The 230,686-nt window shown below is 67.6% G+C and carries 213 protein-coding genes, 4 tRNA genes, 3 pseudogenes and 1 riboswitch (1 of these 221 only partly in view); of the genes and pseudogenes, 110 read left to right on the top strand and 110 right to left on the bottom strand.

What is annotated here, in order from left to right:
* On the bottom strand, positions 1-297 hold the beginning of the coding sequence (locus GKZ92_RS03705) for an ATP-dependent Clp protease ATP-binding subunit (protein ID WP_006358406.1). It extends 2,250 nt beyond the left edge of the window; 297 of the gene's 2,547 nt are visible here — the first part of the coding sequence; it begins with the start codon at positions 295-297; its stop codon lies beyond the left edge, outside the window.
* A gap of 403 nt (positions 298-700) precedes the next feature.
* Between GKZ92_RS03705 and betT the strand changes: the two genes are divergently transcribed.
* Genes betT through GKZ92_RS03690 form a run of 3 tightly spaced genes read left to right on the top strand, consistent with a single transcriptional unit; the run spans position 701 to position 5,993 of the window.
* Positions 701-2,917: a choline BCCT transporter BetT gene (gene betT, locus GKZ92_RS03700; RefSeq protein WP_035751962.1), complete on the top strand. Its 2,217-nt coding sequence runs from the start codon at positions 701-703 to the stop codon at positions 2,915-2,917.
* A complete protein-coding gene (locus GKZ92_RS03695) occupies positions 2,914-4,431 on the top strand; it encodes an aldehyde dehydrogenase family protein (RefSeq protein WP_035751965.1) in 1,518 nt (505 codons plus the stop codon). Before betT ends, GKZ92_RS03695 begins: the two co-directional genes overlap by 4 nt.
* Positions 4,428-5,993: a GMC family oxidoreductase gene (locus GKZ92_RS03690; protein ID WP_035751967.1), complete on the top strand. Its 1,566-nt coding sequence runs from the start codon at positions 4,428-4,430 to the stop codon at positions 5,991-5,993. Before GKZ92_RS03695 ends, GKZ92_RS03690 begins: the two co-directional genes overlap by 4 nt.
* Before the next feature lie 5 nt (positions 5,994-5,998).
* Here the strand turns inward: GKZ92_RS03690 and GKZ92_RS03685 are convergent, their stop codons facing one another.
* Positions 5,999-6,601, bottom strand: coding sequence for a TetR/AcrR family transcriptional regulator (locus tag GKZ92_RS03685; protein WP_035751971.1), 603 nt, complete (start codon positions 6,599-6,601; stop codon positions 5,999-6,001).
* Positions 6,602-6,670: 69 nt separating this feature from the next.
* Here GKZ92_RS03685 and GKZ92_RS03680 point away from each other — a divergent pair, with 69 nt between their 5' ends.
* From GKZ92_RS03680 to GKZ92_RS03665, 4 genes are all read left to right on the top strand, one after another.
* Positions 6,671-7,549 carry an alpha/beta fold hydrolase gene (locus GKZ92_RS03680; protein ID WP_006358400.1) on the top strand — a complete coding sequence of 293 codons (879 nt, stop codon included), beginning with the start codon at positions 6,671-6,673 and terminating at the stop codon, positions 7,547-7,549.
* Between the two features lie 57 nt (positions 7,550-7,606).
* A complete protein-coding gene (locus tag GKZ92_RS03675) occupies positions 7,607-8,140 on the top strand; it encodes an RNA polymerase sigma factor (protein WP_372512905.1) in 534 nt (177 codons plus the stop codon).
* Entirely contained in the window at positions 8,137-9,462 is a 1,326-nt protein-coding gene (locus tag GKZ92_RS03670) for a VOC family protein (protein ID WP_035751973.1), read from the top strand. The genes GKZ92_RS03675 and GKZ92_RS03670 overlap by 4 nt, the downstream gene beginning before the upstream one ends.
* Positions 9,463-9,625: 163 nt before the next feature.
* Positions 9,626-11,185: an HNH endonuclease signature motif containing protein gene (locus GKZ92_RS03665; RefSeq protein WP_155225001.1), complete on the top strand. Its 1,560-nt coding sequence runs from the start codon at positions 9,626-9,628 to the stop codon at positions 11,183-11,185.
* Here the strand turns inward: GKZ92_RS03665 and GKZ92_RS03660 are convergent.
* Entirely contained in the window at positions 11,182-11,655 is a 474-nt protein-coding gene (locus GKZ92_RS03660) for an anthrone oxygenase family protein (RefSeq protein ID WP_006358396.1), read from the bottom strand. The genes GKZ92_RS03665 and GKZ92_RS03660 overlap by 4 nt on opposite strands.
* 52 nt (positions 11,656-11,707) lie before the next feature.
* Here GKZ92_RS03660 and GKZ92_RS03655 point away from each other — a divergent pair, with 52 nt between their 5' ends.
* Together GKZ92_RS03655 and GKZ92_RS03650 are read left to right on the top strand one after the other, a co-directional pair.
* Complete coding sequence (locus GKZ92_RS03655) at positions 11,708-13,018, top strand: outer membrane protein assembly factor BamB family protein (protein WP_006358395.1); 1,311 nt, start codon at positions 11,708-11,710, stop codon at positions 13,016-13,018.
* A gap of 185 nt (positions 13,019-13,203) precedes the next feature.
* Positions 13,204-13,971 carry a lytic transglycosylase domain-containing protein gene (locus GKZ92_RS03650; protein WP_155225000.1) on the top strand — a complete coding sequence of 256 codons (768 nt, stop codon included), beginning with the start codon at positions 13,204-13,206 and terminating at the stop codon, positions 13,969-13,971.
* Position 13,972: 1 nt separating this feature from the next.
* Here the strand turns inward: GKZ92_RS03650 and GKZ92_RS03645 are convergent, their stop codons facing one another.
* From GKZ92_RS03645 to GKZ92_RS03630, 4 genes are all read right to left on the bottom strand, one after another.
* Positions 13,973-15,265 carry a M18 family aminopeptidase gene (locus tag GKZ92_RS03645; RefSeq protein ID WP_155224999.1) on the bottom strand — a complete coding sequence of 431 codons (1,293 nt, stop codon included), beginning with the start codon at positions 15,263-15,265 and terminating at the stop codon, positions 13,973-13,975.
* A gap of 10 nt (positions 15,266-15,275) precedes the next feature.
* Positions 15,276-15,956 carry a phosphoribosylformylglycinamidine synthase subunit PurQ gene (purQ, locus tag GKZ92_RS03640; RefSeq protein ID WP_005201295.1) on the bottom strand — a complete coding sequence of 227 codons (681 nt, stop codon included), beginning with the start codon at positions 15,954-15,956 and terminating at the stop codon, positions 15,276-15,278.
* Between the two features lie 5 nt (positions 15,957-15,961).
* Entirely contained in the window at positions 15,962-16,201 is a 240-nt protein-coding gene (gene purS / locus GKZ92_RS03635) for a phosphoribosylformylglycinamidine synthase subunit PurS (RefSeq protein ID WP_005201292.1), read from the bottom strand.
* Between the two features lie 68 nt (positions 16,202-16,269).
* Positions 16,270-16,752: a glutathione peroxidase gene (locus GKZ92_RS03630; RefSeq protein ID WP_006867195.1), complete on the bottom strand. Its 483-nt coding sequence runs from the start codon at positions 16,750-16,752 to the stop codon at positions 16,270-16,272.
* 144 nt (positions 16,753-16,896) lie between these two features.
* Between GKZ92_RS03630 and GKZ92_RS03625 the strand changes: the two genes are divergently transcribed.
* The gene (locus GKZ92_RS03625; RefSeq protein ID WP_155224998.1) at positions 16,897-17,391 is read left to right on the top strand and encodes a MarR family winged helix-turn-helix transcriptional regulator; all 495 of its coding nucleotides are present in this window, start codon (positions 16,897-16,899) and stop codon (positions 17,389-17,391) included.
* 59 nt (positions 17,392-17,450) lie between these two features.
* Positions 17,451-18,998, top strand: a complete 1,548-nt coding sequence (locus GKZ92_RS03620) for a DHA2 family efflux MFS transporter permease subunit (protein ID WP_035751980.1) — start codon at positions 17,451-17,453, stop codon at positions 18,996-18,998.
* 76 nt (positions 18,999-19,074) lie between these two features.
* Here the strand turns inward: GKZ92_RS03620 and GKZ92_RS03615 are convergent, their stop codons facing one another.
* Positions 19,075-21,222, bottom strand: a complete 2,148-nt coding sequence (locus GKZ92_RS03615; RefSeq protein WP_155224997.1) for a S9 family peptidase — start codon at positions 21,220-21,222, stop codon at positions 19,075-19,077.
* Positions 21,219-22,118, bottom strand: a complete 900-nt coding sequence (locus GKZ92_RS03610; RefSeq protein WP_155224996.1) for a phosphoribosylaminoimidazolesuccinocarboxamide synthase — start codon at positions 22,116-22,118, stop codon at positions 21,219-21,221. The genes GKZ92_RS03615 and GKZ92_RS03610 overlap by 4 nt, the downstream gene beginning before the upstream one ends.
* A 61-nt stretch (positions 22,119-22,179) precedes the next feature.
* Between GKZ92_RS03610 and GKZ92_RS03605 the strand changes: the two genes are divergently transcribed.
* Complete coding sequence (locus GKZ92_RS03605; protein ID WP_155224995.1) at positions 22,180-22,467, top strand: SelT/SelW/SelH family protein; 288 nt, start codon at positions 22,180-22,182, stop codon at positions 22,465-22,467.
* Between the two features lie 3 nt (positions 22,468-22,470).
* On the opposite strand, the gene purB is transcribed toward GKZ92_RS03605, so the two are convergent.
* From purB to GKZ92_RS03590, 3 genes are all read right to left on the bottom strand, one after another.
* Positions 22,471-23,898, bottom strand: coding sequence for an adenylosuccinate lyase (gene purB, locus GKZ92_RS03600; protein ID WP_035751988.1), 1,428 nt, complete (start codon positions 23,896-23,898; stop codon positions 22,471-22,473).
* A 64-nt stretch (positions 23,899-23,962) separates the two neighbouring features.
* Positions 23,963-24,364 (bottom strand): hypothetical protein, encoded by a 402-nt coding sequence (locus GKZ92_RS03595; protein WP_035752093.1) that lies wholly within the window; start codon positions 24,362-24,364, stop codon positions 23,963-23,965.
* 38 nt (positions 24,365-24,402) lie between these two features.
* Positions 24,403-24,993, bottom strand: a complete 591-nt coding sequence (locus tag GKZ92_RS03590) for a TetR/AcrR family transcriptional regulator (protein ID WP_187346470.1) — start codon at positions 24,991-24,993, stop codon at positions 24,403-24,405.
* Between the two features lie 299 nt (positions 24,994-25,292).
* Here GKZ92_RS03590 and GKZ92_RS03585 point away from each other — a divergent pair, with 299 nt between their 5' ends.
* The 3 genes from GKZ92_RS03585 (at position 25,293) to GKZ92_RS03575 (ending at position 27,032) form a co-directional block, all read left to right on the top strand.
* Positions 25,293-25,562, top strand: coding sequence for a metal-sensitive transcriptional regulator (locus GKZ92_RS03585; protein WP_005201272.1), 270 nt, complete (start codon positions 25,293-25,295; stop codon positions 25,560-25,562).
* A gap of 32 nt (positions 25,563-25,594) precedes the next feature.
* A complete protein-coding gene (locus GKZ92_RS03580; RefSeq protein WP_035752099.1) occupies positions 25,595-25,990 on the top strand; it encodes a DUF302 domain-containing protein in 396 nt (131 codons plus the stop codon).
* A gap of 94 nt (positions 25,991-26,084) precedes the next feature.
* The gene (locus GKZ92_RS03575) at positions 26,085-27,032 is read left to right on the top strand and encodes an alpha/beta hydrolase (RefSeq protein ID WP_155224994.1); all 948 of its coding nucleotides are present in this window, start codon (positions 26,085-26,087) and stop codon (positions 27,030-27,032) included.
* 25 nt (positions 27,033-27,057) lie between these two features.
* Here GKZ92_RS03575 and purD read toward each other — a convergent pair whose 3' ends face one another.
* Genes purD through GKZ92_RS03560 form a run of 3 tightly spaced genes read right to left on the bottom strand, consistent with a single transcriptional unit; the run spans position 27,058 to position 31,581 of the window.
* Positions 27,058-28,311 carry a phosphoribosylamine--glycine ligase gene (gene purD / locus GKZ92_RS03570; protein ID WP_196222026.1) on the bottom strand — a complete coding sequence of 418 codons (1,254 nt, stop codon included), beginning with the start codon at positions 28,309-28,311 and terminating at the stop codon, positions 27,058-27,060.
* A 55-nt stretch (positions 28,312-28,366) separates the two neighbouring features.
* Positions 28,367-30,331 (bottom strand): ArnT family glycosyltransferase, encoded by a 1,965-nt coding sequence (locus GKZ92_RS03565; protein WP_155224992.1) that lies wholly within the window; start codon positions 30,329-30,331, stop codon positions 28,367-28,369.
* On the bottom strand, positions 30,328-31,581 hold the full coding sequence (locus GKZ92_RS03560; RefSeq protein WP_155224991.1) for a bifunctional glycosyltransferase family 2/GtrA family protein: 1,254 nt from the start codon (positions 31,579-31,581) through the stop codon (positions 30,328-30,330). The genes GKZ92_RS03565 and GKZ92_RS03560 overlap by 4 nt, the downstream gene beginning before the upstream one ends.
* 106 nt (positions 31,582-31,687) lie before the next feature.
* On the opposite strand from GKZ92_RS03560, the gene GKZ92_RS03555 reads away from it, so the two are divergent.
* Positions 31,688-33,799, top strand: coding sequence for a RecQ family ATP-dependent DNA helicase (locus GKZ92_RS03555; RefSeq protein ID WP_155224990.1), 2,112 nt, complete (start codon positions 31,688-31,690; stop codon positions 33,797-33,799).
* Between the two features lie 32 nt (positions 33,800-33,831).
* Here the strand turns inward: GKZ92_RS03555 and GKZ92_RS03550 are convergent, their stop codons facing one another.
* Both GKZ92_RS03550 and GKZ92_RS03545 read right to left on the bottom strand, forming a co-directional pair.
* Positions 33,832-35,208 carry a wax ester/triacylglycerol synthase domain-containing protein gene (locus tag GKZ92_RS03550; RefSeq protein WP_155224989.1) on the bottom strand — a complete coding sequence of 459 codons (1,377 nt, stop codon included), beginning with the start codon at positions 35,206-35,208 and terminating at the stop codon, positions 33,832-33,834.
* Between the two features lie 144 nt (positions 35,209-35,352).
* Positions 35,353-35,778 (bottom strand): HIT family protein, encoded by a 426-nt coding sequence (locus GKZ92_RS03545; protein WP_006358375.1) that lies wholly within the window; start codon positions 35,776-35,778, stop codon positions 35,353-35,355.
* On the opposite strand from GKZ92_RS03545, the gene GKZ92_RS03540 reads away from it, so the two are divergent.
* Positions 35,753-36,970 carry a DNA adenine methylase gene (locus tag GKZ92_RS03540; RefSeq protein ID WP_230461892.1) on the top strand — a complete coding sequence of 406 codons (1,218 nt, stop codon included), beginning with the start codon at positions 35,753-35,755 and terminating at the stop codon, positions 36,968-36,970. The genes GKZ92_RS03545 and GKZ92_RS03540 overlap by 26 nt on opposite strands.
* A 10-nt stretch (positions 36,971-36,980) precedes the next feature.
* Complete coding sequence (locus tag GKZ92_RS03535) at positions 36,981-37,823, top strand: hypothetical protein (RefSeq protein ID WP_035751999.1); 843 nt, start codon at positions 36,981-36,983, stop codon at positions 37,821-37,823.
* Here the strand turns inward: GKZ92_RS03535 and GKZ92_RS03530 are convergent.
* From GKZ92_RS03530 to GKZ92_RS03515, 4 genes are all read right to left on the bottom strand, one after another.
* Positions 37,816-39,258: a sensor histidine kinase gene (locus GKZ92_RS03530; protein ID WP_155224987.1), complete on the bottom strand. Its 1,443-nt coding sequence runs from the start codon at positions 39,256-39,258 to the stop codon at positions 37,816-37,818. The two genes, GKZ92_RS03535 and GKZ92_RS03530, sit on opposite strands and share 8 nt — an antisense overlap.
* Positions 39,258-39,980 carry a response regulator transcription factor gene (locus GKZ92_RS03525; RefSeq protein WP_035752003.1) on the bottom strand — a complete coding sequence of 241 codons (723 nt, stop codon included), beginning with the start codon at positions 39,978-39,980 and terminating at the stop codon, positions 39,258-39,260. The genes GKZ92_RS03530 and GKZ92_RS03525 overlap by 1 nt, the downstream gene beginning before the upstream one ends.
* Before the next feature lie 91 nt (positions 39,981-40,071).
* Entirely contained in the window at positions 40,072-40,758 is a 687-nt protein-coding gene (locus tag GKZ92_RS03520) for a DUF899 domain-containing protein (protein WP_155224986.1), read from the bottom strand.
* Positions 40,759-40,832: 74 nt separating this feature from the next.
* A complete protein-coding gene (locus tag GKZ92_RS03515) occupies positions 40,833-42,035 on the bottom strand; it encodes a winged helix DNA-binding domain-containing protein (protein WP_155224985.1) in 1,203 nt (400 codons plus the stop codon).
* Positions 42,036-42,480: 445 nt separating this feature from the next.
* On the opposite strand from GKZ92_RS03515, the gene GKZ92_RS03510 reads away from it, so the two are divergent.
* On the top strand, positions 42,481-46,251 hold the full coding sequence (locus GKZ92_RS03510) for a WD40 repeat domain-containing protein (protein WP_035752009.1): 3,771 nt from the start codon (positions 42,481-42,483) through the stop codon (positions 46,249-46,251).
* On the opposite strand, the gene GKZ92_RS03505 is transcribed toward GKZ92_RS03510, so the two are convergent.
* Positions 46,238-47,884, bottom strand: a complete 1,647-nt coding sequence (locus tag GKZ92_RS03505) for a carboxylesterase/lipase family protein (protein WP_196222025.1) — start codon at positions 47,882-47,884, stop codon at positions 46,238-46,240. The two genes, GKZ92_RS03510 and GKZ92_RS03505, sit on opposite strands and share 14 nt — an antisense overlap.
* 85 nt (positions 47,885-47,969) lie before the next feature.
* Here GKZ92_RS03505 and GKZ92_RS03500 point away from each other — a divergent pair, with 85 nt between their 5' ends.
* Positions 47,970-48,323, top strand: coding sequence for a hypothetical protein (locus GKZ92_RS03500; protein WP_035752012.1), 354 nt, complete (start codon positions 47,970-47,972; stop codon positions 48,321-48,323).
* Here the strand turns inward: GKZ92_RS03500 and GKZ92_RS03495 are convergent.
* From GKZ92_RS03495 to GKZ92_RS03485, 3 genes are all read right to left on the bottom strand, one after another.
* Complete coding sequence (locus tag GKZ92_RS03495) at positions 48,313-48,570, bottom strand: hypothetical protein (RefSeq protein ID WP_006358364.1); 258 nt, start codon at positions 48,568-48,570, stop codon at positions 48,313-48,315. The genes GKZ92_RS03500 and GKZ92_RS03495 overlap by 11 nt on opposite strands.
* A gap of 116 nt (positions 48,571-48,686) precedes the next feature.
* Positions 48,687-48,761: transfer RNA gene (locus GKZ92_RS03490), tRNA-Thr, on the bottom strand.
* Positions 48,762-48,812: 51 nt separating this feature from the next.
* A complete protein-coding gene (locus GKZ92_RS03485; protein WP_035752015.1) occupies positions 48,813-49,199 on the bottom strand; it encodes a RidA family protein in 387 nt (128 codons plus the stop codon).
* A 165-nt stretch (positions 49,200-49,364) separates the two neighbouring features.
* On the opposite strand from GKZ92_RS03485, the gene GKZ92_RS03480 reads away from it, so the two are divergent.
* The 4 genes from GKZ92_RS03480 (at position 49,365) to otsB (ending at position 53,467) form a co-directional block, all read left to right on the top strand.
* Positions 49,365-50,846 (top strand): threonine/serine ThrE exporter family protein, encoded by a 1,482-nt coding sequence (locus tag GKZ92_RS03480; protein WP_035752109.1) that lies wholly within the window; start codon positions 49,365-49,367, stop codon positions 50,844-50,846.
* A 113-nt stretch (positions 50,847-50,959) separates the two neighbouring features.
* Entirely contained in the window at positions 50,960-51,121 is a 162-nt protein-coding gene (locus GKZ92_RS23540) for a hypothetical protein (RefSeq protein WP_005200235.1), read from the top strand.
* Positions 51,122-51,125: 4 nt separating this feature from the next.
* Positions 51,126-52,685 carry an alpha,alpha-trehalose-phosphate synthase (UDP-forming) gene (locus GKZ92_RS03475; protein WP_005200237.1) on the top strand — a complete coding sequence of 520 codons (1,560 nt, stop codon included), beginning with the start codon at positions 51,126-51,128 and terminating at the stop codon, positions 52,683-52,685.
* Positions 52,682-53,467 (top strand): trehalose-phosphatase, encoded by a 786-nt coding sequence (gene otsB / locus GKZ92_RS03470; RefSeq protein ID WP_005200239.1) that lies wholly within the window; start codon positions 52,682-52,684, stop codon positions 53,465-53,467. Before GKZ92_RS03475 ends, otsB begins: the two co-directional genes overlap by 4 nt.
* 6 nt (positions 53,468-53,473) lie before the next feature.
* On the opposite strand, the gene GKZ92_RS03465 is transcribed toward otsB, so the two are convergent.
* Positions 53,474-54,283, bottom strand: coding sequence for a transglutaminase-like domain-containing protein (locus tag GKZ92_RS03465; RefSeq protein WP_035752111.1), 810 nt, complete (start codon positions 54,281-54,283; stop codon positions 53,474-53,476).
* A 69-nt stretch (positions 54,284-54,352) separates the two neighbouring features.
* A complete protein-coding gene (locus tag GKZ92_RS03460; protein WP_035752017.1) occupies positions 54,353-55,480 on the bottom strand; it encodes an ROK family transcriptional regulator in 1,128 nt (375 codons plus the stop codon).
* Positions 55,481-55,565: 85 nt separating this feature from the next.
* Between GKZ92_RS03460 and GKZ92_RS03455 the strand changes: the two genes are divergently transcribed.
* A complete protein-coding gene (locus tag GKZ92_RS03455) occupies positions 55,566-56,342 on the top strand; it encodes an SDR family NAD(P)-dependent oxidoreductase (protein ID WP_035752019.1) in 777 nt (258 codons plus the stop codon).
* Here the strand turns inward: GKZ92_RS03455 and GKZ92_RS03450 are convergent.
* Together GKZ92_RS03450 and GKZ92_RS03445 are read right to left on the bottom strand one after the other, a co-directional pair.
* Positions 56,339-57,595 (bottom strand): L,D-transpeptidase, encoded by a 1,257-nt coding sequence (locus tag GKZ92_RS03450; RefSeq protein ID WP_035752020.1) that lies wholly within the window; start codon positions 57,593-57,595, stop codon positions 56,339-56,341. The genes GKZ92_RS03455 and GKZ92_RS03450 overlap by 4 nt on opposite strands.
* A 50-nt stretch (positions 57,596-57,645) precedes the next feature.
* Positions 57,646-58,233 (bottom strand): helix-turn-helix domain-containing protein, encoded by a 588-nt coding sequence (locus GKZ92_RS03445; RefSeq protein WP_005200248.1) that lies wholly within the window; start codon positions 58,231-58,233, stop codon positions 57,646-57,648.
* A gap of 48 nt (positions 58,234-58,281) precedes the next feature.
* On the opposite strand from GKZ92_RS03445, the gene GKZ92_RS23925 reads away from it, so the two are divergent.
* Positions 58,282-60,060 carry an FAD-dependent oxidoreductase gene (locus GKZ92_RS23925; RefSeq protein ID WP_306302396.1) on the top strand — a complete coding sequence of 593 codons (1,779 nt, stop codon included), beginning with the start codon at positions 58,282-58,284 and terminating at the stop codon, positions 60,058-60,060.
* Here the strand turns inward: GKZ92_RS23925 and deoC are convergent.
* On the bottom strand, positions 60,025-60,771 hold the full coding sequence (deoC, locus tag GKZ92_RS03435; protein WP_006358354.1) for a deoxyribose-phosphate aldolase: 747 nt from the start codon (positions 60,769-60,771) through the stop codon (positions 60,025-60,027). The genes GKZ92_RS23925 and deoC overlap by 36 nt on opposite strands.
* On the opposite strand from deoC, the gene purU reads away from it, so the two are divergent.
* The gene (purU, locus tag GKZ92_RS03430) at positions 60,730-61,623 is read left to right on the top strand and encodes a formyltetrahydrofolate deformylase (protein ID WP_042376885.1); all 894 of its coding nucleotides are present in this window, start codon (positions 60,730-60,732) and stop codon (positions 61,621-61,623) included. The genes deoC and purU overlap by 42 nt on opposite strands.
* A 13-nt stretch (positions 61,624-61,636) precedes the next feature.
* On the opposite strand, the gene GKZ92_RS03425 is transcribed toward purU, so the two are convergent.
* The 4 genes from GKZ92_RS03425 to GKZ92_RS03410 all read right to left on the bottom strand — a co-directional run bounded on the left by GKZ92_RS03425 (position 61,637) and on the right by GKZ92_RS03410 (position 68,412).
* Positions 61,637-62,629 (bottom strand): alpha/beta hydrolase, encoded by a 993-nt coding sequence (locus tag GKZ92_RS03425; RefSeq protein ID WP_035752022.1) that lies wholly within the window; start codon positions 62,627-62,629, stop codon positions 61,637-61,639.
* 603 nt (positions 62,630-63,232) lie between these two features.
* Positions 63,233-64,540, bottom strand: coding sequence for an ISL3 family transposase (locus GKZ92_RS03420; RefSeq protein WP_006358292.1), 1,308 nt, complete (start codon positions 64,538-64,540; stop codon positions 63,233-63,235).
* Positions 64,541-64,877: 337 nt separating this feature from the next.
* On the bottom strand, positions 64,878-66,656 hold the full coding sequence (locus tag GKZ92_RS03415; protein WP_155224984.1) for an ABC transporter ATP-binding protein: 1,779 nt from the start codon (positions 66,654-66,656) through the stop codon (positions 64,878-64,880).
* Positions 66,649-68,412 carry an ABC transporter ATP-binding protein gene (locus tag GKZ92_RS03410; protein WP_155224983.1) on the bottom strand — a complete coding sequence of 588 codons (1,764 nt, stop codon included), beginning with the start codon at positions 68,410-68,412 and terminating at the stop codon, positions 66,649-66,651. Before GKZ92_RS03410 ends, GKZ92_RS03415 begins: the two co-directional genes overlap by 8 nt.
* 194 nt (positions 68,413-68,606) lie before the next feature.
* Here GKZ92_RS03410 and GKZ92_RS03405 point away from each other — a divergent pair, with 194 nt between their 5' ends.
* Positions 68,607-69,239 carry a hypothetical protein gene (locus GKZ92_RS03405; RefSeq protein WP_075862800.1) on the top strand — a complete coding sequence of 211 codons (633 nt, stop codon included), beginning with the start codon at positions 68,607-68,609 and terminating at the stop codon, positions 69,237-69,239.
* Positions 69,240-69,254: 15 nt separating this feature from the next.
* Here the strand turns inward: GKZ92_RS03405 and GKZ92_RS03400 are convergent, their stop codons facing one another.
* The 5 genes from GKZ92_RS03400 to GKZ92_RS03380 form a co-directional block, all read right to left on the bottom strand.
* Entirely contained in the window at positions 69,255-70,433 is a 1,179-nt protein-coding gene (locus GKZ92_RS03400; protein WP_035752027.1) for a hypothetical protein, read from the bottom strand.
* Positions 70,430-71,305, bottom strand: coding sequence for a carbon-nitrogen hydrolase family protein (locus GKZ92_RS03395; RefSeq protein ID WP_035752029.1), 876 nt, complete (start codon positions 71,303-71,305; stop codon positions 70,430-70,432). Before GKZ92_RS03395 ends, GKZ92_RS03400 begins: the two co-directional genes overlap by 4 nt.
* A gap of 24 nt (positions 71,306-71,329) precedes the next feature.
* Complete coding sequence (locus GKZ92_RS03390; RefSeq protein ID WP_230461890.1) at positions 71,330-72,022, bottom strand: class I SAM-dependent methyltransferase; 693 nt, start codon at positions 72,020-72,022, stop codon at positions 71,330-71,332.
* 107 nt (positions 72,023-72,129) lie between these two features.
* Entirely contained in the window at positions 72,130-72,639 is a 510-nt protein-coding gene (locus GKZ92_RS03385; protein WP_006358344.1) for a DUF2505 domain-containing protein, read from the bottom strand.
* A 10-nt stretch (positions 72,640-72,649) separates the two neighbouring features.
* A complete protein-coding gene (locus GKZ92_RS03380) occupies positions 72,650-73,156 on the bottom strand; it encodes a DUF2505 domain-containing protein (RefSeq protein ID WP_006358343.1) in 507 nt (168 codons plus the stop codon).
* A 38-nt stretch (positions 73,157-73,194) separates the two neighbouring features.
* On the opposite strand from GKZ92_RS03380, the gene GKZ92_RS03375 reads away from it, so the two are divergent.
* Complete coding sequence (locus GKZ92_RS03375; protein WP_006358342.1) at positions 73,195-74,316, top strand: UDP-N-acetylmuramate dehydrogenase; 1,122 nt, start codon at positions 73,195-73,197, stop codon at positions 74,314-74,316.
* A 21-nt stretch (positions 74,317-74,337) separates the two neighbouring features.
* Here the strand turns inward: GKZ92_RS03375 and GKZ92_RS03370 are convergent, their stop codons facing one another.
* The 6 genes from GKZ92_RS03370 to GKZ92_RS03345 form a co-directional block, all read right to left on the bottom strand.
* Positions 74,338-75,432, bottom strand: a complete 1,095-nt coding sequence (locus tag GKZ92_RS03370) for an alpha/beta fold hydrolase (protein ID WP_035752122.1) — start codon at positions 75,430-75,432, stop codon at positions 74,338-74,340.
* Between the two features lie 60 nt (positions 75,433-75,492).
* Positions 75,493-76,320, bottom strand: a complete 828-nt coding sequence (locus GKZ92_RS03365) for a MerR family transcriptional regulator (RefSeq protein ID WP_006358340.1) — start codon at positions 76,318-76,320, stop codon at positions 75,493-75,495.
* A gap of 6 nt (positions 76,321-76,326) precedes the next feature.
* A complete protein-coding gene (locus GKZ92_RS03360) occupies positions 76,327-76,650 on the bottom strand; it encodes a DUF2516 family protein (protein WP_005200278.1) in 324 nt (107 codons plus the stop codon).
* 71 nt (positions 76,651-76,721) lie between these two features.
* Entirely contained in the window at positions 76,722-77,807 is a 1,086-nt protein-coding gene (locus tag GKZ92_RS03355; RefSeq protein ID WP_006358339.1) for a hypothetical protein, read from the bottom strand.
* A gap of 14 nt (positions 77,808-77,821) precedes the next feature.
* The gene (locus GKZ92_RS03350) at positions 77,822-78,355 is read right to left on the bottom strand and encodes a helix-turn-helix domain-containing protein (protein WP_006358338.1); all 534 of its coding nucleotides are present in this window, start codon (positions 78,353-78,355) and stop codon (positions 77,822-77,824) included.
* A gap of 115 nt (positions 78,356-78,470) precedes the next feature.
* Positions 78,471-79,811 (bottom strand): DUF445 domain-containing protein, encoded by a 1,341-nt coding sequence (locus tag GKZ92_RS03345; protein ID WP_006358337.1) that lies wholly within the window; start codon positions 79,809-79,811, stop codon positions 78,471-78,473.
* 41 nt (positions 79,812-79,852) lie between these two features.
* On the opposite strand from GKZ92_RS03345, the gene GKZ92_RS03340 reads away from it, so the two are divergent.
* The 4 genes from GKZ92_RS03340 (at position 79,853) to GKZ92_RS03325 (ending at position 83,459) form a co-directional block, all read left to right on the top strand.
* On the top strand, positions 79,853-80,653 hold the full coding sequence (locus GKZ92_RS03340) for a TetR/AcrR family transcriptional regulator (protein WP_187346472.1): 801 nt from the start codon (positions 79,853-79,855) through the stop codon (positions 80,651-80,653).
* Positions 80,650-81,477, top strand: coding sequence for an SDR family NAD(P)-dependent oxidoreductase (locus GKZ92_RS03335; RefSeq protein WP_006358335.1), 828 nt, complete (start codon positions 80,650-80,652; stop codon positions 81,475-81,477). The genes GKZ92_RS03340 and GKZ92_RS03335 overlap by 4 nt, the downstream gene beginning before the upstream one ends.
* Positions 81,474-82,325, top strand: coding sequence for a polyphosphate kinase 2 family protein (locus tag GKZ92_RS03330; protein ID WP_006358334.1), 852 nt, complete (start codon positions 81,474-81,476; stop codon positions 82,323-82,325). The genes GKZ92_RS03335 and GKZ92_RS03330 overlap by 4 nt, the downstream gene beginning before the upstream one ends.
* Before the next feature lie 180 nt (positions 82,326-82,505).
* Positions 82,506-83,459 carry a hypothetical protein gene (locus GKZ92_RS03325; protein WP_035752124.1) on the top strand — a complete coding sequence of 318 codons (954 nt, stop codon included), beginning with the start codon at positions 82,506-82,508 and terminating at the stop codon, positions 83,457-83,459.
* A gap of 168 nt (positions 83,460-83,627) precedes the next feature.
* Here GKZ92_RS03325 and GKZ92_RS03320 read toward each other — a convergent pair whose 3' ends face one another.
* The 4 genes from GKZ92_RS03320 to GKZ92_RS03305 all read right to left on the bottom strand — a co-directional run bounded on the left by GKZ92_RS03320 (position 83,628) and on the right by GKZ92_RS03305 (position 88,224).
* Positions 83,628-84,410 carry a hypothetical protein gene (locus tag GKZ92_RS03320; RefSeq protein ID WP_006358332.1) on the bottom strand — a complete coding sequence of 261 codons (783 nt, stop codon included), beginning with the start codon at positions 84,408-84,410 and terminating at the stop codon, positions 83,628-83,630.
* Between the two features lie 252 nt (positions 84,411-84,662).
* Positions 84,663-85,550: a 3-hydroxybutyryl-CoA dehydrogenase gene (locus GKZ92_RS03315; protein ID WP_155224982.1), complete on the bottom strand. Its 888-nt coding sequence runs from the start codon at positions 85,548-85,550 to the stop codon at positions 84,663-84,665.
* 163 nt (positions 85,551-85,713) lie between these two features.
* Positions 85,714-87,009 carry an isocitrate lyase gene (gene aceA / locus GKZ92_RS03310; RefSeq protein WP_005200301.1) on the bottom strand — a complete coding sequence of 432 codons (1,296 nt, stop codon included), beginning with the start codon at positions 87,007-87,009 and terminating at the stop codon, positions 85,714-85,716.
* A 471-nt stretch (positions 87,010-87,480) separates the two neighbouring features.
* Entirely contained in the window at positions 87,481-88,224 is a 744-nt protein-coding gene (locus GKZ92_RS03305) for a hypothetical protein (protein WP_006358330.1), read from the bottom strand.
* 93 nt (positions 88,225-88,317) lie between these two features.
* On the opposite strand from GKZ92_RS03305, the gene ramB reads away from it, so the two are divergent.
* Positions 88,318-89,748, top strand: coding sequence for an acetate metabolism transcriptional regulator RamB (gene ramB, locus GKZ92_RS03300; RefSeq protein WP_006358329.1), 1,431 nt, complete (start codon positions 88,318-88,320; stop codon positions 89,746-89,748).
* A 3-nt stretch (positions 89,749-89,751) separates the two neighbouring features.
* Here the strand turns inward: ramB and GKZ92_RS03295 are convergent.
* Positions 89,752-91,163, bottom strand: a pseudogene (locus GKZ92_RS03295) (lipase family protein).
* 411 nt (positions 91,164-91,574) lie between these two features.
* Between GKZ92_RS03295 and GKZ92_RS03290 the strand changes: the two are divergent.
* Positions 91,575-92,864, top strand: a complete 1,290-nt coding sequence (locus GKZ92_RS03290) for a lipase family protein (RefSeq protein ID WP_035752127.1) — start codon at positions 91,575-91,577, stop codon at positions 92,862-92,864.
* A gap of 32 nt (positions 92,865-92,896) precedes the next feature.
* Here GKZ92_RS03290 and GKZ92_RS03285 read toward each other — a convergent pair whose 3' ends face one another.
* On the bottom strand, positions 92,897-93,361 hold the full coding sequence (locus GKZ92_RS03285; protein ID WP_006358325.1) for a MaoC family dehydratase: 465 nt from the start codon (positions 93,359-93,361) through the stop codon (positions 92,897-92,899).
* A gap of 25 nt (positions 93,362-93,386) precedes the next feature.
* Here GKZ92_RS03285 and GKZ92_RS03280 point away from each other — a divergent pair, with 25 nt between their 5' ends.
* The 8 genes from GKZ92_RS03280 to GKZ92_RS03245 all read left to right on the top strand — a co-directional run bounded on the left by GKZ92_RS03280 (position 93,387) and on the right by GKZ92_RS03245 (position 98,671).
* Positions 93,387-93,923 (top strand): carboxymuconolactone decarboxylase family protein, encoded by a 537-nt coding sequence (locus GKZ92_RS03280; RefSeq protein ID WP_155224981.1) that lies wholly within the window; start codon positions 93,387-93,389, stop codon positions 93,921-93,923.
* A gap of 26 nt (positions 93,924-93,949) precedes the next feature.
* Positions 93,950-94,618 (top strand): class I SAM-dependent methyltransferase, encoded by a 669-nt coding sequence (locus tag GKZ92_RS03275; protein ID WP_006358323.1) that lies wholly within the window; start codon positions 93,950-93,952, stop codon positions 94,616-94,618.
* Between the two features lie 28 nt (positions 94,619-94,646).
* Positions 94,647-95,465, top strand: coding sequence for a class I SAM-dependent methyltransferase (locus GKZ92_RS03270; RefSeq protein ID WP_155224980.1), 819 nt, complete (start codon positions 94,647-94,649; stop codon positions 95,463-95,465).
* On the top strand, positions 95,462-95,806 hold the full coding sequence (locus tag GKZ92_RS03265; protein WP_006358321.1) for a cupin domain-containing protein: 345 nt from the start codon (positions 95,462-95,464) through the stop codon (positions 95,804-95,806). The genes GKZ92_RS03270 and GKZ92_RS03265 overlap by 4 nt, the downstream gene beginning before the upstream one ends.
* Positions 95,807-95,845: 39 nt before the next feature.
* Positions 95,846-96,511 (top strand): helix-turn-helix transcriptional regulator, encoded by a 666-nt coding sequence (locus GKZ92_RS03260; RefSeq protein ID WP_006358320.1) that lies wholly within the window; start codon positions 95,846-95,848, stop codon positions 96,509-96,511.
* 83 nt (positions 96,512-96,594) lie between these two features.
* Positions 96,595-97,074 (top strand): hypothetical protein, encoded by a 480-nt coding sequence (locus GKZ92_RS03255; RefSeq protein WP_006358319.1) that lies wholly within the window; start codon positions 96,595-96,597, stop codon positions 97,072-97,074.
* A gap of 5 nt (positions 97,075-97,079) precedes the next feature.
* On the top strand, positions 97,080-97,799 hold the full coding sequence (locus GKZ92_RS03250) for an ABC transporter ATP-binding protein (protein WP_006358318.1): 720 nt from the start codon (positions 97,080-97,082) through the stop codon (positions 97,797-97,799).
* Entirely contained in the window at positions 97,796-98,671 is an 876-nt protein-coding gene (locus GKZ92_RS03245) for an ABC transporter permease (protein WP_006358317.1), read from the top strand. The genes GKZ92_RS03250 and GKZ92_RS03245 overlap by 4 nt, the downstream gene beginning before the upstream one ends.
* On the opposite strand, the gene GKZ92_RS03240 is transcribed toward GKZ92_RS03245, so the two are convergent.
* The 3 genes from GKZ92_RS03240 to lpdA all read right to left on the bottom strand — a co-directional run bounded on the left by GKZ92_RS03240 (position 98,592) and on the right by lpdA (position 102,452).
* Complete coding sequence (locus GKZ92_RS03240; protein WP_006358316.1) at positions 98,592-99,476, bottom strand: DNA-3-methyladenine glycosylase family protein; 885 nt, start codon at positions 99,474-99,476, stop codon at positions 98,592-98,594. The two genes, GKZ92_RS03245 and GKZ92_RS03240, sit on opposite strands and share 80 nt — an antisense overlap.
* A 135-nt stretch (positions 99,477-99,611) precedes the next feature.
* A complete protein-coding gene (locus GKZ92_RS03235) occupies positions 99,612-100,850 on the bottom strand; it encodes a metal-dependent hydrolase family protein (protein WP_006358315.1) in 1,239 nt (412 codons plus the stop codon).
* Between the two features lie 192 nt (positions 100,851-101,042).
* Entirely contained in the window at positions 101,043-102,452 is a 1,410-nt protein-coding gene (lpdA, locus tag GKZ92_RS03230) for a dihydrolipoyl dehydrogenase (protein ID WP_035752043.1), read from the bottom strand.
* Positions 102,453-102,571: 119 nt separating this feature from the next.
* Between lpdA and GKZ92_RS03225 the strand changes: the two genes are divergently transcribed.
* The 3 genes from GKZ92_RS03225 (at position 102,572) to GKZ92_RS03215 (ending at position 105,052) form a co-directional block, all read left to right on the top strand.
* Positions 102,572-103,192, top strand: coding sequence for a TetR/AcrR family transcriptional regulator (locus GKZ92_RS03225; RefSeq protein ID WP_035752045.1), 621 nt, complete (start codon positions 102,572-102,574; stop codon positions 103,190-103,192).
* A gap of 11 nt (positions 103,193-103,203) precedes the next feature.
* Complete coding sequence (locus GKZ92_RS03220; RefSeq protein ID WP_006358312.1) at positions 103,204-104,484, top strand: NADH:flavin oxidoreductase; 1,281 nt, start codon at positions 103,204-103,206, stop codon at positions 104,482-104,484.
* A gap of 82 nt (positions 104,485-104,566) precedes the next feature.
* Positions 104,567-105,052 (top strand): DinB family protein, encoded by a 486-nt coding sequence (locus GKZ92_RS03215; RefSeq protein WP_035752049.1) that lies wholly within the window; start codon positions 104,567-104,569, stop codon positions 105,050-105,052.
* Positions 105,053-105,059: 7 nt separating this feature from the next.
* Here the strand turns inward: GKZ92_RS03215 and GKZ92_RS03210 are convergent, their stop codons facing one another.
* A complete protein-coding gene (locus tag GKZ92_RS03210; RefSeq protein WP_035752130.1) occupies positions 105,060-106,652 on the bottom strand; it encodes a serine hydrolase in 1,593 nt (530 codons plus the stop codon).
* A gap of 260 nt (positions 106,653-106,912) precedes the next feature.
* Here GKZ92_RS03210 and GKZ92_RS03205 point away from each other — a divergent pair, with 260 nt between their 5' ends.
* The 4 genes from GKZ92_RS03205 to GKZ92_RS03190 all read left to right on the top strand — a co-directional run bounded on the left by GKZ92_RS03205 (position 106,913) and on the right by GKZ92_RS03190 (position 112,208).
* A complete protein-coding gene (locus tag GKZ92_RS03205) occupies positions 106,913-108,973 on the top strand; it encodes a prolyl oligopeptidase family serine peptidase (RefSeq protein ID WP_006358309.1) in 2,061 nt (686 codons plus the stop codon).
* Positions 108,974-109,051: 78 nt separating this feature from the next.
* On the top strand, positions 109,052-109,750 hold the full coding sequence (locus GKZ92_RS03200) for a TerD family protein (protein WP_006358308.1): 699 nt from the start codon (positions 109,052-109,054) through the stop codon (positions 109,748-109,750).
* Positions 109,747-110,526 carry a cyclase family protein gene (locus tag GKZ92_RS03195; protein WP_006358307.1) on the top strand — a complete coding sequence of 260 codons (780 nt, stop codon included), beginning with the start codon at positions 109,747-109,749 and terminating at the stop codon, positions 110,524-110,526. The genes GKZ92_RS03200 and GKZ92_RS03195 overlap by 4 nt, the downstream gene beginning before the upstream one ends.
* 5 nt (positions 110,527-110,531) lie before the next feature.
* A complete protein-coding gene (locus GKZ92_RS03190) occupies positions 110,532-112,208 on the top strand; it encodes a thiamine pyrophosphate-binding protein (RefSeq protein WP_006358306.1) in 1,677 nt (558 codons plus the stop codon).
* Positions 112,209-112,247: 39 nt separating this feature from the next.
* Here GKZ92_RS03190 and GKZ92_RS03185 read toward each other — a convergent pair whose 3' ends face one another.
* The 9 genes from GKZ92_RS03185 to groL form a co-directional block, all read right to left on the bottom strand.
* On the bottom strand, positions 112,248-113,042 hold the full coding sequence (locus tag GKZ92_RS03185) for a hypothetical protein (RefSeq protein WP_006358305.1): 795 nt from the start codon (positions 113,040-113,042) through the stop codon (positions 112,248-112,250).
* A gap of 50 nt (positions 113,043-113,092) precedes the next feature.
* Positions 113,093-114,043, bottom strand: coding sequence for a polyphosphate kinase 2 (gene ppk2, locus GKZ92_RS03180; RefSeq protein ID WP_006358304.1), 951 nt, complete (start codon positions 114,041-114,043; stop codon positions 113,093-113,095).
* Positions 114,044-114,146: 103 nt separating this feature from the next.
* Complete coding sequence (locus GKZ92_RS03175) at positions 114,147-114,665, bottom strand: DUF6764 family protein (protein ID WP_035752055.1); 519 nt, start codon at positions 114,663-114,665, stop codon at positions 114,147-114,149.
* Between the two features lie 133 nt (positions 114,666-114,798).
* Entirely contained in the window at positions 114,799-115,239 is a 441-nt protein-coding gene (locus GKZ92_RS03170) for an SRPBCC family protein (RefSeq protein ID WP_006358302.1), read from the bottom strand.
* A gap of 107 nt (positions 115,240-115,346) precedes the next feature.
* Complete coding sequence (locus GKZ92_RS03165) at positions 115,347-116,024, bottom strand: DUF4166 domain-containing protein (protein ID WP_006358301.1); 678 nt, start codon at positions 116,022-116,024, stop codon at positions 115,347-115,349.
* A 148-nt stretch (positions 116,025-116,172) separates the two neighbouring features.
* Positions 116,173-116,778, bottom strand: a complete 606-nt coding sequence (locus tag GKZ92_RS03160; RefSeq protein ID WP_006358300.1) for a TetR/AcrR family transcriptional regulator — start codon at positions 116,776-116,778, stop codon at positions 116,173-116,175.
* A 137-nt stretch (positions 116,779-116,915) separates the two neighbouring features.
* The gene (locus tag GKZ92_RS03155) at positions 116,916-117,728 is read right to left on the bottom strand and encodes a tyrosine-protein phosphatase (RefSeq protein ID WP_006358299.1); all 813 of its coding nucleotides are present in this window, start codon (positions 117,726-117,728) and stop codon (positions 116,916-116,918) included.
* A 50-nt stretch (positions 117,729-117,778) separates the two neighbouring features.
* Positions 117,779-118,804 (bottom strand): alpha/beta hydrolase, encoded by a 1,026-nt coding sequence (locus GKZ92_RS03150; protein ID WP_006358298.1) that lies wholly within the window; start codon positions 118,802-118,804, stop codon positions 117,779-117,781.
* Positions 118,805-119,505: 701 nt separating this feature from the next.
* Positions 119,506-121,131, bottom strand: a complete 1,626-nt coding sequence (groL, locus tag GKZ92_RS03145; RefSeq protein ID WP_006358297.1) for a chaperonin GroEL — start codon at positions 121,129-121,131, stop codon at positions 119,506-119,508.
* Positions 121,132-121,366: 235 nt separating this feature from the next.
* On the opposite strand from groL, the gene GKZ92_RS03140 reads away from it, so the two are divergent.
* Positions 121,367-122,263, top strand: a complete 897-nt coding sequence (locus GKZ92_RS03140) for a TIGR03621 family F420-dependent LLM class oxidoreductase (protein WP_035752059.1) — start codon at positions 121,367-121,369, stop codon at positions 122,261-122,263.
* Between the two features lie 87 nt (positions 122,264-122,350).
* Here the strand turns inward: GKZ92_RS03140 and GKZ92_RS03135 are convergent, their stop codons facing one another.
* Together GKZ92_RS03135 and GKZ92_RS03130 are read right to left on the bottom strand one after the other, a co-directional pair.
* Positions 122,351-123,010 (bottom strand): hypothetical protein, encoded by a 660-nt coding sequence (locus GKZ92_RS03135; protein WP_006358295.1) that lies wholly within the window; start codon positions 123,008-123,010, stop codon positions 122,351-122,353.
* Positions 123,011-123,026: 16 nt separating this feature from the next.
* The gene (locus tag GKZ92_RS03130; RefSeq protein ID WP_155224979.1) at positions 123,027-123,803 is read right to left on the bottom strand and encodes an SDR family NAD(P)-dependent oxidoreductase; all 777 of its coding nucleotides are present in this window, start codon (positions 123,801-123,803) and stop codon (positions 123,027-123,029) included.
* A gap of 260 nt (positions 123,804-124,063) precedes the next feature.
* Here GKZ92_RS03130 and GKZ92_RS23660 point away from each other — a divergent pair.
* Together GKZ92_RS23660 and GKZ92_RS03125 are read left to right on the top strand one after the other, a co-directional pair.
* Positions 124,064-124,195 (top strand): annotated as a pseudogene (locus GKZ92_RS23660) (LysR family transcriptional regulator); the annotation flags it as partial.
* 163 nt (positions 124,196-124,358) lie between these two features.
* Complete coding sequence (locus tag GKZ92_RS03125; RefSeq protein ID WP_230461888.1) at positions 124,359-124,982, top strand: LysR family substrate-binding domain-containing protein; 624 nt, start codon at positions 124,359-124,361, stop codon at positions 124,980-124,982.
* A 23-nt stretch (positions 124,983-125,005) separates the two neighbouring features.
* Here GKZ92_RS03125 and paaK read toward each other — a convergent pair whose 3' ends face one another.
* The 9 genes from paaK to GKZ92_RS03080 form a co-directional block, all read right to left on the bottom strand.
* Complete coding sequence (gene paaK / locus GKZ92_RS03120; protein ID WP_075863632.1) at positions 125,006-126,322, bottom strand: phenylacetate--CoA ligase PaaK; 1,317 nt, start codon at positions 126,320-126,322, stop codon at positions 125,006-125,008.
* A gap of 20 nt (positions 126,323-126,342) precedes the next feature.
* Entirely contained in the window at positions 126,343-127,437 is a 1,095-nt protein-coding gene (paaE, locus tag GKZ92_RS03115) for a 1,2-phenylacetyl-CoA epoxidase subunit PaaE (protein WP_006358060.1), read from the bottom strand.
* 1 nt (position 127,438) lies between these two features.
* Positions 127,439-127,960: a 1,2-phenylacetyl-CoA epoxidase subunit PaaD gene (gene paaD / locus GKZ92_RS03110; protein WP_006358061.1), complete on the bottom strand. Its 522-nt coding sequence runs from the start codon at positions 127,958-127,960 to the stop codon at positions 127,439-127,441.
* A gap of 2 nt (positions 127,961-127,962) precedes the next feature.
* Positions 127,963-128,880 carry a 1,2-phenylacetyl-CoA epoxidase subunit PaaC gene (gene paaC / locus GKZ92_RS03105; RefSeq protein WP_006358062.1) on the bottom strand — a complete coding sequence of 306 codons (918 nt, stop codon included), beginning with the start codon at positions 128,878-128,880 and terminating at the stop codon, positions 127,963-127,965.
* 13 nt (positions 128,881-128,893) lie between these two features.
* The gene (gene paaB, locus GKZ92_RS03100) at positions 128,894-129,181 is read right to left on the bottom strand and encodes a 1,2-phenylacetyl-CoA epoxidase subunit PaaB (RefSeq protein ID WP_035754913.1); all 288 of its coding nucleotides are present in this window, start codon (positions 129,179-129,181) and stop codon (positions 128,894-128,896) included.
* 38 nt (positions 129,182-129,219) lie between these two features.
* Positions 129,220-130,179 (bottom strand): 1,2-phenylacetyl-CoA epoxidase subunit PaaA, encoded by a 960-nt coding sequence (paaA, locus tag GKZ92_RS03095; RefSeq protein ID WP_006358064.1) that lies wholly within the window; start codon positions 130,177-130,179, stop codon positions 129,220-129,222.
* A 76-nt stretch (positions 130,180-130,255) separates the two neighbouring features.
* Positions 130,256-131,035 carry an enoyl-CoA hydratase-related protein gene (locus GKZ92_RS03090; RefSeq protein ID WP_006358065.1) on the bottom strand — a complete coding sequence of 260 codons (780 nt, stop codon included), beginning with the start codon at positions 131,033-131,035 and terminating at the stop codon, positions 130,256-130,258.
* Positions 131,032-131,895, bottom strand: a complete 864-nt coding sequence (locus tag GKZ92_RS03085; protein WP_006358066.1) for a 3-hydroxyacyl-CoA dehydrogenase family protein — start codon at positions 131,893-131,895, stop codon at positions 131,032-131,034. Before GKZ92_RS03085 ends, GKZ92_RS03090 begins: the two co-directional genes overlap by 4 nt.
* Complete coding sequence (locus GKZ92_RS03080; protein ID WP_006358067.1) at positions 131,892-132,623, bottom strand: enoyl-CoA hydratase/isomerase family protein; 732 nt, start codon at positions 132,621-132,623, stop codon at positions 131,892-131,894. Before GKZ92_RS03080 ends, GKZ92_RS03085 begins: the two co-directional genes overlap by 4 nt.
* A 104-nt stretch (positions 132,624-132,727) precedes the next feature.
* On the opposite strand from GKZ92_RS03080, the gene GKZ92_RS03075 reads away from it, so the two are divergent.
* The 8 genes from GKZ92_RS03075 (at position 132,728) to GKZ92_RS03040 (ending at position 140,801) form a co-directional block, all read left to right on the top strand.
* Positions 132,728-133,348 (top strand): TetR/AcrR family transcriptional regulator, encoded by a 621-nt coding sequence (locus GKZ92_RS03075; protein ID WP_006358068.1) that lies wholly within the window; start codon positions 132,728-132,730, stop codon positions 133,346-133,348.
* Positions 133,349-133,428: 80 nt separating this feature from the next.
* Positions 133,429-135,468: a phenylacetic acid degradation bifunctional protein PaaZ gene (gene paaZ / locus GKZ92_RS03070; RefSeq protein WP_040004052.1), complete on the top strand. Its 2,040-nt coding sequence runs from the start codon at positions 133,429-133,431 to the stop codon at positions 135,466-135,468.
* Between the two features lie 174 nt (positions 135,469-135,642).
* On the top strand, positions 135,643-136,278 hold the full coding sequence (locus tag GKZ92_RS03065; protein WP_035754916.1) for a DUF4178 domain-containing protein: 636 nt from the start codon (positions 135,643-135,645) through the stop codon (positions 136,276-136,278).
* A 22-nt stretch (positions 136,279-136,300) separates the two neighbouring features.
* Entirely contained in the window at positions 136,301-136,846 is a 546-nt protein-coding gene (locus GKZ92_RS03060) for a DUF2617 family protein (protein WP_006358071.1), read from the top strand.
* The gene (locus GKZ92_RS03055; protein WP_006358072.1) at positions 136,843-137,403 is read left to right on the top strand and encodes a DUF4247 domain-containing protein; all 561 of its coding nucleotides are present in this window, start codon (positions 136,843-136,845) and stop codon (positions 137,401-137,403) included. Before GKZ92_RS03060 ends, GKZ92_RS03055 begins: the two co-directional genes overlap by 4 nt.
* A gap of 69 nt (positions 137,404-137,472) precedes the next feature.
* Positions 137,473-137,898, top strand: a complete 426-nt coding sequence (locus GKZ92_RS03050) for a DUF350 domain-containing protein (protein ID WP_006358073.1) — start codon at positions 137,473-137,475, stop codon at positions 137,896-137,898.
* Positions 137,899-137,911: 13 nt separating this feature from the next.
* Positions 137,912-139,477 carry a polyamine aminopropyltransferase gene (locus GKZ92_RS03045; protein WP_006358074.1) on the top strand — a complete coding sequence of 522 codons (1,566 nt, stop codon included), beginning with the start codon at positions 137,912-137,914 and terminating at the stop codon, positions 139,475-139,477.
* Positions 139,478-139,610: 133 nt separating this feature from the next.
* Positions 139,611-140,801, top strand: coding sequence for a sensor histidine kinase (locus GKZ92_RS03040; RefSeq protein WP_006358075.1), 1,191 nt, complete (start codon positions 139,611-139,613; stop codon positions 140,799-140,801).
* Positions 140,802-140,804: 3 nt separating this feature from the next.
* Here GKZ92_RS03040 and GKZ92_RS03035 read toward each other — a convergent pair whose 3' ends face one another.
* Positions 140,805-141,791: an inorganic phosphate transporter gene (locus tag GKZ92_RS03035; RefSeq protein WP_006358076.1), complete on the bottom strand. Its 987-nt coding sequence runs from the start codon at positions 141,789-141,791 to the stop codon at positions 140,805-140,807.
* Between the two features lie 7 nt (positions 141,792-141,798).
* Entirely contained in the window at positions 141,799-142,416 is a 618-nt protein-coding gene (locus GKZ92_RS03030) for a DUF47 domain-containing protein (RefSeq protein ID WP_006358077.1), read from the bottom strand.
* Positions 142,417-142,676: 260 nt separating this feature from the next.
* Between GKZ92_RS03030 and GKZ92_RS03025 the strand changes: the two genes are divergently transcribed.
* The 5 genes from GKZ92_RS03025 (at position 142,677) to GKZ92_RS03005 (ending at position 147,783) form a co-directional block, all read left to right on the top strand.
* Positions 142,677-143,495 (top strand): LytR/AlgR family response regulator transcription factor, encoded by an 819-nt coding sequence (locus tag GKZ92_RS03025; protein WP_006358078.1) that lies wholly within the window; start codon positions 142,677-142,679, stop codon positions 143,493-143,495.
* Positions 143,488-143,877 carry a hypothetical protein gene (locus GKZ92_RS03020; RefSeq protein WP_006358079.1) on the top strand — a complete coding sequence of 130 codons (390 nt, stop codon included), beginning with the start codon at positions 143,488-143,490 and terminating at the stop codon, positions 143,875-143,877. Before GKZ92_RS03025 ends, GKZ92_RS03020 begins: the two co-directional genes overlap by 8 nt.
* Complete coding sequence (locus GKZ92_RS03015; RefSeq protein WP_155224978.1) at positions 143,874-145,613, top strand: sodium/solute symporter; 1,740 nt, start codon at positions 143,874-143,876, stop codon at positions 145,611-145,613. Before GKZ92_RS03020 ends, GKZ92_RS03015 begins: the two co-directional genes overlap by 4 nt.
* Before the next feature lie 170 nt (positions 145,614-145,783).
* Positions 145,784-146,143, top strand: a complete 360-nt coding sequence (locus GKZ92_RS03010; RefSeq protein WP_035754919.1) for a DUF485 domain-containing protein — start codon at positions 145,784-145,786, stop codon at positions 146,141-146,143.
* Positions 146,140-147,783, top strand: coding sequence for a solute symporter family protein (locus tag GKZ92_RS03005; protein WP_006358082.1), 1,644 nt, complete (start codon positions 146,140-146,142; stop codon positions 147,781-147,783). Before GKZ92_RS03010 ends, GKZ92_RS03005 begins: the two co-directional genes overlap by 4 nt.
* 97 nt (positions 147,784-147,880) lie before the next feature.
* On the opposite strand, the gene GKZ92_RS03000 is transcribed toward GKZ92_RS03005, so the two are convergent.
* Both GKZ92_RS03000 and GKZ92_RS02995 read right to left on the bottom strand, forming a co-directional pair.
* Positions 147,881-149,293 (bottom strand): amidase, encoded by a 1,413-nt coding sequence (locus tag GKZ92_RS03000; protein ID WP_006358083.1) that lies wholly within the window; start codon positions 149,291-149,293, stop codon positions 147,881-147,883.
* A gap of 9 nt (positions 149,294-149,302) precedes the next feature.
* The gene (locus GKZ92_RS02995) at positions 149,303-149,926 is read right to left on the bottom strand and encodes a TetR/AcrR family transcriptional regulator (RefSeq protein ID WP_035754924.1); all 624 of its coding nucleotides are present in this window, start codon (positions 149,924-149,926) and stop codon (positions 149,303-149,305) included.
* 90 nt (positions 149,927-150,016) lie between these two features.
* Here GKZ92_RS02995 and GKZ92_RS02990 point away from each other — a divergent pair, with 90 nt between their 5' ends.
* Positions 150,017-151,273 (top strand): MFS transporter, encoded by a 1,257-nt coding sequence (locus GKZ92_RS02990; RefSeq protein ID WP_006358085.1) that lies wholly within the window; start codon positions 150,017-150,019, stop codon positions 151,271-151,273.
* Between the two features lie 13 nt (positions 151,274-151,286).
* Here GKZ92_RS02990 and GKZ92_RS02985 read toward each other — a convergent pair whose 3' ends face one another.
* Positions 151,287-151,973, bottom strand: coding sequence for a TetR/AcrR family transcriptional regulator (locus GKZ92_RS02985; protein ID WP_006358086.1), 687 nt, complete (start codon positions 151,971-151,973; stop codon positions 151,287-151,289).
* Positions 151,974-152,097: 124 nt separating this feature from the next.
* Between GKZ92_RS02985 and GKZ92_RS02980 the strand changes: the two genes are divergently transcribed.
* From GKZ92_RS02980 to GKZ92_RS02965, 4 genes are all read left to right on the top strand, one after another.
* Entirely contained in the window at positions 152,098-153,291 is a 1,194-nt protein-coding gene (locus GKZ92_RS02980) for an acyl-CoA dehydrogenase family protein (RefSeq protein WP_006358087.1), read from the top strand.
* Between the two features lie 48 nt (positions 153,292-153,339).
* On the top strand, positions 153,340-154,452 hold the full coding sequence (locus GKZ92_RS02975) for an acyl-CoA dehydrogenase family protein (RefSeq protein WP_006358088.1): 1,113 nt from the start codon (positions 153,340-153,342) through the stop codon (positions 154,450-154,452).
* 147 nt (positions 154,453-154,599) lie between these two features.
* A complete protein-coding gene (locus GKZ92_RS02970; protein WP_006358089.1) occupies positions 154,600-155,028 on the top strand; it encodes a DUF350 domain-containing protein in 429 nt (142 codons plus the stop codon).
* An 87-nt stretch (positions 155,029-155,115) separates the two neighbouring features.
* The gene (locus tag GKZ92_RS02965) at positions 155,116-155,586 is read left to right on the top strand and encodes an SRPBCC family protein (RefSeq protein WP_005199097.1); all 471 of its coding nucleotides are present in this window, start codon (positions 155,116-155,118) and stop codon (positions 155,584-155,586) included.
* 16 nt (positions 155,587-155,602) lie between these two features.
* Here the strand turns inward: GKZ92_RS02965 and GKZ92_RS02960 are convergent, their stop codons facing one another.
* A complete protein-coding gene (locus tag GKZ92_RS02960) occupies positions 155,603-156,403 on the bottom strand; it encodes an HAD-IIA family hydrolase (protein ID WP_005199098.1) in 801 nt (266 codons plus the stop codon).
* A 101-nt stretch (positions 156,404-156,504) separates the two neighbouring features.
* On the opposite strand from GKZ92_RS02960, the gene moeA reads away from it, so the two are divergent.
* The 5 genes from moeA to GKZ92_RS02935 all read left to right on the top strand — a co-directional run bounded on the left by moeA (position 156,505) and on the right by GKZ92_RS02935 (position 162,678).
* Entirely contained in the window at positions 156,505-157,764 is a 1,260-nt protein-coding gene (gene moeA, locus GKZ92_RS02955) for a molybdopterin molybdotransferase MoeA (RefSeq protein ID WP_006358090.1), read from the top strand.
* An 87-nt stretch (positions 157,765-157,851) separates the two neighbouring features.
* Positions 157,852-158,595, top strand: a complete 744-nt coding sequence (locus tag GKZ92_RS02950) for a phosphatidylserine decarboxylase (protein WP_006358091.1) — start codon at positions 157,852-157,854, stop codon at positions 158,593-158,595.
* An 8-nt stretch (positions 158,596-158,603) separates the two neighbouring features.
* Entirely contained in the window at positions 158,604-159,704 is a 1,101-nt protein-coding gene (locus GKZ92_RS02945) for a CDP-alcohol phosphatidyltransferase family protein (protein WP_006358092.1), read from the top strand.
* Entirely contained in the window at positions 159,701-161,971 is a 2,271-nt protein-coding gene (locus GKZ92_RS02940; protein ID WP_155224977.1) for an AAA family ATPase, read from the top strand. Before GKZ92_RS02945 ends, GKZ92_RS02940 begins: the two co-directional genes overlap by 4 nt.
* Before the next feature lie 59 nt (positions 161,972-162,030).
* A complete protein-coding gene (locus GKZ92_RS02935) occupies positions 162,031-162,678 on the top strand; it encodes a TetR family transcriptional regulator (protein WP_035754935.1) in 648 nt (215 codons plus the stop codon).
* On the opposite strand, the gene GKZ92_RS02930 is transcribed toward GKZ92_RS02935, so the two are convergent.
* Entirely contained in the window at positions 162,665-163,093 is a 429-nt protein-coding gene (locus GKZ92_RS02930; RefSeq protein ID WP_035754937.1) for a hypothetical protein, read from the bottom strand. The genes GKZ92_RS02935 and GKZ92_RS02930 overlap by 14 nt on opposite strands.
* A 73-nt stretch (positions 163,094-163,166) precedes the next feature.
* Here GKZ92_RS02930 and GKZ92_RS02925 point away from each other — a divergent pair, with 73 nt between their 5' ends.
* The 11 genes from GKZ92_RS02925 to GKZ92_RS02875 all read left to right on the top strand — a co-directional run bounded on the left by GKZ92_RS02925 (position 163,167) and on the right by GKZ92_RS02875 (position 172,480).
* Positions 163,167-166,142 carry a Na+/H+ antiporter subunit A gene (locus GKZ92_RS02925; RefSeq protein ID WP_035754938.1) on the top strand — a complete coding sequence of 992 codons (2,976 nt, stop codon included), beginning with the start codon at positions 163,167-163,169 and terminating at the stop codon, positions 166,140-166,142.
* On the top strand, positions 166,139-166,828 hold the full coding sequence (locus tag GKZ92_RS02920; RefSeq protein ID WP_006358097.1) for a Na(+)/H(+) antiporter subunit C: 690 nt from the start codon (positions 166,139-166,141) through the stop codon (positions 166,826-166,828). The genes GKZ92_RS02925 and GKZ92_RS02920 overlap by 4 nt, the downstream gene beginning before the upstream one ends.
* Complete coding sequence (locus GKZ92_RS02915) at positions 166,825-168,438, top strand: Na+/H+ antiporter subunit D (RefSeq protein WP_006358098.1); 1,614 nt, start codon at positions 166,825-166,827, stop codon at positions 168,436-168,438. Before GKZ92_RS02920 ends, GKZ92_RS02915 begins: the two co-directional genes overlap by 4 nt.
* Positions 168,435-169,286: a Na+/H+ antiporter subunit E gene (locus GKZ92_RS02910; RefSeq protein ID WP_006358099.1), complete on the top strand. Its 852-nt coding sequence runs from the start codon at positions 168,435-168,437 to the stop codon at positions 169,284-169,286. The genes GKZ92_RS02915 and GKZ92_RS02910 overlap by 4 nt, the downstream gene beginning before the upstream one ends.
* Positions 169,283-169,546 carry a monovalent cation/H+ antiporter complex subunit F gene (locus tag GKZ92_RS02905; protein WP_006358100.1) on the top strand — a complete coding sequence of 88 codons (264 nt, stop codon included), beginning with the start codon at positions 169,283-169,285 and terminating at the stop codon, positions 169,544-169,546. Before GKZ92_RS02910 ends, GKZ92_RS02905 begins: the two co-directional genes overlap by 4 nt.
* Entirely contained in the window at positions 169,543-169,875 is a 333-nt protein-coding gene (mnhG, locus tag GKZ92_RS02900) for a monovalent cation/H(+) antiporter subunit G (protein WP_006358101.1), read from the top strand. The genes GKZ92_RS02905 and mnhG overlap by 4 nt, the downstream gene beginning before the upstream one ends.
* 253 nt (positions 169,876-170,128) lie before the next feature.
* Entirely contained in the window at positions 170,129-170,896 is a 768-nt protein-coding gene (locus GKZ92_RS02895) for a type II restriction endonuclease (RefSeq protein ID WP_006358102.1), read from the top strand.
* Positions 170,897-170,957: 61 nt separating this feature from the next.
* Positions 170,958-172,025, top strand: coding sequence for a DNA cytosine methyltransferase (locus GKZ92_RS02890; RefSeq protein WP_075863630.1), 1,068 nt, complete (start codon positions 170,958-170,960; stop codon positions 172,023-172,025).
* A gap of 150 nt (positions 172,026-172,175) precedes the next feature.
* Positions 172,176-172,248 (top strand) — tRNA-Glu (locus tag GKZ92_RS02885).
* Positions 172,249-172,276: 28 nt separating this feature from the next.
* A tRNA-Asp gene (locus GKZ92_RS02880) sits at positions 172,277-172,350 on the top strand.
* A 56-nt stretch (positions 172,351-172,406) separates the two neighbouring features.
* Positions 172,407-172,480: transfer RNA gene (locus GKZ92_RS02875), tRNA-Phe, on the top strand.
* Positions 172,481-172,690: 210 nt separating this feature from the next.
* Here GKZ92_RS02875 and GKZ92_RS02870 read toward each other — a convergent pair.
* The 4 genes from GKZ92_RS02870 to GKZ92_RS02855 form a co-directional block, all read right to left on the bottom strand.
* Positions 172,691-173,812 (bottom strand): glutamate--cysteine ligase, encoded by a 1,122-nt coding sequence (locus GKZ92_RS02870; RefSeq protein WP_006358104.1) that lies wholly within the window; start codon positions 173,810-173,812, stop codon positions 172,691-172,693.
* Between the two features lie 33 nt (positions 173,813-173,845).
* The gene (locus tag GKZ92_RS02865) at positions 173,846-174,526 is read right to left on the bottom strand and encodes a superoxide dismutase family protein (RefSeq protein WP_006358105.1); all 681 of its coding nucleotides are present in this window, start codon (positions 174,524-174,526) and stop codon (positions 173,846-173,848) included.
* Between the two features lie 138 nt (positions 174,527-174,664).
* Positions 174,665-175,150 carry a LytR C-terminal domain-containing protein gene (locus GKZ92_RS02860; protein ID WP_006358106.1) on the bottom strand — a complete coding sequence of 162 codons (486 nt, stop codon included), beginning with the start codon at positions 175,148-175,150 and terminating at the stop codon, positions 174,665-174,667.
* Between the two features lie 47 nt (positions 175,151-175,197).
* Positions 175,198-175,542 carry a DUF3263 domain-containing protein gene (locus GKZ92_RS02855; protein ID WP_006358107.1) on the bottom strand — a complete coding sequence of 115 codons (345 nt, stop codon included), beginning with the start codon at positions 175,540-175,542 and terminating at the stop codon, positions 175,198-175,200.
* A 249-nt stretch (positions 175,543-175,791) separates the two neighbouring features.
* Here GKZ92_RS02855 and GKZ92_RS02850 point away from each other — a divergent pair, with 249 nt between their 5' ends.
* From GKZ92_RS02850 to GKZ92_RS02830, 5 genes are read left to right on the top strand one after another with little or no spacing between them, the layout of a single operon-like run.
* On the top strand, positions 175,792-176,406 hold the full coding sequence (locus GKZ92_RS02850; protein WP_006358108.1) for a peptide deformylase: 615 nt from the start codon (positions 175,792-175,794) through the stop codon (positions 176,404-176,406).
* 30 nt (positions 176,407-176,436) lie between these two features.
* Positions 176,437-177,462, top strand: coding sequence for an N-acetylglutamate synthase, CG3035 family (locus GKZ92_RS02845; protein WP_006358109.1), 1,026 nt, complete (start codon positions 176,437-176,439; stop codon positions 177,460-177,462).
* A complete protein-coding gene (locus GKZ92_RS02840; RefSeq protein ID WP_035755228.1) occupies positions 177,462-178,073 on the top strand; it encodes a ribonuclease domain-containing protein in 612 nt (203 codons plus the stop codon). Before GKZ92_RS02845 ends, GKZ92_RS02840 begins: the two co-directional genes overlap by 1 nt.
* Entirely contained in the window at positions 178,070-178,582 is a 513-nt protein-coding gene (locus GKZ92_RS02835; protein WP_006358111.1) for a barstar family protein, read from the top strand. The genes GKZ92_RS02840 and GKZ92_RS02835 overlap by 4 nt, the downstream gene beginning before the upstream one ends.
* Positions 178,583-179,368 carry an exodeoxyribonuclease III gene (locus tag GKZ92_RS02830; protein ID WP_006358112.1) on the top strand — a complete coding sequence of 262 codons (786 nt, stop codon included), beginning with the start codon at positions 178,583-178,585 and terminating at the stop codon, positions 179,366-179,368.
* Positions 179,369-179,408: 40 nt separating this feature from the next.
* On the opposite strand, the gene GKZ92_RS02825 is transcribed toward GKZ92_RS02830, so the two are convergent.
* A complete protein-coding gene (locus tag GKZ92_RS02825; RefSeq protein ID WP_006358113.1) occupies positions 179,409-180,164 on the bottom strand; it encodes a siderophore-interacting protein in 756 nt (251 codons plus the stop codon).
* Entirely contained in the window at positions 180,161-181,825 is a 1,665-nt protein-coding gene (mbtM, locus tag GKZ92_RS02820) for a long-chain-fatty acid--ACP ligase MbtM (RefSeq protein WP_006358114.1), read from the bottom strand. Before mbtM ends, GKZ92_RS02825 begins: the two co-directional genes overlap by 4 nt.
* Positions 181,826-182,158: 333 nt before the next feature.
* On the opposite strand from mbtM, the gene GKZ92_RS02815 reads away from it, so the two are divergent.
* From GKZ92_RS02815 to GKZ92_RS02785, 7 genes are all read left to right on the top strand, one after another.
* Positions 182,159-185,614 (top strand): non-ribosomal peptide synthetase, encoded by a 3,456-nt coding sequence (locus GKZ92_RS02815; protein ID WP_155224976.1) that lies wholly within the window; start codon positions 182,159-182,161, stop codon positions 185,612-185,614.
* A gap of 49 nt (positions 185,615-185,663) precedes the next feature.
* Positions 185,664-186,272, top strand: coding sequence for a GNAT family N-acetyltransferase (locus tag GKZ92_RS02810; protein WP_155224975.1), 609 nt, complete (start codon positions 185,664-185,666; stop codon positions 186,270-186,272).
* 4 nt (positions 186,273-186,276) lie between these two features.
* A complete protein-coding gene (locus GKZ92_RS02805; RefSeq protein WP_006358117.1) occupies positions 186,277-188,076 on the top strand; it encodes an IucA/IucC family protein in 1,800 nt (599 codons plus the stop codon).
* A complete protein-coding gene (locus GKZ92_RS02800; RefSeq protein WP_042377714.1) occupies positions 188,073-190,433 on the top strand; it encodes a penicillin acylase family protein in 2,361 nt (786 codons plus the stop codon). The genes GKZ92_RS02805 and GKZ92_RS02800 overlap by 4 nt, the downstream gene beginning before the upstream one ends.
* On the top strand, positions 190,421-191,905 hold the full coding sequence (locus tag GKZ92_RS02795) for a condensation domain-containing protein (protein ID WP_155224974.1): 1,485 nt from the start codon (positions 190,421-190,423) through the stop codon (positions 191,903-191,905). The genes GKZ92_RS02800 and GKZ92_RS02795 overlap by 13 nt, the downstream gene beginning before the upstream one ends.
* A 68-nt stretch (positions 191,906-191,973) precedes the next feature.
* Positions 191,974-193,518 (top strand): pyridoxal phosphate-dependent decarboxylase family protein, encoded by a 1,545-nt coding sequence (locus tag GKZ92_RS02790; protein ID WP_006358120.1) that lies wholly within the window; start codon positions 191,974-191,976, stop codon positions 193,516-193,518.
* Positions 193,515-194,831, top strand: coding sequence for a lysine N(6)-hydroxylase/L-ornithine N(5)-oxygenase family protein (locus GKZ92_RS02785; RefSeq protein WP_006358121.1), 1,317 nt, complete (start codon positions 193,515-193,517; stop codon positions 194,829-194,831). Before GKZ92_RS02790 ends, GKZ92_RS02785 begins: the two co-directional genes overlap by 4 nt.
* A gap of 282 nt (positions 194,832-195,113) precedes the next feature.
* Here the strand turns inward: GKZ92_RS02785 and GKZ92_RS02780 are convergent, their stop codons facing one another.
* The 8 genes from GKZ92_RS02780 to GKZ92_RS02745 form a co-directional block, all read right to left on the bottom strand.
* Entirely contained in the window at positions 195,114-196,088 is a 975-nt protein-coding gene (locus GKZ92_RS02780) for an oxygenase MpaB family protein (RefSeq protein WP_157139139.1), read from the bottom strand.
* Between the two features lie 43 nt (positions 196,089-196,131).
* Positions 196,132-196,749: a TetR/AcrR family transcriptional regulator gene (locus tag GKZ92_RS02775; protein ID WP_035755234.1), complete on the bottom strand. Its 618-nt coding sequence runs from the start codon at positions 196,747-196,749 to the stop codon at positions 196,132-196,134.
* 308 nt (positions 196,750-197,057) lie between these two features.
* The gene (locus GKZ92_RS02770) at positions 197,058-198,029 is read right to left on the bottom strand and encodes an ABC transporter substrate-binding protein (protein WP_035755237.1); all 972 of its coding nucleotides are present in this window, start codon (positions 198,027-198,029) and stop codon (positions 197,058-197,060) included.
* A 25-nt stretch (positions 198,030-198,054) separates the two neighbouring features.
* A complete protein-coding gene (locus GKZ92_RS02765) occupies positions 198,055-198,867 on the bottom strand; it encodes a hypothetical protein (protein ID WP_035755239.1) in 813 nt (270 codons plus the stop codon).
* A gap of 128 nt (positions 198,868-198,995) precedes the next feature.
* A complete protein-coding gene (locus tag GKZ92_RS02760) occupies positions 198,996-200,300 on the bottom strand; it encodes a wax ester/triacylglycerol synthase domain-containing protein (RefSeq protein WP_006356949.1) in 1,305 nt (434 codons plus the stop codon).
* A gap of 25 nt (positions 200,301-200,325) precedes the next feature.
* Positions 200,326-201,504: an acyl-CoA dehydrogenase family protein gene (locus tag GKZ92_RS02755; RefSeq protein WP_006356948.1), complete on the bottom strand. Its 1,179-nt coding sequence runs from the start codon at positions 201,502-201,504 to the stop codon at positions 200,326-200,328.
* 29 nt (positions 201,505-201,533) lie between these two features.
* Positions 201,534-201,782, bottom strand: a complete 249-nt coding sequence (locus GKZ92_RS02750) for an acyl carrier protein (protein WP_006356947.1) — start codon at positions 201,780-201,782, stop codon at positions 201,534-201,536.
* 47 nt (positions 201,783-201,829) lie between these two features.
* Positions 201,830-203,200 (bottom strand): salicylate synthase, encoded by a 1,371-nt coding sequence (locus GKZ92_RS02745; RefSeq protein WP_155224973.1) that lies wholly within the window; start codon positions 203,198-203,200, stop codon positions 201,830-201,832.
* Positions 203,201-203,351: 151 nt separating this feature from the next.
* On the opposite strand from GKZ92_RS02745, the gene GKZ92_RS02740 reads away from it, so the two are divergent.
* Together GKZ92_RS02740 and GKZ92_RS02735 are read left to right on the top strand one after the other, a co-directional pair.
* Positions 203,352-205,016, top strand: coding sequence for a (2,3-dihydroxybenzoyl)adenylate synthase (locus tag GKZ92_RS02740; protein WP_035755295.1), 1,665 nt, complete (start codon positions 203,352-203,354; stop codon positions 205,014-205,016).
* An 85-nt stretch (positions 205,017-205,101) separates the two neighbouring features.
* Positions 205,102-206,643 (top strand): PucR family transcriptional regulator, encoded by a 1,542-nt coding sequence (locus GKZ92_RS02735; protein ID WP_155224972.1) that lies wholly within the window; start codon positions 205,102-205,104, stop codon positions 206,641-206,643.
* A gap of 26 nt (positions 206,644-206,669) precedes the next feature.
* Here the strand turns inward: GKZ92_RS02735 and GKZ92_RS02730 are convergent.
* A pseudogene (locus GKZ92_RS02730) lies at positions 206,670-208,138 on the bottom strand (aldehyde dehydrogenase family protein).
* Between the two features lie 181 nt (positions 208,139-208,319).
* A complete protein-coding gene (locus GKZ92_RS02725; protein WP_127961799.1) occupies positions 208,320-208,667 on the bottom strand; it encodes a GNAT family N-acetyltransferase in 348 nt (115 codons plus the stop codon).
* A gap of 194 nt (positions 208,668-208,861) precedes the next feature.
* Positions 208,862-208,976: riboswitch (TPP riboswitch) on the top strand.
* On the opposite strand from GKZ92_RS02725, the gene thiC reads away from it, so the two are divergent.
* Together thiC and thiD are read left to right on the top strand one after the other, a co-directional pair.
* Entirely contained in the window at positions 208,968-210,659 is a 1,692-nt protein-coding gene (thiC, locus tag GKZ92_RS02720) for a phosphomethylpyrimidine synthase ThiC (RefSeq protein WP_155224971.1), read from the top strand. It overlaps the preceding riboswitch by 9 nt.
* Positions 210,656-211,513, top strand: a complete 858-nt coding sequence (thiD, locus tag GKZ92_RS02715) for a bifunctional hydroxymethylpyrimidine kinase/phosphomethylpyrimidine kinase (protein ID WP_006356938.1) — start codon at positions 210,656-210,658, stop codon at positions 211,511-211,513. Before thiC ends, thiD begins: the two co-directional genes overlap by 4 nt.
* A 120-nt stretch (positions 211,514-211,633) precedes the next feature.
* On the opposite strand, the gene GKZ92_RS02710 is transcribed toward thiD, so the two are convergent.
* The 5 genes from GKZ92_RS02710 to GKZ92_RS02690 are packed head-to-tail and all read right to left on the bottom strand — an operon-like array spanning position 211,634 to position 217,774.
* Positions 211,634-213,286, bottom strand: coding sequence for an ABC transporter family substrate-binding protein (locus tag GKZ92_RS02710; protein ID WP_155224970.1), 1,653 nt, complete (start codon positions 213,284-213,286; stop codon positions 211,634-211,636).
* Positions 213,283-215,355, bottom strand: a complete 2,073-nt coding sequence (locus tag GKZ92_RS02705; protein WP_155224969.1) for a dipeptide ABC transporter ATP-binding protein — start codon at positions 215,353-215,355, stop codon at positions 213,283-213,285. Before GKZ92_RS02705 ends, GKZ92_RS02710 begins: the two co-directional genes overlap by 4 nt.
* On the bottom strand, positions 215,352-216,350 hold the full coding sequence (locus GKZ92_RS02700; protein ID WP_006356935.1) for an ABC transporter permease: 999 nt from the start codon (positions 216,348-216,350) through the stop codon (positions 215,352-215,354). The genes GKZ92_RS02705 and GKZ92_RS02700 overlap by 4 nt, the downstream gene beginning before the upstream one ends.
* 1 nt (position 216,351) lies before the next feature.
* Positions 216,352-217,335 (bottom strand): ABC transporter permease, encoded by a 984-nt coding sequence (locus GKZ92_RS02695; RefSeq protein ID WP_075863617.1) that lies wholly within the window; start codon positions 217,333-217,335, stop codon positions 216,352-216,354.
* 49 nt (positions 217,336-217,384) lie between these two features.
* Positions 217,385-217,774, bottom strand: a complete 390-nt coding sequence (locus tag GKZ92_RS02690; RefSeq protein WP_040003911.1) for an SHOCT domain-containing protein — start codon at positions 217,772-217,774, stop codon at positions 217,385-217,387.
* Between the two features lie 215 nt (positions 217,775-217,989).
* Here GKZ92_RS02690 and GKZ92_RS02685 point away from each other — a divergent pair, with 215 nt between their 5' ends.
* On the top strand, positions 217,990-219,045 hold the full coding sequence (locus tag GKZ92_RS02685; RefSeq protein ID WP_155224968.1) for an LLM class flavin-dependent oxidoreductase: 1,056 nt from the start codon (positions 217,990-217,992) through the stop codon (positions 219,043-219,045).
* 6 nt (positions 219,046-219,051) lie between these two features.
* Here the strand turns inward: GKZ92_RS02685 and egtD are convergent, their stop codons facing one another.
* Both egtD and egtB read right to left on the bottom strand, forming a co-directional pair.
* On the bottom strand, positions 219,052-219,987 hold the full coding sequence (egtD, locus tag GKZ92_RS02680) for an L-histidine N(alpha)-methyltransferase (RefSeq protein ID WP_006356911.1): 936 nt from the start codon (positions 219,985-219,987) through the stop codon (positions 219,052-219,054).
* Complete coding sequence (gene egtB / locus GKZ92_RS02675; protein ID WP_035755258.1) at positions 219,984-221,285, bottom strand: ergothioneine biosynthesis protein EgtB; 1,302 nt, start codon at positions 221,283-221,285, stop codon at positions 219,984-219,986. The genes egtD and egtB overlap by 4 nt, the downstream gene beginning before the upstream one ends.
* Before the next feature lie 179 nt (positions 221,286-221,464).
* Here egtB and GKZ92_RS02670 point away from each other — a divergent pair, with 179 nt between their 5' ends.
* On the top strand, positions 221,465-222,214 hold the full coding sequence (locus GKZ92_RS02670) for a Clp protease N-terminal domain-containing protein (RefSeq protein WP_155224967.1): 750 nt from the start codon (positions 221,465-221,467) through the stop codon (positions 222,212-222,214).
* Here GKZ92_RS02670 and GKZ92_RS02665 read toward each other — a convergent pair whose 3' ends face one another.
* Positions 222,215-222,709 carry a DUF5709 domain-containing protein gene (locus GKZ92_RS02665; protein WP_006356908.1) on the bottom strand — a complete coding sequence of 165 codons (495 nt, stop codon included), beginning with the start codon at positions 222,707-222,709 and terminating at the stop codon, positions 222,215-222,217.
* A gap of 109 nt (positions 222,710-222,818) precedes the next feature.
* Between GKZ92_RS02665 and GKZ92_RS02660 the strand changes: the two genes are divergently transcribed.
* Positions 222,819-223,391 carry a hypothetical protein gene (locus GKZ92_RS02660; protein WP_155225680.1) on the top strand — a complete coding sequence of 191 codons (573 nt, stop codon included), beginning with the start codon at positions 222,819-222,821 and terminating at the stop codon, positions 223,389-223,391.
* A gap of 17 nt (positions 223,392-223,408) precedes the next feature.
* Here GKZ92_RS02660 and GKZ92_RS02655 read toward each other — a convergent pair whose 3' ends face one another.
* Positions 223,409-223,837 carry a DoxX family protein gene (locus GKZ92_RS02655; protein WP_006356906.1) on the bottom strand — a complete coding sequence of 143 codons (429 nt, stop codon included), beginning with the start codon at positions 223,835-223,837 and terminating at the stop codon, positions 223,409-223,411.
* A gap of 217 nt (positions 223,838-224,054) precedes the next feature.
* On the opposite strand from GKZ92_RS02655, the gene GKZ92_RS02650 reads away from it, so the two are divergent.
* Both GKZ92_RS02650 and GKZ92_RS02645 read left to right on the top strand, forming a co-directional pair.
* Positions 224,055-225,422 (top strand): M1 family metallopeptidase, encoded by a 1,368-nt coding sequence (locus GKZ92_RS02650; protein WP_035755263.1) that lies wholly within the window; start codon positions 224,055-224,057, stop codon positions 225,420-225,422.
* A gap of 8 nt (positions 225,423-225,430) precedes the next feature.
* On the top strand, positions 225,431-226,729 hold the full coding sequence (locus tag GKZ92_RS02645; protein WP_035755265.1) for a hypothetical protein: 1,299 nt from the start codon (positions 225,431-225,433) through the stop codon (positions 226,727-226,729).
* Here GKZ92_RS02645 and GKZ92_RS02640 read toward each other — a convergent pair.
* Positions 226,707-227,573: a glycosyltransferase family 2 protein gene (locus GKZ92_RS02640; protein ID WP_035755267.1), complete on the bottom strand. Its 867-nt coding sequence runs from the start codon at positions 227,571-227,573 to the stop codon at positions 226,707-226,709. The genes GKZ92_RS02645 and GKZ92_RS02640 overlap by 23 nt on opposite strands.
* A 67-nt stretch (positions 227,574-227,640) precedes the next feature.
* Here GKZ92_RS02640 and GKZ92_RS02635 point away from each other — a divergent pair, with 67 nt between their 5' ends.
* Positions 227,641-228,342 (top strand): glycosyltransferase family 2 protein, encoded by a 702-nt coding sequence (locus tag GKZ92_RS02635; protein ID WP_006356915.1) that lies wholly within the window; start codon positions 227,641-227,643, stop codon positions 228,340-228,342.
* A gap of 7 nt (positions 228,343-228,349) precedes the next feature.
* Entirely contained in the window at positions 228,350-228,715 is a 366-nt protein-coding gene (locus tag GKZ92_RS02630; protein WP_006356916.1) for a DUF2304 domain-containing protein, read from the top strand.
* A gap of 119 nt (positions 228,716-228,834) precedes the next feature.
* Here the strand turns inward: GKZ92_RS02630 and GKZ92_RS02625 are convergent, their stop codons facing one another.
* Together GKZ92_RS02625 and GKZ92_RS02620 are read right to left on the bottom strand one after the other, a co-directional pair.
* Positions 228,835-229,485: an MspA family porin gene (locus GKZ92_RS02625; RefSeq protein ID WP_006356917.1), complete on the bottom strand. Its 651-nt coding sequence runs from the start codon at positions 229,483-229,485 to the stop codon at positions 228,835-228,837.
* Between the two features lie 35 nt (positions 229,486-229,520).
* Complete coding sequence (locus GKZ92_RS02620) at positions 229,521-230,129, bottom strand: MspA family porin (RefSeq protein ID WP_308218274.1); 609 nt, start codon at positions 230,127-230,129, stop codon at positions 229,521-229,523.
* Between the last annotated feature and the right edge of the window lie 557 nt (positions 230,130-230,686).

Here is a 230,686-nt window from a genome sequence, read left to right as displayed (position 1 = left end):
GCCGAGCTGCAGGGCCTCGCGCAGCGAGAGCTCCAGCACCTTCTTGGCACGCGGGGTGAACGGGATGTGTCCCGACGGTGCCTGCTGGCCCTGGCCGATGATCTCCTCGACCTGACTGCGGACACCTTCCAGGGAGATCCCGAGAGACTCGAGCGCCTTGGCAGCCACACCCTCGCCCTCGTGGATGAGGCCGAGGAGGATGTGCTCGGTACCGATGTAGTTGTGGTTGAGCATCCGCGCTTCTTCTTGGGCCAGAACCACAACCCGTCGCGCGCGGTCGGTGAACCGTTCGAACATTGTTCTCCCTCACATTGCTAGCGCCCCGGCCGCCGCGAAAACCACCTCGTGTGTCCGGTCGGGACAACGCGGTGCGGGTAGGCGACGACCAGCCTGCTTCCACTCTAGAGGTCGTCGTGGATGTACCTGCAGTTAACGCCCGTGCAGAGTGCACGGATCAACCGCGATGGCGGGGATGTGCACAGTACAACTGCGCAGGCCGGGGCGGTGTTCCCGCTTCGCTACGCCCAGAGCGAACGGGGCGTCGGGTCACCGCCGAAGGGGGACGAGGCGGGTTCCGGCCGACAGTACCGACAGCGGTGTCGCCCGAGGGGTCGGTGAACCATCCGAGTTCATCGCCGCGATCGGCGAGTCGGGCAATTCACCCGACCACACGAGTTCGGAGAGGCTAGCGTCATAAGCCATGAGTGTCGGCGAAAGACCTGCAATCCCGTCCACTCCTGACACCCCGGACACCGGGGAACCGACACGACGCCCGAGTTCGGTCAATCTGACCGTCTTCGTCGCGTCGGCTGCCATCGTGCTCGCCTTCGCGATCTGGGCGCTCGCCGCGCCGGAGACCGCGGAGACCGTCATCAACGAGGTGCGGAACTTCATCACCCGCTGGTTCGGCTGGTGGTACTTCATCCTCGCCACCGCGATCGTCGGTCTCGTCGTCTTCCTCGGCGTCAGCAAATACGGGCGGTACCGCCTCGGACCGGAGGAATCCCGTCCCGAGTACAGCCTCTTCACGTGGACGTCGATGCTGTTCGCCGCGGGCATCGGCATCGACCTGATGTTCTTCTCGGTCGCCGAGCCCGTCACGCACTTCCTGAACCCGCCGACGGGCGCGGCGGAGACCAACTTCGCGGCACGTGAGGCCGTGACGTGGACCGTCTTCCACTACGGCATAACCGGCTGGGCGATGTATGCCCTCATGGGCGGCGCCCTGGCCTATTTCGCGTTCCGGCACAACCTGCCGCTGACGATCCGTGCGGCGCTCTACCCGCTCTTCGGCAAGCGGGTCGAGGGACGGTGGGGCGACGCGATCGACGTCGCGGCCGTACTCGGCACGATCTTCGGCATCGCGACTTCGCTGGGAATCGGTGTGGTGCAGCTGAACTTCGGTCTCAACGAGATCTTCGGCATCGAGCAGGGCAAGGCGGCGCAGATCGGTCTGATCGCCCTGTCGGTGGTGATCGCCACCGCGTCGGCGACCTCCGGGGTGGACAAGGGCATCCGGCGGTTGTCGGAGATCAACGTGATCCTGGCCATCGGCATGCTGATCTACATCACGGTCGCGAAGGACGCGGACTTCCTCCTCAACGGTCTGGTCCAGAACGCGGGCGACTACGTGTCGACCTTCGCCGACCGCACCCTCGACACGTTCGCCTGGGATCAGGTGAATCCACAGCCCGGCAACGACGCCCGCGCCTTCGTCGACGGCTGGACGCTGTTCTTCTGGGCGTGGTGGGTGGCCTGGGCGCCGTTCGTCGGGCTTTTCCTGGCACGAATCTCCCGCGGACGGACGCTGCGGCAGTTCGTCTTCGGCGTTCTGGTGGTCCCGTTCAGCTTCATCCTGGTGTGGATCTCGATCTTCGGGAACAGCGCCCTGGAAGCAGCCCGCGGCGACAAGGATTTCGCCGAGACGACGGCATCGGCCCCCGAGGCCGGTTTCTACTCGCTGCTCGAGCAGTACCCGGGCGCGACACTGCTGATCGGCATCGCGACCATCACCGGCCTGCTGTTCTACGTGACGAGCGCCGATTCGGGGTCGCTGGTCATGGGCAACTTCACCAGCCGCCTCGACGATCCGATGGCGGATTGCTCACGGTCGCTCCGCATCTTCTGGTCGGTCGCCATCGGCCTGCTGACGCTGTCGATGCTCTTCGCCGGCGGCGGCGACGGATCGATCCTCACCCTGCAGGCCGCGACGGTCATCATGGGCCTGCCGTTCTCGTTCGTCCTGGGGCTGATCGGTATCTCGCTGTTGCGGGCCGTCCGCACCGAGTCGTACAAGCTCGACAGTTACCGCACCACGCTGCCGAAGGTGATCGCCGTCGGACGCGGGCCGACCGAGCAGAGCAGTTGGCGACACCGCCTGATAGGAACGCTCCGCTTCCCCGGCCGGATCGCAACCCGCAGATACATCACGGCGACGGTGGTCCCGGCGATGCACGAGGTCGCCGAACAGTTCGGTCGCGAAGGCGTTTCGGCGACGGTGGACGAGTCGGCCGCCAACGAGGGCCTGCCGTCTCCTCGTCTGATCGTGAAGCTGGCCGATGTCCCGGCCTTCGAGTACTGCGTGTGGCCGGTGTCCGCGCCGACGCCCACCTACGCGGTCCGTTCCCAGCGTTCCGACGACCGGTACTTCCGGTGCGAGGTGTATCTGACCGAGGGCTCGCAGGGGTATTCGCTGTCGGGATACACCCGGGAACAGATCATCGGCGACATCCTCGACCAGTATGAACGGCATCTCGGTTACCTCCATCTGCGTGACTCGGCGTCCGATCATCACGACCACACCGCTGTCGACCACGACCCCGACACCAGCGGCCCCGCCGCCGGCTCCGCGAGCGCCGGTACCGTCGCGGAGACGGACATACCCGACAGCGACCCGGAAGGAGCACCCGCTCCATGAGTGACACTCTCTACATCGACGGCCGGTGGTGCGCCGCCGAGTCCGGCAAGACTCGTGAGATTCGTTGCCCAGCGGACAATTCGGTGGTGGGCGTGGTGGCCGAGGCGTCCGCGGAGGACACCGAGGCGGCGATCGCCGCCGGCCGGCGCGCCTTCGATGCCGGGGAGTGGAGCGCCACCCCGGCTGCCGAACGCGGCGATCTCCTGCTCCGTGTCGCCGATCAGATCGACGCCCGCCGAGACGATTTCGTTCGTGCCGAGACACTCGACACCGGCAAGCGGCCGTACGAATCGGACATCGACATGACCGACATCGCGAACTGTTTCCGCTATTTCGGGAAGCTGGCCGCCCAGGACGCCGGCCGTGTCGTCGACACCGGGTCACCCGATGCGGACTCACGCATCGTCTACGAGCCGGTCGGTGTCTGCGGTCTCATCACGCCGTGGAACTATCCGCTGCTGCAGGCGGCGTGGAAGGTCGCACCGGCGCTGGCCGCGGGTAACACCTTCGTCCTCAAACCCGCCGAGCTGACGCCGCACACCTCGATCCTGCTCCTGGAAGTGCTTGACGGCCTGGGCCTTCCGGCCGGGGTCGCGAACCTCGTGTTGGGTGCCGGCGCGGATGCGGGCGCTCCGCTGTCGTCGCATCCCGACGTCGATCTGGTGTCGTTCACCGGTGGACTCGTCACCGGGCGAGTCATCGCCCGCGAGGCCGCGGCGACGGTGAAGAAGGTGGCACTCGAACTCGGCGGCAAGAACCCCAACGTGGTGTTCGCCGACGCCTGCGCCACCGACGAGCTGCTCGCGGCCGCGGTGGACAACGCGCTCAACGCCGCGTTCCTGCACTCCGGCCAGGTCTGTTCGGCGGGCGCGCGACTCATCATCGAGGAGTCGGCCCACGACCGGTTCGTCGACGAGCTGGTTCGTCGAGCCGAGGAGATCCGTCTCGGACTCCCCTACAGCGAGGGCACCGAGACCGGGCCGCTGATCTCCGAAGCCCACCGCGACAAGGTGCACGCCTACGTCGAGAAGGCGCGTGCCGACGGTGCGGTGATCCGCACGGGTGGCGCCTTCGCGACCGGCGACCAGGGCTCGGGGAAGCTCGACGACGGATGGTTCTACCTGCCCACCGTCATCGACTGCGCCGACCGTTCGATGGCCTGCGTGCACGACGAGGCCTTCGGGCCGACCGTGACCGTCGAGACCTTCACCACCGAGGACGAGGCAGTGACGCTGGCCAACGACACCGTCTACGGCCTCGCCGGCGCGGTGTGGTCGGCCGACGCCGCCCGCGCACGCCGCATCGCCGGCCGTATCCGGGCAGGAACGGTGTGGGTCAACGACTTCGGACCGTACCTCCCCGAGGCGGAGTGGGGCGGTTACGGCCAGTCCGGCTTCGGCCGCGAGCTCGGGCCGTCGGGCCTGGCCGAGTACCGCGAGGCAAAGCACGTCTACGAGAATCTTCGGCCGGGCGTGACCGGTTGGTTTGCAGACCGGAAGGGGCAGCAGCAGTGAGCGAGTCGTACGACTACGTGGTCGTCGGAGGCGGTTCGGCGGGTGCGGCGGTGGCGTCCCGGCTGTCCGAGGACCCGTCGGTCACGGTGTGTCTCCTGGAAGCCGGTCCGTCCGACGTCGGGGACGACGCGATCCTGCGCCTCGATCGCTGGATGGAACTGCTCGAATCCGGTTACGACTGGGACTATCCCATCGAACCGCAGGAGAACGGTAACGACTTCATGCGGCATGCTCGCGCAAAAGTCCTGGGAGGCTGCAGTTCCCACAACAGCTGCATCGCCTTCTGGGCGCCGCGTGAGGACCTCGACTCGTGGGAGCGCGATTTCGGTTGCGCGGGCTGGGGTTCGGAGGAGTTGTACCGACTGTTCCCCCAGATCGAGACCAACGACGCCCCCGGCGATCATCATGGCCGCAGCGGGCCGGTCCACATCATGACGGTCCCGCCGAACGACCCGTGCGGTGTCGCCGTGCTGGACGCTTGTGAGGCGGTCGGCATCCCGAGGGCGGAGTTCAACAGCGGAAAGACGGTCGTCAACGGCGCCAACTTCTTCCAGATCAACCGCCGGCCCGACGGAGTCCGCGCGTCGTCGTCGGTGAGTTACCTGCACCCCCACCTCGACCGCCCGAACCTGACCATCCGCACCGGCTCCTGGGCCAAGCGCATCGTCATCGAGAAGGTCGACGGCGAGCTTCGTGCCGTCGGGGTCGAGATCACCGACAACGCGTTCGGACGCACGTCCAGGATCGATGCCGGACGCGAGGTGATCGTCTCGGCCGGCGCCATCGACACCCCGAAACTCCTGATGCTCTCGGGGATCGGGCCCGCCGACGATCTCCGTCAGCACGAGATCGACGTCTTCGTCGACTCCCCCGGTGTCGGCGAACACCTGCAGGATCACCCCGAGGGCGTCATCGGCTTCGAGACGAAGAAGCCCATGACGCAGGAGTCGACGCAGTGGTGGGAGGCCGGAATCTTCACCACCGTCGACGACGGACTCGACCGGCCGGACCTGATGATGCATTACGGCAGCGTGCCTTTCGACATGCACACGCTGCGTCAGGGCTACCCCACCAGTGAGAACACCTTCTGCCTGACGCCGAACGTCACCCACGCACGGTCGCGGGGCACGGTGAAGCTGCGATCTCGCGACTTCCGCGACAAGCCGCGCGTCGACCCCCGGTACTTCACCGACCCCGAGGGTTACGACATGCGGATCATGACCGCCGGTCTGCGCAAGGCGCGGGAGATCGCCGCAGCCGCACCATTGCAGGAATGGGTTGCGCGCGAACTCTATCCCGGACCCGACACCGGCAGCGACGAGGAGCTCGCCGACTACATCCGGCGCACCCACAACACCGTCTACCACCCGGTGGGCACGGTCCGGATGGGACCGCCGGACGACGAGATGTCGCCGCTCGACCCCGACCTGCGCGTCAAGGGAGTCGCCGGCCTGCGTGTCGCCGATGCGTCGGTCTTCCCCGAACACACCACCGTGAACCCGAACATCACCGTGATGCTGGTCGGGGAACGGTGTGCGGAGTTGGTGGCTGCGGAGCGGTAGGCCGCTCAGCTCCGGAACGAGTCGACGATGCGATCGAGGACGGCGGCGACCTCCGCGGTCGCCGCGTCTCGGTCCTGCGCCGCGGCGACGTACAGCGCCGCCTCGTCGAGCGCGCCGATGGCGACGTGGGCAAGGGGTCTGGTCGGCTGGTCGACGGCCTGGCCGGCGGCGATCGCCGCCTGGATCAGCCTCTCGACGAGGGCGAAGCCGAATTCCTCACCACGCGCGCGCCACTGGGCCCAGCCGAGGACGGACGGCGCCTCGACGAGCGTGATCCGGTGCACCGAGGGCTCGGTGCAGAGCTCGAGGAACAGCCGCATACCCGATTTGAGGGCGGCGATCGGGTTGTCGGCCGCGAGTTCGGCGGATCGCTCGGCGATCTGGGTGACGACGTCCTGCTCGACGGCGTCGTAGACGGCGGTGAACAGCCCCTTCTTGTCGTCGAACTGGTGGTAGAGCGCGCCACGGGTCACGCCGGCCTCGTCGACGATCTCCTGGGTACCGACGTCGGCGAAACCGCGCTCGCCGAACAGCTTGCGACCTGCAGCGATGAGCGCCGCGCGGGTCGCCGCGGTGCGTTCGGCCTGGGTCCGACGGTTGACTTTCATACAGTCTGCACGTAACTTTCATACTCAGTGTTCGTAAGTTATCCGAGTCTACGAGAAGCGGACCTCGCCATGGCAAATACGCTGCCGACAGTCGAACTCCCCTCCGGTGTCATCGAGTGCGCCACCTACGGTCCCGCGGACTCCACCCTGCCGCCGATCGTCTTCATGCACGGGGCCGTCGTCGACCACCGCCTGTGGGAACCGGTGGCGGAGCTCCTCGCCGAACGCGGTCACCGGTGCCACGTACCGCTGATGCCGCTCGGTTCACACCGAATCCCTTGGGGGCCGGACGCGGATCGTTCGCCGCGCGGTGCGAGCCGGTTGTTGCGCGAGTTCGTCGGACACCTCGACCTGTCGTCGGCGGTCCTCGTGGCCAACGACACCGGCGGCGCGGTCACTCAGTTCGCACTCGACGAGGATCCCCATTTTGTGCGTCGTCTCGTGTTCACCAACTGTGATGCCTTCGATCTGTTTCCGCCGCAACCCTTTCGGTTGTACTTCGCGCTGATGCGCCAGCGGCTGCTGTTGAAGCCGCTCGTCGACGCGATGCGGCTCAAGGCCCTGCGGCACTCGCCGCTCGGCGTCGGCCTGCTCCTCCACGACCCCGACCCGGACCTCACCGCTTCGGTGTTCGCTCCCCTGCAGAGCGACGCTCGCATCCGCGACGACTTCATCGCATTCCTGCGCGAGATCAACCCGGCGGAGCTCGCCACGGTGACCGCCCGCATGTCGCGGGTCGACCTGCCCGTGCGGTTCGTGTGGGGTCGTGACGACCGGTGTTTCACCCCCGAACACGGCCGGCGGTTCGCCTCGGTCTTCCCCGGACCCGACGGCGAGGGCGCCCGGTTCGTCGAGATCCCCGGCGCCCGGACGTTCGTCTCGCTGGACCAGCCGCACGCGGTTGCCTCGGCGATCGCGGCGTTCGCGACGGAAGCGTCGAACCGTTAGGAGAAATTCTTCGCCGAAGGGCGTCGGATTCCGGTGCCCGCACACGACGATGTAGACGTGAGCAGCGACCAAGCGGCGTCTTCTGGACCAGAGGGATTGCTGGCGGTGTACGACCAGGCACTGCCGGCCGTCTACGGGTTCGTCGTCCGTCGCTGCGCGGATCGCCGGACCGCGGAGGACGTGACCTCGGAAACCTTCCTGGCGGCGATGGACTCCGTCCGTCGGCACCGGGACACCGAACCGACGACTCCGTGGCTGATCGGGATCGCGCGGCACAAGCTCGCCGATCACTGGCGGCGCGCCCAACGTACGCCGGAACCGGTCGAGGACGTCCCCGATCGCGGGGACGACCCGTGGGATGCCGAACTCGACCGCATGGTCGCCCACCACACGCTGGGGCAACTGTCGCCGATCCACCGTGCAGTGCTCACGTTGCGCTATGTCGACGACCTGCCGGTCGGTGAATGCGCCGAGACCCTCGGCCGCACGGTCGGTGCGACCGAGGCGCTTCTCACCCGCGCGAAGCGCGCCTTCCGCGCGGCCTACCCCGAACCACAACGCCAGAGCAGCGGGAGAGGAGGTCACGCATGAGCCCCCGGAACAGCACACGCTTCGGCGAGGCACGGGATCCGTTGCACGTCCTGCGCGCAGCCGATACGCCCGGCTTCGACGATCCCGTCGAACCCGACCGCGGTTTCGCCGCGTCCTTGCGCGACCGACTCGAACGCGGGGCGACACTATCGCAAGGAGTCATCATGTCCACCGCAACACAATTCGACGAGGCCGCCACCGTAGAGGCGACGAGCAGCACGGTGCCCGTGGTCGAGCGACCGGGAGCGCTCCCCTACCTCACCGTGGCAGAGTCGCAGGCCGCCATCGACTGGTACACCGCGAACCTCGGCGCACGACTCCGCGGTGAACCGATCGTCATGGACGACGGCGCGATCGGCCATGCGGAGCTCGAGATCGGCGGCGGCGTAATCTATCTCGCCGCCGAGTTCCCCGACCTCGGATTGCGGGCGCCCGATCCCGGCCACGTCTCGGTGAGCCTGATGCTCGCCGTCGACGACACCGACGCCGCGGTCGCCACCGCCGCGCGCGCGGGCGCCGCCGTGACCCGTGAACCCTACGAGGCGTATGGCTCACGCACCGGCGTCATCGTCGACCCGTTCGGTCACCGCTGGATGCTGACCGGGCCGTCGAAGGCGCAGCTCTCCGATCGGATTCGTCAGGGCGACATCGGCTACATGTCTCTGAACATCCCCGACGCCGCGCGGGCCCGACGCTTCTACGCCGCCGCCCTCGGCTGGGAGTTCGATCCCGAGGGGCGTCGCGTGATCAACGTCGGGCATCGGCTCGGGATCTTCGAGACCGACGGCGAACCAACCGTGTTCTGCGCGTATGCCGTCGACGATCTTGAGGCAGCACAAGCCCGTATCGTCGCGGCCGGCGGACAGGGCGAGTTCGGGACGAGCCCCGACGGTCACCGAGTCGTCGATGCCGTCGATGCGCAGGGCGTGCGTTTCGCAGTGTTCGCCCCCGAACCCGGCGACGTCCGACCCGACCAACACCCGCGCGGCATCGGAGCGATGAGCTACCTCACCGTGATGACCCCGGACAGCGCCCGCTTCCGCGACTTCTACGGTTCGGTACTCGGCTGGACGTTCCACGGCGGGCGGATCGACGACGGCTGGGAGGTCGACGACGGACGACCCCAGGTCGGGATCGCCGGTGGCGCCGACACTTCCGTCGCAGTACCGATGTGGGTGACCGATGATGTCGAAGCAGCGGTCGAGCGTGTCCGCGCCGCCGGCGGCGGCGTCCTCGAGGAACCCCGCACTGCGCCATACGGCGTCTCGGCCCGATGCACCGACGACCAGGGAGCGGAGTTCTACCTCGGTCAGTTGTTCTGAGCGGCCCGACGGCCAGACTTCAATCCGAGGAGACCTGCTGCCGCACAACCGGTTACCTCGAATTTCCTGTGGAGGAGGATCCGCGTTTGTCGGTGGGTTGATCTAGATTGGTTGGTAACAGATTCAGCCATCCAGGTTGGGCTGTAGACGTTGTGGGGGCAGCGTGAGCAAGTGGACCGATCTACCGAGCGGGTTCCTCGCCGGGGTCGATGCTGCCCACCCCGAATTGTCTGACACCGCAACCCATATGGAACGGTTCGGTTCGATCCGCCATGGTGAGGCTTATCTGGCGTGGTGCCGGTATGAGTCGATCCTGACCGTCTACGACCAGCTCGTGGTCAACACTCAGGGCGGGTTCTTCATCGACCGCTACACCGAGATGGTGACCCGGGTCTGCCGCGAAGCCGCCATTACGCGCTACCAGGCCGATCAGTGGGTCGGTGAAGCGCTCGCCCTGCGTGACCGGCTACCGAAAGTGCTGACCACCCTGCGCGACGGCATCCTGTCGCGCCAGTTGATCCAGACGGTCATCTCCCGCACCGACCTCATCTCCGACGCCGCGGCCATCGCGGACCTCGATACCGAGATCGAAACCATCCTGCGCACCAGGAAGGGCGCCTGGACCACACCGAAGCTGCGTGACATGGTCGACCGCCTCGTCTTCCGTCACGATCCTGACGCGGTACGGGAGCGGCGTCGTGAAGCGTTGGACAAGCGCGGTATGTGGACCGAGAACTTCACCGACGGCACCGGTGAGATCACCGGCGTGATGGCCGCGGAGAACATTCGCATCGCCGCGAAAGCAGTGAAAGCGCTCGCCGACACCGTCTGCGCCCACGACGGCCGCAACCGTAACCAGCGCAACTCCGATGCCATGTTCGCGCTGCTGACCGGCACCATCTTCGACTGCCAATGCCAGCGAGAGGACTGTGACGCCGAGATCCCCGACCCCGCCAAAGTGGTCCGGTCGGTGAGCACCGAGGTCGTCATCCACGTCGTCACCGACGCCGCCACCCTCGCCGGGGCACCAGGGATCGGTTGGGTCGACGGCGCCGGCGTCATCTCCGACGACCACGTCCGCGATCTCGCCGAACGGTCGGACTCCACCATCACACCCGTCACCCCGGTCCGCACACCACCGGCCCGCATCGTCGTCGAGGACGTCCCGTCGAAAGACGTCGTGATCGTCTACCCCGGTGCGCAAGCCGCCGACCCGTACCGGCCCACCACCGCGTGTGCTGACTTCGTGCGGGTGCGTGACGGCTATTGCACCGAACCCGGCTGCGGGTGTTCGGCTTTCGACTCCGATCTGGACCACGTCGCCGAGTACGACCACACCAATCCCGCCCAGGGTGGGGCCACATCGAGTGAGAACTTGAACGCCAAGTGCCGGTTCGGGCACCTGCACAAGACGTTCGGCGACTGGATCGACGTCCAGTACCGCGACGACGACGGCCACCTGGTCACCGAGTACCGCACGTCCGAGGGGTTCGTCATCCCCGGTGACGCCGAGAACCTCGAGGACTTCTTCCCGAACCTGCGTCGTATCCGCTACGAACAGCCACCCCAAGCCCCACCGACCCCACGGGTCATCACCGGGGACGACACCCCGCCCACCAGCAACCGGCTCGCGCACAAGCACGCACGCCGGCGGGCGGAGCGTGCCCGCAACCTCCGCGAGCGCGAACGCCGCGAGGCCGCGGACGGCCCGCCCCCGTTCTAACCCACGAGCAACCCGACCACCAGGACGACGACCGCAGCGGTGGTGAGCACCGATCGAACGATGTTCCACGGCATCCACACTGACGTGAATTCCGCCCAGACCCGGTCTGCCTCCGTGCCGTGGACATCGGCGGCGGCATCGAGGCGGTTGTTGGCCGGGACGTTCACCGTCATGGTGATGACGATGCCGAGCAGCGTGAGGAGGGTCGCGGCGAGGACCCACCAGCGCAGCCCGTCATTCCATGCGGCCCAGGTACCGAGGGCACCGAACACGACGCCACCGCCGAAGATGACCGCGAACAGCGGATTGAGGATGGCAGTGTTCATTCGTTGCATCGCCACGACCGCGACGTCGGCGCCGGCGCGGGTCAGTCCGGGGATCACGGCGTAGCCGAAACCTGCCAGCACACCAGCGCTGAGTCCCGTGGTCACGACCGTGAGGGTCACCAGTACATCCTGCAGTGGGTCCATAGAGAACAGTGCACCTCGTGGCCCGCGGAAACGCCATGGTTCACTCTTAGCCATGTCCTCACGCTCCCGCGCCCGGGCGCTTTCCGCGCGCCTGCCGTTCGGCATCGGGACGGTCGTACTGATCCTCTGCGCAGCAATGCTCGTCACCGTCGGAGTGGTGCTCTCCGGCGGCAAGTACCAGGTGGACGACGCCGAGTACGCCTACGGGGAACTGCGCGACTACCACCGTGCGCCGTCCATCGCCTGGACCATCGTCGGCCACGAGGATCTCCCCGACTATCGCGACGAGGTGACCATTCAGGTCGTCGACACCTCCGACGAGGGCTGGCTCATCGCCTACCCGTCGGGTCTGGGCCGCTCGTTCACGATGGTGGACCGCCGCAACGGCCGTCTCCTCTGGGACTCCCCGGTCAACGCCGGCCAGGGCGACTGCGCCTTCAACGAGGCCGGCCAGGTCGGGTGCGCTGTCCAACTCGGCACCCCGCTCGACGACGGCTTCTATCTCGTCGACGACGCCGGGGTCCCGACGCAGACGGCCCGATACCTCGACACCAAGAAGGTCGTGGGACTCGGCAACAACTTCCTACGGGTCAACCGGGTCGGTCACCAGCTCTCGTTGAACACGCCGGCCGGCAAGACCATCTGGGCACGCACCTTCGCGGCACCGGTCGTCGACATCGAGGTCACCGGCGACATCGTCGTCGTCAAGACCGCCGATGCCAGCCAGTTCCTGGTCAACCCGACGAACGGCGACAACCGCATCGCCTGCGACCAGTGCGACATCGCCCTCTATCCGACGGGCGTCACCGTCGAGCACCAGGACTACAACGCCGAGCGTGTCACCACGTACGCCACGATCAACGGACGCGTCGACCCCGACCCCGTCGACGACTCGGAGGGCCTGCAGGTCGAATCCGGGCCGTCGACGCTGCCGCTGCTGACCGCCTCCAACCGCATCTTCGCCGATCGCGGCGAGTACGAGGTGCGCGATCCGGCTCGGCAGGGCGCACTGTGGCGGATCAGCGACCGCGAACTGTCGAAGTCGGGCGCCATTGCCTGCGGCTCACTGGTGAACTTCGGACGCCTCGACGGGTCGCGGACGACGTACGCGCTCGCCGACGGCGATCACATCGGCAGCGGTCCGCCGCCCGGTCCGGAGCAACCAATCCTGGCCAATCCGGCCTGCATCGGATCGACGGGCACCACCATGATCCTGTCGAACCAGGGCCAGCTGACTGCCCTGACACCTGAGAACAGTGTGGCCTGGGAACAGGGCGTCGGTTCGCCCGGATTGATCAAGGTCGTCGAGGGTTACATCGTGCTCAGCGAGGGTTCCACGATGTCCGTTCTGCGTCCGAATTGAGGCGCGTGTGGGCCGTCTCACATCGGAGACCGGCTGCCCCCGACTACCTGCGAAGACACAAACCTGACCCGCTGTCCATACCCTTGTTGGTCACGGGAAGATAACGCTTTGCTCACGACCACGTGTACGGTCGGCTCGGTTCCGAGAGCACGAACCACGAGCAGTACACGTGAGGTCAGTAAGTTTTGGGTAAGCATTCCAAGCCACGGAAGAAAACACGCACACCGCTGTGGGCCACGGCCCTCCTCCCCGTCGGAGTCCTGGCGGGCGCGGCCACCGCAGGAGCCGAGCTGTCGCACCCGACAGCCGCCCCGGAGCCCAGCAGCCTCTCCACGGGCGTGACGGCCACCGCGGCCCCCGCGCTCACCCCCGTCGCGCGGGCGCATCCGATCGCCCCGGCCCCGACGCCGGCACCCGCCCCGGTCATCCGCCCGGCGAGCGTCACCTCCGGCGCGGTCCCCGTGACCAACTACGACGCCTACAAGAAGGCCGCGAGCACCCTCGCCGACACCACCCCGCGCTGCGGCATCGACTGGAAGGTCATCGCCGGCATCGGCAAGGTCGAGTCCCACCACGCCGACCAGGGCAACGTCAATCCCGACGGTGTGCTGCGCAGTGCCATCTTCGGCCCCGTCCTCGACGGCTCGCTCGGCGGCAACGAGGTCATCAGCGACACCGACGGCGGTGAGCTCGACGGCGACGCGGCCTACGACCGCGCGGTCGGCCCCATGCAGTTCCTGCCGTCCACCTGGAAGGCCTACGCCGCAGACGGCAACGGTGACGGCAAAGCGGACCCGCAGAACATCTTCGACGCCGCGCTGACCACCGGTCGCTACCTGTGCGACGAGGGTCTCGACCTGCGCAACCCGGCGTCGCTGACCACCGCGATCCTGCGCTACAACAACTCCATGGAGTACGTGAACAACGTGCTCGGGTTCGCCCGCTCCTACTGATTCAGTTCCGAGCCAAGAAGGCTTGCAACGCAGCGGAATACATCGGCACGTCGGCGGCACCCATCAGTTCGCGCGCGGAGTGCATCGCGAGCTGCGGCGCGCCGACGTCGATCGTGGTGAGTCCCGTGCGGGTCGCGGTGATCGGTCCGATCGTCGAGCCGCAGGGCAGATCCGCGCGGTGGACGTATCGCTGCATCGGCACGCCCGCATCGTCGCACGCCACCGCGAAGATGGCTTCTCCCAACGCATCCGAGGCGTAACGAAGATTCTGGTTCACCTTGAGCACCGGGCCGCCGCCGATCGAGATGCGATGGCCGGGCTCGTGGCGTTCCGGGTAGTTCGGGTGCGTCGCATGCGCCATGTCGCCGGACAGGCACACGCTCCCAGCCATCGCTTGCAGGTAATCGGAGCGGGAACCGCCGCGCGACAACACGATCCGCTCACAGATCGAGGCCAGGAAGTCCGATGCGGCACCACGCTCGGAGCCGCTACCGACCTCTTCGTGGTCGAACAGTGCCAACACTCGCGTATGCGTCGACGACGAGCCGTCGAGCAGTGCGCGGAGTCCGGCGTAGCAGGTGCCCTGGTTGTCCAGACGCGGTGCGCTGAGCAGGTTCTCGGCCGCACCGATCACCGCCGACGGCGCGACGTCGTGGGTCATCAGTTCCCAGCCCAACAGGGTGTCTGGGTCGAGGCCCGCGTACTCCGCGACCCAGCCGAGAACGTCCGGGGTGGCGTCGTCGAGACCCCAGAGACCGTTGACGTGCCGCTGCGGATCGGGTGATACGCCCTTGCGGTCCTCCGACAGGTGGATCGCCAGCTGCGGCACCCGCACCACCGCCTCGGTCACGTGGACGAGAGTGTGCGCCACCCGATCACCCGCCCGATAGGCGAGCCGACCGGACAGACCGAGATCTCGGTCGAGCCAGGAGTTGAGCCAGGCGCCGCCGTAGGGTTCGAGCGCGATCATGGCCACCCCGGCCGACGTGCGGTCGGGATGCTGCTTCAACCGGAGGTTGGGGCTGTCGGTGTGGCCGCCGACCATGCGGAAGGCGGGACCGTCGCCGGTCTCCCAGGCGATGATCGAGCCGCCGCGCATCACATAGGACTTCGACGACGCCGCGCCGGCCGCAGCCGGCCACGCCTGCTCCTCGAAAAGCCTTGTGTATCCAGCATTCTCGAGCTCGCGGGCGACCGTGGCGCAGACATGGAACGGCGACGGCGAGGCGTCGATGAACTCACCGAGCCCGGTCGCCGACGCACTCGTCGGGATCTTCGGCGCTGCGTCGCTCATCCGGACGCACTCACACCGAGGCGAGGACCGAGTCGATCACCGAGTAGAACAGGCCGAGCCCGTCGTCGCTCGGGCCGGTCAGGGCCTCGGTCGCGTGCTCGGGATGCGGCATGAGACCGACGATCCGGCCGTTCGGGCTGGAGATACCGGCGATGTCGAGTGCCGACCCGTTGGGATTGCGCTCCGGGTAGGTGAACACGATCAGACCCTCGCCCTCGAGTTCCTCGAGCTTGCGCTCGGACGCCACGTAGCGGCCCTCGCCGGACTTCAGCGGGATCAGGATCTCCGCGCCGCGCTCGAAACGCGTCGTCCACGCGGTCGTGTTGTTCTCGACGCGCAGCCACTCGTCGCGGCAGATGAAGTGCAGACCCTCGTTGCGGGTCAACGCGCCCGGCAGGAGCCCGGCCTCGCACAGGACCTGGAATCCGTTGCAGATTCCCAGGACCGGCATGCCCTTGCCCGCTGCCTCGACGACCGACCCCATCACCGGCGCGAAGCGCGCGATGGCGCCGGCACGGAGGTAATCGCCGTAGGAGAAGCCGCCCGGCACGATGACCGCGTCGACGCCCTTCAGGTCGGCGTCGCCGTGCCACAGTGCGACGGGTTCGGCGCCGGCGAGCCGGACCGCACGGGCGGCGTCGACGTCGTCGAGGGTGCCCGGGAAGGTGATGACACCGATACGAGCTGTCATGCCGCCTACTCCGAGACCCGGGAGACGTTGAAGTTCTCGATCACCGTGTTGGTCAACAACTCTTCGGCGATCCGCTCCAGGGTCACATCGTCAACGGTGTCGTCGACCTCGAGCTCGAAGCGCTTGCCCTGACGGACGTCGCCGATCCCGGTGAATCCGAGCCGACCCAGTGCGCCGACGATGGCCTGCCCCTGCGGGTCGAGAATCTCGGCTTTGGGCATCACGTCGACCACCACTCGCGCCATGGCACCGCTCCTCAATCTCTGCTGATCAGTTCTCGCCTGGTCAGCTTACCGGGTGCCCCCAAATCGACTCAGAGCACGGATTCGATTGCGGCGACGACGGTCGGATCGGTCGGCTCGGTGCGAGGACGGAATCGGTTGACGACCTCACCGTCGGCGTTCACGAGGAACTTCTCGAAGTTCCACTGGATGTCACCGGCCTCGCCGTCGGCGTCGGCGGCCTGGGTCAGCTCGGCGTACAGCGGATGGCGCGCGTCGCCGTTCACATCGGTCTTCTCGAGCAGCGGGAACGTGACGCCGTAGGTGGTCGAGCAGAAGGTCGCGATCTCCTCGGCGGTGCCCGGCTCCTGGCCCATGAACTGGTTGCACGGCACGCCCACAACGGTCAAACCCTTGTCGCCGTAGGTCTTCGCGAGCTGCTCGAGGCCCTCGTACTGCGGGGTGAGGCCGCACTTGCTTGCGACGTTGACGATCAGCAGCGGTCCGCCGAAGTCCTTCAGCGAGACGTCGGAGCCGTCGAGAGAGGTGACCGGGATGTCCTTGATGTTGCCCATGGGGAGAGATTAACCCGTCGCCGACAGTCTGTGATCGGCTGCACACCCTGCGCCTGAGACGGGGGTCACACCATCTCGCAGCTCATGTGCGATCTCACACCTATTGCGTTTCTGCAATAGTTGCGTCGGAGTTACTATTTCCGGGTGTCCGAGGAACTCCTGAGCGCATCGAGCGCCGACAAGTCGATCGAGTCCGCGTCGGCGGCGCTCGTCGCATTCCTCGACCGGCTCCTCGAGATCGGCCGGCCCGAGACCATGGAGAGTCTCGCCGCCACCGAGATCACCTTCTCGCAGCTCCGGGTGCTGTGCGCGCTCGGCAGCCACGACGGGCCGATGCCGGTCAACGCCATCGCCGACCAGGTCCAGCTGTCCCTCGCGGCCGCGGGCCGGACGGTCGACAAGCTGGTCAGCTCCGGTCTCGCCGATCGTCGTGAGGACTCGGCAGACCGGCGGATCAAGCGCGTCTCTCTCACCGACGACGGCATGCGCTACCTCGAGACGCACCTGGCACTGCAGCACGACACCGTACGACGGTTCGTGGCCGGTCTCCCCGCCGAACTCCGGGACAACCTGTGTTCGGCACTGCAACCCATCGTCGACGACGCCGTCGACCACTTCTGCAATCTGGTCACCCGTTGACCGCGAACACCTCCCGACACCTACTTCTCAGTCGCATCCCGACCGATAGGAAACACCGCATGACATCCTCCACCGGAGGCCATCTCCACGAAGGCCCACCAGACACCAAGCTGGACAAGAACGTCCTGATGGTCGCCGGTGTGGTCGTACTCGGTGCGATCATGTCGATCCTCGACGTCACCGTCGTCGGCGTCGCCCAGAACACCTTCCAGCAGGAGTTCAACACCGACGCCGCGGGCGCGGCGTGGACCGCGACCGGCTACACCCTGGCCCTCGCCGCGGTGATCCCGCTCGCCAGCTGGGCGGCATCGCGCTTCGGCACCAAGAAGGTGTACCTGACCTCGCTGGTCCTGTTCACCCTCGGTTCGATTCTCTGTGCCTTCGCACCGAGCATCGGCATGCTGGTCGCGTTCCGTGTGGTCCAGGGTCTCGGCGGCGGCCTGCTGATGCCGATCGGCATGATGATGCTGACCAAGGCGGCCGGCCCCGAACGCGTCGGATCGGTGATGGCCGTCCTCGGTATCCCCATGCTGTTGGGCCCCATCTCCGGCCCGATCCTCGGCGGTGTGCTGATCGAGCAGCTGAGCTGGCACTGGATCTTCCTGATCAACGTCCCGATCGGCATCATCGCCTTCGTCTTCGCTTGGATCGTCCTGCGCGACGACGCCGAGACCAAGCGGTCCTCGATCGACTTCGTCGGGTTGCTGCTGTTGTCGCCGGGTCTGGCGCTGTTCCTGTTCGGCATCTCCTCGAGCGCCGAACACCGCACCTTCGTCAGCGGCTCGGTGCTGATCCCGACGATCATCGGCGCACTTCTCATCGTCGCGTTCATCGTCCATGCGCTCCGCGCGAAGAAGCCGCTCCTCGACCTGCGTCTGTTCAAGAACCGGACGCTGAGCATCGCGGTGATCACGATGGTCTTGTTCATGATCGCGTTCTTCGGTGCCGCACTGCTGTTCCCGCAGTACTTCATCGGTGTGCGCGGCGAGTCGACATTGACCGCGGGTCTGCTGCTCGCCCCGCAGGGTCTCGGCGCCATGCTGACGATGCCGATCGCCGGCAAACTCACCGACAGGATGGGCCCCGGCAAGTTCGTACTCGCGGGCATCGTGTTGATCCTCCTCGGCATGACCGCGTTCACCATGCTCGGCTCGGACACCTCGTACTGGCTGATCTGCGGTTCGCTGTTCGTCCAGGGCCTCGGTATGGGTATGACGATGATGCCGATCATGTCCGCGGCGCTCGCCACCCTGAGCAACGCCCAGGTGCCGGACGGTTCGACTTTGATGAACGCCATCCAGCAGACGGCCACCTCGATCGGCACCGCGGTGATCTCGGTGATCCTCGCCAGCAGCCTGGCCGGCAAGCCGGAGGCCGGTCTCGCGATCATGGCGAACACCTCCGACAAGCCGCTGCCCCCGGGTGTCCCGAACCCGTTGCCGGAGTCGTTCTTCGACACCGCCGCCGACGTGTTCTCCAACACCTTCCTGATCTCCGTGGTGTTGATCGCGCTCACCGTGATCCCGGCATTCTTCCTGCCGCGCAAGAAGATCGCGTCCCCTCTCGTCGAAGAGGACATGGATCGCGGTCCGATCATGATGCACTGATCGACCTCCGGGTCCAAACCGGAAGAGCCCCACCGCCCGCGAGGGTGGTGGGGCTCTTCTGATCTCTCTGTACCTTCTAGCGGTCGAGTGCGCCGGACTGCTGCAGAATCCAGGCGATCTCGAAAGCGACTTCCTCCCACTGCTTGTAGCGCCCGCTGACGCCGCCGTGGCCGGCCGTCATCTCCGTCTTCAGCAGGATCGGGTTGCCCGACGTCGACTTCTCCTGGAGCCGCGCCACCCATTTCGCCGCCTCGGTGTACAGCACCCGGGTGTCGTTGAGGGAGGTCAACGCGAGGATCGGCGGATACGGCTTCGCGTCGACGTTCTCGTACGGCGTGTAGGTCTTCATGTACTCGTAGACCTTCGGGTCGTGCAGCGGGTCGCCCCACTCGTCCCATTCGATGACCGTCAGCGGCAGCGATGGGTCGAGGATCGAGTTCAGCGCGTCGACGAACGGCACCGACGCCAGGATGCCGTTGAACAGCTCCGGCGCGAGGTTGGCCACCGCACCCATCAGAAGACCGCCGGCCGAACCGCCCTCGGCGACCATCTGCTGCGGCGTCGTCCATCCCGTCTCGACGAGATGGTGTCCGGCCGCGACGAAGTCGGTGAAGGTGTTCTTCTTGCTGAGGTCCTTGCCGTTCTCGTACCAGTAGCGACCCATCTCGCCGCCGCCACGGATGTGGGCGAGGACGAAGACCATGCCGCGATCGAGCATGGACAGCCGGGACACCGAGAAATAGGGATCGATGCTGGCCTCGTACGAGCCGTACCCGTACAGCAGCAGCGGGGCAGGCTTCGCTGCGTCGGTCTCCTTGCGGCGCACCACCGACAGCGGGATCCGGGTGCCGTCGTCGGCGACCGCCCACTCACGGGACTGGACGTAGTCGGCGGGGTCGTAGCCGCCGAGCACCGGCTGCCGCTTCAGCAGGGTGCGTTCGCCGGTGGCGACGTCGAGTTCGAACAACTCCGCGGGTTCGATGAAGCTGCCGTAGCCGATGCGCAGCTTCGGTGACCACCACTCGGGGTTGCCGCCGAGCCCGGCCGTGCTCAGTTCCTGATCGAAGTCGACCTCGTGGAAGTCGGATTCGGCGGGGATGCCGTCGATCCGGCGGAGGTCCGCAATGGCCAGGCGCGGCAGCGCCTCTCGCCGGTATGACAGCACCAGGTAGTCGGCGAAGGCGTCGAGGTCCTCGACGCGGCGGGCCGGATCGTGTGCGATCAGCGGACGCCGGTCCGCGGGGCTGTCCACCGGCGCGATGTCGATGGCGAAGTTCTCCGCCTTCTGACCGTCCACGACCTCGTTGTGCACGATGACGAAGTAGTCGTCGCCGCCGATGACGGCATGTTCGACGCTGTACTCGACGCCGTCGACGCGCGGCACGACGCTGCGGAACTCACCGGTCGGGTTGTCGGCTTCGAGAACGTAGCTCTCCGAGGTGATCTTGGAGCCGACTCCGATGACGAGGTATTTGTCGCTGCGGGTGGTGCCCATGCCGACCCAGAACCGCTCGTCGGGTTCGTGGAAGACCTTGACGTCCTCGGTGCCCGCACCGATGTCGTGTCGCCACACCGTGTCCGGCCGCCATGCGGCGTCGACCGTCGAATAGAAGACGTGGCGGGCGTCGGCCGACCACACCGCGCTACCCGAGGTGTCGGTGACGACGTCGTCGAGGACCTCGCCGGTACGAAGGTCCTTGATGCGCAGCGTGTATCGCTCGTCGCCGACGACGTCGGTGCTGTAGGCCAGCCAGTTGCCGTCGTCGCTGACGGTGAGCGCACCGAGGCTGAAGAAATCGTGTCCCTCGGCCTCGACGTTGCTGTCGAGCAGGACCTCCTCACCGGGCAGCGTCACACCGTCGTCGACCTTCGGCGCGGTCCAGTCGTCATCGCCGGCGATCGGGCACCGGCAGGACATCGAATACTGTTTGCCCTCTTGCGTTCTGGCGTAGTACCAGAAGCGTCCACGTCGGACGGGCACCGACATGTCGGTTTCCTTGGTGCGGCTCTTGATCTCGTCGAAGATCTGCTTGCGCAGATCCGACAGGTGACCGGTGTGCGCCTCGGTGAACGCGTTCTGCGCCTCGAGGTAGGCGGTCACCTCCGGATCGTCCTTGTCGCGCAACCATTCGTAGTCGTCGACGAAGGTGTCGCCGTGGTGGGTGCGTTCCTTCGGGACCTTCTTGGCGACCGGCGGTGTCGCGGTGTTTCGCTCGTCGGTCACGAGGCCACCTCCGCAGTGGGCCAGTCGGCGAAGGACTTCTGCGAAATCCATTCGTAGGCATCGATGTACCGCTGGCGCGTCTTCTCGACGACGTCGTCGGGCAGCGATGGCGGAGCGACATCGGAGGCACGGTCCCAACCGGATTCGGCGCTGGTGAGCCAGTTCCGGACGATCTGCTTGTCGAAGCTGGGCTGGACCTTGCCGGCCGCGTAGGTCGCGGCCTCCCAGTAGCGCGACGAGTCGGGGGTCAGAACCTCGTCGGCGAGCACGAGTTCACCGTCGGCGCCCCGGCCGAACTCGAACTTGGTGTCCGCCAGAATGATCCCGCGGTCGGCGGCGACTGCCGCGCCGCGTCCGTAGATGTCGAGGGTCGCCGACCGCAGCGCCTCGGCGAGCTCGGCACCCTCCTGTTCGACGACGCGCTCGAAGCTGATGTTCTCGTCGTGCTCACCCTGATCGGCCTTGGTCGCCGGGGTGAAGATCGGCTCGGGCAACTTGCTCGCCTCCGACAGTCCCGCAGGCAGTTCGACGCCGCACACCGCACCGGTCGCCTGGTAGTCGAGCAGACCCGAACCCGTCAGGTAGCCGCGCGCGACGCATTCGACCTGCACCATCGGCAGTCGCTTCACCACCATCGAGCGACCCACGACCTCACCCGGGATGCGCTCGTCGGTGGGTCCACCGGCGAGATGGTTGGGGACGCCGAGCTCGTCGAACCAGAAGAAGCTCATCGCCGTCAGGATGCGCCCCTTGTCGGGGATCGCGGGACTCAGGATGTGGTCGTAGGCCGAGATCCGGTCGGAGGCCACCAACAGCAGGGTGTCGGCGTCGATCTCGTAGATCTCACGGACCTTTCCCGACGCCAGATGCCGGTAGGACTGCAGTTCAGGACGCATGGACTCGACCCTAGAGGTTCGGCGGGCGGCACGGGACAGCAGGCTCTGACATTCTTGACCGATGACCGGACCGCACATCACCATCACCTACTGCACCCAGTGCAACTGGCTGCTGCGTGCGTCGTGGATGGCATCGGAGCTGCTCAACACCTTCGGCACCGAGATCGGTTCGGTGACGCTCGTCCCCGGGACCGGCGGCGTGTTCCACATCGACGTCGACGGGACGCAGATCTGGGAGCGCAAACGCGACGGTGGATTCCCCGGGGCTCCCGAACTCAAGCGACTGGTGCGCGACGTCGCGCTCCCCGACTGGAAGCTCGGGCACGCCGACGCCTCCGCGCCGGAGTGACCCCTAGAGGATGGGGGCAGGTGCGTAGGCCGCGGCCTCCGGGTACTGGCCGATGATCTTCTCCGCCGCGGCAATGACGTCGGCGACCTGTTGTTCGGCCGCTCCGACGAACACCGACTTGTCGGCGAGCAGCTCATCGAGCTGGGCCCGGTCGAGCGGGATGCGGTCGTCGGCAGCGAGGCGGTCCAGCAGGTCGGGCTCGCGGCCCTCCTCGCGCATGGCCAGGGCCACCGCGACGGCGTTCTCCTTGATCGCCTCGTGCGCGGTCTCCCGACCCACGCCCGCACGCACCGACGCCATCAGCACCTTGGTGGTCGCGAGGAACGGCAGGTAGCGGTCGAGCTCGTTGGCGATGACCGCGGGGTACGCGCCGAACTCGGCGAGGACGGTCAGGAAGGTCTCCATCAGGCCGTCGATCGCGAAGAACGCGTCGGGCAGTGCGACGCGGCGGACCACCGAGCAGAAGACGTCGCCCTCGTTCCACTGGGCACCGGCGAGTTCGGCGGCCATCGAGCCGTAGCCGCGCAGGACCACGGCGAGACCGTTGACGCGCTCGCAGCTGCGGGTGTTCATCTTGTGCGGCATCGCCGAGCTGCCGACCTGGCCGGGCTGGAAGCCCTCGGTCACCAGCTCGTGGCCGGCCATGAGCCGGATGGTGTGGGCCAGCGACGACGGCGCGGCGGCGACCTGTACCAGCGCGGACACGACGTCGTGGTCCAGCGACCGCGGGTAGATCTGGCCGACCGAGGTGAACGATCGCGCGAATCCGAGGTGATCGGCGACGCGGGCCTCGAGGTCGGCGAGCTTGGCGGCGTCGCCGCCGAGGAGGTCGAGCATGTCCTGCGAGGTGCCCATCGGGCCCTTGATGCCGCGCAGCGGGTAGCGGTCGATCAGCTCACGAAGCCGGGTGAGCGCGATCATCAGTTCGTCGGCGGCCGAGGCGAAACGCTTGCCGAGGGTCGTGGCCTGCGCGGCGACGTTGTGGCTGCGGCCGGCCATGACGACCGAGGAGTACTGGGCGGCACGTTCGACGATGCGGGCCAGGACGGCGACGCCGTGGGCGTGCACGTGCTCGAGGGAACGGAGGATCTGCAGCTGCTCGACGTTCTCGGTGAGGTCGCGGCTGGTCATGCCCTTGTGGATCTGCTCGTGACCGGCGAGGGCGTTGAACTCCTCGATGCGAGCCTTGACGTCGTGGCGGGTGACGCGCTCGCGGTCGGCGATCGAGGCGAGGTCGACTTGGTCGACGACGCGCTCATAGTCGGCGATGGCGTCGGCCGGGACGTCGATCCCGAGGTCGGCCTGCGCCTTCAATACCGCGATCCACAGTCGCCGTTCGAGGGCGATCTTGGTGGTGGCCGACCACAGCTCGGCGAGGTCGGTGGAGGCATAGCGGCTGGCCAGGACGTTGGCGATGACGGGCTTCGACACCCGCTCAGTGTAGGTCGCTCAGGAGCGGATCCCGAATTCCTCCACCTGCCGACCCACACGCCGCTCAGAACGCGAAGCAGGTGCCGTTGGACCCGTAGCCCTGTCGTACCTTCACGAGGGTGGGCTGCGAGGCCTTGCCGTTCTGGACGGCGTAAAGGTACTTGTCACCGATCCGACGGGGCACCCAGGTGACCGAGGCGAGGGCACCCGAGGGGAGATCGCGGCCGATGAATCGAGCCGGAAGACCCGGCTTGACCTCCCAGAACTCGACCCAACCCGACGAGTTGACCGGGACGGTCACGGGGTAGGTGCAGCCGGTTCCGTAGACCACCGACGACAACGGGACCCCCGCGTCGACGCGACCGGCCGGAGCGGCCTGCGCGCTGGGGGCGACGAGCATCGTGACCCCGAAGAGCATGGACAGGAACGCGGCGACGACACCCGCGCGGGTACGGCGCCTACTCATCGAATCCCCCGACATCCGATCCCTTTCTTTCTCTGCTGTCACGCCCGCGGTGCCAGGACGTCGATCACCTCGAACAGGGCGTCGCGTACCGCGTCGATGGGCCGGACACCGTTCTGTCCGAGCGCGCCGACGATGGCGCCGTCCTCGATCCCGATCAGCTGGGCGATGTGGGCGGGGTCGGCAACCCGGCCGGACTTGGCGAGGACGTCGAGGTGACACATGGACAGCGTCTGCCACCGGTCGCTCACCACCTCGCGCAGCATCGGGTACCGCGCCGACAGCGCGATCATCTCGTAACGGGCCGACAGTTGCTGGATCGTGTCGTCGCCGACGACGACCTCGGCGAGGGCGGTCGAGGTCGCGGTCTTCCCGCGGCGTCGACGCGGAAGTGCGTTGCAGCGCTCGGTGACTGCCTCCGCGTCGTGGCTGCAGAGGCTGGCTGCCGCCTCGGCCATCAGGTCGTCGAGGGAGGCGAAGTAGTACGTCGTCGACGCCAGCGGCAACTGGGCACGTTCGGCCACCGCACGATGACGCACGGCGTCGAAGCCGCCTTCGAGCAGCAGCTCGCCGGCGGCCTCGATCAAGCGAGACCGCCGTCGCGCACCCTTGGGTGTCGCCGCCGACGTCATCATGTGGTTCATGCTGCCAAAGGCGTCCGTACCGCCGTATTGCTTTTGCTCAAAGCGGTACAAGCACAGTCGATTTCCCGTATAAGACCCTGACAAGCGTGGTGAATGCCCTGTTCAGGGCACGTGCCAGTCGGTCATCGGACAGGCGGATCGCCTCCGCGGCCGACCTTCGCCGGCTTCGCCACGCACATGCCGACCGGACCAGACCGCTCCTCATACCCCAAGGGGTATGATCGACGTTTGTCGGGCAAGTCCACGCGTGCAGAACCACACGCGTGCAGAACCACAAGGAGGTCGTCATGGTCGGCGACGAAGAATCGATCGGCGTCGTGCTCAATCGGCTACGCCGCGCCCATGGACAGCTCGCGGGCGTGATCTCGATGATCGAACAGGGACGCGACTGCAAGGACGTCGTGACCCAACTCGCGGCGGTGTCGAGTGCACTGGATCGTGCCGGTTTCAAGATCGTCGCGACCGGCCTCCGCGAATGCATAACCGGTGAACAGTCCAAGGACTCGGAGCCGATGACGATCGATCAGATGGAAAAGTTGTTCCTGGCGCTCGCCTGACGCACGCGAGGAGCACCACGAGAGGAGTGATCATGAAACTCGGTTACCAGACGACCCTGAAGACCGACTTCGACGACGCGGTCGCGCGGACGCGGGAAGCGCTCAGCGACGTCGGATTCGGCGTGCTCACCGAGATCGACGTGAAGGCGACGCTCAAGAAGAAGCTCGACGAGGACATGGAGAACTACCTCATCCTCGGGGCCTGCAATCCGCAGTTCGCCCATCGCGCGCTCGGGATCGAGCGGCAGATCGGCCTGCTGCTCCCCTGCAATGTGGTGGTGCGCGACGACACCGACAACGCCGGGACTGTCATCGTCGAGGCGATGAACCCCGACATCATGGTCGCGGTGACCGACGCCCCGGGCCTGCCCGACGTGGCGTCCGGAGCAGCCGAACTCCTGCAGAAGGCCATCGCGTCGCTCGACTGAACGTCAAGTCCGAGACAGATTTCTCACAGCGTCGGCGAGTCGGCCGACTCGACGTTGCGTCGAGCCCGGGGTCCGCGATTACCCTGTTGCTTCGATGACGAGCGTGCGATCCCGATTCTCCGATGCAGCCGACCGCGACCTTCCGCGCGTGGGCCGTCGTGCCGTGCTCGCCGCCGGCGTCGGGGCCGCCGCGCTCGGACTGGCCGCATGCTCGGACAAGGCACCGTCGGCGTCGGTGCAGCCGCGCAACCTCGAAGGCCGTGCCGCCGACGACGAACTGCCGATCGAGACCTCGCCGCCCCCGGTCACCAGTGGCCCCCCGCTGATCACCGGCAGCTTCAAGTCCGCCCGCATGGGCGGCCGCGACACCCGCTGGGCGGTCGCCCGACCCAACGGCGTGACCGGCAAGCTGCCCGTCGTCGTCGTGCTGCACGCGCTGAACACCAACGAGAAGACCATCTTCGGGTCGAAACTCGAGATGCAGACCGTGATGCAGCAGTACGTGGACAACGGCAACGCCCCGTTCGCGCTGGCCGCCGCCGACGTGGGCCGCAACTACTACCACCGACGGGCCGACGGCACCGACGGTGGCGCGATGATCCTCGACGAGTTCCTGCCGATGCTCGCGAACGATCCGCGGCTCGACCTGTCCACCGACCGCATCGGTCTCTTCGGATGGTCGATGGGCGGATACGGCGCGCTGCGTCTGGCGTCGATGCTCGGTGCGCCGCGCGTCGCCGCGGTGGCGGTCAGCTCGCCCGCGATGTGGGCCGATCCGCGCAACTTCCCCCCGCGCGCCTTCGACGGCCTCGCCGACTACCAGGCCAACTCGCTGTTCGGCGCGCAGCCGAGCTTCGCGAAGATCCCGCTGCTCATCAACATCGGTTCGAGCGACCAGTTCTACACCTACACCCGCCAGTGGGCCGCGGGCCTCCACCCGCCGGCCGCCTTCGGGACCGCCGCCGGTGGTCACACCAATCGGTACTGGCGCAGCGTGCTTCCCGAGCAGATCGAGTTCCTCGGCCGCAATCTCGCGAACTGAGTCCCCGACCCGCCCGGGTCTGCGGCTAGATGCTGATCTTGCCCTCGAGGGCGTTGCGACCGATGTCGGTGCGGAAGTGCGAGCCCGGCAGCTTGATCTTCGCGATCCGGTCGTAAGCCTGGGCGCGGGCCTCGGCGAGGTCGGCGCCGGTACCCACGACGGCCAGCACACGACCCCCGGCGGAGACGATCGCACCATCCGCATTCGTGGAAGTGCCGGCGTGCAGCACACCCTCGGCGTCGGCGCCGGTGATGACGTCACCGGTGCGCGGCGTGCCCGGATAGTTCTCGGCGGCGACGACCACGGTGACCGCGGCGCCGTCGTGCCATTCGAGTGCCGGCAGGTCGGCGAGGGTCCCGGTTGCGGTCGCGTTGAGCGCCGCACCGAGCGGGGACTTCAGCAGCGCGAGGACCGCCTGGGTCTCGGGATCACCGAAGCGGCAGTTGAATTCGACGACCGCGGGCCCGTCCTTGCCGATGGCGAGACCGGCGTACAGGAGACCCGAGAACGGGATTCCGCGCTTGACCATCTCGGCCGCAACAGGTTTGACGACCTCGTCGACGATGCGCTCGGTCATCTCGGCGGGCAGCCACGGCAGCGGTGTGTAGGCACCCATGCCGCCGGTGTTGGGTCCGGCGTCGTTGTCGCCGACCCGCTTGTGGTCCTGCGCGGGCAGCAGCGGCACCACGGTCTCGCCGTCGACGAGGCAGAACAGCGACACCTCGGGTCCGTCGAGGAAGCTCTCCAGCAGGACGGGGTGCCCGCTCTCCAGGCACTCGGCGGCGTGGTCGCGGGCGACGTCGCGGTCGGCCGTGACGACGACGCCCTTACCCGCGGCGAGACCGTCGTCCTTGACGACCCAGGTGGGCCCGAAGCGGTCGAGTGCGGCGTCGAGGTGCGCGGGGTTGTCGACGATCTCCGCGTGTGCGGTGTGGACGCCGGCCGCGGCCATCACGTCCTTGGCGAAAGCCTTGGAGCCCTCGATCTGCGCGGCCTGCGCGCTGGGACCGAAGGTTGCGATGCCCGCTTCGCGCAACGCATCGGCGACGCCGAGAACCAGGGGCACCTCGGGTCCGATGACCACGAGGTCGGCTTCCAGCTTCTGCGCCAGGGCCACGACCGCCTCACCGGAGACCACGTCGACGGCGTGGTTGGTGGCGATCGCCGAGGTGCCGGCGTTACCGGGAGCGACATGCAGGTCGGTGACCGACGGATCGTTCCTGAGGCCGATGAGAAGGGCATGTTCGCGGCCGCCCGAGCCGATCACGAGTACTCGCACGACCATGACTCTAAACGACTGCGTACACGGCCCGCGTCACGCGCCGGTGAGCGCATCACCCGGTCTGCTGGGTCAGGTCGTACATCGTGACCCCGTCGACCGTCACCGCGGTGAAATTCTCCTGAACCCACGCGCTGATCGACGACGCCGGACGTTCGGAGTCCGTGCCCATGCCGTCCCCGCCCATCCCGGGCCCGCCACCACCGCCGAGGAACCAGTGGATCTTCTTCTCGGCGACCAGTTTCTGGAACTCGGCGAGGGTCGGCGACGGATCGCTGCCGTTGAACCCGCCGATCGGCATCACCGAATGGCCGCTCTCGAGCTGGTAGCCCGAGGCGGACATCGACCCGACCGCCGCGGCCACCCACGTGTACCAGTCGGCGTCGGCGTTCAACTTCTCGACGACGGCTGCGGTGGGGGTCGAACCGCGCAGCAGGCCACCGGGGCCGTCGCCGCCGCGACCGCCGGGCATCCCCTGGCCGGGGCCTCCGGGGCCTCCGCGTCCACCAGGGCCGAACTCGCCCTCGACCCGCGGGCCGGCGGTGATGATCGATCCGCTCTTCTCGGTCGTCACCGTGTCGATCGTGTACGCGACCGGACCGGCGAGTCCGGCGAGGATCGCACCCGTTACCGCGGCAGCGGCGACGCCGCGGACGTTGGCGAAGATCATCGCGGCCCCGGCCAGCAGACCGACGACGAGGACCGCGTAACGCAGCCACGGCACGAAGTCGGGCGTGCGGTTCAGTAGGACGAAGCCCCAGCCGGCCGCGATCCACACGGATGCGCCGAGAGCGATCCGGACCCACAGTCGGCCGCGGTGACTCCAGCAGACCGCCCCACCACTGGCGACGAGAGCAGCGACCGCCGGGGCGAGGGCTGCGGTGTAGTACTGGTGGAAGATCCCGGCCATGAAGCTGAAGACACCCATCGTGACCAGCAGCCACATTCCCCAGACCACGAGGTAGGCGCGACGCGGTTCGGTCCGTCGCGCACCGCCGATCAGGACTGCCGCGACAACGGCGAGTAGGAGCCCGGTCGGGATGAGCCACGCGATCTGACCGGCCTGCGCAGGTTCGAACATCCGCAGCCATCCGGTCTCACCCCACGGGCCACCGCCGGGGCCACGGGGGCCACCCATCTCGCCCATACCGGAACGGCCGGGGGCCACGGCCCCGGTCTCGTTGCCGTTGAGTCGGCCGAACCCGTTGTAGCCGAGAGTCAGCTCGAGAATCGAATTGTTCTGCGAACCACCGATATACGGCCGCGAGGACGTCGGCCAGAGTTCGACGGCGAGTATCCACCAGCCGGCGCTCACGATCATCGCTCCGAGCGCGGCGAACAGCTGACCCAGCCGGCGCAACCAACCACGCGGACCGAAGGCCAGATAGGTGACCGACAGTGCCGGCACGATCAACATCACCTGCAACTGCTTGGTGAGGAATCCGAACCCGATGAACACGCCGGTGAGGATCAGCCACCGCCACCGGCCGTCGTCGACGGCCTTCATCAGCGACCACACGGCCGCGATCATCAGCAGGATGAGCAGGGCTTCGGGGTTGTCGAAGCGAAACATCAACGCCGCGACCGGCGTCAGCGCCAGTACCGCGCCGGCGAGGATTCCGGCCCAGTGGCCGAAGTACTTTCGCGTGATCAGGTACAGCAACGCGACCGATGCGACGCCCATCAGGACCTCGGGCACCAGGATCGACCAGGAGTTGACGCCGAAGATCCGGGCACTGATGCCCGGAATCCACAGCGAGGCAGGTGGTTTGTCGACGGTGATCGAGTTCGCCATGTCGCTCGATCCGAAGAACCAGGCCTTCCACGATTCCGAACCGGCCTGGATGGCCGCCGAGTAGAAGGAGTTCGCCCAACCGTTGATCGAGAGATTCCACAGATAGAGGACACCGGTACCGATCAGCAGCGTGGCCAGTGAGAGACGTTCCCACAGCACGTTCTTCGCGTGTGCATGCGTCTGCGGAGCGGAGTCGAGGGGTGGGTCGATGGTCAGTGTCGTCATGCGACAACCTCCGGGGTCTTGCGGAACACCCAGCGGAGACCGACGAACCGGGTGAGCGTGGCCACCAGGTTCGCGACCACCAGGATGATCAGTTCGATGTGTTTGGTCGCGTCCGGCGCGACGGTGTGCAGAAACAACAGGGAGCCGGCGGTGACCAGCCAGCCGAACAGGAACACCCCGAGACCGAACAACTGGTGGCGGAGTGCGTTGTCACGCCCGCGGACGCCGAAGCTGAACCGGCGGTTGGCTGCGGTGTTCAGGACGGCGGTGATCGCGAGGGCGACCAGGTTCGACACCTGCGCTCCCAGGAACGAATGCAACGCCAGGAACAGCACCGCGAAGGCGATCGTCGACGCGACACCCACCACACAGAACCGCACGAGCTGACCGACCAAACCCTTCGGCACACCGTCGATCCGGGGGCCGGCCGCCCGGTCGCGACCGATGGAGACGCGGAGCTGCGCGATCGGCAGCCGCCCCATCGCCAGCGCGAGACCGACTCGCGCACAACCCTTCAGGTCGGCGAGTGCGGTGGGCACGATGTCGACGGTGCTGTCCGGGTCGTCGACCCAGTCGACCGGGACCTCCGCGATCCGCAACCCGATCTGCTCGGCGAGAACGAGCAGCTCGGTGTCGAAGAACCAGCCGGTGTCGACGACGAACGGCAGCAACCCGCGTGCGATGTCGGTGCGCATGGCCTTGAACCCGCACTGGGCGTCGGAGAACCTGGCGCCCATGGCGGTTCGGAGGATGAGGTTGTAGGAGCGCGAGATGAACTCCCGCTTGGGTCCGCGGACGACCCGCGACGACCGGCTGAGCCGGGTGCCGATCGCGATGTCGGAATGCCGCGACACCAGCGGGGCGATGAGCGGCATCAGCGCGTTGAGGTCGGTAGAGAGGTCGACGTCGCAGTAGGCGACGATCTCGGCGTCGCTGCACTGCCACACCCCGTTGAGCGCACGCCCCCGCCCCTTCTCCTCGAGGTGGACGACGCGGACGCCCTCGAGTTCGTCGACCAGACCGAGGGCGATCGCGAGCGTGTCGTCGGTGCTGGCGTTGTCGGCGACGGTGATGCGCGCCGGATACGGGACGTGCTGCCGCAGATGGTCGGCGAGCCGGCGCACCGACGACGCGACGTCGGCCTGTTCGTTGTGGACGGGGACGACGATGTCGAGGACCGGGGTCGACGCCGAGCTGTCGGCGAGCGTGTACACCTGCGCCGTCCGGACCGGCGGTGCTTGCGGGATCATGAGGACCACGATCGGCTCGCACCCTCGAATCACTCTGGAACCCGGCTGCAGGGTTCCTGTGAACCGTCGATCTCCACTGTCGGCCGTCGCCACTACATTGGGGCTCATGACCGCCACCCTCTCCCCTGACCAGCTGACCGCCGCCAACCGCGTGATCACCAGCCTGGCCGGTGAGGGCGCCGCGCTGCGCGAGGACCAGCTGCGCGCGGTGACCGCGCTGGCCGGGGGCGAGCCCGGCACACCCGGCGCGCGGGTTCTCGTGGTCCAGGCGACCGGATGGGGCAAATCCGCGGTCTACTGGTCGGCCACCGCGATCATCCGCGCCGGTGGCGGCGGACCGACGCTGATCGTCTCCCCGCTGCTGTCCCTCATGCGCGACCAGGTGTCCGCAGCGGCTCGTGGCGGCCTGTCCGCGGCGACGCTGAACTCGTCGAACGTCGACGAGTGGTCGGCGATCGAGGCGCAGTTGCGGGCGGGTGACCTCGACGTCCTGCTCGTCTCGCCGGAACGCCTCGCCAATCCCGGCTTCGGACGACGTGTGCTCGACGCACTGGCCGGCAACCTCGGACTCCTGGTGATCGACGAGGCGCACGCCGTCTCCGACTGGGGTCACGACTTCCGGCCCGACTACCGTCGCGTGGCCGACGTGCTCCGCTCGGTCAACCCGACGACGCCGGTCCTGGCGACCACCGCGACCGCCAACGCGCGCGTCACCGAGGACGTCGCCGCCCAGCTCGACGCCGGTTCCGACGCACCGACACTCGTCCTCCGTGGACCGCTCGCCCGGAAGTCGTTGCATCTCAACGTTCTCGACGGACTCTCACCCGTCCAGCGCTACGGCTGGGTGGCGCAGGCCCTCCCCCATCTCCCGGGTTCGGGCATCGTCTACGTTCTCACCGTCGCCGACGCCGACCGGCTGGTCGAGGCCATCCGCGCGGTACACGGCGATTCGGTCGAAGTCGCCGCCTATACCGGCCAGCTCGACGCCGACCGCCGGCACGAACTCGAAGATGCGTTGCTGCACAACAAGGTCAAGGCGCTCGTCGCGACGTCGGCCCTCGGGATGGGCTACGACAAGCCGGACCTGGGTTTCGTCGTACACGTCGGTTCGCCGCCGTCGCCGGTCTCCTACTACCAGCAGGTGGGTCGTGCCGGGCGTTCCCTGGACGACGCCGTCGTGATGTTGCTGGCCTCGCAGACCGACGACCGGATCTGGGATCACTTCGCCACCGCGACGATCCCCGATCCCGACAAGATGCGCGATCTGCTGGCAGCACTGGAGGCCGCCGACGAACCGCAGTCGCCCATCCAGCTCGAGGCCGCCACCCGCTTCCGCCGTACGCGAATCGAGTTGATGCTCAAGCAACTCGCCGTCGACGGCATCACCGACCGCACCCCCGACGGCTGGGTTGCCACCGGCAAACCCTGGACCTACGACGCCGCGCACTACGACGGCGTGCTCGCGGTCCGTCGCCGCGAGGCCGACATCATGCGCTCCTACATCGCCGGGCGCACCTGTCTGATGCGGCTGCTGACCGAATCGCTCGACGACCCACAGGCCGCCGACTGCGGTCGCTGCTCGGTCTGCCGCGGCGCGCTGAGTGAGGGACTCCCCGACTCCGTCGATGCGGAGGTGGTCCGCACCGTCACGTCAACGCTGCGCCGCAAGGCGTCGACCCTCGATCCGCGGAAGATGTGGCCGGGCGGCGAATTCGGCCGTCGCGGAAGGATTCCCGCAGACCTCCTCGCCCAGCCGGGTCGCGTCCTCGCACACGCCGACGCCCCCGAATGGGTGGAGGTGCTGGCCGCCGCCCGCAACGGCGACGAACGCGCACTGGCCGAACTCGGCGACGCCGCCGTCGCGACGCTGTCCTCCTGGGTCCGCGAGACGGGTATCCGCGCCGACGTCATCGTGTCGCTCCGCCTGACCGGCACCAATCTGGCCGAGACGCTCGCCGAACATCTGCGCACGGTCGGGAAACGGGGCGGCGGAACCTTCCCCGTCCACCTGGGCGATCCGCCGACCGATGCCACCGGGGCAGTCGAGGCCGCCTACTGGCGCGACCACCTCGGCGATCCACCCGAGGTCGCCGGACAGAACGTGATGCTCGTCGTCGACGCCAACAGCTCGGGCTGGCCGATCACCCTCGCCGCCGCGGCACTCCGTGAGGCCGGGGCCGGTGCCGTCCTACCGCTGCTGATCCACCGGACGGTCTGACCCTTCGAGACGCTCGCATGCTCGTTCGTCCCTCAGGGAGCAGGTCGGGCGAGCGAGAGCACCTCGTCGAACCCGTCGACGAGGCACGAGTGGAAGACGTCGACATCGGCGATGGCGCCGGTGTCGACATCGATCCCCAGCTCACACGTGTCGATGTAGCTGAGCAGGGTGACGTTGACCGCGGCCCCGATCGTGGGACCGAAGGCGTACTGGGCGGTCATCCGGGCGCCGCCGAGGTAGAGCGGCACCGGAATACCCGGCACGTCACTGCACAGGAAGTCGACGTGACGCAGGACCGAACCGATGTACCAGCGCGGCATCAGGTTCATGGTGCCGGCGATGAGCTGGGTGTACGGCAACGAGCGCTCGTCGCGGACACGTGAGGTCCGCCGGTGGATTCGAGCGATCCGTTGCGCCGGATCGACTTCGGCGACCGGCACGTCGAACCGCATCAAGGTGATCCGGTTGCCGCCGGGGGCGTCCTCCTCGGTCCGCAGATTCACCGGCATACACAGATGGAGGTCACCGACTTCGACGCCGTGTTTCTCGTGGTACAGACGGAGCCCTCCGGCGACGCCCGCGACGAAGGCGTCGTTGAGTGAACCTCCACCACGGTGCCCGGCGTCGCGCAGTTGCTGCAGCGGAACCTCGTGGACGTCGAGATGCCGTACCAACGAGCGTTCCGTCATCAGCGGCGATCCCGTCTCGTTGACGGGCCGGACGGTGCGGAACACCGATGCAGCTGTCTCGACGGCGTCACCGGCGGTCGCGATCGGATGGCGAATCGTGTTGAACGCCAAGCCGGGTACCGATTTCACGACTTCCATCACGGTGTTCGAGGCGCGCTCGGCGTCGAATCGCATCGAGTCCAGGTAGTCCCGCCACCAGGCTTCACCGTTCGGCGGCGTGATGGCGTCGGGCGTGCCCGGCGGATGGTCGGATTGTTCGGTCAGGTCGAAGAGCCGCATCGCGATCTCGATGGCCCCCACCCCGTCGGTCAGCGCGTGGTGGAACTTGCAGACGACCGCGGCACCGCCGTCGGCCAGCCCGTCCACCAGCGTCGCCTTCCACAACGGCCGGGCACGGTCGAAGTCCTCCATCGCCGCGATCCGCGCCATCTCCAGCACGGTGTCGAAGGTGGCCGGAGCGGGTGCCCCGACTCGGCGAATGTGGAAGTCGAGATCGAAATCCTGGTACGGGACCCACCTCGGCGGCGCCGACAGCGGCGAGTACACGACGCGCTCGCGGAACATCGGCAGGTCGGCGCTGATCGTCTCGAACCGGCTGCGCATCGCATCCCAGTCCGGTGTGCGGTCGAGCAGGATGACCGTCACCACCGTCGATCGCAGGCGCGGGTCGGACTCCATCGACCAGGTGAAAGCGTCGCTGTTGCGCATGTACTCGGTCATGACTGCCTCCGGTCATGACGGTACTCAGCCGCCGATCACACGTTGCCGTTTCGGCTCACCAGAGGACTTTGTACCTCTGCGCCCCGGGCGGCGAAACCCGCTCCCTGAGTAGCCCCGGAGCTCGCGGAGGAACGTATCGAAGGGTCAGTCGGCGACGTACTCGCCGTAGCCGAGCGAGCGCAGGCTGGCGCGGATCTTCTCGGCCGCGGCGTCGAGGTCCTCGGGGCTGGCGTTCTTGTTCGCGTTGGCGAGGTCGAAGGTCTCGAGCGAGAGTCCCTGGAACACGTGGATGTGCACGTGGGGAACCTCGAGGCCGGCGATGAGCAGGCCGATGCGCGGAGCGTCGAAGGCGTCCTTGACGGCCCGGCCGACCTTCTGTGCGACGCCGCTGAGATGGGCGAACAGCGTGCTGTCCATCTGCTCCCAGTGGTCGACCTCGTTGCGCGGCACCACCAGAACGTGGCCGGGGGTGACCGGCTCGATGGTCAGGAACGCGACGGCTTCGCCGTCCTTCCAGACGAATCGACCCGGGATGTCGCCGTTGATGATCATGCTGAAGACCGATGCCATGGGCCCGAGTCTAGATGTTGTGGGGTTCGGCACCGAGGACGCAACCGTGTTCTCCACGGCGCTGTCGGGGGTCCATGACATTCTTTTCGGTGTGAGTGGGCCAGAATCCTCCCGACCGGGACGCAGCATCGGCAGACCTGTCGGATCCAGCGACGTCCTGGCCCGCGCTCAGCGCTTTCCGCGGTTGCGATACATGGGGTCGAAGTACCGGCTGCTCCCCCACCTCGAACGCACCTTCGCCGAGATCGGCGGGTCGACGGCGGTCGACGCCTTCTCGGGGTCGGGAGTGGTGTCGTACCTGCTGAAGGCGCAGGGATTCGAGGTTCTCAGCAACGACTTCCTCCACTTCCCGCATGTCATCACGCGAGCGTCGGTGGCGAATTCGAGCGTCCGCCTCGAGCCGGAGCTCGTCGAGCAGATCTGCGGGCCGGCCGCCGACGACCGCGACTACATCTCCCGCACCTTCGACGGCCTGTACTTCACCGCCGAGGACCGCGCATTCCTCGACTCGGCGTGGTCGCACATCGACGCGCTGCGCGGCTACCGCCGCGACCTGGCCATCTCCGCGCTGGTCCTCTCCGCCGCACGCAAGCAGCCGCGCGGGGTGTTCACCTTCACCGACTCCACCCGCTATGCCGATGGGCGCCGCGACCTCACGATGTCGCTGCGCGACCACTTCCGGTTGCGCGCGGCCGCCGACTACAACGGCACGGTGTTCAGCAACGGCTGCAGCAGTCGGAGCGTCCAGGGCGACATCTTCGACCTCGCCCTGCCGTGGTCGGCGCCGCCGGATCTCGTCTACCTCGACCCCCCGTACGCGCCGCCCACCGACGACAACGACTACATCAAGCGCTATCACTTCCTCGAGGGCCTCTCCGCGTACTGGCGCGGGATGACCATCATGGAGAACACCAAGACCAAGAAGCTGCCCAAGCGCTTCACGCCGTTCGCCTACAAGAGGACGATCGAGGACGCGCTGCTGCGGACGTTCGAGCACTTCGAGGACGCGGGCGCGATCGTGCTGTCGTATTCGTCGAACGCGTTGCCGGGCAAGGACCGGATCGTCGACCTCCTCGGCAAGGTCAAACCCTCGGTCGAGGTGATCGCCATCGACCACAAGTACAGCTTCGGCACGCACGCCGCGGCCACTCGCCGCGACGTCAGCGAGTTCCTGTTCATCGGACGGGACTGACGCCGAGCACATGAGTGACGCAGTTGACTTCGAGGATTATCTGAAGTCGTTGGGACGGTTGACCTCTCATGTCGACCCCACCGCCTCCACGCCGGAGGCCGAGCGGATCGTGGAGGCCACCGGGAGTCTCGGCGGTCTCCTCGACACCGACATCACCGGACTCGCCGCGTGGGTACGCGACAATCCCAACGACGTCCCGGTGCTCGGGCTCGCGGTCGGGTTGTCGCAGGAGAAGCTCAAGAACGCGTTGCGCGACCGGTTCGACACCAGCGGCTGGCACGGACTGGCACGCACCCAGCCCGTCGACCTGGTGACCTGGCTCGACGCGGAATTCGACCTCGTCCGGATGCTCCGCACCCAGCTGGAACGCACCTACACCTTCGCCGACATCCTCGTGGCGCGCGCCGGAACCCGTGCCACCGCGACCCGTGCCGGCGCGTCGGGCCGTCGCATCGAGGACGAGATCGAGGACATCGCACGCGATCTCGGCCTCGACTACACGACGCGATCGCGATTCGTCGGCCGCAACGGACGCACCGCCCCCGCCGACCTCATCGTGGGCGATCCGAACTCCGCCGACATCGTGGTGGCCGCCAAGGGATTCGACTCGACCGGCTCGAAGCTCACCGACGCCGTGCGCGAGATCGAGGAGATGGCCGAGGTCCGTCTCCCGACGCAGCTCGTGCTCGCGGTGATCGACGGAATCGGCTGGAAATCACGGCAATCCGACCTCCGACGTATCCACCAGCTCTGGGCCACCCGCCAGATCGACGGCATGTACACCCTCGTCACGCTCGACCAGTTCCGCACCGACGTGGCCGAGTTCGCGAGGTTGCGACGGCTGATCAGCTGAGGAGCGGCAGTCGCACCCAGAAGGTCGCGCCCTCGCCGGGCGTCGACTCGACGCCGACCCGTCCGCCGTGCGCTTCGACCAGCGCGGCAACGATGGACAGCCCCAGACCGTTTCCGCCGCCGGAACCCCGGTGGCGTGACTGGTCGCCGCGGTAGAACCGCTCGAAGACGTGTTGCGCATCCTCTGCGGTCAGCCCCGGTCCGGTGTCGGCGACCCTCAGCACCGCCTCCGACGTGCCGTCGGGGTCGGCCTCGACCGACACCCCGACCGTGATCGACGCCTCGGCCGGCGTGTGGTTGATCGCGTTGCCGATCAGGTTGCGGAGCACCTGCAGCAGCCGCGGCCCGTCGCCGGAGACCAGCGGCGGATGGTCACCGGTCGTCACCTCGAGCCGGATGTCGCGTTCGGGCGCGCCGACGCGCGCGGACGCGACGGCCTCGGCGGCCAGGCCGAGTAGGTCGACGGGTGCCGTCGCGAGGGGACGCTGCGCGTCGAGGCGTGCCAGCATCAGCAGGTCCTCGACGAGCAGGTTCATCCGACCGGCCTCGTCGTTGATCCGGCGCATCGCATCGGAGACGTCGGAGACCCCGCCCTGCGAATACAGTTCGGCGAAGCCCTTGATCGACGTCAGCGGAGTGCGGAGTTCGTGGCTCGCGTCGGCGACGAAGCGCCGCATCTCCTCCTCGGAGGCGCGGGCTTGACGCTCCGACGCCGCGGTGGTCGCGAAGGCCTGCTGAATCTGGCCGAGCATGGTGTTCAGCGAAACCGACAGACTGCCGACCTCGGTGTTGGGAGCCGCCAACGGAACTCGACGCGTGAGATCGCCCGCCGCGATCGCGTGTGCGGTCTCCTCGACCCTGCGCAGGGGCCGGAGACTGGTCCGCACGAGCAGATAGCTGAGCAACCCGATGAGGACCACGACGATGGCACCGATGGCGAACTGCAACCAGATGAGTCGACTGATCGTGGCGTCGATGTCGGTCATCGGGGTGGCCACGGTCGTCGTGCCGAACATGTTGCTGCGTTTGATCACCCGCCAGCGTGGTCCGTGCGGCTCCACCGATCCGACGGTGACCGGGCCGACGTTGTCGCCGGTGACCCCGTCGAGGTTCGGCGCATGGTCGAACTGGTTGTAGACGTTGGTCGCCGAGATGCCGGCCGGACCCCGGAAAGTCGACTCCACGTAGTACGGCGACGGCGGACGACGCGGCCCCGGCGGGCCGGGACGCGGATCGTTGGCCGGCGAGCGTGGATCGGCCCACGTGCGCGTGGCGTTGACGAGACCCTCGTCCGTGCGCGAGATCAGGTCCTGCCGCATCGACGACGTGACCGCCACTCCCGAGGCCAGCAACCCGACGACCACGAGCGCAAGCGTGAGAGCGACCAGGGAGAACCGCAGTGGCACACCGCGCCTGCGGACGTCGGACGCAGCCATCAGTCGCGCGGCTCGCGCATCACATAGCCGACGCCGCGCAGGGTGTGGATGAGGCGCCGCTCGCCGTTGTCGAGTTTGCGACGCAGGTAGGAGACATAGGACTCCACGACGTTGACCTCGCCGCCGAAGTCGTAGTTCCAGACGTGGTCGAGGATGCGGGGTTTGGACAGCACCGTCCCCGCGTTGACCATGAAGTACCGCAGCAGGGTGAACTCGGTCGGCGAGAGCTGGACCGGTTGCCCCGCCTTGAAGACCTCGTGCGTCTCGTCGTCGAGTTCGATGTCGGCGAAGGTGATCCGGGACGAGGACTGCTCCGCTTCGCCGAAACCGCTGCGGCGCAGCAACACCTGCAACCGGGCGACGACTTCTTCGAGGCTGAACGGCTTGGTGACGTAGTCGTCACCGCCGATCGTCAGGCCGTTGACCTTGTCCTCGACCGAGTCGCGGGCCGACAGGAACAGGGCGGGCGCCTCGACCCCGTCCGCGCGGAGACGGCGCAGCAGTCCGAAACCGTCCATGCCCGGCATCATCACGTCGAGGATCAGCACGTCGGGCTTGCGGCTCCGGCACCTGTCGATCGCTGCCGGTCCGTCGGCGGCCGTCTCGACGTCGTATCCCTGGAACTTCAGCGACACCGACAGCAGCTCGCGGATGTTCTCCTCGTCGTCGACGACGAGCACCTTCGCTCCTCGGGTTGCGTCGTCCTGGGCCGGTCTGGTCACTCTTCCACTGTTCCAGAGGGGCCTGGGACCTCACTGTCCGGACACTGGGAGGTTCCTGTGAGTGCCGACCTGCGGTTCGATCGGTGAAACCTCACGCGGTGGGGTCTCCATAGGCGGCGGCGATGGCCTCCGAGTCACGCCAGCGCGAGTACGTGGGGCTCTGGGGCCAGCCGTCGGGTGAGTCCTGCCATTCCTCCTGACGCCCCCACGGGAGGACGTCGAGAAGCCCGAACGTGAACCCGAGCTGCTCGGTGCCGCGGCCGGCCGTGTGCCACGTGCGGTAGACCTTGTCTCCGTCGCGGAGGAAGACGTTGATCGCGAATCCCTCGCCGGGCCCCGCGCCGACGTCGGCGGAGAACGTCGTGCCCGCCGACGAGTACCAGTCCATGCGGTTACCGACGCGCTTCTTGTAGGCAAGGGCCTCCTCGATCGGGCCGTGGGTGATGATCACGAACCGGGCGTCGTAGTCGGCCAGGTAGTCGAGTCGACTGAACTGCGTCGTGTACCCGGTGCACCCCGGGCACTGATAGGTCTCGCCGGGAAACCACATGTGGTTGTAGACGATCAGCTGGGAGCGCCCGTCGAAGACGTCCACGAGACGGATCGGCCCGTCGGGTCCGGTCAGGGTGTGGTCGGGCATCTCGACCATCGGCAGCCGCCGCCGCTGCGCCGCGATCGCGTCGAGTTCGCGCGTGGCCGCCTTCTCGCGGACCCGCAGTTCCGCGAGGGCCTTCGCCCAGGTGTCGTGGTCGGTCACGGGTGGGAGTTGATCGCTCATCGCGGCGCCTTTCGATCGATACGGGTGTTCTGCAGAGACAGACCGCGACTCGGAGCCCAACTCATCGCCTCGACTCAACGCCGCCGCATGTACGGCGCGGCGTACCCGATCTTCATGGAGCCGTCGCCGAGCCACGCCGCGAGCTCCTCGGCCCGCGCGCCGAGTTTCCTCCGGGCGTCGGCGGGCAGGGGCTCGAGCGGGTGGATCGCGATCGAGTTGTCATCCCGGCGATACCAGCCGCCGACGATCCGGCCGTCCCACCACGCGGTCTGGCCGCCGTTGCCGACGGAGTCGAAGATCTCGGGACCGTGATCGCCGAGGTAGAAGCCGCGCTCCTTGAACCCCATCGTGGTGGGGTCGAGTTCGGGCAGCAGAACCGCCTGCGGTTCGCAGTCCTGGTCGCCGGCCTCGTCATCGGCCTCGCCGGGGAGGTCGTCGGGCAGCACGTGTCCGACGCCGCCGCCGTCCAGTTCGACCTCGACGGTGCCGAGGTCGGCGAGGGCGGCTCGCACCGCGGTCTTGGTGGAACCGAGCCACCACACGAGATCGGTCTCGGTCCCCGGTCCATAGGTGCGCAGCCAGCGTTGGACGAGCGCCCGGTGGCCGTCGTGCACACTCGGCGCGTCCGGGGTCTCGCCGAGCCACACCTTCATCGACGTCCACGCCGGACGGGACAGGTGCCAGTCGAATCGGTTGGGTCCGCGGACGATGTCTCCGGAAGCGTCGAGCATGTTCAGCACTCGCGGTCCGAAATGGCTCTTCCCCGCCCACGACTTGCCCTCGCCGAAGGTGATCGAGCCCTCCAGGACGGGCAGCCGGGCGCGGAGCTCGGTCGACGTGAGCGATTCACCGCCGGCGAGTTCGGTGAGGACCGCGTCCCGCGCGGTCTCGATCCAGCCCTCCGGGTCGTCGACGTCGGGACTGCGGCGGAGATCGCGAAGCATGTTGGTGCGCTCGGAGGCAGAGATCCGGGGCCCGAGCGCACCGATCGCCTCGGCGAGGACGTCGCGGGGGAAGGCGAAGAGGGTTCGGCGCATCGCGAGGTGTTTGACGAGGGTCCGGTCGTCGTAGAGCGCGGTGTCGATGTCGGCGCGGGCCAGACCGTCGACGCGCGCCCACGCGGACAGGTAGACCGTCGACGGGGTGGTGGCGTGGAGACCGACCATCGTCGCGGCAACGTCGACGGCGGACCCTGCTCGCGACGCGGCGTCGAGGTGCATGCGGCGCATCAGCCGGGACCGGCGCGTGGTGTCGGTGATCCGGGGGCGCACTGGCATGCCGCGATCCTAGTGAGCCGACGAGGCGGTTGAAGCCGGGAGAGGAAGAAGAGGGGAAGCGGGTGCCGGCGTCCGGCCGACCCCCATCGACCCGGTGTTCCGGCACCCGCCCGGTTGCGTGGGCCGGACGACACACAGCCCCCGACGGGCAGTGCCTGAGAACACCTCCGTGTGTCCTGCGACCAACGCATCCTTACGCTCCCGACCCCCGTCAGGAACGCCCACCCAGGAGACCCCACCCCGCGTCCGGAGTACAGCCCCGTTCCGGATCGAGGGGCGAACACCGAGGTCAGGCGGCAAACGGACTATCCGGACCGGACACATCCGAATCCGGATCCGGACGTGTCCGTCGCCACCTTTGCCCTCCGACGGTGGCGCACCGGGGTCACCTGTCGCATGATGGATCGGTCGATCAGTCGTGCGGTCTGAGCGTGGAGTCGGGTGAGTGGATTTTGGTGAAGCGCTCGCGCGCCTTTTCGTGCAAGCGGGGCGCCCTACCCTCCGGGCGTCGGCGGCCCGGGCCAAGGTCTCCGCGCAACGGATCAGCGACTGGCGCAACGGCCGCCATCTCCCCCGCGACTTCGCGACCGTCGAGCCTCTCCTCGTCTGGCTGACATCCCGCGCGGTGGCCGCAGGCGTCACCGACGTCCTCACGATTCCCCGGTGGAAAGAACTGTGGGACAGCCATCTGAGCCAGGACGCGCCCGGGACCCCGGAGCCGCCCGCCCAGCACGCCCGCCCCTACGCCGGACTGGCGACCCTCACCGCCGCCGACAGTGAGCTCTACTTCGGACGCGACGACCTCGTCGGCACGCTTGTCGACACGATCCTCGCCGCCGGCTCGGAGTCCGCGCCACTGTCGCCGGCCTCCCGGCTCGTCGTCGTCACCGGGGTGTCGGGGTCGGGCAAGTCGTCGTTGCTGCGTGCCGGCCTGGCCCGCGATCCGCGGATCTCGACCCCGCGTCTCGCCGAGATCATCCCGGACGGTCTCTCCATCGCGCCGCCGGTCGACGGCGAGAACGACGCGGTCATCGTCATCGACCAGTTCGAGAACGTCTTCTCGCTCGAAGACGAACTGCGGGCGACGACGATGCGCGAGGTCGAGGAACTCGCCGCCGACACCGTCGTGGTGGTCGGCATACGCGCGGACTTCTTCAGCCAGTGTGTGAAGTACCCGGTGCTGGCGGATGCCTGGCAGCACCGCTGCGTGATCGTCTCGGAGATGACGCGTACCCAGCTCCGCGAGGTCATCACCGCCCCGGTTCGCCTCGCCGGCGGACGCATCGAAGCCGGCCTCGCCGACGTGATGATCACCGACCTCTACGAGGCGTCGACGGTCGGTGACCGCGCCGGCCGGCTGCCGCTGCTGGCCCACGTCCTGCAGGCGACCTGGGCACGCCGCTCCGGCAACCGCATGACGCTGTCCGGGTATCGCGCGACCGGCGGCATCGCACGCGCCGTCGCGGACACCGCGGAAGCCGCCTGGGAGGCCATCGCCCCCGAACAGCGCGACCTCGCCCGCGCGGTCCTGCTGTCGCTGGTCCACGTCGGTCCGGCCGGGATCGCGCTGCGGGTGCCGTTGTCGACCTCGACCATCGGCAGCCGCTTCCCTCCCGAGGTCTCGACCGTCATCGACGAGTTCGCGCAGGCCCGATTGCTGACGGTGTCCGCGGAGTCGGTGATGCTCGTGCACGACGTGGTGCTGACCGCGTGGCCGCGACTCGCCACGTGGATCGCCGACGACTCCGACACCCACGTCTGGTGGCAGCAACTCGACGCCGACACCCAGTCGTGGGTGGCCAACGGCCGCAGCCGCTCGTTCCTCTACACCGGTTCGCGACTCGACGACGCCAAGAGCCACCGCGAAGCACTGCGCAGCAACTACGTCCACCTGCTGAGCCGGGAGAACGACGAGTTCCTCGACTCAGCGGTCGCGATGCAGCGACGCCGCCGGTTGCTGCAACTGGGCGCCGTCTCGGTCATCGTGATCCTCGCGATCGCGGCATCGATCATCGCGGTCTTCGGGTTCCGGCAGGCGCACGACCTGCGACAACAGCGCAACGCCGCCGAACGCGCGGCCCTGCTGTCCCACATCGACAGCATGGAGCACTCCAACCCGTCGCTGGCCGCGCGTCTCCTGCTCGTCGCCCATCAGCTCTACCCCGACGATCCGACGGTCGTCGGTCATCTGCGTGGCGCGGCCACCAGCCCGCTCGCGACGCAGGTCACCGGCCATACCGGACCGGTCTACGACCTGGCGTTCGACCGGACGGGCCGCTATCTCGCCTCGGCGAGCGGCGACCGCACGGTCCGCGTCTGGGAGAGCACCGACGCCACCCCGCAGTATCGCGAGGTGGCGACCCTGCACGGTTTCGGCAACTACGTCACCTCCACCGCCTTCCACCCCAACCGACCGTTGCTGGCCTCCTCGAGCGGTGACGGTGCGGTCCGGATGTGGGACCTCTCCGATCCCCGCCGGCCGGCGCTGCGGGAGACCGCATCACTCGGCCGCGGCACCGTCTACATGGCCCGCTTCTCCGCGGACGGGCGGACACTCGCCGCGTCGTCGGACGACGGTTCGATCACCGTGTTCGCGGTGTCGCCGACGGGGACCCTGCTCCAGACCGCCGTGCTCCGGGGCCACAGCGCCGCCGCACGAACACTGTCCTTCAGCCCCGACGGGCGGCTGCTCGCGAGCGGCGGGGACGACCGCGTCGTGCGGCTGTGGACCACCGGACCGGACCCCGCGCCGCTCGGCGAACCCGTCACCGGGTTCCCCAGCATCACGCACGCGGTCGCGTTCAGTCCCGACAGCCGCTCCCTGGCCGTCACCGGCGACAGCCCGAACGCGCAGCTCTGGGATGTGAGCAAGCCGCTGTCCCCGCGGCCGCTCAGCACCTCTCTCCCGACCGCGACCGCGGGCTCCTGGTCCATCGCCTTCGACCCGACCGGTTCGCAGGTCGCCTCGGCCCGCGCCGACGGCATGGTGCGGGTCTGGAACACGACCAACCCGGCTTCACCCACGGCCCAGTGGGCGCTGCAGACCGCATCGGAGCAAGGGTCGGTCCGCACCTTCTCGGCCACCTTCGACCCGACCGGTGACCGCCTGGTGTCCGGGCGTTCCGACGGGACGATCGACGTCTGGTCGTTGCCGGACCGTTCGGTCCCCGACCGCGGCGGCACGATCAGCGGGGTGGCCACCGATCCGGCGCAGCGCATCCTCGCGACCGTCGGCTCGGACACCACCCTGAACGTGTGGACCCTCGACGACGGCGAGATGTCGTTGCGCTCCCGCACTCCCATCCAGCGTCGGGTCAACGACCACCCGCGCGTCTCGGTGAACGAACGCGGCACCCTCGCGGCGACGGCCAACAACAACGGCGGCCTCGTGGAACTGTGGGACATCGGCGACCCGGACGCCCCGCGGGCAGCGGCCCGGTTGCCCGTCTCGACGCGGTACTCGTTCCCGGTCGCCTTCGCGCCCACCGGCGACGTCCTCGCGACCGGCGACACCGACACCACGATCGCGCTGTGGAACACCGCCGATCCCACCTCGCCGAGGCGGATCGGCGCTTCCCTGCGCGGTCCCGCCGACCTCATCCGCAGCGTCGCCTTCAGCCCCGACGGCTCCCGCGTCGCGGTGACCTCCGACGACAAGCGGGTGTACCTCTACGACCTGGAGTCCGGGAACCCCGACCCGGTGACGGTGATCTCCGATGACGCTCCCGTCACGCAGGCGGCCTTCGACGACGGCGGAGAGGTCCTCGTCGTGGCGGCCCGTGACCTGTCCACCTGGCGACTGCCGGCGACGCACACCGACGGTGAACCCGAACTGATCGACCGCCACGAGGACATGTTCGCCAACACGCTGTCGATGTCGCCCAACCGGATCGCCGTCGGTACTTCCACGCACGACCTGATCAGCTTCGCGCTCGCCGACGACGGCACGCTCGGTGATCGACAGGCGGTGGGAACACTGCTCGACTCCACCGACACCACCACGACGTGGCAGGTGCCGGTCCGGCTCCCCGCCGACGACGAGATCATCGCCGGTGGCGACACCACCGGCAACGTCTACGTGCACACCCTGGACGTGCCCGACGCCCGCGAATGGATCTGCGGGACCTCGACTCCCATGACCGAGGAACAACGGTCGACGTACCTGCCCCGCGCCTACCTCCGAAGCGATTGCGACGCAACGGTCAGCGGAAGCTGAGCACCTCGTCGCCCCACGCCTCCCAGAGGTCGCCGTCGAGGTTCTGGACCACCCGGTCCTCGGCGTCGATGCGCAACACCGGACGGCGGCCGGTGTCGTAGGTCGGCCACTCGTCGCCGGGTGATCCGGTATCGGGTGCGCGACCGTGCGCGAACGATGTCCACCGGCGGATCAACCTCTGCGACACGGCTTCTCCGTGCTTGCGTCCGCCGAGCAGGAAGGTGATGTCGCGCGGACCCGAACCCAGGTTCCCCCACACGTAGGGCACCTCGGTGGCATGTGCGGCACCGAGACCCAGCAGCCGGAACATCCTGGTGGTCCAGTCGTAGCGGTACACGTAGACAGGAGCCCGGCGGGCGTGGGCGTCGGCGAGCCACAGCGTCGGCATGCGGAACGCGACGTCGCGGGCCACGCCGAGCCCGGTGACCTTGGGACGCAGGCCCGAGTACGCCGAAAGCACCTGTGCGCGTTCGGGTAACACGATGTCGGGGTACTCCTCGCGCATGCCGGCGAACATCCGCTCGATCTCCTCGGCGGTGATCGGCATGAGCGGCGACTTCATGTACTTGAAGAGGTTCGCCTCGTCGCGGTTGGTCCCGATGATCAGCGGTACGGGCAGTGCCCGGCCGTTACGGATGACGTCGAGGGGATGGTCGGGCAGCAGGTCGCCGTCGACGACCGGCGCGAAGGCGATGGTGCCGGGAGATTCGGTGGGCACCTTCTCGAACAGCTCGGTGGTGAGCGTCGAACACCGTGCGGCGTCGAGGGATTCGAGTCGTTTCACCACTTCCGCCGAGTCGCCCGGGTCCTCGATCCCGGCGGCGTCGAGCAACATGCGCGCGACGCGGGCGGCCCGGTCGGAGCCGTACATCGACGTCACCGGGGAACTCTGGGCGATGGCCCGGCCGAACATCCCCTCGGCCGCGGGCACCGTCAGCAGCGCGGTGACGAGGCCGGCGCCCGCCGACTCGCCGAACACTGTCACCTTGTCGGGGTCTCCGCCGAAGGCCGAGATGTGGTCGCGGACCCATGCCAGCGCGGTGAGGACGTCGCTGAGCCCGACGTTCGACTCGAAGCGGGGATCGATCGACGAGAGGTCGGCGAACCCGAGGACACCGAGCCGGTAGTTCAGCGTCACGATCACCACGTCGCCGGTGGAGGCGAGCGCCGCGCCGTCGTAGTAGGGCTGACTGCCGGAGCCGAGTACGTATGCCCCGCCGTGGAGCCAGACCATGACCGGCAGTGCGACAGCGTCGTGTGCGTGTGTCGAGGCACCCGGCGGCGTCCACACGTTGAGGTAGAGACAGTCCTCGTCCATCACGACATCCGGACCGAGCCGGACCGCGGGATTGAGTTCCTGGGGGCAGACGGCCCCGAAGGAGGAGGCGTCGATGACGGTGTCGGAGCTTCCGTCGCCGTCGGCAGCGCCACGGTTGGGGAGCAACGGCTGGGCGCGACGCCATCTCAGTTCACCCAGCGGAGGTCTCGCGTACCGGATGCCGCGCCACACGTCGGCGCGCTCACCGGCGATTCCGCGGTAGGTGCCGAGGGCGGTACGCGCGAGCGGGTCCGCGGCCGATGATGCCGAGGCCGCCTCGGCCACGGCCGAGGTACCCGGTTCGTCGTGTTCCATCCATACATCGTGCACCGAGAACCCGTTTCCGGGCACGCGTTCCCCGCGGCGGGAATGTCGGGCACCGGCTGGGTAGAGTACGGCCATGGATGTACTACGCAACGTCGTAATTCTGCTGCACATCGTCGGCTTCGCCGTGACGTTCGGTGCCTGGTTCTCACAGGTGGTCGCCCGCGAGTTCCGCTTCACCCGGGCCATGGACTACGGCATCCTGCTCTCGCTGCTCACCGGCCTGGCACTGGCGGCACCGTGGCCCGCCGGAATCGATCTCAACTACCCGAAGATCGGCATCAAGCTGGTGATCCTGCTCGTGCTCGGCGCGATCCTGGGCATCGGCAGTGCCCGTCAGAAGCGCACCGGCGAACCGGTTCCGCGGGCGCTGTTCTGGACGGCCGGCGCCTTGTCGCTGCTCGCTGCCGGACTCGCCGTCATCTGGTGACCATCTCCAGGCGATAGACACACATCGTCGGTTCGGGCCGGACGGTGACCAGGTCGTGATTCGTCTTCTCGGCGGGACGGCCGAATGCGCCGACATGGGTGATGACCCGAAAGGACACCACCCGGTCGCCGTCCGGTGTGTGCGCGACGATCTGACCGATCGAGGATTCCTTGACCTCGGACCCGGCGCCCGAGTGCCGCAACTGCTCGACCAGCCCCAGCAGGGCCACCGCCGCGACGAAACCCACCAGCCACCACCTCGTGCGGCGTCGGTGTCGGTGTCGCGCAGGCGGGCGGGGCCATCGACTCTCGGGTCCGGTGTGACCGTTCGTCATCTGGCTCCCCCCGCGGGCCGGGGCCCTCGTGGAGCCCCCTGTCAGGATTGAACTGACGACCGCTCGCTTACAAGGCGAGTGCTCTACCACTGAGCTAAGGAGGCGTGCGTGCGCGAGTATAGCCACCGCGCATGCGCCTGCCCCAGCGGACCCGGTCAGCCCGGGATCGCGGCGACCGCCTCGATCTCCACCAGCTGGTCGTCGTAGGCGAGGACCGAGACGCCGAGCAGACTGCCGGCCGGCTTGTGATCGCCGAAGGCCGCCGTCACCGCATCCCAGGCGACCACGAGGTCGGCCTGCAGGTGTTCGGCGACGAAGACGGTCACCTTGGCGACGTCGGACAACGACGCCCCGGCCTCGGCCAGCGCCGCCTCCAGGTTCACCATGCACTGCCGTGCCTGTTCGCTGACGTTCCCCGGGGCGACGGTGGCGCCCTGTTCGTCGATCGGCGCGGCACCCGCGGTGAAGACGAGACTGCCGGGGGCCACTGCCGCACTGCGGGTGTGACCGTCGAGGGGACCGTTGATCTGCACTGATGACATGCCGCGATCCTAGAGGGCGGCGGGCACGCCGCACGCAGCGTGACATCGGCCGTGTCCGGGTAGTTCACATCTGAGATCGATTCGGTGCCAAGATCGAAGCGGCAGTCACCGATGATCGACGACTCCCGACCGAACGCGAATGCTCGACTGACAAAGGAGGCATGGGTGCGCGAGTTCCTCGGCCGCGCGCTTCGTCGACTCACCGGAACCCGGCAGGCGACGATCGACACGATCGAGCCCGGCAGCATCATGGTGTCGCCGCGCAAGCCGATCGAACCGTTCGACGTCGCGGCGATCACCGAGGTCCTCGACCTCGCCACCAAGATCGGCGCCGTGCTGCTCGACTCCGGTACCGGTGCGATCGACACGCAGACCCAGATCAAGTTCGTCGCAGGTGTTTACGGCCTCGAGGACGTGGACGTCGACGTCACCTACAACACGATCGTCGTCAGCGCACGTCGCGGCGCGACGCTCCCGCCCATCACCACGATGGAGCAGGTCTACTACCGCTCGATGGACTTCACCCGGCTCGCCCAGGTGGATCGGCTCGTCCGGCGCATCCGCGACTCCGGCATCACGCCCTCGACCGCTCACCGCATGGTCGACGAAATCATCACCGCCCCACACCCGTACCCGCACTGGGTCGCGACGGTCGCCTGGGGCGCGATGGCGTCGGGCATCTCCGTCCTGCTCGGTGGCCAGTACCTGGTCGCCGCGCTGGCCTTCGTCACCACGGTCGCCATCGTCCTGGTCAACCGGAACCTCAACCGGATCGGTACGCCCGTCTTCTTCCAACAGCTCTCCGGCGGATTCATCGCCGTCGTCCCCGCGGCCCTCGTCTTCGGCGCGGCCGAGAGACTCGGCGTGGAGATCGCACCCTCACAGGTCATCGCCGCGGGCATCGTCGTCCTGCTCTCGGGGCTGTCGCTCGTCGGTTCGGTGCAGGACGCCATCACCGGCGCCCCGATCACCGGCGTCGCCCGGTTCTTCGAACTCCTGCTCATGACCGGCGGCATCATCGCCGGCGTCGGTATCGCCATCCGACTGCTCGAGGCGGGCGGCATCTTCCTGCCCACGATCACCACCTCGACCAGCTTCGAGGCGGTCGAGTTGCCGGTACGGGTGGCCGCGGGCGCCGTCGCCGCCTGCGCCTACGCACTGGCCAGTTACGCCGAGACACGCGCGCTCGGCGTCGCCTTCCTCGGCGGCCTGATCGGCACCGCGGTCGCGGCGTCGGCAACCTTCACCTCGATCGGCGACGTCATCGCCAACGGTCTCGCCGCGGCCTTCGTCGGCCTGGTCGGCGGCCTCCTGGCCCGTCGTGCGCTGACGCCGCCGCTCGTCGTCGCGGTCGCCGGCATCACCCCGCTCCTCCCGGGTCTCGCGGTCTACCGCGGCCTGTACGGCATCCTCAGCGAACAGACGCTCAGCGGCTTCACCTGGATCGCCAACGCCCTCGCCATCGGCTGCGCGCTCGCGGCCGGCGTCACCCTCGGTGAGTTCGTCGCCCGGTCGCTGCGCCGCCCCCAGCTAGCTCCGCGACCCAACTGGAGTCTGCGGCGTCGACTCCTCGCCCAGCGCGAGGCACGCGAGGGCCGGGCGATCCGTCAGAACCGTCGTTGGCCGCCGCCACCGCGGCGGTTCTGAGCACCCCCGCGACCCGGGTAGAATGGCGAATCGGGCGCGCCACCCATCGGCCGCTCCAGCCCGCACGGCCTCGAGCCACACCGCGACACCGCACGCACTACGAGGGGACTCACATGCCCGCGAAGACCACCGACATCGCCGACGAAGAACTGGAACCGGTAGCCGACGAGACCGCCAATTCGGCGCGACGCGTCGTGGCCGCCTACGCCACCGACGCCGACGAATGCCGGATGCTGCTCGCAATGCTGGGGATCGCACCGGGCGAGAACGCCTGATCCGGTGACGCCGCGACCGGCTGGAACCGGGACCGACCCCATCCGAGACAACGCGTCCGGAGAGGGGCCGAACCGGGCTGCCCCGCACGATGGCGCAGAGTTCGTCGTCGTCGCCAACCGTCTCCCCGTCGACAAGGAGATCCTGCCCGACGGCACGATCAACTGGAAGCGGAGTCCCGGCGGTCTCGTGACCGCCCTCGAACCGATCCTGCGCGCCAACACCGGCGCCTGGGTCGGATGGTCGGGTATCCCCGATTCCGACGACAATCCCCCGGACATCGAGGGCATCGACATCCACGCGGTGCCGCTGTCCACCCAGGAGATCGCCGAATACTACGAGGGCTTCTCCAACGCCACCCTGTGGCCGCTGTATCACGACGTGATCGTCAAACCCGAGTACCACCGCGAATGGTGGAACACCTACGTCGAGGTGAACCGTCGGTTCGCCGAGGCCGCGTCGCGGGCGGCCGGCGAGGGTGCTGTCGTGTGGGTGCAGGATTACCAGCTGCAGCTGGTCCCGAAGATGCTGCGCATGCTGCGGCCGGACGTGAAGATCGGCTTCTTCCTGCACATCCCGTTCCCGCCGGTGGAACTGTTCATGCAGATGCCGTGGCGGACCGAGATCGTCGAAGGCCTCCTGGGCGCCGACCTGATCGGGTTCCACCTCCCTGGCGGCGCACAGAACTTCCTCTTCCTCGCCCGCCGGCTGGCCGGCCAGGCCACCAGCAAGGGCACCGTCGGCGTCCGCTCCCGCTTCGGCGTGGTGCAGGTCGGTTTCCGCACGGTGCGCGTGGGCGCGTTCCCCATCTCGATCGACTCCGGCGAACTCGCGGCCAAGGCCAAGACCAAGAAGATCCGTGACCGGGCCGCCGAGATCCGCCGGGAACTCGGCAATCCCAAGACGATCATGCTCGGCATCGACCGGCTCGACTACACCAAGGGCATCGACGTCCGCCTCAAGGCGATCTCGGAGTTGCTCGACGAGGAACGGCTCGACGCTTCCGAGACGGTGATGATCCAGCTCGCCACGCCGAGCCGCGAACGCGTCGAGAGCTACAAGCGGATGCGAGCCGGGATCGAGCAGCTGGTCGGCAACATCAACGGCAACCACAGCCACACGGTGAGCCGCCCGGTCGTCCAGTATCTGCACCGTCCGGTGCCGCGCGACGAGCTGATCGCCTTCTTCGTGGCCGCCGACGTGATGCTGGTGACCCCGCTGCGCGACGGCATGAACCTCGTGGCCAAGGAGTACGTCGCCTGCCGCAGCGATCTCGGCGGCGCTCTGGTTCTCAGCGAATTCACCGGTGCCGCAGCCGAACTGCGCTCGGCATATCAGGCCAATCCCTACGACCTCGACGGAGTCAAGGACGCCATCGAGGCCGCGGTGAACCAAAGCGAACACGAGGGCCGCCGCCGCATGCGGGCACTGCGTCGTCAGGTGCTCACCCACGACGTCGACAAGTGGGCACGCAGCTTCCTCGGCACGCTCAGCGAGAACTCCGAGACCGAGTTGGAACCCAACCGTGGTGTGCACCTGGTCGAAGACTCCCTCGACAACACATGAGCGACAACGGGATTCCCGTGGACCTGCGGGCCGCTCTCGGCGCGGCCGCACGTGCTCGTCGGCTGCTGGTCGCGTCGGATTACGACGGATGCGTGTCGCCGATCGTGTCGCGCCCGGAGGACGCGGTCCCGAACCCGGCGTCGATCACCGCACTCGAAGTGGCCGCAGCACTGCCCGACACCGAGGTCGCGGTCATCTCGGGTCGTGAACTCGCCGTGCTCGCAAGCCTTTCCGGCCTGGGTGCACCGGTGACGCTGGTCGGGAGCCACGGCAGCGAGTTCGACACCGGGTTCGCGGTCGAGGTGACCGACGCCGCACGCGCCCTGCTCGTCCGGATCGTCGACGAACTGCGTGACATCTCGGCTCGTTTCCCGGGTTCGACGGTCGAGACCAAACCGGCGAGCGCCGTGTTGCATGTGCGCAACGCCGATCCCGACGACGCCGTGACGGCACTCGAAGGCGCGCGGACCGGCCCCGGCTCCTGGGACGGCGTGCATTCCACCGAGGGCAAGAGCGTGCTCGAACTCGCGGTCATCGAGACCAGCAAGGGGCACGCGCTCGACACCCTGCGGGTACGGCTCGACTGCGACGTAGTCATCTACCTCGGCGACGACGTGACCGACGAGAAAGCCTTCGCACACCTGCGGCCCGAGGCCGGCGACATCGGCATCAAGGTCGGCGACGGTGCCACCGCAGCCGGATTCCGCATCGAGGACACCGACGACGTCGCAGCCGTCCTCGACTACGTGGCCACCGAACGCCGAGCCGCGCTCGACGCCTGAGCCGGTTCAGCCGATCATGACCCGGGCGGTCGAGTCGTCGTAGGGCAGCGCACCGCGAACGGTCGCGGTCACCTCGTAGTTGTTGAGCGTGATCGTGCCGCGGTGGTTGTCGAGGAATGCGGTGTCCGCGGCGTCGCGCCCGGTGGCGATCCGCACGAGCGATTGCCGCGGCGCCAGACGCGTCGCGTCGACGACCACCCATTCGCCGTCGATGATCGCCTCGGCGACGGCGTGGAAGTCCATCGGGGAGCACCCCGGCGCGTATACGGCGACGAGCCGGGCGGGGATGTTCAGCGCCCGCAGGAGCGCCACGACGAGATGCGCGTAGTCGCGGCACACACCCGCCCCGGCGAGCAGGGCGTCGACCGCACCGTCGATGGGATCGCTCGCCCCGGGCAGGTAGTTGAGCCGATGCTCGACGAAGGCCACCACCTGGTTGAGGAGCTCCTCTTCGGGCAGCGACAGATTGAACTGGCCGGCCACGAATCCGAAGAACTTGTCGCACTCGGCGTATCGGCTGGGGCGCAGGTATCGCGACCGGTCGGTGCTCTCCACCGGGATCGGGTCCGCGGGGGTGAGGATCTCGGCGGTGTAGTCGATCGTCAGCAGTCCGCGGTCGAGCTGCATCCGGTGGATTCGCGATCCGTGATCGGCGACGAGCTCCTCCACGGCGACCGGACTGCCGCCCAGCTCGATCTTGAGTTCCTCCTGCAGTTGCAGGCCGGGCAGCTTCGCCACCGTGATCTGCATCTCGAGTTCGGTCGGGTCGTCGATGCTCACCTCGAGTCGGGCGGACACATCGCGGGGCAGGGTCATGTCCCCACCGTAGGTGATGACTTCCCGCCCGGCACATACGGCGGTGCCGCACGCGAACGACATGCCGTTTCAGAGTGTGGCGACAGCGGCGATCGGATCGGCGTAGATGACGCTGAGGGCGACCACGACCGCGGCGCTCTCCTGAACGTGCACACCGAATCTCGACGGCGCGATCTCCAGCGGCCGGTCGAGCGTCGACGCCTCGTCGAACGACGCCTGCACCGGGGCAAGTCCGTGCGGGTGCGCCGAGAACGCGTCGCCGGCGACGACGATCGTGTCCGGGTTGATCACGTCGCGGATCATCGCGACCGCCTCCCCGAGGACCCGCGCGCGTTCGTCGACGATGCGCGACGAGTCCGGATCGATGCCGAGGCGGTGGGCTGCCGCCTGTGCGGCGGCGTCGCCGATGACGTTCTGCAGCCGCACCCGGGTGTGTCCCGGGGCGAGCACCGGCGCGGACACGGGCAGATGCGCGATGGTCCCGGCCCCTCGCTCGGGGACGTGGACCCGGCCTTCGAGAGTCATTGCCATACCGGCGGTCTCGCGTGCGTAGAAGAACAGTCCGGTGCCTGATTCGTCGCGCGATCCGGCCAGCAGGAGTTCCGCGGCGGCCATCGCCTCCACGTGCTCACACACCGACACCGGGGTGTCGAGTCGGTCCGCAAGGGTTTCGCCCACCGGAAGTTGGTGCCACCCGAGAACCCGGTGATCCACCACACCCGTCTCCGCGTCCACCGCACCGCCGAGCGCCACACCGCCCCACAGCAGACGGCGTCCGCCGAACCGGCCGGCGAGTTCGGCGAGCTGCGTGCACAGTTGCTCGATCGCCTCCTGGTGGTCACCCGACGGGGTGAGCACGGCATGGCTGTGCAGGGTGCGTCCACCGAGATCCGCGATGACCAGGACCGCGCGCCGCGCACCGATGTGCAGTCCCGCGACGCACAGCGAATCCCGGTCGATGGTCAGCGGGTTCTTCGGCCTGCCAATGGTTTTCGGCCCCACGAGATCGGGACGTTCGGTGATGAGACCGTGGGCGGCGAGCGCATGGACCTGACGGTTGATCGTCGCGGCGGACAGCCCGGTCGTCGAGGCGAGCTGATCCCTGGTCACCGGCCCACCGACCCGGATCGCGTGCAACACCGCGGCCGCCGGAGTGGACGTCAGTTGCAGCGCCGCCGGGATCACTCCCCCACGCATGGGACGAATGTAGCAGTGCGCGAGTGCACGCCGAGGCTTCCGGCGGTGTCATGGGCGAGGTTGGCACGCATCGTAAGGTGGGCCCATGAGCCCTGACACCGCCACCGACGCCACCGCCCAGACCACCGACCAGCGACCGATCGCCGTCGTCACCGGCGCGAGTTCCGGGATCGGTGCCGCCACTGCTCGCCAACTGGCGGAGCAGGGCTACCACGTGGTGCTCGGCGCACGACGCGTCGATCGCGTCGAGGCGCTCGCCGCCGAGATCGGAGGAACCGGAAAGCAGCTCGACGTCACCGACGAGGACTCGGTCGCCGCGTTCGTCGAAGGCCTGGACCGCGTGAACGTGCTCGTGAACAACGCCGGCGGCGCCAAGGGCCTCGACCCGGTGTCCACCGCGAACCTCGACGACTGGCGCTGGATGTGGGAGACCAACGTCCTGGGCAGCCTGCGGATCACGAAGGCCCTCCTCCCCGCACTGATCGCATCCGGGGACGGACTGATCGTCGCGATCACCTCGATCGCAGCGCTGGAGGCCTACGACAACGGCTCCGGCTACACCTCGGCCAAGCACGCCCAGGCGGTCACCCACCGCACTCTGCGATACGAACTCCTCGGCAAGCCGGTGCGTCTCACCGAGATCTGCCCGGGCATGGTCGAGACCGACTTCTCCCTCGTGCGGTTCGAGGGCGACAAGGAACGCGCTGACGCCGTCTACCAGGGCCTGACCCCGCTGACCGCGGATGACGTCGCCGAGGTCGTCGGCTTCGTCGCGTCACGGCCGCCGCACGTGAACCTCGACCAGATCGTCCTCATGCCGCGCGATCAGGCGTCGGCTCGCCGGAACATCAAGACCGGCTAGCGGGGTGCGGGAACGTTGGAGGTCGGGGCGCCGCTCGGCGTCGCCGGCACCGACGACTCCGTCACCTCACCCTTGATCGCCGACATGCCCTGCCAGGTCTCCCAGTCGAAGATCCAGTCGTAGATGTCACCGTCGGCCTCCGACAACGGGATTCGCGTACCCGAGACCTCGACCGGGTCACCGTAGACGGCCACCCGGAAGTAACGTTCGGCGTCGGCCTCGGACAGGTTGATGCACCCGTTGGTGACGTTCGCCGTGCCCTGGACGTTGACCGTCTCGGGGTTGGCGTGGATGAACTCGCCGTTGTTGGAGATGCGCACGGCCCAGCGTTCCCGGATGTTGAAGTAACCGGCCGCCGGGTTGCTCATGAAGAACTCTTCGTACTTCTCGGTGACCACGTGGATGCCGGAACGGGTGACGTTGCGGTCGAGGTCGCCGCCGCCGTAGCTGCAGGGCAACGACATCAGTTCGACGCCGTCACGCAGCACGTCGATGCGGTGCGAGGACTCGACGGCCCTCACGACCTGCGCGCGGCCGATTGAGAAGTCGCTCGTCACGTCCGCGGCCCCAAAGGCGCCGCCACCGTGATCGAGGCCGTACAGCTTGGCGTCCATGTGGACTCTGGTGCCGGGTGCCCAGTACTCGCGGGGACGCCAGTGGACACGTGAACCGTTGTCCTCGCCGAGCCACGCCCACGACCCCTCGGTGGGCGGCGTGGTCGTGACGGTGAGCGCCCGCTCCACCGCTTCCTTGTCCTCGACGGTTCCGTTGAACTTCAGGATGATCGGCGCGGCGATACCAACCTCCTGACCATCGCCGATGTTGACCACGACGTTCAGCTGGCTCGACGGTTCGAGGGTGGTGAAGCTCCCGGCGACCGGCTCGGTCTTGCCGTCGGTCCCGATGGCCGTCCCGCTCCAGGTGTATTCGGTGCCGTATCCCAGGGGCTCGGCGATGGTGTAGCTCGTCCGGTCCTCCGACAATCGCCCGTTCACCACCCGCCCACGGGGGTTCGTCAGCTTCACGTCCGGGTTGAGCGTGCCGCCCTCGGCCTGCACGCCGATCTCGGCGATCGGACTGGGCGCCTCACCGTCGAGCGGAGGGGTGAAGGTCAGTTGGACCTTCGGCTCGGCAGGTTTGTCGTCGCCCGGGCCGGAACCGGAACCCGTACACGCCGCGATCGCGACCCCGAGTACGCCGACCCCGGCCGCGGCGAGCACAGCACGTCGGTTCACCGGGGCCTGAGAAGTCATCACCCGAACAAGCCTACCGATCTGCGGTTGTCGTTCGCGGAGCTGACGACTCACGGTTGCGGATCGTCGGCGGCGGTCGTCGCGGACGGCATGTGGGCGCGCTCGCCCGCGTGGTCCATGATCGACAGCACCTCGGCCGGGCCGTCGTGAGCGCAGATCGCATGCGGGATCATTGTCGAGAATTCCGCCGCATCCCCCTCCGGGACGATGATCGCGCGGTCGCCGAGCAGGAGCCGCACCGTCCCGGAAAGCACCGTGAACCATTCCCGACCGGGGTGAACCCGCAGGTCCCCGAGCGGTTGTTCACGCTCGAAGCGCATCTTCGCGACCGTCACCCCCTGCGGGCTGTTCTCCCGGGACAGCAGCCATATCGTCATCCCCTCGGCGGTGTGCGGCTGGGGACGGATCACGACGTCGGTGTCATCGGCGGGTTCCACGAGCTGATCCAGTGTCGTTCCCAGCGCCCGTGCGATCGGGACCAGCTGGTCCAGCGCGACCCGGCGGTGACCGGTCTCGATACGGCTCAGCGTCGACGGGGAGAGGTAGCACCGCGCGGCCAACGCATCGAGGGTCCAGCCCTTGGCCAGCCGGAGACCACGAATGCGCTGCCGGACCACCGCGTCGAGTTCTTGCGTCATAGGCAAGAATATATGCCCATCGAGCATGGGTGCGCTACCGTCGACGCCATGACCCACTCGCATTCCCGCTCCCATGGACACGACCATGACCACGACCACTTGGCGTCGGCGCTCGACCTCGATGCCGAACTCCTCGGCAGCTACATCGACGACGCGGCCACCGTGATCACCCGACATCTCGGACGGGCACCGCAACGGATCGTCGACCTCGGCGCAGGAACCGGCACCGGCACCGAGGCCCTCGCCCGCCGGTTCGGTGCAACCCACCTCATCGCGGTCGACAGCTCCGCGGAGATGATCACTCGCGTCGGCGAACGGGCCCGCGCCGGCGGATTCGAGTCGCGAACCACCACCGTGGTGGCCGACCTCGACGACGGTCTGCCACCGCTGCACTCCCCCGACGTCATCTGGGCCGCGTTGTCGCTGCACCATGTCGCCGACCCCGCGGCTCTCCTGCGCGAGGCCGCGTCCGCGCTCGCTCCGGGCGGCGTCGTCGCGATCGTCGAGATGGACGGCCTCCCTCGCTTCGCGCCCGATGCCGACTCGGCCCTGGGCACGCTCGAGGACCGCTGCCACCAGGCCGCGGCCGGTGCCGGATGGGAGGCGCTCGCCGACTGGACCGAAACCCTCGGCGAGGCAGGCTTCGACGTCGTCCACCGCGACACGATCCGCATCGCACGCACCGGACCCAACGAGACCATCGCCCGGTACGCGGTCCACTGGTTCAGCCAGTTCCGGCACCGGCTGGCCGATGTGCTCTCCGATTCGGATGTGGCACTTCTCGATTCCCTCATCGACCCCGATGATCCCGCGTCGCTGCATCGACGCGCCGATCTCACCCTGACCGCCGGACGCCGGCTGTGGATCGCCCGGCCGGCCACCGATCACGACGTCGCCGTCGTCGGCGGCGGCGCCGCGGGGTTGAGCGCCGCGACGACACTTGCCCGTTCACTGCGTTCGGTCGTCGTCATCGACGGCGGTGAACCGCGCAACGCACCGGCCGAGGGCGCACACAACGTGCTCGGTCAGGAGGGCATCTCCCCACTCGAGTTGCTGTCACGGGGACGCGACGAGGTCCGCGGCTACGGCGGCGAAGTCCGCTCCGGCACCGTCGTCGACGCCCGCCGGGAGGACGATCGGTTCACCCTGACCCTGGCGTCGGGCGGCACGGTCCGGGCGCGACGTCTCCTGCTCGCGACGGGCCTCGTCGACGAACTGCCCGAGATCCCCGGCGTCGCCGAACTCTGGGGACGCGACGCGCTGCACTGTCCGTACTGTCACGGCTACGAGGCCCGCGGTTCGCGCGTCGTGGTGCTGGCGACGAGCCCGATGTCGGCCCATCAGGCACTGTTGTTCGCGCAACTCTCCGGCGACGTCACCCTGGTCGCGCATGCCGGGGATGCCATTGTCGCCGAGGACCGCGCGAACCTGGCCGCCGCCGGGGTGTCCGTCATCGACGAGACCGTCGAGCGGGTCCGCACCCGCGACGACGCCGGTACAGCTCGTCTCGACGGAGTCGAGCTCTCCAACGGCACGGTCCTGCAGGCCGATGCCGTCGTCGTCGCACCGAGATTCCTGGTGCGCGGAGACCTCTACGAGCGCCTCGGCGGCACGCTGTCGCAGACCCCGATGGGCGGCGTCATCGAGACCGGGCCGATGGGCGCGACCGCGGTTCCGGGCGTCTGGGCGGCGGGGAACAACACCACGCTCAACGCGGTGGTCACCGTCGCGATGGGCGAAGGGGTCTCGGCGGGCGCGGCGATCAACGCCGACCTCGTGATGGCCGACGTGCTACTCGGGAAAGCCGTCGAGCACAGTCGCCGATGACGACAGGCCCAGCCGCGTCGCGCCGGCCGCGATGAGTTCGGCGGCGAACCCGGCCGTCCGGATGCCGCCGCTCGCCTTCACCCCGACGCGGTCGCCGACCGCGGCGCGCATCAGCCGCACCGCCTCGACGCTCGCGCCACCTGCGGGATGAAAACCGGTCGACGTCTTCACCATTCCCGCGCCGGCCTGCTCGGCACGGCGGCACACCTCGGTGACCGTGTCCGGACCGGCGATCTGCAGGAGCGCTGCCGACTCGATGATCACCTTGAGCAGTGTCGAATCCCCGACCGCCTCACGCACGGTCAGGACGTCGGCGAACACCTCGTCGTATCGGCCGTCGACCGCGGCGCCGACGTCGATCACCATGTCGACCTCATGCGCCCCGGAATCCACCGCCAGCCGGGCCTCGGCGGCCTTGACCAGCGAGTGGTGCTTGCCCGAGGGAAAACCGGCGACCACGCAGGTCCGCTGCTCACCGGTGTCGATCGGGAGCATCGACGGCGACAGGCACACCGCGAACACGCCGAGACGGGCGGCCTCGGCGACGGTGGCCTCCGCGTCGGCACGGGTGGCCTCGGGCTTCAGAAGTGTGTGGTCGATGATGGCGGCGACGTCGCTACGCCGCAGGTCCGTGTTCGTCACATCGACGAGCTTGGCACACTGAGGGGCGTGACAAGCGGACAGCTGACCCCGACCGACCAGACCGAGCATCGCTATGTGCTGACGCTCGGCTGCCCCGACCGCACGGGCATCGTCGCCCGCATCTCGACCTTCCTGACCGATGTCGGGGGCTGGATCACCGAGGCCGCGTACCACTCCGACGACGACACCGGCTGGTTCTTCACCCGGCAGGCGATCCGCGCCGACGAGGTGTCGTTCACCGCGGATGAACTCCGCGCACGCTTCGCCGCGGAGGTCGCCGCCGAGCTCGGCCCCGAGACCGAGTGGCGCCTCACCGACACCCGTGACACCAAGTCCGTGGTGCTGCTGGTGAGCAAGGAAACCCACTGCCTCATCGACCTTCTGGGTCGTGCGCATCGCGGCGAGCTACCGGCGACCATCCGGGCCGTTGTCGGCAACCATCCCCAACTCGAAGAGCTGGCAACGCGTTTCGAGATCCCGTTCCACCACGTCCCGTTCGGTGAGCGCAAGGCCGAGGCCTTCGCCGAACTCGCCCGGATCGTCGACGGTTATCGGCCCGACGCCGTGGTCCTCGCGCGGTTCATGCAGATCCTGCCGCCGCAACTGTGCGACGCCTGGGCCGGCCGCGCGATCAACATTCACCACAGCTTCCTGCCGAGCTTCATCGGGGCCCGCCCGTACCACCAGGCATTCGCCCGGGGCGTCAAGCTGGTCGGTGCGACGTGCCACTACGTCACCGCCGATCTCGACGCCGGACCGATCATCGAACAGGACGTGATCCGGGTCGATCACAGCGACTCGGTGACCGACATGGTGCGTCAGGGACGCGACATCGAGACGCTGGTCCTGTCCCGCGGACTGCGCTGGCACCTCGAGGACCGCGTCCTCGTTCACGGCCGGAAGACCGTGATCTTCAACTAGTTCGGAACTTCGACTAGTTCAGGGCCCGCTCGTAGAACGACCACGAGCGGTGCAGCTGGTCCTGCCAGTAGCCCCAGGAGTGGGTGCCGGTGGGCGGCAGGTCGACCGTCGCCGGGATGTTCAACTGCTGCAGCCGGTTCACCAGCTGCAGGGTGCAGGTCATGGTGCCGCCCTCGATGGCGCCACCGACCAGGATCTGATCGGCGAGGGTGTCGGTCTTCTTCACGTACGCCGGGTTGTCGTACTGCCCGGGCAGGCCGGTCGCATTGGAGATGTACAGCTTGGTGCCACGCAGCTTGTGGGCGTTGATGACCGGATCGTGCTTACGCCAGCCGGGTCCGTTGTACGGGCCCCACATGTTCCTGGCGTCGCCGCCGCCGCGGACCTCGACGACCAGCCGGATGCTGTTCTGGCCGAACGGGTCGGCGGTGGTCGGGCAGCCGCTGTAGGAACCGACTGCCTCGTAAAGACCCGGATGCTCGATCGCGAGGTTCAGGACCGAGGTTCCCGACGAGGAGATGCCACCGATCGCGTTGCGCCCGGAGGTGTTGAAGTTCGCGTCGAAGACCGGAGGCAGTTCCTTGCCCAGGAACGTCGACCACTTGTGGACGCCGAGCTCGGGGTCGGGCTTCTCCCAGTCGGTGTAGTAGCTGAACTGCCCCTGGTTGGGGATGACGACGTAGAGGTTCTTGTTCTTGGTGAACTCGACGATGTCGGTCTTCGCCAGCCAGTTGGCGCCGTCCTCGCCGCCGCCCGCGCCGTTGAGGAGATAGAGGACCCCACGTGGCTTGGACTCGTCGGCCGGCTTGATCACCGTCAGCGGGATGTCTTTGTTCATCGCATCGGAATGCACGACGATGTCGGTGACCCGTTCGGTGGGCGAACCCGCGGTCACGAGACTCGGCGCCGCGGCTGCCATGCCGGCGGTGCCGGTGGCCGACAGCGTGAGCCCGATGCCCAGAGCGACCGCGATCGCGGCGCCGCACCTGCGCAGACGCTGGTTCATGCATTCCTCCTCGTCGAGTCCCCGACAGGCCCCGGGGCGGGCATGGGTCTTGTCTTGTCAGATGGACCGTATCGTGTCGGGCTGCCGGGCGGACACGCACCGCGGATCATTCAACCGCCCGGACTCCACGCTGACGACTGTTCGGCCCCGCTCAACACGAATCGCCTCACAGCCGGGGCCGTGAGGCGATTCGAAAAGACTGGTCGGACTACTCCGGCGTGTCGGAACCGCTCTCGAGCGAGCCGGTGAACACACCGAGGATCGCTTCGGTGATCGCGTCGGTGACGGCACCTTCGATTGCATCGCCAATTCCAAAGCTCATGGGAACTCCTTCGTTCGTGGGGGAAAGATTCGATGTGAGCGCCTGCTCCCACCTGTGCGGCGGCTCGAGACAGAGATTACATATCCGTCTCGACAATGTCTCCATTATTCCCGGGGACTTGTCACGAATACTTCTTTCGCCATCGACCGATGTCACAAAAGTCCAGCTCACACCACTGCGTTAATACGAACAATGGAATTCAGTGGGACGGTCGTCCATCAAACCCGCGAAAACAATGGCCATTAGCAACGTTGATGCAACGTTTCGGGGCTCTTCCTGATTCAGAGTGCGTCGAGGTGTTGTGCGAGGCCGCCGGAGTGGATGAGTGACCGCAAGATGTAGTGGTTGAGGTTGCGGAAGCCCAACGCGATCCCGCGGAGGTGTTCCAGGCGGCCGTTGATCGCTTCGACGGGTCCGTTGGAGGCGCCGGTGTCGAAGTAGGCCAAGATCTCGGCACGCCGCGCCCATAATGATCGGCCGAGTTGGGCCAACTCTGCCAGCCCGGACGGAACGCCGGTATGAATCCGTTTGAGCAGCTTGTACATCGCGATCTTGCCGTCACGCTTGTTCTCCTGGCCGTAGGCGTTGATCAGCTCTTGGTAGATCGCGTAGGTGACCGAGACGGCCACGTGCTCCTCGTGAGCCTCCAACCCGCTACGTAGCCGGGCCTTCTGCTTGTCTGTCAGCAACGCGATCCGGGTCAGCAGTGGTCGGCGGATACCGTAGAGCGGATCACCCGTGCGGCCGCGGTGCCCACACGTATCGTGTTGCACGCGTTGACGACACACTGTGAGCTTCTCGGCGGCCAGATGGACCACGTGGAACGGGTCCATCACCGCCCGCGCCTTATCCAATGCCTCGGCGGTCGCGGTGCGATACCCGGTGAATCCGTCCATGGTGACCACCCGGATCCGGTCCCGAAAGGAGTCATCGCGGGCATCGAGCCAGTCCTTCAACGCCGCTTTGGACCGGCCGCCCACCATATCCAGCAAGCGCGCCGACCCGGTCCCATCCACAATCGGTGTGAGGTCGACCAGCACGGTCACGAAACTCGAATCACCATTGCCGCGAACATGTTTCCACTTGTGCTCATCAACACCGAGAACCCTGACACCGTCGAGTCGGCCAGGCGCCGAAGCCACCGTACGCGCCGCCTGCAACGCGAGGGCATTCACGGTGTTCCAGCCCAACCCGACCGACGCGGCGACCGCAGAGACGCTCATCTTGTCCAGAATCATCCGCCGAAGAATCCACGCGATCGTGCGGCGCGTCACCGCCGCGCGCGGCGCGACGATCGCCGAGATGTCGGCGCGAAAGATGCCCTGACCACACGCGCCGTTCTCGCAGGCGTAGCGCGGCACCCTCAGATGCAACCGGGTCGGATGGCCCACGATCGGTAGATCTGCCACCTCACGATCGACATGATCACGCAACCGACCCGCCCGCTCGCACCTCGGGCAGCTACTCTTCGGGGCCAAGACCTCGCAGAACAGGTGTGTGCGATCCTCGCCGTCGAGAGCGGCATCGGTGATCGTCACCCCGAGTTCGATCGTGCGGCAAATCGTGTCGGCAATGGCGCTACGCTGCAACGAGGGTCCTGTCGGTGTGAGTGATGAGGTGTAGGGGCTTTCATCTTCACACCACAGGACCCGCCCGCATCCCCGGCTCGCCGCCGCCGAACCCGACCTACATCTTGTGCCCGGTAGAACCCGTTCTACGCACCGTCAATCAGGAAGAGCCCGTTTCGGTGGCGTATCGACTCAAAATCGCGCCAAACCTCCGTCACCGTAACTTTCCGATCGGTAGGTTTCGATTCCATACTCCATCGGTAAGTGGGTCAAGCGCTTGTTCAAATGGGACGAATACGCCAATGCGTTTCACGAAACGGATTGTTATGCACGCAAAAGGACCCTGACCTGTGGCGATTCATTCGGCACGCGATGCCGAATCGACGCCGCATCGTCGCGCATAGACCCCGCCGGCGCTGATCAGCTCATCGTGCGTTCCCGATTCGACGATCTTCCCCTCCTCGAGAACGACAATCTGGTCCGCGAGCGCGGCCGTGGCCATCCGGTGGGTGATCAGCAGCGTCGTCGTGTCGGCGCGCAGACGTTGCAGCGCCCGCTGCACGAGCAGCTCGGTGCGGGGGTCGGCGGCGCTGGTCGCCTCGTCGAGGATGAGGATGCGGGGCGATGCCGCGATGGCCCGAGCTACGGTGACGAGCTGTTTCTCCCCCGCGCTGAGGTTCTCCGATTCCTGGCCGATGACGGTGTCGATGCCCTGGGGCAGCGTCGCGACGATCTGGTCGAGATGTCCGTCGTGGACCGCACGGTCCACCGCGTCGTCGTCGGACATCCCGTAGGCGATGTTCTCGCGGACGGTCCCGGTGAACAGCCATGGCTCCTGGGTCACGACCGCCATTCCGTCGCGCACCCGTTGCGGGCCGAGGTCGACGGCATCGTCACCGTCGATGGTGATCGAACCGCCGGTCGGACGGTAGAAGCCCTGCAGCAGGTTGGTGATGGTCGTCTTGCCCGCGCCGGTCGAGCCGACGATCGCCGTCGTCGTACCCGGCTCCATCCGGAAACTCACGGAGCCGAGCACCGGCATGCTCTCCTCGTAGGCGAAGGCGACGTCGTCGAACACGATCTCCGGCGGTCGACGATGACGCCCAGCCTGGTCCGGCCCCACCTCGCCGGTCTCCGACGCGCCGTCCTCCGGCTCGTCGAGCACCTCGCGCACCTTGCCCGCCGACACCGTGCCCGACTGCACCTTGGTCACGAAACCAGCGAGTTCACGTACCGCCGAGGACAGCTGCTGGGCGAAGATCACGGCCACCTGGGCGGCACCGAGACTCAGGGTTCCGTCGACGACCATGAGGCCGCCGAGGACCGCCAGGGTCAGGAACACCACGGCGTTGATCGCAGTGAGGACCGGCGCGAGTGTGCCGGCGGCCCACTGGGAGGAACGCGTCGAACCGAAGAGCTTCTCGTTGAGGGCGTCGAACCGACGCCGGGCGATGGGTTCGGCGTTGTACGCCTGCAGCATGCGGCGCGTGCTCAGCTCTTCCTCGAGGTGCCCGGTGAGGGCGGCCGTGGTGGTCCACCGGGTCTCGAGGAACGGTCGTGCCCGCCGCGCGATGACGACCGACACCGCTGCCGACACCGGCGCGGCGACAAGCGCGACGGTCGCCAACAGCGGCGAGACGACGAACAGCACGACGGTGACCACGAAAAGGGTCAGCACGTTGGTGGGCACGGTGACCAGCACCGGAGCGATCACGGTGGCGGCATTGTCGGTGTGCGCGGTGAGCTTGCTGACGAGCACGCCACGGTTGTTCGACTCGAAGTAGCGCAGCGGGAGCCGATGGACCTTGTCCTCGATGCGCGCGCGCAACCCCGCCACCGACCGCTGCACCGCGATGGTCAACATCTGCCCCTGGGTGAACGCGAGGCAGGCGACCGCCACATAGATCGCCGCCTGCACGCCGAGCACTGTCCAGAGTCGCCGCCAGTCCATGCCTTCCGCGCCCATCGTCCCGTCGACGATCACGTTCGTGACCACACCGAACAGGATCGGTCCGACGACCGCGCCCAGCGACGCCACGATCGCGCACAGCGAGATCGCGACGGCGCGACCCCGACTCAGGTGGAGTTGCCGCATCAGCCATCGCAGTGAACCGTCGCGCCGGTTCGTATCAGGCATCGGTCACCGCCTGGGCGTAGGCGATCTCGCGGTAGATCTCACTGTCGGTGCGCAGGGTCTCGTCGGTGCCGACGGCGACGAGACGGCCGTCCTCCAGCACGCCGATGGCGTCGGCATGCCGGACCGACGAGACCCGCTGGGCCGCGATCAGCACCGTTGCCTCCGGGTGGGCTCGTCGCAGATTGGCGATGACCTCGCGCTCGGTGTCGACGTCGAGGGCGCTGAAGGGATCGTCGAGCACGTACAGCGCGGGACGTCGGAGGACGGCGCGGGCCAGCGCCAGGCGCTGTCGCTGGCCTCCCGAGAAGTTGCGGCCCTCCTGCGCGACGCGAGCGTCGAGCCCCTCGGGCCGCGCCTCGACGAAGTCACGGGCCGCGGCCACCTCGAGCGCTTTCCACAGTTGTTCGTCCGTGGCGTCGGGACGACCGATCCGCAGGTTGTCGGCGATCGTGCCGGTCACCAGCGCTGCACCCTGCCCGACGAACGCGGTCCGCGCACGTACCCACGCCGGCGCCAGGCCGGTCACGTCCGTGCCATCCCACCGGACGACGCCCGAGTCGGGGTCGGCGAAGCGCAACGGCAACGACAGCAATGTCGACTTCCCGCTGCCGGTACCGCCGAGGAGTCCGGTGACCGTGCCGGCGGCGCATGTCAGCGAGATCGCGTCGACCGCGGGCGCGTCGGCGCCGGGAAAGCCGACGGAGACGGCGTCGAAGACCACCGCGGGTGCGGACGACGTCACCCCGGCCTCGGCGTCGCCGGAATCGAGCACCTCGGTGACGAGGACCTCGGCGATGCGGTCCGCGCTGGTGACCGCGCGCGGGATGACGCCGGCGATGACGGTCAGCAATGACACGGCGAGCAGGATCTGGCCGAGGTATCCGACCGCCGCCGCGATCTGGCCGATCTGCATCTGGCCGCGGTCCACGAAGATCGCGCCCAGGGCGGCCACCGCGACCCCGGCGAGATTGGACACCACGGTCACGGTCGGGAGGAGCAGTACCTGAGTCCGTCCCAGCCGCAAGGCGACGTCGGTGAGTTCGTCGTTCTCCACCGCGAACCGCGCACGCTCGCGGGCCTCCTGCCGGAACGTCCTGATCACGGGTATGCCGCGCAACTGTTCGCGCAGCACGCGATTGATGGTGTCGAGCCGACGCTGCAGGCGCGCGGCCCACGGGACGATGCGCCGCACGAGCACCCCGACCAGCGCGACGAGGACCAGCCCGGCCACGAAGATCACCGGGGCCATCTGCCACGCCTGCGACAGGGAGAGCACCAGCGCACCGAACAGCATGAGCGGCGCGGTCACGACGACCGTGAGGAAGATGAACAGGAAGCCCTGGATCTGTCCCACGTCGCCGGTGGATCTGGTCAGCAGGCTGGACAGGCCCAGCCGGGCGACCTGCTGGTCGGTGAACATGCCGATCCGGCTGTTGACCCGGCCGCGCAGATCGCGGGCGGAGCTCGCCGACAGATGCGAGGCGAGGTAGGTGGCACCGAGCGAGACCGCGAGGTTGACCACGGCCACCGCGACCATCAGCAGCCCCACGACCTTGATGGTCCCCACGTCGCCGCGCAGGATTCCGTCGTCGATGATCGCGGCGTTCAGCGCCGGCTGGGCCAGCGACGTGAACACGCTGGCCAGTTGGAAGACGACGAATCCCGCGACCACCCACGGTGACGCCCTCAGCGCGGTGCCGACGAGGCCGACGAGCGCTCGCACCTGACCTCTGTTCAACGACGGTGGGACGGGCATCGGGCGAGACCACTCCGAACTACGACGGCGGAACAGGAAGAAATCGGCGTCGGATATCGTCGCCGATCCATTGCTGCCTCACATACCGGAAAGGTCGCCAGGCGGTTGTGAAGTCTACATATCGACGTCTCGCCCACCGCCCCAACGCGGCGGAGGAACACCTCACCGTTTCGCCGATGTGCTGATATGTAGCGGTGACGCAAGGCATCCAGGCAGCCCGAAACGGCTCTCGCCCGCTGACGGAGTCCGATCGGGAAAGTGCACTCGACCTGCTCGAGAACGGTCTGCGTGAAACCCCGATGTATCAGTGGCTACTCGGTGACGATGCACCTACCGAGGCCTATCGGTGGTACGGCGAAGTCCTCGTCGCCGAGAATTTCCACGGACTCCGAGGTGTATTCGACGGGACCGGCACCCTGATCGCGCTGATCGCACTCTCTTATCCGACCCGTCCGGCCGGAGGTGTCGACGACGAACTCATGGCACGAATTCGTCATTTCGTCGGAGCACTCGACGGATTCGCCGATCGATTCACCGAATTGCGTCGGACTCAGAAAGACGCCGTGACCGACGGTCGCGCGATCGAGATCCTCTTCGCGCTCGTGCATCCCGGACATCGACGCGGCGGCACGCTGGCCGGCCTCCTCGACGAGGTGATCGAGATGGGACGCCGGGATGATCTACCGGTGGTCGCCGGGACCGCCGACGCCACCATGTCGGAGGTCTACGTCCGCCGATGGGACGCGCCGGTCCGCGGCGAGTTCACGCTCACCGGCGGGCCGACGGTGTGGATTCACCGCATCGACCCGCCCGGAGAACGCCGATAGCCGAGCGACCATCGATCAGACCGAGCAACTCGATTGTTCGTTCCCGGTCATCTCGTTGGTCAGCTGGACGTCCGAGCCGCTGATCGCGAACTCGAGACCCGTGTCGGTGACCTTCAGCTGATCGACCCGGACCTCGTCGAAGAACGGCCCGAGCGCCGAGGTGGTGACCTGGTCGACGATCTGCTGTGCGAAGTCCGGCGGGATGCCGAACACCAGCGCGCTGGCCTTGACGACCTCGAAGTCGACCCGGCCGTCGGTGAGGACGGGCTTGATCGTCGCCGACACCGGAACCGCGAAGAACATCACCGGAAAGGCCGCCTGCACCTCGAAGGTGCCGTCGGCCGCATTGCCGGTGATCTCCTCGACCGAGCCGACCGGGCTCGCGCCGTTGCCGGTGCTCTGGCCGCCGGCACCGGCGGGAGCGCTTTCCTTGCTGAGTTCGACGATCCGCTCGTAGGGGATGAAGCCGTCGCCGTTGAGGGTGCGGATGTCGGTGCTGCTGCTGTTCCCGGAGATGCCGTCGGCCCGCATGTGCAGACGCACACCGTCGGCATCGGCACCGTCCTTGGTGTCGACCTGGACGTACGGAACGTCGCCACTGCCCTGCAGGATGATCGGCTTGCGGCTCAGCGACACCGAGGTGGGCACGCCGGTGAGACCGCTGAACGACTCCTCGAGGCAGTTCGTCACCTTGTTGCGCAGATAGAGCTCGCTGCCGACCGCGCCGATGACCACGAGCAGCAGCACGGCGATGGCGCTCAGCGCCACGATCTTCTTGGTGCTGCGGCTCTTTCGCGGCGAGGTCAGCACCGGACCGCTGCCCGGCGTCGCCAGGGGTGCGCTCGAGTCGTCGTGGTAGGGCGTCTCCCCGGGCGCGAACTGCGCGGTGCCCGGCCGGCCGGGCCCGCCGCTCAGGTCGGAGGTGTCGGCCTCCGAGGGCGGCACGTTCGAATACGCCTGCGCCCCGGGCGCGATCGGAGTCGTGGGGAACTGTTCGGTCTCCCCCGACTCGGGAACGTCTGTACCGGTGGAGGGCTCGACTGGCTCAGCGGACCTGGTGGGGTCGGCGTCCTCCACCGGACGCCAGTCGTCGCCGGTGGATTCGGTGTGATCGGTGGGTCCTGCGGATTCGGTGGGATCGTGCGACTCACCCTGGTCTCGGGGGCCACCACCGGGAATTTTGCTGTCGCTCATGGATTCCGTCCTCGGTCGTCGGACTCTCGAAGCCGTTCGCCGGTGGGTGCGACCTTGCTGGACACCGCACCGCCGGCAGGCAGCTCTCGCTCGTTGGCGAGGACCGCCAGTTGTTTACGAGCCTTCTCGACCAGTGCCAGGTCGAGGTCGTGGACATCGACACCGACCCTCTCCGGGTACGCGGCGACCACGGTACCGAAGGGGTCTGTGATTTGGCTGTGTCCGATCCCGGTCGGGGCCCCCGACCCGGCGACCGCCTCATCCGGGGGAAGTGCCTGCCCCACGGCGACGACGAACGTCGTCGAATCCAGTGCCCTGGCCGTCGCGAGCACCTTCCACTGATGGATCTTGCCAGGCCCGGCACCCCAGGACGTCGGCACGACGACGATCTGCGCGCCACGTCGGGCGAGGTTCGTGAACAGTGCGGGGAACCTGATGTCGTAACAGGTGGCCACCCCCACGGTGACCCCGTCGACCTCGAAGGTCAGCGGTTCCGAACCGGCCGCGACGGTCTTGGACTCCTGAAACCCGAAGGCGTCGTACAGGTGCAGTTTGTCGTATCCCTGACGCGACCCGTCGGGGTGTGCGACGAGCACCGTGTTGAACACGCGGCCGTCGTCCGACGGGGTGAACATCCCGGCCACCACGGTCACGCCGGCCGACGCCGCCACCTCCGACACCGCCCTCGCCCACGGCCCGTCGAGATCCTCCGCCACCGGCTTCAACGGAACGCCGAACCGGCACATGGTCGCCTCCGGGAACACGACCAGGCGCGCCCCGCGCGATGCGGCGTCCTGCGTCGCCGCGCGTAGGGTCACCAGGTTCTCGCTCGGATCGTCGGTCGAACTGATCTGAGCCATCGCCACACGCATAGCCGCCACAGTAGTGCCCGCGGTCTAGGGGGCGACGGCTTCCCACGGGACAGTCAGCACGTTGTCCGACATCCGACGGCGGGTGACGACACAGTCGACGCCGCGTTCGCGCAGCAGGTCCTGGGCGTGACGCCAGCGGACGCGTGGCCCGTACGGCGCCAGCGGGGCGGCGATGTCCCAGCACTGGTCGGCGAGGGTCAGCAGGTCGTGGATCTTCTCGCCCGGCACATTGCGATGGATGAGCGCCTTCGGCAGTCGTTCGGCGAGATCGGATGGGCGCTCGGAGTGTTCGGGAGCCCAGCAGAGCGTCAGGCTGACCGGCCCCGCGACGTCGAGCAGCACCCACGTACAGCGTCGGCCGATCTCGTCGCAGGTGCCCTCGACGATCACCCCGCCCGGCGACAGAGCCGCACGCAGCCGCGACCACGCGGCGTCGACCTCGGTCTCGTCGTACTGCCGCAGGACGTTGAAGGCGCGCACCACCCGGGGACGCAGGCCCGCCATCTCGAAGCCGCCGACCGCGAACCGCACACCGTCGCGCGGGTCGACGACGCGGGCCGGGTCGATCTCGAGTCCCACCATCTCCAGGTCGGGGGCTACGCGGCGGAGCCGGCCGGCCATCTCGACGGTGGTGTCGGGGCGTGCGCCGTAGCCGAGGTCGACGACCAGCGGACGGGCGACATCGAGGGCCGCGATCACGGCCGGTTCATGAGCCATCCACCGATCCACCCGACGGAGACGGTTGATGTTGGTCGTTCCGCGCGTCACCCGGCCGATCGGACTGTTCGACGGCCGTCGCCCGGACTGCTGTCCGGGGGTGCGACTCACAAGTTCTTGTCGATCCAGTCCTTGGCGTACTCGGCCTCGGCCCGGAACAGATCGACCAGGTTGATGAGGATCATCTGCTCGAGCTTGCCGTTGACGAACGGGACGAAGACCTTCGCCTCACTGGTCCGGCGGATCGTGCAGCCGTCGTCGGTGGGGAACAGTTCCTGCCAGCCGTTGAGGCTGCCCGGACCCGCGGGGATCGACGCGTTGTAGGTGCCCTTGGTGTGGTCCGGGTCGAACGGACCGAGGGTCTCCTCACGCGTGATGACCATGTCCTTCATCATCACCGTCTGCGCGAGCGGGGGCAGCTGGTCGCGACCGATCGTCTGCCTGAGGACGACCTTGACCCCGTTCTCGTCGGAGGTGAAGGAGGCGACCTCGCAGTGCGGCGAGATCATCTGGAATCCCGCCATCATGTCGTCCCAGTACTGCTTGATGCTGTGCGCTTGGTAGAGCTTCTCCGCAGGGTGGGTGTAGCGAGCGGAGTAGCTGAGCCGTCGTGCCATGACGACCAGGCTACGTCAGCGGATTTCCCGACTCCCAATCGACGGTGTGCCCACACTCGTGATCGAGCAGGCCGACCAGCTCGCTGACCACGGCCTTCTCGATCTTCCCACCGAACATCGGCAGGTTCACCGACACCTCGGCGGAGCAGTCACTGGTCGCCGGATCGCCGGCGGTGGTGATGGTCCCGTACACGTTCACCGGCACCGGGGCGCCCTCGACCGTGGCGTGGATCTCACCCTCGATCCGGTCTCCGACCAGCCGAAATGTGTTCTTCCGCGGAATCCGGAGGTCGCCGGGCATGATCTTGGTGACCGCCGACGGGAGCTTCTCCGAGGGGATGCCCTGACTCATCTCGACGGACACGGTGTCGCCCGCGATGTTCACCTTCTCGACGTGGCCGTGACCGGAGTTCATCCGCTCCACCAGATCGTGCCAGTACTGCTCAGTGGTGTAGAGCGCCCAGAGCCGTTCGGTGGAGAACGGGTAGGACACCGAGTGCTGCAGCTTGCTCGCCATGAGGAGAACGCTACCGTTCGCCGGTTACCGTTGAACGCGTGACCGACACGCAGACGCCGCTGAGCGCGCCCCTCGCCGAGCTGACCACCCTGCGTCTGGGCGGCCCGGCCCGCGAGATCGTGCGCTGCCCGGACACGCGCAGCATCGTCGAGACCATCCAGGAGCTCGACGAACGGTCCGAACCCGTGCTGGTGATCGGCGGCGGGTCCAACCTCGTCATCGGCGACGCCGGCTTCGACGGCACCGCCGTCGTGCTGGCGAGCAGCCGCATCGAGTTCGGCTCGGGCCGCGAGTCGGGTCGTCCGCATGTCGTCGCCGACGCCGGCGTGGGCTGGGACGACCTGGTCGCCGCGACCGTGGAGGCGGGTTTCGGAGGGTTGGAGTGCCTGTCGGGGATTCCGGGCGCGGCCGGTGCGACGCCGGTGCAGAACGTCGGGGCCTACGGAGTCGAGGTCGCCGACATCCTGCGGTCGGTCCAGGTCCTCGACCGCCGGTCGGGCACCCTGCGGTGGGTCTCCCCCGCCGAGCTCGGACTCGGCTACCGCACCAGCAATCTGAAGCACCGCAACGATTTCGTGGTGGTCGCGGTGTCCTTCTGGCTCAACGACGATCGCGCGAGCCAGCCGATCCGGTACCGCGAGCTGGCCACGACGGTCGGTGTCGAGCCCGGCGACCGCGTCGACGCCGTCACCGCCCGCGAGGCGGTGCTCGGACTGCGTCGCGGCAAGGGCATGGTCCTCGACCCCGACGACTTCGACACCTGGAGTGCCGGTTCGTTCTTCACCAACCCGATCGTCGACGGCGAGGACGCCCCCGCGGTCCTGGAACGCATCGCGGCGAGGGTCGGCGACGACGTGGCGATCCCGTCCTACCCGGCCGGCCCGCAGCCGAACACGGGCGACTCCCCGAACGCCGACGCCCCCACCGCGATCAAACTGTCGGCGGGGTGGCTCATCGAACGGGCCGGCTTCGGACGCGGCTACCCGTCCGCCGACGCCCCGGTCCGCTTGTCCACGAAACACACTCTGGCGCTGACCAATCGGGGTGCGGCTACCACCGAACAGCTGCTGACGCTCGCGCGCGAGGTCCGCGACGGCGTTCTCGACACCTTCGGCGTCACCCTGCGACCCGAGCCGGTCTTCGTCAACTGCGCGCTGTGACGCCGGGTCGGATGTCGCGACTCAGCTGACCCGCTGCTCGGCTCGCGAGACCTCGGCCACCAGGTCGTCGAGCATTTCGTTGAACCGCTCCGCGGCCTCGATGCTCGTCATGTGGCCGACGCCTTGGTAGACGACCAGATCACGCAGCGAACCATTGCGCCGCAACACCTCTGCCATCTGTTCGGCATGAGTGCGCGGGGTCAGCCGGTCCTCGGTGCCGACGACCACGGTCGTGGGCACCGACAGCGCGGCCAGCCCCGGCGTGACGTCGAGTTTGCCCATCGCCGAACCCCAGCCGGCCCGTGCGCGCGGGGGGCAGGCTCCGATCATCTCGTCGACGAAGTCGACGTGCGCCTTGCGCGCGTGGGGTCCCAGTGCGATGTAATGCGAGATGCGAACGCCGTAGGGAGTCTTGGGGATCGGCACCGGCATCGAGGTGAACGCCTTGGCCACCACGGGCGCGAACGGCCGCGCATACGCGGGCAGATCAACCGGGACGAGGGTGTGGTTCTCCAGGACGCCCTTCGCTGCGGTCGAGACGAGCACCACGGCCGAGACCCGCGAGCCGACCTTCTCCGGGTACTGCCCCGCCCACGACATGATGGTCATCCCGCCCATGCTGTGCCCCACCAGGATTGCGCGCCGGCCGGCGGGCACGGCTGCCTCGAGCACAGCGTCGAGATCCTGTCCGAGCATCGCGATGGTCGGACGCCGGAGGCCTCGCTCACTGAGTCCGTGACCACGCTGGTCGTAGACGACCACGCGTCGGCGACCGCCCTCGGAGGAGGCGAGGTGATTGATCTGCGGATACCAATACGCGGTGTTGCAGGTCCAACCGTGAACCATGACGATGACGTCACCGTCGTCGTCCGCTGCGTCGTCGGAGCCGTAGATCTCGACATTGAGGACGGTCCCGTCGGAACTGCGGACCGGCAGCCGGTGCGGCGCCGAGTCGGGCGCGGTGAGCAGGTCGTCGGGACCGTCGTCGACCGCGAGTTCGGCGCGCAGCGCACTTCGGGCGATACCGGCGAGCACGGTGCCCACGCCGACCCCGACCACGCCCGCACCGATCACGGTCGCGATTCCCCCGACGTTCACCAACGACCTCTTGTTCACCGGCACTCCTCCAGCCTCGGACGGGTCGTCCGCAAGGGAGACCCGAGGGGGGCGCCGCGTTCAGCGCCCCGTGTCGGTGTTCAATGTACCAATATCCGTTGTCTCATAGCCGGGGTCAGGCTGGTCACCGGACGAATTCGGCGTCGTGGAGTCAGGTTCGTCATCCCCGGTGGTGGCATCGAAGTAGGTCGCCGCCCGCCCGATCGCCTGGGAGATCTGCTCGTCGAGGGCCCGGCGGAACGTCGTCTCGACGATCTCGTGCGCCATCGGACGAACCGTCTGGATCAGGTCAGCCATCTCGCTCACGCCGGCCTCGCCCAGGTCGGGAAGGTTCTCGTCGAAATACTTGTCGGTGATGATCGACACAAAGCTCGACGCCACGTCCTCGAGATCGTCCTGGACACGAACCCACCGGTCGAGGAGGAACTCCAGGTCGACACCGGCCTTCACCAGGACCTCGGCACCCTCGAGGAGCTCGGGGTTGCGGATCGCATAGTGCGTGCCGTCCTTGGCCAGCAGACCCAGCTTCTGACTGAGCGCGATGGACCTGTCCGACGCGTTGAGCGTCTTCTTCAGCTCGGCGATGGTGATCGTCGCGGCGCGCTTGAAGTTGCGGAATCGACCGCCCTTCGGCGACCCGCGCAGGATCTGTTCGACGCGCATGCCGTGGTGGGCGGCGTGCAGCAACTCGCTGATCGTCGCGAACGTGTACCCGCGTTCGAGCATGCGGGAGATGAGGTTCAGGCGGACCAGGTGCTGGTCGGAATACCAGCCCGCACGGCCGCGGATGGTGGGTGGCGGAAGCAGTCCGCGGTCCTGGTAGACCCGGATGTTGCGAACGCTGACCCCCGACGCCTCGGCGAGGTCGTTGATCCGATACTCCGCCACGATGCCTCAGGCCTTTTTGCTGAACCAGGACTTGCCCTGGATGTCGTCCACACGTTTGCGCACGTCGACCAGGTACACGAGCATCGCGACCACGCCGATGATGCCCAGGAAGCTCACCGCGCCGAAGAACCAGATGAACAGCGACGCGGCGGCCAGGATCGCAACCCAGATCACCTTGCTCTGCCGGTCGACCGCAGGGAAGGCATCGGGCCGCTGAATGGCCGCGTGGATCAACGCGACGACCGCCGCGATCCCCGCGACCACAGTCAGGACCAACATGATCAGACTCTGCCCGTAGGCCAACACGCTGAAGACGTCCACGCCGAACACTCTAGTCCCGTGCGCCCCGATTGCCGCAGCAGCCCACGACGCCACGCGCGGGCGGAACGTGCGCCGAGGGATCAGTCGGCGCGGGGAGTGGCCTTCTTGGCAGCAGTTTTCTTGGCGGGAGCCTTCTTCGCGGCCGTCTTCTTCGCTGCGGTCGTCTTCTTCGCCGCGGTCGCCTTGTTCGCCGCTGCGGCCTTCTTCGCCGCGGGTGTCTTCTTCGCAGCCGCCTTGGTCGGTGTGGCCTTCGTCGCCTTGGCGGGGGTGGTCTTGCGGGCCGGGGCCTTCTTGGCCGCGGCGCGTTCGGCGGCGCCCTTCACCGCGGCGGCCTTCTTCGCCGGCGCCTTCTTCGCGGGAGCCTTCTTGGCCGGGGTCGTCTTGGCGGGGGCCTTCTTCGTTGCCGCCTTCTCGGCCGGTGCCTTCTTCGCGGGTGCCTTGTCCGCGGCAGCCTTCGCGGGAGGGGTCGCCTTGGCGGGGGCCTTCTTCGCCGGAGCCGGCGCCGCAGCGACCGCCCGCACCGGAGCGTCGGCGCTGGCGTCGCGGATCGTGCCGTCGGGTCCGCTGCCGTCGGCCAGCCCGGCCAGGCGCAGCGCCCGCTCACCAACCGCGCGAGTCTGCTCGGAGATCGTCCCCAGCGCCTCCTCGGTGAGACCGACCGCGTCGCTGTAGACCTTCTCGAGCTTCGGCAGGTTCTCCCCGACGACCGGCTGCGACAAGAGCTTCCCGACGGCCTCGTCACGCCGTTCCGACAGGGACGTCAGCAGCCCGGCCGCGACGGCGAGATAGGCCTCGGCGACCTTGCGGAGCTCCTCCGGGGAGAACCGGGCGCGCAATTCCTCGATCTCGCTGGGCAATTCGACCGGAAGCGTCGACAGCTTCGACTTCGCCTCCTCGAAGAGCGCCAACGCGGTCGCGAGCGCCTCGTCGATCCTCGCCTGGGCGTCGTCCCGGGAACCCGTGATCTTCGCCTGCGTCGAGCCGACGGTCTCGACCAACTTCGACTGGGTGGTCTCGACAGTCTCGGCGAGCCTCGACTGGGTGGTTTCGACGGTCTCGGCGAGCTTGGACTGGGCCTGTTCGCTCGCCGCCTCCCCGCGCTGCCGGACCTCGGCCAGCAAGGCGGCCACCTGTCCCACGGCTGTCGTCAACGGGTTCTCGCTCATTCAGCTCTCCTGCCTCAGTTCTCTCGGAACTCGTCTTTCTCGGAACCAGTCGAGGAGATCGCGTTCTCCTTGCGGAAGGACTCGTAGATCTCCAGCAACATCTGTTTCTGACGCTCGTTGATCGAGTCATCTGCGATAAGAGCATCACGGACCGGGCTCGCGGGGCGTTCTTCGAGAATTCCTGCGCGCACGTACAACACTTCCGCAGACACCCGTAGGCCCTTGGCGATCTGGGCGAGGACGTCCGCGGAGGGTTTCCGGAGGCCTCGCTCGATCTGACTGAGGTACGGATTGCTGACCCCGGCACGTTCGGAGAGCTGCCGGAGCGAGACCTTTGCGGCCACTCGCTGGGACCGGATGAAAGCACCGATGTCCTGCGCCGCGTTCGCCACCGCGTCCTGCGCGGCCGTCGCGACGGCCTCCACGGCCTCGACCGCCATCGCCGTCGTGCCGTCGCCGTCGTCGGACGCATGATCCGCGGAGTCGACGGACTCGGCCTCGCCGTTCACGACGGCGTCGACGGAAGCCTCGTCCTTGTCGCGCTTCATCACGCTCCGTTCCAGGGGTGGATCATCTCTACCGAGTATCGACGTCGCTGCTAGCACGTGCAAGCACACAGCTAATCCGGGCGTCGGATCGTGGGCGGATCACCGGGATTCGACGTCAGTGGAAGATCAGCACCGACGTCGTGTGGATGACCAGGCCGGCGAGCGCACCGACCACGGTGCCGTTGATCCGGATGAACTGCAGATCGCGTCCCACCTGCAGTTCGATCTTGCGGCTGGTGTCGTCGGCGTCCCAACCGCGCACGGTCTCGGTGATGACCGAGATGATCTCCTGCGAGTAGTTCGCGGCGATGTGGTGCGCGACCCGCGCGACCCAGCCGTTCATCTTCTCCTGCAGCGGACGGTCGTCGCGAATCCTGGTGGCGAGCTGGATGATCGAGTCCGACAGGGTGTTCCGCAGCGTGCTGTTGGGGTCGTCGAGCATCTGCTCGATGACGGCCTTGCCGGTCTTCCAGGCGGTCGACGCCGCGCCGGTGACCTCGTCGCGACCCACCAGTTCCATCTTGATCGCCTCGAACTTCTCGATCATCTCGGGATCGTTCTGCAGGTCGTCGGCGAACTTCTCCACGAATTCGTGCATGGCCCGGCGCAATTCGTGGTCGGGGTCGGAGCGCACCTTGTAGGTGAACTCGACGAGCTCCCGGTGGATCTTGTCGCCGACGAGTGTGTTGACGAACTTCGGCGTCCACTGCGGGCCGTCGCGGTCGACGAGGCGGTCGATGAGGTCCTGGCTGCCGATCGCCCATTCGTGCGCGCGATCGCACAGCATCTGGAAGACCGGTTCGAGGCGGTCCTCGGCGATGAGCTGTTCCAGGATGCGGCCCGTCGGGGGTGCCCACTGGGGTTCGGCGACCCACTTCAGTGCGGCCTGGATGAGCTGTTCGACGTCCTCGTCGCGGAGCATCTCCGACGCGAGCTGGATCGCGCGCGCCGCTTCGCCGGAGATCCGCGGCGCGTTGCGCGGATCGGCGACCCACGTCGACAACCGTCGCGGCAGATCGATCTGCTGTGCGCGGTAGACGACGACCTCGGGCGTCATGAAGTTCTCTTCGATGAAGCCGCCCAGCTGGTCGCCGATGTCGTCCTTCTTCTTGCGGATCAGGGCGGTGTGCGGGATCGGGATACCCAGCGGATGCCGGAAGAGAGCCGTCACCGCGAACCAGTCGGCCAGCGCGCCGACCATGCCGGCCTCGGATGCGGCCTGCACATAGCCGACCCACGCGGCGACGTCGGCGCCGTCGCGGTGCTCGAGGTAGCGGGTGAAGAGGTAGACCACCGCCGCGAAGACCAGGAAGCCGGTCGCGACCGCCTTCATCCTGCGGAGATCCCTGCGTCGGCCGGCATCCCCGGCGCTGTCCCCTCCGAATCCAGGGGCGGACGGCGCATCGGGCTTGCCCTCGGGCTGCCCGGCGACTCCTTCGATCACTCTCGATGCCATGGCACCAGTGTCACCCATCAACCGACTACGCTGGCGTCGTGATGGCCAACCGCCCCAATCCCGCAGCTGCTGCGCGTGCAGCGATGGCGGCTGCGGCCAACGTGACGCGCGGCCTCGAACAGGTTCTGACCACGGTCACCGAGACCGGCGCCAAACCGGACGGCCGCAAGCAGCGCTGGGAGAAGCACAAGCTCGCCCGACGCACCGAGCTGACCGACGGCGTCATCACCGCTGTCCGCGAGCTCGGCGCCGACGTCGGGATGGACGAGATCGCCGCCCACATCGGTGTCTCCAAGACCGTTCTCTACCGGTACTTCACCGACAAGAGCGACCTCGGGGTCGCGACCACCGTGCGCTTCTTCGAGAACACGATCTGGCCGCGACTGACGGAGGCGCTCTCCGACGACGTCGACGAGTACACGCTCACCCACACGATCATCGGTGTGTACGTCCACGCGGTCGACGACGAACCCAACCTGTACCGCTTCGCACTCGCCAGCTCGCCGACCTCGTCGCCGGCTCCCGCCGACTCGGTACGCCTGGTGTCGCAGCTGGTCATGAGCAGCATCGTGATGCGCATGACCGAGCGCGGCGCGGACACCACCGGCGCCGAGCTGTGGTCGCACGCTCTCGTCGGCGGTATCCAGCACGTCGTCGACTGGTGGATGACCAGCCGCACGCTCGACGCCGACCAGGTCGTCGACTACCTGACGATGATGGTGTGGAGCGCGGTCGTGGGCGTCGCCGCCGTCGACGGCTCGCGCGAGGCCTTCCTCGCCTCTCCCCCGCCGCTGACCGAACCAGCACGCGAGGCGCCGTCCGACGCGACAGGCGGCTCATGAGCCGGGTCGCGCTGGTGACCGGCGGTAGCCGGGGCGTCGGCCAGGGCGTCGCCCGTTCGCTCGTCGACGACGGCTGGACCACCTACGTCACCTCACGTCACGGCACCGGACCGGAGGGCGCCATCGCCCTTGCGTGCGACCACACCGACGACGCCGCGGTGGCCGCGGTGTTCGACGAGATCGCCTCTTCCAGTGGGCAACTCGACCTCCTCGTCAACAACGCGTGGGCGGCGCCGAAGGGATTCGGCGGGTTCTCGGACCCGTTCTGGAAGCGCCCGGTCGACGACTGGGACACCCTGATCGGCGTGGGTCTGCGTGCCCACTACGTGGCCTCGGTGCATGCGGCGCAGCTGATGACCGAGGCCGGTCGGGGTCTGATCACGAACATCTCGTCGTTCGGTTCCCGCGGCCATCTGCATTCGGTGCTGTACGGGATGAGCAAGACGGCGCTGGACAAGATGGCCGCGGACATGGCCGTCGAGCTGAAGGGCACCGGGGTCAGCGCGATCTCGTTGTGGCTGGGCCTGATCCGCACCGAGCTACTGCTGTCGCTCGGCCTCGACGAGTTCGCCGGTTTCTCGCTGCAACGAGCCGAGGACCCGGAGTTCGTGGGTCGCGTGATCTCCCGCCTCGCGCAGGACCCCGACCTCGCCGCGCACAGCGGCCACACCCTCGTCACCGCCGAACTGGGCGCCCGCTACGGGATCGTCAACAACGATGGCACACCACCGGATTCGCATCGCGGCGCATTCGGCGGCGGGCCGCTGTTCCCGCCGGCGATCGAGACCGATCAAGCAGTGGAGCCACGAGAGGACGAGTCATGAGGAACGGTTGGTCCATTCCCGCCGCCGGAGCCCTCCGCGCAGGTGCGGTCGGGCCGATCGCCTCCTTCGACCCCGGATCGACGCCCGGGTTCGACGGTGACAAGATCTCCGGCGCAGAGCTTCTCGTGAAACGCGGTGAGGAGCTGGCCGGCCTCCAGGAGTTGCTGTACGCCAACGGCCGTGCCGGCGACCACCGGTCGGTACTGCTGGTCCTGCAGGGCATGGACACCGCGGGCAAGGGCGGCATCGTCCGGCACGTGGGAGGTCTCCTCGACCCACAGGGGTTGTCCATCAAGGGATTCGGGAAGCCGACGCCGGAAGAGTTGCAGCACGACTTCCTGTGGCGCATCAACAAGGCGCTCCCGCCCGCCGGCCGGATCGGGATCTTCGACCGGTCGCACTACGAGGACGTCCTGCCCGTACGGGTACACAACCTCGTCCCGAAGTCGGAGTGGGAGAAGCGCTACGATCTCATCAACCAGTTCGAGTCCGAACTGGTCGCCAACGGCACCACGATCATCAAGTGCTGCCTGGTGGTGTCCAAGGACGAGCAGAAGGCACGTCTCGCCGAACGTCTCGACCGTCCGGACAAGTACTGGAAGTTCAACCCGGGTGACATCGACGAGCGCGCCCACTGGGACGCCTACCTCGAGGCCTACCAGGACGTTTTCGACCTGACCGACAAGGACTCGGCACCCTGGTTCGTGATCCCCGCGAACCGGAAGTGGTTCGCCCGCCTCGCTGTCTGCGAGCTGCTCACCACCGCACTCGCCGGCCTCGATCTCGACTGGCCGAAAGCGGATTTCGACGTCGAGGCCGAGAAGAAGCGGCTCGCCGCCAGCGACTGAACGTCGCGAAAAGAGCCACTCCCGCGTGAGCGCTTCGTCGCCGCGGGAGGAGTTCCTTTGCGCGGGCGCCAGCCGATAAGCGGGAGGGCAGGGGTACGGCGGGAGGGAAACGGACACGCGGCGGGAAGGCGATGAGATCGGTGGGAGCCGAAATGCGTTTCGGTGCGTCAAAGAAGGATGATGGCCTTCCCAATCGATCAGTACGGTCTCGTCAGGAGAGCCGCAGCGCTCGACGCCGCGATCTCCGACAACGAGCTCGCGGCCGCCGTCCGCCGCCGCGAACTCATACGTCTCGTGCCAGGCGTGTTCGTACCGGCATCGACACAGTTCGTCGGACATGAGGGCGCCCAACGGTTACACCGGTTCAAAGCGATCGCGGTTGCGACCAACTGCGACGCCGGTGCGCAGGCAATGCCGCTGAGTCATGCGTCGGCTGCCGCCGTCCACGGACTCCCACTCCTCAAACCGGACATCGAGTCCGTGCACGTCGTGAACGGGAAGAAGTCGGGTGGATTCATCCAGGGGCACCGCCACGTCCACGCAGCACCATTCGGTGACGACGACATCGTCGAGGTCGACGGCATGCTGGTCACGACCCTCGAACGCACCGCGGTCGATGTCGCAACGAGCGGCACTTTCGCCCAGTCGCTGGCCGCATTCGATCAGGCCCTGCGTACCGGCGCGAACGCCGAAAAGCTCGCACATACCCTGGCGGATCGTCGACGCCGAGGTGTCCGCACCGCCCGACGGGCGTTGCGACTCGCCGACCCCCTGTCCGAGAACGTGGCCGAATCCTGGAGTCGCGCGCAGATGATCGAGGCGGGGTTGCCGATACCGAGACTCCAGCACGAGTTCCGCGGCCGTCGCGGCACCTACTATTCGGACTTCGACTGGGACGAGCGGCTCATCGGCGAGTTCGACGGGATGGTCAAGTACGGCCGGCTGCGCAAACCCGGAACCACCGTCGAAGATGCCGTGATGCGGGAGAAGCGTCGTGAGGATGACCTGCGCGCTCTCGGTGCCATCGTCGTCCGATGGACGTGGACGGATCTCAAGAAGGGTGCGGTGGTGGGGATGCTTCGTCCGTGGCTGGAAAGTCTGAAGCTGCTGTCGTCGAGGACCATTCCCGCGTGACTGTTTCCTTGCCGCCGGCCCGATTCCCTCGCGCTTATCGGCTGGCGCCCGCGGGAGGTAGTCCTCCCCGCGGGAAGGAATCCAGCCCGCGCGGGGGAAACACCCGAGCGCACACACGACGACGCCCCCGCCGGACAGCGGGGGCGTCGTAGTGACTTGCGCGAGTGCTTACTTCGCGGTGGTCGCCTTCTTGGCCGGAGCCTTCTTGGCGGGCGACTTCTTGGCCGGGACCTTCTTCACCGGGGGAACCGACTCGTCCTTGGCCTCGGCGACCTTCTTGGCCGGCGATGCCTGGGCGGTGCGGGCCTTGGCCTCGACAGTGCCTGCGGCGCCGTCGATCTCCTTGGCCGCGTCGTCGGCCTGCTCCTTGATGTCGCCGCCGATCTCTTCGATGGCGACGGCGACGTCCTCGACCTCTTCGCTCACGCGACCGGCCAGCTTGGCGGCGCGCTCACCGACGAGGCGGGTCTGCGAGGACACGACGCCGAGGGCGTCTTCGGTGATGTCGACCGCGTCGTTGTAGACCTTCTCCACACGGGACAGGTTCTCCTGGACGACCGGCTTCTTGCGCAGGCGCTCGAGGGTGGCCTCGCCACGCTCGGCGAGCGTGTTGTAGAAGTCGGTGGCCTTCTCGACGTACGGGTCGGCCAGCTTCTTGAGCTCGTCGGCGGTCAGCTTGCCGCGGAGTTCGTCGATCTCGGTGGGAACTTCCTCGGAGAGCGACTCGATGCGGGTCTTGGCCTCATCGAAGCGGCTCTGAGCCGTCTCGGGCAGGTCGGTGATGAGGGCCTTGGTCTCGGTGTAGCGAGCCTCGAGACGCGTCTGGGCGGTCTCGGCGGCGGCCTCGGTGCGCTCACGGAGCTCGGTGAGCTTCTCGGTGACCTGCGTGAAGGCATAGTCACCGGCGCCGACTGCGGCGTAGAGGGGGGCGTAGTTACGGGTGGTGGTCACGAGTGACTCCTTCTGTTGGCACCAATCGCGCTGCAGCACATGCGGTCTCGCCGATCTCGGCATCATTGCCGGGCGCATGTCGGTTTGTCGTCGGTTCGACCCGATGTCCGGTGTCGCAAGCCGCCATGATCTTCCGGCTCGTCACCGCGCGAGATTAGGGAACCGCGGCGCCATCGGTATTGGTGTTTCCGAAGTCCAGTATCCACGCCGTGCTAGCAAATGCAAGCATTCTGCTAACACCTGTGTCTCAGCTCACCTTTTGCCGGCGAGAACCCGCTCGTACTCATAGAAGCCGTGACCGGCCTTCTTGCCGAGACGGCCCGAGGTGACCATCTGCACCAGCAGCGGGGGCGGCGCGTAGAGCGGCTCGTCGAACTCCTCGTGCATCTTGTCGGCAATGGCCTTGACGGTGTCGAGACCCACCAGGTCGGCGAGCTTCAGCGGCCCCATCGGATGGGCGCAACCGAGCATCATGGCCCTGTCGATGTCCTCGACCGTCGAGAATCTGCTCTCCACCATGCGGATCGCGGAGAGCAGATAGGGAACGAGCAGGGCGTTGACGACGAAGCCCGAGCGGTCGGCGGAACGGATCACCTGCTTGCCGAGGACGTCGTGCGCAAAGGTTTCGGCCCGCGCGGTCACCTCGGGAGCGGTCACCGGCGTGGTGACGAGCTCGACCAGAGGGAGCACGGGTACGGGATTGAAGAAGTGGAGGCCGATCACGCGGGCGGCGCTCTGAGTCGCCGTGGCCAGCTTCATGATCGCGATGGAGGATGTGTTCGACGCGAGGACCGCGTGCGGATCGTCGACGATCTTGTCGAGGTCGGTGAAGATCGCGGTCTTGACGGCCTCGTCCTCGACGACGGCCTCGCAGACCAGCTGACGGTCGGCGAAGTCGTTCAAATCCGAGGTGAAGGTGAGTCGGTCGGCCACCTGGTCGCGTTCGCGTTCGGTCAGTTTGCCGCTCGACACTCCCCGATCGAGCGAACTCAGGATGCGGGCGCGCCCCGCGGAGAGGAGATCGCGGGTGGATTCGTAGACCAGTACGTCGGCTTGGGCCCGGGCACACACCTCGGCGATCCCGGCGCCCATCTGTCCGGCTCCGACGATGCCGACTCGGGTGATCTTCTGGCTTGTCATGTCAGATCCTCCGGGAAACGCCTATGTGACAACTGATCTCGTAAGAACACGGGTAACTCCCGGGGTACGACCAAAGCCCTTGATACGCCAGCAGGCGGCCCGCAGCGAAAGCCGCGGACCGCCTGAAGGGGTTCGCCAAAGTTCCGGGCAGGCGGAATAGCTCCTAGTGGAACTGGCCCTCTTCGGTCGAGCCCTTGAGAGCTGCGGTCGAGGTGTTCGGGTCGACGGTGGTGGCGATGCTGTCGAAGTACCCGGCGCCGACCTCACGCTGGTGCTTGACGGCGGTGAAGCCACGCTCGTCGGCTGCCTTGAACTCGCGGTTCTGCAGGTCGACGAAGGCGGTCATCTGCTCGCGGGCGTAACCGTAGGCAAGGTCGAACATGCCGTAGTTGAGCGAGTGGAAGCCGGCCAGGGTGATGAACTGGAAGGTGAAGCCCATGGCGCCCAGCTCGTTCTGGAACTTGGCGATGGTGCTGTCGTCGAGGTGCTTGCTCCAGTTGAACGACGGGCTGCAGTTGTAGGACAGCAGCTGGTCGGGGTACTCGGCCTTGACGGCCTCGGCGAACTTGCGAGCCAGCTCGAGATCCGGGGTACCGGTCTCCATCCAGATCATGTCGGCGTACGGAGCGTAGGACTTCGCACGCTCGATGCACGGCTCGATGCCGTTCTTCACGTGGTAGTAGCCCTCGGCGGTGCGCTCACCGGTGACGAACTGCTTGTCGCGGTCGTCCACATCGGAGGTGATGAGGGTCGCGGCCTCGGCGTCGGTACGCGCGATGACGACGGTGGGGACACCGGCGACGTCGGCGGCCAGGCGGGCCGAGTTCAGGGTGCGGATGTGCTGCTGGGTCGGGATGAGCACCTTGCCACCGAGGTGGCCGCACTTCTTCTCCGAGGCGAGCTGATCCTCCCAGTGGGTACCGGCAGCACCCGCGGCGATCATGGCCTTCTGGAGCTCGTAGACGTTGAGAGCGCCACCGAAGCCGGCCTCACCATCGGCGACGATCGGCACGACCCAGTTGTCGACCGAGTCGTCACCCTCGACGCGGGCGATCTCGTCGGCGCGGAGCAGCGCGTTGTTGATGCGACGAACAACGTTGGGAACCGAGTTCGCCGGGTACAGCGACTGGTCGGGGTAGGTGTGGCCGGACAGGTTGGCGTCACCGGCGACCTGCCAACCCGACAGGTACACGGCCTTCAGGCCGGCGCGGACCTGCTGCACGGCCTGGTTGCCGGTGAGGGCGCCGAGAGCGTTGATGTAGGAACCGTCACCCTTGGTCACGCCGTCCCACAGGATCTCGGCGCCACGGCGGGCGAGGGTGTGCTCCTCGACGACCGAACCCTGGAGCTGAGCGACCTGCTCGGCGGTGTAGTCGCGCTTGATGCCCTTCCAGCGGGGGTTGGTGTCCCAGTCCTGCTGGATCTCCGCGGCGGTGCGGGGCTTTCCGACGTTGCTCATTGGCTACTTCGCTTTCGTTGTCCTGCTCGTCCCGACCGGGTCGGATCGGGGCGACCGGCCCGGCGCGCCGCCGAGGCCTGGAGTGCTGACCGGCATCCCTCGTGAACCCCGAGAGCTTTACACTCGCGCGTCCGGCGGCGGTGTCGGCCGGATTTGCGAACTCTTGGGCTTCCGTCTGTGGTGCCTGCAGCAAGGGTGCCACAGGACAAACCCGCAGGTCCAACCCTCAGCGAGTGCAAATCCGGGTTATTTTTTGACGAGGGTTTGCAAATTCTGCAAATCTTGTCGTGTGAAAACCCCCGCGGTCCGTCGAAAAAAGTACGCGCGTACTGGGATTTCCTACTCAGGAGTACAGCACACTCCCCGGCCGCGATGCGAGGTATCGAGGAGACCGCGCTCGGCGCAGACCGGGCACGGAGTGACGACATTCACACCGCGCAGACGGCCGGATGAGCCCTTCGAGGGGCTCGATCAGGGGACGGTGACGCGGCCGATCGCGTCGCCGAAGAGCTCCGCCATGGCAGCGGAGTCGACCGGTTCGGTCGGGTCCGTGGGCGGATCGGCGGCCGGGGTCGCAGCGCCCGACACCGTCAGCTGGACGGTGACCGGACCCGACGCCGGTCGGTCCAGGGCGGCGTATCCGGCGAAGCCGACCTGGCGTCGGACCCCGCCGTCGGGAAGCGTGGTGGTGACCTCGGACCGCGTCAGCAGCATCTGCTCGCCTGCACCGAGCCCGCCGTCGATCTCGGGTGGCGCGATCTCGGTGTACTCGGTGACGACGCGACTGCCGGCGAGGTTACCGGTGGTGATCTCGGTGGTCGTGCGCGCACAGCGTCCGGTGGTGGCGAGCCGGTCCGCGTCGATGTCGCGCCGCGCCTTCGTGACCAGCTCGACGAGCACCCCGCTGCCACCTCGACCGGCGAGGACCGCCGAGTTGTCCGCGGTCAGCTCTCCGTTGAGGTCCGCGTCGGCGGTCGGGACGCAGTACTCAGGGGTGACGCGGGTGGTGCGCGCGGCGTCGATACCCGCCCGGTTCCCGGCGACCAGGTCGCTGACGGACAGCGCCTCGGCGGCGAATCCCGGCGGCAGGTCGGATGTCGGGAGCAGCAGGTCGGACGGTGTGCGCGGCGCAGGCGCCCCGGCCGACCCGGTCGAGCACCCGACGCTCGCGATCATCCCGGTCACCAGCACGAACGTCGCGGCCGTCACCCGCATCGGGGTGCGGAGTCGGCCGTGGGGTGAGCGCACGCGGCCACCGTACCCTGAAGGGGATCATCGATCTGGCATCCCCTGTTCCGGAGGTGACGAGTGAGCAGGACCTACGTCGGATCTCGGCTGCGCCAGTTGCGCTCCGAGCGCGGACTGTCGCAGGTGGCCCTCGCACAGACGCTGTCGATCTCCGCGTCGTATCTCAACCAGATCGAGCACGACGCCCGACCGCTCACGACCTCGGTGCTGCGCAAGATCACCGAGGCGTTCGGCGTGGACGCCGGGTTCTTCGACTCCCAGGACGACCTCCGACTCGTCGCCGAACTGCGTGAGGTGCTGCTCGACGACGACATCGAGGCCGCGCCGGGCGCGCATGACGCCTCGCAGATCAGCACGATGGTCGCTGCACATCCGGAGATCGCGCAGGCGATGGTCAACCTCCACCGGCGCTACCGGATCGCGACCGACCAGCTCGCCGCGGCCACCGACGAACGCGGCGACCGCAGCATGCGCGGCACGATCAGTGCGCCGCACGAGGAGGTGCGCGACTACTTCTATCAGCGCCGCAACTACATCCACGAGCTCGACATCGCCGCCGAGGAGATGACGAACCGGATGCGCATGCACTCCGCGGACATCCGGCGCGAGATCATGAACCGCATCGAGAACGTGCACGGGATCAGCATCGTGCGCCGCGTCGACCTCGGCGACTACACCCTGCATCGCCTGAACGCCGAGGAGCGCAGGCTCGAGTTCTCCGCCGCCCTCTCCGCCGGACAGCGAACCTTCAAACTCGCCAGCGAGCTCTGCTACCTCGAGTACCACGACCTGCTCGACGAACTCGTCGACCAGGGCAACTTCACCAGCGAGGACGCCCGATCGCTGGCGCTGCTCGGACTGGCGAACTACTTCGCCGCGGCCGTCGTCCTCCCTTACAGCCAGTTCCACGGCGCCGCAGAGGATTTCCGCTACGACATCGAGCGACTGTCGGCGTTCTACGCGGTCTCCTACGAGACGATCTGCCACCGGCTCTCGACCCTGCAACGCCCCAACCTGCGCGGCATCCCCTGGTCGTTCGTGCGCGTCGACCGTGCCGGGAACATGTCGAAACGTCAGTCCGCCACCGGTTTCCACTTCTCCTCCAGTGGCGGCACCTGCCCGCTGTGGAACGTCTACGAGACATTCGCCTCGCCGGGCAAGATCCTCACCCAGATCGCCGAGATGCCCGACGGCCGCAACTACTTCTGGGTCGCACGGACCGTCGAACGACGGGCGGCGCGTTACGGACAACCCGGCAAGACCTTCGCCATCGGCATGGGATGCGAACTCCGCCATGCCGGCCGGGTGATCTACTCCGACGGCCTCGAGATCGGCCCGCAGGCGCACGTGACCCCGATCGGTGCGGGTTGCCGGGTCTGCGAGCGCACCAACTGTGCGCAGCGTGCGTTCCCGGCGCTGGGTGCGACGCTGCGCGTGAACGAGCACTCCTCCACGGTGTCGCCGTACATGGCGATCACCGAGACCCGGTGACGATCAGCGACATTCGTTCGTGGCGGGGATTCCCTGAAGTCGACGGTCGAGCCAGGTGGCCACGTCCGGGAACGAGGTGAACACCGCGGTGATGTGCTCGATCGGGTACTCGCGGTAGCTCGCGGTCGCACCGAGCTCGCACTGTTCCTCGAACAGTGCCCGCGCCTGGGCCGCGGGAATCCACCATTCATAGGCCCCGTGGTAGATGAACAGGGGCATCGTCGCCTTCTGCCCCGACATCGAGGTGACGTCGAAGATGTGCTCGGCGACCGGTGTATGGAACGGGTCGGGGTCGACCGAGAGCAACTGTGTGGGCATGTGGGAGATACCCAGTTTGCCCATGTCGCCGGTACACAGATCGCGCAAGGGGGACGTCGCGAGCCAGCGCGCGGCGTGGTTCGACATCTCCAGGATCTCGGGACGCTCCCGAGCCACGCCCAGCATCGCGGAGTGGTAGACCCCGGAGGCCAGGTTGGCGTTCATCGCGCCGGCCAGGGCCCGGTAGTCCGCCGGCACACCGCCGATGGCCGCGCCGACGAACCGTCCCGCCTGATCGGGCGCGTAGGAGGAGGCGAGTCTCGAGGCGGCATTGGTCGCGATCGCGCCGCCGGAGTACCCGTTCATGACGATCGGACCCCGGCCGAACTCTTTCGGGTCCAGCTTCGCGGCGGCCCGAACGGAATCGAGGACGACATGAGCGCCCACATACGGTTCGGCGTAGGCCATCCGGGCGCCGGTGTGGTCGGGCACGATCACCGCATATCCGCGGTCGAGCGCCAACTGCGTCAGCGGGGGGAACAGGTCGGTGCTGTTGGTGTCGTCGTTGTACCCGTGGGAGAACGTGTACCCCGGCGTACAGGTGGTTCCCAGTGCGACGATCGGCGTGTTGTTGATGACGACCGGTCGCGGCCCCGGACCCGTCCACTGCTTTCGCGGGACGAACAGGGTCGCCGTACCGAACAGCGGCCCGCCGGTGGCATCGGTGGTGCGGAACTTGACCTGCCGAGCCGAGCGCAAGGGCACCGTGACGAGAAAGCCGGCCACCGGAGTCACGTCCCGGGTCGCGATCAGGTCGCCGGGCTTGCGTCCGGCGAGGTCGGCGGGCCAGTGATCGAAGAATCGGTCGCCCACCGGCGACGGCATGACCGCCTCACGTAGTTCCTGCAGCTCACGGGAACCGCCTTCGATCCTCGACCGCTGCGGGATGCGCTTGAGTTTCTTGATCGGGGGCGGCGGCACCACCGCGTCGATCTCGCCCGGGATGTTCGGCTGGATGGCGGTCAGGTTCGGGGGCTCGGCACTCGCCACGGCGCCCGTCCCCACTCCCCGAGACCGGAGACCAGCGTGGCCGTGGCGACGCCGACGATCACCAACGCGCGCAGCGTCCGTGGTCGCCACCTGCCCATCGAACGCATCACCAACACTCCTGTCATGCGGGCGATTCCGGGTCAGCTCACCCCCGATGGTCAGCCCGACTCGCTCCTCCGGTCCGGATTCCGTCATGCTAAACGGCCGCACGGACTTCGGCAGGACACACCCTTGTTCACGCCGGAAAATCCGATCGTCCGGCTCATTGTGGATCACGGTTCGATCTCGAAGAAACGACCATCGGGGCGCCGGACATCGACACCTGGTCGCTCGTCCTAGTGTCGACCGCAGTGAGACGACGATGCACTCACACGCTGCGGAGGCACCCGATGGCGACAACCGCGAACGGTCGACGACACCGGAACGGTCGCCGGGCGCTGATCGTGGGGATCGCCGCCGGGTTGGTGGCTGCGTGGTGTGCTGTTGCACCGGGGTACGCCGCCGGCGAACCACCGAACATGATGCCGGTCCCGCCGCCGGTGGCCGATGCACTCGACGCGGCCGTGCCACCTCCTCCGATCCCGCGCCTGCGGGACATACCACCACGGGCACGGGCAGCCGGATTCGACCACCGCACACTGGAGTTGCGGGAGGCTCTGCTCCCTTCGCCCACCGGGGATCCGCTGTTCGACCGTTGGCCCGCGGATCTGCCGGCGCTGCGGCCGGGGCAGGTCATCGCGGTCCGCGACGTCACCGCCACCGCGGGCCCGGTCGTCACCGTTCCCCTCCGGTCGGCCACCCTGATCAAGTTCGCCACCACCGACGCGACCGGCGCCCCGATCTTCGGCACCGCGACACTGCTCATCCCCAACCGGCCGACCCGCGGACCCCGCCCCCTGCTGGTCAACAACCTCCCCATCGACTCGCTCGGCGCCGCCTGCACACCCGGATACACTCTGGCGCACGGCTTCTCGATCGCGACGAACCTCACCGACCTGATCCCGCCGACCACCCAGCTCGCCCTGAACGACGGTCACGCAGTCCTCGTCCCCGACCACCAGGGGCCGCGGATGGCGTACGCCGAGCCCGTGCTCGCCGGGCACGTCGTTCTCGATGCGATCCGAGCCGGACTGTCAGTGCGCCCGGAAACGCTGCGGCACAGCAGGATCGCGATGACAGGCTACTCGGGTGGGGCGATCGCGACGCACGGGGCGTCGAAGCTGGTCGGCGAGTACGCACCCGAACTGTCCGACCGGATCGTCGGCGCCGCCCTCGGCGGGGTGCCCGCGGATTTCCGGATGCTCGTCGGCAGCATGAACGCGAATCTGGCCTCCGGGCTGTTCCACGCGGCGACCTTCGGCATCGCCCGCGAACGCACCGAGATCCTCGCGCTCGCCAATCGCCCCGCGCGGTGGCTGGCCACGTCACCGTTGAAGAACGTCTGCGTCATCCCCGAAGCACTGGGCGGCGGGACCTTCATGCCGATGCAGCTGATGTCGAATGACCCCGATCCGTTCCACTCGCCCGTCGCCGAGCGCATCTACCGGCTCACCGCGATGGCCGACCGGAAATCGGTGGTGCCCTTGCTGATCTACCACGGCACCCACGAGTGGTGGATTCCCGCGGCGGGCGCACGTGCGCTGTACCGGCAGCAGTGCGGATACGGCGCCACCGCCGCCTACCGGGAGATCTTCGGCGAACACCTCACCGGCGCGATCCTGGGTTTCCCGGTCGCGCTGGAATGGCTGAACGAGCGGCTCGCCGGCCGCCCGGCCCCGAACGAATGCACGCGGCGCCCGGCCGGGTGAGGCCGAGCGCCGCGTGACGGGTCGGGAGTGGATCAGTAGACGAGGACGCGCAGGTTCTCGGCGACGCATGCGGGCTTGGACTCGCCCTCGATCTCGACCGTGTTCGTCACGACCATGTTGACGCCCTTGGGGGTCTCCTCGATCGAGGTGATCACCGCGTTGGAGCGGATGCGGGCGCCGACCTTCACCGGGTTCGGGAAGCGCAGTTTGTTCATGCCGTAGTTGAGGACCAGTTTGGGGCCGTCGATCGTGAAGATCTGGCCGGCGAGCATCGGCAACAGCGACACGGTGAGGTAGCCGTGGGCGATCGTGGTGCCGAACGGACCCGACTTCGCGCGCTCGGGATCGGTGTGGATCCACTGGTGGTCACCGGTGGCGTCGGCGAATGCATCGATCCGCTCCTGCGTGATCTCCAGCCACTCGCCCGATCCGAGGTCTTCGCCGATCGCGGCCTTGAGTTCCTCGACACTGGTGAACGTCCGTGTGCTGTTCGTCATAGTGGCCGTAGTCTACCGTGGCCCCATGAGCGCACCGCGAGTCACACCGGGTGGTCTCCGAGATCTCGGACCCTTCAATTTCGTCTTCGCGCGTGGGGCTGCACGGGTCATCGGAGTAGACGACGCCCACATCTTCTCCACGCTCGGCCGGGCGAAGGGACTGTTCCGCGGCTGGCTGCATTACAGCGGCCGGTTGATGCCCTTCGGGACATTGCCGCGCAAGGACTCCGAGATGATCATCATCCGGGTGGCCCATCTCCGCGGCTGCGACTACGAACTCGACCATCACCGCCGGTTGGGGCGCCGGGCCGGTATCGATGACGCCGAGTTCGAGCGCATCCTCTCCGACCCCGACGCCGGGTGGGGCGACCGCGAGCGGGCCATCCTCCGCGCGGTCGACGAACTGGTCGACACCAAGGACGTCTCCGACATCGCCTGGGCCGCTTTGGCGCGGCATCTCGACAATCGCCGCCTGATCGAGTTCACCCTGCTCGTAGGCCAGTACGACAGCCTGGCCACGACGATCCACACGCTCCGCATCCAGCGCGATCATCACACCTGACGGTCACCCCTGACGAGGGATGAGCGATGGAGTCGATCAGCCAGCGCCTGATGCGCAACGCCGCGTTCGCCGAGATCTACGAGAACCTCTGGCGACCGACGTTCACGAGGTTGTTCAGTCTCGGTGGGCGTGCCACCGAGGACTACGACCGTGCACTCCGGGCCTACCTGTCCCGCCCCGGTGACCGACTCGTCCTCGACGTGGCCTGCGGCCCAGGCAATTACACGCGACTCATCGCCGACGGCCTGACCGGCGACGGGCGCTGCATCGGGATCGACTTCTCCGCCCCGATGCTCGCCCGCGCGGCCCGCACCAACGCCGTCGACCGCGCCGCCTTCCTCCGCGCCGACGCCCACTCGATCCCGTTCGAGGACAACACCTTCGACGTCGTCACCTGCCTGGCCGCCCTGTATCTCATCCCCGACCCGCTCCCCGTCGTCGACGAACTGGTGCGGGTCACCAGGCCGGGCGGCGAGATCGTCATCTTCACCTCCGTCGCGACCGTGGTGACCTCCCTTCCGGGCGTCCAGCGGGTCGTCGGACTGACCGGCTTCCGCATCTTCGACGAGGACACGATCACCGACCGCCTGCGCGCCGCGGGCGCGGTGGGCATCGAGCAGACGATCACCGGCCACGGACAGTACGTGCTGGCCGTGAAACCGGGGTCCATGAGCACTTCAGGGGATTTACAGTAAAGTCCTCCTCGAAATAGGGAGGTTAGGTATGACTAACGAAACTACGTCCGGGGATCTGCTGCCGTTCGGCCAGCGCAAGACCGCGGACATGCCGGGCCACTGGCTCCTCGCCCGACTCGGCAAACGAGTCCTGCGGCCGGGCGGACTCGAACTCACCGAGAGCCTGCTCGACGACGCCCGCATCAGCGGCGCCGACGTCCTCGAGATCGCCCCCGGCCTGGGCAAGACGGCCACCGCGATCCTCGAGCGTTCGCCGAAGAGCTACGTCGGCGTCGACGACGACCCGGGCGCCGTCGTCCTCACCAAGGGCGTCATCGGTGAGCGCGGTCGGGTCGTCGCGGGCGACGCCTCGGCCACCGGACTCGACGACGCGAGCACCGACGTCGCCGTCGGCGAGGCGATGCTGACGATGCAGTCCGACCGAAACAAGGCCAAGATCGTCGAGGAGGCCTTCCGTGTGCTGCGTCCCGGCGGCCGCTACGCGATCCATGAGCTCGCGATCAATCCCGACACCCTCCCCGACGAGGAGAAGACCGAGATCCGCAAGTCGCTGGCGCGATCGATCAAGGTCAACGCCCGCCCGCTGACCGAGGCCGAGTGGCGCAAGCTGCTGACCGACGCCGGCTTCGAGGTCACCACGGTCAAGTTCGCCAAGATGGCGCTGCTCGAGCCGCGTCGCGTGATCGCCGACGAGGGACTCCTCGGCGCACTGAAGTTCGTCGGCAACGTGATCCGCGACGGCGATGCACGCAAGCGCGTCCTCGCCATGCGTTCGACGTTCACCAAGTACAAGTCGCACATGGCCGCCATCGAGGTCATCGCGACCAAGCCGGAGACCACGAAATGAGCGACTCGACCGTGATCACCGGCCTGACCGAGAACACCGGCAAGGCGGGCGACCGGCCCGACATCTCCGTTCTCTCCCGCAACGACGGCGGCAACGTCATCCGCCTGTCGTTCCTGTCCGGGCAGACGATGCCCGACCATCGCGCCGGCCGGCCGATACTGGTCATCGGCCAGACCGGCGAGATCGACTTCACCGTCGGGGAGACCACCACCCGCCTCGAGGCGGGCGTCGCGATCCACGTGAACGCCAACATCCCGCATGCGCTCGAAGCGCGGACCGATGCGGTCGTCACACTGGTCGTGTTGGAGAATCCCACCGGAGAGCAACCCTCCGGGGACTGAGAGCAGGCGTGGGGCGCGTCGAGATCGAGAGGACCAACCATGGCGGCCAAGCAGCGCGACAAGATCATCGCCCTGCTGTCCGAATCGGTCGAACCGATGGTCGCCGGAGAGGTCTCGACGCGCCTCGACCTGCACGTGACCACGGCCCGGTTCCACCTCGCCAAGCTGATCGAGGAGGGGCGGGTCGAGACCACGACCGTTCCGACGCCGGGCGTCGGCCGCCCCCGCGTCGGCTATCAGGTGGTCCGCCAGGCGCCCACCGGTGCACTCCTGGGCCATCTCCTGGGCCAGTTGGGCAGCACGCAGGCCACGCGTGAACATGCCGGAGCCGAGGCCGGTCGCCTCTGGGCCGAGGAGCATGCGCGCCCGGTGTCGGCGACCGATCTGCCCGACCCGGTGACCGTCGCCGCGGAGACTCTCGGCGCGCTGGGATTCCAGGTCTCGAACATCATGAGCGCCTTCGGCTCTCACGAGCTGCGGCTCTGCTCGTGCCCGTTGCGGGACGTCGCCCGTACGCATCCCGAGGTCGCCCGCGGCGTCGCCCGCGGCGTCATCGAGCAGGCGCTCGCCGCCAGCTCCCCCGCGCTCAGTTCGCAGTATGCCGTCACCGTCGCCCCCGACCCCGCCGGTGGCGACTGCGAGATCGTGCTGCGCCTGGCCCCGTTGCGGCGCAGTACAACCCGCCTTGAAGCCCCACTCAGGTGAGGCTTGCCTTAATTAATTTGAAGGATTAAGTTTCTCCAAAGGCGTTGGCGAACGACCACCGCCACACAGGAGGGACCCACGTCATGCATCTCATCCGCAGGATGACCATCACGCTGCTCGCGACGCTCGTGGCCGTCGTCGGGCTCGTCGCGGCCACCGGCGGTGCCTCGGCCGCCAAGACCTTCCCACCGGACTTCAAGGTCACCACCGACCGCCCGACGCTCGCCGACCTCAACGACATCGTCGAGTTCCTGGTCGAGACCCCGGCGTCGGATCAGGCCAAGGCCGCCAACGTGGAGGGCGGGATGAATGCCGTGATCGTCCCCAAGACCGTCTACTCGCTCGGCCTCTTCCGCGCGCCGCGCGGCTGGAACGAGGTGACCGGTCCGCTGGTTCAGAAGGGCAACAGCGCCACCGCCACGCTCAACAGCGGCTCCGCCGGACGTCCCACGATCCGCATGACCATCGAGTTCAAGAAGCTCGACGGCAACTGGAAGCTCGCGGCCGGCTCGCTGTGCCAGGGCGTCAAGACCGTCGGCCTGAACATCTACTGCAACGCCTAGTAGCCGTGCTCGACATCAGCGGCCTGTCCGTCCGAGTGGGCGGGCAGGCCGTTCTCGATGGGGTGACCACCCGCGTCGACGACGGTGAGCTGGTCTACCTTCTCGGCCGCAACGGCACCGGCAAGACGACGCTGCTACGGACGATCTGCGGCGTCATACCTCCCGCGTCGGGCCGAATCCTGATCGACGGCAAGCGATTCACCGAACTCGACTCACCGTCCACGGTGATCGGTATGCACCTGGGCACCGACGACGCCCACCCCGGCCACAGCGCACGGCGTCACCTGACCTGGCTGGCACGGGCCGGTGGGATCCCGACCGGCCGGGTCGCCGAGGTGCTCGACCTCGTCGGACTCACCGACGTCGCCGGCCGCCGCGTCGTCGACTACTCCCTGGGCATGCGCCAGCGACTCGGGATCGCTGCCGCCCTCCTGGGCGATGCGCGGACCCTCATACTCGACGAGCCGGTCAACGGTCTCGACATCGACGGCATCCGTTGGCTGCGAGGACTTCTGCAGGATCTCGCCGGCGACGGCCGCCGCCTGCTCATCGCCTCGCATCACCTCGACGAGGTGGCCCGCACCGCCGACCGCGTCGTCGTGCTCGACTCCGGCCGGATCGCGGCCGATGCGCCGCTGACCGAGTTCGTCGGCGGGCACGCCGATCTCGAGGAGGCCTACCTCGCCGCGGTGGGCGGGCACACCCCGGCAGGAGTCATCGCATGACCACCACACTCGCCGGCGTCGCGGGCCAGATACGTCGCGGCACACGCGCCGAACTCACCCGCGTCGGCGGTGCACGCAGCATCCTGCTCTACGGATTGATCCCGGGCGCGGTGTTGCTACCCCTTGTCATCACCCTCGGCGTCGCCACCGTCGCCGAACGATTCGCGTCGATCTCGGGGAGCATCCAGGTCACCTCGGTCACCACCACCAACTCGGTCTACTGGGTCATCACCTTCACCGTGATGATCTGGGCCGTCGTCGCCGCCTACGCACAGGCGACCGCCGAGCGCGGCGCGCTGGGAGAACTCGCCCGCCACCTCTACCCGCGGCGCTGGACCGGTCTGGTGTCCCGGTGGATCGCCTACGGCGTCGGTGCCGCGCTGTGCAGCGCCGCACTGGTCGCGCTGGTCATGGCGATCCTGCCCACCTTCTTCCCGAAGGTCTACAGCGGCGTCGACATCGGTTCACCCGAGGGCCTCCGCTTCCTGATCGCGGTACCCGTCTTCGCGGTGTTCACCGTCGGGATCGGCATCGGACTCGCAGCGATCATCGGACACCCGGCAGGAACCGTTGTGGCCCTCCTCGGTTGGACGTACGTCATCGAGAACGCGATCAGCCTGGTTCCCGACGGTTACACGCTGCAGCAGTACATGCCCTTCCTCAACGGAACCTTCGGCACCGGGCAGGAACTCGCATTCATGCCGCCGTGGGGTCCCACCGGCGGGCTGCTCTACTGCGGCGCGGTCGCGGTGGCCCTCTTCGTCCTCGGATGTGTCTCGCTGACGTTCCGGGTCAGAAGGACCGGTAGTCGCGCACCGTCATCCGCGGTCCGCGCCGTTCTCGCCGGACGCCGTGCAGCTCCACCATCCTGATGATCCGACGCCGTTGTCCGGCATAGGGTTCCAGTAGCTCGAGCATGCCCGCGTCGTCGACCGGTTCGCCGATGAGGGTCAGGCCCACCAGCGTCGGGATGTGATAGTCGCCGACCGACACCGCATCGGTGTCGCCGACGGCCCGGGCGCGCGTCTCCGCCTCGGTCCAGCGCCCCACGCCCCGCAGGAGCCGGAGCCGATCGTGGTGACGTTCGACGTCCATCGCGGTCGCCCCGCGGATCGTGCGCATGCGCACGGGTTCGATGCCGCTACGGTGCCACTCCCACGACGGGATGTCCGCCCACGCGGCCCGCGGCGGCGGTACACGCATCGTGCCGGGTACCGGACCCGGCGCCGGCTCGCCGAAGCGTCGGACCAGATATCGCCAGGCGCGAAAGGCCTCCGCCCCGACCACCTTCTGCTCGAGGATCGCCGGTACCAGCGCCTCCCACACCCGATCGGTGCGGCCGATCCGCAGGCCCGCCGAGCGACGGACGAGTCCGGCGACCACGTCGTCGTGCACCGCCATCGCCTCCGGCTCGTCGGAGGCGCCGAGGAAGTCCGGCAACTGCTCGAGCAACCAGTCGCCGCCGGGCCCCCAGGCGCGTCCCAGCACCCGCGAACCGTCGATGCGCAGCGTCACCGTGCCGGGCCCGTCGGGGGTCTGCACCGAACGCCAGATCGACCCGTCGTTGCCGTAGACGAACGTGGGGTCGCCGGCTCCGCGTCGGAGATGGCCGACGGTGCCACGGACGTCGAGCTGCCATGGCAACTCCCATTCCCGGGCACGCTCGTCGGCACTCACCGTTCCGAGCGTAGCCCGCCCCCGCGCAGTCCGTTTCTCGTCGAATTCTCCGAGAATGCACTCGCTGACGTGCGTCCTATTCGTCTGTCGTTCAGCGAATGGACGGCTCTCGCGAGATGCGTCGGTCGAAACCGATCAGACCGCGTAACCGCCACGGTTGGAAGCGGTCTTGCCCTCCTTGAGGACCAGAAGGATGTTGTCGTGGTCGGCGAGCGAGTCGATGTCGGCGAGCGGATCACCCTTGACGACGACGACGTCGGCGAGCTTGCCCGCCTCCAGGGTGCCCAGCTTGTCGGCGACGTCGCAGAGCTCGGCGGAGGTCTTGGTGCCGGCGACGATCGCCTGCATCGGGGTCATGCCACCGAACTTCACCAGGCAGCCGAGCTCGCCGAGGGTGGCACCGTGGTCGGGGACCAGACCGGCGTCGGTGCCGACGGCGACCTTGATCCCGGCCTCGACCGACGCCGCGATGGACTCGTGAGCCAGCTTGTGCCACTTCTCGGACTTGGCGACCGCCTGCGGCGTCGCGGTGTCCGGCTTCAGGGTCTCGATCAGAGTGGGGACCAGGAACTGACCGCGCTCGACCATCTCCGTCCGGAGTTCGTCGGTGAGTGCGTACCCGTGCTCGATGGAGTGCGCGCCACCCTGGACGGCGGCCTGGATACCGAGGAAACCGATCGCGTGCGCGGCGACCTTGCGTCCGCCGTAGTTCTCGGCCTCCTCGACCAGCGCGGCGACGATCTCGGTGCGGGCACCCAGCCAGTCCGGATCGTCGCTGGGCGAGGAGACACCGCCGCTGGAGGCGACCTTGATGACGTCGACGCCGCTGCGGAGCAGCTCGCGGACGGCCTTGCGCGCCTCGTCGACGGTGTCGACCAGCTCACCGCCGATCAGGCCGGTTCCGCTGAGGCCCGACGGGATGTGGAAGTCGGCGTGACCACCGGTCTGGCTGAGCATCTTGTCGGCGACCAGCAGACGCGGGCCGGCGACCAGACCGTGGGCGACGGCGTCGCGGACGCCCACGTCGACACCCATGAGGTCGCGGACGGTGGTGACACCGGCCTCGATGGTGGTCTTGAGCCGGTCGATGAGCTCGAAGAAACGGTACGACGCCGGCACCATCGCGGCCATGATCGGCGAGCCCTTGGTGCCCGGCAGCGAGAGATGCACGTGGCAGTCGAAGAACCCGGGGGTCACGGTGTTGCCCCCGACATCCACCTTCACCGGCTTCGCCGATTCGTCGATCTGCGGGGCACCGGAAGCCGCACCGGCGTAGGCGATCTTGCCATCGTCGATCACGACGACCGCGTCGGCGATCGGGTCGGCGCCGGTCCCGTCGATCAGGCGAGCATTGTGAAGGATCGTTGTGGTCATGACTTTTGGTTATACCGTGTATTCATTCTTTTCCCGGCATCCGAGGGAGAACCTCACACCGGGTCCCGCATTCATGCGCAGATTTGTTCCTCGGAATAGGCACGAAATTGCCACTCGCCGGAACCACGCAAACAAAATGAGGGATTCATACCGTTTTTCCGGCACGAATCCCTCACTTTGCGAAGTGGACTTCTACAGGTTGATCATGTGCCCGATCGCGCCGTGGAAAGTCTCTTGCAGCGCCTCCGACATCGTCGGGTGGGTGTGCACGTTGCGGGCCAACTCCTTGGCGGTGAGATCCCACTTGTGGGCCAGCGTCATCTCCGGGAGCAGCTCGGACGCACCGTCACCCACCACGTGGCCGCCGAGCAGCTCGTCGGTGTCGGCGTCGGTGACCAGCTTGGCGAAGCCCGCGGTCTCACCGAGACCCTGCGCCTTGCCGTTGGCGGTGAAGGGGAACGTGGTGGCCTTCACGTTGTAGCCCTCGTCCTTGGCCTGCGCCTCGGTGAGACCGAACGACGCGACCTGCGGCTGGCAGAAGGTGGCACGCGGCAGGAAGCGGTAATCGCCCAGGGTCATCGTCTCGGCGCCGGCCATGGTCTCGGCAGCCACCACACCCTGCGCTTCGGCAACGTGGGCGAGCTGCAGCTTGGCGGTGACGTCACCGATGGCGTAGATGCCCTCGACATTGGTGCGCATGTGGTCGTCGATGGCGATCGCGCCGCGATCGGTGAGTTCGACGCCGGTCTTCTCCAGACCGAAACCCTCGACGCGGGGGGCGAAACCGACGGACATGAGGACCTTGTCGACGGTCAGCTCGCCTTCTTTGTCCTTGGCGTCCTTGTAGCTGACGGTGACGCTGTCGCCGTTGTCGGTGACCGACTGCACCTTGGTGGAGGTGAGCAGCTTGACGCCGAGCTTCTTGTATTCCTTGGCGACGGCCTTCGACGAGTCGGCGTCCTCGTTCGGCAGGACGCGGTCGAGGAACTCGACGATGGTGACGTCGACGCCGTAGTTGGCGAGCACGTAGCCGAATTCCATACCGATGGCACCCGCGCCGACGATGACGATGGATTCGGGCAGCTCCCGGGTGAGGATCTGGGTTTCGTAGGTGACCACGTTCTCCGACAATTCGACGCCCGGCAGGAGCTTCACGGTCGAGCCGGTGTCGATGATGACGTTGTCGAAGGTGATCTCCTGATCTGTGGAATCAGATGCGTCTCCGCCGCGGACCTTGATGGTCTTGGCATCGGTGAACACGCCGTAACCGTCGATCTCGGTGATCTTGTTCTTCTTCATCAGGTAGTGGACGCCCTTGACGATGCCGTCCGAGACCTTGCGGCTGCGGTCGAACGCCGCGCCGAAGTCGAAGGACACGTCGCCACTCATGCCGAAGGTCTTGGCCTGGTGATTGAAGATGTGTGCCAGTTCGGCATTACGGAGCAACGCCTTGGACGGGATACATCCGACGTTGAGACACACACCGCCCCAGTACTTCTCCTCGATGACAGCGGTTTTCATGCCCAGTTGAGCCGACCGGATCGCGGCTACGTACCCACCTGGACCTGCACCCAATACAACTGTTTGAAAGTGTTCAGCCACGCCTGCCACCCTACGTCCCGTCGATGGTCCGTCGCAGTCCGTCCCGCTACTCCCTGGTAACACCACCACGATTTCAATCACTGTTTGAAACGCTGTTTGATCTGTGGTTCCATCCCACTGTGACCCAGACCACCGACGCGACGCCGTCCGGGACCGGCTCGCCCGGTACCCGCGAGACCCTGCTCGTCGTCGCCGAACGGTTGTTCCTGGCCGAGGGCTACGACAAGGTGTCGGTCCGCGCGATCTGCGCCGCCGCCGACGCAAACCCCGCGGCCGTGCACTACCACTTCGGGACCAAGGACGATCTGACCATCGCCCTTCTCGAATCCCGGCTGGCACCGTGCTGGGCAGACGCGCTGGCCTCGATCGATCCCGAGAACGATTCGGTGCGCCACGTCGTCGACGTCTTGCTCGCGCCGTTCGTCGATCTCCAGTGCGATCCGACCGGGCACCTACACCTGCGCCTGCTGTCGCGGTTCGTGCTGACCCACCCGACGGTCGGCTGGACCGCCCGGTGGTTCGGCCTCGATCCGTTCGCCGACCTCCTGCTCGACGCCATCCCCGGACTGCCCTCCCGCGCGGCACGGCGCCGCTGGGCACTCGCCTTCCAGCTGATCCTCCTGCGCTTCGGCAGCTCCGAGCCACTCGACGCCCAGGCCGTCGACGCCCTCGCGGGGTTCGTCACCGCGGGACTGTCGGCGCCACCAGACCCCAGCCCGTCCGAACAAGAAACCGATTGAGAGGAACCGACGTGGACAGCCCCGACGCCGGACCGTTCAGCCCAGCACAGCTCGGCCCGCTCACCCTGCGGAACCGACTGATCAAGTGCGCCACCTTCGAGGGCATGACGCCCGACGCGCTCGTCACCGACGAACTCGTCGAGTTCCACCGTGAGGTCGCGGCCGGCGGTGTCGCGATGAGCACCGTCGCCTACTGCGCGGTCTCACCGGAGGGCCGCACCGACCGCCACCAGATCTGGATGCGTCCCGAGGCGATGCCCGGACTGCGCAAGCTGACCGACGCCATCCACTCCGAAGGCGCACTCGCCGCCGCACAGCTCGGCCACGCCGGCGCGGTCGCGAACTCGGTGTCGAACCGTGCCAAGGCCTGGGGTCCGGGCCGAATCCCCGCGCCGATGGGGATGTCGTTGACCCACAAGGCGAGCGTCTCCGACATCGCCGAGCTGCGGGTGAAGTTCCGGCAGGCCGCCCGCATCGCCGTCGACTCCGGCTTCGACGGGCTCGAGATCCACTGCGGCCACAACTATCTCATCTCCAGCTTCCTGTCTCCCCTGCTCAACCACCGCCGCGACGGGTACGGCGGCAGCCTGGTCAACCGCGCGCGTATGGCACGCGAGGTCGTCGAGAGCGTGCGTGAGGAGGTCGGGGACGAGGCCGCGATCTGGGTGAAGCTCAACACCTACGACGGCGTCGGCAAGCCCGACATCGAACGGTCGCCGGAGGCACGAACGAAGGGCCGCGCCAAGCTCAGCGGCTTCAACGTCGACGAGGCCTGCCAGGTGGCGCAGCTGCTGGAGTCCGACGGCCATCTCGACGCCATCGAACCCACCGCGGGCAGCTCGCTGCTCAACCCGATGTACCTGTTCCACGGCGAGGCGCCGCGCAAGGAGTTCGCCGCCGCCTTCTCCGGTCCGATGAAGTACGGGCTCAAGGCTTTCGCGCCGATCTTCCTCAAGCACTATCAGTACCACGACGGCTACCTGCTGCCGCTCGCGCGGGAACTGCGGAAGGCCGTCGACCTGCCGATGATCCTGCTCGGCGGAATCACCGACCGGGCCTCGATGGACACCGCGATGGCCGAGGGGTTCGAATTCATGGCGATGGGCCGGGCGGTCCTCCGTGAGCCGGATCTGCCGCTGCGGATCGCCGCAGACCCGTCGACGACGTCGAAGTGCGTGCACTGCAACCTCTGCATGCCGACGATCTACTCGCACACGCGGTGCCCGATCCGCACCGGCGAGGTGCCCGATCCCCTCGCGGTCTCGTCGTCGGTGAGCGGCCCGGCCAGCTGACGCCGCGGTAGCTGTCGCGTGTCGTGGCGCCGACCGCACCGATACGCGACAAGTGCGCCGTGCTCCCGCCTATGGTGACCCCATGGCTCCTCGCCGCAAGGACACACCGCCGCCGGCGACCGGCGGAACGGAGAAGGAAGTTCTCGTCGGCTTCCTCGACTACCTGCGCTCGTCGGCGGTGTCGAAACTCGACGGTGTCGACGAGGCCGACGCGCGCGCAGCCGCCGTGCCGTCGGGCACCAACCTCCTCGGGCTGGTGCGGCACCTGACCTTCGTCGAACGGTTCTTCTTCCTCGGCGAGGACACCGCCGACTGGAAGGCGACGTTCACCTGCGGGGAGTCGGATACGGTGCCCGGCATCCAGGCCGGCTACCGGCAGGCGGTGGCCGAGGCGAACGCGGTCATCGAGGCCTACGCTGACCTCGGCGAGCCCGCGCCCAGGGCCGCCGGCCGACGATCCTCACCGTCGATGCGGTGGGCGCTGACCCACATGATCGAGGAGACCGCCCGCCACGCAGGCCATCTCGACATCATCCGCGAGGGCGTCGACGGCCGGACGGGCCGCTGAACCGGCCTCAGCTGCGCAGGAAGACCCCGTCGCTCTCTTCGTCGTCGTAGTACTCGATCGTCATCTTCGGGCCGTCGAAGGTCACCTGGGAGATGCTGCCGAGTTCGGCGTTCTCGTCGTGCAGGGTGAAGGTGAAGATGTTCCGATCCCAGTGTGCGAGTTCGTGTTTGCGGACTCCACCGGGACCCATCTCGAGGAACAGCTTGCCGTCCCGTTCGACGACCTCGGCCGGTCCGTAGACTGCGTTGGCATATGTGCCGACGAATGTCGGCAACGGCTGGGCCGGAGCAGGATTCGCCGGTGCCTGCTTTCCGACGAGGTCGCCGCTGGGCACACTCAGCGGCGCATATGCCTTGGCGTACAGCGCACGCCAGTCGCTGCGGATCTCACCGAACTGCACGAGATCCATGAACTCCGCGGCGAGTGCATCGACCGCCCCGATGGGTGCGGCGTTGGACAGCACCACGATCGCCGTGTCCGCGGACGGCAGGATCGAGAACGAGGTTCCAGCACCCGAGGCGAAGGCGCCGGCATGGCTGAACTGGGTGCGCGCATCGGTGGTGACGCCGACGTTGAAGCCGTGCCCGTAGAACCCGGCACGGTCGTCCGGCGACGCCGGCGGGTTGGACACGATCTGCGGAGAGACCGCCGGCAGCAGGGCGTCCGGCGCGACGATCTCGGCGCCGTTGTGCTTGCCCTGCGCCAGAACCATCTTCAGCCAGACGGCCATGTCGTTGACCGTGGAGCTCACCCCGCCGGCCGGCGACTGGGCGTCGGGGTCACGGGGGATGTCGGTCTTGGCCCACTTGCCGTCGATCTTGATGTGCCCGACGGCTCGGTCGGCCCGCTTCTCGAAGTCGGCGTAGCGGGAACTGGTGCTGGTCATGCCCAGCGGCCCGTAGATGAGGTCCTGCGACAGCGTCGGCCAGTCCTTGCCCGCCTTCGCGGCGACTGCCTCACCACCGGTGGTGACACCGAAGTTGGTGTACGCGTAGCTGATCCGGAACGGGTCGAGAGGCATGAACCGAAGCCGCTGGAGGATTTCGGTCTGCGAGTAGCCCATGTCCTCGAGCTTGTCGCCGGCGTGATCGGGCAGACCGGATCGGTGCGAGTACATGTCGCCGACGGTCACGGTCCGGGTGACGTACGGTTCGGCGAGCGCGAACCAGGGCAGCCCCTCGACGATCGGCATGCCCCAGGCAACCGTCTTGTCGGTGACCGCCGCGCCGACCACCGTCGATCCGACCGACTTCGACACAGACGCGAGCTGAAAGACCGTGTTCGGATCGACCTTCTGCCCGGTCGTCAGGTCCTTGACCCCGAACCCCTTCGCATACTTCGTCTCTCCGCCCGACACCACCGCCACCGCGAGTCCGGGCAGACCCGTCGACGACATCAACGACTCGGCGAGCCCGTCGAGCTGCCCGACCGCTTTGTCCACCGCACCGTCGGGTAGCGGCATCGCGTCCACGGCGTTCGGGTTCACCAGCGCCGACGCCCCCGACGGTTCGGTCGGCGGGTTGCCGGTGCCGGACGAGGCCGTGTCGCACGCAGCGACGAGGGCGATCACCGACAGGGCCGAGCAGGCCGCGAGTGACACGCGTCCCCATCCCGGGCCGCGCCATCGTGATTGTCGCCCCGCGGCGGAGTCGGTGTCGGGGCCGGAGCGTCGGACAGGGACCGAATCGGTAGTGGGCATGCGGATCTCCTCATCCTCGCGGAGAAAGATACCGCGAAGACGCCCTGACGTGCACATTCCGTGGTCCACCGGCACGATTTCGGCCTGGATGGGCACAGACGTGACGAGGGCGGGTCCCGCACCGGCGGTGACCTGCACCCGTCCCGCGTAAGTTGGACGCCATGACCGAGCACGCCGACGGCATCTCCACCAGCACCGACACCGACGATCCGTTCCTCTGGCTCGAGGACGTCACCGGCGACGACGCGCTGGCCTGGGTACGCTCCCACAACGACCCGACCGTCGAGAAGCTCTCGTCGTCGGACCGCTTCCGCGACATGGAGGCGTCGGCGCTGGCGATCCTCGACACCGACGACCGGATTCCGTTCGTCCGGCGTCGCGGTGGGTTCCTCTACAACTTCTGGCGCGACGCGACCAATCCCCGCGGGCTCTGGCGGCGGACGACGCTGGAGTCCTACGTGACCGATGCGCCCGAGTGGGAGATCATCCTCGACGTCGACGAACTCGCGCGCACCGAGGACGAGAACTGGGTGTGGTCGGGGGCCACGGTGCTCCGTCCCGAGTACGAACGCGCGCTGGTCTCGCTGTCGCGGGGCGGTGCCGACGCGAGCGTGATCCGCGAGTTCGACATCCCGACGCGGCAGTGGATCACCGACGGCTTCTCCTTGCCGGAGAACAAGTCGAGTGTGCGCTGGATCGACCGCGACACCGTCTATGTCGGAACCGATTTCGGCGATCAACCGGACGGCGTCGGGTCGTTGACCGACTCCGGCTATCCCCGCGTGGTCAAACGCTGGTCGCGGGGCACCCCGCTGGAGGCCGCGACCACCGTCTTCGCCGGCGAGAAGAGCGACGTGTCGGTGCACGCGATCTACGACGACACCCCCGGCTTCGAGCGACATTTCATCTTGCGTTCGACGGACTTCTTCAACTCGCTCATGTTCGAATTACGCGACGGCGAAACGGAACTCATCGACGTCCCGACCGATGCCCACGCCGGTGTGCGGATGAACTGGCTGCTGGTGATGACGCGGTCGGAGTGGACGGTCGACGGTACGACCCATGCGCCGGGCACCCTGCTGGCCTTCGACTACGACGACTACCGGGCCGGTGGCCGCGAGCCGACCGTGCTGTTCACCCCGGATGCCCACACGAGTCTCGTCGACTATGCCTACACGCGTTCGCAACTCATCATCGTGACGCTGCACGACGTGCACACCATGGTCGAGGTGCGCAAGCTCGGCAGCTGGGAGGTCATCGACTTCCCGGGCCTCCCGGGCCTCGCCACCGTGTCCGTGCTCGACACCGATCCGGACGAGAGTGACGAGGTGTTCTGGATGGCCACCTCGTTCACCGATCCGCCGAGCCTCCTGCACAGCAACGGGACCGCGCCGGAGGTCATCAAGCGCAGCCCGACGTACTTCGACTCCGAATCGGTGATCGCCGAGCAGCATTTCGCCACTTCCGACGACGGAACACAGATTCCCTACTTCGTGATCCGTCGACGGGAGGTGACCAGCGGTCCCACCCTGCTCTACGGCTACGGCGGGTTCGAGAACTCGCTCACACCCAGTTACCTCTCGTTATCGGGCAAGAACTGGATCGAGCGCGGCGGCATCTACGTCATCGCGAACATCCGCGGCGGTGGCGAATACGGTCCGTCGTGGCACACGCAGGCGCAGAAGGCCGGACGCCACAAGGTGTACGAGGACTTCGCCGCCGTGGCACGTGCCCTCGTCGACGGGGGCCTCACCACTCCGGAACAGCTGGGCGCACAGGGCGGTTCCAACGGCGGACTCCTCATGGGCGTCATGCTCACCCGATACCCGGAACTCTTCGGCGCGTTGGTGTGTCAGGTCCCGCTGATCGACATGAAGCGCTATCACCTGCTCCTCGCCGGCGCGTCGTGGGTGGCCGAGTACGGCGACCCCGACGATCCCGAACAGTGGGAGTTCATGAAGCCGTTCTCGCCATACCAGAACATCGATCCCGGCGCCTCGTACCCGCCGATCCTGGTCACGACGTCCACCCGCGACGACCGCGTCCATCCCGGCCACGCCCGCAAACTCGTTGCGCGGCTGGAGGAAAGCGGTCACCAGGTTCTCTACTACGAGAACATCGAGGGCGGCCACGGCGGCGCCGCGGACAACAAACAGGCAGCGTTCAAGTCCGCGCTCGCGTTCGAGTTCCTGTGGCGGACGCTCGCTCCTCAGGCGGATTGAGGTCGCAGCTCCACTACCCTGGGCAGCAGATCACCGCGACCGACAACGATGCCGCCCACGACGAGATGAGGAAACCTGATGGGGATCGACTACACCAAGCGCCCGAAAGCCCAACCCCCGCAACCGCCCGCACAGCCTCCGGCTCCGGGTCACGGCCAGCAGCCGCCGGCCCAGCCGGTGTCGCTCTCCAAGATCACGCTGACCAAGTCGGCGCCGAGCATCTCGTTGAGCAAGCAGGGCGCGGCCACCGGTCAGGTGCGCGTCAACCTCAGCTGGACCGCGAACTCCTCCGGCGGCGGCTTCTTCCGCAAGGCCAAGGGCATCGACCTCGACCTCGCCTGCCTGTGGGAATTCACCGACGGCAGCAAGGGAATCGTCCAGGCCCTGGGCAATTCGTTCCGGGCTCCCCGCGACGGGGAGCCGATCATCTACCTCGACGGTGATGACCGGAGCGGCGCCGGCGGCGAGAACATGTACATCGACCTCGCCGCCACGAACCGAATCCGTCGAATCCTGATCTTCGCCTACATCTACGAGGGCACGCCGAACTGGGCCAGCGCCAACGGCGTCGTCACGTTGTCGCCGGTCAGCGGACCGCAGATCGAGGTCCGACTCGACGAGGCCGACCAGTCCGCGATCTCCTGCGCCATCGCGCTGCTCGAGAACCGCGGCGGCGAACTGGTGATCAACCGCGAGGTGCGCTACATCCGAGGCGCTCAGGACAAGATCGACGAGGCCTACGGCTGGGGCATGAACTGGCGGGGCGCGCGCAAGTGACCGCCACCGCCCTGCCCGGTTTCCTCACCGGCCTCGCCGACGGATCCCTCCGGGTGATAGACCTGACCACCCCGCTGTCGAGTTCGACCCCAGCCCTGCGGTTGCCGGCCCCGTTCGCGAACCTGATCGACTTCAGCCTCGAAGAGGTCAGCGCCTACAACGAACCCGGACCATACTGGCGGCACAACAACATCCACACCGGCGAGCACATCGGCACCCACCTCGACGCACCGATCCACTGGATCAGCGGTCGCGACGGTGACGACGTCTCCCAGATCCCCGTGCAGCGGCTGATCGGTCCGGCAGCCGTCCTCGACCTGACCGCGAAGGTCGCCGACAACCCCGACTATCTGCTCGAGGTCGCCGACGTCGAAGCATGGGAGGCCGAGCACGGCGAACTGCTGCCGGGTGCCTGGCTCCTGCTGCGCACCGGATGGGAATCACGAGGTGGGTCGGAAGCGGAGTTCCTCAACGCCGACGAGACCGGCTCGCACACCCCGGGCGTCTCGGTCGAATGCGCCGAGTGGCTGGCCGTGCAGCGGCAGATCACCGGACTCGGCGTCGAGACCGTCGGTGTCGACGCAGGTCTCGCAGGTGGTTTCGAGCCGGCCTTCCCCGTCCACTACCACTTCCTCGGAAACGACAAGTACGGCCTCACCTCGCTGCGGAACCTCGGTGCGCTGCCCGCCACCGGTGCCGTGATCGTCGTCAGTCCGCTCCCGATCGTCGGCGGTACCGGCAGCCCGTCGCGGGTGCTGGCCATCGTCGAGAGCTGATCGGCGTGACGGCCTCAGCGACAACGTACGGCCCGACGGTCGCCGACGTCGCGGGCCGTGTTCTCGCCGATCTGGGCGTCGGTCACGCGTTCGGGGTCGTCGGCAGCGGCAACTTCGTCATGACCAACGCGCTGCGCGCCGGCGGGGTCGGATTCACCGCGGCACGCCACGAGGGTGGCGCGGCCTCCATGGCCGACGCCTACTCGCGCATGTCTGGACGGGTGGGTGTGCTGACGGTGCACCAGGGTTGCGGTCTGACCAACGCGGTCACCGGCATCGGCGAGGCGGCGAAGAGTCGTACCCCGATGATCGTGCTGACCGCCGACGCCCCGGCTGCCGCGCTGCAGTCGAACTTCCGGATCGACCAGGACGAACTGGCGACGAGCGTGGGCGCGGTGAGCGACCGCGTCTACGGCCCGAACACCGTGGTCGCCGATGTGACCCGGGCGTACCGGACCGCAGTGACCCAGCGCCGGACCGTCGTGCTCAACATCGCGATCGACGTGGCCGCGGCACCGGTCGAGGTGCCCGGGCCGGTCGCCGCTTCGTTCGGGGCACCGCGGATCCGGCCCGACGCCGCGTCGGCGGAAACCCTCGTCGCGGCGATTCGCGCGGCCCGCCGGCCGGTCTTCGTCGCCGGACGGGGCGGTCGTGAGGCCGGTCCGCAGATCGCGGAGCTCGCGGAGGCAAGTGGTGCGCTGCTCGCCACGTCGGCGGTCGCCAACGGCCTCTTCGCCGGAAATCCGTTCTCGCTGGGCATCTCCGGCGGCTTCTCGTCGCCGACGACCGCGGAGCTCATCGCCGGCGCCGACCTCATCGTCGGGTGGGGATGCGCGCTCAACATGTGGACGATGCGGCACGGCCGGCTCATCGGCGACCAGACCGTGGTGGCCCAGGTCGATGTCGAGGTCGAGGCGATCGGCGCGCACCGCCCGGTCGACGTCGGCGTGGTGGGAGACTGCGCAGCAACCGCTGCCGACGCGCTCGCCGCACTTTCCGGTGATCCGCTGTCGCACAACGGATACCGGACCGATGATGTGGCCGAACGGATCGCCGCGTCGGCGCGGTGGCAGGACGTCCCGGTCACCGCCGAGCCTGTCGACGGCCGAATCGATCCGCGCGCGTTGAGCATTGCTCTCGACGAGATCCTGCCTGCCGACCGCATCCTGTCCATCGACTCGGGCAATTTCATGGGGTACCCGTCGACGCATCTGTCGGTGCCCGACGAGTTCGGCTTCTGCTTCACCCAGGCATTCCAGTCGATCGGCGTCGGACTGGGCACGGCCATCGGCGCGGCGATCGCCCAACCCGCCCGGTTGCCTGTCCTCGGCACCGGTGACGGCGGTTTCCTGATGGCGATCTCCGAATTGGAAACCGCCGTCCGCCTGGCACTTCCGCTCGTCGTGATCGTCTACAACGACTCCGCGTACGGCGCCGAGGTACACCATTTCGGCGACGCCGACATGACGACGGTGACCTTCCCCGAGACCGACATCGCCGCCATCGCCCGCGGCCACGGCGCGACGGGCGTGACGGTCACCGGGTTCGACGACCTCGACGAGGTTCGACGCTGGGTCGCCTCACTCGACTCCCCCGAACCGTCCGGCCCGCTGGTCATCGACGCCAAGATCACGAACGACGGCGGATCCTGGTGGCTCGCCGAGGCCTTCGCCGGGCACTGAGAGGCTCGCTTCGCTCGCGGCTGGAGGGAGCGGGACGGCTCAGCGCCGGCCCGCGAAGACCATCCGGCCGATGAGCCCGACAACGACCATCGCGACGCCCACCCCGCCGACGATCAGCGCGACCTGGGTGAGGTCGGAGTAGGCCCCGTCGATGATCAGCTCGGCCACCTGCCGACCCGATGATTCGGCACCCGCGACCTCCTGCTTGGCGCGGTCGGCGAAGAACAGGCCGATGACCCAGCTCGCGACCCCGGCCGCGGCAGCGCCCAGCCCGAGCCAGGCGAAGACCGTGCTGCGCCGGTGCGCGAGCAGAAGGGCGAGGAGTCCGGCGATGACCGCGACCGCCGCCGCACCCCGGGCTAGCATGGTGATCTGGCTGCCGACCTCGGCGTATCTACCGGCCTCGAGACCCGAAGCCCCGTTGGTCAATTCGACGACGACCGGTCCCGAGATCTCGTTCGGGGTGCCGGTCAGATTGAGCGCCCGGTTGATCATCGCGGTGATGTCGAGCTGCATGACGGACGTGTCCTCACCCGGTGCGGGTTCGGTGAACAGCCAGGCGTGCTGCTGGCCGACCACATCGGCGAAGTCGAGCCGGAACTGCTCGCTGTCGGTGTACGTCGCGGCCAGCGGACGCACCAGCGCACCCGCGATCGGGAGATCGGTGCGGGCGGTGGCCTGGGCGGCGATCTCGTCGGCGAGGTAGTCCTTCACCTTCTGGTTCTCGGCCATCGGCGCGACGGTGGAGACGAATCCGTCCTGGTCGACGATACGCAGGTCCAGCCACAGAGCCGGGACCGCGAGCACGGTCGCCGCCATCGCGACGAGCGTCATCAGAGCACTCAGAAAGCTTCGCACCCCACGAGGCTACCGAGCCCCGACTGCTACTCCCCGACGACGTCCGCGGCACGCCCGACGATCAGCGGATCCGGTCGACCGACGAAGTCGTGGTTCTTGCCGTCGTACTCGAACAGGCTGAGCACGTACCGCATCGCATTGATGCGGGCACGCTTCTTGTCGTTGGACTTCACCACCGTCCACGGCGCGTGGTCGGTGTCGGTGGCGGCGAACATCGCCTCCTTGGCCTCGGTGTAGGCGTCCCATTTGTCGAGCGAGGCGAGGTCCATCGGCGAGAGCTTCCACTGCCGGACGGGATCGATCTGGCGGATGGCGAACCGCGTGCGCTGCTCGAGCGGGGTCACCGAGAACCAGAACTTCACCAGGTTGATGCCGTCGTCGACGAGCATCTTCTCGAAGGCCGGGACCTGCGACATGAACTGTGTGTACTGCTGCGGATTACAGAAACCCATGACGCGTTCGACGCCGGCCCGGTTGTACCAGGACCGGTCGAAGAAGACCATCTCGCCACCGGCCGGCAGGTGCTGGACGTAGCGCTGGAAGTACCACTCGGTCGCCTCGCGCTCGCTCGGCTTCTCCAAGGCGACCACGCGAGCACCACGCGGGTTGAGGTGTTCGTTGAAGCGTTTGATCGTGCCGCCCTTGCCGGCGGCGTCACGACCCTCGAAGACCAGCAGGTGGCGCTGCCCGGTCTGCTTGGACCACTTCTGGAGCTTGAGCAACTCGATCTGCAGGCGACGTTTGGTGACCTCGTACTCGCGCCGGCTCATGCGCTCGGAGTACGGGTAGTCCTGACGCCAGGTGTCGACCACGTTGCGATGCGGCAGCGTCAGCAGGACGGGGTCGTCGTCATCGTCGTCGTTCACGGTGAACTGGGTGACATCGTGCAGGTCGACGAGTTGCTGAAGTGCCTCTCGGCCGTTCAGGACACTGAAGTCCGGGCCGACGTGGGGGTCTGCGTCGTGTAGATCGGTCACGATCCCAACGATAGGACGACCGGGTGGACCACGCCCGACGCGCCGGTGAACGACGCGCCGCGTCGGGCGGGTTTGGTCTCAGATCGGTGGACGAGCCGACCGGTCAGTTGCGCAGATCGATGGAACCCGAATGCAGGCAGGCCTTACCGGTAACCGAATCGAAGGCCGCCGCGAAGCCGCCGCTGCACACCGCGCCGTCGGGTCCGGCGTAGGCCTGGCCACCCCAGCCGCCGACCGCCACCGTGGTGCCGCCGCGCCGCGCCTGCGCGATCGACAGCGCCTTGGGACCGGTGGTCACCGAGTACGCCACGCCGCGCGAGTTGGCACCTGCGAGGGCCGACGAGCCCGGCTGCAGGTTGTACGACGAGGCGTTGCCGCCGTTGTCCGACACGGAGATGGCCGTGCCGTTGCCACTGCGGTCCTCGGCGGTCGCGCGGCTACCCAATCCGGCCTTGGCGCCGCAACCGCTCGCACCTACGACCCGTTCGATCTGTTGCCCGTTCGACGCCGTGCACTGAACAGCCGATGCGACACCCTCACCGGACAACCCGGCGAATGCGACACAACCGGCGCCACCGGCGAGGAAGACCAACGCCCGGACGGCAAATTTGTTCATTTTCAAGGGATTTGGCCTCCATGGTGCAACGGCTGGGCTGATGACGATCCCAGGGTACCCGCGGTCCGCGCGGGCCACCCGGGGGATCGTCGGGTCGACACCGTCCGGATGACGGCGACCCGGTTCGGGCGCGGTTTGCTCAGCCGGCGGCGCGCTTCTCGGCTTCGGCGGTGAGCCCCTTGCGCGAGGTGTCGACGGCCATCTTCTGGGCGCGCTTGACGATCAATCCGGGCAGTTTGATCTTGAGATCGACCTCCAGGTCGAAGTGCACGTGCGAACCGGTGTCGGTCGCGGTGACGGTGTACTTGCCGCGCTGTTCACTGAGCTGATTCGACTTGATCAGGCGCCATTCGCAGGTCGTGTCGGTCCACTCGTACGTACAGGTCTGTTCGTCGGAGATACCCGCCGCGGTGACCACCATGCGCACGGTCCTCGGTGCGCCGTCGTCGTGCTCGTCGATGATCTCGGCCTCTTTGTGGGGGCCCGACCACTCGGGGAGGGACTCGATGTCCATGAGTACTTCCATCACCACCGAGACCGGGGCGGCGATGTGGAATTCGATGTTCGCGGAGACAGCCATGGGGTGAACCTACCGTCCGGCCTCCGCGGGCACACACCGAACCGTGCGCCGTCGGGATTCGTCCTGGTCGGGTGACCAGGTTCACCCAGCTCGCGCCTCGACGGGGATCAGCTCTCCCGGTCGACGAGGTTCACCGGCCACGCCTCGTCGGGGATGTCGCGGAGTGTGCACGCCTGGTCCGCCGCCGTGAACCATCCTCGGAAATGCATGATCTCGCCGATGACCGGATTGCGAACCGTCATGTCACAGCGGAAGCGTTCGCGCTTCTCGTCCCACCCCTCGATGTATTTCATCTGCGCGGTGAAGAGGCCCTTCATGCCCACCTTCGGTCCGCGCCCCAGCCAGCGCATCGGTCCGCTCTCGAGGAGCAGCTCGCCGGCCGGGGTCACCGACGGCTCGATCGGATAGAGGAACTCGGGTCCGTCGCCGAAGTAGTCGACGAGTCCGCTGCGTCCCGCGACGAGGAGGGAGTTGAGCTTGCGCGGGCCGGTCGTGTACCGGAAGGTCCGCAGTACCGCGAGGGACTCGCGCTCGAGTTCATCGACGTAGCAGTAGTAGGCCTGGGTGAACGGGACCATCCGACTGGTCTTGGACGGCAGGGCGTTCCGCTTGGCGTAGTGCCAGAGAGCCGGTGGGGGCAGGACCGAGGACACGTACACCGACTCGTACATGCCGTGGCAGATCTGGGCGACCCCGGAGGTGGAGTCGATGCCGTAACGCCATGCGACGTTGGGGTGGAGGCGGTCGAAGTCCGAGCCCAGCTCATGCCGGAAGACCGGCGTCATCGTGTCCCCTCCCGAACTCGGCCCAGCGTCGTTCACACGGCGTACTGCCACCGAGGTGGCGCCACCGTGAACCTACTACGGAGCCCGCCGCAAGCCAACGACGTACAGATGACCAGGTCTGCGGGTTCGCCAGAACCGGTGGGAATGCCTACCGGTAGACCGCGGCGTCGCAGAGGGCGGCCAGTTCGGCGATGACCCGATCGAGCGGTTCGACGCTGCGCTGCGTCTGACAGAGTGCGACCGCCCCCTCGATGGCGGCCACGATCAGGTTCGCCAGCGAATCGGCGCGCTCGCTGTCCACACCGTCGACGACGAGCCGGGCGGTGATCAGATCGGCCCAGCGGCGGAGGATCTCGGCGGCGGCGTCGGCCACCTCGGGCTCGCCGCGACGCGCCAGGCCGCCGGCCATGACCGGGCAGCCGAACTGAAAGTCGGTGTTGACCAGCATGCGCCGCCACACGCCGCCGATCTCGCGAACCGTCTCGGCGGGGGTGAGCGTAACCCGGCGCGCGAGCCGCTCGGCGATGAAGTCTCCCGCGTACTGGACCGCCTCGGTCATGAGCTGCGTCTTGCCGCCGGGAAAGTGGTGGTAGATGGACCCGCGAGGCGCGGCGCTCGCGGAGATGACGTCGCCGATCGAGGTCGCGGCGACACCGTCGCGACCGATCAGGTCCGCGGCATGGACGATCATCCGCTCACGCGGACCACGCTCATCCGATCCGGAGATGACGGATTCGGCGGAATGCGGCGCCATGACCTGCTCCTTCATCTCGTCCGGGTGGTCTATGCAACTATACATAGCCCGATCGCCCGGGAGGCGTGTCCGACCGGGTACGCAGACCGTGGTCGCACACGGCATGACCACGCGCATCGTCTTCCGGTGGACCCGGGTCAGGCCTCCACGAGGAAACGTTCGCGGATCTTGTCCTGCTCGCGGGTACCGATACCGAGCGCCTCGCTGAAGTACCCCTCGATGCCGCCGTATCTGGTCCGCACCTCATCGAAGGCCGCGTCGAGGTATCCCGCGTCGACGCCGAGCACGCCGACGAGAAGTTGCGGGTCGCCGCCCGCGGCCGCGAAGCCGTCGAAGATGTGCCTCAGCGCCGGGATGAGGCGCTCGTTGGTCAGCAGGTAGTCGCGGTAGACGTCCTCTTCACCCACCCCGACCAGGGTGAGGAATGCCGCGGCGGCCCAACCGGTGCGGTCCTTGCCGGTCGTGCAGTGGAAGAGGATCGGGCTCGGCGCGTCGCCGAGGAGCCCGCGATAGAACTCCGAGTAGGCGGCCGTGGCACTCGGCAGGGTGATCATCTCGCGGTAGGTACCCGAGATCATCTCCCGCGCCTTACCCCCGGCCAGGACCTTGTCGGCCTGGGCGACCACGGCCGGATCAGCGAGTACGGCACCGATGTTGGCCGGGATCGACATCTGCGCGTCGGCGAGCACGTCGAGCCCGACCTCGGTGACGTCGGGCAGGGACGGGTCCGGGATGGCCTCCCTCTCGTGCACCGAACGGAGGTCGTACACCGTGCGCAGGCCGAGGCTCTCGAGGGCGGCGACATCGGAGTCGGTGAGCGACGAGAAGTCCGTCGACCGGAACAGCAACCCGGAACGCACCACTCGCCCGTCGGCGGTCCGCCAGCCGCCGAGGTCACGCAGATTCGGGAGGCTGCCGATCGGGCTCGGCGCACCGGGTGTCACAGTCACGCGACTCATCGTCGCAGATGAACACGCCTCACCGGCGTCCAGCCGGCAGATCAGCGGGTCAGAGCGCGCTCGAGCATCGGCCACGACTTGGCCAGCTGGTCCTGCCAGTACGGCCACGAATGCGTCCCGGGCTCGTAGTCGATCGTCGCGGGGATGCGTAGCTGCTTGAGCCTCTTGTCGAGGTTCTGCGTGCAGTAGTAGGTCGCCGCCTCGAGAGGGCCGCCTACGCCGACGATCCTGGCGTACTCAACCACGTCACCGTCGATCGCCTCGTTTGCCAGGTGATCGTGCCTTCCGGGCATGCCGGTGCCGCTGCTGACATAAATCGCCTTGCCACGGAGTTTGTGGGCGTTGACCACTGGGTCGTGAGCACGCCAGCCGGGCGCATCGAGGGGTCCCCAGATGTTGGTGATGTCCCCGCCGTTCCCGCCGACCACCGCCTGGACGGCCAACTGGCCGAGCCTGGTGGTGGTCTCGGCACATCCGCTGTAGGACGCGACCCCGCGATACAGCTCCGGCGCCGCCTCGGCCAGGGCGAGCACCGATGTTCCTGCCATCGAGATCCCCGCGATGGCGTTGGCCCCGGTAGCGTTCAGCTTCGCGTCGATGACCGGGGGCAGCTCTTGGGTCAGAAATGTCGTCCACTTGTTACGGCCCAAGACCGGATCGACCTTCACCCAATCCGTGTAATAGCTGTATCCGCCACTCATCGGAACGACGATGTTCACGTTCTTGTCGGCGGCGAATTCGACGATGTCGGTCTGGGCGAACCAGTGTGCATCACCCTCCCCACCACCGGATCCGTTGAGCAGATAAAGCGTGGGCCGGGGCACCGACCTGTCGGCCGCGACGAGAATCCGGATCGGCACATCACGGTTCATCGACGTCGAGTGCACAGTCAGGTCAAGGGCCCGCCCCTCGGCCATCGCTTCCGCGAGCCGGTCGGCCCGCTTGGACTTGGCCCCCGTGTCCGCCGTCGCTGTCACGGAAAAGCCAATCGAGACAACGGCTACGACGAATGCGATGAACGCCTGGACCGTACGGCGATGGAGGTTGCCGCTCGTCACGGACATCATCGTCCCTTCATATGTCGACGCGTGGAACCTGCCCGGACAACAGATTTCCAACGCTCGGGTATCGATCCGAATACATTCGCGACCATACTCACCCGCGACGACAGCATCGGTTTGTTCAGCGATTCCGACACGAATCCTCGAGAACGCAATCGCGAATAGCAATCCACAATCACGAGTTCGTGATCATTAGGACGACCGTCCTCACTCGGCCAAAAACGTTGTGACCGGGCATTCTGCAAATCGCGTCACCGACGTTGGAGATCGGATTCGACGAATGTCTCATCGCCTTCGGCACATGCACGCACAAGAATTCGACCGGTCGGACGACCCGCGGCGTGTCGTCGGCGGGCGTGGCGTTTCCTAGGCGTCCACCGGCCCCGGGAACATCCGCCGCGGATTCTGCAGGAGCGCCGGCGGGATCACCGATGACCGTGCCACCGTGCCGGTCCACCGGACGCGCCGGAGATGTGGAGCGAGAGTCTTGCCACGAGGAACGTCTGCATCCGGAGTGCCATACCCAAACCCGACTGTTCACACACGACGGGTCAGTCGGCGTGCACCTTCTCCAGGACCTGGGTGAAACCTTCTGCCGCGCACCATTCCGGCGGCGACTCGAGAACCAACACACGAAACCGGCCCACTCCTGGAAGGGAGTGGGCCGGCTCGTGAGATGTAGAGCTGGTGAAGCTAGGGGTTCTGAATCAGAAGCCCATGCCGCCCATCTCGTCGGCACCCGGCATGGCCGGAGCAGCGTTCTTCTCCGGCTTGTCGGCGACGACGGCCTCGGTGGTGAGGAACAGAGCCGCGATCGAGGCTGCGTTCTGCAGCGCCGAGCGGGTGACCTTCACCGGGTCGTTGATGCCGGCGGCCAGCAGGTCCTCGTACTCACCGGTGGCGGCGTTGAGGCCGGTGCCGGTGGGCGAGTTCAGGACCTTGTCGGCGACGACGCCCGGCTCGAGACCGGCGTTGATCGCGATCTGCTTGGCCGGAGCCGAGAGAGCGACGCGGACGATGTTGGCGCCGGTGGCCTCGTCACCCTCGAGCGAGAGTGCGTCGATGGCCGGCTCCGACTGCAGCAGGGCCACGCCACCACCGGCGACGATGCCCTCTTCGACGGCAGCCTTGGCGTTGCGCACGGCATCTTCGATGCGGTGCTTGCGCTCCTTGAGCTCGACCTCGGTGGCCGCGCCCGCCTTGATGACCGCAACACCGCCGGCCAGCTTGGCCAGACGCTCCTGCAGCTTCTCACGGTCGTAGTCGGAGTCGCTGTTCTCGATCTCGCCACGGATCTGCGCCACGCGACCGGCGATGGCGTCGGGATCGCCCGCGCCCTCGACGATGGTGGTCTCGTCCTTGGTGACGACGACCTTGCGGGCGGTGCCGAGCAGCTCGACGCCGGCGCCCTCGAGGGACAGGCCGACCTCTTCGCTGATGACCTCGCCACCGGTGAGGATGGCGATGTCGGCCAGCATGGCCTTGCGGCGGTCACCGAAGCCCGGAGCCTTGACGGCGACGGACTTGAAGGTGCCCTTGAGCTTGTTCACGACCAGGGTCGACAGGGCCTCGCCCTCGACGTCCTCGGCGATGATCAGCAGCGGCTTACCGGCCTGGATGACCTTCTCCAGCAGCGGCAGCAGGTCCTTGATGGTCGAGACCTTGCCCGAGACCAGCAGGATGTACGGGTCGTCGAGGACGGCTTCCTGGCGGTCGGCGTCGGTGACGAAGTAGCCCGAGATGTAGCCCTTGTCGAAGCGCATGCCCTCGGTGAGCTCGAGCTGCAGGCCGAAGGTGTTGGACTCCTCGACCGTGATGACGCCTTCCTTGCCGACCTTGTCCATCGCCTCGGCGATGAGCTCGCCGATCGAGGGGTCGCCGGCCGAGATGCCTGCGGTCTGAGCGATCTGCTCCTTGGTCTCGACCTCCCGGGCGCTCTTCAGCAGCGACTCGGTGACGGCCTCGACGGCCTTCTCGATGCCGCGCTTCAGACCCAGCGGGTTCGCGCCGGCAGCGACGTTGCGCAGACCTTCGCGAACGAGGGCCTGGGCCAGAACGGTAGCGGTGGTGGTGCCGTCACCTGCGACGTCGTCGGTCTTCTTGGCGACCTCTTTGACGAGCTCGGCACCGATCTTCTCGTACGGGTCCTCCAGCTCGATCTCCTTGGCGATGGACACACCATCGTTGGTGATCGTGGGGGCGCCCCACTTCTTCTCCAGCACGACGTTGCGACCCTTGGGTCCCAACGTCACTCGGACTGCGTCGGCGAGGCTGTTGAGGCCCCGCTCGAGGCCGCGACGGGCCTCTTCGTCGAACGCGATTTGCTTGGCCATGGGTAAGTGATCCTCCGAAGGGGGTGACACTAGGTTCGTATGGCCGGAACTCGGTGCCCGCGACGGACGACCGGTGTGTCATTCGGTACCGATCTCACCGTCCCGACCTGGCACTCACAGCTCGCGAGTGCCAAGGTCCGTTTTAGCACTCGACCCTGCCGAGTGCAAGGTTGCACCGGACCGGGGCCACCGCATTCGCCCGGCCGGCCGCGGCGACCCTGGTTACGTTGAGGACATGTCTCTCGCGTCCAGGGCGTTCCGGTTCGGGGTCAACATGCTCGCAGTGGACTCCAGCGCGTCGTGGGAAGGCCGCGCGCGACACGTCGAACAGCTCGGCTTCGACGTCCTGCTGGTCCCGGACCACCTGGGCATCCCGAGCCCTTGGCCTGCGCTCGCGACGGCCGCCGCCGCCACCGAACGCCTCCGCGTCGGGCCCTTCGTCCTCAACGCGGCATTCACCAACCCGGTGCTGCTCGCCCGCGACGTGGCGACCGTCGACCAGCTGTCCGACGGCCGTGTCGAGCTCGGCCTGGGCACGGGCTACGTCAAGGAGGAGTTCGAGGCGGCCGGAATCGAATTCCCAACGGCCGGGCGCCGCGTCGACCATCTGGGCGACACCGTGGCCCGGGTGACCTCACTGCTCTCCGCCCCCGAGCACACCCCACGTCCGGTACAGGGGCGCGTGCCTCTGCTTCTCGGCGGCAACGGCGACCGTGTGCTTCGGATGGCCGCCGAGCACGCCGACATCGTGGGGTTCACCGCGGCGCGCACCGGTCGGAAAGGTGACCTCGAGCCGCTATCGGCCACGGACTTCGACGAACGGGTCGCGTTCGCACGCGACGCGGCCGGCGCCAGGTCCGGCGATGTCGAGTGGAACCTGCTGATGCAGATCGTCGTGGTCACCGACGACCCGCGACGCATCGCCGAGGAGAACATCGCGAAGTGGGAGTTGCCGATGAGTCCGGAGGAGTTCCTCGACCTACCGTCGGTCCTCATCGGCTCCGCCGCCGACATCGCCGCACGCCTCGTCGAACTCCGGAAGCGCACCGGGATCAGCTACCTCACTGTCCTCGAACCGGTCCTCGAGCAGTTCGCGCCGGTGATCGGGTTGCTGCGTGACATCGACCGCTGATTCCCACGACCCCGCACGACGAGCCGCCGCGGGGGTGGTTCCCCCGCGGCGGCTCGTCGACCGAAGCGAATCAGACCCTCGAACCGGTCACTGCGGCACGCCGTACTTGTCGATGATCGGAGCCAACAGTTCGGCGGCGCGCGCGCCGGTGATGACCTCGTCGTTGCCGACCTTGGTGACTACTTTGGACTCGGTGTCCTCGTAGACGTGCTCGCCGATCATCTTGCCGTCCTCGTCGTAGGGCCAGAAGAAGGCGAGCGTCCGGCGGACAAGGTAGAACGAGTCGGCGTCGTACTGTGACGACGAGGGTGCGCCCGGATCGTTGTTCACCGAATCGAAGACGTTGTCGCCGAGCAACGCACCCGGCACGAACTGGCTGAACTCGGCCTCTCCGGCGAAGCCCCAGTCGTGCACGGCCATCTTCTGCTTTCCCGTCCACATCACGAGCATGTCCATCGCAGCGAGCTGCTGATAGAAGGCGCGAACCGTGTCCATCCCGTCGAGGATGGTCCCCTGCCCACCTTCGAAGAGCCGGTAGTGCGGATGCGGGACGGTCATGTTGGGTGCGAGCAGTTCCTCGTAGCGACCGGAGACCTCCAACAGTCCATGCCTGCGATAGTTGATGAGGATCTTGCGGTGCTTGGGATTCTCCAGGGTGTCTATGAGGTCGTCGACGTCGTCCATCATGTGGACGAACTCCTCCTCATACGACGTACGGGTGGCAACGGAAACGTGGGCTGTACTCATTGTTGTGCTCTCTCCTTCACAGGTACTTGCTGAGGTCTGGGTAACTACCGATCTCGTAACCGCCGTCGACGACGAGGCTGGAACCGGTGATGTAGCTGGCGTCACCGGAGGCCAGGAACACCGCGGGGGCCGCGAGCTCCGACGGCTTGGCCGGCCGCTTGAGGACTGCGTTGGCGTCGAATTCGGCCATGATTCCCTCGTTTTCGAGGATGAAGCCGGCCATCGGGGTGTCGACGAGACCGGGCAGGACCGAGTTGACGCGGATTCCGTGGCGCCCCAGTTCGAGGGCCGCGTTCTTGGCGAACATGTCTGCACCGGCTTTGCCTGCGGCATACGCACTTCCGCCGTACAGCGGAATGTGGGCATTGACCGATGACACGACGACGATCGATCCGCCGTTACCGGCACGGATCATGCTCTGCGCCGCGTACTTGGTGCAGAGGAACACACCGCGCAGCACGATGTCGACGGTGAAATCCCATGTTTCCACGTCCAAGTCGGTGATCGGACCAGGACGGATCGCGCCGGCCACGTTGAACAGACTGTCGAGGCCGCCGAGGTCGGACTCCGCACGGGCGACCGCCGCCTGGATGTCGCCCGCGTCGGTCACACTCCCCGGCTGGGCAATGTAGTTGTCGCCGAGCTGTTTTGCCGCGTCGTCCAGACCACCGGAGTCGAGATCGAAGGCGACCACCGACCCTCCGTCGGCGATGAGGCGCTCGGCGATCGCGTACCCGATTCCGGATGCGGCTCCGGTGACGATCGACCGTTTGGGTGCTGAAGAATTGGACATGATTTCCCGTCGTACGAGGAGTGAGAAAGTCGCCGCGAAAGATGGCGGCGAGTCGGCCGGAATGATCTCCGGCACCGATGCCCGAGCCCGCGATCGGCGGGACTGATCAGACCTTCGGTGTGAGGTCAATCATCGACCTCGGCACAACGTCGCGTCCATGACATATCCACTCGCTACCGTTAGCCTTTTGCCTAACATCGCAGATGAGCGGCTCGTAGACTAGTGGTCTACATCACATCCACTTGATAGAGTCTGTCCCTGTGACCCTCAACCTGCACCTGGTGCGCTACCTGATCGCCGTCGTCGACGAAGGGCATTTCGGACGCGCTGCGGAGCGTCTGTACATCAGCACGCCATCGCTGAGTCAGCAGATCCGGAAGCTGGAACGGTCCCTCGGTGCGGAGCTGGTCGACCGGACGGCACGCCCCGTCCGTCCGACCCCGGCGGGTGAACGGTTCCTCGCGGAGGCCAGAGAGTCGGTCTCGGCAGCGGACCGGGCTGTCGCCGCGGTGGACAGCTACCGCCGAGAGTTGTCCCACCTTGCGAATCGGCTTCATGACGGCGTCAACGGGAAGCCGCACCCACGAGATCCTCGACGAGCTGCGGCGCCGGGTACCCGACGTGACGGTGCAGATGGTCGAACTCCCGTGGTCGCACCAGACCTCCGCGGTGCGTGAGGGCCAGGTCGACGCCGCACTGGTGCGGCCGCCCTTCGCCGATTCCAGCGGCCTGCGACTCGACGTCATCCGCCACGAAGGTCGAGTCGTAGCTCTGCCGAAAACTCATGCGCTGGCTGACCATTCGGTGGTCCACCTCGCCGACCTCGACGACGAGATCCACGTAACCAACGACGACGCCGACCCCGTTTGGGTGCGCTGGTGGGCCTGCGATCCACGGCCGAGTGGCGCAGTCGTGCGATACGGGCCGTCGGTCCGCACCATGGACGAACTGCTGGAGGTGGTGGCGGCCGGCCAGGCCCCTTCCATCACCGGGCAGTTCGTGGCGCAGAGCTACCGGAACCCCGGCGTGGCCTTCGTCCCGGTCGACGACGTGCCCTCGTGCCCGTTGTCCCTCTGCACCCGGAACTCCGACACGTCGTCCGTCATCACCGAGTTGCGCAGAGCTGTCGCGGCATCGACCCGGACCGAGGAGTCACGCACGCCTGCACGGCATTCGTGACTCCTCGCCCGGGAGCTGGTTACTCAGCCCTGGGGACGGTTGTCCACGAGTCGCTTGGCCTTGCCCGTCGAGCGGAACAGGGCACCGGATTCGACGACGTCCACCGCCACTGTGACGCCGATCCGGTCCTTGATCAGCGACTGCAGCTCGACGGCTGCCGTTCCGCGGTGGTCGCCGGAAACGTCATGGCGGCACTCGACTTTCACCGTCAACTGATCCATGCGTCCGGGCCGTTCCAGCACGCACTGGAACTGTGGGGCCAGCATCGGGACATTCAGGATGAGTTCCTCGATCTGGGTGGGGAACAGATTCACCCCGCGCAGGATGATCATGTCGTCGGTCCGGCCGGTGACCTTCTGCATACGGCGCATGGAACGCGCGGTTCCGGGGAGCAACCTGGTCAGATCTCGGGTACGGTACCGGATGATCGGCATCGCCTCCTTGGTGAGAGAGGTGAACACCAGCTCGCCCTCCTCCCCGTCGGGAAGCACCTCACCGGTCATCGGATCGATGATCTCGGGATAGAAGTGATCTTCCCAGATATGCAGTCCGTCTTTGGTTTCCACACATTCCTGCGCAACCCCGGGCCCCATCACCTCCGAGAGACCGTAGATGTCGACCGCGTCCATCCCGAGCTGCTGCTCGAGTTCGCTACGCATCTGTTCGGTCCACGGCTCGGCACCGAAGACTCCGGGGCGCAGCGAGGTCGTGGCCGGGTCGATTCCCCTGGCGAGCATCGCGTCGACGATCGTCAGCATGTACGACGGCGTCACCATGATCGCGTCCGGCCGGAAGTCCTCGATCAATTGGATCTGTCGTTCGGTCATCCCTCCCGACATGGGGATCACCGTGCAACCCAGACGTTCTGCGCCGTAGTGGGCGCCGAGACCGCCGGTGAACAGTCCATACCCGTATGCGACATGCACCTTGTCCCCCGGCCGCACGCCGCCTGCACGCAGGCTGCGGGCCACCAGGTCCGCCCAGGTGTCCAGGTCGCCGGCGGTGTACCCGACCACCGTCGGCCGGCCGGTGGTACCCGATGACGCGTGGATCCGCGATACCTGCTCGTGCGGTACCGCCAGCATTCCGAACGGATAGTTCTCCCGCAGATCGTTTTTCGCAGTCAAGGGAAACAGTCGCAGGTCGGACAGTTCCTGCAGGTCGTCGGGGCGCACACCTCGTGAGTCGAACGCCGCGCGGTAATGCGGGACCTTGTCGTAGGCGTGCTGCAACGACCACTTGAGCCGTGCGAGCTGAGTTGCCGCGATCTCGTCACGAGAGGCGAACTCCAGGTTCGACTCGGGACGCTCCGCGGTGGGTCGAGAAAGGGTGCTGGTCATCGTCGTACTCCAGGATCGTGTCAGGCGTCGAAGTCGACAGTGACGCTGTCGCTGACAGGGAAAGTCTGGCAGGTGAGGACGAATCCGTCTGCCACCTCGGAATTTTCGAGAGCATAGTTGCGGCGCATGTCGACCTCGCCGAGGGTCACCATGGCCCGGCACGTTCCGCAAACTCCACCCTTGCACGCGAACGGCAGGTCCGAGCGCAACTGTTCGCCCGCGTCAAGGATCGATACCTCTCGCGACAGTCGTCCGCTGACCGATCGGCCGTCGAGGACGATGGTGACATCGCTGCTCGGTCCGGTGACACCGGGCTCGCGGTGCGTCTCCTGCGGCGGCGGAACGTCGTCGACGTAGAACAGCTCGAAGTGGACCTGATCTCCCGCGACGCCCCTGACACTCAACGCATCTCGGGCATCGGTCACCATTCCGTAGGGTCCGCACAGCCAGAAGTGGTCGATGTCGGGAATCGGGACCAGGGTGTCCAGGATCGTGCGCAGTCGATCCGCATCGAGCCTGCCGCTGAACAGTTCCACCTCACGCGGTTCGCGGGACAGCACGTGGATAACTTCGAACCGTGCGCCGAACCGGTCCTTCAGGTCGGCGATCTCCTCGGCGAACATGACCGACCTCGTGCGCCGGTTGCCGTAGAGCAGGATCACCTGTGCGTCCGGGTTGTCCAGGACCGACGCGGCGATCGACAGCATCGGCGTGATCCCCGAACCCGCGGCGATGAGCACATGCCGACCGCCTGCCGCAGCATCGGCGACGAACGACCCGGCCGGCGGCGCGACGTCGATGCGGTCGCCGGACCGCACGTCGCGCACCAGCCAGCTGGAGAAGAGTCCGTCGGCGACCTCGCGAACCCCGATCCGGGGCGCGGCACCGGTGGGCGCGCAGATCGAGTACGAGCGGCGATGCTCGACGCCGTCGACGAAGCGCCGCAGCGTGAGCGACTGTCCCGGACGGAAGTCATAGTCCGCGGCGAGGTCGGCGGGGACCTCGAAGCGGACAGCTACGGCATCGTCGCAGAGTTTCTCGACATCGGCCACGGTCAGGCTGTGGAACGACCTGGTGCGCGACGGTGAGACGACCGCCTCGGCGGTGCTGGTCATGTCAGATCTCCTTCACATGATCGAAGGGCTCCAGGCAACCGCGACAGCGGTACTGCGCCTTACACAGCGTCGCGCCGAACTCCGAGACGAGTTGGGTGTGAGGGGAACCACATCGGGGGCACGTCAGGGCCCGGGGGCGTGCGGTGAGGGTGAGCGGAATCGGTCCGCTCGGACGTGAGGTGACCGCGCCGGGAACCGAGTACCCGCTCTCGGCCAGCTTCTGCCGACCCTCCGGCGAGATCCAGTCGGTCGACCACGAGGGCTGCAGCTGTGTGCGCACCGCGACGCGTGAGAAACCCTCTTGCGCAAGGGTGTACTCGATGTCGTCGCGCATGGTCGCGATCGCGGGACAACCCGAGTAGGTCGGGGTGATCGTCACGACCACCGAACCGTCGTCGTCGATCTCCACGTCGCGCAGGACGCCGAGGTCCGCGAGAGTCAGCATCGGCATCTCCGGGTCGGTGACCGATGCGACGATCTCCCGCGCGGTCTCCGCGCCGGTCTCGCTCAGCGCTCCGGTCATGCTCACCACACACCTTCGGGGTGTGCGCGGGCGACGCTCTGCATTTCGGCCAGCACCAGGCCCATCGCCTCGGTGTGCAGGCCGCGCCGCCCTTCGCGGCCCCCCACTGTGCCGACGGAACCGCCCGCGGGACGATCGAGTTCGGCGGCGTGCAGGACCCGATCGACGACCGCGTCGAACTCGTCCCGGACGGTCCGCGGGTCGACGCCCACCCCGGCTGAGGCCAGGGTGATCTCTTCGCCGGTCGGCCGGAAGAGTTCCTCGACGTATGGCCACACCCGCACGAGCGCTTCGCGGACACGACGCCGTGACTCGGCGGTGCCGCACGCGAGTGTGACCGTCCAGCGCGCCGCGTAGTCGCGGTGGTACGTAAGTTCTTTGACGCCCTTCTGCGCCACGGCAGCGAGCACCGGGTCGCGGGACATGCGGAGCCGGTCGAAGATCGCCAACCGCCAGGTGGTGAACACCAGCAGGCGGACGATCGACACCGCGAAGTCCCCGTTGTCCAGTTCGACGAGCCGAACGTTGCGGAAGGCCGTTTCGTCACGGAAGAAGGCGAGCGCGTCCTCGACGGGCGCCGGGGAGGTCTCGGAGATGACCGGGACCACCTTCGGGTCGGCGGCCGCGGCCCGTGCGAGTAGCAACCGGGCCTGGCCGAGGAGGTCGAGACCGATGTTCGCCAGTGCGACCTCTTCCTCGAGTTCAGGTGCGCGAGTGGCCCATTGCGTCAGCCGCTGCGAACTGATCAGTGCGTCGTCACCGAGCATCAGACAGTACTCCGCAAGTGTGCTCGGGTAGATGTCTGCAGGGACCGTGGTGTCCACGCCGGCGAGCGGGTCGTCGAAGCTGGTGCCGAAAGCCCACTGCCCGTGCGAGTCCTCGTCGACGAGGCCGTCGTAGGCGCTCTCGTGATCTGTCATCTGTCCTGCAACCTCACATGTGGGGGACGTTGTCGGGGATCTCGTAGAACGTCGGATGCCGGTAGACCTTGTCACCGCTGGGGTCGAAGAACGGGTCCTTCTCCGACGGACTCGACGCCACCACCGCGGTCGAGGGCACCACCCAGATGCTCACTCCCTCATTGCGGCGTGTGTAGACATCGCGTGCATGCCGCAACGCCATCTCGCCGTCTGCGGCGTGCAGCGAGCCGACGTGCACGTGGTTCAGTCCGCGCTTGCCTCGCAGGAACACCTCGTACAGCGGCCAGTCCGCCCTCACCATGCGGTCCCTCGTCGTGTGGTCCCTCGTCGTGTGGTCTTTCACCGTGTGTCCTCCTGTCCACGTGCGGCGAAGGCCATGGCGGCCTCGCGCACCCATGCGCCGTTCTCGTGTGCGGCTCGGCGATTGGCGAGGCGCTCGGCGTTCGCCGCGCCGTTGCCCTTGATGACCTCGGTGAACTCACTCCAGTCCGGTTCACCGAAGTCGTAGGCTCCGCGGTCGGGATTCCAGATGAGGTCCGGGTCGGGAAAGGTCACGCCGAGCGCCTCGGCCTGCGGCACGCTCATGTCGACGAACCGCTGGCGCAGTTCATCGTTGGTGTGTCGCTTGATCCGCCACTTCATCGACTGCTCGGTGTTCGGCGATCGGTCGTCGGGCGGGCCGAACATCATCAGCGCGGGCCACCACCAGCGATCCACCGACTCCTGGACCATCGCGCGCTGCGCATCGGTCCCGCGCATCATGGTCGAGAGCAGTTCGTAACCCTGCCGCTGATGGAAGGACTCCTCCTTGCACACCCGGATCATGGCGCGCGCGTACGGGCCGAAGGAGCTGCGGCACAACGGAACCTGATTGCAGATGGCGGCTCCGTCGACCAGCCACCCGATGGTGCCGACGTCGGCAAAGGTGAGGGTTGGATAGTTGAAGATCGACGAGTACTTCTGCTTGCCCTCGATCAGCTTCTCGGTGAGGTCGGCCCGCTCGACACCCAGCGTCTCGGCGGCCGAGTACAGGTAGAGGCCGTGACCGGCTTCGTCCTGGACTTTCGCCATGAGGATCGCTTTGCGCCGCAGAGACGGCGCCCGGGTGAGCCAGTTGCCCTCGGGCTGCATGCCGATGATCTCCGAATGCGCGTGCTGGGCGATCTGGCGAACCAGGGTCTTGCGGTAGCCATCGGGCATCCAGTCCCGCGGCTCGATCCTCAGGTCGTCCGCCACCGTCCGGTCGAACTCGTCAAGGCGAGCGGAATCGTCGTAGGTTATGGCTTTTGACGTGGTCATTCACTCTGCTTTCAAAACCGACTGTTCAGTCGGGATTAGTGTGTATGGCAGTGAGCCGGGCACAACCGATCCGGTCTCAGGACCCGATGAAGACCGGCTTATCCTTGGCGACGAACGCCGACACGGCGGCTCGATGATCGGCGCCGGCGCCCAGCCTGACCTGCGCGTCGAGCTCACGATCGAGTGCGGCGTCGAGGCCGTCGGCCGATGCGGCCACGAGCGATTTGATCTCGCGGTAGGCCGCGGTCGGGCCCTCCGACAGGGCACGGGCGATCTCCCGAGCGACGTCGACGACGTCCTCGTCGTCGACGACCCGGTGGACCAGACCCCAGTCCAACGCCTGTTGCGCACCGATCTTCTCGCCGAGGAGCAGCAGAGCGCGGGCGCGGTCGGCACCGAGACGCTGCACCAGCGAGTAACTGAGGCCAGAATCGCTCGCGAGGGCGATGCCGCTGAACGCGGTCGCGAACGAGGTCTTGCCGCCAGCGATACGGATGTCGGTGGCCAGCGCCAGACCCCAGCCCGCGCCCACGCACGCACCGGGAATCGCTGACACCACCGGCACCCGCAGCGCCGCCAGGGCACGCACCAGCGGGTTGTAGTGCTCGGCCACCGTGTTCATCGCGGTCGCCGGGTCTGACTCGAGCGCGATGAGATGTTCAGCGAGATCCTGTCCGACACAGAAGTTCCTCCCCTCCGCGGTGAGGAGGACTGCCCGGACGGACGAGTCGTCAGCCGCCGCGGCCACCGCGTCCAGGAAGGCGACCTTGGTCGCGGCATCCAGTGCGTTGTTCGCCTGCGCGCGAGCCAGGGTCAGGGTCGCGAGCCCGTCGGCGATGTCGATGGTCACGGTCATGATGTCGAGCCTTCCCACTCGTGGAACCCGCGGCCGGACTTACGTCCGAGGTGGCCGCGGGCGACTTTGTCACGCAACAACTGTGGCGGCGAGAATCGACCACCCAAGGTGCCTTCGAGGTGTTCGGCGATGGCCAGACGCACGTCGAGACCGACGAGGTCGGTGGAACGCAACGGGCCCATCGGATGCCGATATCCCAGTTCCATCGCGCGGTCGATCGACTCGGCGTCCGCGATGCCGTCCTCCAGCATCCGAATTGCCTCGAGCCCCAGGCAAACCCCCAGCCGGCTCGTGGCGAAGCCTGGCGAATCATTCACCAGGACCTCTGATTTCCCGAGCATGGCCACCCATCGGCGGACCACGTCCACGGCAGACGTCGAGGTCGTCGGCGACCGTACGATCTCCACCAGGGACGAGGCCGGCACGGGGTTGAAGAAGTGCATACCGACGAATCGGCTTGGATCGGTGAGTGCGGCGCCCAGTTCGGCGATGGAGATGGAACTCGTGTTGGAGGCGATGACAGTCCGCGTCCCCACCGCAACCTCGACGGCCGTCAGGACGGCGACTTTGAGGGCCGGCACCTCGGGGACCGCCTCCACCACGAGGTCGGTGTCCCTGGCCAGGTCGTGAACCGCGGCGGCCGTGGACACCCGGCCCGCCACCTCGTCGACGTCTCGACCGTCGAGCTTGTCACGCTCGTCTGCACGACGCAGCCCGGCCACGACGCGGTCCAGTGCGGCCTGCCGGTCGGCGGTCTCGACGAGGGTCACTGCCGACCCGAGCGTCGCGAACACCTGCGCGATCCCCGCACCCATACGGCCACCGCCCACCACTCCGACGCGTGCGGGAATCTCGGTCATCGTTTCCTCTCCAGGAAGGCGGTCATCCGCTCCTGCTTGTCCTCGGTCTCGAAAAGAACCGCCTGCGCGATGTCGTCGGCCCATGAATGCGTCCCCGCCGCATCGAGAATGGTCTTGGTCAGCCTCAGCGCCAGCGACGACTGCCGAACGATCCGGTCGATGAGCCGGTGCGCGGCGGCAACGTGATCATCGGCGATCTCCGCAACGAGCCCGACCTCCCGCGCGGCCACCGCGTCGAGAGTGAGCCCGCCGAGGAGCACCTGCTTGGCCACCGACATGCCGACCAGGGCCGGCAGCCGGTAGCTCGCCCCCGCGGCCGCGAGGATGCCGAGCCCGGGCTCGGGGTTGCCGAACACCGCGGTCGACGTGGCGATCCGGATGTCACAGGCGTAGGACAGCTCCGCGCCCCCACCGAGGGCGCGGCCGCTCACCGCGGCGACCGTAGGCAGCGGCAGCGATGCGACGCGATCGAACAGCGACCGGTTGATACCGGCCAGGGCGTCCTCGCGGCGACGGTCGCGGAGTTCGGCGATGTCGGCGCCGCCGGCGAAGTCGTCACCGCGGCCCATCAGCACGAGCGGCTTGGGGTCACGCTCGATCCGGGCGCACGCGTCGTGCAGTTCGGCGACCATCGCGGCATTGATGGCGTTGCGTCGAGCGGGCCGGTCAAGCGTCACGACGAATCGGTCATCGCGCTCCTCGACCTCGACGGTGTGCGCATCGGGCATCTGGACTCCTTCCGTGGTGTCGCAACAGTAACCAACCTTTCGGTCGGTAATCAATACCCCGACGCTCGCCCGGCTGACCGATGCATGCGGGACGAGATGACAAGATGATCGACATGGCCAGCACTCGCGCCCCCCGCAAGACCGGTCGGCCGGGCCGACCCGGGTACGACCTCGACTCACTCCTCGCGGTGGCGGTCAAGGTGTTCAACGACAAGGGCTACGACGGCACCAGCATGGACGCCCTTGCGGAGCGCCTCGGCATCAGCAAGTCCTCGATCTACCACCACGTGGCAGGAAAGGAAGAACTCCTGGAGTTGGCGTTGAACCGCGCCCTCAACGCGTTGTTCGCTGTCACCGTCGAGGCCCGCGCGACCGAGGGTCGCTACATCGACCGGCTGGAATACCTGGTCAGACGCAGTGTCGACATTCTGGTGGCCGAGCTCCCGTACGTCACCCTGCTGTTGCGGGTTCGCGGCAACTCCGCGGTCGAACGCCGCGCGATGGCCCGCCGGCGCGAGTTCGACGCATTCGTCTCCGAGCTCGTCTCGGCGGCAGCCGACGAAGGCGACCTCAACCCCGAGATCGACCCCGCACTGGTCGCGCGCCTGCTCTTCGGCACCGTGAACTCACTCATCGAGTGGTACCGCCCCCGGTCCGGCGGCTCGGCCACCGAGCTCGGCGATGCCGTCGTCGCACTGACCTTCGACGGCCTCCGTCGTAGCTGACGCCCACACCCCCTCTTGACAACTCGTCATCCTCCCGGTGAAGGTAATAACCGACCGAACGTACGGTGGATGGAGTTGATGTGACCAGACTGCTCGAGAGCTACGCGCAAGGACGATGGTTCACCGCTGACGACGCGGGAACGGTGGTGACGAGCGCGGTGGACGGCAGCGACGTCGCGCGCATCTCGTCGTCGGGACTGGACGTGGCGGGGATGGTCGCCCACGCCCGGGCGGTCGGCGGCCCCGCATTGCGCAGCCTGACCTTCCACGAGCGTGCCGGGCTGCTCAAACAACTCGGACTCACCCTCATGGCGGGCAAAGAGGAGTTCTACGAGCTGTCCACCTCCACCGGCGCGACGACGCGGGATTCAGCGGTCGACATCGACGGCGGCATCGGCACGGTACTCAGCTACGCGAGCAAGGCCCGTCGCGAACTGCCCAACGACAGCGTCTATCTCGATGGCGACGTGGAACGACTCGGCAAAAACGGCACCTTCCTCGGACGACACATCTACACCCCGCGCCGCGGGGTGTCCGTACAGATCAACGCCTTCAACTTCCCGGTCTGGGGTTTCCTGGAGAAACTCGCACCCGCGTTCATCGCGGGTGTCCCGTCGATCATCAAGCCCGCCAGTCAAACCGCCTACCTGACCGAGCTCGTCGTCCGCCGGATCATCGAGAGCGGCATCATGCCCGAGGGATCGATCCAGCTGATCTGCGGCAGCACACATGATCTGCTCGATCATCTCGACGGACAGGACACGGTCGCGTTCACCGGTTCGGCCGCGACGGCCGCATTGTTGCGCTCACACCCGGGCATCGTCGCCGCCGGAACCCGCTTCACCGCCGAGGCCGACTCACTCAACGCATCGATTCTGGGACCCGATGTTGCCGTTGATGATCCCGAATTCGACCTGTTCGTAGAGCAACTCGTGACCGAGATGACCGTGAAGGCCGGCCAGAAGTGTACCGCGATCCGGCGCGCCCTCGTCCCGGCAAACCGCGTGGATGCCGTCATCGACGCCACCAGCGCGCTTCTGGCGAGGGTCGTGGTCGGCGACCCCCGTGCCGACGGGGTCACGATGGGCCCCCTCGCGAGTCTCGCGCAACGCGAAGAGGTCCGCACCTCCGTTCGGGGTCTCACCAAGTCCGCCGAGATCGTCTTCGGCGACCCCGAACACGTCGATGCCGTCGGCACCGGCACCGAGTCCGGCGCCTTCATCTCCCCTATCCTGCTGCGCGCCAACGGAAACAATGCGGACGAGCCCCACGACATCGAAGCGTTCGGTCCGGTCTCGACCGTCATCGGCTACGCCGACACCGCCGACGCCATCGCACTCGCGGCCCGCGGACAGGGCAGCCTCGTGGCCTCGCTGGTCACCAAAGACTCCGGTGTGGCACAGGAGATCGTTCTGGGCCTCGCGCCCTACCACGGACGCATACTGGTGCTGAACAGCGAGGACGCCCGGGAGTCGACCGGACACGGGTCTCCTCTGCCGGTCCTGGTGCACGGCGGACCCGGTCGCGCCGGTGGCGGTGAGGAACTCGGCGGCATCCGCGGCGTGCTGCATCATATGCAGCGCACCGCCGTCCAGGGCACACCCGATGTACTCGCCGCGGTCGGCAACAGCTGGGTCACCGGGTCGCAGCGCCACCTCGGTGATGTCCATCCGTTCCGGAAAAATCTGGCGGAGTTGCGAATCGGGGATACCGTCGTCGGTGGTCCACGACAGGTGACGCTCGCCGACATCAGCCACTTCGCCGAGTTCACCGGCGACACGTTCTATGCGCACACAGACGCCCGGGCGGCCGCGGCCAATCCCCTTTTCGGCGGCATCGTCGCCCACGGCTATCTTGTGGTGTCCCTGGCCGCGGGGTTGTTCGTCGAACCGAATCCCGGTCCGGTGCTGGCCAACTTCGGCGTCGACACTCTCCGATTCCTCACCCCGGTCAAGGCAGGCGACAGCCTCACCGTCACTCTCACCGCCAAGGAGCTGACCCCACGTCCGAGCGCCGACTACGGCGAGGTGCGCTGGGATGCGTTGGTGACCAACCAGAACGACGACATCGTCGCCACCTACGACGTCCTGACCCTTGTTGCCAAGGGGGCACGGCAATGAGCGTGCGCATCGCCGTCTGTTACGGACAGCCCCCCGACACCGAGGAGGCTGTCGCACAGATCGGACGGCCCTGACGGACACCTCCGCACCAACCGATGTCATCCACAGCCCCTCGTCATCCGTATCACCGACGAGTGACCTCAGGAGACCCATCGGTCGACTAGGGTCGGCGGAGTGGAGTTCCTGCTGATCATCGTCGTGGCACTGCTCGCGATCATCGCGGTGGTCGTCATCTTCAACTACCTGGGCAACCGCAAGGCCCGGCAGGCCGAGGCGGACGCCCTGCGCAACCGCACGTACCGGCCCGGAGATCCGTTCTCCTCGGCCGACGACGACTCCGTCTACGGCGACCCGCGCCAACTGAAACCGGGCGACCTCGTGGAGTTACGAGGCGAGACCTATGCGGTACGCGGCACGGTGCGGCTGACCCAGGACGGATACGTCTGGACCGAGAACTTCCTCGACACCGGACTCGGCACCAAGGCCTGGATTTCGGTCGAGGACGATCCCGACCTCGAGGTCGTGCTGTGGCATGAACTGTCCGGCGTCGTCGTCGAGCCCGGACCCGACACGGTCGAGGTCGACGGCCGCCGCTACCACTCCGAGGAGGCCGGCAGCGCCCGGTTCACCTCGGCGGGCACCACCGGCGTCGCGGCGTCGGGCCGGATGGCGTACCACGACTACCAGGCCGGCGACGAACGCTTGTCCTTCGAGGACTACGGCAGCGGCTGGGAATGCGCGCGCGGCGAACTTCTCACCCGTGCCGACTACCGCATCTTCCCCAGCAACCCCTCTGATCAGAACATCTGAGCGACGAAGGACTGCGAGACACATGTCAGAACAGCCCGACGAACCCGGTGCGTCCGTCGCCCGACTCTCCGTCGCATACGCCGACACGAGCGCTGGCCAGCTCGGCTTCTCACTCGACGCCCCGCTCCAGGAGCCGCTCGCCCAGGAGGACGGTGAGATCGACGGCATCACGGTGTCGGTCCGTCTGCTGGGGGCGAGCCATCAGGTCGTCGTCGACGACGGCGCCCAGCGCATCTGCGAGACCGTCGCGTGCCTGCCCGACGTGACCTCGGCGCTGCCCGAGACATTCCAGGAGAGCGGCTATCTCTTCAGCTCCCGCGTCGAGCGGGCCACCGACGACCAGTTGGCCGCGCTGATCGAACAACTCGGCGTCCGCGTCACCGAACAGATGACGTCGGGGAAACCGAGCGTGATGGGAGTGTTCCCCGGTGATCCCCACGCGGTGACCGCGATCATCTCCGACTCGTCGTCCGAGGAGATCTCGTGGCACACCTGGCACACGTACCCGCAGGCCGGTGAGGTCGTCATCACGACCAGCGTGATCCACCGCGGAGCGACGCGCACATGACCGATCCGCCCCCTCCCGGCGACTACCCACCCCCGTCCCCCGGCCAGTCGCAGCCCGACCCGCGCCGCCGGCTCGACCGCATCCGCAACATCATCATCGGCGTCATCGTGGTGATCACGATCTTCGCGCTGCTCGGTGCATGCGGTGCGCGTGCCCTGCGTGGCGGCGGGCTGGGCGGCTCGGCGCGCGACTACATCTCGCAGAACTACGAACGCGATATCGCCCTCGACGAGGGCGATGTGGACGCCTACGTGGCGCAGGGAACGCCCACCGAGGTGGCCGAGGAGATCCGCGACGCCGAGCGCCCGACCGATCAGCGCGCCGGCGCGTCGGGAACGGGCAATGTCGCGGACACCCAGTTCCTCCAGTACCCCGACTACCTGGTCGCCCTGTTCCCGTACGCCGCCAACCAGACCCGCGTGATGCTGAGCCGTGACTACCGGTCGGGCTACAACCGGTACCACAACTACGTCGGCGCCTTCTGGGTTCCGACGCCGGGTTATTCCGGCAGCGGGAGCAGCAACCGCGGCGGCGGCAGCGGAGGTGGCGGCAAATGACTGCCCTCCAGAGTTCTCGCGATCGATCCCCCCAGACCGAAACCACGGCCCGAACCCACGGAGATGACCATGCTCGCTGACATGACCGAGAACGCCTACGCCGCAGGTGCCTACGCGGGTGTCGGAGTGATCCTGATGATCCTGTCGTTCGCCATCGTCGATCTGCTGACCCCCGGCAAGCTGCGTCACCAGCTCTGGGCCGAACGCAACCGCAACGCCGGAATCCTGGTCGGCTCCAACCTCTTCGCGGTGGCGATCATCGTGACCGCCGCCATCGTCGCCAGTGAGGGCCGGCTGCTCGAGGGCCTCACCTACACGGTGGTCTACTCGGCGATCGGCCTGATCGTGATGAGCGTGACGTTCCTGGTCATCGACGCGCTCACCCCCGGCAAGCTCGGCGAGATCCTCGTGAACCCGGAAAGCCATCCGGCGGTGTGGGTGCAGGGCGTCGCCCACATCGGGGTCGCCGTCATCATCGCCGCCTCCATCCTGTGACCACTTTCCACCTGTGACACTCACGGACACCTCCACCGAACCGCTCTCCGCGCGGCCACGTTTCGCGCGGTCCGCTCTGCTGGCCGTGGTGTTCGTCTGCGCCGCATGCGGTCTGGTGTACGAGCTGGCGCTGGTGTCCCTGGGGTCCTTCCTGATCGGCAACACCGCGACGCAGGCGTCGATCGTCCTCGCGGTGATGGTGTTCGCCATGGGGGTCGGCTCCCTCGCCGCGAAACCGCTCCAACCCCACTCGGTTGCCGCGTTCGCGGTCATCGAGCTACTGCTCGCACTCCTCGGCGGCCTGTCGGTGATGGCTCTCTACGCCGCCTTCGCCTACCTGGAGCTCTACACGCCGGCGCTCATCGTGGTGGCCTTCGTCCTCGGCGTCCTCATCGGGGCCGAAATCCCGTTGCTGATGGTGCTGCTGCAACGGATTCGACGCCAGGAGCCGGGTGCGGCGGTCGCGGACATGTTCGCCGTCGACTACATCGGCGCGTTGCTCGGCGGTCTCTGCTTCCCGTTCCTGTTGTTGCCGCTGTTCGGTCAGCTGCGCGGGGCACTCGTGGTCGGACTCGTCAACGCCGCGGCGGGCTGCTTCCTCGTATTCGTCATCTTCCGGAAGTCGTTGAGCCGCGGCCAACTCGCCCTGCTGTCCGCCGGAGCGCTGGCGGTGGTCGCGGCGCTCGTGGCCGGATTGATGCTGTCCGCCCGTTTCGAGGTGACCGCCCGGCAGGCGCTCTACCGCGACCCGATCGTGGCCGCCGCCCGGAGCGCCTACCAGGACATCGTGATCACCGAGCGATCCACCGGCGCAGGCCCCGACACCCGGCTGTACCTGAACGGCGACCTGCAGTTCTCGTCGATCGACGAGCACCGCTATCACGAGGCACTCGTCCATCCCGCGATGTCGGGTGAGCGCTCGTCGGTGCTCGTGCTCGGCGGCGGCGACGGCCTCGCGCTGCGTGAGGTCCTCCGATACCCCGACGCGCACGACGTCACCCTCGTCGAACTCGACCCGGAGATGATCCGGCTGGCACGCACCGACTCCCGCCTGACCTCGCTCAACCGGGGGTCGATGACCGATCGGCGTGCCGAGGTTGTGACCGCCGACGCCTTCAGCTGGTTGCGTCAGACGGACCGACGTTTCGACGTGATCATCGTCGACATGCCCGATCCCGACGACTCCGCCACCGCCAAGCTGTACTCCACCGAGTTCTACGCACTCGTCCGCGCCCACCTCGCCGAGCACGGTCGCGTCGTCGTGCAGGCGGGTTCGCCGTACTTCGCGCCGAAGTCGTTCTGGTGCATCGCCTCCACCATGAGGGAGGCCGGACTGCCGGCCACGCCGTACCACGTCGACGTCCCGGCATTCGGCGACTGGGGTTTTCACCTCGCAGGTGCCGACGGGCCGATCAGCCCGACGGTCGACGCTCCCGGGCCGTTGCGATTCCTGAGTCCGGAGCAGCTGACCGCGGCGACCGTCTTCTCGCTCGATCGGCAACCGCTCGACCTGCCACCGTCGACCCTGATGGACCCGCGCATCCTGCGATACGCACAGGGCGAGTGGGCGATCTACTGAACGGTTCACGTCGTAGATGTCGCGTATCGTCGCGCGCGGCAACACGATTCGCGACATCTCACGCACCCGGTTCCAGCGGCGGCGTCAACCGAAGACACCGCTTGTGACCGATGGTGTCAACTAGGGTGACACCATGTCGAGCGACGTGGCCATCATCGGGTCGATCCTGCTGCTGGTCATGGTGCTCGGCCTCGTCGCGTTGGTCCGGACGCGGCGTCAGGTCACCACCCCCACCGAACGCACGGTGCACATGGCGCTGCACACCGCGTCATTGGCGGCGCGATCGCTGCGCACCGGACTCACCGAGGAGTCGGCGGCCGAAGCCCTCCCCCATCTGCGCACGCTGACCTCCGCCGAGGCCGTCGCCCTGTTCGACGACGAGCCGCGGCGGCTCGCCCACGACCCGGACGACGACGAGATCTGGGACCCCGACATGCTGCGCGAGGCCGCCAGGGCAGCGGCTTCGGCGACCGGCGACCAGCGTCGGGTCCTGGTCTCCGACCCGTGCGGCGCGGAGTCGCCGGTGCGGGCCCTCATCGCCCAGCCTCTCGTCGCCGGCGACGCCAGTGTCGGCGTCCTCGTCGTCGCCACGACCCGCCGGCCTGGCCCGGGCATGCTCGGTGCCGTCGCCGAGGTGGCCCGCTACGTCTCGAGCCAGATCGAACTGGCCGAACTCGACGCCTCCCGCGCCCGCCTCGACCGGGCGGAGGTGCTCGCGCTCCGCGCGCAGATCAGCCCGCACTTCATCTACAACGCCCTCAACACGATCGCCTCGTTCGTCCGCACCGACCCCGACCGAGCCCGCGAACTCGTGCTCGACTTCGCCGATTTCACGCGCTACTCGTTCCGCGCGAGCGGCGAGTACACCGTGCTGGCCGACGAACTGCGCAACATTGACCGCTACCTCACCCTCGAACGCGCCCGCTTCGGCAACTCACTCGACGTGAGGCTGCACGTCGCGCCGGAGGTCCTGAACGTCGTCGTACCGTTCCTCGCGCTTCAGCCGCTCGTGGAGAACGCGGTCCGTCACGGACTCGCGTCGAAGGGTGGCGGCACCATCACCATCACCGCGGCCGACGAGGGCACCGACTGCGTCATCACCGTCGAGGACGACGGCGTCGGCATGGATCCCGAACTCCTGCGCAGCGGCGCGCTCGACGCGTTGGACCACAGCGAGGGCGCGCACGTCGGGCTCACCAACGTCGACCATCGCCTCCGCGCCGCGTTCGGCAACGACTACGGACTGGTGGTCGAGACGGCCGTGGGTGCCGGCACCAAGGTGGGCATGCGGGTACCGAAGTTCCGGGCGGGCATCCGACCCTGAGAGCTAGAAGACCATCTTCGCGAGCAGGAACGTGGCGGCGGCGAAAGCGGCGGCCGCAGGGAAGGTGGTCACCCAGGCGGCGGCCATGTTGCCCGCGGTGCCCCACCGCACGGCGCTGGTGCGCTTGGTCGACCCCACGCCCATGATCGCCGAGGAGATCACGTGGGTGGTCGAGATGGGTGCACCCAGGCCGGCCGAGGCGACGTAGAGCACCGAGGCGGCGGTGGCCTCGGCGGCGAAGCCCTGCGGCGGGTCGAGTTCGATGATCTTGCGGCCGAGGGTGCGCATGATCCGCATGCCGCCGGTGGCGGTACCGATGGCCAGGACCACGGCGGTGAGCAGGAAACACCACAGCGGAATCGAGTAGTCGTCCTGGTATCCGGCGACGACGAGTGCGAGAACCACGATGCCCATCGTCTTGGCCGCGTCCTGCATGCCGTGGCCGAACGCCATCATCGCGGCCGACACGGTCTGTGCGTGCCGGAATCGCCGGCCGGTGATCGCCGGCGAGGCGTTGCGGAAAAGCCACATGATCGCGAGCATCGCCGCGGCGCCCAGCGCGAAGCCGGCAAGCGGCGACAGCACCATCGGCAGCAGGATCTTCTCCACGACGCCGGCCCAGAGCACGGTGACCCCCGCGACCATGGCCGCGCCCACCATGCCGCCGATCAGCGCGTGCGAGGACGACGACGGCAGGCCGAACCACCAGGTGATGAGGTTCCAGGTGATGGCACCGATGAGGGCGCAGCCGACGAGCATCAGCGCGTCGGGTCCCGCTTTGAGGTCGATGATCCCCGAGCCGACGGTGCTGGCCACCTTGGCACCGAAGAAGGAGCCGATCAGGTTGCCGACGGCGGCCATCGCCAGCGCCGCGCGCAGCGTCAGGGCGCGGGTCGACACCGAGGTCGCGATCGCGTTGGCAGAGTCGTGGAAACCGTTGGTGAACGTGAAGGCCATGGCAAGACCGATCACCACGAGAAGTGCGAACACGGGTGTGTCACGACTCCTTGAGGACGATGGTCTCGACGATGTTGGCGACCTTCTCGAAGGAATCGGCGGCGTCCTCGAGCTCGTCGGCCACGTCCTTGAGCTTCATCACGGTCAGCGCGTCGAGGTGTCCGTCGAACAGGTAGGCCAGGAAGGTCCGGTAGGTGTGGTCGGCGCGGTTCTCGAGCGCGTTGATCTCGATCCAGTACCGCTCGAGGTCCTTCATTCCGGCGAGTCGCGGCATCGCGTCGGCGGTCACGCTCGCCGAGGTGTCGAGGATCTCGATCATCTCGCGCAGGTGTTGCGGGAGCTCGGTGACTCCGTAGAGGGCCATGAGGTGGGTCGCGGCCTCGATGTGGTCCATGACGTCGTCCAGGCTCGAACCGAGGACGTAGATGTCGGAGCGGTCGAACGGCGTGATGAAGCTCGAGTTGACCGTGCGGAACATCTCGTGGGTGATGCGGTCGCAGTCGTGTTCGAGGTCGACCATCCGGCGCGCGATCCCCTCGAAGTCCGGTTCGGGCTCCAGCAGGCCGGTGAGGGTCTTGGTCCCATCCGCCAGGCACTGGGCCGAGGACGTGAACAACCCGTAGAAGAGATCGTTCTTGGGTTTGAACCGGGAGAACACAGTGACTTTCTTCCTATCTTGCGTCCAACGCATCGAGGCGACGCTGTGCAGCGACTTCCTCGGTGAGTCCGTCTGACGTCGGGATGGCCGTGGACAGGGTATCGAGGCAGCCGACGGGCACACCCACCTGACCGGACTTTTTCCGGAATCAGAGAATCAGCAGGCGGACGGGGCGGCCGGATCTGCTGTGTGACGCGGCCCACGCGGTACGATCCTCGTGTCCGCCGTCGCGCATCAGCGCAGCAGTCGGGAGGAGATGGATGTCCGGGCTGGTGGTGCTCGCCGTCGACGACGAACCCCCTGCTCTCGACGAACTCCGCTACCTCCTGGACCGGCAGGACGAGGTCGCCGAGGTACATGACGCGACGGATGCGACCGGCGCACTCCGTGAACTCAACTCCCGCCGGGTCGACGCGATCTTCCTCGACATCAACATGCCGGGCCTGTCCGGACTCGAGTTGGCCGGCGTCCTCGCCAGGTACGCACAGCCTCCCGCGATCGTGTTCGTCACCGCGCACGAGGACAAGGCGGTCGACGCCTTCGAGGTCGGCGCCGTGGACTATCTGCTCAAGCCACTCCGCGAGGTGCGCCTCGCCCAGGCGCTCGGACGGGTCCGCGCCAGCCTCGACGCCCGCGCCAAACCCGCCGCGAGCACTCCTCCCCCGGCGCCATCGGGTGCGCCACGAGCCGCCTCCGACGACGTGATCCCGGTCGAGATGAGCGGTGTGACCTCGTTGGTCCGGCGTGACTCGATCTCGTGGGTCGAGGCCGTGGGCGACTACGCCCGACTCCACGCCGAGTCCGGCGCGCACCTCGTCCGCATCCCACTGTCGACCCTCGAATCACGTTGGCAGGACAAGGGTTTCGCCCGAGTTCACCGTTCCTACCTGGTGGCCCTGCCCATGGTGACCGGCCTGCGGACCACCGGGAGCGGGACCGTTGTCAGTGTGCGCGCGAACGGGGCGTCGGAAGCGGTGGAGCTGCCGGTCAGCCGGCGTCAGGTCCGCGACCTGAAGGACCGGCTCATCCGGGACCCGTTGCGCCAGTATCGTTCCCCCGCCGGTCGCGGCGATGTCTGAGAATCCGCCGCAGCGCGAACGGGTCGTCCTCGCCTCACGGCGTGGCGCCCGGATGGTGCGCACGCGCGTAGAGGTCCAGGAACAGACCGAGGTCGGTGACGCGCTGGTGCGCGGTCTGATGCGGGCTCAGCTCGGGTTGGCGTTGCGCCTCGGCGGGAGCCTGCTCGTCGTCGTGGTGGCGATACCTCTGCTCGCCGTGCTGGTCCCGAGCGTGGCCGAGACGACCCTCTTCGGCATCCGGATCACCTGGCTCGTCCTCGGACTCCTCGCCTATCCGGTGCTGTATCTGACGGGACTGCTGTACGTGCGGCTGGCCGAGCACGCCGAGCGCGACTTCATGAGTCTCGTCGACGACGATCCCGGCGATCCGGGCCGGACGTGAGCGGCGTCGACATGCTGACCGCCGTGGCGTTGTTCGCCGCCGCGGTCGCCACGATCGCGGTCGGGGCCTGGGGCGGCCGATTCTCCCGAACGACGTCGGATTTCCTGGTGGCCTCGCGTGCCGTCGGGTCGCGGTGGAATGCCGCCGCCGTGTCGGGTGAATACCTGTCCGCGGCGTCGTTTCTCGGTGTCGCCGGGCTTGTCGCGAAGTACGGCGCCGACGCCCTCTGGTACCCGGTCGGTTTCACGGCCGGCTACCTCGGTCTGCTGTTGTTCGTCGCTGCACCGCTGCGTCGTTCGGGCGCCTACACCGTGCCCGACTTCGCCGAGTTCCGGCTCTCCTCGACCGCCGTGCGCAAGACCGCGATGGTGGTCGTGGTCGTCGTCTGCGTGCTGTACCTCATCCCCCAGTTCCAGGGTGCGGGACTCACTCTCAACATCCTGCTCGGCGCACCCGTCTGGACCGGGGCGGTCGGCGTCGGCCTCATCGTGATCGTGAACGTCGTCGGCGGCGGGATGCGGTCGATCACGTTCGTGCAGGCATTCCAGTACTGGCTCAAGCTGACCGCCATCGCGATCCCCACCCTCGTGCTGATCGGGGTGTTCGCGAACGACCCGGCGAACGTCGGCGAGCCCGCACCGCCGCGGGTCACGACCGCCACCACCGTCGACGTCACCACCGACGTCTCGGTCACCGTCGCCGAGACCAAGGGGGTGCGCGTCACCGGCACGCTCGACGGCTCGCCGGTGGTCGATGCTCCGATCCCATCCCCCGGCGGTCATGTCATCTCAGCCGATTCCGTCATCTTCCTCGACGCCGGCGCGGCCACCCCGGTCGTGACGGGAGCCCCGGTCGACGGGTCGGACTGGGTGGCGCCCGGCGGCGGTCTCGGCGGTCGCCACCCGCTGTTCCAGGTGCTCTCCCTGATCCTCGCCACGTTCCTCGGCGTGATGGGCCTGCCGCACGTCCTCGTGCGCTTCTACACCAACCCGGACGGCCGCACGGCCCGTCGAACGGCGCTCGCCGCGATCGCGCTGCTGTCGCTGTTCTATCTGTTCCCCGTCCTGCTCGGGGTGTTCGCTCGTCTCTACGTGCCCGAACTGCTGATCACCGGGACGTCCGACGCAGCTGTCCTCCTCCTCCCGAGCGCCGCCATCGGTGGCCTGGCCGGGCAGATCCTCGCCGCGCTGGTCGCGGCCGGTGCGATCGCGGCCTTCCTCGCCACGTCGTCGGGCCTGCTTGTGTCGGTGGCCGGCGCGCTGGCGACGGACGTCTTCCGCGGGCGCGTCCGCGACTTCCGCATCGCCGCGATCATCGGCGGCGCCATCCCGATCGCGCTCTCGCTCGCGGCGGGCTCACTGGAACTGTCGCGCACCGTCGGGCTGGTGTTCGCTGTCGCCGCGTCGACGCTGTGTCCGCTGCTCGTCCTCGGCATCTGGTGGCGTGGCCTGACGTCGACCGGTGCGATCGCCGGGCTGATCGTCGGCGGGGTGTCGTCGGGTTCAGCCACCTCGCTCGCGATCGCCGGGGTGATCGACGACGACGCCCTGGGCGGCTGGCCGGCCGCGCTGGTCGGCTATCCGGGCGCGGTCACCGTGCCACTCGCCTTCGGCACGATGGTGCTGGTCAGCCTCGCGACCCGACGACGCTTGCCCGGCGATCTCGCCCGCACTTTCGCGCGGATGCACGTCCCCGAACGCGTCGGGATGGGCGTCGACCGGCTTCCCGGCGGCTGACCGTTCACCGTTCGTCGGATCTGATCGACCGTCCGTCGCACAGTGCACAACCTTCGGCGTGTGACCCACGACACCAGTTGCGGTGTGATCTGCGCCTCAATCAGGCTGTTCTCCGAAGTGCCATCACAGCGGCCTCCACCGCCGTGGCCCCCATCGACTTGGAGGACAGCGTGTCGAACATCGACCAACCAGCAGCGGCACCACCGCATACGCCGGCGGGTGAGCAGTTCATCGAGATGCAGAACAGCCCTCAGTTCCAGGAACTGAAGGCGCGCCTGCGCAAGTTCATCTTCCCGATGACCGCGTTCTTCCTGATCTGGTACGCGATCTACGTGCTGCTCGGCGCCTTCGCGCATGACTTCATGGCGATCCAGGTGTGGGGCAACATCAACCTCGGTCTGATCCTCGGACTGCTGCAGTTCGTGACCACATTCGTCATCACCGGCCTGTACGTACGCTTCGCGAACCGCGAACTCGACCCGCGTGCCGAGGCCCTCCGCAACGAGATGGAAGGCGGCCCGTCACTGTGAACACCTCCGTCCACACCACCACGCTCGCCGCCACCGTCGGCAGCCCGGTCGCCAACATCGCGATCTTCGCCGCGTTCGTGGCGGTCACGATGTACATCGTCATCCGGGCCAGCAAGAACAACAACTCGGCCGCGGACTTCTTCACCGGCGGCCGCGGCTTCTCCGGCCCGCAGAACGGCATCGCCATCGCCGGTGACTACCTGTCGGCGGCCAGCTTCCTCGGCATCGCCGGCGCCATCGCGGTCTACGGCTATGACGGCTTCCTCTACTCCATCGGCTTCCTCGTCGCCTGGCTCGTCGCGCTGCTGCTCGTCGCCGAATTGCTGCGCAACACCGGCAAGTTCACGATGGCCGACGTCCTCAGCTTCCGCCTGAAGCAGCGACCGGTCCGTCTCGCGGCGGCCATCTCGACCCTCGCGGTCTCGCTGTTCTACCTCCTGGCCCAGATGGCCGGTGCCGGTGGCCTCGTCGCCCTGCTCCTCGACATCGAGGGTCGTGTCGGCCAGTCGATCGTGATCGCCGTCGTCGGCGCGCTGATGATCGTCTACGTGCTCATCGGCGGCATGAAGGGCACCACCTGGGTGCAGATCATCAAGGCGGTGCTGCTCATCAGCGGCGCGGCGATCATGACCTTCATCGTGCTCGCCAAGTTCGGCATGAACCTGTCGTCGATCCTCGGTGCCGCCCAGGACGCCATCAGCAGCTCGGGCAGCGAAAAGGTTGCCTCGCGTGACGTTCTCGCACCCGGCGCCCAGTACGGCGGTTCGCTCGAGTCCAAGATCAACTTCCTCTCGCTGGCCATCGCCCTGGTCCTCGGCACCGCGGGCCTGCCGCACGTGCTGATGCGCTTCTACACCGTGCCGACCGCGAAAGAGGCTCGTAAGTCGGTGGTCTGGGCGATTGCGCTCATCGGCGCCTTCTACCTGTTCACCCTGATCCTGGGTTACGGCGCGGCCGCGCTGGTCGGACCGGACAAGATCCTCGCCGCAGCAGGCGGACAGAATGCGGCGGCACCGCTGCTGGCGTTCGAGATCGGCGGTGTGGTGCTGCTCGGCATCATCTCGGCGGTGGCCTTCGCCACGATCCTCGCCGTCGTCGCCGGCCTGGCGATCACCGCGTCGGCATCGTTCGCCCACGACATCTACGCGTCGGTCATCAAGCGCAACAAGGTGAGTGAGGACGACCAGGTCCGCGTTTCGCGCTACACCGTCGTCGTGCTCGGCGTGCTCGGCATCGTGCTCGGCATCCTGGCCAACGGTCAGAACATCGCCTTCCTGGTGGCCCTGGCCTTCGCCATCGCCGCGGCGGCGAACCTGCCGACGATCGTGTACTCGCTCTACTGGAAGCGCTTCAACACCCGCGGCGCCCTGTGGAGCATGTACGGCGGCCTGATCTCCACGATCCTGCTGATCGTCTTCTCGCCGGCCGTGTCCGGCTCGTCGACCGCGATGATCCCCGGCGCCGACTTCGCCTGGTTCCCGCTGGCCAATCCGGGCATCGTGTCGATCCCGCTGGCCTTCGTCCTCGGCATCGTCGGCACCCTGACCTCGCCGAGCGACGTCGGGACCCCGGAACGCAACGCGGAGATGGAGGTTCGCTCCCTCACCGGAATCGGCGCGGAGAAGGCCGTGCAGCACTAGCCTTTTCGCACACCCACCCCTTTTCGGCAAACCCGTCACCCTGCGAGGTGGCGGGTTTGCCGATCAGTGGTGGGTTTGTCAGCGCGGGAATCGCCGGTCAGGCGTCCTGAATCCGCGCGAACGGCCGGGCGGCTTCGAGTTCGAACGCGAGCTCCAGCAGGGTGCGCTCGTCGCCGAGGTCGGCGGAGAGCTGGATGCCGACGGGCAGCCCCGACTTCGACTGTCCCAGCGGCAGACTGATCGCCGGGGTACCCGACGTGTTGTTCGCGGGCGTGAACGCGACATAGCGCGTCAGACGGTCCATAGCCTCACCGAAATCGATACCCGGGTCGAGGTAGCCGATCTCCGGCGGGAGGTGCGCGAGGGTCGGCGACAAGATCACGTCGAATTGCTCGTGCAGCGATCGGAACGCTGCGGTGGAGCGTCGGAGACCGCGGATCGACGACGGCATGCGATAGAAGTGTCGCAAGGCGTTGCGCGACAGCCCACGGGTGAACGAGTCCAACTGCTTGCGATCGAAACCCTTGTCGTGCAGTCGCTTACCGGTGCGGTCCAGCGCGAAGGCCAGCAACGACCAGTAGTCGATGAACTGCCGGATGTAGACGCGGTCGACCGGCAGCGGCACCATCTCTGTTCGGTGGCCGAGCGACTCGACGAGCTCGGCGACATCGGTGACGCACCGTTGGGTGTCGCTGTCGAGCAGCTGCCCGGTGATCGGTTCGGTGATCAGCGCGATCCGCAGCCGCTTCTCCCCCGGCCCCTCCACCAGACCGACCGGCGGCAGGCCGGGGCCGGGCCGGAAACCCTGCGAGTCGTCGAGGAACCGTGCCGTGTCCCGCACCGATCGGCTCACGATCCCGTTGCACACCAGGTCGATCGGCGCATCCTCGGTCTGCTTCGCCGGCGCGGTACGGCCCCGGCTCGGCTTCAGCCCCACCAGACCACATGCGGCAGCGGGGATTCGGATCGATCCGCCACCGTCGTTGGCATGGGCGATCGGCAGTGCACCCGCCGCCACGAGCGCGGCGGAACCACCCGAGGAGCCGCCGGCGGAGAAGTCGGTGTCCCACGGATTGCGGGTCGGCTCCCGGTCGACGTATTCGGTCGTCGCGGTCAGCCCGAAGGCCGGCATGTTCGACGCCCCGACGAGGTTGACCCCGGTCGCCAGGAACTGGTTGGTGAACGCCTCGTTCGCCGACGCCGGGTTCGGCGCGACCGCAGCGGACCCGTGGCACGTGGGCAGCCCTGCGAAATCGGTGTTGTTCTTGATGATCGACGGCACCCCGACGAACGACCCGGCCGGAAAGTCGCTGTCGACGGCGCGCTTGCGAGCTCGCTCGCGGTCGTCGAAGGCGATCGCGTTCAGCTGCGGATTGACCGCGTCGATCCGGGCGAGAGCCGCTTCGACCGCCTCGGCGGCCGAGATCTCCCGGGCGGCGATGGCGTCGGCGATGCCGACGGCGTCGAGATCACCGAGTGCGTCGTCTGTGAACGCGTGAACCTTCTTCATGCCCGGACCCTATCGCCCTCCGGCGGACCCCGGGGCCGCTCCGAGCATCGCGACAACATCGTCGACCAGCTCGGCGACGTAGGCGTCGTCGACGGCGAGACCGAAGACCGCATGGTGGTAGAGCGGTGCGATCACGTGGTCGAGGAGCTGGCGCACCGACGGCGTCGCCTCGCCGCGCTCGGAGGCCCGCGCGATCATCTCCTCCGCCTGCTCGCGGCGGACCTCCCAGCACGGACACGCCTCGACGACGTCGTCGCGCGCTGCGACCATCGCACGCAGGTACGCCCGACGCTTCGGCCGGCCGACGTCGGCGGCGATCACGCTCGCCCACTCCGCGATGTCGTCGCGGAGCACACCCGTATCGGGCAACGGTTCGCCCTGCGTCAGTGCGGCGACCGCCACCTCCCCCAGGAGCGCGTCGATCGAGCCCCACCTGCGGTAGATGCTGGTCGGATTGACGCCGGCGAGGTCGGCGACCTCCGGGATGGTCATCGTGTCGCGCTGGCCCGCGCCGACCAGCTGCCCGACCGCGGCATAGACCGCCGACTGCACGCGCGCGCTCCTACCGCCTGGCCGCGTCGCGCGAGGTGCCATCGCTGCGTCCGCCCGCGACGCTGCATTTCCCATAGCCATGCGGCCATTATTGCAAATCCAATTGCTTTTGGAAGGCATCCGCGCCTATCGTCGTTTTAAATGCAAACGCATTTGCGTTAAGGAGACGACATGGCGCCACTACATCCCCACCGTGCGTTCTGGCTGATCGCGGCCACGTACGTGATGGTGCTCTTCGCCTCCGCCGCCCCGTCGCCGCTGTATCCGATCTACCAGGAGCTCTGGGGTTTCTCGTCGCTCACCCTGACCCTGGTCTTCGCCGTCTACGTGGTCACGATGTTGGTGAGCCTGCTGACGGTGGGGTCGCTGTCCGACCACATCGGCCGACGTCCCGTGCTCGCGGTCGCGCTCGTCCTGCTGATCGCCAGCATGGTGCTCTTCGTCGTGGCCCAGGACGTGGGTACGTTGCTCGCCGCCCGCGCGCTGCAGGGCCTCGCCACCGGCGCCGCCATGGGCACCCTCACCGCGACCACCGTCGACCTCCAGCCCACCGCACGACTCGGCTCGACGATCATCGGCGCCGCCCCGGCCTTCGGCCTCGCCACCGGCGTCGGCGTCGCCGGATTGCTCGTCGAGTACGCACCCGCGCCCCGAATCCTGGTCTACGAGGTCATCCTCGGCCTGTTCGCGGCGCTGCTCATCGCACTCCTCGTGGTCCCCGAGACCCGCGAGCGCGTGGCCTTCACCTCACGCCGGCACCTGGCCACGACCCTCGCACCCCAGGTTCGGGTGCCCCGCGAGGTCCGCCCCGTGTTCTTCGCGTCGGCCCCCACCCTGGTGGCCACCTGGTCCCTCGGCGGGCTGTACCTGTCGCTCGGTTCCTCCGTCGTCGCACGCGTCTTCGGGGTCACCAATCACGGCGAGGCCGGGCTCATCCTCTTCACCTTCTTCGCCAGCGCGACGGTCACCTCCTTGTTCATCACGGGACGGCCGGCGACGGTGAAACAGGCCTACGGCTACCCGACCCTCGCGATCGGCGTGCTGATCTCGCTGTCCGGCGTCATGACCGAGGTCCTGCCGCTCTACATCCTCGGCTCGCTCGTGGCCGGCTCCGGATGGGCGGCGACCTTCCTCAGCGCCATGGACAACATCACCGCCGCGACGCCTCCCGCCCAACGCGGACAGGTCTTCTCCTCGGTGTTCGTCGCCAGCTACCTCGCGTTCAGCGTGCCGGCGGTGATAGCCGGAATAGTCGTGTCCCACATCGGACTTCGCGCGACGGTCATCGGGTACGTCGGCTACGTCCTCGCCGTCGCACTGTTCGGCGCGGCACTCGCGGTCGTCATGCGGCGTACCGCGACCAGGGCCGAGGTGGCCGCCACTGCAACGGAAGACGCGCCGGAACCGATTGCGGTCGGCGAATCCTGAACGGACGCCGGGGTCAGCCCCGGTCCCGCAGCCCCACCATCCGGGTGGCCAGCTCCGCGTAGAACTTCCCCATCTCCTCGGGCGGGAGAGAGTTCTCGGCGCGGTACCAGCGCGCGACGTCGATGCCCATCGACAGCATCGCGTTGGTGGTGGCCTGGGAATCGGCGACGTCGAAGTCGCCGTTCTCGATTCCCGCATCGACGATCGCCCGCACCCGGCGGGTGATCTCCCGCCGCAACTCCATGACCGTCTCGAGGTGATCGGGCGCCAGCGACCCCAACTCGTAGTTCACGACGCGGGCGCGTACGTGCTCGCGCGCGTGGTGCTCGGTGAACGCGCCGACGACCGTTGCCAGGCGTTCGGCGGGCGCCACCGCCGGGTCGTCGACCTCGTCGATCATGCCCAGGATGATCCGGTGCCCCGCCTCGGAGAGCTCGAAGAGGAGCTCCTCCTTGGACCGGAAGTGCACGTAGACCGCCGCCGAACTCATCTGCGCGCCGTTGGCGATGTCCCGGGTCGTCGTGGCGTTGAAGCCCTTCGCCGCGAACGCCTCGGCAGCGGCCAGCAGCAACCGCTCCCGGGCCGCGACCGGTTGTATCCGGGTCGTCGGTTCGGTCGACGAGACCACGTTCACCCCCTCGTTCGCTCGGCGACCTCGCGCCTTCTCCAGCCGATTGACACCGCCCTTGATGCGCGGCATAGTGCAACTTATCACTAAGCAAGCGCTTAGTCAGCGGTCGGTCTTCCAGGTCTTCCCAGGCAGACGGTCCGTGATTGGTGTCGCCGAACACACGGCAACCCCCGACAGGAGTAGAGAAGAACCCATGCACCTGAAGTTCAGTCCGGAGGAAGAGGCGTTCCGCGAGGAACTGCGCGGCATCTTCGCGAAGGTCCCCGAGGACCTCCGCAAGCGGAACGAAGAGGGCAGCCTCAACTACCCCGACGACATCGTCACGGCATCCCGCGTCCTCAACGAGCACGGCATCCTGACGCCGAGCTGGCCGATCGAGTGGGGCGGCAAGGACTGGACGCCGATCCAGCACCACATCTACCGCGAGGAGATGAGCCTGGCGTTCGTCCCCGACCCGCTGCCGTTCAACGTCAGCATGATCGGTCCGGTCATCGCCCAGTTCGGGTCGCAGGAGATGAAGGAGAAGTTCCTGCCCAAGACCGCCAACCTCGACATCTGGTGGTGCCAGGGCTTCTCCGAGCCCGAGGCCGGCTCCGACCTCGCCTCGCTCAAGACCCGCGCGGTCCTCGACGGTGACCACTACGTCATCAACGGCCAGAAGACCTGGACCACGCTGGGCCAGTACGCCGACTGGATCTTCCTGCTCGCCCGCACCAACCCGGACGTCAAGAAGCAGGCCGGCATCAGCATGTTCCTGATCCCGATGGACACCCCGGGCATCGAGCTGCGCCCGATCCAGCTCATCGACGGCAGCTACGAGGTCAACGAGGTCTTCTTCAACGACGTCCGCGTGCCCGTCGAGAACATGGTCGGCGAGGAGAACAGCGGCTGGACGCAGGCCAAGTTCCTGCTCGGCAACGAGCGCAACGGCATCGCCCGCGTCGGCTACACCAAGTCGAAGCTGGCGCGCGCCAAGGAGCTCGCCAAGGAGACCCGGACCGCCAACGGCACCCTGCTCGACGATCCGCTGTTCGCCACCCGCCTGGCCGAACTGGAGAACGAGCTGCTCGCCCTGGAGATCACCCAGCTGCGCGTCGCCGCGTCGTCGGCCGACGGCAAGCCCAACCCGGCGTCGTCGTTGCTGAAGCTCAAGGGAAGCCAGCTGCAGCAGGCCGCGATGGAACTCATCGCCGACATCGCCGGACCGGACTCGCTCCCGGTCGCCGAGGTCGACGTCGACGCCGCGAACGGCAGCGCAGCGGTCACCGCTCCCGAGTGGGCCCAGCTCGCCGCCCCGACCTACCTGAACTACCGCAAGGTCTCGATCTACGGCGGTTCCTCCGAGGTCCAGCGCCAGATCATCGACAAGGCGGTCCTCGGTCTCTGACCGCCGACCCCTCTGACCTCACTTCGACTTCACAGACCAAGGACAACAATGGATTTCGAGCTTTCCGAAGAACAGGGGATGTTGCGCGACACCGTGCGCGAGGTCCTCACCAAGACCTACGACGTGGAGACCCTCCGCAAGGTGACCGACACCGATCTCGGTTGGAGCGAGAAGGTGTGGAAGTCGCTCGCGGAGATCGGCATCCTCGGCCTGACCTTCCCCGAGTCCGAGGGCGGCATGGACGCCGGACCGGTCGAGTTCACCAGCGTGATGACCGAACTCGGTCGCGCCCTGGCCCCCGAGCCGTACCTGGACTCGGTGCTCGTCCCCGGCTCGCTGCTCGACGCCGCCGACGACGCGACCCGCGCCGAGCTGCGCGGCGGCCTCGCCTCCGGTGAGCTGCTGATGGCCTTCGCCCACAACGAGCCCGGCGACCGCTGGCCGGTGGCCGCGGTGTCCACCACCGCCACTGCCGAGGGCGTGCTCAACGGCACCAAGACCCTTGTCGGACACGGCGATTCCGCACACAAGCTGATCGTCTCGGCACGTGTCGGCGACGAGGTGGGCCTGTTCCTCATCGACGCCGACGCCGAGGGCGTCACCCGCACCGCGTACCGCACGCACGATCGTCGACGCGGCGCCGAGTTCACGTTCAACGACGCCCAGGCCACCCGCCTCGGCAGCGGTGACGCGTCGGAGCTCATCGCCAACGCGGAGATCGGCATCCAGACCGCACTGTGCGCCGAAGCCCTCGGCGCCATGGAGCGCAGCCTCGAGCTGACCGTCGAATACCTCAAGTCGCGCAAGCAGTTCGGTGTTCCGCTGGCCACCTTCCAGGCGCTCACCCACCGCGCCGCGGACATGTACGTCCAGCTCGAGCTCGCCCGGAGCCTGGTGCTGTACGCGACGACCGCCCTCGCCGACGGTATCGCCGACGCGGCCATCGCGTCGCGGGTGAAGCTGCAGACCGTTCGCTCGGCACGCCTCATCGGCCAGGAGGCCATCCAGATGCACGGCGGCATCGGCATGACCGCCGAGTACCCGATCGCGCACTACGTGAGTCGCCTGACCGCGATCAGCCACACCCTCGGCGACGCGGACGCCCACGTCACCAAGCTGTCGAAGGACCTGGCGTCCTACGACATGCTCAGCGTCGGCTGACACTTCTTCTCCCTCCCTGAGGTGCGCTTCGGCTCGCACCTCAGGGAGCAAAGAGGTACCGCCACGGATCCCGGCACCTCCCACCCCGCACGCCGGCCCACCGATACTGTTTCCTCAGCACAGCTCGGTGAGGAGAGAGGGACTCGGATGGATTTGCTGCGTGACAATCTGGCCGCTGGGGCGTCGTTCAGCCTCGTCGGGATCACCCTGCTCGTCGTCGGGTTCGTGGCGCTCGACGTGGTGACCCCCGGCCGGCTTCGGCAGCTGGTGTGGGTCGACCACAACCGCAACGCCGTCATCCTCGCCACCTCGATGGTCATCGGACTGTCGATCGTGCTGGTCTGCTCGGTCATCGACACCGAACTCCTCGAACTGTGGCGCGCGCTGCTCTACACCGTCGCCTACGTGGTCCTGACGATCGCGGTGATGATGTGGTCGTTCGTGCTCATCGACTGGCTGACCCCGGGCAAGCTGGGGACGCTGCTGCTGGAGAACGACGAGCACCCCGCCGGCTGGATCACCGCCGCGGTCTTCGTCGGCATCGGTGCCGTCATCGGCATGACCCTGCTGGTCTGAGCGGTTTCCGGCGCGACCACCAGGCTTATTGACGGTCCGCCAGCAACCTATTGACGGTGCGCCAACAAGCCCATACTGTTGGCGACCATGACCGCATCACTCATCGAAGAGTCCATCGACATCGACGCATCTGCCGAGCAGGTGTGGTCGGTGATCTCCGATCTCCAGCGCATGGGCGAGTGGAGCCCGCAGTGCAAGAAGATGATCATCCGCGGCGGCACCGTCGGGTTGGGGACCAAGACCATCAACATCAACCGCCGCGGCCCGTTGGTGTGGCCGACCACCTCCAAGGTCGTGCGTTTCACACCCAACCAGGAGATCGCCTTCCGCGTGGCCGAGAACCACACCGTGTGGAGCTACGCCATCACCCCGAACGGTTCGGGCGTGACCGTGACCGAGCGCCGCGAGGTGAACGGCTCCACCACCAAGGTGTCGTCGTTGCTCGTCGACAAGCTGTTCGGCGGCGCCGATTCCTTCGAGGCCGAACTCCAGCTGGGCATGGCCGAGACCCTCGGCAAGATCAAGCGCGCGGCCGAGAGCCAGCTCGACCGCGTCTGAAACCCCGTGATACCCGTCAGGTTCCGCTGATCTTGTCGATCAGTTCGGGGAGGTCGGCCACCGAGTCGATGACGTGGTCCGGGAAGGGCCCGAACTCGTCACGCGCGAGGGCATCGAGCGCCTCCTCGCGGAACTTGCCGGTGCGCACCAGCACACCGATCAGCGCCGACGCCTGTGCACCCAGGACGTCGTTGTGCATGTCGTCGCCGACCATCACCACCTGGTTGGGCTCGAGCCCCAACATGTCGGTGGCGGCGCGGAATCCGAGCGGCGAGGGTTTGCCGATCGCCTTGATCTTCTTGCCCGACGCCTTCTCGAGGCCCTCGAGATAGACGCCCGTGTCGATCGACAGCCCGTCGGCCGTCGACCACGTCATCGACCGGTGCATGGCGATCACCGGCACTCCGTCGAGCAGCATCTCGAGGACCTTCGACAGCGCGTCGTGGGTGAACACGGGACCTGCCCCACCCAGAACCACGACCTCGGCATCCGCCGGGTCGTCGGTCAGTTCGACCCCGGTCATGTCCTCGGCGATCGGGCCCTGGTTGAGAACCCAGACCCGTTTGCCCGGGAAGGTCGACCCCACGTATTCGGCGGTCAGCTTCGCGGCCGTCAGGATCTCGTCGGCATCGACGAAGAAGCCGCAGTCGTTCAACAGCTCCGCGATCTCGTTGCGCGAGCGCGAGGTGGTGTTGGTGAGGAACATCCGCGGGATCTTGCGGTCGGCGAGGCGGGAGACGGCCTCCACCGCGCCGGGCAGAGCCTTCCACGAGGTGACCATCACCCCGTCGATGTCGAGAAGCAGACCCAATGCCATGGGCACGAATGTAGTCCGCGGTCCCCGGCGACGCAGTGCAGGCATCCCTCGAACCGGGTACCCCGACGAGACGCGTCCGCTCACCTGGCATCCTGAGGCGCATGCGTACCGTCGCAGAGCATCAGGCCGTCGTCTCCGCATTGTTCGGCCCACCCGTTCCCGTCCGGCTGTCCCTGCCGGAGGCGTTGGGCAGGGCCACGTTCGCCGACGTCGACGCGCCGCTCTCGTTGCCCGGCTTCGACAACTCGGCGATGGACGGATTCGCCGTCCTCGCCGACGATCTCGCGGACGCCTCCCCCGACTCCCCCGTCACGCTGCCCGTCGCCGCGGACATCCCGGCGGGACGCACCGACGCTCTCGCACTGACCCCCGGCACCGCGCATCGCATCATGACCGGTGCCCCGCTGCCGGCCGGCGCCGACGCCGTCGTCCCGGTGGAGCTGACCGACGCGGCGGTCGGCCCGGTCGCGGCCGCGGAGACGGTCACGTTCACGGCACCGGTCGAGTCCGGAAAACACATCCGGCGTGCGGGTTCCGACATCGGGCAGGGCGTCCGTGCCCTGCCCGCCGGGACCGTCATCGGGGCGCCGCAGATCGGTCTGCTGGCCGCGCTCGGGATCGCCGAGGTCACCGTCGCCCGGCCGTTGCGCGTCGTGGTCCTGTCCACCGGCTCCGAGCTCGTCGAACCCGGAAAACCGTTGCAGCACGGCCAGATCTACGAGTCGAACGGAGCGATGCTCACCGCCGCCGCCATCGAGGCCGGCGCGATCGGCCGGCATGTGCACTTCGTCCCGGACGACACCGGCGACTTCCTCGACCGGCTCGACCAGGTCGCCGGCGAGGCCGACCTGATCATCACGTCCGGGGGTGTCAGCGCGGGCGCCTTCGAGGTCGTGAAGGACGCGCTGTCGGCCACCGGGTCCGTCGAGTTCGTGAAGGTCGCGATGCAACCCGGTATGCCGCAGGGCTGCGGTCACCACACCGCGTCCGACCGGCCCGACGGAACGCCCGGGCCCACCGTGCCGATCATCACACTCCCGGGCAACCCGGTCAGTGCCCTGGTGTCCTTCGAAGTCTTCATCCGGCCCGCACTCCGCGCCGCGATGGGGTTGCCACCGCAACGACGTCGGGTGACCGCCCGGCTGGGCGCCGACATCCGCTCACCGCAGGGCAAGCGGCAGTTCCTCCGCGGAGTCCTCCGGACCGACGAGGACGGATCGGGCGTCGTCGTCGACCCGATCGGCCCGCCCGGCTCCCATCACCTCCGCTTTCTCGCCGAGGCGGACGCACTGATCGACGTGCCCACCGAGACCGACGGTCTGGCCGTGGGAACTCCGGTCGACGTGCTCGTTCTGCGCTGAGCTCTAAGCTGGACCGAAGTCGTACCCGACCCGTGGTGCGCAAGGTTTCATCGAACGGCCCGCATCGGGCACAACAGGAGGTAGATCGTGGCCAGACGTCCGCGTCCGGACGAGGGCAACACCGGCCGTGTCGCCCATTTCCTAGACCTGGCCCGTGAGACCATCCCGCCGATCCATCCGGCCGGTATCCCGTTCGTCGCCGCCCCCGCGGCGGTCGCGTTCCTCGGACGCCGCCACCGCTGGATCGCGCGGCCCGCAGCACTGACCGCCGGCGCCTGTGCCGCGTTCTTCCGGCACCCGAGCCGTGTCCCACCGACCGAGCCGGGCGTGGTCGTCGCACCCGCCGACGGCACGATCGCACTCGTCGACGAGGCCGTCCCACCGGCGGAGGCGGGTCTGGGCAGCGATCCGCTGCCCCGTGTCTCGACCTTCCTGTCGATCTTCGACGTGCACGTCCAGCGTGTGCCCATCGCCGGTACGGTCACCGCGGTGACGCACACCCCGGGCGCGTTCTTGTCCGCGGACCTCCCCGAGGCCAGCCGTGACAACGAACGCACCACCATGACCATCCGTACGACGAGAAGAAGCGGAGGGGCGACCGGCGGCGGCGCCGGACCCGACCTCGCGGTCGTGCAGATCGCCGGGCTCATCGCGCGCCGGATCGTCTGCGACCCGAAGGTCGGCGACACCCTGCGGCTCGGCGACACCTACGGACTGATCCGCTTCGGTTCCCGGGTCGACGTCTACTTCCCCAAGGGCACCACACCCCGCGTCTCGGTGGGTCAGCGCGCCGTCGGCGGCGAGACCCCCTTCGCCTACCTCGACCTCTGATCCGGCCCGTGAACCCCCAGGCTGCGAATTCATCCGACGGTCCCGCCGGACGCCGGGCCGGTGACCCCGGTCTCCGCCGGCCGTCCCGCTCCTCCAAGACCCGCGTCCCCACCGCGCGGTCAGCACGACGCCAGGCGCAGGCCCATGGCCCCGCACCGTCCAAGCCACGTGAACCCGAACGTCGCCGGCTCAGCAAGCAGGCGCAGGCGGGACGCATCATCATCCCGTCGTCGCTCACGATCCTCGCGATCTGCGCGGGACTGACGGCGATGCGCGCGGCCACCACCGGCGACATCGACGTCGCCATGGGTCTCCTCGTCGCCGCCGCGTTCCTCGACGGCATCGACGGACGGGTGGCCCGGCTGATGGGCGCGACGAGCCGTATCGGCGCCGAGATCGACTCCCTGGCCGACGCGATCAACTTCGGCGTGGTGCCGGCGATGATCGTCTACTTCTTCCTGCTCGACGGCCAGGATCTCGGCTGGGCGCTGGCGCTGATCTACTGCTGCGCGATCGTGTTGCGCCTCGCCCGGTTCAACACCCTGCTCGACGACGACGAGGCACCCGGGTACACGAGGGACTTCTTCGTCGGCGTCCCGGCACCGGCGGCCGCCATCTGCGCGCTGCTGCCGATCGGTCTGGCCCAGCAGTTCGGCGAGGGCTGGTGGACATCGGTGCCCGCCGTGGGCGGATGGCTGGTCCTGGTCGCGTTCCTGGCCGTCAGCCGCGTTCCCACGGCGTCCCTGAAGACCGCGTCGATCCCGCCGCGCGCGGTCGCCGGTCTGCTCGTCCTCGTCGCGGTCGGTGCCGCTCTCCTGCTGACCTACCCCTACCTGCTGATGATGATCGGCATCGCCGCCTACGCGATCCACATCCCGTTCGCGTGGCGTTCGCGTCGGTGGGTCGCCTCGCGGCCGGAGCACTGGGACGACAAGCCCGCCGAGCGCCGTGCGCAGCGGAAGGCGTCGAAGACCGCGCCGGGTGGCCGTCGACGACGCCCCGTCCTGAAGTCGCAGCGCAGGCTGGGCCTCAACCGTCCCACCGGTGCGCCGGTCGCCGTGCAGAGCTCCGAACCGGTTGCCGATCAGAACGGAAGCGAGACCGAATGAGCTCACGGGTGTCCCTGACCCTGACCGCCCGACTCAACACCTCCGCGGCCGAGGCACGCCGCGGCATCATCCGGGTGCACCCCGAGGTGCTGACCGCGTTGTCGCTGCGGGAGTGGGATGCCGTGTCGATCACCGGCGCCCGCGTGACCGCCGCGGTGGTCGCGGCGACCGATGCGTCGGCGCCGACCGGGACCGTCCTGCTCGACGAGATCCTCTTCTCCAACGCCGGGGTCAAGGAGAACGCCCCGGTCGTGCTGGCCCCGGTGGTCGTGCACGGCGCGAGCCGGGTCGTCGTGAACGGCTCGGTGCTGGCCACCCAGTCGATCACCGAGTCCACGCTCCGGCGCGCGCTGCTCGGCAAGGTGCTCTCGGTCGGTGACGCGGTGTCGCTGCTGCCCCGCGACCTCGGGCCCGAACTCGCCGCGACCGAGGCGACGCGCGCCCTGGCCCGGTCCGTCGGCATCACCTGGACCACCGAACTGCTCACCGTCACGGGTACCGATCCGGGCTCCCCCGTCAGCGTGCAGACCAACACCGCGGTGCTGTGGTCGACGACCGCAGGCGAGGTGCCCCCGCTCGGCGACCGCGCCGGTCTCGGTTCGCCGCGGATTCCGGGTGCGCTCGGCATCGTGCCCGACACCCCGGTCAACGCACCGCCGACGATCCCGGCTCCCGTCGGCAGCGTCCCGGTCGAGGAGCCCGACGTCCCGGTCCGGCCGGTGTCCGAGCTGGTCGGCGTCGACTCGCAGATCACCAAGCTCACCGAATGGCTGGCGATCACGCTCGACGAGCCCGACGTCCTGCGCACCCTGGGCGCCGCGCCTCGTCTCGGCGTCCTGGTGACCGGGCCGGCCGGTGGCGGCAAGGCGACGCTGGTCCGATCGGTCTGCGCGAAGCGCACCCTCGTCACCGTCGACGGCCCGACGACCGGCGCCACCGAACCCAACACCCGCCTGCGCACGGTCACCGACGCGGTGGCCCGCGCCCGCGCCACCGGCGGGGTCCTGCTCATCACCGACATCGACGCCCTCCTGCCATCCGAGCCGGAGCCGGTCGCCACCCTTGTCCTCGACGAGCTGCGCTCGGGCATCTCCGATGGCCGTATCGCGCTCGTCGCGACCACCGCCGAACCCGTTCGCCTCGACTCGCGCCTACGCGACCCGTCGCTGTGCGACCGCGAACTGATCATCGGACTGCCCGACGCCGCCACCCGCGGACGGCTGTTGGCGGCGATCCTGTCGACGGTTCCCACCGAGGGCGACCTCGACCTCGAGTCGGTGGCCGCACGCACCCCGGGTTTCGTCGCCGGCGACCTCGCCGCGCTCACCCGCGAGGCCGCGCTGCGCGCCGCGACCCGCGCCAGCAGCAGCAAATCCGAACCCGCACTCCGCACCGAGGATCTCGTGGGCGCGCTCGACGTGATCCGGCCGGTGTCCCGGTCGGATTCCCCCGAGGTGGCACTCGGTTCGATCACGCTCGCCGATGTCGGCGACATGGTCGAGACCAAACAGGCGCTGACCGAGGCGGTCCTGTGGCCGCTGCAGCATCCCGACACCTTCGCCCGGCTCGGCGTCGACCCGCCCCGCGGTGTGCTGCTCTTCGGCCCGCCAGGATGCGGCAAGACCTTCGTCGTCCGCGCGCTCGCCGCATCCGGCCAGTTGTCGGTGCACACCGTCAAAGGTGCTGAGCTGATGGACAAATGGGTCGGCTCGTCGGAGAAGGCGGTCCGTGACCTGTTCGCCCGCGCCCGCGAGTCGGCGCCGTCGCTGATCTTCCTCGACGAGGTCGACGCGCTCGCACCTCGTCGAGGGCAATCCACCGATTCCGGGGTCGCCGACCGTGTGGTCGCGTCGCTTCTCACCGAACTCGACGGCGTCGAACCGCTGCAGGACGTGATCGTACTCGGCGCGACCAACCGCCCCGACCTCATCGACCCGGCGCTGCTGCGACCCGGCCGCCTAGAACGCCTGGTCTTCGTGCCGCCGCCGGATGCCGCAGCCCGCGGGGACATCTTGCGCACCAGCGGCCGCGACGTCCCGCTCGACGACATCGACCTCGACGAACTCGCCGCCGACCTCGAGGGCTACTCCGCCGCCGACTGCTCGGCGCTGCTCCGCGAGGCCGCACTGTCGGCGATGCGACGCGACATCAACGCCGCGGTGGTCACCGCCGACGACGTGACCGAGGCCAGGAGCCGGGTCCGTCCGTCGCTCGACCCCGACCAGGTGGAGAACCTGCGGGCGTATGCCGAGCGCCGGTTGGAGTGAGGGTTCGCACGGCCGTTCTCGTCCTGTCCGCGAAGGCGAGACAACCAAAGGGGTGACTGATGCCACGGCCGTCCAAACCGTTGATCAACCGTGACGCGGCAGTGCAGGCATCGCTCGAGATCATCGACACCGAAGGACTCGATGCGTTCAGCCTTCCGCGACTGGCAGAGCAGCTGGGAGTCCGCGCCCCGTCGCTCTATCACCACTTCAGGGACAAGCACGAGCTGCTCGCCGAAGTCGCTCTCCGCGTCGCCGGACCGAGTCGGAGACCTCGGGTGAAGCCGGGACCGGACTGGCCTGACTACCTGATCGGGATCTCCCTGAACTTCCGGCAGTCGGTCCTCCGACATCGGAACGCGGCACCGCTCCTGGTTACGCATCTTCCGCGCGTGCGGTTCGTCTCCGTTCAGGAGGACTGTGCGTCGTTTCTCTCCGCGTCAGGTGTCCCCACCGAGCTCCAGGTCCGAATCCTGGAAGGCGTGCAGAGCCTCGTCGTCGGCGCCGTGTTGATGGAGGCGTCGCAGCCTCCGCACAGCCGGTCGTCCGCCGCGGGGCATGTCTCGCCCGACACACAGCCGCACCTGTCCCGAGCGCTGTCGGCCAACCACCTCACCCCGCGCCGGCTCTTCGAGACGCGGCTGCGGGATTTCCTGTACGGCGCTGTCCGGGACCACGCAGGTGCCGCGGACGAACCTACTCGACGTTGACCAGGTAGAACACCGACGATCCGCCACCGGCGGCCTGCGGGGAGGCGCCGACCTGAACCCAGTAGGTCGACCCACCCTTGGCCGCGGACAGCACGGCAACGGACTGTCCGCCTTCGGTGGAACGATGCGACTCGACGTAACCGGCGTCGGTCAGCTTCTTCGTCGCCGCCTCGAGCTGGTTGCCGCCGTTCGCCGGACCCTGGACGGTGACCTCCCAGCCGTCGGCGCGCGTACCGCTCGCCGACAGCACGTGCCCGTCGATCAGCGGCACCTGCGTGACGGGAAAATCAGACGGCAGCGGAACCCCATCGGGGCCCGCCTGCTCCTCCTCGCTGCACCCGGCCAGCGCGCCACCGACCACCGCGATCGAAGCCAGTACCACAACGAGACGCCAGAGCCAGTCGAACCGGAACATACGGGCAACGGTAAAGTAGTTCCCGCGGGTGTTCGCCCGTGACACCCCGCCGGGAGAAAGACGGAGTGCCCTTTTGATTTCTGTGTTGGCTGCGTTGGCAGTGTGCGCACTGATCGCGCCCGCAGTCATCCACTGGATCGGCACCCGGGGTTTCTACATCCTCGCGCTCGCGCCGCTCGGCGCCCTGATCTGGGTGATCACCCACTGGCCCGCCCCCGAGGCCGACCGCGCCGTCGTGGAGACGGTGAGCTGGGTTCCGTCGTTGCAGATGGACATCGTCACCCGCTTCGACACCCTCACGGCGATCCTGTCGGTCCTGATCCTGGGCGTCGGCGCCCTCGTGCTCTGCTACTGCGCCCACTACTTCGACGACGCCCGCCCGCGCGTCGCGCTGTTCGGTGGCGAGATGGTGGCCTTCGCGGCGGCCATGTTCGGTCTGGTCATCTCTGACAACATGCTCGTGCTCTACGTGTTCTGGGAGCTCACGACCGTCCTGTCGTTCATGCTCGTCGGCTTCTACGGCGTCCGTGCGACGGCCCGGCGATCGGCCACCCAGGCTCTCCTGGTCACCACCTTCGGTGGCCTGGCCATGCTCGTCGGCATCATCATGCTGGGCGAACGCTCCGGGACCTACCTGCTCTCGGAGATCATCGCGGCACCGCCGACCGGCGTCTACGTCGACATCGCGATCGTCCTGCTGCTCATCGGCGCGCTCAGCAAGTCGGCCATCGTCCCGTTCCACTTCTGGCTCCCGGGCGCGATGGCCGCCCCCACGCCGGTCAGCGCCTACCTGCATGCTGCCGCGATGGTGAAAGCCGGCATCTACCTGATCGCGCGTCTGGCCCCGGGCTTCTCGGCCACCGCCAGCTGGCAGATCGCCGTCGTCGGCCTCGGTGCGCTGACGATGGTCCTCGGGGGCTGGCGTTCACTCCGTGAACTCGACCTGAAACTCATCCTCGCCTTCGGCACCGTGTCCCAGCTGGGATTCATGGCCGTCCTCGTCGGCATCGGCGATGCGAACGTGGCCATGGCAGGCCTCGCCATGCTCGTCGCGCACGCCATGTTCAAGGCGTCGCTGTTCATGGTCGTCGGCATCATCGACCACGCGACCGGTACCCGCGACATCCGCAAGCTCGCACGTCTCGGGCACCGCCTGCCGGTGCTCGCCGTCACCGCGGCGCTCGCCGGTGCGAGCATGGCCGGCATCCCGTTCACCTTCGGGTTCATCGGCAAGGAGACCGCCTTCGCGTCGGTCTGGGACACCGGGGCCCTCAGTTCCTGGCAGGCCCACACCGTCGACATCGTCCTGCTGGTCGGATCGATCATCACCTGCGCGTACACGCTGCGCTTCCTGTGGGGCGCGTTCGGACGCAAGGTCCGCAACACACCCAGCCCGGCCGTGGCGAAGATGCACGCCCCCGCCTGGGCCTTCTACATCTCCCCGGTCGTCCTCGCCGTCGCCGGTGTGGTCGCCGGCTTCGTCAGCGGGCCGATCGGCGCCCTCTTCGAGCCCTACGCCGAGACCCTGAACAGCTACGGACACGAGCTCGAACACCTCGCGCTGTGGCACGGTTTCGGACTCCCGGTGATCTTCTCGATCATCGTGATCGTCGGCGGTGTCATCGCCTTCCTCGGCATCCGCAAGATCCGCGACCGTGTCTTCGGTTTCCGGCCGATGCTCAACGCCGACCGGATCTACGACGCCGCGCTGCGTTCGGCCGACACCGTCTCACTGCTGCTCACACGCAACACCCAGCGCGGATCGCTGCCCGTCACCCAGGGCGTCATCCTCTGCACGGCGATCCTGTTGCCGACGATCGTGCTGTTCCTCGGCGCCCGTGACCAGCTGCAGATCGACTACGACGCCACCGCTCCCCAGTTCGTCATCGGCGGCATCATGATCGCTGCTTCGATCGCAGCGGTCGTCCTGCGCAATCGTCTCGCCGCGACGCTGCTCGTCGGCGTAACCGGTTACGGCTGCGGCATGTTGTTCGCCCTCTACGGCGCCCCCGACCTCGCGCTCACCCAGTTCCTGGTGGAGACGCTGACGCTGGTCATCTTCGTGCTCGTCCTGCGTAAGCTGCCGGCCGAGCCGGAGAAGCGGCACGCCACCGGCTTCAAGCCCCTGCGCGCGCTGATCGGCCTCGCCTTCGGCGCCATGCTCGTGGTGATCGGCCTGTACGCGGCCTCCGCACGCTCGACCGAGCCACTGCACGTCGACCTTCCCGAGGCCGCCTACAAGTTCGGTCAGGGCGCGAACGCGGTGAACGTCATCCTCGTCGACATCCGCGCGTGGGACACACTCGGCGAGGTGTCCGTGCTGATCGCCGCGGCGACGGGTGTCGCCTCGATGGTGTTCCGCAACCGGCGCTTCGGCGCGGTACCACGCGTCGCCGACGCCGCTCGCCTGCAGGCCGGGATCAGCGACAACGACACCGATGACGACGACGATCCGATCCCACCGGACCGCACGACCTGGCTGCTCGGGTCTGGTCTGCGCGACCCCCGGCATCGATCGATGGTCCTCGAGGCCACCACCCGACTGCTGTTCCCGACGATGGTCGTGCTGTCGGTCTACTTCTTCTACGCCGGACACAACTCGCCGGGCGGCGGATTCGCCGGTGGCCTCACCATGGGTCTCGCGCTGGTCCTGCGGTACCTGGCGGGTGGCCGCTACGAGCTCGGGGAGGCCCTGCCGATCGAACCGGGCCGCATCCTGGGCGCAGGTCTGGCGATCTCCGCCGCCACCGCGATCACGTCGTTGTTCCTCGGGGCGCCCGCGCTCTCGTCCGCCGTCTTCGAGATCACCGTCCCGGTCCTCGGCGACATCAAGCTGGTCACCGCGCTGTTCTTCGACCTCGGGATCTACCTCATCGTGATCGGACTGGTACTCGACGTGCTGCGCAGCCTCGGGGCCCGCCTCGACGTCGAGACGACGATGGCGCGCACTCCCGTCCGCACCCAGACCGATCCGGCGGCGATCCCGGCCGAATCCGACGAGCCGACGGCCGAGAACGTCCCCGCGGGAGAGGGACAGGTGGTCCGATGAGCACCAATCTCCCACTCCTCCTCGTCGTCGGGGTCATGGCCGCGTGCGGCGTGTACCTGCTGATGGAACGCAGCCTGGTCCGGATGTTGTTCGGCCTGCTCCTCGCCGGCAACTCGCTCAACCTGATGATCATCGTGGTGTCCGGCGGGATGGGTAATCCGCCGATCCTGGGCCGGTCGTCGGAGAACCGAGCCACGGATGCCGACCCGCTCGCCCAGGGAATGATCCTGACCGCGATCGTCATCACCATGGGCGTCGCGGCGTTCGTGCTCGCGCTCGTCTACCGGCTGTTCGTGATCAACCGCGACGACGACGATCTCGAGGACGACGTCGAGGACGTCAAGATCAAGACGGGCACACTCGACACGGCCCCCGATCGCGACCGCAGCGACGACCCGGTCACGCTGTCCGATACCGCCAGCGGCGACTACTTCGACGACTCGGGTAACCCCCTCTCCCCCGAGGAGGTCGCCGAACGTCACGCGGCGCTGCACGAGACCGACATCATGCCGACCGACTCCGACGTCATCGACGAGATCGGGTCCGACAGTTCCGAGGACGACCCGGACCTCGTGGGAGACAAGATCCCCGAGGACGACTCCGACCACCCGAAGGTCATCGGGAGCTCCGGGGAGAAGGTCGCCACCGACGACGCCGAACACGATTCCGAAGGGGGTGACCGATGACTCCGCAGCCGTCCTGGATTCCCGTCCTGATCACGCTGCCGACGCTGGTCCCCCTCGGCGCCGCCGCGCTGTCGCTGCTACTCGGCCGCAGCCCGCGGTTCCAGCGCGTGGTCGCCATCGCGGCGATCTCGGTGGCGTTCATCGCGTCGTGTCTGCTGCTCTACCTGACCGACCGGCACGGTACCTTCGCGGTCGCGATCGGCGGCTGGGGTGACAAGGGCTTCCCCAACGGCCCACTCGGGATCACGCTGGTCGTCGACCAGCTCGCGGCGCTGATGCTGGTCGTCTCGACGATCGTGCTGCTGTGCGTCGTCGTGTACGCGATCGGTCAGGGTATCCGTGACGGCACGGCCCAGCAGCCGACGTCGATCTTCCTGCCGACCTACCTGATCCTGACCGCGGGTGTCTGCAACGCCTTCCTGGCCGGCGACCTGTTCAACCTCTACGTCTCCTTCGAGGTGCTGCTCACCGCGAGCTTCGTGCTGCTCACGCTCGGCGCCAGCGAGGAACGCGTCCGCGCCGGCGCGTCGTACGTGATGGTGTCGATGTTGTCGTCGCTGATCTTCCTGGCCGGCATCGCCTTCGCCTACGCCACCACGGGGACGCTCAACCTCGCGGAGATGGCGGTCCGCCTCGACGACGTGCCCGACGGCACCCGCAACGCCCTCTATGCGGTACTGCTCGTGGCGTTCGGCATCAAGGCCGCGGTCTTCCCCCTGTCGACGTGGCTGCCCGACTCCTACCCGACCGCGCCCGCCCCGGTCACCGCGGTGTTCGCGGGCCTCCTCACCAAGGTCGGTGTGTACGCGATCGTCCGCGCCCACACCCTGTTGTTCCCCGGCGGGTCGATGGACACGGTGCTCATGGTCGCGGGTCTGCTGACGATGATCGTGGGCATCTTCGGTGCGATCGCCCAGTCCGACATCAAACGTCTGCTGTCGTTCACCCTCGTCAGCCACATCGGCTACATGGTCTTCGGCGTCGCGCTGTCGTCGGAACTCGGGATGTCGGCGGCAATCTACTACGTCGCCCACCACATCCTCGTCCAGACCACGTTGTTCCTGGTGGTGGGCCTGATCGAGCGTCAGGCGGGATCGGCCTCACTGCGTCGGCTCGGCGGCCTGATCGCCAGCCCCGTCCTCGCCGTCCTCTTCCTCGTCCCGGCCCTCAACCTGGGGGGTATCCCGCCGTTCTCCGGGTTCATCGGCAAGGTCGCACTCCTCGAGGCCGGCGTCCAGAACGGATCGGTGCTGGCCTGGATTCTGGTGGCCGGCTCGGTCGTCACCAGCCTCCTCACGCTGTACGTGGTGGCCCGAATCTGGACCAAGGGCTTCTGGCGGCCCCGCGCCGACGCCCCCGAGGGCGAACTCGCCGACCAGGGACCGTCCGCACTCATCGACGAACGCGACGACGGCGCCTTCTCCGAACGTGAGGACGTCGGCCGCATGCCGGCGATGATGGTCCTCCCCACGTTCGCGATGGTCGTCGCCGGTCTGGTGCTCACACTGTGGGCCGGCCCGATCTTCGACTTCACCGACAGCGCCGCAACCGACGTCGTCCACCGCGGCGTGTACGTCGAGGCCGTACTGGGCGGAGGTGAATCACGATGACGACCGGAGAACAGCCCAGCGGGAAGCAGCCCGACGGTGGCGAACGGACCATGAAGCGACGCGCCCCGGTGGTGTCCACCAAGGGCCCCGTACTCTCGCTGGTGATCAACACCTGGCGGGTGTCACTGCTGTTCATCTTCTGGCACTTCGTCAGTGCTCTGGTGTGGCTGCGCAATCACACGCGCCTGCCCAAGTGGCTCGGCAGCGACAGCCGCGAGGTCGGGGTCCGGCTGTGGACCATCGCCTGGCTGACCTTCGTCTGGGTGTTGTTGTGGGGCACCGTTTCGTGGGCCAACATCATCGGCGGCGTGGTCCTCGCGGTTGCGGTGCTCACCGTGCTGCCCCTACCGCGCGTACCCGTCGAGGGCCGAATCCACCCGCTGTCGCTGGCCCGGCTCGTCGTCCGGCTCGTCGTCGACTTCTTCGTCTCGAGCCTGCAGATCGGCTGGATGGCCATCCGACCCGGCCGACCGCCACTCGGTGCCGTCGTGCGCGTCCGGGTTGCGATCAAGTCCGACATGGTCCTCACCCTTGCCGTCGACTACCTGAACCTCGTGCCCGGCACGATGGTGCTCGAGATCGACCACCGTCGTCGCATGCTGTACGTCCACGTCTTCGACGTCCGGTCGGAGAAGAAGGTGCGCGCGTTCTACGACCAGGTCGCCTACGTCGAGCGCATGTTCATCAAGGCCTTCGAGCGGGACAGCGAATGGCATCCCAGCCCGTACCACGGCATCGACGAGGACTTCCATCACGTGCGGCCCATCCAACCGGTCGCCGGTGCGCAGTCGGCGGACATCCCGACCGCGGCGGCGGAGACCTCCCGCTCGGATCGAGGTGAGTCATGAGCGTCGTGTGGACGATCGCGGCGACGATGCTCCTGATCGCCGCGATCCTGACGATGATCGCCATCCTGCGCGGACCGTCGACGCTGGACCGTCTGGTCTCGCTCGACGTCCTCATCGCGCTGTGCATGTGCGGTCTCGGTGTGTGGGCGGCCTACAGCCTCGACTCGACGGTCGTGCCGGCCATCGTCGCGCTGTCGCTGCTGAGCTTCGTCGGATCGGTGGCGATCGCACGATTCCGAGTCCGGGATGACCAGACATGATCGTGGATATCGTCAGCGGAACGCTGATCCTCATCGGCTGCCTCATGGCGGTCACCGCGGCCATCGGTCTGGTGCGGTTCCCGGACACGCTGAGCCGGATGCACGCCGCCACCAAACCGCAGACCTTCGGGCTGCTGCTGATCCTGCTCGGCGCGGTGGTCCGCCTCGGCGACAACGTCGACAGCGGGATGCTCATCCTGGCCGGGCTCTTCGCGCTGATCACGGCACCGGTGGTCGCCCACCGGATCGGACGCCTCGCCTATCAGGAACAGCGCGCCCGCGACGGCCTCATGGAGGAGCGCGACATGGAGTCACCCGACCGGGATTAGCGGAGAGTTCGGGGCCGCAGTGGTCAAGTTGCATCCCGTACGAAAAGGCTCGTTTGAGATCTATTGGACAACTTGCCGACATCTCCGCGTATCGGTCGGTGTCGAGATCATAAGCCATCGATAAGTCGTCGGACGGGATCAACGACTGTTTCTGCCTGTTCTTCGTTCTGCCACTAAAGCCACGAACACCTCCGTCCTAGTTCGCGACGTTACGCTCTGTCGCTGCTGAAATCCTTCATGAGATGCTGCGTCTGTGACGGAATCGCTCGACTTGGAGAACTGGCTACGAGCCCAGTGTTCGGAATACACCTTCGGCCTCGGAGGCGCATATCGTATAGAAGGCGACCACGCGTGGCCGCTGACCGCGAAGGATGAAGTCGATCTACTGAAGCAGCTAGCAGCTGGTGGGCACATCCTCCCCTTACCGAAGGAGCCGGCCGCGCTCGCGAACGTTCTTGAGGTCGGCATCGTCGGGTTCCTTATCGACCGCATATCGAGCCTAACCAGCGCCTTCGCGGAGCGAGGGACCGAGCGCGGTTACCCAGACCTCGAAATCAGCGGCGACGCTTTCGGGGGCGGGTATCACGCCATCGACATCAAAGTCGCTCGACGCGCTGTCCGCAAGAGCGGCACTCCAGCGAACAAGACCCAGAGCGCGATAACCCTCTACACAGGTAACACTTACTTTAAGCACCCTGACCTGCAGTTTCCTGGTACGTTTCGTCCCTTCGCCGACTACACTTCGCACCTCGACGTTCTCGGTATTTACACTCTCGATGACAAAGCTTCCGGGAGGGTTCGGGACCTGGAACTGATCGTTCAGCAACCATGGAAGATCGCCAGCGAGCAACGTTCCTCCACTACACGCGAGTACATCGGAGCAGTTAAGGACATCGATGCGCTTCGGGACGGCAGAGGTGCGTTCGCGACACCCGAAGAGTTCTACACCTACTGGCGCAAGTACAAGTTCAAGACAGCACCTGTAGTTGTTCAGCTGCTAGACAAGATGCGTCGCCAGTAGATCGCATCCTGTGGGTGAGTCCCATACGTGGGTGTCGGACAGCCGTGAGAAGCTTTCTAGCATGGCGACCACCCGCGGCGTAGCAATCTCACTGTTCTCAGGGGCCGGAGGCCTCGACCTGGGTGCCGAACTCGCGGGATTTGACGTCCGGGCTGCTGTTGAACGCCACGCAGATGCTGCGATGACAATGGAGAAGAACTTCCCCAAGCTGGGCGCTCCGGTGATCCACAAGGACATCCTAGAAACTTCCACGACTGAGATCCTTAAGGCAGCTGGTCTTCGCAAAGGGCAGAGACCAGACCTGCTCGTGGGAGGGCCCCCATGCACACCGTTCTCGAAGAGCGGGTTCTGGCTCGAATGGAAGCGTTCAGGACTCGACCCTGACGCCTCCCTTCTGCAGGAGTACACCCGCGTTCTCCGAGAGTCTCGGCCGCGAGCGTTTGTGCTCGAGAATGTATATGCACTGACCTACAACAACCAAGCCAGCAGACCTGCGCTTACGCGTCTACTTCGGGAGATCGACGAAGCGGGTTATGACTGCAATATGGCGGTTCTCAATGCTGCGGACTACGGTGTGCCACAGGCCCGCCCACGACTATTCATTGTCGGAACCCCTAAAGGCACGCCAACACCAACGCTGCCGAAGGCTACGCACGGCGGCAAGTGGGAGCGGAGGGCGACAGGAACCGCCGACAGACCGCACGTCACGGCAGGCGAGGCTCTGGCAGGCCTGGTCACAGAGCCAGAGCGGGAAGAGACCCTCGGCGGACAATACGGCAAGTTACTGAAGGACATTCCGCCAGGCGGCAACTACCTCCATTACACCGAGGAAAGGGGCCATCCCCAGCCGCTCTTCAAGTGGCGGAGCCGCTACTGGTCATTCTTGTTGAAGCTTGACCCCGGCAAGCCATCGCCTACGATCCAGGCGCAACCAGGCCCCAATGTCGGACCATTCCACTGGGACAACCGAAGACTGCGCGTTCCCGAGGTAAAGCGCCTGTTTACGTTTCCCGACGAATTCGAGTTCGTAGGAGGGCGTGCGAGCGTTCAGTATCAGTTGGGTAACTCCGTGCCACCTCTCCTGGCGCAGCGCGTGCTGGAACAGGTTCAGTCCGCAATTCGGAGGTGAAGTGCGCCGTGACCGGCAGCTCTCCAACGCGCCTCCACAAACAGACTGGAGTTGTGGTTCCTGCTGTGCGATTTGGCTCCGGCGGGGACCTACCCTAAGCTGATGTAACGTGTTCGGCTTGCGCTGCAACCATGGGGCGAGTCGCACCGAGCCCCCTTCGTCTAGCGGCCTAGGACGCCGCCCTTTCAAGGCGGTAGCGCGGGTTCGAATCCCGTAGGGGGTACAGTCTTCGGACTGACGTAGTACAGCAAGGCCCTGTGGCGCAGTTGGTTAGCGCGCCGCCCTGTCACGGCGGAGGTCGCGGGTTCGAGTCCCGTCAGGGTCGCAGTTGACGCCGGAGAATCCGGCGATTTGCGCAAGGCATCCGAAACGGGTGCCCGCGGCCAGGTAGCTCAGTTGGTACGAGCGTTCGCCTGAAAAGCGAAAGGTCGCCGGTTCGATCCCGGCCCTGGCCACCTAGTCGCGCTAGTATCGCGCCCTGTCGTCATAGGGAACAAGGACGAGAGTCGAGAGTTCGCCGGTTCACGGCTTAGGACCGTCGCACACCGTGCCTACCTTGAGCCGAGTTCAACCAAGCCGCCACTTGCCGCTGCTTCTCGCCGCGAATCCGCCGATGGAGCCCCGGTCCACGGTCCTCAGGCGGTGCGGAGGGGCGTACCGAGGGGTCAATCCAGCTCGGCCACAACCGATGCGACGACATCGCGCATCGAGTGGGTGTCGCGGTACACCGCGCGTTGCCGCTGATAGCTGGCACCCTGCGTGATGATGCGCTCCACGCCGGCGAGTTCGTCGACGCAGCCGAGGTCGCGTGCGATCGGCTGGAGGCGTTCGAGCAGCCGATGCAGATCGTCGGTGACGAGTTCCTCCCGGCACTGCCCGTCGAGGATGACGATGGCGTCGAGGCCGTATCGCGCTGCGCGCCACTTGTTCTCCTGGACCAGCCAGGGTGCCATCGTCGGCAGGGTCTCCCCCGCCGAGAACCGGCGGTCGAGGTCGACGACGAGACAGTGGATCAGTGCGACGATCGCGGAGAGCTCGTCGAGGTTGGTCATGCCGTCGCAGACGCGGACCTCGATGGTGCCGAGATGCGGTGACGGGCGGATGTCCCAGCGGATCTCGTTGAGGTGGTCGATGATGCCGGTCGTCTTCTGGTCGGCGACGAAGGCCTCGAACTGGTCCCACGTCTCGAACTGGAACGGCAGTCCCGCGGTGGGGAGCTGTTGGAACATCATCGCGCGGTTGCTGGCGTAACCGGTGTCCTGACCGGCCCACATCGGCGACGACGAGGACAGCGCCAGCAGGTGCGGATAGAAGTTCAGCAGGGAGTCGAGGATCGGGAGCACCTTGTCGCGGTGGCTGATCCCGACGTGGACGTGGACGCCCCAGATGAGCATCTGCCGACCCCACCACTGGGTGCGTTCGATGAGCTCGGCGTAGCGGTGACCTTCGGTCAGCAACTGCGTCGAGTACTCGGCGAAGGGATGCGTGCCGGCGCCGTAGAGGTCGACGCCGAGTTCCTCGGTCAGGACCCGTACGACGCCGAGGGTGTCGGTCAGATCCGCGATCGCCTCACCGGTGGTGCGGCAGATTCCCGTCACGAGTTCGACGGTGTTGCGGAGCAGTTCCTTGTGGATCTTCCCCTCACGGTCGGGGTGATGCTCACCGACCGCGGCGAAGAGCGCCGCCGCCGAGTTCGACAGATCGCCGGTGACCTTGTCGGTCAGAGCGAATTCCCACTCGACCCCCAGCGTGGGGGTCGGCGACCCGTCGAACTCGATCGGTGACATGGGCGGCCGCGCCCGGTGCCGGATCGCGGGTGCCTAGCTGCGCTCTTCGATGACGCCGCACGCGATGCGCGAGCCGGCGTCACCGGTCTTCAGGGTTTCTTCCTTCGGTCCACCCGGGTACTTGTCGGCCGGGATGTTGCCGAAGTTGTCGGGCTTCTCGTGGATCATGATGGCCTTGCCGAAGACCTGATCCAGCTTCACCGCGTCGGTGGTCGTCACGGTACGACCGGTGTGGTCTTCGAGGATGTTGATCGAGACCAGGTCACCGCTTGCGGGGTGGCTGGTGCTGCCGTCGACCTGCAGGTGCCCACCGGCCGAGGTGAAGGCCTGTGCCCCACCGGAACCGGCGTCGCAGGTGCCGTTCTCGTGGATGTGCATGCCGTGGAAGCCTGCGGGTAGGTCACCGTCGGTGACACGCACGCTGACCGTGACCGGGCCGTCGCCCTGGGACTCGGCCGAGAAGGTGGCCTCGCCGACGACCTTGCCGGAGGTGTCCTTGATCTCGGCGGTCGCGACCTGACCGCTGGGCTCGTCGTCGACGTTGTCCGCGGCACCCGGGGGCAGCGGCTTGTCGGAGATCACCGGCGGTGTCGTGCCGGGGACATCCGTGGGGTTCTGGTCGGGGCTGCACCCGGCCAGGGCGACCCCGATCAGTCCCGCGGAAGCCAGCGCGGCGAGGGCGCGCGACGCGGTGAGTTTCGAACGTCCGGACATGTCACTCCTTGATCACTGTCACCGGGGCTTCGCCCGGCTGTGGGCGGTTCACTGGGCGTCGGCCCAACGGTGCGCGACGACTGCACTGCGCGCTGTTGAAGTTGTGCGAATGATTCGACGATAGTCCGGCCGCGTGCGTCACGATCCACTGACCGCGGTCACCACGATCACCGGGACCCCGCCCTTGCATCGGGTGAACGAGCTGGGACGCTCCTCGACCGAGACCGTGCCGCCCAGTGCCTTCGCAAGCTCGTCGGCCTGGGCCTTGTCGGAGTCCGAGTCGTAGAAGATCGTGTTCTCGCTGAAACCGCCGGCGGTGTAGTTGCCGGGCTGGGCCATCGTGTAGCCCTTCTCCTTCAGCAGGTCACTCACATCCGAGGCGAGTCCGGACACCTGACCGGCGTTGATCACGCACACCCGCTTCGTCGTCGACGACGCGGAGGTCGACGACGTGGTGGAGGCGGGTGTCGGGGTGGCGGTCGCGGTGGTCTCGGTGGCCTGGGGTTCGCTTCCCGAGGTCGCCGCGGAATGCCAGCCGAGCCCGATGAAGACGACGGCCACTGCGAAGAGCATCATCGCCCCCGCGCGCAGCGGCAGGCGATTGGGCTCACGGTCTGCATTCATCACCGACGACCTTAACGCACCTCGGGTGGCTGACCGGGGTCAGCGTCTCAGGTGATCTCGAAGCCCAGACGGCGCGCGGCGCGGGCCTTCTGGCGCGACGCACGGAGGCGGCGGAGTCGCTTGACGAGCATGGGATCCGCGGCCAGTGCCTCCGGCCGGTCGACCAGCGCGTTGAGCACCTGGTAGTACCGGGTCGCCGACAGGCCGAACAGTTCCTTGATGGCTTCTTCCTTGGCGCCGGCGTACTTCCACCACTGACGTTCGAAGGCCAGGATGTCGTGTTCTCGGCGCGACAGACCGTCCGCACCGACCTCGTGCGGGTCGGGCTGGGCTCCGTTGTCGGGGGTGGGTTGCTCGCCGTCGTTCTGGCTACGCGCGGTTGCGCCGTCCATCTCACTCCCTCACCGATAAACCTGATGACCCTCACACCGTCGCTGACGTGCACGGAACCGGCGGGCCGATCCAGACGGAACGAATCGGACATCGGCGGCACGGCGACGAATCACAACAGTGTGGTTCGCAGACAATCTAACCACGGTCAGGGCGTCCGATCGTGCTGTGACTCGCCACGACGCACGGCCGGTCCGCGACGCCGTACCCGGCGTCGTTGCGGCGCTCTGAGCAGCGTTAGGGTGATCGACATGGCGATTCTCCCGATCTGCATCGTGGGCGAGCCGGTGCTGCACCAGCCCACCTCCCCGGTCCCACTCGACGCGGACGGCCGTCCGTCGCCGGAGGTCATCACCCTCCTCGACGACATGTTCGAGACCATGGATGCCGCCCACGGCGTCGGACTGGCCGCCAACCAGGTCGGGGTCGGGTCACGCATGTTCGTCTACGACTGCCCCGACGGCGACCGCATGGCGACCCGACGCCGCGGCGAGGTGATCAACCCGGTCCTGGAGACCTCCGAGATCCCCGAGACCATGCCCGATCCCGACGACAACGACGAGGGTTGCTTGTCGGTGCCGGGCGAGCAGTTCCCCACCGGCCGCGCCGACTGGGCACGCGTCACCGGCGTCGACCGGACCGGCGCCGAGATCGTCATCGAGGGCAACGGCTTCTTCGCCCGGATGCTGCAGCACGAGGTCGGCCACCTCGACGGCTTTCTCTATGTCGACGTGCTCGTCGGCCGCAATGCGCGCGCCGCGAAGAAGGCCATCAAGCGCAACAAGTGGGGTGTCCCCGGACTGACCTGGCTGCCGGGCGCCGTCGCCGACCCGTTCGGGCACGACGACGATGACGACGACGACTGACCGCCACTGATCAGGCCACACCGGGCGACAGTGTCCCAGCTGCACACGACGAAGTCGGGCGCCGTGATCGGCGACCGGGTCGTCGTGCGCTATCTGCTGGGTGACTCGACGCCCGCAGACTGGCGCGGCAATCCCGATGCGGCGCAATCGGATGTCACCGGCGTCCTGCTCGACGACACCGATCCGCTTCGCCTCGAACGCGACGGCGAGGTGGTGTCGATCCCCGCTGCCACCGTCACCTCGGTGCGGCTCCTCTCGGCGACGCCGGTGCGTAACAAGGAGATCCGCGCCCTGGAGGGTGTCGCGGCACGATCCTGGCCGGGAGTGGAGACCGCGTGGATCGCCGGGTGGTTCGTCCGCGCCGGACACGGGTTCAGCCGCCGCGCGAACTCCGCGATCCCACTGGACATGTCGGCCCACCCGGACGCGACGACGCTCGCCCGGATCGCGCGGTGGTACGCCGAACGGGACCTGCCGCCCCTTCTCGCACTTCCCGAGCGCCTGGTGAAGGCCGCCACCGTCGGCGGCGTCCAGGACATCGAGGTGCAGATGCTCACCTGCGACGCGGCGCCGCTGACGGCACGGCTGGCCGGGTCCCGTTCCGACGCAGTTCGTCTATCCGACGAGCCGCATGCCGAATGGCTCGCCGCCTACACCGGGCACCGTGCCGGCGAAGACACCGACGTCGAGGACGCCACCGACGCCGTACGGCAGGTGGTGACCGCCGGCGACGGGCCGCCGGTCTTCGCCGCGATCCGCGACGAGTCATCGGCGGTCATCGCGATCGGCCGCGGCGTGGTCACCGAATCCCCGGACGGCCGACGGTGGTTGGGACTGTCGGCACTGTGGACCGACCCGGAACGACGCCGGAGGGGGTTGTCCTCGCAGATCCTCGCCGAGCTGGTGGCATGGGGCGCTCAGCAGGGCGCCGCTCGTGCGTACCTGCAGGTCGAGACGACAAACCGCCTCGCCGGCGCCTGGTACCGCCGACTCGGCTTCGGCCTGCACCACAGCTACCGGTACGTCACCCCCGACCCCGCACCCCAGGAACTCTGATGCCAAGCCGTTCACGCTCGACGCCGGCCGTTGCCCAACGCCGCCGGCAGGCGGTGATCACCGCGGCCGCCTTCGTCGTCATCGCGCTGGTGTTCGCGATCACCTGGTTCATCAACAGCGGCAGCGATTCCGGCGCCGACGAGTCGGTCACCGCGGGTTCGGCCTCGTCGAAGAGTTCGACCGTCCGGACGTCGGCCGGCAAGACCACTGCTGCCACGTCGACCACAGCCGAGTCGACGGCCCGCAACACAACTTCCGAGACCACGGCCCCGAAGTCGAGCAGGACGAGGACCTCCACGGCGAAGACGCCGGCACCCGCGGCGGCCCCCGCGCACGTCACGCGCACCCTCGCGCTCATCGACGCCGGCGAGTGGCCGGAGGCCGCCCGCGCACCGGGGACGAAGGGCGGGATCACCTTCCGTAACAACGAGCGTCGTCTGCCGGCCACGGATGCCGACGGCCGCCGTGTCGCATACCGGGAATGGGACGTCAACCCGAAGGAGCCCGGCCGCAGCCGGGACGCCGAGCGGATCGTCACCGGGAGCGACGGAACCGCCTGGTACACAGCCGATCACTACCGCTCGTTCATCCTGATTCGAGGACCGTCATGACCTCGCACGACGATTTCGGCAGTCGCCTCCGCCGTTTCCTCGACGGCGCGGGGAACGACGGCCCGGCGGTCGGACTCACGCTCTCCCCGGAGTTGCCCGACCTCGGTCCAGGCGTCCGCCTGCGCACCATCAGCGGCACCGCGGCGACCACCACCGGGGCCATGTACACCGCCTTCGCGCGCGTGTGGGACTTCCCCGATCACTTCGGCCGCAACCGAGATGCCTTCGACGACTGCATGCGCGATCTCGACGCCCCCGATGCCGACGGCCGCACTCCGGCTTCCATCGTCACCCACGTCACCCAGGCTCACCGCCTGCTCGACGAGGACGACGCGACCTTCACCTGGTTCGCCGACTCGATCGGCTTCTACCGCGATCACTATCGCGACCTGGGGCGGACTTTCGCACTGGTCCTGTCGACCTCCTCGTCACGCGCCTCGGCCGTACGCACGCGCTGGGACGGCGCCGGTGTGCCGGTCGCCGACCTCGACAGCATCGGGGAGTGCTGAATGCGGTTCGCCACGTGGAACGTCAACTCCATCCGCGCACGATCGGAATCGGTGGTCGAGTGGATGGAATCGGCCGATATCGACGTCCTCGCGATGCAGGAGACCAAGTGTCACGACGACGCTTTCCCGCTGATGAGCTTCCTTGCGTCCGGGTACGACGTCGCCCACGTCGGGCAGGGCGCCTACAACGGTGTGGCGATCGCATCGCGAATCGGACTCGACGCCGTCGAGATCGCCTTCGACGGGGTACCCACGTATCCGGTCGACAACCAGCCGATCCGTGAGGCCCGCGCGATCTCGGCGGTGTGCGCGGGAATCCGGGTGTGGAGCCTGTACGTGCCCAACGGGCGGACACCCGAGGACCCGCACTACGAGTACAAGCTCCGTTGGCTCGACGCCCTCGGTGACCACATCGCGTTGCGTCTGGCCCACGACCCCGCCGCCGAGATGATGCTGGCCGGCGACTGGAACGTCGCGCAGACCGACGACGACGTCTGGGATCGCACGTACTTCGAGGGACGCACCCACGTCACGCCACCGGAACGCGCTGCGGTGCAGCGGTTCCTGGACGGCGGCCTGGTCGACTCCGCCCTCCCCTATGCCCCGGGCTACACGTTCTGGGATTACACGCAGTTGCGGTTCCCCCGCAACGAGGGCATGCGCATCGACTACGCGTTCTGCTCACCTGCACTCGACACGCGTGTCATGGGCGCGCACATCGACCGCGAGGCGCGGAAACGCAAGGGCGCCAGCGATCACGCGCCGGTCGTCTTCGACCTCGGATAACCCGCTCCCTGAGGAGCGAGCTTGCGAGCGTCTCGAAGGGTCAGGCGAAGGACTTGCCCGGAATCCAGTAGGCCTGTGCCTTCACCGACTTCTTGGGGATGCCGTACTCGTCCTTCAGCGACGCCGCGACCGCACGGGTGCTCACCGAATCGAGTGCGACCCAACCGAAGTGGTCGCCCGCGGCGAATGCCGAGGACCGCACCGCGTCGACGAGGGCGACGCCGTCGTGTTCACGCGCGATCCAGTGGATGGTGTCATGTGCGCGGGCCCGCACCGGCAGGGCCTTGTCGCTCTCGTGCTGGTACTCCAACCACAACGTCGCGGGCGTCTCCGGTCTGCCGGAGGCACCGATCGCGTCGAGCAGCGAGTTGATCGCCGGGAGCGAGGCCGGGTCGCCGGCGATGATCCAGCCGCGGACCTCGTCGCCGGGCATCGTGAACTTGGAACCCATCACGGTGGCGGTGATCGTGTCCCCGACCCGCGCGTGCTGAGCCCAGCGGGCCGCGATGCCGTTGTGGAGGGCGAACTCGATGCCGAAGGTGTCGGCTGCGGGATCGGCGTCGACCAGGGTGTAGCCGCGCTGGTGGAGTTTGCCCGCGTCGTCGAACCACATCCGGATCCACATAGTGGGGTGCAGTGCCCGCTTCGCCAGAAGACCGCCGCCGGTGAACGTCAGGCGCACATAGTGATCGGTGACGACCTGGGTGCCGGTCACGGTCAGCTCGAAGTCGTCGCCGCCGAGGAGTTTGAGGACGGCGCCCTGCCAGCCGCGGCCCTTCGTCGCGACTTGACTCACTTCTGTCCGATGGTTTCGAACGCCCCGTCCTCGACCATCTGCCGGGTCTCGAGGCGACGGATCTTGCCCGACGTGGTGCGCGGAACCGCGTCGGGTGCCACGAAGATCACCTCGGCGGGCATGATCCCGCACGCCGACGCCACCTCCGAGTTGACCTCGGCGCGAGCCTTGTCCGGGTCCGAACCCTTGTACTCGGCGAGGATCACCAGACCCGGGCGCGACGAGCCCTCACCGCGGGCCATCGCGACCACACCGCCCCGGCGCACGCCCGCGACCTCCGCGGCGGCACGCTCGATCTCGATCGGGAACAGGTTGCGGCCGGCGACGATGATGACCTCTTTGGCGCGTCCACAGATGACCAGTCGGTCGTCGATCAGGTAACCGAGGTCTCCGGTGGCGAACCATTCCCCCGCACCGAGGTCGGGGCCGCCGAGATAACCGCGCATCATCGAGGTACCCCGGATCTCAACGTGCCCGACCGAACGCCCGTCGATGACCGGAACGTCCACATTCGGTTCGACGATCCGAACCTGCATGCCGCCCAGCGGCTTTCCGAGGAGCGCGTATCGCCGGCGGATGGGTTCGCCACCGCCGGGCGGGGTCACGGTGACCTCGTCGTAGTGCGCGCCCTCGCCGACCGCGGGCATCGTGACGGCACAGGCGGATTCGGCCATACCGTAGGCGGGTGCGGCGGCCGAAGGCTCGAAGCCGAACGGCGCCGTGGCCTCCAGGAACTTGTCGAAGGCGTCGGCGTCGATGGGTTCGCCGCCGCTGATCGCGACACGGAGGTTCGACAGGTCGATGTCGCGCAGGAGCTTTCCGTAGCGTCCGAGGATGTCGTAGGCGAAGTTCGGGGCGGCGGTGACGGTGGCCTTCGTCTCGGTCAGCCACTGCATCCACTTGAACGGCGCGGCCGCGAAGGCCGTGTTCGGCACCACGTAGGCGGGGATGCCCGTCGTCATTCCGGCGAGGAGGAACATCAGTCCCATGTCGTGGTAGAGCGGCAACCAGGTGAACCCGGTGTCGCGGGTGCGGTGCATACCCAGGCGGCTCACCAATTCGATGGCGTTGGAGTACACCGCCGACGCCGTGAGGACCGCGGTCTTCGGATCACCGGTCGATCCGGCGGTGCCCTGCAGGACCGCGACGCTGTTGGGGTTGACATTGCGGGCGACGAAGCCGCTGGTGTCGGCGGCGATCCCGTATTCGGCGACCCTAGCGATGCGGAGCTGCCCGTCGACCTTGGTGAGCAGATCGAGCTGGGAGCCGCTCCCGAGGACGGTGCCGACGCCGATCGAGACGAATCGCCTGTAGGTGGTCTCCGCCCAGCGGCTCTCGTCGGCTCCGCGGATGGGTCCGGGCAGGATGCTCACCGGAACGCCGGCGAGCCATGCGCCCTGGATCGCAGCGATGAGGTCGACCGTGGGATCGCCGATGAGACCGACGGCGAGCGGCTCGTGCAGGTCACTGTCGGCGAGGAGCTGCACCGCGATCTGTTCGGCGCGCGCGTGAACCTCGCGCCAGGGCGCGATCACCCATTCGCCGGATTCGGAGTCGAGCACGGACAGCGTGGTGTCCCCGGCCAGCATCGCCTCGCGGACGGTCGCCGCGAGGGTGTTGGTCGAGCCTGTTTCCTCCAGAACCACGCTGCTCTGCGACATGTTCGTTCCCCGTTCTCGCCGACCGCGTGTGTCGGCTGTCGTGTTCGTGTGGATGCGTCCGGTTCGCATGTATCGCGCGGGTCGCGGCGCCCGGTGTCGGCCCGCCACCCTTGGATAGGTTAGCCTAAACTTCATAGCGCACAAGAGCCCGTCCACCGTCGATGGCGGCGTGATTCAGATCATCTGGCCAGACGACGGTCCGCAACTTAGGCTTACCTAAGTCTAGTGCCCGGAGCGGGCGTTTCGTACAGCGACTAGTTAGTATAACCTACCCTAAATTGGGCAGAGTGCTCGAGTGAAAGACGTTTCCGACCCGCGAGAGGCAATCGGCTGATGGCCACGAATCCTGAGATGACTCCCCCCATCGCGGACCTCGTCAGCCCCGCCGACATCCGGGCCCAGGTCGCTGCCGCCCTCGGCGTCACACCTGAGTCCCTCGACCCCACCGGAGACCTCATCGCCCAGGGCCTCGACTCCCTGCGCATGATGCGACTGGCCGGCACCTGGCGCAAACGCGGCATCGACATCGACTTCGCCCGCCTCGCCGCCTCCCCCACCCTCGACGCCTGGACCGCGCTCCTCGGCGGACCGTCGACTCCCGCGGAGATGAGCGCATCGCCGGAGAACGTCGATCCCACAGCACCTTTCCCACTGGCGCCGATGCAGCACGCCTATTGGATCGGACGGTCCGACAGCCATGCGTTCGGCAATGTGGCCGCGCACCTCTACATCGAGTTCGACGGCCACGGCCTCGATCCCGACCGCTTCACCACCGCCATGGGTGAGCTGATGGAGCGTCATCCGATGCTGCGGGTCCGTGTGCTCCCCGACGGCACGCAGGTCGTCGGGCCCGCACACCCGGACGCGATCGCCGTTCACGATCTGCGCAGCCAGTCGGCCGAGATGGTCGAGAAGATACTCGCCGAAACGCGTTCCCACGGAACGCATCGCACCCTGCCCGTCGAAGAGGGCGCGGTCATCCGCGCGGAACTGAGTCTGCTGCCCGACGGGTCCACCCGCGTGCACCTCGACGTCGACATGATCGCGGCCGACGCCATGAGCTACCGCGTCCTCGTCGACGACTTCGCTCGCCTCTACCGCGGGGAGACCCTGCCCGAACTGGGTGTCACCTTCGCGACGATCACCGCCGACCGAACCTCCCGCGAGATCCGCGACGAAGACCTCGCCTGGTGGCGGGAGCGCATCCCGCACCTGCCCGGACCGCCGGAACTCCCGCTCGACGACCGCGCCGCCCGCGGCGAGGTGGAGCCGCGCAGCGTCCGCTTGCACCATTCGGTCTCGGCCTCGGAATGGAAGCGTCTCGAGGAGCACGCCCATCGTCGAGGTGTGACCCCCGCGGCCGCGGTGGCGGCGGTCTTCGCCGAGGCGGTCGGCACCCATGCGGCGAATTCCCGTTTCCTGCTGACCGTTCCGCTGTTCGATCGTCCCCGGATCCATGCCGACGTCGAGCGTGTGGTCGGCGACTTCACCTCGTCGATCCTCGTCGAGGCCGACCTGAGCGAATCGGCAACGCTCGCCGAGCGTGCACGCCAGATGCGCTCGGCGATGCACGATGCCGCTGCTCACGGATCGATGAGCGGTCTCGACGTCCTCCGCGAACTCGGCCGAGCCCGAGGCGAATCCGTCATCTCGCCGGTCGTGTTCACCAGCGCGCTCGGGCTCGGCGACCTGTTCTCCCCTCAGGCGACCGACGTCCTCGGCGACCCCGCCTGGATCGTGTCGCAGGGGCCCCAGGTGCTGCTCGACGCCCAGGTCACCGAGATCGCCGGGGGACTGCTCCTGAACTGGGACGTCCGGGTGTCCGACCTCGACGAGTCCACTGCCCGCGCGATGTTCGACTACTACGTCCGGCTTCTCGGTCTCCTCGTCGACGGCGAATGGGATGTCCCGGCACCCGACCCGGTCGCCGATGACGTCCGTGCACAGCGACTTTCGGTCGAGCGACCGCTGCCCGACACCGACACCTTCGACGGGACACTGCACGGCACGATCTTCGGTCGCGCGGCGCAACGGCCGACGACCCCGGCGGTCACCACCGATTCCCGGACGTGGACGCACGGCGAACTCACCGACGAGGCACTTCGGGTGGCGGGCGCACTCGCCGCCGCGGGCGTCTGCACCGGCGACACCGTCGTCGTCAACCTGCCCAAGGGTGGCGACCAGGTCGTCGCCGCGCTCGCCGTCCTGGCCGTGGGCGCCGCCTACGTGCCGATCGCGCCGACGCAGCCCGCGACCCGACGAGACCGCATCGTCTCCATCGCCGGACCACGCGCCGTGCTCACCGCCGATGTCGACGCCTGGACGGAGTCCAACGGCCCCACCGTCATCGACCTCGACGCGGCACGCACCTCAGCACCGGTCGACCCGGTGGAGGTCACCGGCGAGGAGTTGGCCTACATCCTGTTCACGTCCGGATCGACGGGACTGCCCAAGGGCGTCCAGGTCCCCCATCGCGCCGCGGTGGCCACCATCTCCGACCTCGTCGACCGTTACTCGATCGACGCCCGTGACCGCAGCCTGCAGGTCTCCTCGCTCGAGTTCGACCTCTCCGTCTTCGACATCTTCGGTCTCCTCGCGGTCGGCGGCGCCGTCGTCGTACCCGGCGACGACGAACGCACCAAGGTCGATGACTGGGTGCGACTCCTCGCCGAACACTCGGTGTCCGTGCTCAACTGCGTGCCGTCGATCCTCGGGATGATCCTCGACATCGATTCACTGCCGCCATCGATGCGGATGATCATCATGGGCGGCGACAAGGTCGACGTCTCGCTGCTCGAACGAGTCGCCACACAACTGCCCGACTGCCGCGTCGCCGGACTGGGCGGTACCACCGAGACCGCCATCCACTCCACCATCTGCGAGGCGGACGACGTCCCGGCCGGAATGGCGTTCGTGCCCTACGGTGTTCCGCTGCGCGGCGTTCGCTGCCGAGTCGTCGACGAGACCGGCCGCGATCGGCCCGACCTCGTCCCCGGCGAACTGTGGATCGGTGGCGCCGGCGTCGCCGACGGTTATCGTGGCGATCCCGAGCGCACCGCCGATCGTTTCGTTCATCACGACGGCGAGAAGTGGTATCGCACAGGCGATCTCGCCCGGTACCTACCCGGCGGTTTCCTCGACTTCCTCGGCCGCGCCGACCACATGGTGAAGGTCCGCGGCTATCGCGTGGAGCTAGGCGAGGTCGAAGCAGGCCTGCTCGCTCTCGACGAGGTCGCGTCGGCGGTCGCCTGGTCCGACGGCCGGGATCTTCAAGCCGCGGTCGTTGCCGCCGGAACGGTCATCGACGAGAACGCGATCCGGGACCGTCTGTCCGAGTCCCTTCCGCCGCACATGATCCCGCGGACTGTCACCGTCCTCGACGCGTTGCCTTTGACCGCGAACGGGAAGTACGACCGCAAGGCCCTGGCGGCACTCGTCGACACCACCGAGGGCGGCCCACAGGTCGTCGCACCGCGCACCCCGCTCGAGGAGGCGCTCGTCGTGATCTTCTCCGAGGTGCTGCCCGTCCGGCCGATCGGCGTCACCGAGGACTTCATCTCACTCGGCGGTGACTCGGTGCAGGCCACCCGACTCGTGGCCCTGTCCCGCACCTGGCTCGACGCCCCGCGACTGTCGGTCGCCGACATCTTCGGTCACCGGACGATCGCGGGTCTCGCCGAGCGGCTCACCGCCCTCGAAGGCACCCGGGTCGAGCGGGTCGCCGCGATCCTCCTCGACGTCGTGGCCCTCTCCGACCAACAGGTGGATGCCGAACTCGCCGGCACCTGACGCATCCAGCAGGCCCGCTTCCACCAGACACCCCGACAGCAAAGGCATCATGACCACTTCATCGGCACCCACGTACGACCTGCACTCGGTCGATCTCGACGACGTGTCGCACGCCATCACGGTCCACGGGTGGCTGACCCATCCCAAGGCCAAGTACTGGGACATGCTGGAGAGCTCCGTCGCGGACGTGGAGAAGATGATCCGGGACACCGCGGCGGCAACGGCCGGTACGCCCTACGGCATGCGCCTGGGCTACCACGACGGGCGGCCGCAGTTCCTGTTCGAACTGTACGATCTGCAGACCAGCGAACTCGCCGACCCCGCAAGCGGTTACGTCCACGCCGAGGGCGACATCGGGATGCATCTGCTCGTGGCCCACTCCGAGCAGGCCCTGCCCGGCTTCACCGGCACGGTGATGCTGCACATCATGCGGACGGCGATCCTCGAGGTCGGCGCCGCGCGGGTGGTCGTCGAACCCGACGTCCGCAACACCGCGGTGCACCGCCTCAACGCGAGCGTCGGCTTCCGGGTCGACGGCGACTACCCGGTCGGCAACAAGACCGCACACCTGAGCTACTGCACGCGAGACGACTTCCTCCGCGTCACCGCCGGCGGCACCAGTGTCGGCGCCGTCGAGGTTACGGACCTGGGAGCGTAGCCCGTTGACGATCGAACAGATCCGTCCCGCACGGACCGGGCAGACGGACACCGTGTCGTATCGGCAGGTGTATCACCGCAGGATCGCGCGGAAGATCCTGGCCGAGTTCTCCCACGAACGCGCCTTGAGTCCGGTCGAGACCGGCCCGGGTCGCTACGTGGTCGGTTCCGCCGACGGCCGCACCGACTATCACTTCCGTGCCGAGGTCCTGTCCCTGGAGAACTGGGCGATCGAGGAGTCCTCGTTGCGCCGGGTGCGCGATGGGGAGGAACTGCCCGTCGACGCCGTCGCGCTGGTCGTCGACCTCGCCCCGATGCTCGGCATCGGCCCGCAGGCGCTACCGGAGTACCTCGAGGAGTTCATCAGCACTCTCGCGATCAGTGCCGACCGGCCTGACGAACGACGCATCACCGCAGCCGATCTCGCGCACGCGGACTTCCAGACCATCGAGAGGACGATGACCGAGGGTCACCCGTGCATCGTGGCGAACGCCGGGCGCCTCGGCTTCAGCGCCGACGACATCGACCGTTACGCACCGGAGGTCGGCAACCACTTCCGGCTCGTCTGGGTCGCCGCCCGCCGTGAGGACTGCGACGTGGCGACGGTGAGCGGCGTCGACTACGACGCCATGCTCGTCGACGAACTCGGCGCCGACACCCTGGCGGAGTTCGATACAGTGCTTCGCGAATCCGGTTGTGATCCCGACGATTACCGCTATCTGCCCGTTCATCCGTGGCAGTGGACGGAGAAGGTCCGGAAGCTCTACTCGGCCGATCTCGCCGACCGCCGCATCGTGTTCGTGGGCGAGAGCCCCGATCTGTACCAGGCGCAGCAGTCGATCCGCACGGTCTTCAACGCGACTACGCCCACCCGTCACTACGTGAAGGGCGCCCTGTCGATCGTGAACATGGGCTTCACCCGGGGCATGTCGGCGGACTACATGCGCACCACCCCGCTGATCAACAACTGGGTCCGCGGACTCGTCGCCGACGACCCGTATCTCGCCGCAATCGGCTTCGAGATGATCTTCGAGGTCGCCGCCATCGGTTACCGCAGTCCCACCTTCACCCCGATCACCCAGCCGGGGTCGGAGTACCGCAAGATCCTCTCGGCGCTGTGGCGCCAGAGTCCGGTCACACTGGTGCGTGGCGGCGAGCAGCTCTCCACCATGGCCGCGCTCCTGCACGTCGACCACCACGGCGACCCACTGGTGGGCGCATTCATCGCGCGGTCGGGGATACCGGCCGCCGAATGGATCCGGCGCTACCTGCGCACATACCTCCACCCGATCGCCTACCTGCTGTACCGGTACGAGCTGAAGTTCTCCCCCCACGGCGAGAACCTGATCCTCGTTCTCGACGAAGGGGTTCCGGTCCGCGCGATCCTCAAGGACATCGGCGAGGAGGTGTCGGTCTTCGGCGAGCCGGAGGATTTGCCGGAGAGCTGCGCTCGCGTCCTCACCACCGAGCCCGACGAGATCCGCAACCTCGGCGTGCTCTCGGACGTCTTCGACGACTACCTGCGTCCGCTGGCGGATGTCCTCCACACCCACCGACTCGTGACCGACGAGGAGTTGTGGGACCTGGTGGCCGACAGTCTGCGCGAGTTCGTCGACACGCATCCCGATCTTGCCGACCAGTTCGCGAAATGGGATCTCTTCGCACCGGAGTTCGGCGCGGTACACATGAACGGCCTGCAGCTGCGGAACAACAAGCGCATGGTCGACATCGAGGACTCCTACGCATCCCTCGTCGACGCCGGACACCGGCTCGTCAATCCCGTCGCCGAACGGGGACGCCAGTGACCGTCACGACCCCGGCACCCGACACGTCCCCCGCGGAGATCCTGCGCGACGCGCACGGCATCCCGCATGTTCTGGCCGTCACACCGGCCGACGCGCTGTACGGACAGGGCCGCGCCTGCGGGCAGGACCGCCGCTGGCAGATCGAGTTCATGCGTCTGCGCGCCGAGGGGCGTACCGCCGAGGTGTTCGGCGAATCCTGCGTCGAATGGGACACCTTCGCGCGGCGCGCCCGGCTCGACGCGGTTGCCGAGCAGATGTACCACGCGTCGTCCGACCGCACCCGACGCCTGCTACGCGCCTATGCCGACGGCGTGAACAGCACCCTTGCCGAGACCGCGCCGCCCGCACCGGAACTCGCCGCACTCGACCACGAGCCGGAACCGTGGCGGCCGTGGACCCCGATCTCGGTCTTCATCATGCACCACGTTCTGTTCGGCCGGTTCACGACGAAACTGTTCCGGCTGCACGCCTGCCGCGCGACCGGGTCGGATGCGCTGCGGTTCTGGGCATTCGAGGGCAGCGAGCACGATCCGACCGTGCCGCCGATGCCGGACCAACAGTTCTTGCGCGAGATCCTCGACCTCACGCGGCCCACGCCTGCCGCGGGTTCCCCCGTCGGTGAGACCGTCAACCTGGGTGATCCGATGTCGGGCAGCAACGCATGGGGGGTGTCCGCCGCCCGCAGCACGACCGGGTCCCCGATCGTGGCCGGCGATCCCCACAGGTTCCTCGAGCTGCCCGGCATCTACGAGCAGTTCCATCTCGCCTCGACCGATCCGGCACAGTCCTTCGACGTGGTGGGCTTCGCCTTCGCCGGTGTCCCCGGCGTTCCACACTTCGCGCAGGGCCCCGAGATCGCCTGGGGCATCACGAATGCGATGGCCGACTACCAGGACCTCTACGTCGAGCGGTTGACCCGCGACGAGGACGGGACACTTCTCGTCGAGGTGCCCGGCGGACACCGCGTCCCGGCGACCGTCCACACCGAGCAGATCGCCGTCCGCGACTCCGCATTTGTTGCCGTCGAGGTGATCACCACCCACAACGGTGCCGTCGTCTTCGGCGGTCCGGACGAGCCGTTCGCGATGAGCCTGCGGTCGCCGCTGCTCTCCGAGGACGTCACCTTCGACGCCCCACTCGACCTCCTGTTCGCCCGCTCGGTCTCCGACGTCGAAGCCGCACTGTCGTCGTGGGTCGAACCGGTGAACCGCGCCGTCATCGCGCACCGCGACGGGACCACGGTCACCCACGTGGCCGGCCGCGTTCCCGTCCGCGCCCCGGAGAACTACTGGCTCCCTGTTCCCGGCTGGGACGAGCGCTACCAGTGGAAGGGCTACGAAGCCGGTTCGCTCGGCGACCCGGGCTTCGATCCGAAAGTCGCCGACGGCGGTGTGAGTGTGACCGCGAACCAACGGATTTCCGCGGTTCCTGCGCTGCAACCGATCACGACGGAGTGTGTGGAGGCGTTCCGCGCCGATCGGATCACCACCCGCCTCGATGCTCTCGACACTGTCGATCCCGAGGATTGCGCCGACATCCACCGCGACGTCGTCCTCGACCAGGCCGCGGTGGTCCAGCAACTCCTCGCCCGGGTCGTGGGCAATTCCCCGGCCGCCGAGGGCATCCGGCAGCGCATCCTGGCCTGGGACCGCACCATGGCTGCCGACAGCACCGACGCCTTCCTGTTCGCCGAGTTCCGCAGCCAGCTCGTACTCGGCGTCGCGCGCACCGATGCCCTTGCGCCACTGCGCGGTCCGCACGGCTTCCCCGCCGTGTTCCAGCCGTGGTTCGTCCCGGAACCCCGCCTCGCGACCGCGATCACGACGATGATCGCCAACTGCACACTGATCGGGATCGACATCGACGAGGTCGCAGCCGCCGCGCTCGACGCCGTCGTCGCCCGCACCGAGACGATCGGACACGTCCCCGACTGGGGCACCGTGCATGTGCTCGCCCCGATCCACGGGTTCGATCTCGTCGGCGCGTCGCCTCGCCATCCGGAGCTGTTCGCGACGCTGCGACCCACCCCCCTGCCCCTTGCCGGGGATTCGGAGTGCGTGTTCGCCAACGCATCTGCGGTCGGCACCCACGTGTGCATCACCGGCTCCGCTGCCCGCTATGTCTGGGATCTCGCCGATCCGCACGCGAGCCGTTGGGTGGTGCCGCTCGGCGCTTCCGGCGACCCGGACTCCGAACACTTCCAGGACCAGGCCCGGTTGTGGGCCGACGGCCGGCTGATCCCTGTCGCCCGCGACTGGGCGGCCCTGCGCGCACAGGACGCCGAAGCCACCCACCAGACCACTTCGACCGCCACTCCCACTGCCACTCCGACGAAGGGGGAATCGTGCCCACGTTGACCGAAGCGCGACTCACACTGCTGCGCCGACGGATCGCGGAGTCCGGCGGGGCGCTGTCGGGTCCGGCCGATGAAACCCGGCCCGACACGCGCACCGAGACCCCGGCCTTGTTCGGACAGTTCGGGATCGCCGAGCGCCGGATGTGGAAGATCTACGAGCTCGACCCGGAATCGGTGTCCCACAACATCGGTCTCGTCCTGGAGTTCGGTGGCAGTCGCACCGTCGAATCCGTGGTCGCCGCGGCGGAACTGCTCGTCGAGCGTTTCGAGGTGCTGCGGTCGGTCGTCGAGGTCGACGACGCGGATGTGCCCCATCGTGTTCAGGTGCAGCGAGAAGGCCAGTGGGACACCGAGCATTCGGTATGGTCCTGGGGCTCCGAGGATGTCGCGGACGAGTCGGCCGACACCGACCCGGCAGAAATCGACCCAGCAGAAATCGACACCGTGGCAACGCGGATGACGCGTACACCATTCGACCTGTTCTCCGAGGTGCCGTTGCGCCTGCGTGTGTCGGGACGGGACGGAGAGGTGACGATGATCCTGGTCGTCCATCACCTCGCGGTCGACGACACCTCCTGGCCACTGCTGCTGGGCACGCTCGTGTCGGGCGAATGGGCGGGGGACGCCGACGCCGATTCCCGCCCGGCAACCCCGGATGCCGCCGCCGCGACCGAGGCTGCCGAGTCCGCTGTGCGGCATGCGCTGTCGACCTGGGCCGCCGAGGACGTGCGTCACCCGCTCTCCGGCGAACTGCCCGCCGAGAGCGCCGCGGAGAGCTGGCTCTCCCCCATGGACGATCGTGCGGGCCTCAAAGTCGCCGCCCCGGTCGCCGACGAATCGCTGACCGCCTTCGACCGGGTCGCGCAGACGGTCGGCGCGACGCCGAATGCGCTGCTCATCGGCGTGTGCTCGCTGGCCGCCTACGCGCTGACCGGCGCATCCGACCATGTGCTCGTCGTCCCGGCCGACAATCGACGACGCTCGCAGTCGCCGCATCACATCGGCTACTGCGGCAACATCATCCCGATGCGTTTCCGCGTCGATCCGACCGCGACCGTCGAGCAGACCCTGCGCACCGCGGCCGCGGTGATCTACCGGGCGATGGAGCACTCCGGCACCGACTTCGGGCCGATCCTGACCGCACTCCGTCAGCAGGGCGGACGGTTCCCGATCATGGAGATCATGGCCTCGGTGCGGCCCGCTCCGCTGCGCGGCATCCCGCAACCCGACCACGCGCCGGTCACCTGTCGATCGGTGTTTAACGGCATCGCGAACTATCCGTTGTCGATCGCCTTCGAAGCCGACGACCACTCCACCCATGTGGAGGTCGACCACCAGCCCGGAATAGTTCCGGACCACATCGCCGTACGCTCCACCGGGGTGTTGACCGCACTCGTCGATCTCATCCCCGCCGCGCTGGACGGCACCGTCGCCGAACTCCTCGCGAACCTCGAGAGACGAGTCCCGGCGTGACGGAACGACACTCGCACAGCAACTCAGCACAGAACCGGACAACCACCGAAGATCCAGGGGGGAACTCAGTGACCGAAGACCGCGAGTCTACTTGGGGGGCTTCCCGTTTCGCCCGACCGGGACAGGGCTGGGCGAACATCGGTCGCGGTCTGACCGAAGCAGCGGAATCGGTCACCGACCACCACCACGGAGCGCCACTGCCCGCCGGGGATCCGGTGTCGGTACTCGCCGCGGTCAACGGCTCGCTGGGTGCACCCGGAATCCCCGAATCCGGGATCGGTGAGTCCGCGGCCCTGTCGCGGCTGGCGCGGCTCGTCGCCGAGTTCGGTCTCGACCTCACCCATCCGCTGACCACAGCTCATCTGCAGCCGGCACCCCTGTCGGTCGCGGTCGCCGCGGACGCGCTCGCGAGCGCCACCAACGCCTCGCTGGACACATACGATTCGGGGCCGGCGACCCTCGCCCTGGAGACCTGGACCGTGCAGTCGCTCGCCCGCATGGCCGGTTTCGGCGAACAGGCCGGCGGCGTCTTCAGTCCCGGCGGTTCCATCTCGAACATGCTTGCGCTCATGATCGCCCGCGATCACACCGCGGCCCGTCGTGGCGTCGACGTCCGCCAGGACGGTGTGGGCGCGCTGCGCCGGCCAGTGGTCTTCTGTTCGCGCGTCGCCCACTTCTCGGTGCACCGAGCGTGTGCCGCACTGGGTCTCGGCGAGTCCGCGGTCATCCCTGTTGAGGTCGACGCGCACCACCGGATGATCCCCGAGGCCTTGGAAAGGGCGATCCGACAGGCCGGCGAGGTCACCCCGCTCGCCATCGTCGCCACGGCCGGAACCACCGACTTCGGTACCGTCGACCCGCTGCCCGAGATCGCTGACATCGCCGAACGACACGAGATCTGGCTGCACGTCGACGCCGCCTACGGCTTCGGCACCCTGTTCTCCGATCGCCTGTCCGGACTCCTGAGAGGCGTCGACCGCGCGGACTCGGTGACCCTCGACCTGCACAAGGTCGGCTGGCAGCCGGCCGCCGCCAGCCTCATGCTGCTGTCCGATGCCGACCGCTTCGTGTCACTGAACCGTTCGGTCGCCTACCTCAACCCGGACGACGACGTCGAGGCAGGCTACAGCGGTCTGCTCGGCCAGACCCTGCAGACGACTCGTCGTCCCGACGTGCTCAAGGTCGCGGCCACGCTCTTGGCGTACGGACGCCGCGAACTCGGCGGGATGCTCGAGCGGTGCAACGACCTCGCGGTGTACGCCGAACAGCGCGTCGCCACCGAACTGCAACTCGAACTGATCGCCCCGGTCACGTTGACCACCATCGTCTTCCGCTACCGCTGCGCCGACCTCGACGCCGTCAACGGCGAATTGCGACGCCGTCTCATCACCGACGGCAAGGCCCTGATAGGGCGCACCCAGGTGCGGGTGCCCGGCCAGGACGAACCCCAGACCTGCCTGAAGCTGACCCTTCTGAATCCGGAGACCTCCGAGAGTGACATCGACGAGCTGTTCGACGAACTCCTGCGTCTCGCAATCGAAGTGGAGTCCGAGAGCACCTCGGTCGCCGGCGACCAGGCCCGCAGTGAAGAAATGGTGAGGGTATCGGAATGACCCGTGTAGAGAACGTGGATGTCCTGGCGATCGGCTGCGGTCCGTTCAACCTGGGGCTCGCCGCGCTGGCATCGACCGTCGATGACCTCGACGTGCTCGTCGTGGACTCCCGTGACGAGTTCCGCTGGCATCCGGGCCTCATGTTCGACGAGGCCCGACTCCAGGTGGGATTCTTGTCGGACCTGGTGACCCTGGTCGACCCGACGCATCCGATGTCGTTCCTGAACTACATGGCCGACACCGACCGAATGTACCGGTTCCTGGTGCGGGAGAACTTCTATCCCACCCGCATCGAGTACGAGGCGTACCTGCACTGGTGTATCGGTCGACTCGACACCCTGCGCTGGGGCACCACCGTCACCGAGGTCACATGGGACGACGAGGCCGACGCCTTCGCCGTCACGATCGTCTCCGGCGGCACCACCACGACCGTGATCGCGCGCCACGTCGTCGTCGGCGTCGGCACCGAACCGTTTGTGCCGCAGGCGTTGTCGTCGGGCTCCCCGGCGGTCGTCCACAGTTCCGACTACCTGTACCACCAGGACAAGGCCCATGCCGCGGACTCGGTGACCGTCATCGGTTCGGGACAGTCGGGCGCCGAGATCGTCATCGACCTGCTCGAGGCCAATCTCCGCGGCGGCCCGTCCGTCCGCTGGTGGACCCGTACGCCGTGGTTCGCCCCGCTCGACTTCACCAAGATGTCGCTCGAGATGACCACCCCGGCGTACATGGACTACTTCCAGAGTCTGCCGGAGGCGGCCCGCGATCGGATCCGCCCGCAACACTGGCAGTTCCACAAGGGCGTCTCCAGCGACACCCTCGAACGGGTGCACGAGCTGATGTACCAGCGGCAGCTGCGGGAGAAGCTCAACCCGGTCCAGTTGCGCATCTCCACCGAGGTCGACGGCATCGACACCCTTGCCGACGGCAAGCTCAGGGTCCGTGGGCGTCACCTCGACACCGGTACCCAACTCGCACACACCACCGACATGGTCATCGCGTGCACCGGCTACCAGCCCCGCCAGACCCCGTTCCTGGCCCCCATCGAGCCGCAGCTGCACCGTGATTCGCGCGGCCGCCTCGTCGTGGGCGCCGCGCATCAGGTGGAAACCGAGCCCGCGCTGACCAATCGGTTGTTCGTGGCGAACGCCGAGGAGCACGCCGTCGGCGTCTCGGCCCCCAACCTCGACATCGGCGCGGTCCGCAACGCCCGAATTCTCAACGCCGTCATGGGCCGCGAGGTGTATCGACTGCCGAAGGACACCGCTTTCACCAGCTTCGGGATCGACGACTCCGACGGCGTCGTCGGCTGAGGAGTTCCGCGAGCAACGACGGCCCGGCCCGCAGTGCGGGTCGGGCCGTTCTCCCGTTGAGGGTTGATCGGGTGCCCGGGTCGCTCCGAACGCGGACGGGCCGCAGGTGCCGACTCAACTCTTATCGTGCGGCCTCCGGGAGGCATCGCGATCAGCGGCACAGATCACACACACCAAGGTTCGTACCAGGATCTCCCAGCGCGAGCTGCGACCGTGATCTCGCGGCGACGGGGGTGACAGGGACCTCATCGCCCGAGGCGGCGCGGGGACTGCCGCCCGAGGTTATGCACCTGCGGGCGCCGGATGTTGTGGTGCAAGTTCAGGATCGGGACGGAACGAAGTGAGCTGTGTTCCCTCGAGATCGCTGACGAGCTGCTCGTACTGCCAGCGGTTGTATGCCAAGGGAGCCATGCTGATCCGCTTCGGGAGGCGGTGATAGAGGACGGGAAGTACGCGACAGATGATCGCGTACTCGATCCGGCGGACCTTGTTGAACGGAAAGCCGAAGACGTCGCGCACCTTGGGTCGACTGATGGCCATCCCGCACGTGATGGCCACCTCTCCTGCCACGCGTGAGATCAGCGGCCAGACGGGTCGCAGTGCGGTCGGCAGGTCCTCGGGGGCCGGCGGCGTCGCGAACAGCTTCCGCCCGACTTCGAGCATGTAGGTGTCCGTCAACTCGTTGTCCAGCAGGTCCTGGTAGTACTCCATCGCCTCGGCGTATGAGCGCGGCAGCCCGGATGACCTGCCAGAGAACGACAACGACCCCATCTTGTCCCAGACCACTCGGTAGAAGATCTCGTTGTCCTCATCGGTGAGGGGATCACCGGTGATAGGAGTGTACGAGTTCCGATACAGCAGAAACATGCTGAGGTACACCAGGTTCCAGGCTCGAGGCGAGTAGGCGCTGTACGGCCTGCCATCGCGGCCCTTTCCCTTGACCTCGCGATGAAGTGTCTTGAGGCGATCGAGGTGCCGGGCGTTGACCTCCGCGTCGCCCCACATTACGAGCTGCCCGGCCGCCAAGGTGCGCATGTTGCGCTCGAGTGGCCGGTTCTCGTACCGGCCGGTGGCCCACGTCGCGTCCGATACATCGTGCTGCATGCCCTGGTCGACGTATGCAGCCGCGAACAGTCCCACCAGCCGTGACCCGCAGAACCACCGAAACTGTTCATACCGTTTCTGTGCGTGTCCCTCGAGCGGCGGTCCGTCGACGGTGATATCGGTGGGAGACGCTGTGGAAATTGATTGTGCCATCTTCATTCTCCTCGGGAGCGGTGCCTGGTTGTCAGGTGGGCGTTCAGGGGATGAGCGGGTGCAGAATCACACGGACCATCCGTCGGATCGCATCGTCGTCCGTGGTCGGTAGGCCGATGTCGGGCGTCAACCAGACGCTGCCGATGAAGCGCAGCAAGACCTCGGCCGTGCCCGTCGTGTCGACGTCGACAGCGAGTTGTTCGGCGCAGTCGGAAATCCGATCGGTCAGCATGAGTAGCTGCAGTTGGGCGAGGTCGGGATCGCGATGGATTGCGACAGCCGTCCCGTCCTCCACGAGCCGGGTCCCGATCGGATGGGTCCGCGCAGTACGAACGGCAGCGACGATGATCTCCACCAAATGCTCACCCGGATGAGAGACAGCAGCGACAGTCTCCGCGAATCCCTCGACGATGCGAGCCAACTCGAACGAGAACGCCCGTCTGATCAGTTCGTCCTTGGACTCGAATCGACGGAATACCGTCGCTCGTCCCACCCCCGCACTTCGGGCGACGTCGGCCATCGTCAGTCGCGCGGTTCCGTAGAGCGCGATGCACCGAAGGGTCGACTCCAGGATGGCGCTGTCCACTGCGTCGCTTGTGGAGGGTGCGCTGGTCAGGCCCTCGATCACGAGTCGGGCATGTGGTGGGGTCGTGATACTCATGGTACGAGAAGAGTATCGTGCGTCTCATCGATCGCGCAGGTGTTTACGGAACCGGGTTTGCACACGAGATACCGCGGACGGGTGAGCCACCCTTCTCGCCGGCACGTGAACGCGTGAGGGCATCCGGGCCTCGTTCAGGCCACCTCCAACGTGGAGGCGACAGTCTCACGGTGACGTCGTCCGCCCCGAGGCCGGTCGGCGAGACGACACGGCCCGTCCCCGCATGGAGGGGACGGGCCGTCGTGTGTGTTGAGACCGGTTTCGATGGGACTCGTCGCAGGCTCTCGCCCACTCGGCCAGCGGAGGGATCAGCTCGTCGCAGCCTCGAAGCTCGGCTTGAGCAGGTCCAGCACGTACGGCACCGAGTTCGGCGTCGGTGCGTTGAGGCCGGTGATCTGCGACTGCGTCATGAACGTGACGGCACCGTTCTTGACGGCCTTCAGGTTCTTGTAACCCGGTAGCTTCTTGAGGGTTTCGGCCTGTTCCGGTGTCGCGGTGGCGACGACCAGTACGTCGGCGTCGAGCATCGGGATGTTCTCGGTGCTCAGTCCGAAGCGGGGGTTGCGGGTGCGCTGGTACTCGGCGACCAGCTTGGGCGCCATCTGCATCTTCAACTCGCTGAACAGCTTTGCCGCGCCGTCGTTCGGGTCGCCGAGGACCGACAGCTGGTCGTTGCCGTACATGAAGGCCAGCGCGTAGGTCTTGCCGGCGAGATCCGGGAACTCCTTGCCGACGGCGGCGACCTTCGCGTCGGTCTGGTCGATGATCTCGGTCGCCTTGTCCGGCTGGTGCAGCACGGTGCCCATGACGGTGACCATGTCCTGCCAGGGATCGATCTCCTGGCCGCTGATCGCGTTGACCGTCGGCGCGAGCTTGGCGATCTGCTCGAATTCCGGGCTGCCGGAGGCGAATCCGGGAGCGAAGATCAAGTCGGGGTCGAGCTTGGCGATCGTCGTCGCATCGTCGCCCTTGGTGGGGTCGATGAACGTCGAGTCGGCGAGCTTCTGGCCGTACCAGGGTTGCAGTTCGCCGGTCGCCGACTTGGAGTAGTCGTAGTAGCCGACCGGGGTCACGCCGAACGAGAGCGCCACGTCGGTCCACTGGTCACCCAGGGTCACGATGCGCTTCGGTGTCTCCGGGATCGTCACCGAGCGGCCGTCGGGCAGGTTCAGCTGCACCGATCCACCGGTCGAGTCATCCGAACTCGAACATCCGGCGAGGAGGCCGGCGGACATGAGCGCACCCGCGAGAAGCGCACCAAGACGAAGTCGTGTTTTCACGTCAGTTCTCCAGAACGGTCGGGGGTCAGAGCGAGCAGGGCAGCAGGACGAAGCTGGCGATGAGGCAGACGCTGCTGTTCGACAGCTTCCACTTGTCGCCGCTCCACACCCAGGTCATCGCACGATTCTGGCTGCCCCGGCCGACGACGCTGATCTGCAGCGGGGCGGTCATCTTGGTGCCGCTGACCTGCACCGGACCGACCATCTGGTAGCTGAGTCCGACGTTGCCGTAGGTGGTGATCGCCTGGGCGACGGCGTCGAGCTGACGCAGGGCGCGCTCGCCGCCCTGGAGTTCGGCGGCCCGTGCGGCGCGATTGCCGCGCGAGTTCATGACCGTCTTGACCTTCGTGTTGAGCTGACCGGGCGTCAGCGCGGTCGGGGCTGCGACAGCCTGCTGCTGGGACGGCGCGGCCGAGGTACCCGGCGCGGGAGCCGGTGCGGGCGCGGCGTCGGGGCCGGCGCCGACCGTGCCGCCGCTCTCGGGCACGTTCTCGGTCACCGCGGGTGCGGGCGCCACGGCCGGGGCGGGCTCACCGGGCGCGGCAGCCGGCGGCTGGTTGGCGGCCGGACCCACCAAGCCCTGCTGCTGTTGCGGTGTCTGCGCGGAACCGAGGTTCACGACGGTCGGCTGGGCCGCGTTCGCCGAGTCGTTGCGGTCGCCGACCATCAGACCGACCACACCGATGGTGACGATGATCGCCGAGATCACCGCCGCAACACCTGCCGATGCCAGCACGGTCGGGATGTTGATCCCACCCGAGCGCTTCTCCGGACCCGCCACCGGTTCGTGGGTCTCATCCACGTAAGCCGGGTCCTGGTAGCCGACATCGTTCTGCATGGTGTTCTCCGTGTTTTCTGCTGTATGTCGTTCACTTGTGCCGTGCAACGCCTGGTTGCGCGTCTCCACGGTCTGGATCGTCCCCGTCGGGGAACGACTGCCTAGGCAAGCCTAAGCTCGCCTCTTCTTCACGCCGACGGTAGGGCCTCGGTGAGGACCTTGTCGAACGTCTCCACGAACTTCTGCGCGTAGCCGGGGAGTGCCTGGGCGTCGGTGACGATGCCGAAGGACGTCGTGTTGCCGAGGATCAGCACGGTCACCGAGAAGGAGTAACCGGCCAGCGGCGACAGCGGCGTCAAGCTCACGATGGACCTGCCCAGGACCGACCGAACCCGGGAGAAGCCGGGATTGATCCCGATGTGGATGTCCGGATGCATGTGACCCATCGAGGCGTTCACGATCGCCCGCTGCAGGCCCCAGAGCGGCGCCCGCGGCAGGTCATCGGCCGCGGCGAGGTAGAGCTCGGGCCGACGCTCGGCGATCGTCGCCAGCTCACTGCGTGCCCGGCCGATCTGCTGCGACAGGTCGGTTTCGTTGCCGGGCAGGTTGAGCAGTGCCACCGAGACCGCATTGCCGGTGTGCCGGAACTCCTGGTCGAGGGTCACCGGCAGGGTCACGCGGAGGACCTCGGCCTGCGGCGACGCGGGCGGGTCGATGCTCAGCGCGCGGCCGATGGCCCCGAGGACGAACTCGTGCACGGTGGAGTCGTTGGCCTTGGCCGCCTTGCGCAGGGCGCGGGTGGACGTGCTGAACAGCGCATGTTCACGACGCCCCGACTTCGTCAGGCTCGGCCAGGCGCGCTTCTTGCCCCCGCCGGCCGCATGCTGGTCGTTGAACGCCGCCTTGGCCTCACCCAGCTTCTCCGGGTCGATGCCGCTGATGTGGAATCGCGGGCTGGTGGCGAAGCGCTCGAACTCGGCGAGGTCCTCGGGCTCACCGTCGGCGAGCAGTGCCGCGAAGGCCGCGCCGGCGATGCCGTCGGAGATGCTGTGGTGCACGCGAAGCAGGACCCACTGACCGACCCCCTCGGCGCCCGCGGAGGGCGTGAACAGTGTGATGTCCCAGAACGGGCGCGGACGCGGCAACGGCGTCTCCAGGAGTTTGGAGACACGTCGCTGCAGGTGCTCGCGGTCGGTGAAGCCGAGTTCCGAGACGTGGGCGCCCGCATCCCACTTCTCGTCGGCGAGCACCACCTCGGGTTTCCGCCATCGGCCGTTCTTGACGCCCAGCCGGAAGATCTCGAACAGCCGGCCCCGGTCACGGACGCGCGCACGGACCTCGTCGATGCCGAGAAGCGTTCCACCCGTGTCGAGTTGGAGGAACATCGACCAGTGCATGGGCCGACTGTCGGTGTCCATGTGCAGGTAGGTGTGGTCCGGGGGTGCCAGCTCGGTGACGCGAGCGTCGGCCGGAGCAGTGACAGTGTTGTTCATCGATGACCGCCTGGATGAAGGACGCTCAGGGCGCCTGGGTGGAAGAACCGGAGAAGAGTAGCTGGTAACGCTCGGTGTCGGGTTTCATGGCCGCCGCGACCAGTTCCCACAACACCTCGTCGGTGCCGCCGCCGACGCGCGCGAGTTTCATGTCGCGCCACCAGCGTCCGATCGGCGTCTCGGCCTCGAGATAGCCGATCCCGCCGAAGATGTGCAGGCATTCCGAGGCGACCTCTTCGCCCAGGTTGGCCGCGGTGGCCTTGAGCGCAGCCGCGGTGCGCAGGTTGATCTTTCCCCCGGCGGCGACGCCGTCGAGCGAGTAGCTCAGCACGTCGACGCGGGATTGCAGACCGGCGATCCGCAGGCGGAGTGCCTGATGGTCGTAGAGCTTCTTGCCGAACTGGGTGCGGTCCATCATGCGGGCGAGCGTCACACCGAGCATCACGTCGCATGCGGCCGCGATCTGCGCGGCGACCGAATAGCGTTCGTGCGCGAGGCCCCAGCTGATAATCGCCAGACCCGTTCCCGGGCGGGCGATCAGCGCCTCCTCGGGGATCCAGGTGTCGATGGTGACCGGCGCGGTGTCGAGGGGACCGGCGCCCAGCTTCGTGTAGGGCGCGCCGACCCGGACCTGGTCGATCGGCACGGCGGCCAGCGCCACGTTGCCCCCGGTGTCGGCGCCGTTCTCGTCGCCGTCCTCGATGCTGCGGCAGACGACCAGCATGTAGTCGGCGATGGGCGAGAGCGAGACGAACTTCTTGGCTCCGACGACCCGGTATCCGCCACCCTCGGCGAAGATGCGTGTCTCCGAGTTCTGGAGATCCGAGCCGCCCTGTTCCTCGGAGGCGCCGATGCACAGGACGGCATCGGTGGTCATCGCCCGCTGCGCGAGGTCTTTCAGGAAGTCGTTGCGGCCGAAGCGGCGGAGGATGGCGATCGCCGAATCGTGCAGGCTGACGCCGACACCGATCGCAGCCGAACCGAGCGATCCGAGATGACGGCCGAGCGCGAAGTGGTCGTGCAGGTCGGTGAGTTTGCGATCCTCCCACTTGCGGGTGAAAACCCCGGCCTCGCCGAGGTGTTCGAGGAGCGGCCGAGGGAATCGATGATCGTTCTCGGCCTGTGCCGTCCACGCGGTGACCTTCTCGTCGAACGCGTCGTCGAGCAGTTCGGCGTACGACTGCACTCCGGTGTCCACACTCATCCCCCGCCCCGACTCGCGTCCCACCCGGTTCAGGCCGGTGTCCCGGCCTTCGCGCGGACCAGGTCTTCGAGATCGCCGACCGTCTTCGACTCGAAGAGCTCGCGTTCGGAGAGCTTCACACCCAGACGCTCCTCGATCGCGACGACGCCGATGGCGAACGCCACCGAGTCCAGGCCCAGGTCGTCGATGAGCCGCGAGTCGCGGGTGACGTGGCCGAGCGCGAGGTCGAGGTCCTCGGTGAGGATGCCGTGCAGCGCTTCGGTGATGTTGTCGGACATGTGATGGCTCCTGATGGGATCGGTGGTGGTTCGAACGTAACGGCCGGTCAGCGCGGGATGACGTACGGGGCGACGCTGCCCAGCTTCTCGCAGGTCTCCTCGAACTCACGCTCCGGCGTCGACTGCGCGACGATGCCGGCGCCCGCCCGCAACCATGCCGCGCCCCCGGACGAGAAGACGGTGCGCAACGCGAGGGTTGCCTCGAGTTCCCCCGACGACGACGCGACGAGGACCGCACCGGAGTACGGCCCGCGACGCCGGGACTCGAGCCGGTCGATGGCGTCGACGGCCGCGGTCTTGGGTACTCCCGAAGCGGTGATCGACGGGAAGACGACTTCGAGTGCACGCCAGGGAGATTCCCCCTCCGCGAGGGTTCCCTTCACGGTCGACGCCAGGTGCTGGACGCTGCCGCGCTCACGCACCTCCATGAACGTGCTGACCGCGGTCGTCTCGGCGGCCGAGATCGAGGCGATCTCGTCATAGCAGGCGCGCACCGACATCGCATGTTCGGCAACCTCTTTGGCGTCGCCGAGAAGTTCGGCCCGAGCGGCCGCGTCGTCGTCGGCGGACACCCCGAAAGCCCTTGTCCCGGCGAGGGGTTCGGTGACCACGGTGCGGTCGGAGTGCACCGCGACCACGAGTTCGGGACTGAACCCGGCGGCCGCGAGATCGCCGAGCGACAGCAGATAGGAGCGAGCCGGCGTGTTGTCCGCACGGCCGCGGGCATAGGTGGCGGGGATGTCGACCGCGAAGGGGATGTCCACCGCGCGGGAGAGGATGACCTTCTGGTAGCGACCGGCCGCGATCTCGGAGACGGCGGCCGCGACGCGGCCGCGGTAGTCCTCGGTGTCGACCCGCACGTCGACGGGGCGCGACGCCCCGGGATCACCTGCCGTGGCGGCGATCTCGAGGAGACGACGAGCTCGGTCGGAATCGGCGGTGCCGGTGTCCACCCCGTCCGCGTCGACGAACGCCTCGAACTCGGGAACGATCAGATGCGCGAGCACCGTGTCGTCGGGAACGCGGTCGAGGATGCCGTGGTACGGCGCGCAGAAGTCGAAACCGACCCACCCGTAGAGGCGCCAGTCGGGGATCGACAGCGACTCCGTCGCCGCGGCCAGTGCGTCGGCCGGGTCACCGTGCCATGCGGTGGTCGACCGGCGCCCATGGTCGTCGACGATGACCTCACCACGTGTGACCACCACTCGCACGTGAACGCCGGCAGCGAAGGTCCAGCGACCGTTGCGCTCGTAGACGACGTGGTCGCCGAACTCGCCGGAACCCGCCCAGGCCGCCGAGATCCGGGCGGCGTCCGCGTCGTCGAACCGCGTCGTCGGAGCGTTCAGGCCGGCGGCGCCCTCGAGGCCGAGGTCCGCGGCATCGAGCCTCGATGTCGGCGAGTCGGTCGTCAGCGACATGTCCTTGTCCTCCGGTCGTGGGCGGCAGCACCAGTGATCCTAGGGATTTTAGGACAGCCTAAGCAAATGTTCTGGCGAGTCGATGGCGTGGATCACACCACCAGACCGACCGGTAAGGTTACCCTACCCTGCCTGTGTTTGAATGGGTTCCATGCCGACGCCTCTGGACCACGCGACCGACCTGCTCGACGGTTTCACCCCGTACGCCGACGCCCAGGCAGCCCGCTACCGCGACGCCGAACTGTTCCGCGGACTCCCACTGTTCGCCGGCTTCGACGCCAGTGCCGAGAGCACCCCCGATGCCCCGGCCGTCACCGATGCCTCGATCGACGGGCCGCGGACGCTCACCTACTCCGAACTGCGCGAGGCCTCGCTGCGTCGAGCGGCCGGATTCGTCGCGGCCGGACTCCGCCCCGGAGAGCGCGTCGTCCTCCAGCAGAACAACTCGCTCGAGTTCGTCGTGAATCTGCTCGGCCTGCTCCGCGCGCGCGTCGCCCCCGTCATGACCCTGCCCGCACACCGGATCACCGAGATCGCACATCTCGCCGCCGGTGCCGGGGCCGTCGCCTACATCGGTGAGGACGGGCGACGCGGCTTCGACTTCCGGGACCTCGCCACCGAGCTGCAGTCCCGCGTCCCGGCCGTCACGCAAGTGTTCGTCTCCGGCGATCCCGGTCCGTTCGCGACCGCACCCGACGCGGATCCCGCATCGGTCGACCTCCCGGCCTCGCCGAACTCCGACCTCCCGGCCCTTTTCCTGGTCTCGGGCGGCACCACCGGCCTGCCCAAACTGATCGCGCGCACGCACGACGACTACGACCTGAACGCACGACTGTCGGCCGAGGTCGCGAAGCTGACCGCCGACGACACCTATCTCGTCGCATTGCCGGCGGCCCACAACTTCCCGCTGTGCTGCCCGGGCATCCTCGGCGTCTTCGGGGTAGGCGGCCACGTCGTCTTCACCGACAACCCGAGCCCCGACAACACCTTCGACCTCATCGAACGTCACCGCGTGACGGTGACCGCCCTGGTCCCCGCCCTCGCACAGCTGTGGTGCGCGGCGACCGAGTGGGAGCCCGCGGACATCAGCTCGCTGCGACTCCTGCAGGTCGGCGGCGCCAAGCTCGCCCACCCGGACGCCGTCGCCCTCGACGAAGCGCTCGGCGACGTGGTTCAGCAGGTGTTCGGCATGGCCGAGGGCCTCATCTGCTACACCAGGCCCGACGAGCCGCGGAACCTCGTCCACGAGGTCCAGGGCTCGCCGATGTCGGAGTTCGACGAGGTGCGCGTCGTCGACGAGGAGGGCGTGGACGTTCCCGACGGCGAAGAAGGCGAGCTGCTGGTGCGCGGCCCGTACACGATCCGCGGGTACTACCGGGCCGACGCGCACAACGAGAAGTCCTTCACCCCCGACGGCTTCTACCGGTCGGGCGACAAGGTGACCCGGCTGCCGTCGGGGCATCTCTCCGTGACCGGTCGCATCAAGGACACCATCGTCCGGGCGGGCGAGAACGTGGCCGCCGACGACGTCGAGGAGAACCTGCTCGCGCACCCATCGGTACGCCAGGTCGCGGTGGTCGGGCTTCCCGACGACGCACTGGGCGAGAAGATCTGCGCCGCGGTCGTGCTCTCCCATGACCATCCGCCGGCCCAACCGCTCGAACTGGCCACGCTGCGCATGTTCCTCGCGGACCGCGGCCTCGCATCGTTCAAACTGCCCGACGTGGTCCGCGTCATCCGGACCCTCCCCGTCACCGCCGTCGGCAAGATCGACAAGAAGGTCTTACGAGAGCAGCTGGTGTCCACAGCGGGATGACCTCGACACCCGGCACCCTCGCTATGCTTTGACGCACCTGCGGACGGGTGTCGAACGTCCGCTGACCTGTGAGGAGTGAGTCGCCGTGGCGCTGACCGTGCAGCGCCTGTCCCAGAACGCCGACCTGGGCCTGACGCTGGTGGCAGGTCACTCTGGCGCCGATCGGGTCATCGAGTGGGCACACGCCATCGAACTCGCCGATCCCGCTCCCTGGATCACCGGCGGTGAACTGGTGATGACCACGGGCCTGGCGATCGGACCTTCCGACTCCGAACAGTTCGACTACGTGACCCGCCTGGTGCGGGCGCGGGCGGCGGCACTCGCCGTCGACACCGGCATGACCTTCGACGCGGTCCCTGACGGCATCCGGGCCGCCGGCGACGCACTGGGTCTGCCTGTCCTCGCAGTGCCACCGCACACTCCGTTCATCGCGGTCACCCGCGCCGTGATCGACGATCTGACCGCCGACCGGGTGCGCGCGGTGCAGCAGGTCGTCGACCAGCAGGACAAGTTCGCCCGCGATCTTCTCCGCGGCGGCATACCGCATCTGGTCACCGCCCTCGGGCGTGCCCTCTCGTGCTCGGTCGTCCTCGTCGACGCCGAGGGCGGGGCACTCTCGGTCCACGGTCCTGACGCGGGGCGAGCACTCGAACATGCGCGTTCGGTGTCACGCGGTTCGGGACGCCGCCGACAGGCCGGCTCTGCCTTCGCCGACGAACACGCCACGTACCTCGTGCAGAGCGTGTCCGTCGCCCGGGAGCCGCATGGATATCTGGCGGTGGCGTCGCCGGCGGCGTTGCAGCCGGAGGAACGACTCCTCGTGGCCCACGCGATGGCCTTGCTGTCGATCGAACTGGGCAAGCCGGCGAAGGTGCTCGACGCCGAACAGCGGCTCCGGACGGTCGTGACGCAAGCACTCGTGAACCTCGGTCCCGAACTCGACGCGGGCCTGCTGCGGTACTTCGGCTTCGACGAGGACACCCGCGTCGTCGCAATCACGGTGACGAACGTCGGGCCGGCGTTGCCGGCTCTTCGGGAAACGGCCGATGTGATCACACGGCAATCAGTTCCGTACCTCTTGTCGCCGATACGGGAGGGTCTGCTGCTCGTCGTGTCCGACGACCGCGGACGGGACTGGGTTGTCGAACTCGTCGCGCGGCTCGGCGCCCGGCTGGAACGGACGCTGCGGGCCGGGCGAGGCGGGACCGCCGTGATCGCCGAAACCGCCGTGAGCCTCCGCCAGGCCAGGGCCGCCCTCCACCTCGGCCCGACGCAGGAGACGGTCGTCGACTTCTCGGACACGGGTACCTTCTCGATGTTGTTCGGTGGACGGTCACCCGGCGAACTGTCCGCGATGTCGCGAATCGTCCTGGGACCACTCGAGGATTGCGACGCCGCACACGGTTCGTCGGTGGATCTCGTCACCGCGCTACGGACCTGGCTCCGGAACGACGCACACATCGAGAGCGCCGCAAGGGAATTGGGCGTACACCGACACACCATGCGGAGTCGGATGGCCAAGGTCGGCCAACTCCTCGGCCGCGACCTCGACTCGGCCGAGGTCCGGGTCGAGCTGTGGATAGCGGTCAAAGCGCGCGAACTCCTCGACGTCCTCGAGACCGATTGACGCACGGTCGTCGGTGTCGACGGCCGTCAGATGCGCGGCGCGCCACCACGGAGGTAGACCGTGGTGGTGTGGGTGAAGAACTCGCGCGCCGAACGTCCCTGCTCTTTGGGCCCGTACCCGCTTTTCTTGGCTCCGCCGAACGGTACATGGGGATCGGCGCCCGCCGACTCCGAATTGACGTGCAGGATACCGACGTCGAGGTCGTCGACCGCCTCCAGTGCACGGGTGAGATCCTGCGTGAAAAGTGCAGCGGACAACCCGTACTCGCCGTCGCCGGCCACCCGGAACGCCTCGGAGACCGAGGGCACACGGACCACCGCCAGGACCGGACCGAAGAGCTCGTCGCGCCACACGTCGAGGTCCGTGGACGGTAGTTCCAGGATCGTCGGGGACAAGAAGTATCCGTCTTCGGGGATACCTACGGGCGGCTGGTCACCTCCGGTGAGCACGGTCGCACCCTGCTCGACTGCGCGAAGGATGCCGGCCCTGATGGTGTCACGAGCAGGGGCCGTGATCACCGGACCCATCTCGGTGGAGGGGTCCAAGGGATCACCGACGACCAGGTCGGCGGCAGCCTTGCTCAGTGCGGCGAGGAGTTCGTCGGCCACGGCCTCGGTGACGACGAGTCGCGATGTGGCCGTACACTTCTGACCCGAGGAGCGGAACGCTCCCAACGGGATCTGCTGGACCGCCAGGTCGAGGTCGGCGTCACCGAGGACGATCGCGGCGTTCTTGCCACCCATCTCGGCCTGCACCGGCACGCCGCGCGCGGCGCCGGCGGCCGCGATACCGCGTCCGACCCCGGTCGACCCGGTGAAGGTGATGGCGTCGATGCCGGTGTGATGGACGATGGGGTCGCCGATCTCACGGTCGCCGAACGTCAGATTCACTACGCCGGCGGGGAGCCCGGCTTCGGTCAGGGCCTCGCCAAACGGAACGCGAGCAGCGGAACGGTGCCGGCCGGCTTCCACACCACGGTGTTGCCGTAGACGAGGGCCGGCGCGATCTTCCACGCCGGGATCGCGATCGGGAAGTTGAACGGAGTGATGACACCGATGGTGCCGATCGGTTTGCGCGTCACCAGGATTCGCTCACCCTTGCGCGGTGACGAGTACACCTCGCCGGCCTCGCGGTCGCCGTCGGCGCCGTAGTAGCGGAGGATCTGCGCGGCGCGCCGCACCTCGCCGATACCCTCGGCGAGCGTCTTGCCCTCCTCGCGGGCGAGTTCCGCGCCCCATTCCTCGGCATTGCGCTCCAGGACGCCGGCAGCCTGCACGAGTACCCCACCGCGTTCGTGCGTGGACAGGCGTGACCACTCGGCCAGGCTGCGTCCGGCCGCGGTGACCGCGGCGTCCAGTTGGCGGATGCTCGCCCGACGCCCCACGGCCACGACGACGTTCGGGTCACCGGGACTGTCGCTGGTAAAGGGCGCGTCCTCGCCGTCGACCCATTGTCCGTCGATGAGGTTGTACAGGGACTCGACCGTCTCGGTCATCGTTCTCGCTTCCGTGGCAGCAGTCGGCCCGACAACCGGGCGGGATCACCGCCGAACAATACGTCCGCATCGGCACGCAAGGTCGTCGCCCGAGGGTACAAAACCTCGACCGCGGGTCACCCTGGCGTACAAGAACGCCAACGCCGGCAAGCGGCACCGCGGGCGCGCGGAAGCCGCCTGCTCACACCGGCGCGAGCTCGACGATCCCCGGGTGATGGTCGAGATAGTTCTTGGTGAACGAGCACACCGGCCGAAGCCGCGCGTTGCGTTCCCGGGCGAAGTGGATGACCGACCGGGTGAGACGGGTGGCGAGCCCGTGACCGCTGTATTCGTCGTAGAGAACCGTGTGCAGAACGGTGATGGTGGTCTGACCGTCGACAGTCTCGATCGAGTAGCCGAGCACCCCGACGAGATCCCCCGCGACCCAGAGTTCGAACCTCTCGCGGTCGGGATTGTGCACCACCTGAGCGATCTGCTGCAGAATGGATCGCGCCGACTGCGGCGGCCGATGCCGGTTCTTGCGTAACACCTACATCTCCTCACGTGATCACTGTGGCGGGTCACCGGCAGGACGTCGCGGCTCGACGCAAGGGCCCCTGTGACTAGGGTCACACCCTACCTTACGGTTCCGTAACTGCCGAGACCTCCCGGTGATCCGGTGCAGTGAGCATCTGGGCGCATCGTCAGGTGTTGACCGACGTTGTAGGGTGGCGAACGCAACACAATCACACACGCGGGGGCTCTCACGATGACCGAGGGCTGAGATGGCGACGGGCGGTCGCCGACCGCTCGAACCTGTCCGGGTAATGCCGGCGTAGGGAGAACCATCATGGGCACACGTGTATCCACCGCACCCACCACTGCGACATTCACAGACGGCGGTCTGACCACCGGGCCGATCGAGGGCAGCTCCAAGCACTACCTCTCCGTCGATCACCTCCGTGTACCGCAGCGCCGAATCCACCTGACGAACGGGGAACACCTCGACGTCTACGACACCTCCGGGCCGTACACCGACCCCGATGCCGTGATCGACGTGGAGCGCGGCCTGCCACCGACCCGGGACGCGTGGCACCGCCCGGAACCCGTCGACGGCGCGAGCACCCAACTCGCCTGGGCGCGAGCGGGGATCGTCACCGATGAGATGCGGTTCATCGCGGCACGGGAGGGCGTCGACCCCGACCTGGTCCGCTCCGAGGTGGCCATCGGCCGCGCCGTCATCCCGGCCAACCATCGTCATCCGGAGTCGGAGCCGATGATCATCGGCAAGCGGTTCGCGGTGAAGATCAATGCGAACATCGGCAATTCTGCGGTGCGCAGTTCGATCGCGGACGAGGTCGAGAAGATGGTGTGGGCCACCCGATGGGGCGCCGACACCATCATGGACCTGTCCACCGGCGCCGACATCCACACCACCCGGGAGTGGATTCTGCGCAACTCCCCCGTCCCCGTCGGGACCGTGCCGATCTACCAGGCCCTCGAGAAGGTGAACGGCGATCCCGTCGCTCTCACGTGGGAGATATACCGCGACACCGTGATCGAGCAGGCCGAGCAGGGTGTCGACTACATGACGGTGCATGCCGGAGTGCTTCTCCGCTATGTGCCGCTGACCGCCCGGCGGGTCACCGGCATCGTCTCGCGGGGCGGATCGATCATGGCCGCCTGGTGCCTGGCGCACCACGAAGAATCGTTCCTGTACACGCACTTCGACGAACTGTGCGAGATCTTCCGCCGCTACGACATCACCTTCTCCCTCGGCGACGGACTGCGTCCGGGGTCGATCGCCGACGCCAACGACGAGGCCCAGTTCGCCGAACTGCGCACCCTCGGAGAACTGACCACCATCGCGAAATCCCATGGCGTGCAGGTGATGATCGAGGGCCCGGGACACATCCCGATGCACAAGATCGTCGAGAACGTGCGTCTCGAAGAAGAACTCTGCGAGGAGGCGCCGTTCTACACGCTCGGCCCCCTCGCCACCGACATCGCACCCGCCTACGACCACATCACCTCCGCCATCGGCGCGGCGATGATCGCCCAGGCGGGCACGGCCATGCTCTGCTACGTGACACCCAAGGAGCACCTCGGGCTGCCCGACCGGGACGACGTGAAGGTCGGCGTCATCACCTACAAGATCGCGGCCCACTCGGCGGATCTCGCGAAGGGACATCCGCGGGCGCAGGAACGTGATGACGCATTGAGCAAGGCGCGCTTCGAGTTCCGCTGGGTCGACCAGTTCAACCTCGCCCTCGACCCGGACACCGCCCGCGAGTATCACGATGAGACCCTGCCGGCCGAGCCTGCGAAGACCGCGCACTTCTGCTCGATGTGCGGTCCCAAGTTCTGCTCGATGCGGATCTCCGCCGACGTGCGCGCCTACGCGGAGGAGAACAACCTGGTGACCGCCGAAGACATCGACCGCAAGATCGCCGAAGGGATGGCGGCGAAGTCGGCCGAGTTCGCCGAGGCGGGCAACCGCGTGTACCTGCCGCTCGAAACCGGTCCCGGAGGTTCTGCGTGACCGACGTCGAGTTGCTGCCCGTCGCAGCACCGGGAGAGACCCCGGTCCGCGTGATGACCATCGCCGGATCGGATTCCGGCGGTGGTGCCGGCATCCAGGCCGACATGCGCACCTTCGCGCTGCTCGGCCTGCACGGCTGTGTCGCGGTCACCGCGGTCACCGTGCAGAACTCGCTGGGCGTCACCGGTTTCCAGGAGATCGCACCGGAGACCGTCGCCGCCCAGATCGCCACGGTCGCCGACGACATCGGCGTAGGCGCCGCCAAGACCGGCATGCTGGCGTCTGCACCGATCATCGACGCCGTCGTCGCGCAGTGCTCGGCGAGCGGTATCGGTCGCGACGGTTCCTCGCCGCTGGTCGTCGACCCGGTGTGCGCCTCGATGCACGGGAATCAACTACTCGCCGACTCCGCCCTGGACACCCTGCGCGACAACCTCTTCCCGCTGGCGACGGTGGTGACACCCAACCTCGACGAGGTGCGCCTCATCACCGGCATCGACGTCGTCGACACCGGCTCCCAGCGCGACGCAGCGAAGGCGCTGTTCGATCTCGGACCCGCGTGGGCGCTCGTCAAGGGAGGCCACCTGCGGTCGAGCGACCACTCCCCCGACCTGCTCTACGACGGCGCGGAGTTCATCGAGCTCAACCACGAGCGCATCGACACCGCCCACGACCACGGCGCGGGTGACACCCTCGCCGCGGCGATCACCTGCGCCCTGGCACACGGCTATTCGGTGCCCGACGCAGTCTGCTTCGCGAAGAAGTGGGTCACCCGCGGCCTGGCCGCCGCCTATCCGCTCGGCGCCGGCCACGGCCCGGTGAACCCGCTGTGGCGGGTGAGCGGCCCCTACTGACGCACCGCCGAGCGAACGATCTCGCCGATACGCACTTCGGTCCCGCGGTGCCGTTTCCTTCCCGCGTGCCGGCTAGCGCCCGCGGGAAGGAAACGGCACCGCGGGAGAGTAGGCGCAGACCTACTTCTCCCAGCCGATGTCCTCGATGGGACCGACGTAGAACTGTCCCGCTCCGTAATTGGCGAGCCCTTCCTTCACCGCGACCATGGACGGACCGTTGAAGAGGGGAAGGTTGGAGAACTGCGCGAAGGCCTCGCGCTCGAGTTCGTTCCCCGCCTTGATCTGGGCCATCGGGTCGCCGATCCTCGACATCGCACGGATCTGTGCGTCGAGTTCCGGGGACCCGGCACCGGCGGGGTTCAGCTGGGACCCCATGCACCACACCTGACAGAAGTAGGCCATGCCGAAGGGGTCGCTCGACGAGAAGCCGAGCAGGAGCACGTCGAACTCCTTGTTGACCACCACCTGTGAGAAGTCGGCCGACGGGCGTTGGCGGACAGCGAGGTCGACGCCCACCTTCTTCAGGATCGCCTGGAGCGCGCGTGACAGGTTCTGGGTCGTGGTGTCGTCGCCGATGTTGGGCAACTCCAGCGACAGCCGTCTCCCGTCCTTGCTGCGGATGCCGTCCCCACCCTCGGTCCACCCCGACCGGTCGAGCAGTTCCTCGGCTTTCACCGGGTCGTAGGACAACACGTCCGACAGGTTGTCCTCGTATCCCGGTTGGAACGGGTACAGCGACAACGAACCGGGGAGTTCCTCCGTGTAGTTGAGGCCGGTGAACCTGATGCGCGACAGCGTCTCCCGGTCGACGGCGGAGAGCACGGCCTCACGGACGCGCCGATCGGACAGGATCGGGGTGTCGAGGTTGAGCACCAGCAACGACTGCTGCGGTGCGGCCGCGGTGCGAATGTCGATGCCGTTCATCGTGAGTGCCCGCGCGCGCGCGTCTTTGGCGGCCACCCCGGTCGCGTCGATCTCGCCGTTCTGGAAGGCGTTGAGCGCCGCCTGGGACTCCATCTGCCGGAAGATCCGTCGGTCGAGTTTGCCGGGTTTTCCCCACCACTTGGGATTTCGTTCGAAGACGACGGTCCCGTTGTCGGCGTCGTAGGAGGCGATCGTGAACGGTCCGGCGCCCCATTCGGGATGCGGCTTCCGGACATAGCCCTCGTTGTAGACGTCGGGATCGGCGGCCTTCGGGTGGAGCACGACGTTGAACAGGCCGTCGGGCCAGGCGTAGACGCCGTCGAAGCGCACGACGACCTCACGGTCGTCGGCGCCGCGGGTGACCGAGGCGATCTGGCTGTACCCGTCGGTGGAGCTGACGATGTAGCGATCGTCGATGCCCCGGCTCGTGCGCCAGGTCTCGACGAAGGCGCGGTAGTCGATCGGTGTGCCGTCGTTGAAGAAGGCCTTCGGGTTGATGGTGTAGGTGACCACGGTGTCCCGGCCGACGACCTCGGTACGGACGTCGGTGAGGTAGTCGGGATTCGGCGCGTACTGCCCGTCCGGCGAGAAGTAGGCGAGCACCGGGTTGTACCAGCGCCACAAGGCCAGGGTGTAGGCGTTGCCGTCGGCGTGGAAGGTGTTCCACTGGGCCGATACCTCCGCGAGCACGGTCGTGAGACTGCCGCCGTCCTCGAGATTCTCCCGAGGTTGCAGGTTGAGCGAGGCTCCTTCGGTCTTCACCGCCCCGGTGTCGATCGCGGCACCGCAACCGGTGATGCAGGCGATGGTCACGGCCATGGCGGCGATGATCACCGACCAGCGCTTCACCGGTCCACCTCCAGGAAATGGCATGCCGCTCTGTGGTCGACAGCAGGAGCACCGTGCTGATCCGTCGGCCGCAGTAGGGGTACGACCGTCCGACACCGCTCGCGACGCTCCTCGCCGAGCCGGGCGTGCAACGGGCACCTGGTGGTGAAACTGCATCCGACGATCTCGTCTGTCGCACTGGGCTGTTCGCCGGTCAGGACGATGCGCTGCCGCTCGCGTTCGACGCGCGGGTCCGGAATGGGCACTGCCGACAAGAGTGCCCGGGTGTAGGGATGCGCGGGTTCGGCGAAGACCGCCTCGGTGGGCCCTGACTCCACGATCGAACCCAGATACATCACCGCGACGCGGTCGGCGAGATGTCGGACCACGGAGAGATCGTGGGCGACAACCAGATACGCCACGTCGCCGTCGGCTTGGAGGTGGCGGATCAGGTTGACGACGTCCGCCTGCACGGAGACGTCGAGGGCCGACAGCGGCTCGTCGAGGACGATCAGATCGGGGTCGGTGGCGAGTGCCCGCGCGATGGCGAGACGTTGTCGCTGGCCGCCGGAGAAGGCGGCGGGGAAACGGTCGGCGTGAACGGGATCCAGCCCGACGCGCCGCATGAGACCCGTGACCCTCTCCTCCGTCTCCGCTCTCGGGACCCCCAGCGCGCGAAGCGGTTCGGCGATGATGTCGAAGGCGGTGAACCGAGGGTCGAGCGCATCCGACGGGTCCTGGAAGACGATCGACGTCTTCTGGCGCAACGCGCGGGCCTCGCGTGAACGGACCGCCGCCGGGTCCACCCCGCCGATCCGGACGACGCCCTCGGGCTGCGCGAAGTCCATGATCTCCAGCAGAGTCGTCGACTTGCCGCTGCCCGACTCTCCGACGAGGGCCATCGACTCACCGCTCCGGATGTCGAAGCTGATCCCGTTGACGGCCCGCACCGAACCCACCCGACGCTTGAGGAAACCGCTCGTCAGCGGGAAGACCTTGGTCATGTCCACCACATCGAGGACGGTCGCACGTTCCTGCCGGTCGGTCACTGCCGGCGACGCCGCCGGCACATCGGGCGGCGGGAACACCGGCTCACCACTGATCCGGCCGTCGCCGTCGATCTCCTCCACGCGGATACACGCCGCCCGGTGGCCGCCGGCCACCTCCGCCAGCGCCGGTTCGCTACCGCGGCAGTCATCGATCGCGACGGGACACCGTGGCGCGAACTGACATCGGTCTGCCACGTCGATGAGAAGCGGAGGCGTCCCCGGGATGGGGATGAGCGCATCGGTCCGATGGTCCACCCGCGGCACCGCTCCCAGCAATCCGATCGTGTACGGCATCCGCGGTCCGCCGAAGAGCGTGTCGACGTCGGCGGTCTCCACCGCCCGCCCGGCGTACATCACCACTACATCGTCGGCATGACCCGCGACGACGCCGAGATCGTGCGTGATCAACAGCATCGCGGCGCCGCTCTCCCGTCGCGCCGTGGCCAGCACATCGAGGATCTGTGCCTGGATGGTCACGTCGAGCGCGGTGGTCGGTTCGTCGGCGATGATCACCGACGGGTCGTTGGCGATCGCCATCGCGATCATCACACGCTGCCGCATCCCGCCGGACAACTCGTGCGGAAAAGCCCTGGCGCGTCGCTGCGGATCGCCGATCCCGACCAGGTCGAGCAGTTCGACCGAGCGCGACCAGGCCTGTTTGGCGGTGATGGACTGATGGGCCCGCAGCGCCTCGGAGATCTGCGCTCCCACGGTGAACACCGGGGTCAGCGACGACAGCGGGTCCTGGAAGACCATCGCGATCTCCGAACCCCGGACCGCGGACATCTTCTTGTCCGACAACCCGATCAGTTCTCGACCCCGCAGTGCGACCGATCCGCTGATGTGCGCACTGTCCGATAGCAGTCCCGAAACCGCCAGTGCCGACACCGATTTCCCTGATCCGGATTCGCCGACGATGGCGGTGGTCCGGCCGGCCCGCAGGTCGAAGTCGAGACCGCGGACGGCGGCGACGACGCCTGCCTCGCTGCCGAAATCCACTGTCAGGTCCCGGACCGTCAGCACCGCATCGGGATTCGTCATCGACGGGCACCTCCACTCGACGACGGGTCGAAGGCGTCGCGCAGGCCATCGGCGATGAGCGCCATCGAGACCGTGAGGAGCGCCAGCGCGGCCGCGGGGAACCAGAACAGCCACGGCGACGCGGCCAGCGTCCCGGCACCCGCCTGCAGCAGTGAGCCGAGGGTGACGTCGGGGATCTTCACACCGAACCCGAGGAACGACAGCCCGGTCTCGGCGAGCACCGCGGCCACCACGCCGAGGGCGAAGTTGATGACCAGCAACGACGCGATGTTGGGCAGGATGTGCCGGAGGATGATGGTCACCGGGGACACGCCCAGATACTTTGCGGCGGCGACATAGTCGCGCTCGCGGACGGTCAGCGCCAGGGAATGGATCACGCGCGCCAGCATCATCCAGCCGAACGCGATGAGCACGACGATCAACCACCGCCAGTCACCACCGGTGCTGTTGGAGACCAGGGCGAGGATGAGGAACGTCGGCACCACGAGGAGCAGGTAGACAACGCCCAGCACGACGCGCTGCACCCAACCGCCGAAGTAGGCGGCGAGCCCGCCGAGGAACGCGGCGATCGCGGTCGTCCCGATCGACACGGCCAGGGCGATCGTCAGCGAACGTTGGAGTCCGTGCACCACCTGCGCGTACAGATCGTTGCCGGCGTCGTTGGTACCGAACCAGTGGGCGCCATCCGACCCGTGCGTCGACGGCGGGAAGCCGATCGCCAGGAAATCGGTGTCGGTGTAGGAGTACGCGGTGAACAGTCCGCCGAAGACGCCGAACAGCACGAGCAGGACGAAGATGGCCAGGCCCAGCAGCGCGGACCGGTTGCGCGCGTACCGTCTGGCGAAGATCTTGACCCGGCCGCTGCGCCGCCGGGCCAGTGGCGCCGACGCGGTGTCCGATTCGTCGAGGACACCGCCTGTCTCACCCATGATCGGGGCGGTCGCGTCGAGGTGACCGGACTGCGGCCCGCGCGGTTCCGGCGGCATCATCGCCATCTCAGCTCACCCGGACTCTCGGATCGAGGTAGACCACGGCGAGGTCGGCGAGGATCGCACCGACCGCGGTGGCCAGGGCACCGAATGCGGCGACGGCGACGACGCCGTGGATGTCGTTGGTGTTGATCGAGGTGACGAAGTACCGGCCCATCCCCTCCCAGCCGAAGATGGTCTCGGTGAGGACCGCGCCGGTGAACACCGCGGGGATCGCGAAGGCGATGCCTACCGCAACCGGGATGATGGCCGTGCGCAACGCATGTCGTCGAACCGCCACCCCACGGGTGAGTCCCTTCGCACGTGCCGTGCGGACATAGTCGGCGTTGATGGTGTCGAGCACCATCGAACGCTGGAGCAGATGCAGTCCGGCGTACTGGATCACGACCAGGGTGATGGTCGGGAGGATGAGGTGCTGGATGCGGTCCAGCAGCACCGGGAAAAATCCCTCGACCCCCACGCTGGCGGCCCCGGAGACGTAGACGACGCTGTGGCCGAGGGACTGATTGAGCGAGATGGCGGCGAGCACGATGCCCAGGCCGACGACGGGAACCGGCAGGTTGATCATCGCTATCGAGATGAACTGCCACGCACGGTCGGCGAGCTTGTACTGGCGGAGGGCCGTGTAGACGCCCAGGGCGATACCCAGCAGGGTGGAGATGACGGTGGCGGCGGCGAGCAGCTGCACCGAGGAGACCAGCCGGAAACCGATCTCGCTGTTGACGCTCTCACCGACCGGCGTCGACCCCCAATCCCAGTGCAACACCACGCCGGTCAGCCAGTTCCACCAACGTTCGACCAGCGGGGTCTTGTCGTTGAGGTTGTGGGAGGACAGCGTGGCGTCGACGACGCTCTCCGGCAACGGGGGTCGCCGGACGGCGTAATTGGATCGGGGGTCGAGGAACCAGGTGGCCAGGAAATAGGTCAGATTGGTTGCGAGGAAGACGAGGACAGCCCAGGCCGCGATGCGTTTACACAGGTATCCGATCACCGCGGCTCCAGGTCGTCGTCAGGTCGGTGTCACCCGACCGTAGCGTGACTCAAGCCGCTCCGCCGAGAGCCTTCGCCTTGAGGTGCTCGAACTCTTCGGGGGTGATGGCACCGGAGTCGAGGAGAGCCTTCGCCTCGGTGATCTGCTGGGTCGGAGAGGTTCCCGCCACCGACTTGATGTACTCGTCCGACGCCTGCTTGGCCTCGGTGAAGGCCTCGCGCTGACGTTCGGCCATACCCTTGCCCTTCGCCAGCAGGTACACGATGGCGGTGATGTACGGGAAGATGATCAGGAAGACCACCCAGACCGCCTTCTGCCACCCCGACGCCTTCTTGTCACGGAACAGGTCGGTGATGATGTGCCACAGGACGATCAGGTACGCGACGAACGCGAAGATGACGATGGTGTACCAGATGAAGTCCCAGAATGAGTCCCACATGAAGGTCTCCTCTTTCTAGAAGAAAAGGACCACTTCACAATGGCCCCCTGACGGATAGAAGCATGGCACAGCAATACCCTCGGTACTGCTCTGTCAGGCCAAAGTGGCCGTGAGAACTATTAGCACGAGTCAGCGGTGCACCATTTGCCGCATATGAGAATGTGTCCCATAAGCAGTTCCGGCTCGGAGCAGAACCGGACGAACAGAGAGACGCGATGGAATCACACACGGCCAGGCATGAACTCGAGTTGGGCTTGGACACCTTCGGTGACATCACCGCGGCACCCGATGGCAGCCCGCTTTCCGACGCGCAGACCCTGCGCGACGTGCTCGACCAGGCGGTCCTGGCCGACGAGGTCGGCGTCGACTTCCTCGGCGTCGGCGAACATCACCGCGCTGACTACTCCGTGTCCGCACCCGAGGTGGTCCTCGGCGCCATCGCCGCGCGCACCGGCCGGATGCGCCTGGGATCGGCCGTGACCGTCCTGAGCTCCGACGACCCGATCCGTGTGTTCCAGCGGTTCTCGACCGTCGATGCCCTCTCCTCGGGCCGCGCCGAGGTGATCCTCGGCCGCGGCTCGTTCACCGAGTCGTTCCCTCTTTTCGGCTACGACCTCTCCGATTACGAAGAGCTGTTCGCCGACAAACTCTCCCTCTTCGCCGAACTGCGCACCGGCAACCCCGTCACCTGGTCCGGCTCGACGCGCGGCCCGCTACGCGCTCAGCCCGTGTTCCCCCAGCTCGAGAATCCCCCGCTGCCCGCGTGGATCGCAGTGGGCGGCAGCCCCGAATCCGTGGTGCGCGCAGCGTCGTACGGGCTTCCGCTGATGCTGGCAATCATCGGCGGCGACCCGCTCCGCTTCCGCCCCTATGTCGACCTCTACCACCGCGCTCTCGCCGACTTGGAGAAGGACGCCCTCCCGGTCGGCGTGCACTGCCCGGGACACGTCGCCGACACCGACGAGCAGGCACGCGAGGAGTTGTGGCCGCACTATCGGGGATACGTGGCGCGGATCGGGCGCGAACGAGGGTGGCCACCGCCCAGCCGTTTCGAGTTCGAGCGGTCCACCGGGCCCGACGGCGCACTGTTCGTCGGATCGCCGGAGACCGTCGCCCGCAAGATCGCCTCGACATCGAAGGCTCTCGGGCTGAGTCGCTTCGACATGAAGTACTCCCACGGCACCCTGGGCCATACACAGCTGATGCGCAGCGTCGAGCTGTACGGCACGAAGGTCATCCCGCGGGTGCGCGAGCTGCTCGCCGAGGGGTGAGCGGTCTCAGCGCCGACTGAGCGTGAGCGCGAAATCCCCGGCCGGGTCGGTCCACACGGTGACCACCTGGAGTCCGGCGGATTCCAGTTCGTCGCGCAGTGCGTCGGGCTCGAACTTCGTGCTGATCTCGGTGTGGATCTCGGTGCCGGCCGGCAGCCGCCACGCCCGGCCCAGGACCTCGAAGTAGGCGTCGATGTCCCGGCGGGCGCGCAGCCACATCTCGATGCGGTGTTCGCGCGGGTTCCATCGCGCGATGTGTTCGAAGTCGTCGGCGTACAGGCCGCGGGCGTCGAGCCCGGTCCGCAGGACCTCGATGAGGTTGCGGTTGAAATCGGCTGTGACACCGGCCCTGTCGTCGTAGGCGGCGACGAGCCGGCCGGTGTCTTTGACGAGGTCGGTGCCGAGCAGGAAGAAGTCGCCGGGCGAGAGCGCCTTCGCCAGGCCTTGATAGAACGCGCGCCGCGCGTCGGGGTCGAAGTTCCCGATGGTGCCGCCGAGGAACACGGCGAGGCGGGGGCCGTCGGCGTCGGGCAGACGCAGATCGGGTTCGGTGAAGTCCGCGACCACCGGGACGACGTCGATCCCCGGGTAGTCCGCGGACAGCACGTCGGCCGTGGTCGTGAGCATCTCGGTGCTGACATCGACCGGTACGTAGGTGAATCGCTCGGCGTCAGGGGTGGCGGCGCTGAAGGCATCGAGCAACAGCCGGGTCTTGGTGGAGGTGCCCGAACCCAGTTCGACCATCACCTGTGCCTGTGTGGCATCGGCGATCTCGGCCGCACGCGCGCGCAGGATCGCGGTCTCACGACGCGTCGGGTAGTACTCGGGCAGCCGGGTGATCTCGTCGAAGAGCTTGCTCCCGCGCTCGTCGTAGAGCCATTTGGTGGGCAGCGTCGGCGGGTCCTGCCACAACCCCGAAAGTGCATCCGCGGCAAGAGTCATCGGGCGAGCCGCAGTCCCGAGAACACCCACCGCGACGCAGCGGGGAAGAAGTTCCGGTAGGTGATCCGCTCGTGGCCGGCCGGGGTCACCGCGCTCGCGCCGCGCAGGACGTGCTGGTCGGACATGAACTTGCCGTTGTACTCGCCCACCGCCCCGTTCGCCGGGACGAATCCCGGGTAGGGCAGGTACGCGCTGGCCGTCCACTCCCAGACGTCACCGACCATCGCCGAACCGGCCCGACCGGGATGACATCGGCCAGGGTCGAGGAGCCGGCCACGCGCGTCGCCGAGTGTTCCCGCGGCGACCTCCCATTCGAATTCGGTGGGGAGGCGCGCGCCGGCCCAGCGGGCGTAGGCGTCGGCCTCGTAGAAGGACACATGGGTCACCGGCTCGTCGGGCACGACCGGGCGGCGCCCGGACAAGGTGAAAGTGGTCCAGCCACCGTCCTCTTCGCGCCAGTAACCCGGTGCATGCCAGCCTGTTTGGTTGACCGTGCCCCACCCGTCGGAGAGCCAGAACTCGTGGCGTCGGTATCCGTCGTCGGCCATGAACTCCAGCCAGTCGGCGTTGGTCACGAGCCGGTCGGACACCGCGAAGTCCTCGAGATACACACGGTGCCGAGGCCCCTCGTTGTCGTAGGCGAATCCGCTTCCGACAGCACCGACCTCGTGCACACCGCCGGCGAACTCACGCCAGCCCATCGGCGCGACCTCCCCGGGCACATCGGGTTCACGGTCGACGTACACCGGCCCGAACGCGTGCGTCGAGAACAGGTGCTTGATGTCCATGAGCAGCAGTTCCTGGTGCTGTTGTTCGTGATTGCAGCCCAGTTCGACGAGGTCGAGTGCGGCGTCGTCGAGTCGGCCGGACTCGAGGGCCGCGACCATCGCCGCGTCCACGTGTTCGCGATACCGCGTCACGTCGCGCACGCCCGGTCGGGTCACCAGGCCGCGATCGGAACGAGGATGCCGTTCTCCCACCGTCTCGTAGTAGCTGTTGAACAGGTACCGGAACGTCTCGTCGTAGACCGTGTAGCCCGGGTCCCGGCGGAGGATGAACTCCTCGAAGAACCAGGTGACATGCGCCCGATGCCATTTCGCGGGACTCGCCTCGGTCATCGACTGCGGCGTCTGGTCTTCCGGCGAGAGCCGTTCGGCGAGAGCATCGGTCCGCGATCGCACGTCGAGGAAGCGGCGGACGGTGTCGGAACCGCCCGCGTCCACTCCAGGGGGTTCGACATCCGGGGACCCCGCTCCCGATCGCGGATCGGGGCGGACGGTGGGTTCGGTGATGCTCACTGGAAAGCCTCCCGTGGCAAACGAAGGAGTGTGCGGCGGCGTCTTGGGCGAATCTCCGCATCCATCGTCACGACGGTTTCCATCTCTGTCAACGATGGTCGGTCTTGCGTCCGGCCCCCTAACACACCAATCGTCAACCGAGGGTTGACGGCCGAGTCTCGTCAATCTACGGTTGACGCATGGCAAAGAACCGCATTCCCGTTCGCCTCGACGACCTGATCGCCGCGATCCGCAAGGTGCACGACGACCCGCTCGACCAACTGTCCGATGCGGTCCTCGCCGCGGCCCACCTCGACGAGGTCGCCGACAGCCTGATCGGCCATTTCGTCGACCAGGCTCGCCGCTCCGGGGCCTCGTGGACCGCGATCGGAACCAGCATGGGCGTCAGCAAACAGGCAGCTCAGAAGCGATTCGTCGACCGGGTGTCGACGACCGGCGATGCCGGGGCCGGACCGGCCGACGCGTCGGACCCGTTCTCGAGGTTCACGCCCCGCGCGGCGAATGTCCTGATGGCGGCCAACGGTGCGGCGGCCGCGGATCGGGCCGAATTCGTGACCCCCGCCCACGTGGCCGCGTCGATGAGCGTCGATCCGCAGGCCCTGGTCTTCGTGGTGCTGCGGGAGTTCGGCGTCGACGTCGAGGCGTTCTCGGAGGCCATGGCGCCCCTCGTCCCGGCGCCGCGGGACATCCCGGATTCCGAGGCGTCGACCGTCGTGCCCTATGACGACGCGGCCAAGGCCGTCCTGGAGGCGACCGTCGGCGTCGCCGTCGACCTCGGGCACAACTACGTCGGCACCGAACACCTGCTGCTCGGGCTGTTCGCCGACGACTCGGTGGCCGCCACGCTCACGGACCTCGGGCTCGACAAGCCCGCGATCCGCGACACGATCATCGTGACGCTCGCGCAGTTCACCCCGCCGGCCGAGTAGCTACTCCTGGTCAGAGATGTAGTGCACCGCGGCTTCTTCGGCCGAGGCGCCCGCGCCGTCGATACCCGCGTCGGCGGCGATGGCCTCGGGTTCGGTGTCGATGCCCGAACCCTCGTCCGGCGCGATCAGCCGACCGGCTCGTCGGTCACCGACCTCGTGGTCTTCGTCGAACTCCTCGCTCCGGTCGGAATCATGTGCGCGCCAATCCTTTTTGGCGCGCTCGTCGGCGGTGATCTCGTCGAGCGGATCGACCGCCCCGACGTCGGGCTCCTCCTCGGCCAGCCGCTCGTCGAGGCTCTCGCCCTCGCGTTGCTCCTGGGCCGTCAGCCCGTGGACAGCACCTTTGGGCCGGTAGTCGGGTGGTGAGAATCCCTCGTCGAGGACGTCGTCGACGCCGCGGTCGACCAGGGTGTCCTCCGGCTGGAGTTGATCGTCCTCGTCAAGGCTGTACTCGCCGTCGGAGCCTTCGGGGGTGCTGCCGATGTCGTCCTTCATCCTTGTCACGATGCCAGCCCGTCGTGGCCTGTGCCAGAGATCGGCGCGGGTTGTCCCAGTTCGGTCAATACGCCGGTAACCGTCAGCGGAATCGACCAGAATGACGAAGATGATCGAGGAATTGCAGGTCGAGGCCGAAGCTCTCCTCTCCGCGGGCGAATACGAGCATGCGCTCGCCGCATTCTCGGTCCTCCGCGAGGTCAGGGCACGACGCGAGGGACCGTACTCGACGAAGTATCTGTCCAACCTGCACGACTGCGTCCGATGCATGTCGCACCTGCAGCTGTGGACCGACGCCAACTACCTCTGCAGCGAGCTGCACGGCAAGTACGTGCGCACCCACGGCCGCGGGGAAGCCGACACCGTCGACGTCGCCAAACACTGGGCCTGGGCGCTCGTCAACCTCCACGACTACCCGACGGCCATCCGCCTCTACCTCGTGACCGCCGACGCTCTCTGGGACATCGACCCCGGTCAGGCACAGCGCCTTCTCGGTGCCGCCGTGATCCACCGGCATGACACCGATCCCCTGGAGATCCTCACCCCGGGCGAGATCGACGGAGTGGGCCTGCACCACGCCGACGAGGAACGCACGGTGATCGCTCGCCTGGTGGCTCAGCTCGCCGACAACGACACCGCCTCGCGGAGTTCGGCCACCATCGACGGCCTCGCGTTCGCCTGACCCGACGAGAGTCGAGGTCAGACCACGTCGGTTCGACGCCGCCGTCGCATGATGTAGCTGTCGGCGGCGGCACGCCCCGCCGAGGTGAAGCCGACCGCCAGGAGACCGGCGATCAGTGCCAGCGGCCATTCGTAGCCGCTGTCGGCGTTCCAGAATCCCGCATCCCAGTGCACGAACACGATCGCGCCGATCATGTCCGCGATCAGCAGCGTGGCGACGATGGGAAGCAGCAGGCCGAGGATCAGCAGGATGCCGCCGACCAGTTCCACCCAGGTCGCGTAGTACGCGGCGAGATCGGGGTACGGCACGTCCATGCCGGCCGGACCGAAGGCCACCTTCGTGGCGTCCATCCCCTGCGTCACCAGCTTCTGCCAGCCGTGGGCGATGAAGATGATGCCGAGTATCAATCGCGCGAGAAACTGCGCGACACTGCCGAATCCGCTCATAACCCTGCTCCTCGCATCGTCGGGCGGGCCCGGATCCCCGCCGCCAGGTACTCTCACAGTGTCCGCGACGACATCACCTCGTCGCGGGTGTTACGCCGAAATCGAGTCATCAAACGCAACCGCGTCGTGACCAAAGGCACCGTACCGGCGCCCGGGGGCCACGGCCATCCGACCGCCGGCGAACATGCCATACGGCAGAACGGAGTAGGAGTCGAGAGTGCCGGGAAAGTCTGGCCTGGGGTCGCGAGCAAATACCGGGCAGCCCGTCCTGGGCGCACCGTCCGATGTCCTCGATCCGTACGTGCCGGACAACGGGAATCTCGGTTTCCGGATCTCGCGCTACGACCTCGAACTCGAGTACAAGGTCGCGAGCAATCGCCTCGACGGCACCGCGGTCCTGACCGCGACGTCGTTGCGCGAGCTCAAGCGCTTCACCCTCGATCTCGCGGGCACGATGTCCGTGCAGCGGGTCTCGGTCAACGCCAAGCGCGCCCGCTTCAGCCATCGCCGCAACAAACTCACCATCACCCCCGACACCCCGGTGCCGCCCGGCGGCGCGATGACGATCACCGTCCGCTACCACGGCAGCCCCCGTCCGATTCGAGGCCCGTGGGGCGAGGTGGGCTGGGAGGAACTGACCGACGGCTCGCTGTGCGCCAACCAGCCCAACGGCGCCGCATCGTGGTTCCCGTGTGACGATCACCCGAGTGCCAAAGCGCCGTACCGGATCTCGATCACCACCGACAGTCCGTACCACGCGCTCGCCAACGGCGTGCTGGAGTCCAAGCGGGTCCGCGCCGCACAGACCACCTGGGTTTACCAGCAGGTGGAGCCGATGCCCACCTACCTGGCCTCCATCCAGATCGGCCAGTACAAGCAGATCCCGTTGGCCGACAAGCCTTTTCCGGTTACCGGGCTCATCCCGTCCCGTCTCGAGGAGAACTTCGGGATCGATTTCGGACCACAGATGGACATGATCTCGGCGTTCATCGAGATGTTCGGGCCCTATCCGTTCCCGCAGTACACCGTCGTCGTCACCGACGACGAACTCGAGATCCCCATCGAGGCACAGAGTTTCTCGACCTTCGGTGCCAATCACTGCGACGGCAGCCGCGACGCCGACCGCCTCATCGCCCATGAGCTCGCACATCAGTGGTTCGGCAACTCGGTGACCGCCGCGCGCTGGCGGGACATCTGGCTGCACGAGGGATTCGCCTGCTACGCCGAGTGGTTGTGGAGCCAGCGATCCGGTGGCCGAAGCGCCGACGAGTGGGCCCGCCACTACTACGAGAAGCTCGACGCCGCGCCGGTGAAGGTGCCGCTGGCCGATCCCACCCCGCGCAAGATGTTCGACGACTGGGTCTACAAACGCGGTGCGCTGACGCTGCACGCCCTACGTCTGCGGATCGGCGACGGCGACTTCTTTGCCCTGCTTCGCCGCTGGACCGAGAAGTACCGCTACGGGTCGGTGACCACCGAGGACTTCATGTCGCTCGCCGCCAACCACTCGTCGAAGCCGCTCAAGGACCTGTGGGACGCCTGGCTGTTCACCCCCGAGCTACCGCCGTTCCCCACTCCGTCCTGAGGCACCTCATGACGACGGACACGCCGGCACCGACGCCGGACTCCCCTTCCGGCGCGGCCGAGGGAACCGACACCGACGCGCGGTCGCTGGGACGCGTCACGATCGCGACGCTCATCGCCGCCGCGTCGGGCTATGTCGTGCTGCTCTTGGCCGCACGACATCTCGGCGCGATCGGGTACGGAGTCTTCGCGGTGTTCTGGGCGGCCTACGGCCTCGTCACCGGTGCGCAGAACGGTCAGCTGCAGGAGACGACGCGTGCCGTGCGCGCGGCCTCCGACGATGCCGTCCGGTCGCGACCGTTGCCCGTGAACGTCGGGATCGGAGTCGGCCTGGCCGCGCTCGTGGCCGCGACCTCGCCGCTGTGGAGCGGTCAGGTGTTCACCGATCAGCGTTGGCTGTCGGTGGCGTTGCTGTCGGTCGGGGTGGCGAGCTTCGCGGTGTACGCACACCTGTGCGGCGCCCTGTCCGGGATGCTGAGCTGGTCGTCGTTCGCGGTGTTGCTGTCTGTCGACGCGCTGATCCGTCTCGCCGGTGCCGTCGTCGCGGTGGCCGCCGGCTGGGGCACCACAGCATTCCTGGTCATCACCGTCATCGGTTCCGCGTCGTGGGGCCTGCTGCTGCTCGGTTCATCGGCGGCCCGCCGGGCGGTCGGGATCGGCGGGGACGTGTCGCCGCGTCGACTCACCACCAACACCCTGACCGCGATGGCCGCCGCCGCGGCGAGTGCCGTTCTCGTCATGGGCTTCCCGGTGCTGATCAACCTGACTGCCAACCTGCGCGGCACCCCCGACGCCGACGAGGCCCGGATCATCGGCGCACTCATCCTGGCGGTGACACTCACGCGTGCCCCGCTGCTGGTGCCGCTCAACAGCTTCCAGGGCGTGCTGATCTCGCGATTCGTGGACGGCCGCGATCGGCGGATCGCCGCGCTGGCCGCTCCGCTCGGCATCGTCGGCATCGTCGGCGGGGTCGGGGTCGCGGCCGCGTGGCTGGTCGGGCCCTGGCTGCTCCGGTCGGTCTTCGGCGCCGACTTCGACCTCGACGGCTACGTCGTCGCACTCCTCACCGCAGGTGCCACGTGCCTGGCCCTGCTGACCGTCACCGGTGCCGCCGCGATCGCCGCCGGCGCGCACCGCTGGTATGCGGCCGGGTGGTGGGTCGCGACCGTGGTCGCGGTCGGGATGCTGCTGATCCCGGCCGACGTCGAGGTCCGGACCTGCGTCGCCCTCGTCGTCGGACCACTCGTGGGCCTCGGCGTGCACATGGTCGGGGTGCTGCGGCGGCCTAGTGCCCCTGTCGCCGGGTGAGCCCCGTCGAAACCTTGCCGACCTGCGCACCAACCCGCGCCTGCAGGTGGTTCATCCTCGAGGTCACATGCAGCCGGGCCGCCCGCGCCGCCTTGGGCCAGCCGCGTTCCGCGCACCGCTGCGCCTCCTCCGCGAAGAAGCGGTTCTCCTCGTCGAAGCGCCGTCCGTCGACGGCCTGCACCGAACTCACTGACGCGCTGTGGCGGCGGTAGGAGAACACGACCTCGGGGTCGTAGACCAGTGAGCCGTCGGCGGCGGCAAGGTCGACGAGGAGCGCAAGGTCGAGGACGATCTCCAGTCCCGGCCGGAAACCCACCTCACGCACCGCGGCGGTCCGCCACAGCAACGACGGGAAGTACGTCCAGTTGCCGTGGTAGAGGCTGGTCGCGAGGCGTTCACCGGACAGCACGGTCGCCCGGGAGGGCGCCAGCACGTTCTTCATCCGGTCCCCCAGCGGACGCACCGCACGGCCGTTCTCGTCGATGACGTCGACTCCGGGCGCGATGACCGACGCGTCCGGGTGGTGCCCGGCCAGGGTGCGGACCGTCGCCAGGTAGTCGGCGTGCATCACGTCGTCGCAGCCCATGACGACGAACCAGTCGGCGGTCACGAGGTCGACGCAGCGCCGGAAGTTGCCGTTGACGCCGAGGTTGGTGTGGTTGCGCACGTAGCGGACGCGGGCGTCGTTCAGCGAGGCGAGCCATTCGCGGGGCGTGGGGTCGGGATAGCAGTCGTCGACCACCACGAGCCGCAGATCCGGGTCACCCTGGTCGAGGACGCTGGTCACCGCCTCGCGGAACTGCGCGACGTCGCCGTAGAAGGGCATCATCACGTCGATCGGCACCCGACAAGACTAGCCGGGCCGTGCCGGGCGATGAGTACCGCGACCGGCCGGGTTAGGGTTGTTCACCATGGCCGACCCCATCACCAATGCCGACGTCTGGCTGGTGGTACCCGTCTTCAATGAGGGACAGGTGATCCGGGGGGTCGCCGCCAAGGCGCGCGAGACATTTCCCAACATCGTCTGCGTCGACGACGGCTCGTCGGACAACTCGGCCGAGGAGATCAGGGCCGCCGGCGTCCATCTCGTGCGGCACCCGGTGAACCTCGGGCAGGGCGCCGCCATCCAGACCGGCGTCGAGTACGCCCGCAAGCAGCCCGGCGCGCGCTTCTTCGTCACCTTCGACGCCGATGGCCAGCATCAGGTCGACGACGTGTCGGCGATGGTCGCCCGCCTGCGAACCGAACCGGTCGACATCATCGTCGGCACCCGCTTCGCCGAGGGCCGCAGCGAGTCCGTCCCGGTGTTGCGTCGAATGGCCCTGCGCACCATCGTCTTCCTCAGCCCGCGCACGCGGCGGCTCGGATTGTCCGATGCGCACAACGGACTTCGTGTCTTCAACAAAAAGGTCGCCGACGACCTCGACCTCCTCATGAGCGGGATGAGTCACGCATCGGAGTTCATCGCGCTGATCGACCACCACAAGTGGCGGGTCGCCGAGCAACCGGTCACGATCCTCTACACCGAATACTCACGCGCGAAGGGACAATCGCTGATCAACGGCGTCAACATCGTCGCCGACGGCCTGTTCCACACCCGGATGAGGAAGTGAACAACGCATGATCTGGTTCCAGATCCTCGCGATCATCGGCCTGCTCGCGCTCGTCGGCTTCTTTGTCGTCAACCGCGGCACCGCCCGGTCGTCGGCCGGTGTGAAGATCCTGTTCGTCGCCTTCGTCGGCTTCGGCCTCTACGCGATGCTGCGCCAGGACGACGTCACCTGGGTCGCGAACAAGATCGGAATCCAACGCGGCCTCGACCTCGTGCTGTTCCTACTGGTCATCGCGTTCGCGTTCACCACGGTGTCCACATACCTGCGGTTCCGCGACCTCGAGGTCAAGTACGCCCGCCTCGCCCGCGCCATCGCGTTGCAGAATGCCGAGAAGCCGCACCGACCGGGAGAGACCGACGGCGTTCAGGACTGAGGGCTCGTATAGTGCGGCGCCTCGGCTCTCGACCACGGCTCTCGACCACGGCGAGCGGTCCCCACTCCGACGCACCTGTCCGAAGTGGGAACCGCCTCACCCGTGAGAGGGAACCTTGATCAGCCCAAGCTGAACGGCTTGCCCCACAGGACGGTCTCGCTCTTGAGCCCGCCCGCCGTGACCTGGATGGACATCCGCGCCCGCGCCTGGGCGTACCCGGCGCATCCGTTGACCCGCAACGGTTCCTGGCTGTAGGCGACGGATGCGCTCGTGCCGGCGAACTTGTACCCGTTGATCCGGTACAGCTCGTTGTCGGCATCGACCAGCGAATTGGTCTGGTTGATGATCGGCACATACGCCGCCTGACCGGGTCCCAGGGACAGCGTGGAACCGGCGCCGGCCGACGCCATGCCGGACTGGTTCGCCGTCGAATTGCCCGAGAATCCGACACCCGCCAGATTGACCTGGCAGCCCACCACGTAGCCGCCCTTGATGATGCCACCGGTCGCCTTGCCCGTCAGGGACACGCGCACCTTGCCACTGACCCAGACCTCGCGGCTGGTCGGCACCGCGGCCACACCCGATCGCTGGTAGGAGACCCGCTCCTCGGCCAGCTTCGCGGTCATCGACGTGCCGCCGCCGAGGTCTTCGTATGCCGAACCGCCCGGCAGTGGTCCCGCGACGGCCGAACCCGCCCCCAGGGCAGAACCTGCCCCGGCTACGACGGCCAGGGCGACTACTCCGCGAACGGCCAGACTCTTGTTATTCATCCGCTGTGTTCTTCTCTCTCGCTGGGTAATTCGGCTCAGTTGAGGCTGAACGGCTTGCCGTAGAGGGTCGACTGCACGTAGGCACCCTCGCCGCCGATGTTGTTCGCCGTGGTGCCTGCATCGACGGCGTATCCCTCGACTGCCTCCACCTTCGCGAAGGAACGGGCCTGCGCGAATCCACCACAACCCTGCACTTCGACCTCCAGCCCGGAATACTGATACCGAGCCAGTCCGTCGACGATGGGTTGCACGGACAACTGGACGGCCTTGATCTCGCCCGGCGCCAGCGGGAACGAGATACTGCCAGAGACCGTCGGGGCCGCGGACAGCGTCCCGGACACCCCGGCGGTCAGGTTGCCGACCGAGACCTGGCAGCCGACGAGGTACCCGACCCTCAGCCGGCCCTCCCCCTTCGACACCCGCGTCGTGACCTCGCCCGATAGCACCGCTGAACGCCCGATGCCGTTGGCGGCCATCGACGTCGCGGGCATCGCGGTTTCGCCCGTACGCCAGGTCTGCACCGTCACGGCACCCTCGGACACCTTCTTGTACCCGTTCGGCAGCGGAGCCGCCGAAGCCGGTGAGGTTCCCGATGCCAGCAGCACCAACGCCGCCGCCGCTACCGCCATACCTACTTGTTTCACTCCTAGAACCCTTCTTCGCAGGACATTTGTTCGGACATCACCGGGCACGGACGCACGCCGAAGAGACCGACGGCCCACAAGCCACGGTTGTCGAACGCACGCAGCAGCCCGACTTCTCGTCGAGGCCGACGTGTTCAGTGATGAAGTCGCTACCCGGACAGCATCTTTCGACCTCACTTGCACGGATCGGAGAACTCGCCGCACGCACCTCCACGCGATGCTCTGGACGGCCGACTCAGGTGCGTGGCGAGTCCGGCTTCGGCCGGCACCGCACGCGCGAGCGCGCACTGCCTTTCGTGATGCCGTTCATTTGTACGGACAATGTATAGCCCAGAGACCCAGATCTCCACAAGGGTCGTCCAGTGACGCATCCCACCTTCTACCACCAGGCACGGCGATCGGCCCGCGCGTACGATCATCAAAAGGCGAGGTCGCCGGGATGCCACCGATGCCGGCAGGCTACTGGGAGACAGACAGGAAATGTTGTCTCACTGGGCTTTCGTACCATCGTCGGGCGTGCTCGGCGGTTTGCACGGCGACGAACTCGGACGCCGACG

Source organism: Gordonia sp. 135 (genome assembly GCF_009720185.1).
GTDB classification, from domain to species: domain Bacteria; phylum Actinomycetota; class Actinomycetes; order Mycobacteriales; family Mycobacteriaceae; genus Gordonia; species Gordonia alkanivorans.
Note: the sequence above shows the minus strand (reverse complement) of the source record. Positions and strands in the feature narration are given on the sequence as shown.

Bases quoted from the DNA above. Each gene is read 5' to 3' on its own strand.
- betT (WP_035751962.1), top strand. From the start codon at position 701: ATGAGTGTCGGCGAAAGACCTGCAATCCCGTCCACTCCTGACACCCCG.
- GKZ92_RS03695 (WP_035751965.1), top strand. From the start codon at position 2,914: ATGAGTGACACTCTCTACATCGACGGCCGGTGGTGCGCCGCCGAGTCC.
- GKZ92_RS03685 (WP_035751971.1), bottom strand. From the start codon at position 6,601: ATGAAAGTCAACCGTCGGACCCAGGCCGAACGCACCGCGGCGACCCGC.
- GKZ92_RS03680 (WP_006358400.1), top strand. From the start codon at position 6,671: ATGGCAAATACGCTGCCGACAGTCGAACTCCCCTCCGGTGTCATCGAG.
- GKZ92_RS03670 (WP_035751973.1), top strand. From the start codon at position 8,137: ATGAGCCCCCGGAACAGCACACGCTTCGGCGAGGCACGGGATCCGTTG.
- GKZ92_RS03660 (WP_006358396.1), bottom strand. From the start codon at position 11,655: ATGGACCCACTGCAGGATGTACTGGTGACCCTCACGGTCGTGACCACG.
- GKZ92_RS03655 (WP_006358395.1), top strand. From the start codon at position 11,708: ATGTCCTCACGCTCCCGCGCCCGGGCGCTTTCCGCGCGCCTGCCGTTC.
- GKZ92_RS03645 (WP_155224999.1), bottom strand. From the start codon at position 15,265: ATGAGCGACGCAGCGCCGAAGATCCCGACGAGTGCGTCGGCGACCGGG.
- purQ (WP_005201295.1), bottom strand. From the start codon at position 15,956: ATGACAGCTCGTATCGGTGTCATCACCTTCCCGGGCACCCTCGACGAC.
- purS (WP_005201292.1), bottom strand. From the start codon at position 16,201: ATGGCGCGAGTGGTGGTCGACGTGATGCCCAAAGCCGAGATTCTCGAC.
- GKZ92_RS03630 (WP_006867195.1), bottom strand. From the start codon at position 16,752: ATGGGCAACATCAAGGACATCCCGGTCACCTCTCTCGACGGCTCCGAC.
- GKZ92_RS03620 (WP_035751980.1), top strand. From the start codon at position 17,451: ATGACATCCTCCACCGGAGGCCATCTCCACGAAGGCCCACCAGACACC.
- GKZ92_RS03610 (WP_155224996.1), bottom strand. From the start codon at position 22,118: ATGCGTCCTGAACTGCAGTCCTACCGGCATCTGGCGTCGGGAAAGGTC.
- GKZ92_RS03605 (WP_155224995.1), top strand. From the start codon at position 22,180: ATGACCGGACCGCACATCACCATCACCTACTGCACCCAGTGCAACTGG.
- GKZ92_RS03595 (WP_035752093.1), bottom strand. From the start codon at position 24,364: ATGAGTAGGCGCCGTACCCGCGCGGGTGTCGTCGCCGCGTTCCTGTCC.
- GKZ92_RS03590 (WP_187346470.1), bottom strand. From the start codon at position 24,993: ATGACGTCGGCGGCGACACCCAAGGGTGCGCGACGGCGGTCTCGCTTG.
- GKZ92_RS03585 (WP_005201272.1), top strand. From the start codon at position 25,293: ATGGTCGGCGACGAAGAATCGATCGGCGTCGTGCTCAATCGGCTACGC.
- GKZ92_RS03580 (WP_035752099.1), top strand. From the start codon at position 25,595: ATGAAACTCGGTTACCAGACGACCCTGAAGACCGACTTCGACGACGCG.
- GKZ92_RS03575 (WP_155224994.1), top strand. From the start codon at position 26,085: ATGACGAGCGTGCGATCCCGATTCTCCGATGCAGCCGACCGCGACCTT.
- GKZ92_RS03565 (WP_155224992.1), bottom strand. From the start codon at position 30,331: ATGACGACACTGACCATCGACCCACCCCTCGACTCCGCTCCGCAGACG.
- GKZ92_RS03560 (WP_155224991.1), bottom strand. From the start codon at position 31,581: ATGATCCCGCAAGCACCGCCGGTCCGGACGGCGCAGGTGTACACGCTC.
- GKZ92_RS03555 (WP_155224990.1), top strand. From the start codon at position 31,688: ATGACCGCCACCCTCTCCCCTGACCAGCTGACCGCCGCCAACCGCGTG.
- GKZ92_RS03550 (WP_155224989.1), bottom strand. From the start codon at position 35,208: ATGACCGAGTACATGCGCAACAGCGACGCTTTCACCTGGTCGATGGAG.
- GKZ92_RS03540 (WP_230461892.1), top strand. From the start codon at position 35,753: ATGATCATGCTGAAGACCGATGCCATGGGCCCGAGTCTAGATGTTGTG.
- GKZ92_RS03545 (WP_006358375.1), bottom strand. From the start codon at position 35,778: ATGGCATCGGTCTTCAGCATGATCATCAACGGCGACATCCCGGGTCGA.
- GKZ92_RS03535 (WP_035751999.1), top strand. From the start codon at position 36,981: ATGAGTGACGCAGTTGACTTCGAGGATTATCTGAAGTCGTTGGGACGG.
- GKZ92_RS03530 (WP_155224987.1), bottom strand. From the start codon at position 39,258: ATGGCTGCGTCCGACGTCCGCAGGCGCGGTGTGCCACTGCGGTTCTCC.
- GKZ92_RS03520 (WP_155224986.1), bottom strand. From the start codon at position 40,758: ATGAGCGATCAACTCCCACCCGTGACCGACCACGACACCTGGGCGAAG.
- GKZ92_RS03515 (WP_155224985.1), bottom strand. From the start codon at position 42,035: ATGCCAGTGCGCCCCCGGATCACCGACACCACGCGCCGGTCCCGGCTG.
- GKZ92_RS03505 (WP_196222025.1), bottom strand. From the start codon at position 47,884: ATGGAACACGACGAACCGGGTACCTCGGCCGTGGCCGAGGCGGCCTCG.
- GKZ92_RS03500 (WP_035752012.1), top strand. From the start codon at position 47,970: ATGGATGTACTACGCAACGTCGTAATTCTGCTGCACATCGTCGGCTTC.
- GKZ92_RS03485 (WP_035752015.1), bottom strand. From the start codon at position 49,199: ATGTCATCAGTGCAGATCAACGGTCCCCTCGACGGTCACACCCGCAGT.
- GKZ92_RS23540 (WP_005200235.1), top strand. From the start codon at position 50,960: ATGCCCGCGAAGACCACCGACATCGCCGACGAAGAACTGGAACCGGTA.
- otsB (WP_005200239.1), top strand. From the start codon at position 52,682: ATGAGCGACAACGGGATTCCCGTGGACCTGCGGGCCGCTCTCGGCGCG.
- GKZ92_RS03465 (WP_035752111.1), bottom strand. From the start codon at position 54,283: ATGACCCTGCCCCGCGATGTGTCCGCCCGACTCGAGGTGAGCATCGAC.
- GKZ92_RS03460 (WP_035752017.1), bottom strand. From the start codon at position 55,480: ATGCGTGGGGGAGTGATCCCGGCGGCGCTGCAACTGACGTCCACTCCG.
- GKZ92_RS03455 (WP_035752019.1), top strand. From the start codon at position 55,566: ATGAGCCCTGACACCGCCACCGACGCCACCGCCCAGACCACCGACCAG.
- GKZ92_RS03450 (WP_035752020.1), bottom strand. From the start codon at position 57,595: ATGACTTCTCAGGCCCCGGTGAACCGACGTGCTGTGCTCGCCGCGGCC.
- GKZ92_RS03445 (WP_005200248.1), bottom strand. From the start codon at position 58,233: ATGACGCAAGAACTCGACGCGGTGGTCCGGCAGCGCATTCGTGGTCTC.
- GKZ92_RS23925 (WP_306302396.1), top strand. From the start codon at position 58,282: ATGACCCACTCGCATTCCCGCTCCCATGGACACGACCATGACCACGAC.
- deoC (WP_006358354.1), bottom strand. From the start codon at position 60,771: ATGCTCGGTCTGGTCGGTCGGGGTCAGCTGTCCGCTTGTCACGCCCCT.
- GKZ92_RS03425 (WP_035752022.1), bottom strand. From the start codon at position 62,629: ATGAACCAGCGTCTGCGCAGGTGCGGCGCCGCGATCGCGGTCGCTCTG.
- GKZ92_RS03415 (WP_155224984.1), bottom strand. From the start codon at position 66,656: ATGCCTGATACGAACCGGCGCGACGGTTCACTGCGATGGCTGATGCGG.
- GKZ92_RS03410 (WP_155224983.1), bottom strand. From the start codon at position 68,412: ATGCCCGTCCCACCGTCGTTGAACAGAGGTCAGGTGCGAGCGCTCGTC.
- GKZ92_RS03400 (WP_035752027.1), bottom strand. From the start codon at position 70,433: ATGAGCGACAGCAAAATTCCCGGTGGTGGCCCCCGAGACCAGGGTGAG.
- GKZ92_RS03395 (WP_035752029.1), bottom strand. From the start codon at position 71,305: ATGCGTGTGGCGATGGCTCAGATCAGTTCGACCGACGATCCGAGCGAG.
- GKZ92_RS03390 (WP_230461890.1), bottom strand. From the start codon at position 72,022: ATGGCTCATGAACCGGCCGTGATCGCGGCCCTCGATGTCGCCCGTCCG.
- GKZ92_RS03385 (WP_006358344.1), bottom strand. From the start codon at position 72,639: ATGGCACGACGGCTCAGCTACTCCGCTCGCTACACCCACCCTGCGGAG.
- GKZ92_RS03380 (WP_006358343.1), bottom strand. From the start codon at position 73,156: ATGGCGAGCAAGCTGCAGCACTCGGTGTCCTACCCGTTCTCCACCGAA.
- GKZ92_RS03355 (WP_006358339.1), bottom strand. From the start codon at position 77,807: ATGAGCGAGAACCCGTTGACGACAGCCGTGGGACAGGTGGCCGCCTTG.
- GKZ92_RS03350 (WP_006358338.1), bottom strand. From the start codon at position 78,355: ATGAAGCGCGACAAGGACGAGGCTTCCGTCGACGCCGTCGTGAACGGC.
- GKZ92_RS03345 (WP_006358337.1), bottom strand. From the start codon at position 79,811: ATGGCATCGAGAGTGATCGAAGGAGTCGCCGGGCAGCCCGAGGGCAAG.
- GKZ92_RS03340 (WP_187346472.1), top strand. From the start codon at position 79,853: ATGGCCAACCGCCCCAATCCCGCAGCTGCTGCGCGTGCAGCGATGGCG.
- GKZ92_RS03335 (WP_006358335.1), top strand. From the start codon at position 80,650: ATGAGCCGGGTCGCGCTGGTGACCGGCGGTAGCCGGGGCGTCGGCCAG.
- GKZ92_RS03330 (WP_006358334.1), top strand. From the start codon at position 81,474: ATGAGGAACGGTTGGTCCATTCCCGCCGCCGGAGCCCTCCGCGCAGGT.
- GKZ92_RS03325 (WP_035752124.1), top strand. From the start codon at position 82,506: ATGGCCTTCCCAATCGATCAGTACGGTCTCGTCAGGAGAGCCGCAGCG.
- GKZ92_RS03315 (WP_155224982.1), bottom strand. From the start codon at position 85,550: ATGACAAGCCAGAAGATCACCCGAGTCGGCATCGTCGGAGCCGGACAG.
- aceA (WP_005200301.1), bottom strand. From the start codon at position 87,009: ATGAGCAACGTCGGAAAGCCCCGCACCGCCGCGGAGATCCAGCAGGAC.
- GKZ92_RS03305 (WP_006358330.1), bottom strand. From the start codon at position 88,224: ATGCGGGTGACGGCCGCGACGTTCGTGCTGGTGACCGGGATGATCGCG.
- GKZ92_RS03290 (WP_035752127.1), top strand. From the start codon at position 91,575: ATGATGCCGGTCCCGCCGCCGGTGGCCGATGCACTCGACGCGGCCGTG.
- GKZ92_RS03285 (WP_006358325.1), bottom strand. From the start codon at position 93,361: ATGACGAACAGCACACGGACGTTCACCAGTGTCGAGGAACTCAAGGCC.
- GKZ92_RS03280 (WP_155224981.1), top strand. From the start codon at position 93,387: ATGAGCGCACCGCGAGTCACACCGGGTGGTCTCCGAGATCTCGGACCC.
- GKZ92_RS03275 (WP_006358323.1), top strand. From the start codon at position 93,950: ATGGAGTCGATCAGCCAGCGCCTGATGCGCAACGCCGCGTTCGCCGAG.
- GKZ92_RS03270 (WP_155224980.1), top strand. From the start codon at position 94,647: ATGACTAACGAAACTACGTCCGGGGATCTGCTGCCGTTCGGCCAGCGC.
- GKZ92_RS03265 (WP_006358321.1), top strand. From the start codon at position 95,462: ATGAGCGACTCGACCGTGATCACCGGCCTGACCGAGAACACCGGCAAG.
- GKZ92_RS03260 (WP_006358320.1), top strand. From the start codon at position 95,846: ATGGCGGCCAAGCAGCGCGACAAGATCATCGCCCTGCTGTCCGAATCG.
- GKZ92_RS03255 (WP_006358319.1), top strand. From the start codon at position 96,595: ATGCATCTCATCCGCAGGATGACCATCACGCTGCTCGCGACGCTCGTG.
- GKZ92_RS03245 (WP_006358317.1), top strand. From the start codon at position 97,796: ATGACCACCACACTCGCCGGCGTCGCGGGCCAGATACGTCGCGGCACA.
- GKZ92_RS03235 (WP_006358315.1), bottom strand. From the start codon at position 100,850: ATGACCACAACGATCCTTCACAATGCTCGCCTGATCGACGGGACCGGC.
- GKZ92_RS03215 (WP_035752049.1), top strand. From the start codon at position 104,567: ATGGCTCCTCGCCGCAAGGACACACCGCCGCCGGCGACCGGCGGAACG.
- GKZ92_RS03205 (WP_006358309.1), top strand. From the start codon at position 106,913: ATGACCGAGCACGCCGACGGCATCTCCACCAGCACCGACACCGACGAT.
- GKZ92_RS03200 (WP_006358308.1), top strand. From the start codon at position 109,052: ATGGGGATCGACTACACCAAGCGCCCGAAAGCCCAACCCCCGCAACCG.
- GKZ92_RS03185 (WP_006358305.1), bottom strand. From the start codon at position 113,042: ATGACGCTCGTCGCGATGGCGGCGACCGTGCTCGCGGTCCCGGCTCTG.
- GKZ92_RS03170 (WP_006358302.1), bottom strand. From the start codon at position 115,239: ATGGCTGTCTCCGCGAACATCGAATTCCACATCGCCGCCCCGGTCTCG.
- GKZ92_RS03165 (WP_006358301.1), bottom strand. From the start codon at position 116,024: ATGACGCCGGTCTTCCGGCATGAGCTGGGCTCGGACTTCGACCGCCTC.
- GKZ92_RS03160 (WP_006358300.1), bottom strand. From the start codon at position 116,778: ATGGCGCCGCATTCCGCCGAATCCGTCATCTCCGGATCGGATGAGCGT.
- GKZ92_RS03150 (WP_006358298.1), bottom strand. From the start codon at position 118,804: ATGATGTCCGTGACGAGCGGCAACCTCCATCGCCGTACGGTCCAGGCG.
- groL (WP_006358297.1), bottom strand. From the start codon at position 121,131: ATGGCCAAGCAAATCGCGTTCGACGAAGAGGCCCGTCGCGGCCTCGAG.
- GKZ92_RS03140 (WP_035752059.1), top strand. From the start codon at position 121,367: ATGTCTCTCGCGTCCAGGGCGTTCCGGTTCGGGGTCAACATGCTCGCA.
- GKZ92_RS03135 (WP_006358295.1), bottom strand. From the start codon at position 123,010: ATGAGTACAGCCCACGTTTCCGTTGCCACCCGTACGTCGTATGAGGAG.
- GKZ92_RS03130 (WP_155224979.1), bottom strand. From the start codon at position 123,803: ATGTCCAATTCTTCAGCACCCAAACGGTCGATCGTCACCGGAGCCGCA.
- GKZ92_RS03125 (WP_230461888.1), top strand. From the start codon at position 124,359: ATGACGGCGTCAACGGGAAGCCGCACCCACGAGATCCTCGACGAGCTG.
- paaK (WP_075863632.1), bottom strand. From the start codon at position 126,322: ATGACCAGCACCCTTTCTCGACCCACCGCGGAGCGTCCCGAGTCGAAC.
- paaE (WP_006358060.1), bottom strand. From the start codon at position 127,437: ATGACCAGCACCGCCGAGGCGGTCGTCTCACCGTCGCGCACCAGGTCG.
- paaD (WP_006358061.1), bottom strand. From the start codon at position 127,960: ATGACCGGAGCGCTGAGCGAGACCGGCGCGGAGACCGCGCGGGAGATC.
- paaC (WP_006358062.1), bottom strand. From the start codon at position 128,880: ATGACAGATCACGAGAGCGCCTACGACGGCCTCGTCGACGAGGACTCG.
- paaB (WP_035754913.1), bottom strand. From the start codon at position 129,181: ATGGTGAGGGCGGACTGGCCGCTGTACGAGGTGTTCCTGCGAGGCAAG.
- paaA (WP_006358064.1), bottom strand. From the start codon at position 130,179: ATGACCACGTCAAAAGCCATAACCTACGACGATTCCGCTCGCCTTGAC.
- GKZ92_RS03090 (WP_006358065.1), bottom strand. From the start codon at position 131,035: ATGACCGTGACCATCGACATCGCCGACGGGCTCGCGACCCTGACCCTG.
- GKZ92_RS03085 (WP_006358066.1), bottom strand. From the start codon at position 131,895: ATGACCGAGATTCCCGCACGCGTCGGAGTGGTGGGCGGTGGCCGTATG.
- GKZ92_RS03080 (WP_006358067.1), bottom strand. From the start codon at position 132,623: ATGCCCGATGCGCACACCGTCGAGGTCGAGGAGCGCGATGACCGATTC.
- GKZ92_RS03075 (WP_006358068.1), top strand. From the start codon at position 132,728: ATGATCGACATGGCCAGCACTCGCGCCCCCCGCAAGACCGGTCGGCCG.
- GKZ92_RS03060 (WP_006358071.1), top strand. From the start codon at position 136,301: ATGTCAGAACAGCCCGACGAACCCGGTGCGTCCGTCGCCCGACTCTCC.
- GKZ92_RS03055 (WP_006358072.1), top strand. From the start codon at position 136,843: ATGACCGATCCGCCCCCTCCCGGCGACTACCCACCCCCGTCCCCCGGC.
- GKZ92_RS03050 (WP_006358073.1), top strand. From the start codon at position 137,473: ATGCTCGCTGACATGACCGAGAACGCCTACGCCGCAGGTGCCTACGCG.
- GKZ92_RS03040 (WP_006358075.1), top strand. From the start codon at position 139,611: ATGTCGAGCGACGTGGCCATCATCGGGTCGATCCTGCTGCTGGTCATG.
- GKZ92_RS03025 (WP_006358078.1), top strand. From the start codon at position 142,677: ATGTCCGGGCTGGTGGTGCTCGCCGTCGACGACGAACCCCCTGCTCTC.
- GKZ92_RS03020 (WP_006358079.1), top strand. From the start codon at position 143,488: ATGTCTGAGAATCCGCCGCAGCGCGAACGGGTCGTCCTCGCCTCACGG.
- GKZ92_RS03000 (WP_006358083.1), bottom strand. From the start codon at position 149,293: ATGAAGAAGGTTCACGCGTTCACAGACGACGCACTCGGTGATCTCGAC.
- GKZ92_RS02995 (WP_035754924.1), bottom strand. From the start codon at position 149,926: ATGGCTATGGGAAATGCAGCGTCGCGGGCGGACGCAGCGATGGCACCT.
- GKZ92_RS02990 (WP_006358085.1), top strand. From the start codon at position 150,017: ATGGCGCCACTACATCCCCACCGTGCGTTCTGGCTGATCGCGGCCACG.
- GKZ92_RS02985 (WP_006358086.1), bottom strand. From the start codon at position 151,973: ATGCCGCGCATCAAGGGCGGTGTCAATCGGCTGGAGAAGGCGCGAGGT.
- GKZ92_RS02980 (WP_006358087.1), top strand. From the start codon at position 152,098: ATGCACCTGAAGTTCAGTCCGGAGGAAGAGGCGTTCCGCGAGGAACTG.
- GKZ92_RS02975 (WP_006358088.1), top strand. From the start codon at position 153,340: ATGGATTTCGAGCTTTCCGAAGAACAGGGGATGTTGCGCGACACCGTG.
- GKZ92_RS02970 (WP_006358089.1), top strand. From the start codon at position 154,600: ATGGATTTGCTGCGTGACAATCTGGCCGCTGGGGCGTCGTTCAGCCTC.
- GKZ92_RS02965 (WP_005199097.1), top strand. From the start codon at position 155,116: ATGACCGCATCACTCATCGAAGAGTCCATCGACATCGACGCATCTGCC.
- GKZ92_RS02960 (WP_005199098.1), bottom strand. From the start codon at position 156,403: ATGGCATTGGGTCTGCTTCTCGACATCGACGGGGTGATGGTCACCTCG.
- moeA (WP_006358090.1), top strand. From the start codon at position 156,505: ATGCGTACCGTCGCAGAGCATCAGGCCGTCGTCTCCGCATTGTTCGGC.
- GKZ92_RS02940 (WP_155224977.1), top strand. From the start codon at position 159,701: ATGAGCTCACGGGTGTCCCTGACCCTGACCGCCCGACTCAACACCTCC.
- GKZ92_RS02935 (WP_035754935.1), top strand. From the start codon at position 162,031: ATGCCACGGCCGTCCAAACCGTTGATCAACCGTGACGCGGCAGTGCAG.
- GKZ92_RS02930 (WP_035754937.1), bottom strand. From the start codon at position 163,093: ATGTTCCGGTTCGACTGGCTCTGGCGTCTCGTTGTGGTACTGGCTTCG.
- GKZ92_RS02920 (WP_006358097.1), top strand. From the start codon at position 166,139: ATGAGCACCAATCTCCCACTCCTCCTCGTCGTCGGGGTCATGGCCGCG.
- GKZ92_RS02915 (WP_006358098.1), top strand. From the start codon at position 166,825: ATGACTCCGCAGCCGTCCTGGATTCCCGTCCTGATCACGCTGCCGACG.
- GKZ92_RS02910 (WP_006358099.1), top strand. From the start codon at position 168,435: ATGACGACCGGAGAACAGCCCAGCGGGAAGCAGCCCGACGGTGGCGAA.
- GKZ92_RS02905 (WP_006358100.1), top strand. From the start codon at position 169,283: ATGAGCGTCGTGTGGACGATCGCGGCGACGATGCTCCTGATCGCCGCG.
- mnhG (WP_006358101.1), top strand. From the start codon at position 169,543: ATGATCGTGGATATCGTCAGCGGAACGCTGATCCTCATCGGCTGCCTC.
- GKZ92_RS02890 (WP_075863630.1), top strand. From the start codon at position 170,958: ATGGCGACCACCCGCGGCGTAGCAATCTCACTGTTCTCAGGGGCCGGA.
- GKZ92_RS02870 (WP_006358104.1), bottom strand. From the start codon at position 173,812: ATGTCACCGATCGAGTTCGACGGGTCGCCGACCCCCACGCTGGGGGTC.
- GKZ92_RS02865 (WP_006358105.1), bottom strand. From the start codon at position 174,526: ATGTCCGGACGTTCGAAACTCACCGCGTCGCGCGCCCTCGCCGCGCTG.
- GKZ92_RS02860 (WP_006358106.1), bottom strand. From the start codon at position 175,150: ATGAATGCAGACCGTGAGCCCAATCGCCTGCCGCTGCGCGCGGGGGCG.
- GKZ92_RS02855 (WP_006358107.1), bottom strand. From the start codon at position 175,542: ATGGACGGCGCAACCGCGCGTAGCCAGAACGACGGCGAGCAACCCACC.
- GKZ92_RS02850 (WP_006358108.1), top strand. From the start codon at position 175,792: ATGGCGATTCTCCCGATCTGCATCGTGGGCGAGCCGGTGCTGCACCAG.
- GKZ92_RS02840 (WP_035755228.1), top strand. From the start codon at position 177,462: ATGCCAAGCCGTTCACGCTCGACGCCGGCCGTTGCCCAACGCCGCCGG.
- GKZ92_RS02835 (WP_006358111.1), top strand. From the start codon at position 178,070: ATGACCTCGCACGACGATTTCGGCAGTCGCCTCCGCCGTTTCCTCGAC.
- GKZ92_RS02830 (WP_006358112.1), top strand. From the start codon at position 178,583: ATGCGGTTCGCCACGTGGAACGTCAACTCCATCCGCGCACGATCGGAA.
- mbtM (WP_006358114.1), bottom strand. From the start codon at position 181,825: ATGTCGCAGAGCAGCGTGGTTCTGGAGGAAACAGGCTCGACCAACACC.
- GKZ92_RS02815 (WP_155224976.1), top strand. From the start codon at position 182,159: ATGGCCACGAATCCTGAGATGACTCCCCCCATCGCGGACCTCGTCAGC.
- GKZ92_RS02810 (WP_155224975.1), top strand. From the start codon at position 185,664: ATGACCACTTCATCGGCACCCACGTACGACCTGCACTCGGTCGATCTC.
- GKZ92_RS02785 (WP_006358121.1), top strand. From the start codon at position 193,515: ATGACCCGTGTAGAGAACGTGGATGTCCTGGCGATCGGCTGCGGTCCG.
- GKZ92_RS02780 (WP_157139139.1), bottom strand. From the start codon at position 196,088: ATGGCACAATCAATTTCCACAGCGTCTCCCACCGATATCACCGTCGAC.
- GKZ92_RS02775 (WP_035755234.1), bottom strand. From the start codon at position 196,749: ATGAGTATCACGACCCCACCACATGCCCGACTCGTGATCGAGGGCCTG.
- GKZ92_RS02765 (WP_035755239.1), bottom strand. From the start codon at position 198,867: ATGCAGAACGATGTCGGCTACCAGGACCCGGCTTACGTGGATGAGACC.
- GKZ92_RS02760 (WP_006356949.1), bottom strand. From the start codon at position 200,300: ATGAACAACACTGTCACTGCTCCGGCCGACGCTCGCGTCACCGAGCTG.
- GKZ92_RS02755 (WP_006356948.1), bottom strand. From the start codon at position 201,504: ATGAGTGTGGACACCGGAGTGCAGTCGTACGCCGAACTGCTCGACGAC.
- GKZ92_RS02750 (WP_006356947.1), bottom strand. From the start codon at position 201,782: ATGTCCGACAACATCACCGAAGCGCTGCACGGCATCCTCACCGAGGAC.
- GKZ92_RS02745 (WP_155224973.1), bottom strand. From the start codon at position 203,200: ATGTCGCTGACGACCGACTCGCCGACATCGAGGCTCGATGCCGCGGAC.
- GKZ92_RS02740 (WP_035755295.1), top strand. From the start codon at position 203,352: ATGCCGACGCCTCTGGACCACGCGACCGACCTGCTCGACGGTTTCACC.
- thiC (WP_155224971.1), top strand. From the start codon at position 208,968: ATGGGCACACGTGTATCCACCGCACCCACCACTGCGACATTCACAGAC.
- GKZ92_RS02705 (WP_155224969.1), bottom strand. From the start codon at position 215,355: ATGACGAATCCCGATGCGGTGCTGACGGTCCGGGACCTGACAGTGGAT.
- GKZ92_RS02700 (WP_006356935.1), bottom strand. From the start codon at position 216,350: ATGGCGATGATGCCGCCGGAACCGCGCGGGCCGCAGTCCGGTCACCTC.
- GKZ92_RS02690 (WP_040003911.1), bottom strand. From the start codon at position 217,774: ATGTGGGACTCATTCTGGGACTTCATCTGGTACACCATCGTCATCTTC.
- GKZ92_RS02685 (WP_155224968.1), top strand. From the start codon at position 217,990: ATGGAATCACACACGGCCAGGCATGAACTCGAGTTGGGCTTGGACACC.
- egtD (WP_006356911.1), bottom strand. From the start codon at position 219,987: ATGACTCTTGCCGCGGATGCACTTTCGGGGTTGTGGCAGGACCCGCCG.
- GKZ92_RS02670 (WP_155224967.1), top strand. From the start codon at position 221,465: ATGGCAAAGAACCGCATTCCCGTTCGCCTCGACGACCTGATCGCCGCG.
- GKZ92_RS02665 (WP_006356908.1), bottom strand. From the start codon at position 222,709: ATGAAGGACGACATCGGCAGCACCCCCGAAGGCTCCGACGGCGAGTAC.
- GKZ92_RS02660 (WP_155225680.1), top strand. From the start codon at position 222,819: ATGATCGAGGAATTGCAGGTCGAGGCCGAAGCTCTCCTCTCCGCGGGC.
- GKZ92_RS02655 (WP_006356906.1), bottom strand. From the start codon at position 223,837: ATGAGCGGATTCGGCAGTGTCGCGCAGTTTCTCGCGCGATTGATACTC.
- GKZ92_RS02645 (WP_035755265.1), top strand. From the start codon at position 225,431: ATGACGACGGACACGCCGGCACCGACGCCGGACTCCCCTTCCGGCGCG.
- GKZ92_RS02635 (WP_006356915.1), top strand. From the start codon at position 227,641: ATGGCCGACCCCATCACCAATGCCGACGTCTGGCTGGTGGTACCCGTC.
- GKZ92_RS02630 (WP_006356916.1), top strand. From the start codon at position 228,350: ATGATCTGGTTCCAGATCCTCGCGATCATCGGCCTGCTCGCGCTCGTC.
- GKZ92_RS02625 (WP_006356917.1), bottom strand. From the start codon at position 229,485: ATGAATAACAAGAGTCTGGCCGTTCGCGGAGTAGTCGCCCTGGCCGTC.